Genomic DNA, 225,098 nt, shown 5'->3' on the forward strand with positions numbered 1-225,098 from the left:
CCGCCTCACCAGTTCCTCCGCCGGGGCGTCGAGCCAGATGCCGGCGAAGGGTAGGCCAGCCTGCGTCGCAACCTCTTCGATGGCGTCCCGCTCCTCGGGGCGCGCATGCACGGCATCCACGATGACCGTGTAACCGGCAGCGAGGACCTGCCGGGCCAGTGTCCGCAGCCGCTCATAGACGCGCGGGCTCACCTCGGCCGCATAGGCCTCGGCGGGCAGCTTTTCCGTTTCCGCCACATGAAAGAGGCGCTTGCGCTCGATGTCCGAGCGCAGGATGACCGCGCCGGGCGCCCGCGTGCCGATGCCCGCCGCCGCCTTGGCGGCCCATGTGCTCTTGCCGCTCCCAGACAGCCCGCCCACCGCCCAGAGCGTGGGATGGGAGGGGTCGGCCGAGTCCACCGTCACGTCGCCGAAGCGAACCGGATCGGGCTGCGTGGTGGCGAGGAGGTCGATGGTCTGCTGGAAGAAGTGGGCGACGCGCCCCGCCGCCTCCACCCGCTTTTCCCCCTCCAGATGCGCCAGCCCCGCCGCCTCCACCTTCGCCCGGATGCCGGCGCGCAGGCTGAGGAAGAGCGGCAGGGCTGCGAGACCGTCGAGCTGCGCGTCGTCGCTCGCCCAGAGATAGCGGTTGAAGATGGCGTTGGCCTCTGTCCTCAGGCCCCGCTGCCACAGGTCCATGAGCAGGAAGGCGAGGTCGTAGAGCACGTCGCAGGTGGCGATCTCGTCGTTGAACTCGATGGCGTCGAACAGCACCGGCCTGCCGTCGAGAAGCACGATGTTGCGCAGGTGCATGTCGCCATGGCAGCGGCGGACCAAGCCCGCCCCGGCGCGCGCCGCCAGCAGCGGGCGCACACGCGCCAGCGCCGCGCGTGAGACTTCGGCGAGCCGCGCCACGTCTTCGGCCGGGAACAGGTCCGGCCGGGCGGAGAATTCGGCGATGTTGTCTTCCAGATAGGTGGAAAGCGCGGATGCCGTGTCGAAGCCCCGGCGCTCGGGCGCAGCGGCGTGGGCGCTCACCACCATGGCCGCGACGGCCTTGACGAGCTCGGGCGTGAGCTCGCCGCGTTCGGCGATCCGGTCGAGGGTGAGATCGGTATCGAAGCGGCGCATCTTCACCGCATAGTCCACCGCCTCGCCGTCGCCGCCGAGCGCGAGGCCATGGGGCGTGCGCACGATGGGCACCACGCCGAGATAGAGGCCGGGTGCCCCCGCGCCCGATATCTCCACCTCGGCGGCGCAGGCGGCGCGGCGCTTCTCCAGCGTGGAGAAATCCATGAAGGGGAAGAAGACCGCGCGCTTCACCTTGTAGGCGAACGGCCCGGCGAGGAAGACGGCGGCACCGTGGGTGTCGATGCGGATGATGTTCTCCGCAAGCCCATGGGTCGCGGGATCGGCGAGGAAGGCGAAGACGGCGCCCTGATCGGCGACCACATGGTCGCCGGCGGTCTTTTGGGGCGGTTGCGCAGGTGCTGCCATGGTCGCCTCGCGCTGCACACCCCTCTCCCCTTAAAGTCGGCTTTTGCCGACTTCAACCTCCACGAACCGAACTCGGCTGCTGCCGAGTTCGGGCGGGAGAGGGGCCGGGGTGAGGGGTGAGGGCTTGGCGGCCACGTCCACAGGCCCCCCTCATCCGTCACGCGGCTTTGCCGCGCGCCACCTTCTCCCGCGAGGGGAGAAGGGTAAAGCCGGCCTGCTCCTCCTACGGCGTGATGGCCACCTTGAGGACGCCATCGCGCTGGTTGGCGAAGAGGTCGTAGGCGGCCTCGATCTCGTCCAGCTTGAAGCGGTGGGTGACGAGGGCGCGGGCGTCCACCCGGCCGGAGGCGACCACATCCATCAGCCGGCGCATGCGCTCCTTGCCGCCGGGGCAGAGCGAGGTGACGATGGCGTTGTCGCCGAGGCCCGCCGCGAAGGCATCGAGCGGGATCTTCAGGTCGCTCGAATAGACGCCGAGGGAGGAGAGCGTGCCGCCGGGCCGGAGCACGCGCAGCGCCGCCTCGAACGTCTCCTGCCGGCCCAGCGCCTCGATGGCGACATCCACGCCGCGCCCGTCGGTGAGGCGCAGGATTTCCTCCACCGGGTCGACCTTGGAGAAGTCCACGACAAGGTCGGCGCCCATGGCGCGGGACATCTCGAGCCGCGCGGCGACGCGATCCACCGCGATGATGCGCGTCGCGCCCATGAGCTTGGCGCCGGCCGTGGCGCACAGGCCGATGGGGCCCTGCGCGAACACGGCCACCGTGTCGCCGATCTTCACCTTGCCGCTCTCGGCGCCGGCGAAGCCGGTGGACATGATGTCCGGGCACATGAGCACCTGTTCGTCGGACAGCGCCTCCGGTACCGGGGACAGGTTGGTCATGGCGTCGGGCACCACGAGATATTCCGCCTGCGCGCCGTCGATGGTGTTGCCGAAGCGCCAGCCGCCCATGGCCTTGAAGCCGTGCTTGGTGCGCGGGCCGTCCTGCGAGCACTGGCCGCACAGGCAGGCATTGGAATAGCCGGAGGGCGTGATGGCGCCGGCGATGACGCGCTGGCCTTCCTGGAAGCCCTCCACCGCCGAGCCGAGCTTCTCGATGATGCCCACCGGCTCGTGGCCGATGGTGAGGCCCGTGGCCACCGGATACTCACCCTTGAGGATGTGCACGTCGGTGCCGCAGATGGTGGTGGTGGTGATGCGGATGAGCGCATCGAGCGGGCCGACATCGGGGATGGGCTTCTCGTCCAGCACGATGCGGTTCTTCTCGACGAAGATGGCCGCCTTCATCTTAGGCTGCCCGGGGCGCTGGCGTTCCACATAGGCTGCGGGGGAGAGCATATCCGTCATGGCGTTCCTGCCTTTCCGTCGAGCCGCCTGAGCGGCTGCCTTGCGGTATTTTAATATTGGTCGGGTGGCGGCGGGACATTGATGCCCGTCAACGTGGGCGCCACGGCTTCGGTACCGCAGGTTGAGAGTGTAGACTGGAACAAGCGGCCCTTTTCGGGCCGGACGATCATTTCAGCCGGGGATTTTCATGACCGATCACAGCGAGGCGGCGCAGATCGCGCCGGAGGCCATTGCACGCTGGACAGGGCTGGCGCAGGACGCGCCGCTGCGCATCGCCCTCACGCGGACCGATCTCGACAATCTGCTGCTCGGCCTGCGCACGCTCGCCATTGGCCAGAGCGAGCTGGCGGCGGCGCTGGTCGCGCATCTCAACCAGGATCCCGGCGCCTGTCATGAGGCGGTGATGCACGCGGGCGAACTCTCCCGCGCCGCCTTCGGCCGCATCAACGCCTTCGCCGGGGCCGTTATGGCCGGGGCCGTACCCGAGAGGTGAGTGAACTGCGGAAGCTATCCCGCCGTCATGGCTGGGAACGCCTTACGGGGATTGTACCGTCGGTCTGACGTGGATGCCCGGGACAAGCCCGGGCATGACGGAAGCATTGGAGGCGGAGGCCTTGGGTCTCACGCGTGGGCGGGCTCGCTTTGGACCGCGGCGCCGGTGCGCGCCTTCTCCACCAGATGGCCGGCGAGGCGGTGGGCCAGCGCCATGATGGTGAGGGTGAGGTGCTTGTCCGGCAGCACGGGGATGACACCGCCGTCGCAGACATAGACGTTGTCCAGATCGTGGAGCTTCAGGTCCGCATCCACCACGCCCCGCTCGGGGTCGGCGGTGGTGGCGGTGGTGCCGGCATAATGGATGCCGGTGCCGGTATTGTCGCGCGAGGGGTAGATTGACGTCGCCCCGGCGTGGCGCAGCACCTGGCGGCCCCAGCCGTTCATGGCCTCCATCATCGCCTCCGCGCGCGGCGTGGCGGAGAAGTCCACGGCCACATGGCGCACGCCGAAGCGGTCGCGCGTCGTGCCGGGCCGCACCCGGTTGGCCGGGGTCGGCTCTCCGGCGCAGAACAGGCCGAGCGTGACGTAGGAATGGAACATGAAGCGGGCGAGCCGCTCCTTCATGAAGGGCGGGAAGCGCTTCATGCCCGCGAGATAGTGCGGGATATCCGGCACGCCGTGGATGGCGTGGCCGATGAAGGGGAATTCCTCCCCGTCCGGCAGCGTGCCGCGCGACATGAGGATGAGCAGGTCGCCATAGCCGATATCGAAATCCCGGCCCTTGCCCCACAGCTTCCATAGCGAGGTGGAGAGCACGGCCTTGGGATTGTCCTGCAGGCGCAGGCCGAGCTGGCCGGTGGTGTTGCCCATGCCCTCGGGCGCGGCGTCGTCGGCGGAATTGAACAGGATGCGCGGGCTCTCGATGGCGCCGGCCGCGAGCACCACGTGATCGGCGGTGAGCACGCGCGCCTCGCCGGTGGCCATGTCGCGATATTCGACGCCCATCACCCGCTTCGTGCCGGGCTCGCGCAGCAGCCGCACCACCTTGGTGCCGGACCGCAGCTCGTAGTTCGGCAGTGTCTCGATCTCCGGCAGCAGCCGGGCGGTGAATTTGTAGACCGCGCCGGTGGGGCAGCCGGAGGTGCAGATGCCGGTGGAGACGCAGGCGTTGGGGCTGTCGGGGCGGGTGTCGATGGCCTTGCGGTTGGGGATGGCGTGCGAATAGGGCTCGTCCATCGCGTTCACCGCATCGACGATCATCACGTCGGCGGGGCGCAGGGGCTTCGGCGGCACATAGACGCCGTCGGGCAGCTCCTCGAGGTTTTCCTGGGTGCCGCAGACGACGATGCGCCGCTCCACCGCCTCGTAATGGGGCGCGAGGTCGGAATAGGAGATCGGCCAGTCCCGGAAGTCGCGGGCGGAGAAGCGCACGCTCACGCCGTTCCAGAGGTTCTGGAGACCGTTGACGGCGAGGATCTGGTAGTGGTGGAAGTTATTGTCTGGCCAGCCGGTGGAGCCGTCCCCGCCCTTCTCGAACAAGGGATGGACGAACAGGCTGTCGTGCGGCTCGGCCGGCCACACCGTGTTGGCGCGGATGCCGAAATCAAGCTGGGTGCCCGGCGGGTCCACGCGCTTGAAATGGTCGTCGGCGAGGCGCCCGCCCTGCTCCAGCGAGACCACGTTGAGCCCCGCCTTCGCCAGCTCGTAGGCCAGCATGCCGCCGCCGGCGCCGGTGCCGACGACGATCACGTCGCAATGGGTTGCCTTAGCCATGGGCGTCTCCCGAAGCCTTCCCGGCCAGCGGCCGCCCGCCGACCAGCGGCCATTCCCCCACCGAGCCCAGGAAGCTGGGCGAGGCGAAATGCACGTATTCGAAGAAGGTGCCCACCGCCTCCGCATCCTCGGCGAGGTGCTCGCGATGCACCGCGCCCTCGGGGAAGCCTGAGCGTTCGGCGATGCGGCGGAAGGCGGCGTTGAGCTGGGTGTTCAGCGCCGCGATGCGGGCAAGGTCCGCCACCATCGGCGCCAGCGCCGCGTGGTAGGGGCCGAGCGGCAGGAGGGCGACGACCAGCGCCTCGAAATCGAGGGGGGCGTCGGGAGAGGTCTCGCTCATGGGGTCTCCTCAGGCCGCGTGCAGGCGGCCGAGCTCGCGCAGGGGGCGGCCGCTTCTGAGGTGGCGCTCGATCTCTTCCAGGCTCACGCCGTTGGTCTCGGGCACCAGCCATTGGGTGAAGGCGAGGCCGGCGACGCACACCACGGCATAGAGGCCGAATACGCCGGCGAGGCCGAACTCGGCCACCAGAACCGGGAAGCTGAACACCACGATGAAGTTGAAGCCCCAGTTCACCAGCGAGGCGATGCTCATGCCCAGCGCCCGGCAATCCAGCGGGAACACCTCGGACATCATCACCCACGGCAGCGGGCCGATGGCGATGGCGAAGGAGGCGATGTAGAGCACCAGCCCGGCGAGGGCGAGCACGCCCAGCGACGGGCTGCCGGTGGCGGCGGCGATGGCGATGGCACCGAGCGACACGGCGGTGCCGGTGAAGCCGATGAGCAGCAGCAGGCGGCGGCCGAGCCGGTCGATGAGCATCATGCCCACCACCGTCATCAGCACGTTGACCACGCCGATGCCGGCGGTGGCGAGGATCTGGGTGGTGGTGGAGCTGAAGCCGGACAGCTCGAACACGGTGGGTGCGTAATAGATCACCGCATTGATGCCGGAGAGCTGCTGCAGCAGGAACAGCCCCATGGCGACGATGAGCGCCGGGCGCACGCGGGGCGAGAGCAGATCGGCGAAGGTCGCCTTGCGGCCCTCGTCGGCGGCCGCGGCGGCGCGGATCTCCTCATATTCGGCGGCGACGGCGGGGTCGCTCTCGGGCCGCTCGCGCATGCGGGCGAGGGCGGCCTTGGCCTCGGCGCTGCGGCCGCGCATGGCCAGCCAACGGGGGGTGTCGGACAGAGCGAAGATGCCGCCGAACAGCAGAACCGCCGGCACCGCGCCCATGGCGAACATCCAGCGCCAGTTCTCGTGGAAGGCGTAGCCCACCACATAGGCGCCGAGGATGCCGAGGGTGATGGCGAGCTGGTAGATGGAAACCAGCATGCCGCGCTCCTTGGCCGGGGCGCTTTCGGAGATGTAGAGCGGCGCCATCATGGCGGCGACGCCCACCGCGAGGCCGATGACGAGGCGCGCGAGGGTGAGGGTGATGAGGCCGCCGGCCAGCGCGCTCAGGAGCGCGCCGCCGATGAACAGGATGGCGGACCACAACAGCAGCTTGCGGCGCCCGGCGGCAGCGGCGAGCCGCCCGCCGACGATGGCGCCGATGAAGGCGCCGAAGGGCACCGCCGCCGTCATCATGCCTTCCGCGACGGGATCGATGCCGAGGTCCCTGCGCAGCGGCGCCAGCGCGCCGGCGATGACGCCCTCGTCGAAGCCGAACAGCGCCCCGGCGAGGCCGGCGATGGCGGCGATCAAATAGATCATGGCGCTTCCCTTCGCGCTTTACCGCCCGCCGGACAGCCCGGCGGCGCGGCCCCTTTTTTCCGTGAAAAGCCCTGCGGGCGTCAGGCCAGCACCACGCGCGCCACCTTGCGGACGGCGGCGATGATGTCGGCCTCGTCCTCGGGGGTGAGCGTGGAGGCGATGGTGAGCAGCGCGCCGCGGGCGTGCAGGTCGTCGCAATGGGGCAGCGCGCCGGCGGCGTAGCTGTAGCTCTGGCCGAAGGCGTTGGACGGGTGGGTCCAGGGGAAGCCGTCGCGGCTGTCCGAGCGCTTGTTCACGAGGCTCGGGATGTTGGAATACCAGTGCATCCCCCACTCGCGCATGGCGAGGCAGGCGAGCGAGCCGGCCGGGCCGGCGATGCCTTCCGCGCGCAGGGCGTCCACGAAGCGGCGCGCGGTGGCCTCGTCCTTCAGCGTCATCAGCAGGAAGGGGCCGGTGTCGCCGGAGGGGTCGGGCACGGTGCGGAAGCCGAGGCCGGGGAGGTCGGCGAGGGCATCGCGGATGCGCCACTTGGACGAGCGCATGTTGCCGGTGATCTGCGGCAGCTTGCGCATCTGGGCAAGGCACATGGCCCCCGTCAGCTCCGACATGCGGGCGCCGACGCCCCAGAGCTGGCAGGTCTCGTCCGAGGTGTCGAGCCGGCCCTTCTCGTTGCGGGGATAGCCGAGATCATGCAGCGCGACGATGCGGCGGAAGAGGTCGTCCCGCTCGGTCACCACCATGCCGCCGTCGCCGGAGGTCATGTTCTTGTTGAGCTGGAACGAGAAGATGCCGATGTCGCCGAAGGTGCCCACGGCCTTGCCGTTCTGGCTGGCGCCGGCGGTCTGGGCGCAATCCTCGATCAGCGCGATGCCGCGCTCGCGGCAGATGCGGGCGACGTCGGCGACCCGGCCGGGCGCGCCGCTCATGTGCACCATCAAGGCGGCGCGGGTGTTGGGGCCGATCTTGCGCTCAACGTCCGCGGGATCGAGGGTGAAGCAGTCGTCGACGTCCACCAGCTTCGGGATGGCGCCGGCGCGCACCACGGCGGCGACGCAGCTCACCCACAGATAGCCGGGCACCAGCACCTCGTCGCCGGGGCCGATGTCGAGGGCGGACATGGCGATGGTCAGCGCGGCGGTGCCGGAGGACACGCCCAGCGCGTGCTTGTGGCCGAAGGCGGCGCACCATTCCTTCTCCAGCGTGTCCACCATGTGCTGGAGGTCGGGGCCGTAGAAGCGGAAGGGGCTCTGGGCGCGCACCACGCGGGAGACGAGTTCCAACTCCTCCTCGCCGATCCAGTGGGCGCCGGGCAGCTCCCACGGCAGGGGCTTGGTGCGGACCGGTTCGCCGCCCTCGATGGCAAGGCGGTTGGCGTGTTCGTGGGTTGCCGCGGAAACGGTCACTGGGCGCCCTCCCTGACGGCAGCTCCGGCGAGATGCCGGGCCTATCGCCGCTCGATTTTTTGTACTTATGCTCTACTGTAGGTCGCGCTTACAAGTCCCGCAGGCCGCTCCATCTCGCGCACGTTATCCGCGCTCTACCCCCATACCCGTCGGATCACATGGCAACCTTGTTCCTCACGGCGGGCCTCGTGCTCCTCAACGGCATGTTGTTCGGCTTCAGCACGGCGTCCATCGCCGGCGTGGTGGGCACCATCTCCGAGGCGTTCGCCCTTTCCACCCGCGCCACCGAGATGATGGTGACGTCGCTGCTGGCCGGCTGCTTCGTGGGCGCGGTGCTCGCCGCACCGATTTCCCAGCGGATCGGCCGGCGTCCCTCCTGCCTCCTCGCCGCGACGCTGGCCTTTGCCGGCTATGCTCTGGTGCCGCTGGGACAGGCGATGGCGCCGGGCGTGGGGATGCTGGTGGCGGCGCGCGTTCTCATCGGCCTCGGGGTGGGCCTCTCCTCCATGGTGGTGCCCATGTATGCGGCGGAGGTGACGCCGGCGCGCCATCGCGGCGCGGTGGTCTCCCTGTTCCAGCTCGCAGTCACCATCGGCATCCTTCTGGGTTATGCGGTGCCCCTCGCGCTCACCGGCCACGCCACGTGGGCGCAGATGCTGGGCGGCGGCGTGCTCATCGCGGCGGCCTGCGCGGGCGCCGTGCTGCTGCTGCCGGAAAGCCCGCGCTGGCTCATCTCCCGCGGCCGGATGGCGGATGGCGAGGCCGCGGCCCGGTGGCTCGGCCTTGCCGGCGAGATCTCCGCCGGCGACGGCGAGAGCGCGCCGGCCGGCAACTGGCGGGCCGTGCTCGGCCGGGGCAGCACCAAGGCGGTGCTGGTGCTGTGCAGCGTGCTGTTCGTGCTGCAGAACTTCTCCGGCATAGACGGCATCCTCTATTACGCCCCGCACATCTTCACCGAACTCGGCTTCCCCGCCGGTGTCGCCGCCCTCGCCGCCACTTTCGGCCTCGGCCTCGTCAACGTGCTGGCGACCATGGCGGCCATGATGCTGGTGGATCGGCTCGGGCGCCGCCCGCTGCTCATCGCCGGTTCGGCGGCCATGGCGGTGAGCCTGGCGCTGGTGATCGTCGCCGCGCTGGCCGACTGGCCCTATGTGGCGCTTGCGGGCCTGTGCGCCTACATCGTCGCCTTCGCCCTGAGCCTCGGGCCGCTGCCCTATGTGCTCATGTCCGAGCTTTTCCCTTCGGCCATCCGCGAGCGGGGCATTGCTGCCGCCTCGGCCACGAGCTGGCTGTTCAACGCCATCGTGGCGGCGAGCTTCCTCTCGGTGGTGGAGGGCATCGGCCTTGCCGCCACCATCGGCATTTTCCTCGTGGTGTGCGTCGCCTCGCTCTTCATTTCCCTCGCTTATGTGCCGGAGACGCGGCAGGTGGAGCTGGAGGACATCGAGAAGGACGTGCTTGCCGGAAAAGCCCTGCGCCGGCTGGGCGCGTAAGCGTTTCGGCGCGTACCGGAATAGGCTAGAGGAGGGGCGGAGCAAGGCCACGCAGGGGGAGCCAGATGCCGGCGACGTACGAGGTTTCCGGGCTGTTGTCCTTCACCATCGCCATCCTCGTCTACTTCCTCGGCGCCGGCCTCAACGAGATCATCGCCCCGCTCAAGCGCTGGAACATCCCGGAGGCGGTCACCGGCGGCATCCTCGCTGCGCTCGCCACGCTCTTTGCCTACAAGGTGGTGGGCCTCGCGGTGAGCTTCGACCTCGACGCCCGGGACCTGCTGCTGCTCTATTTCTTCACCGGCATCGGCCTCAATGCCCGCGTCTCGGACCTCGCCACCGGCGGTAAGCCGCTGGTGATCCTGCTGCTGCTGACTGTCTCCTATCTGGTCCTGCAGAACGTCGTCGCCGTCGGTGGCGCGGCGGTGCTCGGCCTGCCCTATGGCGTGGGGCCGCTTCTGGGCTCGGTGTCGCTGGTGGGCGGCCATGGCACCACCATCGCCTGGGCGCCGATGATCTCGCAAAGGTTCGACCTGCCCAACGCGCTGGAGATCGGCATCGCCAGCGCCACCCTGGGCCTCGTCATCGCCAGCCTCGTGGGTGGCCCGGTGGCGGGCCTGCTCATCTCCCGCTTCAACCTGCGCGGCACCGGCGACGACGCCCCCATGGTGGGCCTGCCGGACACCCCGGCCGAGCCCCAGGGCGGTTCGGTGGACTACAAGAACATCCTCGTCACCATCCTCGCGCTCAACCTCGTGATCATCATCGGCTATGCGCTGGAAGGCGTGGTGGAGAAGACCGGCCTGAAGCTGCCCATGTTCGTGGTGTGCATGCTGGTGGCCATCGTCATCACCAACATCCTGCCGAAGCTCGCGCCGCGCATGCCATGGCCGGCCCGCACCCCGGCGCTGGCCCTGGTCTCGGACCTGTCGCTGAAGATCTTCCTCGCCATGTCGCTGATGAGCATGCAGCTCTGGACGCTGGGCGGCCTCGGCCCGGCGCTGGCCACGGTGCTGGGGCTGCAGACGCTGGTGGCGGTGGCCTACATATTGTTCGTGGTGTTCCCCGCCATGGGCCAGAACTATCAGGCGGCGGTGCTGGCGGCGGGCTTCACCGGCATCAGCCTCGGCGCCACCCCCACCGCCATCGCCAACATGACGGCGGTGACCCGCACCCACGGTCCGGCGCCCATCGCCTTCATCATCCTGCCACTGGTCTCCGCCTTCTTCATCGACATCGCCAATGCGCTCGCCATCGGCTTCATGCTGAGGTGAGGGGGCGTTCTGCTCGTCCGCGATGAGTTGGCGAGGCCTTGGCCCCCTCATCCGTCACGCGGCTGCGCCGCGTGCCACCTTCTCCCGCGAGGGGAGAAGGAAGAAGGCTGCCAGTCTCTTCAGTATCTTGACGTGGGAGCCGGCCCAGCTCCCCTCTCCCCTCGCGGGAGAGGGGTTGGGGGTGAGGGGGCTTTCTCCGCAGCTGCCCACCCTATCCCCGCGTCATGCCAAGCCTCGTGCCGATGCCCGGTGAGGTGGTCCCGGCCCGGTCGTGACGGCGCGGCGAGAGGGTCCGGCCGCCAAAAGACCTTCTCTTCAGCAAACCTTCCTCGAAGCCCCTGCGCCACCGCCCGATCCGCGCACCATCGAGGCATTCCAATGTCGGGTGCCCCCTGTTGTCTTCCATGAAACCTTGATGTCCAATGTTCATGCGATGCATTTGCATCGTCGATGACTGTTTTTGCAGACGGCCGGAGGCTCGCATCATTGGCGAAGTCTGCGGCGTGATTTTGAATCACTCCATAAAGAGACGAGGACATGATCGTTAACGTGATCTTCGGCTCCGACGGCGGAGCCACCAAGGGCGTTGCGTCCCGGATTTCCAAGAAGTGCCAGGGTCGTGCGGTGGACATCAAGACGGCGAGCCCGGCCGATTTCGAGAATTGCGAACTGCTCATCCTCGGCTCGCCCACCTATGGCGACGGCACGCTCCAGACCGATTGGGAGGAGCATATCGACAAGCTCCGCGGCGCCCGGCTGAAGGGCAAGAAGGTGGCCCTGTTCGGCACCGGCGACCAGGAGAGCTATCCCGGCTCCTTCGTGGACGCCATGGGCATCCTCTATGACGAGGTGACGGCGCTGGAGGCGGTGGTGGTCGGCTTCACCGACACCAAGGGCTACGACTATCTCAACTCCACCGCCGAGCGCGACGGCAAGTTCGTCGGCCTCGCCCTCGACCAGGACACCCAGTCCGGTCTCACCGACAAGCGAGTGACCGCATGGCTCAGCACCATTCTCTAGAGGCCGCCTGCGATCCGCCGCACGAGGCGGAGGCCGGCTGGCCGCCCGCGCCGGTGCGCCTTGCGGTGCCGGAGGAGGCAGGCGCCACGCAGCGCCTGTTTCACCATCATCTCTACGAGCTGGGGCGGGGCGTGCGGCCGCTGTTCCTGATGACGCTGGCGACCCGGGAGCTGCCGCCGCTTCTGGCGCGGCTGGAGCGGGCGGGCATCGACCATTTCGTGCAGCAGGTGAGCCCGGCCAAGGCCAACCTTTTCTTCGGCCGCGACGCCTTCGTCGCGGTGGCGCGGGCGTTCGTCACCCGTCCGCTCAACGCTTTGACGGCGGAAGAGGACTTCATGCTGGGCACCATGCTCGGCTACGACCGCGAGCAGCAGTGCCGCCGCTACCTCACCCGTTCCGGCCGCGGGCTGGACCGTCCGGCGCTGGCGGCGGAATAGGTCTCTCTTCTTGTGTCATTGCCCGGTTCGTCCGGGCGATCCACGGTATGGCTGGTTCCCGTCGTCGGCCATCATCGCACAAGCGGAGCGGTGGGTCGCCCGGACAAGCCACGGCACAACGACGGCTAAAGGTGATCGCGTTCCGGCCGACAAAGGCCGCGCACGCCCCTCAGATCGCACCCTCGGCATGGCGGGTCGCCAGCGGCAGGGAGGCGGTGGCGAGGAAGGAGCGGTAGCGCCGCCGGGCATCCATGGCGGTGCCGTTGTCGGAGATGGCCGCTTCCTGCAACTCCGCCAGCGCCCAGGGCGCTGGCTCCACGGGCACAGCGACGATGGCCGGCGCGGCGCGGGAAGTGATCTCGATCACATCGTGGGGGGTGAGGGCCTGAAGGGCATGGGCGGCAAGCTGGCGCTGGTAGGCCCGCCGCTCGGGCGACAGCTCCTCCCACGGCTCCAGCAGCGGATAACGCTGCTGCGAATAGGCGTGCATCGCCCGCGCCATCCGCTCCACCATGTCCGTCGAGACCATGCCCGCCCCTCGATGCCCTGACCCTTTGGGTGTGACGGTATCAAGGTGCGCAATCCGGGCGCATCCCCGTCCTTCCGTCACAGCGAGGATGACCCGGCGGTTCTTTCACGGAGGTTGCCGCCGGTCCGGCTGGCACCGGCGCATTCGATACATGGTGAACGCCCCCTTAATGGCACCGATACCCCTCCCGGCAACCTCGGGTGACACCCGGTTCGAATTGTGATTCCGGGCGGTGTCCAATTTGCCGCAAACGGCCTATAGGATGGCCGAAATCGTCAAGGGAGCCGAAGAGATGTCCGTGAAGCTGAGCGACCTGAAGGTGAAGCTGTTCACCGACGGCGCCGACAAGGCGCAGATCGTGGAAATGGCGAAGCAGCCCCACATCGCCGGCTTCACCACCAACCCCTCTCTGCTGCGCAAGGCCGGCGTAACCGATTATGAATCCTACGCCCGCGACCTCGTGGCGGCGGTGCCGGACCGGCATATCTCGTTCGAGGTCTTCTCCGACGACATCCCCGAAATCCGCGCCCAGGCCCGCGTCATCGCCACCTGGGGCGAGCATGTGCATGTGAAGCTCCCGGTCTCCACGACCCGCGGCGAAACCTTGTACGAGCTGGTGCGGGACCTCGTTCAGGACGGCGTGAAGGTGAACCTCACCGCCATCTTCGACGTGCCCCAGGTGGACGAGGGCGTCAAAGCCCTGGCCGGCGGCGCCCCTTCCATCATCTCGGTTTTCGCCGGCCGGCTGGCCGATTTGGGCATCGACTACAAGCCGGCGATCTCCCGTGCCGTCGAGCTGTCGCGTGCCACCCCGAACGTCGAAGTCATCTGGGCGTCCACCCGCGAGGTGTGGAACGTGATCGAGGCGGACGAGATGGGCTGCCACATCATCACCGCCCCCGCCGACGTGCTGAAGAAGCTGCCGGCGATGGGTTCGCGCACTGCCGCCGAGCTGTCCCTGGACGCGGTGAAGGCCTTCCGTGCGGACGCCCTGGCCGCCGGCCTTACCCTCGATCTCAAGGGCCGCGCCGCCGCCGAGTGACCCCTTATGTCCGCCTGATTACGAACAGGGCACGCCGCGGCATTGCGCAGCGGCGGCGCGCTGTTACACTGTCCGCAAGGCGCAGCCGGCCGCGGAGCTTCGCGGCGGCCTGAGCGCACGGGACCGCCTTGCGGCGAGGGACAGGACATGAGGGACGAGACGCACGGGCCCGGCGGGGGTCCGGAGCAGTCTTGCCGTAGCGGAACCGCTGCCGAGGCAACGGTTTCTCCGTTGCGTGCGGGGACGGGCGATGGTCCGAAGGACCAGCCTCTTGCCGCCCAGCCTTGCGCCACGTCCGCTCTCCCCCAGGATCGCCGGGCTGAGTCGCGATCGGCGAGCCCGCACGGCATCTATGCCGCCATCGATCTCGGCACCAACAATTGCCGCCTGCTGATCGCCCGCCCGACCGCCCGGAGCTTCCGGGTGGTGGATGCCTTCTCGCGCATCGTGCGCCTCGGCGAGGGGCTCGGCGCCTCCGGCCGGCTGTGCGACGGCGCCATGGAGCGGGCGCTGGGCGCGCTTGAAATCTGCGCCACCAAGATGGAACTGCGCGGCGTAACCCGCGCCCGCATGGTGGCGACCGAGGCCTGCCGCTCGGCCGTCAACGGGGAGGATTTCTGCTCCCAGGTTGAGGCCCGCACCGGCCTGACGCTGGAAGTGGTGGACCGCCGCACCGAGGCGGGACTTGCCGCGACGGGCTGCGCGCCGCTGGTCGACCCTTCCTGCGAGGGGGCGGTGCTGTTTGACATCGGCGGCGGTTCGACCGAGGTGGTCTGGCTCGGCCGCCGCTCGGCCGGAGATGATGGCCCGCCACGTGCCCGCATCCGCTCCTGGGTCTCGCTGCCGGTGGGCGTCGTCTCCCTGTCCGAGCGCCATGGCGGGGTGAAGGTGTCGCCGGACGTGTTCCACACTATGGTGGACGAAGTTTGCGCCATGCTCGACGGCGTGCGCCAGAGTTGGGGCGTGCGCGCCCCCGCCCGGCTGCACTTGCTCGGTACGTCGGGCACCGTGACGACCGTCGCCGGCATTCATCTCGGCCTCGACCGCTATGATCGTGCCCGTGTCGACGGGGCCTGGCTCGGCGCCAGCCACATCGAGCAGGTGGTAGATCGTCTGATGACCATGAGCTTCGAGGAGCGCGTCGCCAATCCCTGCATCGGCGCCCAGCGCGCAGATCTCGTGCTCGCGGGCTGCGCCATCATGGAGGCGGTGCGCCGTATTTTTCCCGCCGACCGGCTCCGGGTGGCCGATCGCGGGCTGAGGGAGGGGATGCTGGTGCAGATGATGCGGGCGGATGGCGTGTGGCGGAACGGCCGCGCGGCCGATGGCTACAACGCGACCCCGCCGAACGGAAGCCGTCCAGCGTGACCACACCACCCCGCGGGCCGGACGGCCGCCCGCTGAAAGTGCGCGTGAAGACCTCGCGCGGCCGCACCACCTCCCAGCAGAAATGGCTTCAGCGCCAGCTGAACGACCCCTATGTGGCCCGCGCCAAGCGCGAGGGCTGGCGCTCCCGCGCGGCGTTCAAGCTGATCGAGATGGACGAGAAGGCCAAGCTCCTGAAGCGCGGCCTGCGCATCGTCGATCTCGGCGCCGCGCCCGGCGGCTGGAGCCAGGTGGCGGCGCAGAAGATCGGGCTCGAGCAGGGGCAGGGCAAGATCGTCGCCATCGACCTTCTGGAGATGGACCCGATTCCGGGCGTCGCCTTCGCACAGATGGATTTCCTCACCCCCGACGCGCCAGGGCGGCTGATGGAGATGCTGGGCGGGCAGGCGGACCTCGTAATGTCGGACATGGCGGCCAACGCGACGGGCCACAAGAAGACCGACCATTTGCGTATTGTCGGCCTCGTGGAGCTGGCCGCGGATTTCGCCCGGCAGGTGCTCGCGCCCGGCGGCGCCTTCCTCGCCAAGGTGATCCAGGGTGGCACCGAGGGGACGCTGCTCGCCAACCTCAAGCGGGATTTCGCTCTGGTGCGCCACATCAAGCCGGCGGCCAGCCGTGCCGACTCGGCCGAACTCTACGTCTTGGCTACCGGCTTCCGCGGCAGCGCCGACATCGCCTTTGAAGAGGCGGGCGAAGCGGACGCCTAGTCCGGCGGCACTTCGCTGCGCGGGTCGTCGAGATCGGGCTTGCGCGCGGTGAGGGAAGAGCCGGCATCCTTCGGCAGCGGGATGAAGAAGAAGATGCTGAGCGCGCTCACCGCCGCCACCACCAGGAAGGCGGCCGAGAAGTCACCCTGCGTCACCGCTACCTCGCCGCGCGAGGCCCGCATGGATTCCAGGACAAGGCCTGCGACGGCGACGCCAAAGGAGAGCGAAACCTGCTGCGCCACGCTGGCGAACGACGTGGCGCGGCTCATCTCGGCCGGTTCCACGTCGGCGTAGCTTAGCGCGTTCAGGGCGGTGAACTGCAGCGAGCGCAGGAAGCCGCCCACAAGCAGCAGCGACGCGATCAGCCAGTGCGGCGTCAGGGGCGTGAAGGCGGCGTTGATGGCGATGAAGCCGCTGCACAGGAACACGTTGGCGAGGAGAACCCGCTTGTAGCCGATGCGCCGCAGGAGCCTGGCGGCGGTGAACTTCATGGCCATCGCCCCGGCCGAGGCAGTGAAGGTGAGGAGGCCGGAGGCGAAAGGCGAGAGGCCGAACGAGAGCTGCAGCATGAGCGGCAGCAGGAAAGGCATGGCGCCGATGCCCACACGGAAGAGCGAGCCGCCCACCACGCCGGCGCGAAAGGTGCCGTGCCGCAGCAGCTTCAGGTCCAGCACGGCGTGCGGCGTGACGCGCGCATGGCGGACATAGAGAAACAGGAAGAACGCACCCGAGGCTCCGATGGCGAGCGCAGCCCATTGCGGCACCAGCACCTCCTGCCCCAGCACCGCAAAGCCGAAGACGAGGCCGGCGAGCCCTGCGCCCGACAGGATCAGGCCCTTGAGGTCGAGCGGCGGCACGTCCTCCTCGCGCACATTCTCGATGAAGCGCGTGGCGAGGAACACGCCCAGCACGCCGATCGGGACATTGATGAAGAAGATGAGGCGCCAGTCGAAATAGGTGGTGATGAAGCCGCCCAGCGGTGGGCCGAACACCGGCCCGAGCAGGGCGGGAATGGTGAGCCAGGCGAGGGAGGAGACCAACTCGGACTTGGGCACCGAGCGCAGGATGACGAGCCGCCCCACCGGCACCATCATGGCTCCGCCCATGCCCTGGATGATGCGGTAGAGCACGAAGTCCGCCAGTGACGACGAGAGCCCGCACAGGATCGAACCGATGGTGAAGATGACGATGGCGGAGCGGAAGACCGTGCGCGCGCCATAGCGATCGGCGGCCCAGCCGCTGGCCGGGATGAAGACGGCCAGGGAGAGCAGGTAGGAGGTCAGTGCCAGCTTCAGCGCCACCGGGTCCTCGCCGAGATCGGCGGCGATGGCGGGCAGGGAGGTGGCGATGACGGTCGAGTCCACCTGCTCCATGAAGAGCGCGCAGGCGACGATGAGCGGGATGAGGACCTGAGGCGGGAGCGCCTTGAGCTGCATCAGCTTACCCTTGGGCCGGCCCGTTCGGGCTCCCCCGTTTCCCCTGCCCCGCAATAGGCGGATGGCGCGTCGCGATCAACCGTCGCCCGGCGCATGGTGTTGCCCCGATCCTTGCAGCACGGGCAGAGCACACCATATGGATCTAGGGCCTCAAGGAGGGCCCGGGAAGACCATGATCTACATTCTCGCCGCTCTGCTGCCGCCCGTCGGCCTGCTGGTGAACGGGCAGCCTATCTCGGCCATCATCAATCTCGTGATGATCGTGCCCTGCATCCTGCTCGGGCTGATCTTCCCCTTGATGTTCCTCGTACCTTCGGCCCATGCGGTGATCGCGGTGCACATGAAGCGCACCGACCGCCGCCAGCGGGAGGTCATCGAGGCCATCCAGCGCTCGGGCGGCGTACCGCCGCGCGACTGGCGCCCTTGAAGGCAGAGGCGGGGGCGCCCCTGCCTCCTTCCGGACTATCCCACCACCAGCACGATCTTGCCCACGTGCGCGCTCGCATCCATGCGGGCGTGGGCGCCGGCGGCATCCGTGAGGGGGAAGGTCTCGTCCATCACCGGGCGGTACTTTCCGGCGGCGATAAGCGGTAGCACATGCTCGACGATGGCTGCGGCGATGGCCGCCTTCTCGGCGACCGGGCGCGAGCGCAGGGTGGAGCCGGTGTGGGTGAGCCGCTTCAGCATGAGGCGCATGAAGTCCACCTCGGCTTTGGCGCCCTGCTGGAAGGCGATCTGCACGATGCGGCCATCCTGCGCCGCCGCCTCGTAGTTCTTCTGGATGTAGGGGCCGCCGATCATGTCGAGAATGACGTTGGCGCCCTTGCCGGCGGTGAAGCTCTTCACCTCGGCGACGAAATCCTGCGTCCTGTAGTTCACCGCAAGGTCTGCGCCGAGCTTCACGCAGGCGGCACACTTCTCGTCCGATCCGGCGGTGACCACCACGCGGGCGCCGAGTGCCTTAGCCAGCTGGATCGCCGTGGTGCCGATGCCGCTCGCGCCTCCGTGCACCAGCAGCGTCTCCCCGGCCTTCAGCCCGCCGCGGTCGAAGATGTTGCTCCACACGGTGAAGACGGTCTCGGGCATGGCCGCCGCCTCGGCCATGGAGAGGCCTTCGGGCACGGGCAGGGTAGTGGCCTCATGGGCGGGACAATATTCCGCGTAGCCGCCGCCGGTGACGAGGGCGCACACCTTGTCGCCGATCTTGTAGGTGCTGGCGCCTTCACCCAACGCCACCACGGTGCCGGCGATTTCCAGCCCCGGAATGTCGGAGGCACCGGGCGGCGGCGGGTAGAGGCCCTTGCGCTGCATCACGTCCGGCCGGTTGATGCCGGCCGCTTCCACCTTCACCAGAACCTCGCCGGGCGCCGGCTTCGGCACTGGCCGCGGGCCGGGCACCAGCACCTCGGGGCCGCCGGGCGTGCTGACGGTGATGGCGGTCATGGTCTCGGGCAGGGCGGCGGCGCTGGACATGGAAAGCTCCGGTGGGGCGCACGGCACGAGGCTCTTCCCAGCCCGGCCACGGCGCGCAAAATAGGGTGATCAGACAGGAGGCAACCGCGCCTGAGGCAGCGGCGGTCGCCGCGGAGAATAGGGAAGGGGAGGAGCAAAGCCAATGGATGAGGAGATCAAGCCGAAGCCTGCGGATCCGTCGGCCGGCGTGGACGTGTCGCGCCTGTCGGTGGACGAGATCGAGGCACGCATCGCCGCGCTCAAGGCTGAGATCGCGCGTCTGGAGGCGGCGCTCGCCTCCAAGCACGCCTCTCGCGCCGCGGCGGATGCGGCGTTCAAGCTGTAGGAACGGGAAAAGCGGTAGGGGCCTGCGCTTGCGCCGGCCCCTTCAGCGCGGAAGGGCGCGGCTAGCGAGTTCGCATTAACGCAGCGTTAATGTCCCGCGCGCATTCTGATGTGGTCCGTCGGAAAAGATCCTCCCCGGACTTCTGGCAACTCTCCCTGTCGGACTGCGAGCCGCCGCAAGGCGGCTCTTCTTTGGCCAGCCCCCGATATCCCCAGTCTAATCTGTACGGTTCCCCTTTACGGGGATGCCGGCGCTGCGCTTGATGCCGGTCCATTCACAGGAGCGGCCGGTGGACCAGGCGCGGGACAAGAGAGACGGGATCGCGCGAAGCTTCGAACGCCTCGCCGCGGCCGAGACACGCCTTGCTGCGTCTGCTCTCTCCGCTGCTGATCGAGAAACCCTCGCGCGCCTGCGCTCGGATATCGCGGCCGGTCTTGTGCTGTTGCTCAGCCGGGCGGATGGATGCATCTCTCGGGGGGAAATGGCGGCCGCCGCGGCGCCGCTGGCGCTGGCCCTTCCCGCAAACGTGATCGGGCGCCTGCCGGCCGCCGCGCGCCTCGCTGCGCTCGATCTGGTCGCCCTCGCCGAGGGGGCCAGCGCGGGGCTCGTGGCGGCACAGGCGGCCGAACCCCAAAACGAAAAGCCGCGACGGCGGCAGAGCCGCCCGCGGCTTGAACTTGTCAGTCCCTGAACCAGTCCCCTTTGCGCGAACCGGTTGTGCGCTTGCGTCGCTGCGGCGGAGGCGCGCAGCTTCGCGGCAGCAGCAGGGGCCAAAAGGCCCCACCGGCCTCAGCCCTTGAGCAGCGCGCCGAACTTGTTCTTGAAGCGGGACACGCGGCCGCCGCGGTCCATCAGCTGCTGGCTGCCGCCGGTCCACGCGGGATGGGTGCGCGGATCGATGTCGAGCTGGAGGGTGTCACCCTCCTTGCCGTAGGTCGACCGGGTCGTGTACTCGGAACCGTCCGTCATCACCACCTTGATGAAGTGGTAATCGGGATGGATGTCGCTCTTCATTGGTTCAATCCTTTATCGCCACGCCCGCCCCGCCAGGGGGGGCAGCGTCAATTTCGGTTCCTGACGGAAGTGGCGGGTCTATAGCCGAGTGGATGCCTTGACACAAGCCGACACCTCATCTGCCCCTGTCGATAGCTCCGAAACCCGCGCCGCCGCTGAAAAGCGAAGGCGCGACCTGAAGCCATTGGCGGGCCTTGCGCCCTATCTGAAGCGGTATCGCGGCCGGGTCGCGGCGGCGCTCGGCGCCTTGCTGGCTGCGGCGCTGGCCACGCTCGCACTGCCGATCGCCGTGCGGCGCATGATCGATTTCGGCTTCGCCGAGGACCATGCCGGCCTCGTGGACCAGTATTTTGGTGTGCTGGTGGGCGTGGCCGCCGTGCTCGCGCTCGCCTCCGCCGCCCGCTACTACCTCGTCACCACCCTTGGCGAGCGGATCGTGTCGGACCTGCGCACGGCGGTGTTCGCCCGCCTCGTGACGCTGGACGGAGCCTTCTACGATTCGGCCCGCTCGGGCGAGCTCACCTCCCGCCTCACTGCCGACACCACCCAGCTCAAGTCGGCGGTGGGTGCTTCCGCCTCCACGGCCCTGCGCAATCTCATGATGTGCATCGGCTCGGTGGCGATGATGGTGGTGACGAGCCCGCGCCTGTCCGGCCTCGTGTTGGTGGCCATCCCGATCATCGTGCTGCCGCTGATGGCCTCGGGCCGCAAGGTGCGCCGCTTGACACGGCAGGCACAGGATACCCTCGCGGATGCCTCCGCCTACGCCGCCGAGGCGCTGAACAGCATGCGCGCGCTGCAGGCGGCGAGCGCGGAGGGCGTGGCGCGGCAGCGTTTCGACGGCGCTGTGGAGGAGGCCTTCGGTGCCGCCCGGCAGGCGACGCAGGCGCGCGGCTGGCTCACGGGCATCGCCATCTTTCTGGTGTTCGGATCGGTGGTGGCGGTGCTGTGGGCGGGTGCCCAGTCTGTGCTGGCCGGCACCATGACATCGGGCGCGCTGGGACAGTTTGTGCTCTATGCGGTGCTCGCCGCCGCCTCGCTCGGCAACCTTTCCGAGACGTGGGGCGAGATGTCGGCCGCCGCCGGCGCTGCCGAGCGCATCGGCGAACTGCTCAAGGTCGAGCCTCAGGTGTGCCCGCCGGCCCGGCCGGTGTCGCTGCCCGTGCGGGTGAGCGGCGCCATCCGCTTCGACGAGGTGTCCTTCTCCTATCCCACGCGGCCCGATCAATCGGCGCTCGCGGCCATCGCCTTCTCCATTCGGCCGGGGGAGCGGGTGGCCCTCGTCGGCCCGTCCGGGGCGGGCAAGAGCACCGTGTTCCAGCTGCTGGAGCGTTTCTACGACCCCCAGGCCGGGCGCATCCTCCTCGACGGCATCGATATCCGCGAGGCTGATCCCGTCGCCGTGCGGCGGCAGATGGCGCTGGTGCCGCAGGAAGTGGCCATCTTCGCCGACAGCGTGCGTGCGAACATCCGCCTCGGACGCCCGGAAGCGACCGACGCCGAAGTGGAGGAGGCCGGCCGCGCTGCGCTGGTGGATGAATTCGTCGCCCGCCTGCCGCAAGGCTGGGACACCATGGTGGGCGAGCGTGGCGTGATGCTTTCCGGCGGCCAGCGCCAGCGCATCGTCATCGCCCGCGCCATCCTGCGCGGCGCGCCCATTCTCCTGCTCGACGAGGCCACGAGCGCGCTCGACGCGGAAAGCGAGACGCTGGTGCAGACCGCGCTGGAACGGTCCATGGAGGGCCGGACCACCTTGGTGATCGCCCATCGCCTTTCCACGGTTCTGTCCGCCGACCGCATCCTGGTGATGGAAGCCGGTCGCATCGTGGACGAAGGCACCCACGCGGAACTGGTCGCCAAGGGCGGCCTCTACGCACGGCTCGCGCAGCTCCAGTTCCACGCGGCGGCGTAGGCCTCAGACGCCGCGCCACTCCATCCTGTACGTCAGTCGGCCCGACATGGGGTTGGCGCCCTCCGAGACGATGGCAAGCCCCATCTTCTCGTAGAAGCGCACCGCCCGCGGGTTGTCCTGGTTCACGTCGAGGGCGACGAGGGCCGGGGAGAGGCGTCGCGCCTCCGCCATCAGCGCTTCGGCCGCGCCCTTGCCCCAGACGCGCGGCGCCACGGCGAGCTGATCGAGATAGCCGGTCCCTGGGTGGATGACGACGAAGCCGGCCACAGGCCCGTCCTCGTGCTCCTCCCGCGCCACGCGGATCGATGCGCCGCCAGCGGCGAGGCCGTCCAGATGGCTTTCCAGCCAGGGCAGGCGGGCAACGAAATCGATGTCGGGCATGGTCTTCGACCAGGTCTCGACCCATAGTTGCGCCATGGCCGGACGGTCTTCAGGCGTTGCTTCCGAGAGGATATAGCCGGAGGAAGCCGGGGAGTTGGGCGTGGTCTGGTCGGTCATGGTGATGGGCTAATGGCTCCGGCGGATGAGCCACACTGCGCCCTCCCGGTTGCCGTGGCTTTAATATCCTGCCCGCATCGGCTCAGCCTTCGGTTTCCGTCTTCAGAAGGCGACGCTTGCGTTCCACCCCCCAACGGTACCCCGACAACGCACCGTCCGAGCGGACGACGCGATGGCAGGGGATGGCAACCGCCAGGGTGTTGGCCGCGCACGCCCGCGCCACGGCGCGCACGGCCTTGGCGTCGCCGATGCGTGCGGCGACGTCGGCATAGGTCGCTGTGTCCCCGGCGGGGATGTCGCGCAGGGCCTGCCACACCCGCTGCTGAAACGCGGTCCCGCGCACGTCGAGTGGAAGGTCCAGGCTCATCCGCGGCGCTTCCACAAACCCGACGACCTGCCCGACTAATGTCTCGAAGGCGCTGTCCCCTCCGATGAGGTTTGCCGCAGGAAAGCGGTCCTCAAGCTCGCGGACCAGCGTGCCGGCGTCGTCGCCAAGCGAGATGGCGCAGATCCCCCTTGGGCTGAGGGCCACGAGGATCGCACCGAGGGAGCACTGCCCAACTGCGAAACGGATGTCGGTGTCTTTTCCGCCGCGGCGGAACTGTGTTGGCGTCATGCCCAGCATACCATCAGAACGTTCGTAGAAGCGGCTGCTCGAAGAGAAGCCCGCGCCATAGATGGCTTCGGTCACGCCGCCGGATTCGGCCGATCCCAGTTCGGCGCGCACCCTGCGCGCCTGATGCGCCGCGCCATAGGCACGCGGGGTCAGGCCGGTCACGGCCTTGAACCGGCGGTGGAAATGCCAGGGGCTCATGCCCGCGACTGCGGCCAGTTCATCGAGCTTCGGCAGCACGTCGGAGGCCTCGATCCGTCGGCACGCCTCAGCGATGACGGTGGTGCTGCGTTCGGCAGGGGACGGGCCAAGGGGCTGACACCGCAGGCAGGGGCGGAAGCCCGCGGCCTGGGCCGCCGCTGGATCCTTGAAGAAACGGACATTACGTGGATTGGCTCGCCGCGAGGGGCAGGATGGACGGCAATAGACGCCCGTGGTCACGACCGCATAGACGAAGGCCCCGTCGGCCGAGGCATCCCGCCCCAGCACTTGCGACCACCGCGGATCTTGGTCGGCGGACAATAGCACTGCAGCCGTCAGCGGATCCATGAATAGCCTCTCCGGCTGTTGAACCCTGCCAGCATGGCGCACTGCCGCTCCGAGCGCACCCCGTTCCTTGCTCTCGATATGTCGTCGTCCGCGCGCGTCCATTGGAGGGCAAGAACCGTAGTGCCGGTCCGGCGGAAAGGTCCCAGACCGGAGCGCATCATGATCGACGCTACCCACCTTAAGGCCCACCGCACGGCGGCGAGCCTCTTAAAAAAAGGGAATGCTCCCCGTCGTATCGGGCGCACCACAGACGGATTGAACTCCAAGCTCCACATCGTCTGCGACGGCGAGGGCCGGCCGATCATCATGGTGCTGTCTGAGGGCCAGATGAGCGACCACAAGGGTGCCCGCCTCGTCCTCAATGCCTTGCCGCTGGTCCCCTGCCTGATCGCCGACCGGGGCTACGACAGGGCCTGGTTCCGGGAGGCGCAGGCCGCCAAGGGCATCGCTCCCTGCATTCCTTCACCGCGGAGCCGCAAGCGGCCGTCCGCATATGACAAGACCCACTATCGCCAAAGGCACAAGGTCGAGAACCTGTTCGCCAAACTCAAAGACTGACGCCGCATCGCCACGCGCTACGACCGTTGCGCCCACACTTTCTTCTCAGCCATCTGCATTGCTGCAGCCCCGCTTGCCGGAAGGGCCTGGGCGCCCTCACCGCCGTGTGCAGGCGCGGTCATGCCATCCAGGCGGGGAAGATGTGGCCGAGGGCTGTGGAGATCATCTCCATGGCGATGGCGGCGAGCACGATGCCCATGAGCCGTTTGGAGATGCTGAGCGCGTTCGGCGAGAGGAAGCGTGCCAGCAGGGGGGCCGATGCCATGCAGATGCTGAAGAAGACGACGTAGCCCACCAGCCCCAGATAAAAGCTCACGGTGCCGCCGGGCCGGCTCGCGCCCATCTGCGAGAAGACGATGATGGCCGTCATGGAGCCGGGACCGAGCGCAAGGGGGATGCCCAGCGGGTAGACGCCGAGGCTCGAGGCGGAATTGTACGTCTTCTTTTCTTCCGCGGTGCCGGAATGGGCGCTGTGGTCTTCGCCGCTCAGCATCGACAGCGCGAGCAGCAGAACGATGAGGCCGCCGGCCAGCTGGAAGTGGTTCACATCTATGCCGAAGGCCGAAAGCACCGCGCGTCCGCCCAGGGCGCAGATGAGGCAGCCGGCCGCCACGGTGGCATTGAGGGTCAGCATGATGCTGCGCTGATCCGCGGCCGGCTTGTCAGCCGTCAGGCTGAGGAAGACCGGCATGATCGTCAGCGGATTCATGATGGCGAACAGCGCCGCGAAGACTTTCGCGATCAGGGTAAAATCGAGAGCAGCCAAAATCACCTCGCTCGCCACGCCGGGCATGAAGGATGGAGAGGGCGCGCGGGGCGAGCCTAGCGCGCAACGAGGCCGGAGGCCACGTCGCTCGAGGTCATGGCGCCCAGCGCGAAGGCGAGGTTGGCCGCCGCTACCAGGGATGCGGCATGGCCGTCGCTCTGGGCCTGTCGCGCGGTGAGAAGGCCCGAATCCGCCTCGGTCGCGACGCTGATGTTGCCGACGCCTGCCTGATAGGCGGAGAAGGCCGCGTCGTAGGTGGTCTGCGCCGCCTGTGCCAGCGCCGTCGCCGCGGTGTAGGAGGCGAGCGCCGAGCGCAGGGTGTTGGCCGCAACCACGATCTCGCGCGCGGCCTCGTCGCGCACCCTCTTGAAGGTCGCTTCGCTGGCGGCGGCGCGGGATTCGGCGTTCCTCAGCTGGGCGGCGCGCAGGCCGCCGTCGAAGATCGGCATGCTCGCCCCCACCACGACGCCGGACGCCGAGGAGATCTGCGCGATGTTAGGCAGGTTGGAGGCGCTGAGGCTGCTGTTGCCGCCGGCGGCGATGGCGCCGAGACAGACCTTCGGCATGAACCCCGCTTCGGCGGCGGTGATGCCGGCGCGGCTGGCCTTCATGGCCGAGAGGCTGGCGATCTCGGCCAGCGTCGACAGGATGCGGGAGAGGTGGACGCGGACATCCAGCAGTGCGCTCTTCGGCCAGATGGTGGTGAAGATCACGTACACGACGAGCTTTCCGAGCAGGATGCTCACCACGCGGTCGCGCGCGGAATCCATGTTCAGGCTGGGCCCGAAGCCGTTCAGGCCATACGGCGGAAGCTCACAGCCATGCGCCATCGTCCGGGATCGAAGGGGCGCTTGCACCGGCAGGACGGCTCACCCAGGAGGGTGGCCTTCTCGTACCGTCAAAATTATGCCACGAGGGGAAATGGGGCCTGGCAGGACGGCACCGCGGCTGATGCGTCTTCGCCGGCCGCCCCCGACCGGCGACGCGGGTCGCGGGGCCGGGGAGAGCGGATCGCCCGCCTGCGGGTCCGGCTCGCCGCAAGGATTTCGGGTGTCCGTTGAGAGGGGTCGAAGCATGTGCACCGCGCTCGTCTACACCGATGCAACTGGAGCCAGCTATCTCGGACGTACGCTCGAGCTGACCATCGATCTGCCGTACCAAGTGGTCTATTTCCCCGCCGGCCTCGCCGCGACCTCGCAGATCCCCGGCCATCCGGCTCTCGACTACGAGATGCGCCACGGCTGCCTGGCGGTGACCATGCCGGCGCGCGTGCCCACCGCCGAAAAGCCCATGGGCCTTGCCGACCTCAAGGTGATCGAGGGCCTCAACGATGCCGGCCTCACCTTCAGCCTCCTGTCCTATCCGAGCGCGGCCGGAAAGCAGCAGGCGGTGGATGCCACGCGCGCCATCCTCGCGGTCTCGGACCTCGGAAGCTGGGTGCTGGGCCGGTTCGCAACGGTGGCCGAGGTGAAGGCCGCTCTGGCGGCGCAGCCGGTGATGCTGGAGGCACTGCCCATTCTCGGCGGCGTCGTCTCGCCCTTCCATTATGTGGTCAACGACGCGACCGGCGCTTCCCTGGTGATCGAGTTCGACGCCGGGAAGATGACGCTCTACGACAATCCCGTGCGCGTCATGACCAACGGGCCGAGGTTCGACTGGCACCTGACCAATCTCGACAACTACACCTTCCTCAGCAACGTGGATAAATCGAGCGCGACCTTCGGCGGCCACAAGGCGGTTCAGCCGGATTCCGGCATCGCGACCGCGGGGCTTCCGTCGTCCAGCACGTCGGTGGGACGTTTCATCCGTGCCGTCTACTATGCGACCTTCGCCGAGAAGGCGGACACGCCGGACGCGGCCATTCGCACGCTGGGCCATGTCATGAACAATTTCGACCGGCCCCGCGGCATCAGCATCGACTATCCCGAAGGCGGCGGCGGGCACATGGAGGTGAAGGGCCTCGCGGCGGACACCGCCCATGCCTATGCCACCGAGTTCACCAGCTGGACCAGCCTGTCCGATCTCCAGCGCAAGCTCTTCTTCGTGCGGGATTATTCCCACCTGAACTTCACTCGGTTCGATCTTTCCGCTCTCGCCGGGCTGAAGGCGCCGAAGGTGGTTCCGTTGAGCCACTTGGGGGCAGACCTCGGGGATGGGACGACGGGCCTCCTGGCCGTCTGAGCATCAGGGCGCCGCATCCCGGTCGCCTCAACCTGAGCTTGGCCCCTTCCATTTTGCCGGGATATCATCCGGTTCGGGAAAGCCACTGCACACGTTGCCCTCCGGAGGTCAGTTCATCGAACCGGTGCTTGAACAGGCCGCCGCTCAGGCGCGCGATCCAAGGCGCGCGCGCGCATTTTTCGCTGCCATTCTCTGCAACACGCTGGAGTGGTATGACTTTGCTGTTTATGGGATTTTGGCTACGCACATCTCTGCGGCCTTCTTCCCGCAGGAGGACCGCAGCGCCGCCCTGCTCGCCGCGCTCGCCGTGTTCGGCGTCAGCTTCGTGGTACGGCCTATCGGCGGGCTGATCCTCGGCGGGATCGGCGACCGCAGGGGCCGCAAGCCCGCCCTTCTCATCTCGGCCGGCATGATGGCCGCCGGCGCAGTGACGATCGCGTTGCTCCCGCCATACGCGACGATCGGCATCCTCGCGCCCGTCCTGCTGCTGGCGGCGCGGCTGGTGCAGGGCTTTTCCGCCGGTGGGGAATGGGGCGTTGCCAACGCCTTCCTGCTGGAATGGTCCCCTGAAGGCAAACGCGGTTTCTGGACCAGCTTCATGTCCGTCACGGTGGCGTTCGGCAGTGGGCTCGCCAGCGCCATGGCCGCCATCCTGAGCGCCGTCCTCGACGCTGAGGCCATGGCGGACTGGGGATGGCGGGTGCCCTTCCTGTTTGGCGGCCTGCTGGGCTTCGCGGCCCTGTGGGCGCGGATCGGGATGGAGGAAACACCGGTCTATCGGGAGGCCGACCGTGCGGCGACGCCCCCTGACAATCCGAAGGCCAACATCCGCTCAAGCCTGCTGATTATCGGCTTCGTCATTCACTGGACCGTCTGCTACTACATCTTCCTCATCTATCTTCCGCTCTACACAAAGGCCCATGCCGGCATCAGCGCGGCGCAGTCGGCCTGGTCCAACGCCATCAGCACGCTCGTCATCATGTGCGTCGCACCGATGGTGGGCGCGCTGTCGGACCGGTTCGGACGAAAGCCGTTCCTGCTTGCCTCCACCGTTGCGGTGATCCTTCTGACGCTGCCGCTCTTCTGGGTCATCACGGTCATGCCCAGCTTTGAGCTGGTGGTGGCGGTCCAGATGGTGTTCGGCCTTGCCATCGCCCTTTATTCGGGCTCGGCCCCGGCGGTGAGCGTGGAGTTGTACCCGGCGCGGGTGCGGTCCCGGTGGTCGTCCATGTCCTACGCGCTGGCGGTGGCCATCTTCGGGGGCTTCGCGCCGTTCATCGCGGTCTGGCTGACGGGGGCTCTGAACAGCCCGCTGGCGCCGGCGGCCTATGTGATCGCGGCATCCATCGTCAGCCTGCTGGTCATCCGGCAGATGCCCGAGACCGCGCACCGGTCGATCACCGGCTGAATGGCCGACCGCCGACGCGGTCAGGTCGAGGGCTTGGTGGAAGGCGCGCGCCCGAAATGGGCCTGATAGGCGCGCGCGAAGCTGGAATAGCCCTCATAGCCCATGCGGCGCGCCACCTCGCTGATGGAAATCTCGCCGGTGCGAAGCAAGCGCTCCGCCTCCTCCATGCGCGCCATGTGGCCGTAGGCGTGGGGCGTCAGGCCGAAGGTTTCCTTGAAGCCGGCCGTCAAGTCGTTGCGATTGAGGCCGACGCGCTTGGTGAGCTGCGCGATCGTCGGCGGATTGTGCGGCTCGCGCCGGTAGATCTCCGCCGCGGTCCCGATGGCCGCGTGCTTGGAGGACGCGCCGACCATCGCCAGCGCGCCCCGGGCGGGCAGGGCATTGATCTGCGAAACGATCTCGCACACCAGCTCGAGCCCCTTCGCTCTCATGAAGACGCCCCGCAGCGGCTCGGCATACCGGCAGGACAGCATCTGGTCCGCGATCACGAGGTTGGCCAGGGACATGGGCAGGTTCAGGGCGTGCGGGGCACCCATCCGGGAGGTGAAGATCGGCCGATGGATCGGCGGGATGTGCTCGGTCCGAAGCCCGAAGTGATTCAGCAGATGCTGGCGCTCGCAGACGATCAGGATGCCCCGCAGGCGGGTGCCGGCTGCAGTATCGGAGGCCGAGCTGGGATAGTTGGTGATCTGGAGCGAGTTCCGGCCCACGGACGCAATGCGATCGCCCATGTTGCGGCTGTAGGTGCCGGCGATGGTGAGCTGGATGCACACGAGATCGGCCCGCGCGATTGCGAGACTGTAGGCCTCGCCGGCCTCGAAATTCAGGATGTGCAGGAACGTCGCCTGATCGATCCGCCGGTAGCCGTGCTCCTTGGTCTTGAACACGTCGTCGACGGACCCCAGGAGTTCGCTGCTGGGAATGAAATGCCTGGCGCCGAGCTCGGACTGGATGGTCCCGAAGTCGAGTTGCAGCAGCCGGCGCATCCCCATCCCGCCACCTCCGATCCCTGAGAGCCGTTTGAAACGTCGCGCGGCGCTGGCGTTTCGAACTCCCGGCCCACGACGAACTGCGAGCCCGCTACTGTTGTCAGACTATCGCATTTTGTCACACGCCCATATCCAACTGTCACGCCCCCCCTTTCCGCCCCCTGCCGGACACCGATAAGCAATGGAGTGGTCGGGACGGGAAGCCTGGAGGTATCTGGCTTTCCTGTCAGAATGCTCGAATGAAAAATTCTGCGTGAAGAAGGGCTGATGGCAGCGTTTGGCAGAAATCCGGCTCGGCCACCTGCAACTTCCATCTGTGATCCAGCTCGTCCTGCTCCATTTGAAATGTTTTGCACTGCAGCAAGGGACGGGCTCAGCCTGCGTCCCGCGAGCGCACGTCCGCGCGCAGGCCTTAGGAGCGCCACGATCCGGTCCGGCCCGGCCTTCGCCTTCAGCCCCCGCACCCGCCGCGCGTCGGAAGGTATCGCGCGGCCATGGCGTCGGGGCCAGCCGCAAAGCGTCGCTCCCGACACGCCGGCCGTGCCGTCCTCCTCAGTATTTCGTGAATTCGACAAGAGGTATTCGGGTTTACGTACCGTCCCGGCAAGAGGAGAGTCCCGTAAGATCCTCGGACGGATGAGCGCCACGACTGGAGGACAGTGGCGGCGCGCCGCCTGAAGGGCCGGCGCACGAGCTCCATCAAAAAACGCCCAAAAAGAAGGATGGAACCACCCATGTTTCGAGACGACGAGCAATCATCCCCCGCTTATATCTCCACCGGACATTTGCCGGAGGCGGCCGAGGTCGAGCGCCTGGTGCAGCGCGTCCATGCGCGCTTCAAGGACAATGACGAGGGGGAGAACTCCAAGGTCTATCCGGCGCTGGAGCGGGTGCCGCGCGATCTCTTCGGCATCTGTGTCGCCGGCACCAGCGGGCGCATCTATGCCGCCGGGGATGTCGAGCACGAATTCACCATCATGAGCGTGTCGAAGCCGTTCATCTTCGCCCTCATCTGCGAACTCATCGGCCCGTCACAGGCGCGGGCGAAGCTCGGCGCCAACGCCACCGGCCGCGCCTTCAATTCGCTCGCGGCGATCGAGGCCATGCCGGGCGGCATCACCAATCCCATGGTCAATCCGGGCGCCATCGCCGCCACCAGCCTGGTTCCCGGCGCGACCAGCGAGGAGAAGTGGGCGTTCATCCACGGTGGGCTCTCGCGCTTCGCCGGCCGCGCGCTTCCCTTGAACGAGGAGGTGTACGCCTCAGCGGTCGCCACCAATTTCCGCAACCGCTCCATCGCCCGTATGCTTCAGAGCGTGGGCGCCATCTACAGCGATCCGGACGAGGCGACCGAACTCTACACGCGCCAATGCTCCCTCAATGTGAGCGCGCGCGACCTCGCCGTGATGGGCGCGACGCTGGCCGATGGCGGCGTCAACCCCATCACCAAGGAGCGCGTGGTGGAGCCGGAGGTGTGCCACTACGCCCTCGCCGTGATGGCGACCGCCGGCCTCTACGAGACCTCCGGTGACTGGCTCTACGAGATCGGGCTGCCCGGAAAGAGCGGCATCGGCGGCGGCATCGTCACCGTCTCTCCGGGCAAGGGCGGCCTCGGCACCTTCGCCCCGCCGCTCGATGCGGCCGGCAACAGCGTGAAGGGGCAGTTGGCCGCGCGCTACCTCTCCCAGCATCTCGGCATGGATCTGTTCGTCTCGCGGCCTGAAGAGTGACGGCGCCGCCTCGCCACCGGCTCCGCGCACCAGCACCATAATTTCGGAAGGAAAATGCCCATGACAGGTTCGACCCCGGCGCAATCGCTGGCGGGCCAGCCGCCCGGCCAGGACGCCAAGGAGAGCTGGGTGCCGATGATCGCCATCGCGCTCGGCCAGGTGATCATGTCCTTCAACGTCGCCTCGCTGCCTGTCGCGATGGGCGGCATGGTGAAGAGCTTCAACGTGCCGCCCACCACGATCGCCACGGGCATCGTAATGTATTCCATGCTGGTTGCTGGCTTCGTGATGCTCGGCGCCAAGCTCAATCAACGGTTTGGCGCGGTCAATGTATTCCGTGCCACGGTGGTCCTGTTCGGCTGCGCCCAGGTGCTGATGACCTTCAGCCCCAATGCGACGGTCATGATCACCGCGCAGGGCCTGTCCGGCGCGGCAGCGGCGGCTATCGTGCCCTCGCTGGTGGCGCTGATCGCGGAAAACTATCGTGGCACCCAGCAGGCGACGGCGCTCGGCGCGCTGGGCTCGGCCCGTGCGGCCGCCGGTGTCGCCGCCTTCCTCATCGGCGGCGTTCTCGGCACCTTCATCGGCTGGCGCCCGGCGTTCGGCATCCTCATCGTTCTCTCCGCCGTCGTGTTCGTCCTGAGCTTCCGTCTCAAGGCGGACCGTGGCCGGCCGGAGGTGCAGATCGACCTGGTGGGCGTGGTGCTGGCGGCTGCCGCCATCGTGCTCATCTCGTTCGGCTTCAACAACCTCAACCGCTGGGGCCTCGCGGTGGCGACGCCGGCCGCGCCCTTTACCATCGCCGGACTTTCGCCCGCGCCCGTCTTCATCGTGGTCGGCATCGTGCTCGGCCAGTTGTTCGTGCGCTGGACCCGGCGGCGGCAGGAAGCCGGGAAGACGCCGCTGCTCGCACTGGAGGTCATCACCTCCGGCCAGGAACGCGCTGCGGTGATGGCCATGTTCGCGGTGGTGGCGCTGGAGGCAATGCTGAACTTCTCGGTGCCGCTCTACATCCAGATCGTGCAGGGGCGCTCTCCGCTGGCCACCGCCATTGCCATGATGCCGTTTAACCTGACGGTGTTCTTTTCGGCGATGCTGATCGTGCGCTTCTACGACAAGCTCACGCCGCGCCAGATCGGCCGCTACGGCTTCATCCTGTGCACGGTGGCCCTTGTCTGGCTCGCCTTCGTGGTGCGCAACGACTGGAGCGCGGTGCCGGTGCTGTTCGGCCTCGTCGTCTTCGGGATCGGCCAGGGATCGCTGGTGACGCTGGTGTTCAACGTTCTCGTCACGGCCTCGCCGAAGGAACTGGCGGGAGATGTCGGCTCGTTGCGCGGCACCACCAACAACCTTGCTGCCGCCGTCGGGACGGCCGTGGCGGGAGCGCTGCTCGTCGGGCTGCTCTCCACCATCGTGCTGGGCCGCGTCGCGGCAACGCCGGAACTGACCCCCGAGGTCCAGGCCATGGTCAACCTGGACAGCATCAACTTCGTCTCCAACGACCGCCTGAGGACGGCGCTGGAAACCGCGGGCGCCACGCCGCAGCAGGTCAACGCCGCAGTCGTGGTGAATGCGGAATCCCGGCTGAGGGCCTTGAAGATCGGTCTCCTCATCATGGCCGCCATTGCGCTCCTCAGCATCATTCCCGCCGGGCGCCTGCCGGACTACAAGCCCGGCGAGATCCCGGACCCGGACAAGGCGCCGCCCGCCAAATGAAGAACCGGGCCGGCGCGTCGAGCCGGCCCGCCGACACCTGAGGCAGAGAGAGACGGGCACCCTCAAGACCGTGCCCCGCCTTTCCTGCCGCGGAACCTGCCTGTCCCGGCAGGTTCCGCTACACGAGCACCATGCGCGGCCATAGACTGGCCCCGTACGGCGAATTCAAGGGTGTTCACCATGTCGTTCCGCCGGTTGGTTGGCGTCTGCGCGTCAGCGCTCGCGGCCGGCATTCTCACCGCCGGGCTGATCGCCATGGCGAGCGCGGTGTCCGCCCCACGCGAACCTGCGGCGCTCGCACCCGGCGGCATCGGCGCGTTGAGCGCAGGGGCCCCGGCCGGCTTCGCCGGCTCCACAGCTTGTGCGGACTGTCATGCGGCGGAAACCCGCACCTGGCTCTCATCCCAGCATGCCCACGCCATGAGCCGCGCGGAGCCGCAGACGGTGCTCGGCAATTTCGACGACGCGCGCGTCACGCATCCCGGCAGTTCGGCCCGCTTCTTCCGCGACGGATCGCGCTTCATGGTCGAGACGGAGGGCGCTGACGGCAAGACCGCCGCCTTCGAGATCACCGACACGTTCGGCGTCCATCCCCTGCAGCAATATCTCGTCACCTTCCCGGACGGGCGCCGTCAGGCGCTGCCCTTCGCCTATGACACGCGGACGGCCGCGGAGGGCGGCCAGCGCTGGTTTCATCTCTATCCGGACCAGATGATCGCCCCCTCGGACGCCCTGCACTGGACGGGGATGCAGCAGAACTGGAACTTCATGTGCGCCGAATGCCACTCGACGGCATTGCGCAAGAATTATGATCCGGCTGCAAACCGCTTCGACACCCGCTTTTCCGAGATCAGCGTCGGCTGCGAGGCCTGCCACGGCCCCGCGCGCGGTCATGTGGACTGGGCGAAGGGCCCGCGCGACCGCGAGGTTCCGAACAAGGGCTTTGCGGCCGTCGCCGCCCTTCGCCCGCCGGCGGACTGGACCATCGACCCGGCCACCGGCAGCCCGGCCCACGGCGTGTCACGGCCTGCGGGCGATATGGTCGAGACCTGTGCCCGCTGCCACGCCCGTCGCAGCATCCTCTCGGAGGACTGGCGCCCCGGCCAGCCGCTGACGCAGACCCATCTGCCGACCTTCCTGTCCGAAGGCCTGTTCGAGGCGGATGGAACCATGCAGGACGAAGTCTTCAACGACCATTCCTTCAAGCAGAGCCTGATGTATGCGCGCGGCGTCACCTGCGGCGACTGCCACGAGCCGCATTCGGCCGCCTTGCGCTCCCCGGGCAGCGCGGTCTGCGCCCAGTGCCACCTGCCGGAAAAATTCGCGTCCGAGGCGCACACCGGCCACGCGCCGGGACCAAAGGCGCCCGATTGCATCTCCTGCCACATGCCGGCGCGCACCTACATGGTGGTGGACACGCGGCATGACCATTCCTTCCGCATTCCCCGCCCCGATCTGTCGGCACGCCTGGGCACGCCGAACGCCTGCAACGACTGCCACAAGGACAAGGCTGCGGGCTGGGCGGCGGAGGCTGTCGCGCGGTGGCATGGTCCCGCGCGCAAGGGCTTCCAGACCTGGGCCGAAGCCTTCCACGATGCGCGCGGCGGCGACCCGGCGGCCCGCGATGCCCTGATCCGGCTCGCCACGACGCCGGCCATGCCGGCCATCGTCCGCGCCACGGCGGTGAACGAGCTGCGGAGCTTCCCCTCCATCGCGACCGATGCGGTCCTGCAGAAGGCGCTGGCCGATCCCGATCCGCTGGTGCGCATCGCCGCCATCGAGAACGCCGCCGGCCTGCCACTCGACACGCGCTGGCGGCGCCTCGCTCCGCTCCTGACCGATCCGGTCGCCGGCGTCCGCATCGAGGCTGCGAACCAGCTCGCGGACCAGCCGCTGGCCGCGCTGTCCGCCGCCGACCGGGACCGGCTCGGCACGGCCTTCGGGGAATATGCGGCCGCGCAGCGTCTCAATGCGGACCGGCCAGAGGCGCGCTCCAATCTGGGCGGATTTTTGCTGCGTCGCGGAGACACAGCCGGAGCCGAAGCCGAGTTCCGCGCCGGCCTGAAGCTTCAGCCAGACTTGCCGGCGCTCGCGGTCAATCTCGCCGATCTCTACCGCGTGACGGGCCGGGAGCGCGAGGCCCAGGACGTGCTGGAGCGGGCGATCAAGGCCAACCCCGATGCCGCCGCTCCACGGCACGCCCTCGGCCTCGGGCTCATCCGCCAGAAGCGCTATGACGAGGCCCGGAATGAGCTGAAGCGGGCCTACGAACTGGCGCCGGGCAACGCCCGTTATGCCTATGTCTACGCGGTGGCGCTTCAGTCTCTCGGCCGGGCGCAGGACAGCGCGGCCGTGATCCGGGAGGCATTGTCACGTACGCCCAATGATGCCGACCTGCTGGCCCTGGCGCTGAACGAAGCCATGCGATCCGGCGATGTCGACCGCGCGCGCGACGTCGTTTCAAGGCTCGCGCTCCTGCGGCCGGACGACGCCGAGATCGCCCGCCTGCAAATGCGCCTGCGCTGACGGGCCCGGGGGAGATGGCCCAAGCCGGGCGCCAAGCCTCCGTTTGCCGCGACGCGCCCCCGTCGGCGCGGTCCCCTACCGGAAGCGGAGGGCGGGGCTGGCCTCTGCGTGCGCGAACCTCTAGCCTTGGAGGCAATAACAAGGTGAAAACGCGTTGGAAACGCCCGAACTGCCCGCTTTGCGGTCCTATCATTCCTGGATCGCCAACGAGACGCTGGAGGACTATTCGCTGCGCTACACGGCGCGGTCCTTCCGTCGCTGGTCGCCCTTCGTCATCGCCAACACCGCGCTCGGCGGCATCTCCTTCCTGGCGCTGGAGACCATCGGCGGCTCGATCACGTTGAACTACGGCTTCACGAATGCGAGCCTCGCCATCCTCGTGGTGTCGGTGTTCATCTTCGTCACCAGCCTGCCCATCGCCTATTACTCCAGCAAGTACAGCATCGACCTAGATCTGCTCACCCGTGGGGCAGGGTTTGGCTATATCGGCTCGACCATCACCTCGCTGATCTATGCGAGCTTCACCTTCATCTTCTTCGCCCTGGAAGGCGCCATCATGGCGCAGGCGCTGAAGCTCTACTTCGATCTGCCGCTCGTGCTCGGCTACATCCTGTCTTCCCTCGTCATCATCCCCGTCACGCTCATGGGCATAACCATGATCTCGCGGCTGCAGATGGCGACGCAGCCGCTCTGGCTGGCGATGATGGTGCTGCCCTTCGTGATGATCTGGCTGAAGGCGCCGGACGAGGTCGCGGCGTGGACCCGCTTCGTCGGCCGCGACACCGGATCATCCGGGTTCGATGCGCTGGCCTTCGGCGCGGCGGTGAGCGTCATGTGCTCGCTGGTGGTGCAGATCGGCGAGCAGGCGGACTATCTGCGCTTCCTGCCCGAGAAGAAGGCCTCGAACCGGCTCGCCTGGTGGGGCGCGGTGGTGATGGCGGGGCCGGGCTGGATCGTCATCGGCGGGCTGAAAATCCTCGCCGGCGGGCTGCTCGCGGTGCTCGTCCTCGGCGCCGGCCTGCCGCACCAGACGGCGCTCGAACCCATCTACATGTACCTCGTCGCCTACCAGCACGTCTTCGACAATCCGGCGCTGGCCCTGTTCTGCGCTACGCTCTTCGTGCTGGTGTCGCAGGTGAAGATCAACGTGACCAACGCCTACGCCGGCTCGCTGGCGTGGTCGAACTTCTTCTCCCGCGTCACACACTACCATCCGGGGCGGGTGGTGTGGCTGGTGTTCAACATCCTCATCTCGCTGTTGCTGATGCTGCTCGGCATCTTCGAGACGCTGGACGTGGTGCTGGCCGTCTATTCCAACATCGCCATGGCGTGGGTCGGCGCCATCATCGCCGACCTCCTGGTGCTGAAGCCGCTCAAGGTCAGCCCCGGCTTCATCGAGTTCAAGCGTGCCCACCTGCACGATTTCAACCCGGTGGGCTGCGGCGGCATGGCGGCGGGCTCGCTCGTCTCCCTCCTCGCCTTCACCGGGGTCTTCGGTCCGGCCGTCGAGGCCTATGCCGCGCCGCTCTCCTTCCTCCTCGCCTTTCTCACGGCCATCGCGATCGGCTTCGCCACGCGCGGGCGCTACTATCTCGCCCGCCCGCCCGTCGATGCCTCGCTGGCACAGGGCACCGGGCCCGTCCTGCGCTGCGAGATCTGTGATCACGGCTACGAGCGGGACGACATGGCCTATTGCAGCTTCTACGAGCGACCCATCTGCTCGCTCTGCTGCAGCCTCGACGCCCACTGCCACGACGCCTGCAAGAAGTCGCATCAGGATCTTGAAAGCTCGCGCTCGCGCTATTTCGGCGAGGGGTTCCGGCGGCGCATCGCGCCGCACATGCCCCAGCGGCTCCTCAAGGTCGGCGGCGTGCTCGTCGCCCTCACGGTGGTCACCGCGGCGCTGTTCCTGCTCACCTACCGGCTGATCGACCCGGGGGCGGAGACACCGCATCTGGACAATGGCGGGCTGCTGCTGCGCGTGTTCCTCGCCATGCTCCCGCTGCTCGCCATCAGCGCGTGGTGGATCGTCCTGTCCAACGAGAGCCGGGAACTCGCCGAGCGCAACCTCGTCGGTTCTCTGGAGAAGCTGAACGAGACGCGGGAGGAGCTGACGCGCAGCGAGCGCCTCGCCGCCATCGGCCAATTGACCGCGACGGTGAGTCACGAACTGCGCAATCCGCTGGGAACGCTCGCCACCTCTGTCGCGGTGCTGCAGCGGACCAGTACCCTGTCCGGCGATCGCGAGCGGGGCGAGCTGGACCGCATCCAGCGCAACGTGCGGCGCTGCGTGCGCATCATCGAGGACCTGCTGGAATTCTCCCGCCGGCCCGATGTCAGCATGGTTCCGCTGGCGCTCGATGCCTGGATCGCCGAGCAGGCGTCGGACCTGCGCGCTTTGTCCGGCGTCGAGCTGGCGCTGGATCTCGACTGCGACCGCATCATCGAGGCGGACGGCGAGCGCCTACGGCAGGTGCTCGTCAATCTGGTGCAGAACGCCATGCAGGCCGTGCTGGAGCGGCCCGCGGGGGCGCCGCCGGGACGCGTGGCCATCGCCACCGCGGCGGAGGGCGAGCGGGTGCGCATCACCGTCACCGACAATGGCGTGGGCATGGATGACGAGGTGCGCCGGCGCCTGTTCGAGCCGCTGTTCAGCACCAAGCCCTTCGGGCTCGGCCTTGGCCTCGCGCTGGTCAAGCGCATCACCGAGCGCCACGGCGGCAGTGTCTCCATCAGCTCCGAGCCGGGCAGGGGCACGCGCGTCGACATCACACTGCCGGCGGCGGGGGAGCATGCCGATGCCGCGTAGCGCGGAACGACGCGTCCTGATCGTGGACGACGACCAGGACTTCGCCGGCAGCCTCGCCGCCCTGCTGGAGATGGAAGGCTATGTCATCGCCGTCGCCCATGACGGCGCCGGCGCGAAGACGCTGGTGGAAGCCATGGCGGCGGAGGCGCCGGGCGTCGCCCTCGTGGATATCCGCCTCGGGCGGGAGGACGGGGTCGCCCTCGCCACGGAACTCGGTCACATCCGGCCGGACCTGCTGGTGGTGATGGTGACGGCCTATGCCTCGGTGCCCACAGCGATCCGGGCGTTGCAGGCCGGCGCCTATGACTATGTCTGCAAGCCGTTCGATCCCGACGATCTTCTCGCCACCCTCGGCCGCTGCTTCGATCGCCACGCGCTGGCCCACGAGCGGGCGCAGACGGAGGAACTGCTGCGCCGCAGCCGGCGGCTGGAGGCCATCGGGCGGCTCTCGGCGGGCATCGCCCACGACTTCAACAACCTCCTCGCCGTCGTCGGCGGCAATCTCAAGCTATTGCAGGAGGAGGTGCTGCGCGATCCGCCGGGCGATCGCGCGGTGATGCGCGAGCTGGTGGCGGATGCGCTCGGTGCGGTGGAGGAAGGCATCGCCGCCAGCCGCCAGTTGCTCGCCGTCGGCCGGGCGCAGCCGCTGCTGCCGCGCCTCGTGGATCTCGACCATGTGCTCGACCAGGTGATCCACCAGGCGAATGCCGCGCTGGGCGCCGGCATCACGCTGGATCGGCAGGTCGCGCGTGAGCCGTGCCACGCCATCGTCGATGCGCGCCAGCTAGAGGCGAGCCTGCTCAATCTCATGCTCAACGCCCGGGATGCCCTCGACGGGCAGGGCGCCATCCGCCTCGGCGCCGAGCCGCGCGAACTCACCCCCGGTGCGCCCGTGCTTCTGGACGACATGCCGCCCGGTGCCTACGTGGCGCTGGTGGTGGAGGATGCCGGCTGCGGGATGACGCCGGACGTGGTGGAGCGGGCGTTTCATCCCTTCTTCTCCACTAAGCCGGCCGAGAGCGGCAGCGGCCTCGGCCTCGCGACCGTCTATGGCTTCGCGCGGCAGTCCGGCGGCAATCTCGTCATCGAGAGCGAGCCCGGCGCCGGCACCCGCGTGACGCTGCTGCTGCCGGCGGCCACGCGCAGCGCTTGAGAGGCCTCAGTGCGGCGCGGGCGGGGTGAAGACATAGCCTTCGCCTCGCACGGTCTTGATGATCTCCCCGCCGCCGCCATCCTCCAGCTTGCGCCGGAGCTTGCCGACCAGCACATCGATGCTGCGGTCGAACGGCGCCCATTGCCGGTTCGCCACGAGATCCAGCATCTGGTCGCGGGTGAGCACGCGGCCGGGCCGCTCGGCGAGGGCGGCGAGCAGGCGGAATTCGTGGCTGGTCAGCGCCACGCGGATGCCGTCCTGCCGGGTCAACTCGCGGCGGTCGAGGTCCAGCCGGAAGACGCCGAACACCAGGTGATGGCCGGCCGGCGCGGCCGGGGCAGGGGAGGCGGCCGGTGCGCGGATGGCGCCGTTGGCGCGCCGCAGCAGCGCCCGCACCCGCGCGAGCAGCTCGCGCGGCTCGAACGGCTTGGTCACGTAATCGTCCGCCCCGAGTTCCAGGCAGACGATCTTGTCCACCGTCTCGCACTTGGCCGAGAGCACGAGCAGCGGCATGTCCCAGCCGGCGCGCACCGCACGGGCGAGGGAGAGCCCGTCTTCCCCGCGGGGGAAGGTGAGGTCGAGAATGATGAGGTCGAAGCGCGTCGCCGCCAGCGCGTCGCGCATGGCGCTGCCGTCCAGCGCGAAATCCGCGCAGAAACCTTCCCGCGCCAGGAATTTGGTGACGAAGCCGCACATCCGGCGGTCGTCGTCCACCATCAGGATTCTCGGACTGCGCGCAGCCTCGTTCATCATCCCGCCGTGCACCCTCGCGCTGAGCTTCTGTTTCGCCTCCGGATAATAGCGCGCCCGGCGCGCGATGGGCGGGCGAGCCGCCGCCGCTTACAAAAATTTACATGGGGCGCCCGGCAAATGCCGAAGGCCGATTACATGGGCTTCCTAGCTTCCGGGCAGGGTGCGGGCGTGGCGGTTTCAAGGCTGCCCGCAGAGCGGCGCGAAGGCCGCGGCACCCTCCAAGGAGGAAGTCCATGGCAAAGACCGTCTTCAAGATCGACCTCAACAAGGCGCCCGAGCAGCAGACCATCAAGACGCACAATCGCTGGCATCCGGACCTGCCCATGGTCGAGATGTTCAAGCCGGGCGATGAGTTCCGGGTCGAGTGCTACGACTGGACCGGCGGGCAGATCGCCAACAATGACAGCGCCAACGACGTGCGCGACGTGGACCTCACCAAGGTGCACTATCTGAGCGGTCCGTTCGGCGTGGAAGGCGCCGAGCCGGGCGACCTGATGGTGGTGGATATTCTCGACATCGGCCCCATCGAAGGTTCCGAATGGGGCTTCAACGGCCTCTTCGACAAGAAGAACGGCGGCGGCTTCCTCACCGAGCACTATCCCGAGGCGGTGAAGTCCTGCTGGGACTTCCACGGCATCTACACCACCTCCCGCCACGTGCCGCGGGTGCGCTACCCCGGCCTCATCCACCCCGGCCTGATCGGCTGCCTGCCCGACCATAAGCTGATGGCCGAGGCGAACCGCCGCGAGGCCGCCCTCGTCGCCACCGATCCGCAGCGCGTGCCGCCGCTTGCGGCGCTGCCCTATGCGGACACTGCCCTGATGGGCCAGATGACCGGCGCGCTGCGCGACAAGGCGGCGGCGGAAGGCTGGCGCACCGTGCCGCCCCGCGAGCACGGCGGGAATTGCGACATCAAGAACCTGTCGCGCGGCTCGCGCTGCTACTTCCCGGTCTATGTGAAGGGCGGCGGCCTCTCCATGGGCGACATTCACTTCTCGCAGGGCGACGGCGAGATCACCTTCTGCGGCGCCATCGAGATGGCCGGATGGATCGACATCGGTGTCGGCCTCATCAAGGGCGGCATGGCGAAATACGGGGTCATCAACCCCATCTTCAAGCCGAGCCCCATCGATCCGCACTTCGACGACTACCTCATCTTCGAGGGCATCTCGGTGGATGAGCACACCGGCGAGCAATACTATCTCGACGCCCACGTCGCCTATCGGCGGGCCTGCCTCAATGCCATCGAATACCTGAAGAAGTTCGGTTATTCGGGCGAGCAGGCCTATACCATCCTCGGCACCGCGCCGGTGGAGGGCCGCATCGCCGGCATCGTGGACATCCCGAACGTGTGCGCGACGGTGGCCATCCCCACGAAGATCTTCGAATTCGACATCAACCCGAACTCCACCGGACCCACCCGGCAGGTCTCGGGCGTCGACGTCGCCCGCGCGAGCTGAGTCCAAGAGGCAACCCCCTGGTGCCCCGGCCGCGCGACCGGCCGGGGCTGAGGAGATCCATCATGCTGCTTGGACTTGGCCTGCTCTATGTGGGCGCGGTTCTGGTGCTCAACGGCCTCTGGCTGCTGGGCAAGATCGAGGACCGCGAGATCATCGTCGTGAACGTGGTGTCGGGCTTTGTCACGCTTGCCATCTCTGCGTACTGGGCCTTCAACCCGGCGGCGGATGCGGCCTCCATCAAGGGAGCGGCGCTGACGCTGCTGTTCACCGCCACCTATTTCTGGGTGGCCTACAACCGCGTGACCAAGGTGGACGGACGCGGGCTCGGCTGGTTCAGCCTGTTCGTGGCCATCACCGTGGCACCGGTGGCGATCCAGTCGCTGCGCGGGGCGGAGACGTCCATCGGGCTCTGGATGGGGTGGAACTGGGTGGGCTGGGGCCTGCTCTGGTTCTGCTACTTCCTGCTGCTGACGATGAAGCAGCCGATCCTGAAGTTCACCGGCGCCTTCACCGTGCTCATCGGCATTCTCACGGGCTGGGTGCCCGGCCTCTCGCTGCTGCAGGGCTGGCTCAACCCCTGACATTTCATCCGGGCGGCCCGTGGGCCGCCCGTTTCCCCCGGGAGACAGACGATGCCCCTCTACACCTATTCCTGCGAGGCCTGCGGGCCCTTCGACGACTGGGGCTCCATGAGCGCGGCCGAACAGCCCGCCTGCTGCCCCAATTGCAGCGGCGAGGCGCCGCGCGAGATGGCGATGCCTCGCCTCGGCACCATGGACGGCAAGCTGCGCCGGGCCATCGACCGCTCGGAGAAGACCTCCGCCGAGCCCAAGGTGGTCAAGCGCGAGCACCTCGCCGGCTGCGGCTGCTCCTTGTGCGCCACCCGCAAGAAGCAGCCCACCCCCATCGAGCGGCGCTGGTCGCTCGGCCACTGAGACGCGATGCCCCGCCGGCTTGGTCGGCGGGGCATTTCGCCCGCCTTGCAAAGACGCCCGTGCCTGGAGGATGGTGGGCAAGGGAGATCTGGCGGGGGGCTCCGGCGGGATGGCGCGGGTGACATTGGCGGATGTGGCGCGGGCGGCCGGCGTCGATATGTCGACGGCCTCGCGCGTGCTCAGGGGCGAGGCCAGCCAACGGGTGCGCGAGGAGACGCGCGTCCGCATCCTGAAGATCGCCGAGGAGATGCAGTATCTCGCCAATCCGCTGGCGCGCGGGCTTCGGACCCAGCGCACGGATACGCTCGGCATCGTGGTGCCCCAGCTCGACAACCCGGTCTTCGCCTCGGCCATCCGCGGGGCGGAGCTGGAGGCGGCCGAGCGCGGCTATTCGCTGCTCATCTCCCATCGCGAGCCGGGGGAGACGGCCACCACCATCGCCAAGATTTCCCGCACCAACCGGGTGGACGGCCTGCTCGTCGCGAGCCTCGACGACGACGAGGTGCTGCGCACGGACCTCGCTGCCGCGCGGGTGCCCTTCGTGCTCATGAACCGCATCCTGCCCGGCGCGCCCCTCTCGGTGGTGCTGGACAGCCGCGCCGCCGCGCGCAAGGGCGTGGAACACCTGACCGCCCTCGGCCATCGGCGCATCGCCCATCTCGCCGGCCGCGAGGGCGGCTTCAATGCCCGCGAGCGCCTGCAGGGCTATCGTGACGGGCTGGAGGCGGCCGGCATCGCCTTCGATGAAGCGCTGGTGGGCGTGGCGGGCTACACCGCCGAAGGCGGCACGCAGGCCATGCGGGCGCTGCTGCCGCAACATCCCACCGCGGTGCTGGCCGCCACCCTCGTCTCGGCTGCCGGTGCTATGGCGACGTTGCACGAGGCGGGCCTGCGCATTCCCGAGGACATCTCGGTCATCGGCCTGCACGACGCGCCGGTCGCGGGCATGCTCTATCCTGCCCTCACCAGCGTCGCCATGCCCACCGAGGAGATGGGCCGCGTCGCCACCGGCCTCCTCATCCGCGCCCTCGGCGGGGAAGACTCGGCCCCGGTGGCGCCGCTGCCGCCCGGCGCCCTCGTGGTGCGCGGGTCCACCGGCCCCGCACCCCTCTGAACATCCCCGCTTGACGCCTCCAGCTTTCTCTGACAGCTTTGAACAAACGATTGTTCAAGATCGAAACGACGCCGGGAGGACGCCAACATGGGAGCCCGCAAGGGATCGCATTGCCGTGCCTCTCGCCCAAAGAGGTGCCTATGACCGGTCCAGCTGCCGTCCAAACCAACATCGCCGAAGCTGAAGGTTCCCACGCGCCGGGCGCCGATGCGGGGCTGGTGGAGGCCCTTGCCGCGCTGGTCGGCCGCGACAACGTGCTCACCGGCGAGGAAGACCGGCGCGCCTATGCCCATGACCGCCTGCCCTTCGCCAATTTCCGCGCCCGCTCCGGACGGCTCGCCGGCGTCATGCCGCGCCTCGCGGTGCGGCCGGGCTCGACGGAAGAGGTGGCCGCCATCGTGCGCCATGCCCGGCAGAACGCCATCCAGCTCATCCCGTTCGGCAACGGCTCGGGCGTCCTGGGTGGGGCCATCCCGCTCGCCCAGGAGGTGATGGTGGACCTGCGCCGGCTGGACAAGATCGTCTCGGTCGATCCGCAGAACGCCATGGTTACCGTCGAGGCCGGCATGAATGGCGCCGAGTTCGAGGCTGCCTTGAATGCCGAGGGCTTCACCTGCGGCCACCTTCCGCAATCCATCGAGATTTCCACGGTGGGCGGCTGGGTCGCGTGCCGGGGCGGGGGACAGGCCTCCAGCCGCTATGGCAAGATCGAGGACATCGTGCTCGGGCTCAAGGCTGTGCTGCCGGACGGCCGCCTGCTGGAGGTGCGCCCGCTTGCCCGCCGCTCGGTGGGACCCTCCATCCGCGACCTGATGGTGGGCGGCGAGGGCGCGTTCGGCATCATCACCGAGGTCACGCTGCGCATCTGGAAGAAGCCCGAGGTGGAGCGCGGCGTGGTGCTGGCCTTTCCGTCGTTGGAAGCGGCATGGGAAACCGCCCGCCGCATCATGCAGGCGGAACTGCGTCCGACCATCGCCCGCCTCTACGACGCGGCGGAAAGCGCGGAGCGCACGCAGGGGCTGGAGGCGTTCGCCACCCGCCCCATCCTCGGCATCTTCGCCTTCTCCGGCACCGAGCCCATGGTGAGCGCGGAACAGGAGATGAGCCTCGCCATCGCCAAGGCACAGGGCGCGGTGGTCGCGCCGGACGGGCCGTATCATCACTGGAAGGAAAACCGCTACGTCGCCTATTCGCAGAAATGGCAGGCGGCGGGCTATTACAACGACACCATCGAGGTGACCGGCAACTGGTCCGCCATTCCCGGCATGTATGCCGCCATGGAAGCGGCGGTGCGGGCCATCTATCCGAACATTCATTTCGGCGCGCACTGGTCGCACATCTATCCCGAGGGCGCCTGCCAATACATGACCATCCGCCTGCCGCCCATGCCGGAAGCCGAGGCGCTGCCGCTCCATGCGCGGCTGTGGGAGGCCATCCAGTCGCTGACGCTGGACCACGGCGGCTCCATCGCCCACCATCACGGCGTCGGCGTGTTCCGCAACCCGTGGCTGGCACGGGAGCTGGGCGTCGGCCTCGACGTCCTGCAGGCCATCAAGGACACGCTGGATCCGGGCAACCTCATGAATCCCGGCAAGCTGGGCCTGCGCCCGGCCGCCGGAGCGGTGGACGTGCGCCGTGGCGGCTGATCTCCTCATCGGTATCGATCTCGGCGCGGGGGCGCTGAAGACCAGCGTGATCCGCATCGACGGCACGCTGGCGGGCGAGGCGTCCGCGCCCATCGCCACCTCGGCGCCCTATCCCGGCTGGAGCGAGCAGGACCCCCACGGCTGGTGGCGCGCGGTGTGCGAGACCGTGCCGCGCGCACTCGCCGCTGCCGGTGCGCGGCCGCAGGATGTGCTCGGCATCTCGTTTTCCGCCGGCGCCCATACCCAGGTGCTGGAGGATGCGGACGGGGTGGTGATCCGCCCCGCCATCCTCTGGAACGACCAGCGCTCCGGTCCCGAGACGGCGGACCTGCGCCGGCAATGGGATGCGCGCATCCTGGAGATCGGTGCCAACCGCGCCAATCCCACCTGGACCCTGCCGCAGATGCTGTGGCTGCGCCGGCACGAGCCCCAAGCCTTTGCCCGCGTGCGCCGGCTCTACGTGGCCAAGGACTGGCTGCGCTCCCGCCTCACCGGCACCTGGGAGACCGACACCATCGACGCCGTCGGCACGCTGATGGCCGATGCCTCCACCGGAGGCTGGTCGCCCGAATTGTGCGCGATGATCGGCTGGCCGCTGGAGACGTTGCCGCCCATCGTGGCTCCCAAGACCGTGGTGGGGCGGGTGACGGCGGAAGCCGCGCGTCAGACCGGCCTCGCCGAGGGCACGCCCGTGGTGTGCGGCACGTCCGACACGGCGGCCGAGACCTATGGCGCGGGCATGACCGGCGAGGGCCTCGGCGTGGTGAAGCTCGCCACTGCCGCGACGGTGAGCGTGCTCTCCCGCCATCCCCGGCCGGATTTCACGGTCATCAACTATCCCCACATCATGCCGGACCACTGGTATGTGATCGCGGCCACCAATTCCTGCGCCTCGGCCCACAAATGGCTGCGCGACACCTTCTTCAAGCGCGCGGGCGAGGACGGCGGCGAGGTGTTCAGCGAGATGGACCGCCTGGCCGCCGCCGTTCGGCCGGGGGCGGAGGGGCTGTTCTTTCACCCCTATCTCAACGGCGAGCGCAGTCCGCATTGGGACCCGCTGCTCCGCGCGGATTTCGTGGGCATCGGCTTCAATCACGGGCCGGGCCATTTCGTGCGGGCGCTCTATGAGGGCGTCGCCTATTCGCTGAAGGATTGCCTCGTCGCCCTGCGCGCCAAGGGGCTCTACTTCTCCACCGCCCGCCTCACCGGCGGCGGGGCGAAAAGCGCCCTGTGGCGACAGATCGTGGCCGATGTGCTGGATGTGAAGGTGGAACTGCCGGCGGTGGCGGAAGCCTCGTTCGGCGCGGCCTTGCTGGCCGGTGTCGGCGTCGGCGCCTATCGCGACGAGGCGGATGCGGCGCGCCGCGTCGCCATCGTCTCCACCGCCACGCCCGATCCGGAGCGCGCGGCGCTCTATGCGCGCGGCCACGGGCTCTATTGCGAGATCCAGGCGGCACTCGCCCCGATCAACCATCGGATCCACGCCTTCGTACAGGACGAGCGCGCCCTCGCTGCCGCGCACCGGGAGCAGGTCACCCATGGCTGAAGTCAGGCTCAACAAGGTCCGCAAGGCCTATGGCGGCCAGGTGGCCGTGCATGGCGTGGACCTGCACATCCGCGACGGTGAGTTCGTGGTGTTCCTCGGCCCGTCCGGCTGCGGCAAGTCCACCACGCTGCGGATGATCGCCGGGCTGGAGGAGATCACCACCGGCACTATCGAGATCGGCGGGCGCGACGTGACCCGCCTCGAGCCCAAGGACCGGAACATCGCCATGGTGTTCCAGAACTATGCGCTCTACCCGCACAAGACCATCTACGAGAACCTCGCCTTCGGCCTGAGGATGCGCCGGATGGACAAGGCGGAGATCGACCGCCGGGTGAAGTCCGCCTCCGCCATGCTGGGGCTCGACCCCTATCTGGAGCGCAAGCCCAAGCAGCTTTCCGGCGGGCAGATGCAGCGCGTGGCGCTGGGGCGCGCGCTGGTGCGCGACCCCGACGTGTTCCTGCTCGACGAGCCGCTTTCCAACCTCGACGCCAAGCTGCGGGTGCGCATGCGCGAGGAGATCGCCCGGCTGCATCAGGAGGTGGGGACCTCCATGGTCTACGTCACCCACGACCAGGTTGAGGCGATGACGCTCGCCAACCGCATCCTCATCATGCGCGACGGGCATGTGCAGCAGGTGGGCGCGCCGCTGGAGGTGTATGACCGGCCGGCGAACCTGTTCGTGGCCGGCTTCATCGGTTCGCCCGAGATGAACATGATCGAGGGGCATCTGGAGCGCGGCGCGCTCAAGGCCGGCGGCCTTTCCATCGAGCTGCCGCCGGGCATCGCCGCTGCGGAGGGGACGCCGCTGGTTCTCGGCGTCCGCCCCGAGCACATCGGTGTCGGCGAGGCGCCGGGCGCGCACGCCTTCCATGTGGCGGTGATCGAGCAGCTCGGCGCGCAGACGCTGTGCATCGGCGAGGTCGTGGGCGTGCGCCTGCGCGTGCTCATGGACCGTACCGACGCGGTGCGCAACGGTACGACCCTTCCCATCCAGTTCCGGCCCGGCCGGCTGCATGTCTTCTCCAAGGAAACCGGAGCGCGGATCAACCGCGCCGACGCGGACGTGGGGCGGCGGCCCGCCGCCTGAATTTGCCGAGTGAAAACAAGAACGCAGAACAAGACGATCGGGAGAACGCCATGGACGAGATCAAGAAGGACGGGCTGTCACGCCGGACCCTTTTGAAGGGCGCCGGAGCCTTGAGTGCCGGCATCGCCGCGGGTGGGCTCGCGGCCCCCGCCGTGGTGCGCGCGCAGGGCACCAAGACCATCCGCTTCCTCAATGCCGAGACCTCCATCGACAGCATCCGCGCGCTGAAAGTGGCGGCGGCGGAATACGAGAAGCAGTTCGGCACCAAGGTGGTGGTGGATTCCGTTCCGCTGGACGGCATCTTCACCAAAGTGACCACCTCGCTGCGCGGTGGCACGCCCTATGACATCGCCACCTTCGCCTTCGTCGGCCATGTGCTGATCCTCGCCGCCGAGGGGCAGCTGATGCCGCTCAACGAGCTGACGGACAAGTACAAGTGGGGGCCGAACATCCTGTTCCCGGTGGACGGCAAGGTCTACTGGTATCCCTACGACTACAACCTCGCCTGGATCTATTATCGCAAGGATCTCTACGAGAAGAACAAGCTGGAGGTTCCGAAGACCTGGGATGGCTTCCTGAAGAACAGCCAGGCGCTGAACGGCGACGGCACAGCCGGCTCCCTGTTCCCCATCGGCTCGAACGGCGCCACCAACTGGCTCTCCCCCGGCTTCATGTGGGCCGAGGGCGTGCAGCTGTTCGACGACAAGTGGAACATCATCTTCGACAATGCGGACATGGCGCCGCGCGCGAGCCGCTATCTCGACTTCTTCGGCGATCTCTACAAGACCATGCCGTCCGGCACGAGCCAGGCGAGCTTCGGCGAGGTGCTGTCGAACTTCACCTCGGGCAAGGTGGCGCACACCGCCTATGCGGGCCGCATCATCGAGACCATCGAGCGCAACAACCCCGCGCTGGCAGACAAGTACGGCATCATGCCCTACATGGATTCCGCCGGAAAGCATCAGGCGGTGAACCATGGCTATGACGGCTGGGTGGTGCTGAAGACGCCCCAGTCCGACGAGGCCATGAAGTTCATGAAGTGGTTCACAGAGAACCAGTACATCAACTTCCTCCACACCGCTCCGCTGCACTTCCAGCCGCCGCGCCTCGATGTCTATGACGATGCGCGCTGGCGGGCCCATCCGCTCATCGAGAAGCACAATGCGGCGGTGGAGATGATGAAGTCCTTCCTCACCGACAAGAACATGATCCTCACCTCCATCGACACGCAGGGCCCCTCGCCGAGCCTGAAGCCGGGCAAGATCTTCGAGGCCTTCGTGTTCCCGGAGATGCTTCAGAACAAGGTGCTGAAGGGCATGTCCTCCGCCGAGTGCGTGAAGGCCGCCGCCGACCGCATGCGGCAGGTCATCGCCTCTTGATTGCGTCCTGAGGGCTTCCCCGAAGACGCAAGGCCGGCAGGCTTTGCCCTGATCGTGGCCTGCCGGCCATTCCTTCGACACAGCTCCGGTCCCGGGCCGGGCGTTCCCGTGTTGACCCCCTAGGGTCACAAGCCGCTCCAGCGAGGCGCCGCAGGTGAGCTCCAAAGCGACGATCTATTCCTTCCTCTTCCTGGGCCTCGCCGTGACCGCGCTGCTCATCGTGGCGCCGGTGGTCTATGCGGTGTCGCTGAGCTTCTACCAGATGGATTCCTTCGTCGGCGCGCCCAAATGGGCGGGGCTCGACAACTACACGCGCATGCTTTCGCAGTGGGTGTTCTGGCGCGCGCTCATCAACGGGTTCATCTATTCGTTCGGCACCATCATCTTCCAGGTGGTGCTGGGCATCGGCTTCGCGCTGGTGCTCAACCAGGTGTTTCCCGGCCGCAACATCGTGCGCGGCCTTTCCATCCTGCCCTATCTGTTGCCGACCGTGGTGGTGGTGCTGACCTTCAAGTGGATGGTGGACGGCTCCATCGGCGTGCTCACCACCATGATGTCCGCGCTCGGCCTGCCCCAGGTGCAATGGTTCGAGAGCCCCGGCGCCGCCATGGCCTCGGTGATCCTGGTGAGCGTGTGGATGTGGACGCCCTTCGTCACCACCACCTTCCTCGCCGCGCTGCAGACGGTCCCGTCCTCCCTCTACGAGGCGGCGAAGGTGGACGGCACGAACGCCGTGCAGCGCTTTTTCCACATCACGCTGCCCATGCTGAAGCCGATCCTCACGGTGATCGTGCTGCTGCGCGCGGTGTGGATGTTCAACAAGTTCGACGTCATCTGGCTGCTCACCCAGGGCGGCCCGGTGGGCGCCACGGAGCATCTCGCCATCCTGTCCTACAAGCAGGCCTTCGGGCAGTTCGACATCGGCGGCGGCGCGGCGGTGGCGACCATCTCCTTCGCCATCCTGTCGCTGGTGGTGTTCATCTATTTCCGCCTGTTCCCGCTCGACACGGAGTGATGCCGGAATGACTCGCTCCTCCCCCCGCTCGCTCGCCGGCCGCGTGGCGCTCTATGTCGCCGCCACGCTCATCGCGGTCTATTCCGCATTCCCCATCTACTGGATGGTGGTGTCCTCCACCCGTGCACCGCAGGCGCTCATCAATTCCACGTCGCTGCTGCCGGGTCCGTTCACCTGGGAATACTATACCAACCTTCTGGAACTGACGGATTATCCCTCCCAGTTCCTGAACTCGCTCATCGTCGCGGCCGTGACGGTGGTGGTGACCATGGTGTTCTCGATCATGATCGCCTATGCGGTCACGCGCCACCGCATCCGCGGCAAGGGGATCATCGTGGGGGCGATGCTCTACGCCTACATGTTCCCGCCGCTGCTCATCGCCATTCCCATGTTCTCCATCTTCGCCAAGCTCGGGCTCGGCGACACGCTCACCAGCGTCATCGTCTCCCACCTCACCCTCACGCTGCCGCTCGGCGTGTGGTTCCTGTGGGGCTTCTTCAAGAGCATGCCGTTCGAGCTGGAGGAGGCGGCCATGGTGGATGGCTGCACGCGGCTCGGCGCCTTCCTGCGGGTCGTGCTGCCGCTGTCGCTGCCGGGGCTGATTACGGTGGCCATCTTCTCCTTCCTCCTGTCTTGGACGGACTACACCTACGCCCTCATCATGATCGGCTCCGACGCCAACAAGACCGTGCCGGTGGGGCTCGCCTCCATGGTCGGCTCGTTCGATCTGCGCTGGGGCGAGATCATGGCCGGCTCCACCCTCATCGCCTTGCCGCTGTTCGGCGCCTTCGCCCTCCTGAGCCAGTATTTCATCCAGGGGCTGGGGGCGGGCGCGGTGAAGGGCTGACCGACGATTCGGAGACCGACATGGATCTGGGACTTCAGGGCAAGGTCGCCCTTGTCACCGGCGCGGCGCGCGGCATCGGCCGGGCGGAGGCGCTGGGGCTCGCCGCCGAGGGGGCGCGCATCGTCATCAACGACATCGATGCGGACGCCGCCGCCCGCTGCGCAGAGGAACTGCGGCAGGCCGGGCACGAGGCGGCGGCAGCGCCGGGCGATGTGGCCGACGAGGCGGGTGCGGCCGGCGTGGTGGCTGCGGCGGCGGTTGCCTTCGGGCGGCTCGACATTCTGGTGAACAATGCCGGAGCCGGCGGGCGCCATCTCGGGCGGCGTGTGGCGGAGATGGAGATCGACGACTTCGACATCATTGTCTCCACCCACCTGCGCAGCACCTTCCTGTGCAGCAAGCACGCCATTCCGCTGATGCGCGCGAACGGCTTCGGCCGCATCGTCAACACCTCGTCCATGAACGTCACCGGCGGCGGGCGGCCGGGCGTCGCCAATTATTCGGCGGCCAAGGCCGGCGTGCTCGGCTTCACCCGCACGGTGGCGAAGGAAGTGGGTGCGGATGGCATCACGGTGAACGCCATCGCGCCCGGCTATGTGGCCACCGATTTCATCGCGACCTTCTCGCCGGAGAAGCGGGCGGTGATCACCGGACAAAATCCCGTCGGCCGCTTCTGCCAGCCGGAGGAGGTGGGCGCGCTCGTCGCCTTCCTGTGCTCCACGCAGGCGGCCTTCATCAACGGCGCCTTGATCTGCATGGATGGCGGCAAGCGCGATTTCCACTGGGGTGACGCATGAGCGTGCGCGCGTTCGGGTCTCCGGCCCGTTACATCCAGGGCCCGGATGCCCTGAGCGAACTGGGCGCGCTGGTGCGCCTCCACGGCCAGCGGCCCTTCGTGGTGGCCGATACCATCGTCATGGATCTGCTCGGCGCGCGCCTGGAGGCCGAGCTGGTGGAGGCCGAGACTGTCACCTTCGCCACCTTCGGCGGGGAATGCACGGCAGCGGAGATCGACAAACTCGCCGCGGCGGCGCGGGCGGCGGGCGCGGACGTGGTGATCGGCGTCGGCGGCGGCAAGGCCATCGACACCGCCAAGGGCGTGCGGATCGCACTGCGCACGCCGCTTGTCATCGTGCCCACCATCGCCTCCAACGACAGCCCAACCTCGCGCCTCGTGGTGGTCTACACGGCCGATCATGTACTGAGCGAAGTGCGGCTGATGGATGCCAATCCCGATGCGGTGCTGGTGGATACGTCCATCATCGTCCAGGCCCCGGCGCGCTTCTTCGTGGCGGGCATCGGCGATGCGCTGTCCAAGAAGTTCGAGGTGGAGCAGTGCGCTGCCGCCGGGGGGCTGAATTTCTTCAAGGGCCGCCCCACCAGCCTCGCCGTCACTATCGCGGATGCCTGCTACCGGGCCATCCGCGCGGACGGCGAGGCGGCGGTGGCTGCCGTCGCCCACAAGACGGCGGATGATGGGGTCGAGCGCGTGGTGGAGGCGACCATCCTCCTCTCCGGCCTCGCCTTCGAGAGCGGTGGCCTGTCCATCGCCCATTCACTGACGCGCGGCTTCTCCACGGTGCCGGAGGTGGCGCGGGCGCTGCATGGCGAGCAGGTGGCCCTCGGGCTTCTGGTGCAATTACTAGCGGAGGGCCGCGAGGCCGATTTCATGGCCGACATGCTGGCCTTCTACGCCCGCCTCAACCTGCCGCGCGCGCTGGAGGATTTCGGCGTCGAGACCGAGGCGGTGGTAGAGGGCATCGTCTCCGTGTCCTGGGACACGGCGCCCTATATTCGCAACTTCGTGCAGCCGCTTTCCAAGGAGCGGCTGGCGGATGCATTCCGCACGCTCGCGGGCTTGAGGCGCGCGGAGTGAACTGATGGGATAGCATCGCCGTTATGGTGGGGGCAGCACCACCGACCGACGGAGGCATGATGAGCGACGCCAGCCACGAGGTTCAGCGCGAGGACGGCCCGAACGGGGGCCGCTATGTCATCCGCCTCGGCGGCGGCGCGGAAGCGGAACTGAGCTACCAGCGCCGCGGCGATGGCGCGCTCGTCGTCACCCATACAGGCGTTCCGCCGGCCTTCGAGGGTCAGGGTATCGCCGCGCGTCTCGTGGACGCGCTCATTGCAGATGCGCGCTCTCAGGGTTTCAGGATCACCCCGCTCTGCTCCTACGTGGCCGCGCAGTTCCGTCGCCATCCCGAGTGGCGGGATTTTCTGGCGTAGGCGGCTCGGCCGGAGGCTGCCGGCGATCGTGTGATCGCCGGAGCCTTTGCCAGATGGGCGTGACTCAGGCCGCGCCGAGGAGCGTCTTGTCGACGGAGGCGCCGAGCGTGTACTTCGGGTCCACCATGTTGCCGACGCGCAGATGCCCGGCCTGCGTCAGCAGCATGTAGGCCTCCAGCTCGCCATAGCCGTAATCGGCGGCCATCCAGCGCACCAGCTCGCGATAGGCGATGCGGGCCGCGTCCTCCATGGGGCGGCCGGAGCCGATGGTCATGATTCGGTCGTGGGTCTCCAACCGTGGCCAGCGGAAGTTCCACCCCTTGATGAGGTCGATCTGCACCGTAGTCACGGTGGGGTGTTCGATGGCGAATCCGCACAGCTCACCGTCGCCCTGCGTCGCGTGGCAATCGCCGAGATAGAGCAGGGCGCCGGGCGCATGGACCGGCAGGTAGATGACGGCGCCGGGAGCCACGTCCGGCAGGTCCATGTTGCCGCCGTAATAGTCCGGGACGAGGGAGGAGATGGCCTCGATCTCCGGCGCGGTGCCGATGGTGCCGATGAAGGGCTGGTAGGGCAGGCTGATTCGCTCGTTCCAGCGCACGCCGGTCGCGGGATGCACGTGCAGCTTCTTCACGATCTCCGGCAAAGGCGCGTTGAGGATCGCGGTGTCGCCCGTGCCGACGAGGCCGCCGAACTCCGGCATGATGCAGGTGGTGCCGATAGGCTGCGGCCCGCGCGGCACGATGTCGTGGATGTAGACGGCGAGGCAGTCGCCCTTCTCCGCCCCGTTGACGAAGATCGGCCCGTTCTGCGGGTTGAGGAAGGGAAAGTTGAGGATTTCCGAGGGCTTGTCGCTCTCGCTTTTGATCTGCCCTTCCATGGCGTCGTGGGTCTCGGCGCTCACCACCGCGCCCGGATCCACGCGCAGCACGGGCGTGGCATAGGGGCCGTACACGTAGTGATACTTGCCCTGGCTCGCCTCGGTGATTGCGTAGCGGTCGCCGGCGCGCCCTTTGGCTTCGCCGCGGGCGGCCATGATGGAGCCTTCGAGCCAGGCCGGATCGGGAGGGGAATAGGGGGGCGGCGTCAGAGGCCGTGATGCGTGCTGCCGGGACATGGGCCTTCTCCTTGCGGGCGGGCTGGCGTCGCTGGCAGCTGCCACGTGCGCGGAGCCGGGCGGCTCCGTCGTGATGTGGGTCGGTAAGGTCAGCGCCGGGCCGCGGTGCGCGGCTCGGCTTCCGGCGAGGACGCGGTCAGCTTCGACCGGCCGGAGATGTAGTCCTCGCAATAATCCTCGAGGCTCTGGCGCCGGCGCATGCTGTCGCGGCGGAGCATGACATAGGCCTCGTCGTCATCCACGTGATGCTCTTCCATCAGCAGCAGGATGGTCTTGATGACCGCCTTGCGGCGGCGGCGGCGGTCCTGCTGGGCGTTGAGCTCGCTCGCCATCTCTTTGCGCAGGAGATACTGGTTCACGCCGAGGAACAGCGTGGTGTAGACGGCGCCGGCATAGACCGGCTTGCGCAGGAAGGCCGTGGCGCCCTGGTTCATCAGCGCCTTCAGCCGGCCCGGCGCCTCGATGCCGACCAGCCCGATCACCGGGACCGGCGGCGTGCGTGCCGCGCCGAGGTCGCAGGGCAGCACGCTGTCGAGGTCGCCGTCGATGAAGAGCAGGTCCGCGCGCTCCTCCACCAATGCGAGATCGAGATGGCGCCCGGCCTCCGGGACGTCCGCCCGTGCCGCCACGAGACCGAGCTTGCCGAGCACGCTCTCCAGCGTGTCGATGCCGCCCTCGCCGGAGGCGACGATGAGCGCGCGGGCGCCGCGGAAGTTCTGGAGCAGGTTACGCGACATGGCTGGCCCGGCCCCCTTCACTTGGCGACTCGCAGCCGCGGCGCGGATGCGAACCAGCTGTCGGTGGGCGAGGAGCGCACCAGATAGGGATCCGGCCGGATGGGCGCCGGCTCCTCGCGGATGACGTCGAACTCCGTCCCGCGCGAGCGGCCGATGCGCGGCGTGAGATGCAGGTGCATGGTCTCCGCATCCACCCACACGTCGCCCTGGGGCGCGGCCAGCCGCTGGCGGGCCACCGCGGCCTTCACGGCGAGGATCTCGTCTGTGCCCGCCTCAGCCAGCGCGCCGGCCAGCAGCTTCACCGCGATGTAGGAGGCCTCCGCATCCGCCGAGGTCAAAGGCGCTGAGGGATAGGCCGCAGCGTGGCGGGAGACGAAGGCGTCGTTCACCGGATTGCGCAGCGCGGAGAAATAGACGCTGGAGGAGATGTGCCCGTCGCGGGCCTCCGGCTCCAGTTCGTCGAGATCGGGCTCGGAGAGGTTGCAGCTCGCCACCGGCATGGTGCCCGGCTGGTCGATGCCGCGCGCGAGGCAGGCATGGCGCAGCGCGCTGAGGAAGGCGAGGCCGCTGACCCCGATGAGCGAGGAAAAGACGAAGCTCGGCCGCGCCTCGATCACCGCATCCACCAGCTTGCGTAGGTCCGTTTCGCCGACGGGGAGATAGCGCTCCGCCACCACCGTGCCGCCGCGCGCCGTCACCGTCTCGCGCAGGATGCGGCTGTTCTCCCACGCCCAGATATAGTTCGAGCCGACGCAGAAGGCGCGGTCGCCGAAGGTGGACATGAGGTAGTCGATCAGCGGCAGGATGTGCTGGTTCGGCGCCGCGCCGGTATAGACCACATTGTCGGCGCTCTCGAAGCCCTCGTAATGGGATGGATACCAGAGCATCCCGTCATGCTTTTCGAAGCAGGGGATGACCTCCTTGCGGCTCGACGAGGTGTAGCAGCCCACCACATGGCGCACCCCTTCGGCGAGCAACTGGCCACTCAGCGCCGTGTAGCGGGAGAGGTCGCCACCTGGATCGACGACCACGGGCACCAGCTCGACCGGACCCGCCTCGCCGATCTCCGACACGGCGAGCAGCGCGCCGTTGAGCATGGCGCCGGCAACCGTGCTGTAAGGCCCCGTGGTGGAGAACATCAGGCCGATCCGATAGATGGGTCTCGCCATTTCCCTCACCGCAGGTGTCCGTTCCCGGGTGCCCCGGTCGATGCCCGCCCGCCGCAAGTAGCCTTGTTCGAACTGGCCTTGCCGCAAACAAAAACGCCCTCGGGCCGTTCGGCCTGAGGGCTGCATCGCCACGGGGTCTATCCCGAATGTCTGTTCGCAGGTGGCGACTTAATAGGCATCCTTGCCTATCGCCTACGAATTAGCCTGACTGTGCGCCGGCGCTGTGTCAAGCGCAAATGCGGCTGGCCCGCATCGAAGCAGGGAATAAAATGCCGGGAGCCACGGGGCGCGATGCGTCAGTGCCTGTATCCCCGGTTGAAATCGTGGCTTCCGCGCTAAAGCCGGCACCTGAAAATTCGCGCTTGACAGTTCTTTTGCTGCGTCGCACTGTTTTCACGGTCGTCGAGCAAGGACGCTCATCAAGACGCCGCCAGCATGATTTATGGATCAGTGGCAAAGCCGCCCGCAGCGAGGTGCTGACGGGCTTTTTTGCGTTGGCGATCATCTTCGTCGGCCTTGAAAGCCTGGCACCTCGTGTTCCGCCGCTCCGCGGGCCGCCCGTCGCGGCGGCAGGGGCGGATCAACCGAGGCCCGCGATCCGCCTGGGATCGCAGGCATGGCAGAGAGAGGCGTCGGCATGAAAGTTCAGCATTTCCTCGGGGGCATCGAGAATCTCGGCCCCGTGGCCGTCGAGAAGCGCGTGTTCGTGGAGCCGTGGGAGGCCCAGCTCTTCGCGGTCCACACCACCATGATGGGCACCGGCATCTGGGCCTGGCCGGATCTTCGGGTGCTCGCCGAAGGCATGAGCCCGCTCGATTACTTCAAGTATCGCTACTACATCAAATGGCTTGGCGGCATGTGCCATTTCCTCGTGGCGAAAAACTATATTTCCGAAAAAGAGCTTGAGGAGCGCACCAAGCACTTCCTGGAACACCCCGACGCGCCGCTCCCCAATTCCGGGGACAACGCCGTCACCGAGCGGGTGATCGAGTATTTCTACACCGGCGCCAACCCCTATCGGGACGTGGCTGTGGACCCCCTGTTCAAGGTCGGTGACAAAGTGCGTGTGAAGGACATGCCGCCCGCCGTCCACACCCGGCTGCCCGGCTATCTGCGCAACAAGGTCGGCGTGATCGATACCGTCTACAAGGGCGCCTATCTCTACGCAGACAACGTGCCCACCGACGGTATCTCCACCACCCAGCCGGTCTATCTCGTCAAGTTCAAGACGCGGGACCTGTGGTCCGACATCCCGGACAAGGGCGACGTTCTCTATAACGACTGCTTCGAAGTCTATCTCGAAGCCGCCTGATCTCATTCCTCATCACAACAACCGGCCTCGCGCCCAATAGCCAGAGCGGAAAATCATGAGCGACGATCACGATCACGACCACGAACATCATCACCACCTGCGGGAGAGCGAGAGCTATTACGCCGCCCGCACCAAGGCCCTCGAATCCCTGTTCCGTGAGAAGGGCATGATCGGCGTCGACACGGTCGATCGCGTCATCCGTTTCTTCGAGCACGAGATGGGGCCGTTCAACGGCGCCAAGGTGGTGGCCAAGGCCTGGACCGATCCGGCCTTCAAGGCGCGCCTGCTCGCCGATGCCAACAAGGCCATCGCCGAACTCGGCCTCAAGGACGGCATCGAGGGCGAGAACCTGCGCGTGGTGGAGAACACCACGGCGGCGCACAACGTGGTCTGCTGCACCCTGTGCTCCTGCTGGCCCTGGCCGCTGCTGGGCCTGCCGCCCTACTGGTTCAAGGATCCCGTCTTCCGTGCCCGCATCGTGCGCGAGCCGCGCGGTGTGCTCGCCGATTTCGGCGTGAGCCTGCCCGAGGACAAGCGGATCGACATCTGGGATTCGAGCGCGCAGGTGCGCTATTTCGTGATCCCCGAGCGGCCCGCCGGCACCGAGGGCTGGCCCGAGGAAAAGCTCGCCGCCCTCGTCTCCACCGAGGCCATGCAGGGCCTCGGCCTCGTCTCCGCCTGAAGGGATCGCCGCCATGGACATCTATGTGGAATCGCTCGACGGGCGTGGTGCCATCCCGCGCAATTGCGAGAGCCTCCAGTTCGAGGAGCCTTGGCAGGGCCGCGCCTTCGGCATGGCCCTCGCCCTCGCCGAGGCCAAGGCCTACCAGTGGGAGGACTTCCGCCAGAGCCTGATCGGCACCATCGGCACCTGGGACAAGTCCCACGCCCCCGATGACGAGACCTGGAACTACTACCAGCAGTGGCTGGCGGCGTTCGAGAAGCTCGCTCTGGAGCGCGGCCTCGTCAGTGCCGAGGAGCTGGATCGCAGGACGGAGGAATTCCTCCACCGGACCCGCGAAGAGGTGATCTGAGCCGGGCGGCGGGCCGCATCGGGTCCGCCGCCACGCCAGCCATAAATCGCCGTCAACCTACCGTCGTCTCTTGCCCCCGGCGCGCCACCCGTGCGCGGGAACGGGAGAGGCTTGTCTCACCGCCTCAGCGGAGGCTTCGACATGATCATTTCCCTGGCCCTGAGCGTCGGCGTGCTGGGAGGCCTGTGCACCTGGCTGTTCCTGTCCACGCAGGCGTTCCTCATCTGGGCGGCGTTCATCGCCTGGGCGTGCTTCTTCCACTCGGGCGGCGATGCCGCGGCGTTCCGGACCACCATCGTCTCGAACGTGTTCGGCATCGCGGTGGCATGGTCGACGGGGCTCGTCCTCGCCACTCTCGCGCCCGGGCCGACGGTGGGCGCCGTCATCGTCGGGCTGTCCATCGCCCTCTACATCCTCGCCGCCTACATCCCGGCCTTCTCTTCCATTCCGGCCGTGACCTACGGCTATGCCGCCACCTTCGCGTTCCTCACCCAGAACGCGGATGCCTTCACGCCGGCCGCGATGCTGTCCCTCACGGGCCGCAACGCGCTCCTGCTGGTGCCCTTCTCCATGATCCTCGGCGCCTGCTTCGCCTACGCCTCCGCCTTGTGCGCGTCGCGCATCCGGCAGGCGCTGCTCCAGCCGGAGCGCAGCCCCGTCTGAGACCCGTCCCCCTCGTTTCCAACCCATCCAGAGCAAGGAAGAACATCATGTCCCGTCTCGTCAGCAGGATCGCGCTCCTGTCCCTCGTTCCCCTCTTCGCCGCCACCTCCGCCGAGGCGCACCACGCCATGGGCGGGCGGCTGCCCGCGACCTTCGGCGAAGGCTTCATCTCCGGCCTCGCCCATCCGGTGATCGGTCTCGACCATCTCGGCTTCATCGTCGCCGCCGGCCTTATCGCCGGGGTGATGGGGCTCGGCGCCTTCGTGCCGGTGGCCTTCGTGGTGGCCTCCATTGCCGGCGTCATGCTGCATGTGCAGCTCGTGAACCTGCCGTTCGCCGAGACGGTGATCGCGCTGAGCGTGGTGGCCATCGGCGGCCTGCTCGCCGCCGGCCGGGAAAGGCCTGCGCGCGGGGTATGGATCGGCCTGTTCGCCATCGCCGGCCTGTTCCATGGCTATGCTTACGGCGAGTCCATCGTCGGTGCCGAGCCGACCCAGCTCGTCGCCTATCTCGCCGGCCTCGCAGTGGTGCAGTCGGTGATCGGTGCGGGTGTCGCTCTCGTCGCGTCGGGCCGCGCCTGGACCCCCACGTCGCTGGCCCCGCGCCTCGCCGGCGCCGCCGCCTTCGGCATCGGCCTGTCGGCGGTGGTCACCCAGCTGATCCCGGGCTGAACGATCGGGAGCCGGCGCCCGCCCACGGGCGCCGGCTTTAAACCTTTGTCTATGGCTTAGGTCAGCGACGCTTCATTTTACCCGTCCCGCTTCTGGTGTAGGTTCGCGCACCAGCAAGCCAGCCCCGAGGCTTCAGATGGCCCGACTCGACACGGCGGCACCCGGTGGAATCACCCGGCGCGACAGCCTCGGCTGTTCCGTCGCGGCGCTCGAAGACCAGAGGGAACTGGTCGGCACCGGCTTCGTCGTCTACCGCAAGCAGCACGAGGGCTCGGCCACGAGCCGGGTCGAGACCCCGCCGAGCGGCCGGGGCCTTTTGATGGGCGTGGCGCTCTCCGGCGGGCACCGCCGCCGCATCTTCGGCGACGGTGTGGCGACTGCCTATGATTTCGCGCCGGACAGCTGCTATGTCCGCTCCTTCTCCGACACCTATCGCGCCGACATCGAGACGGGATTCGACTTCTTCCTGCTGGAGGTGTCGCACGGGGCGCTGCACCAGACCTTCACCGAGATGGGCCTGCCGCTGGCGGAGTGCGTTTCCTGCACCCCCGGCACGCAAGACCCTGTGCTGGCGCACCTTTCGCGGGCGCTTCTGCCCATGCTCGATGCGCCGGAGCGGCAGGTGCCCCTGTTCCTGGATCAGGTGGTCTCGGCCATCCAGACCCATCTTGCCACGCGCTATCACGGGGCCGCGGTGCGCATTCCCGGCGGCCTCTCGCCGCGCCAGTTCGCCATCGCCAAGGAACGGCTCGCCGCGGGGCTCGACGGGAACGTGCTGATCTCCGACATCGCGGCCGCCTGCGGCGTCTCGCGCGGCCATTTCATCAAGTGCTTCAGGGATGAAACGGGGCTCACGCCCTACCAGTGGATGCTTCACCTGCGGGTGGAGCGCGCGCGGAATCTCATCGTCGGCTCCCGCCTGCCGTTGGCGGACATCGCCATCACCTGTGGATTTTCCGACCAGAGCCACATGACGCGCACCTTCACGCGCCTAACCGGATCAGCACCGGGGCTGTGGCGGCGCGGCCATTGAGCGAGCGGGGGCGCGTTCAGGAAATCCCATCGTTCAAGGATGCGGGCTTTTCGGCAAGACGGGCTCCAGCTGCAACGCCATAGTCCGCCCCGTCAGCCCCGCTTCGGGCCTTCCGGCAAGGGATCGAACCGATGAGCACTGCCCCGCTCAAGTTCTCCACATGCTGCGGTCCACCGCCAGAGGTGGGCGCCGTCAGCGCCCGCTAGCCAGTGCGCCGGCCGTGCCTTCGAGGTACAGGGCCGTTTCCGCCTGCGACAGAAGGAGGTCGATGGCGCGACCCGAATCCGTCAGCCTGTATTCCACCTGACGGACCCGCCCCTCGATCTCCCGCCGCGTCACATATCCCCCGGCCTCAAGCGCCTTGAGCCGGGCAGAGAGGACGCGTGCCGAAATCGGCCCCGGCAAGCTTCGCCGGAGCTGTCCGAACCGCAGTGTGCCGTGGCGCGACAGTGCCGCGACCACATGTGCCATCCACTCCTGAGCGAAGAACTTCAGGAGGGGTTCGGCCATGCACGCCTTGTCTGCCTGCGGCTCGATTTTGTCTTGGGAATTCATGGATGTGCCCGGTATCCCGCCAGTAACTAATGGTCTCAGCACAAGTCGGGCGCTAGCTTCGCGCCCGCTCTCACACAGGAGATGAACCGTGCCCAACGCAGTCGCCGCCCCCGGCGGTATGCTCCTTTCCCCGAAGGACCATACGCTGATCATGATCGACTTCCAGTCGCAAATGTCGTTCGCGACCAAGTCCATCGACGCCGTGAACCTGCGCAACAATGCGGCTCTGGTCGCCCGCGCCGCCGCCGGCTTCGGGGTGTCCACCATCCTCACCACGGTGGCCGAGAAGAGCTTCTCCGGCCCCATGTTCTCCGAGATCACCGATGCGTTCCCGGGCGAGAAGCTGCTCGACCGCACCTCCATGAACACCTGGGAGGATGAAGCGGTCATCGCCCGGGTCAACGAGATCGGCAAGGGCCGCATCGTGCTCTCCGGCCTGTGGACCGGCGTGTGCATCGTCGGCCCGGCCTTGTCGGCCATCGAGCAGGGCTTCGAGGTCTACGTGATCGCCGATGCCTGCGGCGATGTCTCCGACGAGGCGCACGAGCGCGCCATGCAGCGGATGATCCAGGCCGGCGCCCGGCCCATGACCTCGCTGCAGTATCTGCTGGAGCTCCAGCGCGACTGGGCCCGCACCGCGACCTACGACATGACCACCGGCATCGCCAAGACCTATGGCGGCGCCTACGGCCTCGGCATCATCTACGCCAAGACCATGTTCGGCGCCTCCGAAGGCCACTGAGGTTCGAGACCATGACCGAAAGTGATGCACCGGGCGGCGTGCGCCTCCCGGAACAGTTCCCCCTTGTCTCGCGCCGGACCGTGCTCGGTGGCGGCGCCACCGCGGCGCTCGCCGCCGCCCTCGGCCTCGACTTTCCCGCCGCGGCCTTCGCAGCCTCCAACCCCTCAGCCTCCACCCCCCACGGAGTTCAACCCATGCCCAGCGTGACCACCAAGGACGGCGTCGAGATCTTCTACAAGGACTGGGGTCCGAAGACCGCCCAGCCCATCGTCTTCCACCATGGCTGGCCCCTGTCCTCGGACGACTGGGACGCACAGCTCCTGTTCTTCGTGAACAACGGCTATCGCGTGGTCGCCCACGACCGCCGCGGCCATGGCCGGTCCACCCAGGTCAGCGACGGCCACGACATGGACCACTATGCCGCCGACGCCGCGGCCGTGATGGACCATCTCGACCTCAAGAACGCCGTGCATATCGGCCATTCCACAGGCGGCGGCGAGGCGCTGCACTACTCCGTGAAGCACGGCAAGGCGCGCGTCGCGAAGCTGGTGCTGATCGGCGCCGTGCCGCCCATCATGCTGAAGACCGAATCCAACCCCGGCGGCCTGCCCATGGAGGTCTTCGACGGCTTCCGCAAGGCGCTCGCCGCCAACCGCGCCCAGTTCTTCCTCGACGTCCCGACCGGCCCCTTTTACGGCTTCAACCGTCCGGGCGCGCAGGTCTCCCAGGGCGCCATCTGGAACTGGTGGCGTCAGGGCATGACCGGCGGCGCCAAGGCCCATTACGACGGCATCAAGGCCTTCTCCGAGACGGACTTCACCGCGGATCTGAAGGCGTGCGAGGTGCCCACCCTCGTGATGCACGGCGATGACGACCAGATCGTCCCCATCGCCGACAGCGCGCTGCTCTCCGCCAAGCTGCTGAAGCACGGCACGCTGAAGGTCTATCCGGGCTATCCGCACGGCATGTGCACCACCCATGCGGACGTGATCAACGCCGACCTCCTCGCCTTCATCAAGGCGTGACCTCATTTCGGCGCCGGCCTCCCCCCGGCCGGCGCCGGATGTTCGAACCTCCGGAGGGCCCATGAAGCTCTATCTCGCCTCGCTGGGCGCCGGCCTGCTGGTCGGTATCGTCTACAGCCTCATCAATGTGCGCTCCCCGGCCCCGCCGGTGGTGGCGCTGCTGGGGCTGCTCGGCATTCTCGTCGGCGAGCAGATCCTGCCGGTGGCGCGTCATCTCATGAACGGCGACGGCCTCGCCCGTGCCGTGGGCCTCGCCGACTGCAAGGACCACGTGCTGGGCCAGCTTCCCGGCCGGCGCGATGCGGCCGATGCGCCCGCCTCGGGCGACACGCCCCCTCCCAAATCCTGAGCTTTCATTCTCGTCGCCCACTGCAGAAGGCGCGCACCATGAGCGAGATCGCCGACCTCATCCTGTTCAACGGCAAGATGACCACCCTGGACCGCACCAATCCCTCGGCGGAGGCGGTGGCGGTGCGCGACGGCGTGATCGTGTTTGCCGGTACGACCGCCGACACGATGCGGCTTGCCGGAACGACCACACGGATCATCGACGTAGGCGGCCGGCGGGTGATCCCCGGCCTCATCGACAGCCACATGCACATCATCCGCGGCGGCCTGAACTACAACATGGAGCTGCGCTGGGACGGCGTGCGCTCGCTCGCCGACGCCATGGACATGCTGAAGCGGCAGGTGGCGGTCACACCGGCCCCCCAATGGGTGCGCATGGTGGGCGGCTTCACCGAGCACCAGTTCGCCGAGAAGCGCCTGCCGACGCTGGAGGAGATCAACGCCGTCTCCCCGGACACGCCGGTCTTCATCCTGCACCTCTACGACCGCGCCTTGCTCAACGCCGCCGCCCTGCGCGTGGTGGGCTACACCAAGGACACGCCGAACCCGCCCGCCGGCGAGATCATCCGCGACGCCAGCGGCAATCCCACCGGCCTGCTGGTGGCCAAGCCCAATGCCACCATCCTCTATGCGACGCTGGCCAAGGGGCCGAAGCTGCCGCCCGAATACCAGAAGAACTCCACCCGCCACTTCATGCGCGAGGTGAACCGCCTGGGCGTCACCTCGGTGATCGATGCGGGTGGCGGCTTCCAGAACTATCCGGAAGATTATTCCGTCATCGAGGATCTGCACCGGGAGGGAAACCTCACCGTGCGCATCGCCTATAACCTCTTCACCCAGAAGCCGAAGGCAGAGCTGGCCGATTTCGCCGGCTGGTCGAAGACCGTCACGCCGGGGCAGGGGGACGACCTCTATCGCCACAACGGCGCCGGCGAGATGCTGGTCTATTCCGCCGCCGACTTCGAGGACTTCCAGGTGGCGCGGCCGGACCTGCCCGGCGCCATGGAGGGCGATCTCGAGCCGGTGGTGCGGCTGCTTGCCGAGAACCGCTGGCCGTTCCGCCTGCACGCCACCTATGACGAGACCATCTCGCGCGCGCTCGACGTGTTCGAGAAGGTCGATTCCGACGTGCCGCTCAAGGGTCTCAACTGGTTCTTCGACCATGCGGAGACGATCACCGACCGCAACATCGATCGCATCGCGGCGCTGGGCGGCGGCATCGCCGTGCAGCATCGCATGGCCTATCAGGGCGAATATTTCGTCGATCGCTACGGCGCCAAAGCGGCCGAGCGCACCCCGCCCATCCGCCGCATGCTGGAGGCCGGCATTCCGGTGGGCGCGGGGACGGATGCCACCCGCGTCGCCTCCTACAATCCCTGGGTCTCGCTGTCCTGGCTGGTGACGGGCCGCACGCTCGGCGGGCTCTCCCTCTATCCGCCGGCGAACCGGCTGGACCGGGAAGATGCGCTCAGGCTCTGGACCGAGGCCAACACCTGGTTCTCCAGCGAGCCGGGCAAGAAGGGGCAGATCAAGGACGGCCAGCTCGCCGACCTCGTCGTGCTCTCGGACGACTATTTCTCGGTGTCTGAAGATCGCATTCAGGACATCACCTCCGTCCTCACCCTGCTCGGCGGCGTGCCGGTGCATGGGGATGGCGCCTTCCGCGACCTCGCACCGCCGCTGCCGCCAGCCATGCCGGACTGGTCGCCGGTGCGCACCTTCGGCGGCTACCAGCCGCGCAAGACGGACAGCGCGCAGAAATACGCCTTCGCCGCCGCCTGCGGCTGCGCCAAGGCCTGCGGCGTCCACGGCCATGCCCATGCGGGGGCATGGGGCGCAAGCGTGCCGGTGGGCGATCAGCGGGGCTTCTTCGGCGCGCTGGGCTGCGCCTGCTGGGCGTTCTGAGCGATGGGCGTTTCCGACCAGCTCGCACAGGCCGCCCGGCCGCTTCTGTCGCCGCGGCCGGTGCGGGCGTTCGCGCTGCTCGCTCTGACCTCGGCCTATCTGCAGGGCGGCCTTACCAAGGCGCTGGATTTCCCCGGGGCCATCGCTGAAATGACCCATTTCGGCCTTGCCCCGGCGGCCCCACTCGCCGCCGGCGTGATCGCGCTGGAGATCGTCGCGCCGATCATGATCCTCTCCGGCGTCCTGCGCTGGGCCGGCGCGCTGGCGCTCGCCGCATTCACCGTCGCGGCGACCCTGCTCGCCAACCGGTTCTGGGGCATGGCGGGGGCCGAGCGTTTCGCCGCCGCCAACGCTTTCTTCGAGCATCTCGGCCTCGCCGGCGCGTTCGTTCTGGTGGCGTGGTACGATCTGGCGGGCAAAGCGGAGGGACAGCGAGCATGAGCGAAAATCCCCCATCCCCGCCCTCCGCGCCCGCTGCCGCGCCCGGTGCCTTCGCTCCGCTGAAGCGGCCGGTCTTCGCCGTGCTGTGGGTGGCGACCGTGCTGGGCAATACCGGCAGCTTCATGCGCGACGTGGCGAGCGCCTGGATCGTCACGGACCTTTCCGCCTCACCCGCGGCGGTGGCGACCATCCAGGCGGCGGCTATGCTGCCGGTGTTCCTGCTGGCCATGCCGGCGGGTGTGCTCTCCGACATCCTCGACCGGCGGCGCTTTCTCATCGCCATCCAGATCGGGCTGGCATGCGTCAGCGGCGTCCTGATGCTGCTGTCGCTGACCGGGCTGATGACGGTCTCCTCGCTCATCGCGCTCACCTTCCTCGGCGGCATCGGCGCGGCGCTGATGGCGCCCACCTGGCAGTCCATCGTGCCGGAGCTGGTGCCGCGGTCGGACCTGAAGAGCGCGGTGGCGCTCAACTCGCTCGGTATCAACATCTCCCGCTCCATCGGCCCGGCGCTGGGCGGCGTGCTGCTCGCCGCCTTCGGTGCGGCGGTGACCTATGGGGCGGACGTGGCGAGCTACGTGTTCGTCATCGCCGCCCTCGTGTGGTGGCGTCGGCCCGCGACCCCGCAGGACGAATTGGGCGAGCGCTTTCCCGGCGCCTTCCGGGCCGGGCTGCGCTATGCGCGGTCCAGCAAGGAGATGCATGTCGTCCTGTTGCGCTCGGCCTTCTTCTTCGCCTTCGCCAGCGCGGTCTGGGCGCTGTTGCCGCTGGTGGCGCGCGGGCTGCTCAAGGGGGATGCGGCCTATTATGGCCTGCTGCTCGGGTCGGTGGGTGTCGGAGCCATCGGCGGGGCGCTGCTGATGCCGCGGCTGCGTGGCCGTCTTTCGGCGGACGGGCTCATCCTCGCCGCCTCGCTCGTCACCGCCGTCGCGACGGTCGCGCTGGCGCTCGCCCCGCCGCGCTGGCTGGCGGTGCCCATCCTGCTCGCCATGGGCGCGGCGTGGATCACCGCGCTGACGACGCTGAACGCAACCGCCCAGTCCATCCTGCCCAATTGGGTGCGGGGGCGGGCGCTCGCCGTCTATCTCACCGTCTTCAACGGCGCGATGGCGGGCGGCAGCATCGCCTGGGGCCTCGTGGCGCAGGCGGTGGGGCTGCAGGCGGCGCTGGTGATCGCGGCCGGCGGTCTCGCGGTGGTGGGCCTCATCATGCACCGCGTGCCGCTGCCCGCGGGCGAGGCCGATCTGACGCCCTCCATGCACTGGCCCGAGCCGGCCATGGCCGAGCCCATCCCCAACGACCGGGGGCCGGTGCTGATCCTGATCGAATACCGGGTGGCGCGGGGCGACCGGGAGGCCTTCCTGAAGGCGCTGGAGCGCCTTTCTGCCGCGCGGCGTCGGGACGGGGCCTATGCCTGGGGCATCAGCGAGGACTCCGCCAGTCCGGAGGAAATGCTGGAGTGGTTCATGGTGGAATCCTGGGCCGAGCACCGGCGCCAGCACCGCCGGGTTTCCCATGCCGATGCCGATGTGCAGGCGGAGGTGCTCTCGTTCCACCAGGGCGACGCGCCGCCGGCGGTGCGCCACTGGATCGGGGTCGATCCGCCGCGATAGGGCGGCTCGATCGGGACGCGCCCGTCAGGAGGCCTTGGCCTCCGTCGGGCGGCTGCCCCCGGTGCTCTCGCGCAGCATGATCCGGTAGCCCATCTCGCAGGTGCCGCCCTGCGCTGCGGTGCCTGCGATGCGGCCGAGCAGCATCTCGGCCGCCTTCTGGCCCATCTCGTAGCGCGGGATGTCCACGGTGGAGAGCGACGGGTTGAGGTGGCTCGAAAAATCGAGCCCGCCGAAGCCGGCGACCGCGATATCCGCGGGCACAGTGATGCCCATGCGCTGGAAGGCCAGCAGCGCGCCGGCCGCGAGCACGTCGTTGAGGCACAGCACCGCGTCCGGACGGGGCCGCAGCGCCGCGATGCGCTCGGCGACGATGCGGCCGGATTCCATGCTGGTGAGATCGCCCGCATTGAGGATGAGCGGCGCGCCGAGGCCGGCTTCGGCAATGCCGGCCTCATAGCCCTTGGCGCGCATCTGGGCGCGGCGGTCGGGAGTCGCCGTGCCCACGAAGACGATACGACGGAAGCCCTGCGCCACCAGCGCCTCGGTCATGGCCTTCATGGCATCGAAGTTGGAGAGGCCCACGAGGCTGTCGATGGGCGTCGGCGTGCTGTCCCAGGTCTCCACCACGGGCACGCCGGATTTCTCCAGCAGGGCCCGCGTGGCGCGGGTGTGGGAAACGCCGACGATCACGAAGCCATCCGGCCGGCGCCGCAGCAGCGCCTCGATGACCTTTTCCTCCTCCGCCGGGGAATAGTTGGTCTCCGCCATGATCATCTGCACCGCATGGGTGCGGGCGACGTCCGAGACCCCTTTCACGCTGTCGGTGAAGATGGATGACGCCACCGTCGGCAGGATCAACGCGATGATGCCGCTGCGCTGGGAGGCGAGGGAGGAGGCGACCAGATTGTAGATGTAGCCGGTCTCGCGGATCGCCGCTTCAACCCGGGCCTTGAGGTCGGCATTCACGAGGGTCGGCTGGCGCAGCACGCGCGAGACCGTCATGGCGGAGACGCCCGCCACGCGGGCCACGTCCTCCATGGTGACGCCCGCCGCCCGTCCCCCCCTTTTCTGCCGCATCGCCGATTCCGTCACCACTGACCCCAGCTCACCATATGGCCTGTCGCCTGCTTGACAATAGCGGCACGTTAGCGCTAACAAATGATAGCGCTAACAATTAAGAACAGGGTGGGTGGAAATGCCCGACGTAAGGGCCGCGGAGGTTCTGGAAACAGACGTGCTGGTGGTCGGCGGCGGCGCTGCGGGCCTTGCCTGCGCAGTGGCGGCAGCCCGGCAGGGGCGGCGCGTCATCATGCTGGAGCGCTACGGCTTCAGCGGCGGGGCGGCGGTGGCGGGCCTCTCCGGCACCATCTGCGGCCTCTATGCGGCGTCCGACCGCCGCAACGCGGAGCCGGAACAGGTGGTGCACGGCTTCGTGGACGAGTTCATCGCGGCGATGGAAGCGCGCGGAGGGCTCACCGGCCCGGTGCAATACGGCAAGACCTATGTGCGGGTGCACGATCCGCTGGTCTGGCGCGAGGCGAGCGACGCGCTGCTCGGTGCCGAGGGCAACATCCGCGTGCTCTACCACGTCACCGTCACCGGCGTTCTCGCCGAGGGCGACCATGTGAGGGGCGTCACCGCCTTCACCAAGCAGGGGCCGCTGGAGGTCCGCGCGAAGATCACCGTGGACGCCTCGGGCGATGCGGACGTGGCGGCCATGGCGGGGCGGGCGCTCACCAAGGGCCGCGACGGCGCCATCCAGAACCCCACCATGATCTTCCGCATCCTCGGGGTGGACATGGCGCGCTTCCTCGCGGCGCATGGGCCGGATTCCATCCTCGACGAGCGGGTGATGAAGCTCATCCAGGAGTTGAACGCCTCCGGCGCCTACCGCCTGCCGCGCGCCAAGATCTTCCTCTTTCCCACGCCGCGCCCCGGCGAGCTGATCTGCAACGCCACGCGTATCGTCGGCGCGGACGGGCGCGAGCTGGATGCCACCCGCATCGCCGACCTCAGCGAGGCGGAGATCGAGGGGCGCAAGCAGGTGCGCGAATATGCCCGCTTCATCCGCGACCACATCGCCGGCTGCGAGGCCTCCTTCGTCAACGACACCGGCGTGCAGGTGGGTGTCCGCCAGACCTGGCAGATCGTCGGCCGCGACCTCCTGAAGAATGAGGACGTGACCTCCGCCCGCAAGCGCGCGGACGGCATCTGCCGGTCGCCCTGGCCCATCGAGCTGCATTCCGGCGAGAAGCCGAAGCTGCACTGGATCCTCGATGATTATTACGAGATCCCCCTCGGTTGCTTCCTGCCCGCCACCGGCTCGGGCCTGGTGATGGCCGGGCGCTGCCTCTCGGCCGAGCATGAGGCCATGGCCTCGGCCCGCGTCACCGCCCAGTGCTTCGGCTACGGACAGGCCATGGGCCTCGTCGCCGACCAGCTCTGCGACAACCCGGCGGCGCTGCCCTCCGGCTCCGACATCCGCGCCGCGCTCAACGCGCTCGGCGCCCAGCTCAACTGACGAGACAGGGACGTTTCATGTCCGATGCCGAACAGCCCAAGTCCGCGTTGCAGCCGACGCTGCGCAGCAATTTCGAGCCCGGCACCACCCGCTGGGCCGTGCGCCGCGCCCAGTGGCTCGCCATGGGCTACAGCGAGGAAGACCTGCTGAAGCCGAAGATCGCCATCGTCAATAGCTCCAGCAAGCTGTCGGTCTGCTACGCGCATCTCGACGACGTGTGCCGCGTGGTGGAGCAGGCGATCCGTGATGCCGGCGGCCTGCCCTTCGAGATCCGCACCGTGGCGCCGTCCGATTTCGTCACCAGCGCGGGCCGGCAGGCGCGCTATTTGATGCCGAGCCGCGATCTTCTGGTGAACGACATCGAGGTGCAGGTGGAAGGCGCGGAGCTGGACGGCATGGTGCTGCTCGCCTCGTGCGACAAGACCACCCCCGGCCAGCTGATGGCCGCCGCGCGGCTGAACGTGCCGTCCGTGGTGCTGCCCTGTGGCTACCAGCTCGGCGGGCTCTGCGCAGGCAAGGAAGTGGACATCGAGGAGGTCTACAAGAGCGTCGGCTCGCTGAAGGCGGGCTCCATCTCGCTGGCGGACCTCAAGGCGATGACCTGCAGCGCCATCACCGGGCCGGGCGTGTGCGCGGGCCTCGCTACTGCCAACACCATGCATGTGCTCTCCGAAGCGCTCGGCATGGCCCTGCCGCGCAGCGCGCCCATCCGTGCCGGCTCGCAGGCGCTGATGGAAAATGCCGCCCGCGCCGGGGCCGCCATCGTCGACCTCATCCTCAAGGACATCCGGCCGCGGCAGATCCTCACCCCCGCCGCCTTCCGCAATGCGCTGCGCGTGGCGGTGGCGACGGGATGCTCGGTGAACTGCGTGCGCCACCTCGCGGCGACCGCCTCCGAAGCCGAGATGGACATCGACATCGTGGCCGAACTGGAGGCGCTGAACGACACGCCCCAGATCACCACCGTGCGGCCCAACGGCCCCCACCGCATCGAGGATCTCGACCGCGCCGGCGGCTGCCGGGGCGTGATGCGCGAGCTCAGCGACGTGCTCGATCTCTCGGTGATGACCGTCACCGGCAAGACGCTGGGCGAGAACCTCGCCGACCTGCCGGAGCCCGACCGCGCCTTCATCCGCCCGCTGGCCGATCCGTTCCGCCACGAGCCGGGCCTCACCATCCTGCGCGGCACCCTCGCGCCGGACGGGGCGGTGGTGAAGGTCTCCGCCGTGCCCGCGGAAGTGCGCACCTTCTCCGGCAAGGCGCGGGTGTTCGAGGACGAGGCTGTCGCCATCAAGGCGCTGGAAACCCACTCCATCAAGCCCGGCGACGTGGTGGTGCTGCGCGGCCTCGGGCCGAAGGGCGGACCGGGCACGGTGTTCGCGGCGAGCTTCATGGCGGCCCTGATCGGTGCGGGTCTCGGCGCCGGTGTCGCGGTGGTGACCGATGGCGAACTCTCCGGCCTCAACAGCGGCATCACCATCGGCCAGGTGATGCCCGAGGCGGCGGAAGGCGGGCCGCTGGGCCTCGTCGCCGAGGGCGATGTCATCTCCATCGACATTGGCGCCCGCCGTGTCGATCTCGAAGTCTCCGAGAGCGAGCTGGCCGCCCGCCGCGCTGTGTGGCGTGCGCCGGACCACAGCCAGATCCGCGGCTGGCTCGGCCAGTATGCGGCCATGGTGCAGCCGCTCTCCAAGGGTGCCGTGCTGAAGCCTATGCGGCCCTGAGGGCCGACGACAAACAAGGCGGCCCTGAACGCTTTCGACAAACAAGAACGAACAGACAGGATCGGGAGGTTTGAAATGCCCAGGAAGACTGCAAGGTCCGGGACACTGAGGTCCGCTTTGGCCTCGACCGCGCTGGCCGCCCTCGTCTGCGCGGCCTTCGCCAGCGGCGCGAGCGCCGAGAGCGTGAAGGTGGGCGTGCTCAACGACCAGGCTGGCGTGCAGGCGGACTTCGCCGGTGCCGGATCGGTGGTGGCGGCGAAGATGGCCATCGCCGATTTCGGCGGCAAGGTCGCCGGAATGCCCATCGAGTTGGTCGCCGCCGACCACCAGAACAAGGCCGACATCGGCGTCAACGTCACCCGCCAGTGGTTCGACACGGACGGCGTGGATGCGGTGCTGGATGTGCCGAATTCCGCCGTGGCGCTGGGCGTCAGCGGCATCGCTAGGCAGAAGAACAAGGTGGCGATCATCTCCGGCGGTGGCACCTCCGACCTCACCGGCAAGGACTGCTCGCCCAACACCGTCCACTGGACCTATGACACCTGGGCGCAGGCCAATACGGTGGGCACCGCCGTGACCAAGGCGGGCGGCAACACCTGGTACTTCATCTCGGTGGACTATGCCTTCGGCCATGCGCTGGAGCGCGACGCGGGCGAGGCCATCAAGGCGGCCGGCGGCAAGATCCTCGGCACCGTGAGGCATCCGCTCGGCACCTCCGACCTGTCTTCCTTCCTGCTCCAGGGCCAGGCGTCGGGCGCCAAGGTGATCGGCCTCGGCAGCGCCGGGGCGGACACCATCAACGCGGTGAAGCAGGCGTCCGAGTTCGGCATCGTCAAGGCCGGGCAGAAGCTCGTCGCCATGCTCATGGTGCTCAACGACATCAGCGCGCTGGGGCTGGAGACGGCGCAGGGCCTGTTCCTGTCGGAGGCCTTCTACTGGGACCTGAACGACCAGACCCGCTCCTTCGCCAAGCGCTTCGCCGAGGCCAATGGCGGGCGTTATCCCAACATGGTCCATGCCGGCGTCTATGCCGGGCTGCTGCACTACCTGAAGGCGGTGGAGAAGGTGGGTAGCGCCAAGGACGGCACCAAGGTGGTGGAGGCCATGAAGGCCATTCCCACCGACGATCCGCTGTTCGGCAAGGGGGCGGTGCGCCCGGACGGCCGCGCCATCCACGACATGCACCTCTTCGAGGTGAAGAGCCCGGCGGAATCCAAGGGTCCGTACGACTTTTACAAGCTCATCGCGACCGTGCCCGCCGACAAGGCCTTCCGCCCCCTCGCGGCCGGCAACTGCCCGCTGGTGAAGTAACGGCTCAGTGCTCCTCCTCCTGCTCCGGCAGGAGGAGGATGATGAGCACGGCGGAGATCCAGCCGATGAAGGCGAAAGCGGTGGACTGCCCGTTCCAGGTCTTCGACTGCCACATGGCGAACCATTCGCCGCCGATGACGACGAACCCGCCCCCATAGAGCAGGATGCCGAGGGTGAGCCCGAGCACCGCCGTCGCGCGGGCCCTGCGGAAGCCCCGTGTGCGGATCGTGGCCAGCATCCGCACGACGCCGGCCCACAGCACAAGGGCAATGGCCCCCTCCGTGGCGATGATCGCCACATAGGCTGCGGTCTGGAGCCGCTCGTCGGTGATCGCCCGCCATCGCAGCGTGGAGTCCGGGAAGATGGTGTCCATGGCCAGCACGTGCTGGACGAAGCCCCAGTTCGTCCCGTAGTCCGTGATGTTGCCGAAGGCGACCAGGGTGAAGAAGACGGCGATCGTCGCCACAAGGGCAATCTTGCACAGCCGGATCAGAACCATCGTTCCTGCCCCCGCCTCGCCGCCTTGATGCGGCCCCTGGCGATTCTAGAAGCGGCAGCCCGGGAGGCAAGGCGCGCCGCGCAGGAGCGCAACGCCGGGTTTTGACGGACTTTCCGGGCCGTCCCTGCCTGTGGCATGGTCCCGCCAGCCCGGCGGGGTTCATGCCGGCGGACGGAGATTGACCGGTGGCAGCGGACGGCGCGTCCTCCCAAGAAGCCCCACGGACGCTGCTGGCGAGTTTCGCCGGATATCGGCCAGGCTGGATCAAGACGGATGTCGCCGCGGGGCTCGCCATTGCCGCGGTGGGCTTGCCGAGCGCAATCGCCTATCCCGCCATCGCCGGCCTGCCGCCGCAGACCGGGCTTTACGCCTCCATCGCGCCGCTCATCGCCTATGCGGTTTTCGGCCCCTCCCGGCAATTGGTGGTGGGGCCGGATGCGGCGACCATCACCGTGCTCGCGGCCGTGCTCGCCGGAATGCCCGACCTCGCGGCCATCGACAAACCTGGGGTCGCCGCCCTCATCGCCCTCGTGGTGGGCGGCTATTATTTCGCGGCACGGCTGGTGGGGCTCGGGGTGCTTTCCACCTTCCTGTCGCGGCCGATCCTGGTGGGCTTCTTCGCTGGTATCTCGCTGTCCATCCTCGTCGGGCAGCTGAAGCGCGTCACCGGCATTCCCATCATCGGGGACGGGCTCGTCGCGCCGGTCATCGAGCTGGTGCGCAAGGCGCATGAGGTGCACTGGCCCTCGCTGCTTCTGGCCCTCGGCATGTTCGCTGTGCTCCATCTCGTGCGCCGCACGCGCCTGCCGGTGCCGGGGCAGGTGGTGGTCGTGGTGCTCTCGGTGGTGCTCTCCGCGCTGTTCGATTTCGAGGGGCGCGGCATCGCCGTGGTGGGGTCGATCCCCTCCAGCCTTCCCGCACTGGCCCTGCCGGCCGGGGGCGGCGCGGCGATCGACCAGTTGCTCATCGGCGCGGCGGCGATCTTCCTCGTCAGCTTCGCGGCCGGCATCGTCACGGCGCGCAGCTTCGGCGAGCGCGGCGGCTATCCGGTGGATGCCAACCGCGAGATGGTGGGCTTCGGCGCGGCCAACGTCGCGGCCAGCCTGTTCGCGGCCTTCCCCATCACCGCCTCGGATTCCCGTACGGCGGTGAATGCCAGCGTGGGTGGACGCTCGCAGCTGGCCAGCGTGGTGGCGGCGCTGGCGCTGCTCGCCATCGTGCTGTTCCTGCAGCCGGCACTGGCCATCCTCCCCATTCCGGCGCTGGGGGCGATCCTGATCTCGGCCGCTTTGAGCCTCGTGGACCTGCCGGCCCTGCGCCAGCTATGGCGCATCAGCCGCATGGAGTTCGCCTTCGCCATGATCGCGCTGTTCGCGCCGATCAGCCTGGGTGTGCTGAACGGCGTGCTGATCGCCATCGGCGCGACCTTCGCCTACCTGCTGCACAAGATGATGTATCCGCGCGACGCGCTGCTCGGGCGGGTGCCGGGCCACGAGGGCTTCTACAAGCTGCACCGGCGGGCCGATGCCCGGCAGGTGCCGGGGCTCGCCATCGTGCTCATCCAGGGTGACCTGCTGTTCTTCAATGCCGACCGCATGCAGGGCCGAATCGACGCCATCGCCGACACTCTGGTCGGCGGCACGCGCTGGCTGGTGCTGGACGCCAGTGCCATCACGCAGGTGGATTCCACCGCCGCCGCGGCGCTGGAGGAGGTGCGGGCGGAGCTGGAGCGCCGCGGCCTCAAGTTCGGCATCGCCGAGATGCACGACGAGGTGCGCACCCTGCTCGACCGCGCGGGGCTGCTCGACGCTATCGGTCCGGACATGATCTTCGACGATCTCGACGACGCCTATCGCGCCTTCGAGGCGAGCGGCGAGGCCCCAAGCCCGCGCGGCGCTTGAGCGAGGGCAACAGGGAAAGCCCGCGCGGCGCCTGAGCGGAAGCAACGCAACAGCCCGCGCGGCGCCTGAGCGGAAGCGGTACTCAGGCTGAAGCCGTCTCCGCCGCCCGCATGCCGAGATAGGCGGCGATGACGCGCGGGTCGCGGGCCAGCGCCTCGGCGGTGTCGGCGAAGAGGATGCGGCCGTGCTCCATCACATAGCCGTAGCTGGCGACGGAAAGTGCCTTGCGGGCGTTCTGCTCCACGAGAAGCACGGTGGTGCCCTTGGCGTTGATGTCGGCGATGGTGGCGAAGATGTCGTTCACCACGTGGGGCGCAAGGCCCATGGAGGGCTCGTCCAGCAGCAGCAGCTTCGGCCGCGCCATCAGTGCCCGGCCCATGGCCAGCATCTGCTGCTCGCCGCCGGAGAGGGAGCCGGCATATTGGAAGCGGCGCTCCTTGAGGCGGGGAAAGCGGGTGTAGATCAGCTCGATATCGTCGGCGATGGCGGGATCGCCGCCGCGCACATAGGCGCCGACCTTCAGATTGTCCTCCACCGACATGGAGGCCACCACCCGCCGTCCCTCGGGCACCAGCGACACGCCGGCGCGGACAATCTTGTCGGCGGGGCGGGCGGTCATATCCCGCCCCTCGATGCGCACGGTGCCGGAGAAGGCCCGCACGAGGCCGCAGATGGTGAGCAGCGTCGTCGTCTTGCCCGCGCCGTTGGCGCCGATGAGGCAGACACAGGCGCCGGCGGGGACGGTGATGTCGATGTCCTCGACGGCCGCGACGGAGCCGTAGCCGGAGGTGACCTTGACGAGCTCAAGCATCCTCGGTCCCCAGATAGGCCTCGATCACGCTCGGCATGCGGCGCACCTCCTCCGGCGTGCCGGCGGCGATCTCGCGGCCGAAATTGAGGACCACGATATGGTCGCTCACCCGGGCCACGAACTCGATGTCATGCTCGATGAGGAGCACGGTGATGCCCATGTCGCGGATGGCGAGCACGAGGTCGGCCAGCGCGCGCTTCTCGGCGAAGTTCATGCCCGCCGCCGGCTCGTCCAGCAGCAGCAGGCGCGGCTGGGTGGCAAGCGCGCGGGCGATCTCCACGCGGCGCCGGTCGCCGTAGGAGAGGCCGCCCACGGCCAGGTCGCGCAGAGGGGCGATGCCCACGAGATCGAGCAGCGCCTCGCAGCGCGCCTTCTCCCGCGTCTCGCTGCGCTTCACCGCCGGCAGGCCGAGCAGCACGTCGAGCAGGCTGGCGGACTGATGGCGGTGGGCGCCCAGCAGCACGTTGGCAAGCGTCGTCTCGCTCGCCAGCAGGCGGATGTTCTGGAAGGTGCGGGCAACGCCCAGCGCCGCCACCTTGTGCGGGGCGAGGCGGGCGATGTCCACGCCATCGAGGCGGATGTGGCCGGCGTCCGTTGGATAGAGGCCGGTGATCATGTTCATGGTGGTGGTCTTGCCGGAGCCGTTCGGGCCGATGAGGGCCGTCACCTGTCCGGCGGCGGCGGTCAGCGACACGCTGTCCACCGCCACCACGCCTTGGAAGCGCTTGGCCACCTGCCAGAGTTCGAGTTCCGCCGCCGCCATCATTCGGCTCCCTGGGTGGAGGGCCGGCGGGCCGCTGCCTTGCGCGGCCGCCAGCGCAGGAGCGACATGGCCCCGCCGGGCAGGAACAGCACCACCGCGAGGATGAGGAGGCCCATCAGGATCTCCCGCCACTGGCTGGAGAAGCGCAGCAGCTCCGGCAACAGCGTGGTGAAGATGGCGCCAACCAGCGGCCCCAGCAGCGCGTTTACGCCGCCGAGGATGGGATAGGCGAGGGCATCCACGCTCCGCAGCAGGCCGAAGTCCGAGGGGCCGACGAAGAAGTTGAGATGCGCCGCAAGGCCCCCCACGCCGCCGCTGACGAAGCCGGAGGCGACGAACAGCGACAGGCGCTGGCCGAACACGTTGACGCCCATGGCCTCGCTCATCACGTCGTCCTGCCGGATGGCCGCGATGGACCGGCCGAAATAGGAGCGCCGCAGGGCGAAGACGAAATAGAGCGCGATGAGAACCAGCAGCACCAGCTGCCATGTCTCGGTGTAGCGCGGGATGCCGTAGATGCCGATGGCGCCGCCGGTGACGGCGTCCCAGTTGAGCGCAATCACCCGCACCACCTCGGTGAAGGCGAAGGTGGCGAGCATGAAATAGTCGCCCCTCAGCCGCAGCACCGGCGCGCCGATGACGAGCGCGACCGCCGCCGCCAGCAGCCCGCCCGCCACCACCGCCACGGCGAAGGGCGCGCCGAGTTGCATGGTGAGATAGACGCTGCAATAGGCGCCCACCGCCATGAACCCGCCGGTGCCCAGCGTGAACATGTTGGCCGCCAGCGCCAGCCACACCCCATAGGCGAGGAGGGTGTTGAGCAGGCACAAGTTCACGAGGTTGCCGTAGCTGGCGAGAAATCCGTCGAGGGCGGCCATCATGCGCGCCGCTCCTCGAAGCCGGAGAAGAGGCCCGTGGGCTTCACCAGCAGGATCAGGAAGATGAGGCCGAAGCCGATGGCATCCCGGAACGCCGACGAGACATAGGCGACGGAGAACACCTCCACGAGGCCTAGCAGGAAGCCGCCGGCCACCGCGCCGGGGATATTGCCGAGGCCGCCGAGGATCATCACGGTGAGGCCCTTCACCAGCATGTGCTCGCCCATGAAGGGGGAGACCACGTTGAAGAGGAGGCCCAGCAGCACGCCGGCCGCCCCTGCCAGCGCCCCGGCGATGAAGAAGGTGATGAGGATGGTGCGCCCCACCTCCACGCCGACGATGCGGGCCACGTCCTCCGAGAAGGCGACTGTGCGGATGGCGCGGCCCACCGAGGTCTTCTGCAGGGTGAAGCCGAGGATGCCCATCAGGATCACCGCGGTGATCACCACGATGACCTGCAGCAGCTGCACCCGCACGCCGCCGATCTCCCACACGATGGCGGTGAAGGGGTTCGGCGGATAGCCGTGGACGGCGGTGCCGAACACTTCCTGCGCGATGCCCACCAGCAGGCGGGCGAGGGCGAGGCTGGCCACCAGCCCCATCCATTTGTGCCCGCCGCGCAGCCGGAGCACGCGGAAGACGAGGAGTTCGGACGCCATGCCGAGCACGCCGCCGCCCACCAGCGCCACGAGGAGCGCCAGCGGCAGCGGCAGGCCGAGGAGGGCGATCTCCAGCCCCAGATAGGCGCCCACCATGAAGAAGGCGCCCTGCGCCAGGTTCACGATGTTCAGCACGCCGAAGATCAGCGTGCAGCCGATGGCGAAGACGGCATAGATCGAGCCGAGCGAAAGCCCGTTCACGACCTGCTGCAGGAAGGTGGTCATGCGCTGATCCCCCGGACGGGCCGGTGGATCACTGGGCGAGCTGGAACTTGCCGTCCTTCAGCTCCAGCACCTTGGCGACCAGCACCGGCTCGCGGTCCTTGTCGAAGGAGAAGGGGCCGAGCACGGTCTGGAGGTCCTTGGTGTCGGCGATGGCGGCGCGCAGCTTCGCCGGATCGGAGACGCCGCCCGCGCGCTTCACCGCATCGGCGAAGATGGTCACGGCGGCGTGGGCCTGGGCGGCGAAGGTATCGGGGGCGTTGCCGTACTTGGCCTTGTAGGCCTCCACGAACGCCTTGTTGGCGGGTGTGTCGAAGTCGATGAACCAGCCCGAGCCCACGAGGAAGCCCTGCGCGGCGGGGCCGGCGAGGTCGTTGAGCTTGGTGGAGATGGCGGCGTTGGCACCGAGGAAGACGGTGGACTGCGGAATGCCGAGCTGGCGCGCCTGCCGAACGATGTTAGCGGTCTCTTCCGCGAGGCCGCCGACGACGATGATGTCGGGGTTCGCCGCCTTGATCTTGGTGAGCTGCGCGGAATAGTCCACGTCGCCCTTCTGGAAGGTCTCGGTGGCCACCACCTTGATGCCGGCCTTGTCGAGGGCGGCCTTGTGCACGCCGTAGGCGGCCTTCATGAGCACGTCGTCGATGCCGTAGATCTGCGCCGCGGTCTTCGGCTGGTAGCGCTTCACCGCATAGGCGAGCACGCCGGGGAACACCGCCGCCTCGGGGGCGCTCGTGCGGAAGATGTATTCGCCGATGGCCGGCACGCCGGGGGCGGTGTTGGACGAGGCGATCACCGGCACCTTGGCGGCGTTGGCGATGGGGTCGGCGGCGAAGGCCGAGGTGGTCAGCGTCGGCCCGAAGATGACCGTCACCTTGTCCTGGTTGATGAGCCGCTGGAAGATGTTGACGGTCTGGCCGCGATCGCCGGCATCGTCCTGGTGGACGGGCACCAGCTTGAGGTCGCCGAGCTTGCCGGAGGCGTTGATCTCGGCGGCAGCCAGCTCCGCGCCGTTCTTCTGCATGGTGCCGTAGAGGGCGGCCGAGCCGCCCGAGGTGGACTGCACGATGCCGAGCTTCACGTCGGCTGCGAAAGCGGGCGCGGCGGCGAGCGAGACGGCCGTGGCGGCGATGAGTAGGCGCGTGAGACGGGCGTGCATCATCATGGCTCCTGAGGAAGGTCGGTCGTTGATGAGCCCTTATTTTGCGGGCCCTTATGAAGGCTTTGTGCGGCCTTTGGCGTCGGTATCGGGGGCGTGCGCGGCTCGATCTGGGCGAGCACGGGCGCGAGCGCGAGGGAATGGAAATGCACGTGCGCGGCGTCCGGCGTCTCGGGCAGGCCGTGGTCGCCGATCAGCACCGTCTGCATGCCGAGCGCATGGGGTACGGCGAGGTTCACCGCGCGGTCGTCGAACATGATGGCGCGGTCCGGCGCGACGCCGTGCCGGCCGACGAGCGTGTCGTAGGCGGCGCGTTCCGGCTTGCCGATATAGTCGCAGGCGGCGATGTCGCACACGCCCTCGAACAGGTCGGATATGCCGAGGCGCTCCAGCACCCGCTCGGCATGGGCGCGCGAGCCGTTGGTGAAGACGAGGCGGCGGCCTGGCAGGGCTTCGAGCGCGAGGCGCAGTTCGGCGTTTTCGGCGAGAACGGAGAGGTCGATCTCGTGGACGAAGGTGAGGAAATCCTGCGGCTTCACCGCGTGGTGGCGCTGGAGCCCGACGAGGGAGGTGCCGTAGGTCTCGTAATAATGCGCGTGCAGCGCCGCCGCCTCTTCCGGCGTGCAGCCGGTCAATTCCTGGATGAACAGCCAGACGCGGGCGAGCATCTGGCCGTGCAGGCCGGCGGAGCGCGGGTACAAGGTATCGTCGAGGTCGAAGACGAAGGTCTCCGTTCCCGGCCTCAGACGAAAGGGCATGTCCCCGCGCATGGCCCGCCTGTGTTCAGTTCGAGAGCTGCTTGAGGCGGTCGATGGTCCGCTGAGCGCTCGGCTTGATGTCCCGCACATCGAGGCTGATGTCGAGGGCCTTCACCGTGTGGGTGAGGTCGCCGATGGAGATCACGTCCACACCCAGCTCCGCGATGGGTACGATGGTGGTCTCGTTGATGCCGCCGGACGCCTCGGTCATGGCGCGGCCCTTGGTCAGCTTCAGGCCCTCGCGCATTTCGTCGAGGTCCATGTTGTCGAACATGATGATCTCGACGCCGGCGTCCAGCGCCTCCTGCACCATCTCCAGGCTCTCGCACTCCACCTCGAACTTGAAGGTGTGCTGCGCGCTCGCCCGCAGGATCTTCACCGCCTCGGTGATGGAGCCGGCGATCTTGATGTGGTTGTCCTTCACCAGCACGCAATTGGCGAGGTTGAAGATGTGGTTGTGGGCGCCGCCCACGCGCACGGCATATTTCTGCACCATGCGCAGGCCCGGCCAGCCCTTGCGGGTGTCGGTGATGCGTACGCCGGTGTGCTTCACCAGCTCGGCATAGCGGCGCGTCTTGGTGGCGATGCCGCTCATCTGCTGCAGCCAGTCGAGGGCCGAGCGCTCGATGACGAAGAAGGTGGAGGCGCGCGCCTGCACCCGCATCAGCACGGTGCCGGGCTCCACCGTGGCGCCGTCCTCCACCAGCCATTCGATGCGCGCATCGGGCTCGATGGAGCGGATGGTCTCGTCGGCGAACAGCATGCCGCAGACGATCCCGTTCGCCTTGGCGTAGATATTGGCCGTCTGAACCGGATCGTCGCCGACGAGAAAGCCTCCGGTTGTATCGCCGGAGCTTAACTCCTCGCGAAGGCCCAGCTCGACGAGAGGCCGGATCATAAAGCGGTTCAACTTCATTACACGGCTCCTGGGGCGCTCCCGGCCCGGCTCTGTGATACTGCCTAGCAGCTGTTTTCTACTATATCAATTGACAAAATCATTTTATCGACAGCGCTCAGCCGTCGAGCCGGTTCGTGAAGGCCTTTCCGCCCTTCATCACCAGATGCAGGCGGTCGCGCTGCTCCAGGATGCGGATGTCGCCGAGCGGGTCGCCGTCCAGCACCAGCACGTCGGCCATGCATCCGGCCCTCAGCGCGCCGAGGTTCGGCTGCTCGATGCATTCCGCGGCCTTGGTGGTGGAGGCGACGATCACCTCCATGGGCGACATGCCGAGCCAGTCCACCATGAAGGCGAGCTCGGCCATGTTCTCGCCCACCAGCAGGCGGTGCGATTGGTCGGTGCCCATGGCTACCTTCACGCCGCGCTTCACCGCCTCCTTCCAGAGGGGGATCTGCGTCTGCATCAGCGAATAGATCTGCGCGTCCTTCACGTCCTCCTGGCCCAATTGGTGACTGGCCCAAGCGGTGTTTTTGCGGCGATGCTCGATGGAGAGCGGCACCAGTGCCAGCGTCGGCACCCACCAGATGCCACCCGCGATCATGCGGTCCACGCTCTCCTCATCCATGAACCAGCCGTGCTCCAGCGAGTGGATGCCGGCCTTCACCGCATTCTTGATGCCGGCGAGGCCCTCGGCGTGCACGGCCACGCGCTTGCCCTTGGCGGCGGCCTCGGAGACGGCGGTGGAAATCTCCTCAATGGTGAATTGCGGCTCGTCCCAGCTGTCGGTCACCGAGGTGATGCCGCCGGTGGCGCAGATCTTGATGAAGTCGGCGCCGCGCATGAGAAGCTCGCGCACCAGGCGGCGGATCTCTTCCACCCCGTCGGCCACCGTGTGGGGGAGCCAGGCGCGCTTCTGGATGCGCATGCCGGCGGGGAGCCAGTAGTCGCCATGGCCGCCGGTCTGCGAGACCATGCCCAGCGAGATGAACAGGCGCGGCCCGTCGATGATGCCTTCCTCGATGGCCTGCCGGAAGCCGGCATCGGCGCCGCCCATGTCGCGCGCGGTGGTGATGCCGCAGGCGATGGTCTCGCGGAACACCTCGATGGATTTCAGCACATTGTAGGTGGGCGTGTTCAAGAGGTGCTGGCGCATGTCGCGGGCGCGGTATGTGCCGTGGACATGGGTGTCGATGAAGCCGGGCAGCACGGTGCGCCCCGCCGCGTCGAGCTTCTGGGCGCCCGCTGGCACGCTCACCCGGCTCTCGGGGCCGGCGGCGACGATGCGCCCTTCCTCGATCACCACGACCGCATTCGGCACCGGGTCCGCCCCCGTGCCGTCGATCATGGTTCCGCCGACGATTGCGATGGCCATACGCGCCTTGCCTTTCGCTCTGTTCAAAAAGTTAGCAACGCCATTTGCCAGGCATTGAGAGCCAGCCGCCGACGCAACGATGGGTCCAGCCCGCCGCCCGGTGGCTCCTTTTGTCTTCCGCTACGTGAGGTCCACCACCACGTTCTTGATCTCGCAGTAGAAATCCAGCGCCTGAAGGCCAAGCTCGCGGCCGATGCCGGAGCGCTTGTAGCCGCCGAAAGGCGCGAACACGCTGGTCTTCGAGGCGCTCGGCAGGCCGTTCACCGCCACCATGCCGGTGCGCATGGCACGCGCCACCCGGAGCGCCCGGCCAATGTCGCGGCACCAGACGGAGCCATTGAGACCATAGTCGCTGTCATTGGCCAGCGCGATGGCCTCGGCCTCGCTGTCGAACGGCGTCAGGGAGCAGACCGGGCCGAAGATCTCCCGGCTGAAGGCGGGATTGTCCGGCCCCACGCCCGAGAGGATGGTGGGCGGGTAGAAGAAGCCGTCGCCCTCGGGCATCACCCCGCCGCTCACGAGGTCCGCGCCCGCCTCGCGCGCCTGCGCCACGGTGCGATCCACCGCATCGCGGTGCGGGGCGGAGATGAGCGGGCCGAGATTGGTCGCGGGGTCCAGCGCCTTGCCGGTTTTCAGCTTGGCGGCCGCGGCGGCGAAGGCACGGGCGAAGGGCTCCAGCGCGCCGCGCTCGACCAGAAGGCGCGAGCGGGCGGAGCAGGACTGGCCGGCATTGCCGAATCCCGAGGCCACCGCGCTCGCCGCTGCCTTCTCCATGTCGGCATCGGCGAAGACCAACGCGGCGTTCTTGCCGCCGAGTTCCAGCGCCACGCGCTTGATGGAAGCGGAGGCCAGCCGCATCACTTCCGACCCCACGGCCGTGGAGCCGGTGAACGAAATGCCGTCGATGCGCGGGTCCTCCGCCAACCGCCGCCCCACGTCTGCGCCGCCGGGCAGCACGGAGAGGAAGCCGTCGGGCACCCCCGCCTCGCGACACACTTCGGCGAGGAGCAGGGCGGTGAGCGGCGTCAGAGGCGCGGGCTTCAGGATGGCGGCGCAGCCGGCGGCAAGCGCGGGCGCGAGCTTCCAAGAGGCGCCGAGCAGCGGGAAGTTCCACGGCACGATCTGCGCCACCACGCCCAGGGGCTCGCGCAGGGTGAAATCCAGAAGATCCTTGCCAAGGGGGATGGTGTCGCCGAACACCTTGTCCATGGCCCCGGCATAATAAGTGAAGACGCGGATCGCCCCTTCCACCTCGCGCAGGGCGCCGGAGATGGGCTTGCCGGCGTTCACCGCCTCGATCTGCGCAAACTTGTCCTGCCGTGCCGTGATCCCGGCCGCGATGCGGTGCAGCACCGCGCCGCGCTCCACCGGCGGAAGATGGGGCCAGTCGCCGGCATCGAAGGCATGGCGCGCCATGCGGATCGCCGCCTCCACCTCCACCGGACCCGCCAGCGCGACCTCGGTGAGGGGCCTGCCGGTCCAGGGATCGACCAGCGCCTCGACGCCGCCGCCCATGGCGGGCACGAAACGCCCGCCCACGAAGGGCTCGCGGTGGATGGACGGCAGCACGGCGTTCATGGCGCCGTTGCCTCCAGCGCCTGCATCTTCTCATAGAGCGCGGTGGCGGCGGCGGCCGGGTCCTTCGCCTCGGTGATGAGGCGGCCGACGATGGCGAAGCGGCGCGGGCAGGCTTCGGCGGCGGCGAACGCCCCCTCGATGGTGCCACCCAGCGAGCCGAAGCCGGTGAGGAACACCAGCGGGTTCTTCACGTTCGCCGCGATCCAGCGCGACCAGCGCGTGACCTTCGCGGCATCGTGCGCGGGCAGGACGAAATGATCGGCGCCGCCTTGGACCGAGCGCTCCAGGATGAGGTCCAGCGCATTGTCGAGGAGGTAGCCGCCGCCGGAGACGCCATAGTCGGCGACCGGGATCTCGCCGCCCACCACTGGCGCGATGCCGGCCTTCAGCGCTTCGCCGACGAAGCCGTCCACCGCAGTGGGGCCGGCGACGGGGAAGAGGATGAGCCCGTCCACCTCGGCCTCGGCGCAGAGGGCGGTGAACTTCTTCGCCATGTCCGGCATGTCCGGGCCGGCCTTCTGGTGGTCGTAGAGGATGGGCAGGTCGGTGAGGTCGCGCACCCGCCGCATGGACTCTTTCAGGCCATGGCGCAGCACACTGGTGAGCCCGAGCTTGTAGCCGGCGACACCGGGCACGCCGCTCGTCGCCTTCACCACCGCATCGAACTTCTCCTGCGTCTCGATGTCGAGGGCGGGGACGATGCCCACGGTGCCGGAAAAGGTCTTCGCCGAAAAAGTGCTGGCCATTGCGGTCTCGCTCGTTTCCATCCTGTCGAAGAACGCTAGGGGCGGGGAGGGACACGCGGTAGCGCCGGCTTGTTGCAGGCTTATGGAGCCAGTCCGGCCCATGGGGCCAGTTGCGGGCGGGGCGAGGGTGCGCGGGCGCCTTGCGCGCAATTCGGCCACGCTTCGTTCAACTTGCATTCAGCCGGCGTTTCATAAACATGGCCCTGCTGGAGCTTGACCATGGTTCGGGCTCGGCAAGATCCAGTGCCATCAGGCCGTCCCGCCACCTTTCACCTTATGAAGGCCGCACATGAAGACGGGTATTCTCGCCGCGCTCGCCGTCGCCGCCACGCTCGCCACCACCTCGGGGGCGCAGGCTCAGGTCAAGCCCTATGGAGCGGGCTTCGATGGCTGGAATTTCACCGCCACCACGGAGAAATCCGGCATCGTCAATTGCCGCGCCACGCGCAAGGTCGGCAACCGTGACGACATCATTGCCCGGCGCACCGATGGCCACGTCTACATGAGCGTCAAGGCCGAGGGCCGCAAGGGCGACTTCAAGGGCACCATCGTCAACGTCCCCGGCAAGCCGCGCGGCATGCTGGAGTGGACGGTGCCGGGCGGTGCAGATGGCACGCGCATGTGGTTCACCATGCCCTTCGTGGCCATCGACCATATCGTCGCCGCCGGCGCCTACCAGTTCTCGCTGCCGGATTCCGAGGATGTCGGGACGGTCAACCTCGGCAAGCGCGCCAAGGAAGCGTGGGCCCGCGTCAACCAGTGCGTCCAGGCCAACGGCGGGTAATTGGTGCCACCGGCCTCGGTCTTCGATCGAGGGCCGAGCGGGCCAGTCCCGGGTGTCTAGGGTATCACTCGGGGCGCGCCATGCCGGCGAGCAGGGTCAGCGCGTCGGCGAGGTCCTGCTCCTCGATGCCGCGGGCGATGAGCACCATGCGGTTCTCGTCCCCCGCCGCGTTGGCGAGGAGGCCGGGGGAATAGACCAGCCCCTGCACCCCGTGCAGCACCACCGGCTGCGGCACTTCCACGAGATGCAGGATGCCCTTGAGCCGCAGCAAGGCGGCGCCGAACAGGTCGCTCACCCGGTCGAGCCAGGCGTCCACCTGGTCCTGGGTGAGGCGGCCGGGAAAGGCGAGGGAGGCGGTGGTCACCGCATGGCCGACGCCAGTGGCCGAGAAACGTCGGGCCAGAGGGCGCGGCGTCTCGCGCGGGTCGATCCACAGCAGCGTGCCGTCGCGCGCCGACGCCGGCAGCACATGGCATTCCGCCAGCGGATTGAGCATCGCCACCTCGCGCTCGGCGGCGGCGAGCTGGTCCGCGGTGGCGAGGTCCGCCTTGCTGATGAGGATGCGGTCGGCGAGGGCCACCTGCGTCATCCCCTCGGGATGATGGGCGAGGGTTGAGGCGAAGTTCGCGGCATCCACCACCGTGGTCACGCCGGCGATGGAGAAATGCCGGTTGAACAGCGGATCGGCGATCAGCGCATGGAGCACCGGCGCGGGATCGGCGAGGCCGCTCGTTTCCACCACCACCCGGCGGAAGGCGAAGTCGTCCATGGCACGGCGACGCAACAGGCCGTTGAGCGTGGCGTTCAGCGAGCCCTTCATGCGGCAGCAGATGCAGCCGCCTTCGAGCAGCATCACCTCGTCGCTGCCGGTCTCGATGAGCGCATGGTCGATGCCGGCGTCGCCCGCCTCGTTGATGATGACGGCGGTGTCGCGGAAGGCCGGGCGCTTCAGGAGATCGTTGAGCAGGGTCGTCTTGCCGGCACCGAGAAAGCCGGTGACGAGGACGACCGGAATGTCGCTCATGCGCGGCGCGTCAGGCGAGCTGGGACTTGAGCAGAGCGAGGGCCGCCTGCACGGCGCACAGGCGTACATTGTCCCGGCTGCCGGGGAAGACGTGGCGTTCTTCCGCGAGCCCGCCGTCCCGGGTGGCCACCGCGATGAAGATGGTGCCCACGGGATTGATTTCATTGCCGCCGCCGGGCCCGGCATAGCCGGTGATGGCGACGGTGGCGCCCGCCTCGGAATGGCCGAGCAGGCCCTGGGCGAGCCCGCGCGTGACCTCCGCGCTCACCGCGCCATGGGCGGCGGAGACGGCGGCCGGCACATCGAGGCCGGTGGCCTTGGCCGAGGAATGGTAAAGCACATAGCCCCGCTCGAAGATCTCCGAGGCGCCGGACACCGAGGTGAGGCAGGCGGCGACAAGGCCGGACGTCACCGTCTCGGCGGCGGCAAGCCGGATGTTCCGCGCCCGCGCGGCCGCCAGCACATCTGCGGCAAGTGTGAGGAGGGGCGCGGGAAACAGGGTTTCGTCCGCCTGGAGCAAAGCGGTGTCGGGCATAAGTGTCGCCTCAGATGCGGGCGCGGCCGCCAATTCAGCAAAGCACGCGCGTCGACGGTGAAAATGGTTGTCGCCCACCGGTCAAGTCAAGCTAGCGGCAGGGGTGGCCCCAAAACGCCGACAGCGACTGGCCCTCTCGCAACTGGCCCCAACAGGTGCCAACATGGAGCGTTGCCCGGACCAAAGAGATGCGACCCCGTGCTGATCTCCCTCGACCGCGCCTCCACTCTGAGCCTTCAGGAACAGCTCTTCGAGCAGATCCGCCAGCAGATCCTGGACGGGCGGCTGAAGGCCGAGGCGGCGGTGCCGTCCTCCCGCCATCTCGCCCAGCAGCTCGGCGTCTCCCGCAATTCGGTGACGTTCGCCTATGAGCGGCTGATCAACGAGGGCTATCTCGTTACCCGCCCCATGGTCGGGACCTATGTGGCCGCGGTGGTTCCCGAAACCGCCATGAGCGCGTCGGTGAGCGCGTCCGCTTCGGCTGTGTCGGTGCGCGCGGAAGCGCCGGCCCCGGCGGAGCGGCGCTCGCCGGAGAAGCTGGCGCCCGCCGCCTTCACCGGCCGGCCCCATTCCATCCTCAACACCAGCCGCATCCCCATCGATTTCTGGCCCCAGCGCACCGATCCGCGCGCCTTCCCGCTGAAGACGTGGCGGCGCCTCGTGCTGCACGCGCTCGCCGTGGCCGGGCACAACCTGACCGAATATGGCGATCCCTGCGGCCTCATGGCCCTGCGCACCGCCATTGCCGACCATGTGGCGGTGATGCGCGACATCCATGTGCGCCCGGAGCAGGTGGTGATCGTCGCCGGCGCCCAGCTCGCCCTCAACCTCGCGCTGCGGGTGCTGGCGCGGGAGGGCGACGCGGTGGTGGTGGAAAATCCCTGCAGCCAGGGTGCCGCCTATCTGTTCGAGAGCGTCAACATGCACCTCCACCCGCTGCCGGTGGACGAGCACGGCATCGACACGTCGCGCCTCGGCGGGGTGGCAGCGCAGCTGGCTTATGTCATGCCCTCCCACCAATACCCCATGGGGGGCGTGCTTTCGCTGGAGCGGCGCCAGCAATTGCTCGCCTGGGCGGACCGCACTGGCGCCTATCTGATCGAGGACGATTACGACAGCGAGTTCCACTATGGCGGCATGCTGCTGCCGGCGCTCAAGGCCATGAGCCCGGAGAACGTGATCTATCTCGGCACCTTCTCCAAATCGCTGGGCGCGGGGCTGCGCACGGGCTTCGCCATCTTCCCCGATCACCTCGCCCCGGCGGCGGGGGCGGCGAAGGCCCTGCTCGACAACGGGCATGTGTGGCTGGAGCAGGCGGCGCTGGCTGAATTCCTCCACACCGGCGGCTTCGTACGCCACCTGCGGCGGGTGCGGCTGCGCTACCAGCAGCGGCGCAATGTGCTGGTGTCTGCGCTTCGCGATGCGTTCGGGCGGGTCGATCTGCGCGGCACGGAGGCGGGCACCCACCTCGCCTGGAAGCTGCCGCCCGGCATGCCGCGCGCGCACCAGATGGCGGCACTGGCCAAGAGCCGCAATGTCGGCCTGTACACCATCCAGAACGGCGGCGGGCACGAATACGGCACCGCCGACGTGAGCAACGACTGGCTGCTGCTCGGCTATGCCTCTCTCGCCGAGGAGCAGATCGAGGCCGGCATCCACCGCCTGCGCGGCGCGCTGTAGATGCGCCTGCGGGCGGCACCTCAACGGCCTGATCCCAATGGGATTTTTGCGTCAGTGAGGGTGTCGTGCGGCAGGCGTCCTCGGCGCTGTTCCGGCATGGTGGTGATACCAACGTGAAGCTTTGCAATCGCGCTGGCGTGGGCGGGGCGCGCCAGCCATGATCGCACCATGACCGAGACCGTGAATCAGGCTGCCCCGCATCCCTTCAACCTCGCCCGTTTCTGCCTCACCGGGGCCGGCGCGGCGGCGGACAAGCCCGCCTTGCTGGTGGCGGAGGGGCCGAAGGGCCGCATCATCGAGCGGTGGAGCTACGGTGAATTGCGGGAGGCCGTGCTGCGCGTGGCCGGCGGCTTTGCCGGATACGGCCTGCCGCGCGGGTCGCGGGTACTGCTTCGAGTGGGTAACACCTCGCAATTCCCGCTGATGTTCTTCGGCGCCATCGCCGCCGGGCTCGCGCCCATTCCCACCTCGACCATGCTCACGGCGCACGAGGTGGAGATGATCCTCGATGATTCCGGCGCGGCCCTGGCGGTGGGCGACGGTTCGGGCGTGATGCCGGCGCCGCGTGCGGGCGTTGGCGTCATCGATGCGGCCGGCATGGATCGGCTGGGGGCGGCATCGGCCATGGATTTCGCCGATACGGGGGCGGACGACCTCGCCTTCCTTGTCTTCACCTCCGGCACAAGCGGGCGGCCCAAGGGCGTCGCCCATGCCCAGCGTGTGGGGCTCGGGCGCATTCCCATGCGCGCCGGCTGGCATGACCTGAAGGGCGACGACCTGCTGTTCCACGCCGGCGCGTTCAACTGGACCTATACGCTAGGCGTCGGCCTCATGGACCCGTGGGCGGTGGGGGCGACCAGCATCGTCCATCTCGGCGATCGCCCGCCGGGTGCGTGGCCCGATCTGTTGGAGGAGACTGGCGCAACCCAGTTCGCCGCCGTCCCCGGCCTCTATCGGCGCATCCTGAAATATGCCGACATCACGCCCGGCCGCTTCCCCGCTTTGCGCCATGGCCTCACCGCCGGAGAGGCATTGAAGGCGGCGCTGCACGGAGAGTGGGTGGCGGCGACGGGGCGTCCGCTCTACGAGGCGCTGGGGATGAGCGAGATTTCCACCTATGTCTCCTCCGGCCTCGCGGTGCCCACCCGGCCGGGCAGTCCCGGCAAGCCGCAGGCGGGGCGGCGCGTGGTCGTGCTGCCGCCCGAAGGCGAGGCGCCGGACGCGCAGCGGCCCATGCCGGCGGGCGACACGGGCGTTCTCGCGGTGCATCGCTCCGATCCGGGCCTGATGCTCGGCTATTGGGGACTGCCGGACGAGACGGCGGCGGCGATGCGCGGCGAGTGGTTCCTCACCGGCGATCTCGCCCGCTTCGATGCGGACGGCTACCTCTGGTACGAGGGCCGCGCCGACGACCAGATGAACGCCTTCGGCTATCGCGTTGCGCCGGAAGAGGTGGAGCGGGTGCTCGCTGCCCATCCGGACGTGGCCGAGGTGGCGGTGGCGGAGGCGCAATCGGGAGACGTCTCCCTCGTCACCGCCTTCGTGGTGCTGCAGGCGGGGGTCGAGGCCGATGCGGCGGCGCTCGAAGCCTATGCCGCAGAGCACCTCGCCGAATACAAGCGCCCTCGCTCTTACGTTTTCATCGAGGAACTGCCCCGCACCGGCTCCGGCAAGGTGATGCGCCGCGCGCTCAGGGGGTAGGGACACGACCTTACCGTGAGAGCCGTCATCCCCCGGCTTGTCCGGGGGATCCACCCCGCGGCCTGTCGGCTACATGCAATCAGGGCACCCGTTGAGACCATCCGTGGATCGCCCGCACGCGGCGGGCGATGACGGCTGTGAATGGAAAGGGCGCCTATGCCGCCGCCGAGGTCGCGCCCGCTTGCGCATCCTCCAGCGCCAGCCGCGCGCCCTTCTCCGCGATCATCGCGGTGGGCGTATTGGTGTTGCCCGAGGTGATGGTGGGCATGATGGAGGCGTCGATTACGCGCAGGCCCCCGAGCCCGATGAAGCGCAGGCGCTCGTCCACCACCGCCATGGGGTCGTCCACGCGCCCCATCTTTGCCGTGCCCACGGGATGGAAGATGGTGGTGCCGATATCGCCCGCCGCCTTGGCGAGCGACGCATCGTCGTCGCCGACGGAGGGGCCGGGCAGATATTCCTCCGGCCGGTAGGGGGCCAAGGCCTGCTGGCGCATGAGCCGGCGAGTGACGCGGATGGCGTCCGCCGCCACCTGCCGGTCTTCCTCGGTGGTGAGGTAGTGCGGCGCGATCTGCGGCTTTGCCTCGGGATCGGCATTGGCGATGCGCACGACGCCGCGCGAGGTGGGGCGCAGGTTGCACGCCGCCACGGTGATGGCCGGGAAGCGGTGGAGCGGCTCGCCGAACTTGTCCAGCGACAGCGGTTGCACGTGGAACTGGATGTTCGCCCGCTCCTGATGCGGATCGGACCTGGTGAAGATGCCGAGCTGGGAGGGCGCCATGGTCAGCGGCCCACGCCGGCGCAGGGCATAGTCCACGCCCATCAGGGCCCGGCGGGGCAGGGAATAATAGGTCTCGTTCAGGGTGCGGATGCCGGAGACCTTGTAGATGGCCCGCTGCTGGAGATGATCCTGCAGATTGCGCCCCACCCCCTGCCGGTCCAGCACCGTCGCGACGCCGCGCTCGGTCAGCCAGTCGCCGGGGCCGATGCCCGAGCGCTGGAGGATCTGCACCGAGCCGATGGAGCCGGCGGTGAGGATGACCTCGCCGCGGGTGCGCGCCTCGATCCAGCGTCCGTTCTGGCGATAGCGCACGCCCACCGCGCGGCCGTTCTCGATGATGAGGCGGTCGGCCAGCACGTCCGTCTCCAGCCGCAAATTGGGGCGGCCGAGGGCGGGCTTCAGGAAGCCGCGCGCGGAGGACCAGCGGCGGCCGTACTTCTGGTTCACATGGAAGTATCCGACGCCCTCGTTGTCGCCGGTGTTGAAGTCCGGCACCTTGCGGATGCCGAGTTCGGTGGCGGCGTTGGCCACCGCGTTCAGCACGTCCCATTCGATGCGCGGCGGCTCGATGCGCCAGCCGCCGCCCGAGCCGTGAATATCGCTGGCGCCGAGGAAATGGTCCTCCAGCGACTTGAAGGCCGGCAGCACGTCCTCCCAACCCCAGCCGGAAAGGCCGAGCTGGCGCCAGTGGTCATAGTCCGCCGACTGGCCGCGCATGGAGATCATGGCATTGATGGCCGAGCAGCCGCCGATGACCTTGCCGCGGGGATAATTGAGGGACCGGCCGTTCAGCCCGGGCTCGGCATCGGTCTTGAACATCCAGTCGGCGCGGGGATTGCCGATGGCGAAGAGATAACCGACGGGGATGTGGAACCAGATCCAGTTGTCGCGCCCGCCGGCTTCCAGCAGCAGCACGCGGGTGCGCGGATCGGCTGAGAGGCGATTGGCGACGATGCAGCCAGCCGTGCCGGCGCCGACGACGATATAGTCGTAATCCCCTTCGAGCCGTTCCATCGGCGCCTCCCGCTTGTTTCTCTCCGCTGGTGATCCCAGCTTGGATTTCTGCACGCAAGAACGATAGTTTCCGATCCATCCTGCATTTTTGCAGGAATGGGCTCAATACCCGCAGGGACTTCACCGCATCATGGATTGGGACGACCTGCGCATCTTCCTCCAGCTTGTCCGCACCGGGCGCATGGCCGGCGCCGGGCGGGCGCTGGGGCTGGACGATACCACGGTGGGCCGGCGCGTCGCGCGGCTGGAGGCGGCGGTGGGGGCCCCCCTCGTCACCCGCGCCGGGCGGCGGACCCTCATCACCGAGGAGGGGCAGAAGCTGGCCCAGGCGGCGGAGGAGATGGAATCCCTCGTGCTGCGCAAGATCACCGGCCTCGGCGAGGGCGAGCGCCAGCCCACGGGGCGGGTGCGCGTGGGCGCGCCGGAGGGGCTCGGGGTGGGCTATCTCGCGGCGCGGCTCGCCGCGCTCTCGGCCGACAATCCGAAGCTGGAGACGGAGCTGGTCGCGCTGCCTCGGTCCTATTCGCTGGCGAGCCGGGAGGTGGACATCGCCATCACGTTGGACCGCCCCATCGCCGGGCAGGTGCGGGTGAGGAAACTCACCGACTACACGCTGCAACTCTATGGCACGCAGGCCTATCTCGACCGGCGCGGGCGGCCGGAAACGCCGGATGATCTCAAGGACCACGTGCTCGCCGGCTATATCCCCGAACTCCTCTTCACCCGCGCCCTCGACTTTTCGCAGCTGGGGCCGGGCGTGGAGCTGAAGCCGGTCATCCGCTCCACCAGTGTGATCGCGCAGGTCAATGCGGTGCTGTCGGGCGCCGCCATCGGCGTGCTGCCGGCCTTCCTCGCGGCGCCGCATACGGCCCTTCTGCCGCTGCTGGACGAACAGGTGCGCCTCACCCGCAGCTACTGGCTCTCCGTGCATGATGATCTCGCCCACCTCGCCCGTGTGCGGGCGGTGCTTGATGCCATCACCGCCGCTGTGCGGTCCGACAGGGCGCAGTTCATTCGGCGATGAAGCGGGCGCGTTCCTCGCGGAAGCGGCGGGCGAGGAAGGCGCGCACGGTGGCGATGCGGCGCACCTCCACCGTGTCGGGATGGGCGAGCAGGAAATAGCTGCGGCGGAAGGCGATGCGCGGCAGGATGCGCACCAGCGCGTCGCCATAATAAGCGGCGGCGAAATCGTGCAGCACGCCGATGCCGGCGCCGGAGCGCACCGCCTCCATCTGGCCGGTGACGCTGGCGCAGCGGAAGGGCTGGCCGCCATGCTTCTCCAGCACGCCGGAATAATCCAGCGCCGAGGCATAGGCGAGGTCTTCCACCCCCGTCACCACCCGCCGGCCGGCAAGGTCCGCCTCGCTCTCCGGTGCGCCAAAAGCGGCGATGTAGCTGGCTGCCGCATAGGCGCCGAGCGTGTAGTCGGTGAGGCGCGAGACGGTGAGGCGGCCTTCCGTGGGCCGGTCGAGCACGATGGCGAGGTCCGCCTCGCGCCGGGAGAGGGAGAAGGTGCGCGGCAGCGGCACCAGCTCCACCACCAGATGGGGATGGAGCAGCGCGAGCCGCCCCAGCTCGGCGGCGAGGAAATAATTGCCGAGCCCGTCCGGCGCGCCGATGCGCACGGTTCCGGAGACCTCGGCCTCTTCCTTGCGGAAGCGCTCGGCGATGCCCAGCATTTCCGCCTCCACCCGTTCCGCCGCCGGCAGTAGCCGCTCGCCCGCCTGGGTGAGGACGCAGCCGGTGGGGCGGCGGTCGAACAGGGGGCTGCCCAGCGCCGCCTCCAGCGCATCGAGCCGGCGGGCGATGGTGGCGTGGTTCAGCGCCAGCTGCCGCGCGGCCGCCAGCAATTGCCCGCGCCGGGCGACGGCGAGGAAGACGCGCAGGTGGTCCCAGTCGAGGGGGAGGTCCATGGGCTACAATTTTTGCATAACAGCTGCTCAGACTATAGCATTGCTGCGCGTCGTTTGAAGCGCCATCACGGAGGCAATTCAAACGGGAGGCGCATCATGCCCACGCAGATTTCCCACTTCATCGGCGGCAAGCTCGTCGCCGGCACCAGCGGCCGTACGGCGCCGGTCTACAATCCCGCCACCGGCGCGCAGACCGGCGAAGTGCCGCTCGCGTCCGCCGCCGAAGTGCGCGCGGCGGTGGAGATCGCCAACAAGGCTGCGCCCGGCTGGGCCGCCACCACGCCGCTGCGCCGCGCGCGCATCCTCAACGCCTTCCTGCGCATCCTGGAAGAGCGTGTGGACCAGATCGCCGAGGTGGTGAGCGCCGAGCACGGCAAGGTGTTCTCCGACGCCAAGGGCGAAGTGCAGCGCGGCATGGAGGTGGTGGAGTTCGCCACTGCCGCCCCGCAACTGCTGAAGGGCGAGATCACCGAGGATGTGGGTACCCGCATCGACAGCCACGCGGTGCGCCAGCCCCTCGGCGTGGTCGCCGGCATCACGCCGTTCAACTTCCCGGCCATGGTGCCCATGTGGATGTTCCCGGTGGCGCTGGCCTGCGGCAACTGCTTCGTCCTGAAGCCCTCCGAGCGCGATCCCTCCGCCTCGCTGCTGCTCGCCCAGTGGCTGAAGGAAGCCGGACTGCCGGACGGCGTGTTCACCGTCATCCACGGCGACAAGACCGCCGTTGACGCTTTGCTCGACGATCCGGACATCCAGGCCGTCAGCTTCGTCGGCTCCACCCCCATCGCCCGCTACATCTACGAGACCGCCGCGCGCACCGGAAAGCGCTGCCAGGCGCTCGGCGGTGCCAAGAACCACATGATCGTCATGCCCGACGCGGACATGGACCAGGCCGTGGACGCCCTGATGGGCGCCGCCTACGGCTCGGCCGGCGAGCGTTGCATGGCCATCTCGGTGGCCGTGCCGGTGGGCGAGGCCACCGCCGAGGCGCTGATGGCCAAGCTGGAGCCGCGGGTGCGCGCGCTCAAGGTCGGCCCCGGCACGGACCCCGAGTCCGAGATGGGTCCGCTCGTCACCAGGCAGCACCTCGAGAAGGTGTCGGGCTATGTGGACCAGGGCGTCGCAGAAGGCGCCAAGCTGGTGGTGGACGGCCGCGGCCTCAAGCTGCAGGGCTATGAGGACGGCTACTATATCGGCGGCACCCTGTTCGACCACGTGACGCCGGACATGCGCATCTACAAGGAGGAGATCTTCGGACCCGTCCTCTCCGTGGTGCGCGCCGACAGCTACGACACCGCCGCCGACCTGATCAACAAGCACGAGTTCGGCAACGGCACGGCGATCTTCACCCGCGACGGCGATGCCGCCCGCGAGTTCGCGCACCGCATCAAGGTGGGCATGATCGGCATCAACGTGCCGATCCCGGTGCCCATGGCGTTCCACTCCTTCGGCGGCTGGAAGGCCTCGCTGTTCGGCGACCACCACATGCACGGGCCGGAGGGCGTGCGCTTCTACACGCGCCTCAAGACCATCACCACCCGTTGGCCCACCGGCATCCGCGCCGGCGCCGAGTTCGTGATGCCCACCATGAAGTGAGCCAAAGGGGAGGGACCTCAGGTCCCTCCCCGTCGTTCAGGCCGGCACCGCTTCCCAGTTGGGGAAGGGGTCCGGCAGGTTCTTGAAGGCGCTGGCGTCGAACCTCTTGGGGTCCGCCGGGCCGACGAGGCAGGCATCGAGGGCCGCGCGCATGGCGCCCTCGTCCAGCCCCATGCCGATGAACACCAGTTCCTGCCGCCGGTCGCCATAGCCCGGCACCCAGTGGGAACGCAGCCAGGAGCGCCAGTCCGGCTGGGTCGGCCAGTGCTCCTTCGGCACGCTCGCCCACCAGCGCCCGGCGGTGCCGGTCTGGCAGATGCTGCCGGCCAGGCTCATCTCGCCCACGCGCTTCGGCCGCGTCGCCAGCCAGAACAGCCCCTTCGCCCGCACCAGCCCCGGCCAGGTCTGCGCCAGGAAGGCCTGGAAGCGCTCGGGATGGAACGGGCGGCGGGCGCGATAGACGAAGCTCGACACGCCGTATTCCTGCGTCTCCGGCACATGGTCCTTGAAGCCGTTCAGCTCCTTGAACCAGACGGGATGCGTGCTCGCCTTCTCGAAATCGAAGCGCCCGGTACCCAGCACCTCGCAGAGCGGCACGCGGGACTGGTCCGTCTCGATGAGCCGCGCATCGGGATTGAGCGACTTCACCACCCCGCGCACGATCTTCAGCCGCTCTTCGTCGATGCTCGACACCTTGTTGAGGATGATGACATCGGCGAACTCGATCTGGTCGGTAAGGAGGTCCACCAGCGTGCGCCCGTCCTCGTCGCCCGCCACCTCGCCGCGGTCGCGCAGGAAATCGCGGGAGCCGAAATCCTTGAGCAGGTTCGCCGCGTCCACCACCGTCACCATGGTGTCGAGCCGCGCCACGTCGGAGAGCGACTGGCCGTCCTCGTCACGGAAGTCGAAGGTGGCGGCCACCGGCAGGGGCTCGGCGATGCCGGTGGATTCGATGAGCAGGTAGTCGAAGCGCCCGTCCTGCGCGAGACGCCGCACCTCGGTGAGGAGGTCGTCGCGGAGCGTGCAGCAGATGCAGCCGTTGGTCATCTCCACCAGCTTCTCCTCGGTGTGGGAGAGGTTGGCGCCGCCGGAGCGCACCAGCTCGGCGTCGATGTTCACCTCGCTCATGTCGTTGACGATGACGGCAACGCGCAGCCCCTCGCGGTTGGCGAGGATGTGGTTGAGGAGGGTCGTCTTGCCCGCGCCGAGGAAGCCGGAGAGCACGGTGGTGGGCAGGCGGGCGTCCGTACTGACGTCACGGCGGATTTGGGTCATGGGCAGGCTCCGGACACAGGCGCACGCATGATGCGCGCGAGAATTGATATAATGTATCAATAAAGCGATCCGGGCGTGCGTCAAGGCGCGCAGCAAGGTGCCGTAACGACGGTGCTTTTCGTCTGTTGAAGACGGTGGCAAGCTCGATTCGTGCGCGATTTGCGCCGCCTGAGGCCTCCATCATGGCAGCCCCGCGTCCCGCCGCGCGCGTGACGATTGCGATCCTGAGCGCCTATGTGCTGGTCCTTCAGCTGCTGCTGGCGGGGCTGGCGGGTGGGGCCGTTGCCGGCACGGGCGAGGGCACGCTCTGCGCGGTCTCGGCGGCGCATGCGGACAGCGGCGGGGTGTCCGGGCACGCGATTTCCGCCGACGATTGCTGCATCGGCGCCTGCCTTATCCTTGACGCGCTGGAAGGCCCGCCGCCACCCGTCCCGCACCGGCCTGAAGGTCAGGCCGCGCCGATCCGTGAGAGCGGCGATGGCGTCGCCGTCCGACTGGCACCGGGGCGACCGCTCCCTCCGGCCCGCGCGCCCCCGGCCTGATGCGACCTGCGCTCGAGGCTTCTTGGGCCGAGGCGTTCACCGCCTCGGCCGCCGACCAGACGCAAACGTCCGCCGAGGCGGATCGCATTTCCGGAGAAAACATGACCCAACGTCCGCACCCGCGGCGCAGCCGCCTTGCTGGCCGCTTCTATGGCGAGGAAATCCTTGCCGCGACGCTCTTCGCGCTCTGTCTGCTGCTCGTCTCGGCGCAGCAGCTTCTGGCCCATGAATACAAGGCCGGCGACCTGCTCATCGACCATCCCTGGGCGCGGGCGACCCCGCTCGGCTCGGACATGGGGGCCGGCTATGTCGCCATCCACAATTCCGGCACGACGCCCGACCGCCTGATCTCCGCCTTCGCGCCCTTCACCCGGCGCGTCGAACTGCAGGAGATGACCATGAAGGATGGCCTGATGCGCATGATGCCCATCAAGGGCGGGCTGGAGATCCCGGCCGGCGGCACACTCGTGCTCGAGCCGAGCAGCCATCACCTCGTCTTCGTCGATCTGAAGGAGCAGCTCAAGGAGGGCGAGATGATGGACGCCACGCTCACCTTCGAGAAGGCCGGCAAGGTCAAGATCCAGTACAAGATCGAGGCCATCGGCGCGACGGCCATCGACAAGATGCACCACCCGCTGGGGCAGTGAGCGGCGCGTCCGCTCTCAGCGGCGGGCGAGCCACGCCTGCATCAGAGGCAGCAGGATAAAGCGCGCGGCGACGGCGCCGAAGAACGCGCCGAGCGTGCTGGCGACCCAGTTCTCCACCAATGATGTCCGGCCGGGAATCCAGATCTGGCAGATCTCGAAGAAGGCGGACGCCGCCGAGAAGGCGAAGACGATCGTCGCTACGCGCCATCGTAGCAGCGCCAGCGCGACGAAGCCGGCGGTGCCGATATAGGCGGCGACGTGCTCCATGTTGCCGGAATAGCCGGTGTGCGGACGCTCGTTCCCCGGCAGCAGCGACAGCACGGTGATGACGAGGCAGCAGGTGGCGGCGAGCACCTTCAGCACCGGCCCTCCCGGCCGGAGCCAAGAGAGCAGCATGGGGGGAGGAACGGAGGACATGGGCGATCCCTGGGGCGCGGTGACGGACTTGTTTGGCCCATCACCGCGGCGAAGGAAAGGCCAGCTCCGGCTCAGAAATTGGGATTGGCCGGCCGCTCCAGCCCCAGCAGGTGCCGCAGAGTCGGCCCCTCATAGGCGGTGCGGAACAGGCCACGCTCCTGCAGGATCGGTATGACCAGATCGACGAAATCGTCGAACGCGTCGGGGAAATAGGGCGGCATCACGTTGAATCCATCAGCAGCCCCGCTCTCGAACCAGAGCTGGAGCGTGTCGGCCACCTCCTCCGCCGAGCCCACCAGCACCCAATGGCCGCGGGCGGCCGCGACCATGTTGTAGACGTCGCGCAGGGTGCCGCCCTCGCGCTTGGCCTTGGCCAGCATGACGCCGGTGAAGGACTTGTAGGTGTCCGCCTCGGGCAGGTCCGGGATGGGGCCGTCGAGGTCGTAGGCGCTCATGTCCGTGCCGAAGCGCTCGGACAGCATGCCCAGCGCGTTCTTCGCATCCACGAAACGCATCAGCTCGGCGAGCTTCTCGCGCGCCTCCTGCGCGGTGCGGCCGACGACCGGCATCACGCCCGGCAGCACGCAGACATCCTCGGGCTTGCGGCCGAGGGCGGGCAGGCGATCCTTGAGCGACTTGTAGCCGGCCTGCGCCTCCGCCATGTCCTGCACTACGGCGAACACGATGTCCGCGGTGCGCGCGGCGAGCTGCTGGCCCGGCTCCGAGCCGCCGGCCTGCGAGATGATGGGGTGGCCCTGCGGCGCGCGGGAGATGTTGAGCGGCCCCTTCACCTTGAAGAACTCGCCCTCATGGTCGAGCGCCTTCACCCTGGCGGGGTCGATATAGAGGCCCGTCTCCCGGTTGGCGACGATGGCGTCGTCCGCCCAGCAGTCCCACAGGCCCTTCACCACGTCGAGGAACTCGCCGGCGATCTCGTAGCGCTTGGAGTGGTCCGGATGCTGGGTGCCGAAATTCGCGGCGGCGGCCGGGGCGGCGGTGGTGACCGCGTTCCACACCGCGCGGCCACCGGAAATGTGGTCCAGCGAGGCGAAGGCGCGGGCGACCGTGTAGGGGTCGGAATAGGTGGTGGAGACCGTGCCGCCGAGGCCGATGTGCTTCGTCGCGCCGGCGACGGCGGAGAGCAGCGTCAGCGGTTCGAGGCGGGCGGTGTAGGAGGGATGCGCGGACGGATCGGCGTTGAGGTTGTCGCCCATGAAGATGAGGTCGAACAGCCCGCGCTCGGCGGTGGCCGCGATGCGGCGCACCGCCTCGATGTCCTCGAACGTGTCGACGGCGCCCGGCACGCGCCATCCGGCGATGTGGCTCCCCGTTCCCAGCAGGAACAGGCCGAAATGCATCTTGCGGGTCATGATCTCTACTTCCAGAACACCAGCCGCCGTTCGGCGAGGCCGACGAGGCCGAAGAAGGCGAGGCTTGCGGCCGAGGCGATGAAGATGGCCGACCACACCTTCACGAAATCCACCTGCAGCACCGCCTGGTAGATCACCCAGCCGAGGCCGTCATAGGCGCCCAGCATCTCGGTGACGATGGCGACGATGACCGCGCGCACGGTGGAGACGCGCAGGCCCGCCGCGATCAGCGGCAGCGCGGTGGGAAGGCGCAGGCGGAACAGGATGGCGAGCCGCCCCGCCCCGAACGAGCGCATCAGGTCCACGGAGCGGCGGTCCACCCGGTCGAGGCCGGCGAGGGCCGAGAGGAAGACGGTGAAGGAGACGGCAAGCGCCACCATCACCACCTTCGACGGCATGCCGATGCCGAACCACAGGAGGATCAGCGGCGACCACGCCACCACCGGCACCGAATTGATCGAGGTGGCCACCGGCACGATGGCGTTGCGCGTCATCGGGATGAGGGTGATGACCACCGCCAGCCCGATGCCGATGAGTGCGCCGATGACGTAGCCCGAGAGCGCCTCGGCGAAGGTGTAGGCCCCGGCGAGGAACAGGGTCGAGCGGTGGTCGAAGATGCTGCCGAGGATGGCGCTGACCGAGGGCAGCGTATAGGCCGGCAGATTGAAGCCGCGGGCGACGCCTTCCCAGGCGACGACCAGCAGGACCATGCCGAGTGCGCCGCGCTGGAGCGCGCGGGAGGATTTGGGCGCGCTCATTGTTCGGCCCCCCAGAAGACGAGGGCGCGCTCGGCCGCCGCCACCACGGCATAGAAGCCGGTGCCCAAGAGCGCGCACATGGCGATGGCGGCCCAGATGGCGACGACGTTCTCGTTGTACATGCCCTGAAGCAGCAGCACGCCGAGGCCCACCGTGTCGCCGAACCACTCGCCGACGATGGCGCCCACCAGCGACAGCGCCGAAGCGAGGCGCAGCGCCACGAAGATCTGCGGCAGCGCGGCGGGCAGTTGCAGCCGGGTGAGGAGCTGGAAGCGGCTGGCGCCGAAGGAGCGCATCAGCGCCTCCTGGCGCGGGTCCACGCTCTCAAGGCCAAGCAAGGCGTTCACCGTCACCGGGAAGAAGGTGAGGTAGAAGGAGATGGCGGCCTTCGCGATGAGCGTGTTGCCGAACCACAGCACCACCAGCGCGCCGAAGGCGATGACCGGGATGGTCTGCGAGACCACGAACACCGGGAAGATGAGTTCGCGCAGCACCCGCGCGCGGAAAAAGACGATGGCGATGCCCACGCCGAAGATCGCCCCCGAGGTGAAGCCCATCAGCGTCTCGGTGAGGGTGCGCAGGAAGCCCTGCACATAGGGCTCGGGCGTCGCGAGGATGGCGTTCAGCACCAAGGTCGGCCGCGGCACGTACCAGGGCTTCACGTTGAGGACGACGACGAGCCCTTCCACCGCCGCCAGCACGGCGAGGAGGATGGCGAGCCCGCGCACGGCGCGGAAGAGCGCCGTGAGCAGCGGGGAGGTCCCCGGCCGTGCGGCCGGGGACTGGAGGGTTGCCGCGCTCACGGACGGCGGTCCGCCACCGGGATGGCTTCGAGGAAGGAGCGGTTGAAGGTGGCGTCGAGGTCGACGGGCTTGGAGATGACCTTGGCGTCGAGGAAGAGCTGCTGGGTGATCTTCACCGCATCCATGTCGATCCAGAACAGGCCGTTCTGCTTCACCGTGCCGGCCGTCATCAGCTTGGCGGCCTCGGCGAGCTGGAACTCCTGGTGGGCGCGGTCCAGCGTGGGGGCGGCCTTCATGATGGTGTCCACCGCGCCCTTGGGATCGGAGAAGGCATCCTTCCAGCCCTTGATGGAGGCGCGCAGGAAGGCCTTCACCAGCTCCGGCTTCTCCTTGGCGGTGGTCTCCGAGACGATCAGCGTGTCACGCGGGAAGGTGATGCCGGAATCTTCCGCCACGAAGGTGCGGAGCTTCTCTTCGCCCATGCGGGTCTTGATCGTGTAGTACTCGTTGTAGCGCGTGGCGGTGATGACATCGACCTGCCCGTCCACGAACGGCGTCACGCTCACCTGCTGGGGCTGGATGTCCACCAGCGCGGGGTCGATGCCGTTCTTGGTCAGCATCGCCTTGAGCACGTGGTTCGCGCCGGTGAACCACGTGGTGACCTTCTTGCCCTTGAAGTCCTGGAGGGTCTTGATGGGGCCATCCGCGCGCGCCACGAAGACGAAGGGCGTCATCTGGTGGGAGATGCCGACGCACACCACCGGCAGGCCCTTGTCGCGGGCCGCGAACACGCTGTCGAGGCCACCCGAGAGGCCGAACGTGTCGGCGCCGGTGGCGACGAGGTTCTCCGCGAGGATGTTGGGGCCGCCCGGATTGATGGTGAGGTCGAGGCCCTCGGCCTTGTAGTAGCCCTTGGCCACGGCGACGTAGAAGCCGGCGAACTGGGCCTGCGGCAGCCACTTGAGGCGCAGCGTGGCGGGCACCGGATCAGCCGCGAGCGCGGGCAGCGCGCCGACGGCGGTGGACAGCAGCGCGGCGCCGGCCGCGAGGGTGGAAAGGAACGTACGGCGAGGGATCATGTCTTGTGTCTCCGCTGGAAGGTCGGGGGCGTTCTTGGTGTTTTTGTCTGGGAAAAGGACGTCATGCTCTTTAGCTTGGTCATCCTCCGCCTTGTGCGGGGGATCCACGGTGCGGCCGGGCTGGCATCAGGGCTTCCAGCGTCGGACACGCGACCGGGTGGATCCCCCGCACGAGGCGGGGGATGGCGCAGCAAGGGGGAAAGAGCCGCGCCATGCCGCTCAGCTCCGGTAGCTCGGGTCGGCGCGGTCGAGCTGGCGCATGAGGGCAGGCCATTCGCGCTCGCCGGGAACGAGGATGTCGCCCTGCATCTCCCAGAACTGGCGCGCGGCCTTCTCGCACACCTCGGGAGGCGGCATCACCAGCTTCACGCCGGAGGCGCAGGCGGCCTGCATGGCCAGCTGGATGCGCGCGGCGCGCTCGAAATAATAGAGGAGCATGAAGGCTTCGCCGGGCGTGCGGCCCACGGTGAGGATGCCGTGGTTGCGCATCAGCATCACCTTGTGCGCGCCGAGATCGGCGACGAGGCGGGCCTGCTCGTCCATGTCGATGGCGACGCCCTCGTAATCGTGGAACGCCTGCCGGTTGTAGAAGCGCATGGCGAACTGGGAGAGCGGCAGCAGCCCCTCGTCCTGACCCGAGACGGCGACGCTGGCATCCGAATGGGTATGCAGCACGCAGGCGGCGTCCGAGCCGGTCTTGTGGATCGCCGCATGGATGACGAAGGCGGCGAGATTGATCTCGTAGGGCGTGTTGTCGATCTTGCGCCCGTCGATGTCGATCTTCACCAGGCTGGATGCGGTGATCTCGTCGAAGAGGAGGCCATAGGGGTTGAGCAGGAACTGCTCCTCATGCCCCGGCACCCGCATGGAGATGTGGTTGTAGATGAGGTCGTCCATGCCGAGCTTCGCCACCATGCGGTAGCAGGCGGCGAGCGCGACGCGCGCCTCCCACTCGGAGGCGTCCATGGCGGCGGGCTTTTCGGCATGCGTGTTTTGGAGCGCGGCCATCACTTGCCCTCCGCGGTGAAGGACTTCATGGCTTCCTCCTCGATCGCCTCGAGCAGCGTGCGCTTGAGGCGGATGAATTCGGGGGAGATGACGATCTCGGCCGGGCGGGGGCGGGGCAGGTCCACCTTCTGCGTCAGCTTCACCTTGCCGGGGCGGGCGCTCATCACCAGCACGCGGTCGCCGAGGAAGAGGGCCTCGTCCACGTCGTGGGTGATGAACAGGATGGTGCGTTGGTGCTTCTGCCACACGTCCAGCAGCCAGCGCTGCATCATGGTGCGGGTGAGGGCGTCCAGCGCGCCGAACGGCTCGTCCAGCAGCATCAGATCGCGCTTGAACAGGAAGGTGCGCATCAGCGCCACGCGCTGGCGCATGCCGCCGGAGAGCTGGTGCGGATACTGCTGGCCGAAGCCGGCGAGGCCGAACTCGGGCAGCATCTTCTCGGCGAGGGCGCGGGCCTGCTTGCGGGGCGTGCCCTCCACCTCCAGCGCCAGGATGGCGTTGTCGATCACCGTGCGCCACGGCAGCAGCAGGTCGCGCTGGGGCATGAAGGAGACGCGGCCGAGCAGGTCGGCGGCGATCACGCTCTTGCCCTCGAAGCGCATGGCGCAGCCGGGGTCCGGCTCCTCGAGGCCGGCGACGATGTTGAAGAGCGTGCTCTTCCCGCAGCCGGAGGGGCCGACCACGGTGACGAACTCGCCCTTCTCGATGGTCGCCGTGAATCCGTCGAGGGCGCGGGTGGCCCCGAACGTCTTGGTGATCCCGGAGAGGGAGAGGATCTGCGCGGCGTCGGAGGCGCCCGCCGCGTCGGCGGCGAGGACAGCCTCGCCGGGCCTGTGTGTGGAAGCCGGCAAACCTGCCTCTTTCTTCTTTGTATAATGAGCGCCCATCGGCGCATGCGAAAGGACGGTGGTCATGCCTTCCCTGCTAGCAATCGACATGCCACACTTCTTGCAAGGACACTCTATGGACGGCGCGGCGGACGTCAACCAGTGAAGGTAACGGAACGTCGCGCCTTCCGGAGCCCTCAGAATGGATGCCGCGGTCGCGTTGATGTATACTGAACTGCAATTTCGAGAATGCAAATGGCTATCATGAGTGCACAAGAAGGCAGCACCTGCCTGCCCCTTGACCAGAATGGCCGCTCCGGCGTGCCGGGCGAGACCCTGGCCGATCGCATCCGCCGGGCGCTTGAGGCGGATATTTCCTCCGGCCGTCTGGAGCCGGGTTCGAAGCTGGACGAGCAGGAGCTGGCCGAGCAATTCGGCGTTTCCCGCACGCCGGTGCGCGAAGCGTTCCGGCTCTTGGCGGCAAGCCATCTGGTGGAATTGCGCGGCCGGCAGGGGGCCGTGGTGCGCACCATTTCCGCGCAGAGCCTCATCGAGATGTTTCAGGTGATGGCGGAGTTGGAGGGCCTGTGCGCGCGCCTCGCCGCCCGCCGCGCAAACCCCGCACAGCTCGGCCGAATCGAGGCGATTCACAAGCGGCTGGAGGACGTTAGCGCCTCAGGCGATGTCGACCTCTTCTATGATGTGAACCAGGAGTTCCACGAAGCCGTCTACGAGGCCTCCTGCAACGGCTTCCTCGCCGACCAGACCCGCCGGCTGCGCAACCAGGTGGCCGCCTATCGCCGCCGCGTCACCCATCGCCCGAGCCGGATTCCCAAGACATTGAAGGAACATGGCGAGGTCATCGCCGCCATCCGCGCGCATGATGACGAGGCGGCCCAGCGCGCCATGCGCGACCATGTGAACCTGCTCGGCGACGATCTGCTGGACTTTCTTGCCGCCTACGGGTGATGCCGTGCGTGTTTTTCGAATTTCTTGGTATGCATATTGCTAGAGTTTGTATATCCAATTTGGCGACCTCATCGGCGCCATCTGCCCAGCGGAGATGCAAACTTGAAGCTCGACCTCACCGAAAAGACCGCCCTCATCACCGGCGCCTCCAAGGGCATCGGCCTTGCGACGGCCCGCGTGTTCGCGCAGGAGGGTTGCCATCTCCATCTCGCCGCCCGCAACGGTGAGGCGCTCGCCGAGGCCAAGGCCGAGATCGAGGCCGCCCACGGCGTGAAGGTGTCGATCTATGCGGTGGACCTCGGCTCAACCGAAGCCATGGAGAAGCTGGCGGCCGACGTGGGCGACGTGGACATCCTCGTCAACAATGCCGGCGACATCCCCGCCGGCTCGCTGGACGTGGTGGACGACGCCGCCTGGCGGCGCGGCTTCGACCTCAAGGTCTTCGGCTACATCACTCTCTCGCGCGCCTATTATTCCCGCATGCGCGGCAAGGATGGCGTGATCGTCAACGTCATCGGCAATTCCGGCGAGAACTGGGATGCGAGCTACATCGCCGGCTCCACCGGCAATGCCGCGCTCATGAGCTTCACCAAGGCGCTCGGCGGCGCGAGCCTCAATGACGGGGTGCGCGTGGTGGGCGTGAACCCCGGCCCCGTCGCCACCGACCGCATGCTCAAGATCATGAAGCGCAAGGCCATCGACATGCTCGGCGCCGAGGAGCGCTGGGAGGAGCTGTTCGACAAGTATCCCGGCAAGCGCCCCGCCACGGCGGAAGAGGTGGCGGATCTCGTCGCCTTCCTCGCCTCGCCGCGCGCCGGCTACATCACCGGCACCAACGTGACCATCGACGGCGGCATCTCCGCCCGCGGCTCGGTCATCTGACGCACCCGTTTGCCGGCGCCGCCGCGACGGCGGGCGCCGGCCTCCCTTTCGAGGAAACTGCCTTCATGTCCTCCGCCCGGCTGCGCAACCGCTATTTCGACACCCTGTTCTCCACCCCCGGCCTCATGTGGATGGGCCAGAACACCAACCACATCGCCGCCCATCCCGCCGTGGAAGAGGCCATGATCTCCTCCATCCGCGCGCAGGAATACAATGCCTATGCGCCCCCGCTGGGCTTCGAGGCGCTGCGTGCCGCCATCGTGGACGACCTCGGCACGCCGGGCGCGGAAGCGCTCATCACCGAGGGCGGGGTGAATGCGCTGGCCCTCGTGTGCCGCGCCCACTGCCGGCCGGGCACCACCTTCGTCACCACCGATCCCACCTGGAAGTGGCCGTGCCTCTTCGCCTCCCAGATGGGCGCCGAGGTGATCGAGATCCCGATCTACGATCCCGCCGTGAACTACAAGCTCACCCCCGAGGCGCTGAAGGCCAACGTGGATGAGCGCACCGCCATCATCTATCTCGTGGACCCCAACAATCCCCTCGGCATCCGCTACACCCGCGAGGAGATCGAGGCGTTCTGTGAGATCGCCAAGGATTGCGGCGCGCTGCTGGTGCACGACTGCACCTATCGCGACTTCGCCGACGGCCATTATCCCGCGCTGCTCGCGGCGCCGGACCGGGCGCTGGTCTCGCTCTCCTTCTCCAAGTGGCTGGGGCTGGCCGGCATGCGCATCGGCGCGCTGGTGGGCGCGCCCGAACTGCTCGACGCCTGCTCCGCCCGCACCACCTCGGTGCTCGGCGCGAGCGTCCTCGCCCAGCGCGCGGCGGAGGCGGGGCTGAAGGTGAAGCCGGAATGGATGCAGACGGTGCGCCGCATCGACCGCGCCAACAAGGCGAAGATCCACGATGCCGCCCTCGCCATCGAGGGCCTGAGCGTGCCGGTCTATCCCTCCCACGGCAACTTCCTCGTCATCGAGACGCAGGCCGCCGGCATCCGCCCCGAGGCGCTGGTGGAGGCCGCCCGCCGCAAGGATCTGATGATCCGCCAGGGCACCTATCACACCGCCCGCTTCGGTGACCGCTTCATCAAGGTCTCCACCTCCGTCCCGGAAGAGTGGGCCGACCGCTTCGTGGAACTGCTGCCGTCGCTGGTGGCCGAGGCCCGGACGCTGAACGACGTGCCCGCGCAGTTCTGACGGTTTGTCGTCGTCATGGCCGGGCCTGTCCCGGCCATCCACGTCGCGGGGCCTGGAATGACCGCCAGACGCGTTTCCCACCGGCCCGACGTGGATGCCCAACACAAGGCCGGGCATGACGGTTCAGAAAGTTCGACGATTTCCCCCAAAGGGACCATTGCCATGACTTACGCAGACCTCACCGCCACCCATAAGGTCACCGCCAAGGACGGCGTGAAGCTCCATGTGGAGGAGGCGGGGCAGGGCACGCCCATCCTCTTCATCCACGAATTCGGCGGCAATCACATGAGCTGGGAGCCGCAGATGCGGTTCTTCGCCCGCCGCCACCGCTGCATCACCTACGCCGCGCGCGGCTATGCGCCCTCCGATATCCCGACCGACGTGGAGGCCTATTCGCAGGCCATCGCGGCGGATGATGCGGTGGCGGTGCTGGACGGCCTCGGCATCGAGAAGGCGCACATCGTCGGCCTCTCAATGGGCGGCTTCTGCACCGTGCATTTCGGTCTGCGTACGCCCGAGCGCGCGCTCTCCCTCACCGTCGCCGGCGCAGGCTATGGCTGCGAGAAGGAGCACGAGGAATATTTCCGCGGCGTGTCGCTGGCCGTGGCCGAGAATTTCGAGAAGCTGGGCGCGAAGGAATTCTCCAAGATCTATGCGCTGGGTGCGAGCCGCGTGCAGTTCGAGGTGAAGGACCCGCGCGGCTGGCGCGAGTTCGCCGACCGCCTCGCCACCCATTCGGACATCGGCGCGGCCATGACCATGCGCGGCGTGCAGGCGCGGCGGCCCTCCTTCTGGGATCTGGAGGAGGGGCTGAAGCAGATGATGGTGCCCACCCTGGTGATGGTGGGGGACGAGGACGACCACTGCCTCCAGCCGGGCATCTACCTGAAGAAGGTGATCCCCGCCTGCGGCCTCAGCGTCTTCCCCAAGGCCGGGCACACGCTGAACCTGGAGGAGCCGGCGCTGTTCAACGCCCAGCTCGCCGAGTTCATCGCGCAGGTGGAAGCCGGCAAGTGGATGCCGCGCGATCCGCGCGCCATCCCCGGCCAGATCATGCGCACGGCGTGAGGCGATGATGAGCACGCCGCGCACGCGCGTCCCGGACCAGCGACGTCAAGGCCGGAGCGCCGAGCCGGGACCCAGGGGAAAAGTCCGCACAGCGGTCGTGCCCCCTGCGGCGGCAGGGGTATCGCGCCTTCGGCAAATCCTGGCGCTGGGTCCCGGCTCTCCTTGCGCTGCGCTCCAGTCGGCCGGGACGCGAGGCATGGCATGACGACGACACCGCCCATCTCCCCCGAACGCCTCATGGCCCGCCTCATGCGGCTCGCCGAGATCGGTGCGCTGCCCAAGGGCGGGGTGGATCGGCAGGCGCTCACGGCAGGTGAGATCGAGGCGTGGCGGCTCATCCTCTCATGGGCCGAGGAGGAGGGGCTGGAGGCGGCGTGCGATGATGCCGGCAGCCTCTTCCTCACCTTGCCGGGCACCGATCGCGCGCTGGCGCCTCTCCTCGCCGGCAGCCACATCGACACCCAGCCCACCGGCGGCAAGTATGACGGCGCGGCCGGGGTGATGGCGGCGCTGGAGGCGGTGGTAACGCTGAAGCGCGCGGGCGTGACGCCGCGTCGTGACCTCACAATCGTCGCCTGGATGAACGAGGAAGGCTCCCGCTTCGCCCCCGGCATGATGGGCTCGGAAGCCTTCGCCGGCGTGCGCTCCCTCGCCGAGATCCGCGCCGTCACCGATGCGGAGGGCGTCAGCGTCGCCACGGCGCTGGATGCGCTCCACGCCGCCTTCCCCGATCTGCCACGCCTTCCGCTCGGCTTTCCCGTCGCCGCCTATCTGGAACTGCACATCGAGCAGGGGCCAGTGCTGGAGGCTGAGGGCAAGGTGGTGGGCGTCGTCACCGGCATCCAGGGCAAGAAGACGTGGGAAGGGGTCATCGAAGGCAGTCCCGGCCATGCCGGCACGCTGGCCATGGCCGAGCGGCGCGATGCGCTCGCCGCCTTCGCCCGCATGGCCCACCGGCTCTATCCCGAGGTCGGCGGTCACGACGATCAGGTGATGTTCACCATCGGACGCCTCGTGATGGAGCCGAACGCCCCCTCCGTCGTGCCCGCCCGCGTCACCTTCCGGGTCGACCTGCGCCATCCCGACGGCGCGGCGCTGGATCTGCTCGGCGCGCGCTTCGAGGCCATCTGCGCGGAGGAGACGGCGCCCTGCGGCCTCGCCCTCACCCGCCTCGTGGATGCGCCGCCCAACGGCTTCGATGCCGGCCTCATGGCGAAGATCACGGCGGCGGCCGAACGCCACGCCATCCCCGCCATGCCGATCCTCTCCGCTGCGGGACACGATGCGCGGCACCTCGCCAAGGTGTGCCCCAGCGCCATGATCTTCATTCCCTGCCGCGACGGCGTCTCCCACGCCGAGCACGAATTCGCCGAGCCCGCCCACATCGCCGCCGGCACGCAGGTGCTGGCCGACGTTCTGGGGGAACTGGTTGCCGAGGAGACCGCATCATGAGCCAGCCCGCCGCCCTCAGCCAGAAGCCCGATATGGCCGACCTGCCGGCCCAGATGCCCGCCGCGCCCCACAGCCCGGCCGAGGCGCGGGCGCGCTATTTCAACTCGGGCAACGCCTTCAACATCAAGCTGCCGCCGGTGCCCAGCCGCCTGTTCACGCAGGAGCCCGCGCGGGCGCTGGCGGATGGCGCGACCACCGGCTTCATTCCCTGCGACCAGTCGGACGCCATGGCCTGCGGCTTCCCCGCCACCACGCCGCTGATGCTGGCGCGCTATGCGGTGGTGGCGGCGGGCGCGCGCTTCACCGTGGACCTGCGGGCCACCGGCTCCATCTGGTACGTGATCGCGGGGCGGGGGCAGGTGGACTGCCTCGGCGAGAGCCTCTCCGTTGCGCCGGGCGACGTGTTCCTGCTGCCGGGCTCGCCCGCGCGCATCACCGCCGGTGCGGAACAGCTCGTGATGTGGGTGGTATCGAACGAGCCGCAGCTCGCCCTCAACGGCGACTTGCCGCCGGACGAGGCGCGCCGGCCGGTGGCGGTGGTGCATTATCCCGCCGCGGAGATCGCCCGGCAGGTCGACATCATCTACGACCATGCCCAGAACGCCCAGACCTCGGGCATCGCCCTCATCTTCTCGTCCGAGCCGCAGGCGGCGGCGCGCAACATCCTGCCGAGCCTGACCCTTTCGCTGAACACGCTGCCGCCCGGCGAGCACCAGCGGGCGCACCGGCACAATTCAGCGGCCATCACCCTCGTGCTGCAGGGCGAGAACTGCCATTCCATGGTGGATGGTGTCCGTTGCCCGTGGAGCCAGTGGGCGACGCTGGTGACGCCCCCCGGCGCCCCGCACTCCCACCACAATGCGGGCAGCGAACGCGCGCTGTTCCTCATCGTGCAGGATGGCGGGCTGCACTATCACGCCCGCACCATGGGCTTCAGCTTTCTGGAATAAGCGCTGGCGCCTTGCCCGTCTCGGGCAGCAGAACGTGCGGGCGCAGCACATGGATGTGCCGGCGGCCGATGCGGGCGACGAGGCGGCGCTCGGCCTTGGAGCCCTGGGGATGGCCGCCGAGCCTGTCATAGTAGCGGCGGGAGATCAGCAGCCCCTGTCCCGGCACCGGCAGGCCGATGACGGCGAGGCGCGCCGCCGCCATGGCTTCGCCGAGGCGGGGGCGCAGGCCGTAGCCATCCACGGCGAGGCGGAAGGTGGCGGCGAGCCGGTCGGCCTGTCCGCGCCGCTGGGCGGTCTCGATGAAGGCCAGCACCTCGCGCGGCCAGCCTTCCTCCAGCATCGAGCCATCGGTGAGGAAGAGAAGCCAGGAGCCCCGGCCCTGCGCCGTGCCCTGCTTCAGCCGAAGGCCGAGATCCTGCACGCCCTTGAAGAAATTGCAGCCGGCGGCGTCGGCGATGGTGGCAGTGCCATCGGTGGAGCCGGAATCCGCCAGCGTCACGTCGCTCAGCACGCCGGCCGTCACGCCCTGGACGAGCGCGGACAGCACCGGTACGAGCCGGCGCTCGGAATTGTGCGTTGCGATGACGGCGGACAGCACGGGAAACGTTCTCACGGGGGCGTTTCCCAGCTATACCTGCACGGGCGCGCGACGTCGATGCGGCACCGCAACATTCCTGTCTCGCGGGGACCCCGCCTGCTCGGGCGGGAGGGTTGCCGCTATTTGGGGCAGGGCACTTCCTTGTAGACGGCATCGGCGAACTGCTTCACGCCGACATTGATGCGCAGGGGTGAGGTCCAGGTGACGTAAGTGACGATGCCGCGGGTCATGGAGATGACTTTGTAATTGTCGAGGCCCTTCGTCTTGTAGCACTTACCGGGCTGAATATCCTCTTCCTTCAAGGGCATGGCAAAAATCCGCTGGCTATAGCAATGCCGCCAGTATGGGTTCGCCCGCCCGCCGAATCAAGAATGGCCCCGCTTGGGATGGCGGTGCGCCGTCACGCCGCCGTTTGCCTCGGAGCCCTGAATCTGCTCTTGGGGGCCGTTGACTCTGAGCCGACCGGAGAGACGGACCCCATGCCGCGCATAGAGATCGATCTTCCGCTCTCCCTCAAGACCGCGCTGGAACAGGAGGCGGCCCGCTCGGGCAAGGACCTCGGCGCGCACATACGCGCCATCCTCGCCGATCACCTGAAGGCCGAGGTGCACACGGTGTTCCAGATCTCCACCTCCGGCGCGCTGGTGGCGGGGGTCTATGACCGGGAAGTCAGCGTCGGCGCGCTGCTGGAGCACGGCGATTTCGGCCTCGGCACCTTCGCCGGGCTCGACGGCGAGATGGTGGTGCTGGATGGCAAGGCCTTCCAGGCGCGGGCCGGCGGCGAGGTGCATGAGGCGCCGGCTGACGCGGGCTCGCCCTTCGCCGTGGTGACGCGCTTTTCCGCCGATCAGGTGGGCGAGACCGAGGGCGTCTCCAGCTTCGACGGCCTCGGCGCGGCCTGCGACTGCTTCCGCTCCTCCAACAACATCTTCCATGCCGTGCGGCTCGACGGGCGCTTCAAGCGCGTGAAGGCTCGCGCCGTGTGCCCGCCCAAGCCCGGCACCTTGCTCGCCGATGCGGCGAAGACCCAGAGCGAATTCACCTTCGAGGATGTGGACGGCACGCTGGTGGGCATCTGGTCGCCCGCTTATTCCGCCGAGTTCAGCGTGGAGGGCTATCACTTCCACTTCCTCTCGGACGATCGCAGCCAGGGCGGGCACGTGCTGGAGGTGGAGGCGGGGCCGCTGAAGATCGCGGTGGAGAACCTGACCGACTTCCACCTCATCCTGCCCGAGACCGAGCACTTCCTGAAGGCGAACCTCGACCAGGACGTGGCGGCCACCCTCAGCAGCGTCGAGCGCTCGCACAGCTAGGCGGCGCCCGCCGCCTCAGTCGGCGGCGCCGTGGCGGCTGAACAGGATCTGTCGCATCCGGTCCGCGCCGATGGCGCGCGTGACATTCTTGAAGGCGAAGAACGGCAGCAGGGACACGAACAGGATGATCGAGACGATCAGCGCCCCCACCAGCCCGCCGCCGCCGACTTCGATGTCGTGGGCGGTGATGGCATGGCCGCTGAACTTGGCGATCACCGACCGCTCGATGACGTGGAAGACGAGGAAGAACAGGGTGCAGATCGCCGCCTCGTAGAAGATGACCAGGATGAGCGGCCGGCCCCTGAGCCAGCGGGCGACCTCCAGTTCCTCGATCACCAGCATCACCTTGGCGAGCACCAGCGCGTTAAGGAAGGCGAAGCCCTGGAAGGTGACCGTGTCGCCGTGCGCGCGCTCCACCAGCGCCTGATTGAGCACGAACAGGCCGAGCAGCACCCACAGATACAGGAACAGCACCACGAAGCTGCGCGCCTGCCGGATGGCCATCCCCTTCAGGGCGGCTGCCCGGCTGGCGGTCCCCTCGGCCTTCGGATTCCGCTCGCTCATGCCCGCTGTCCCCTCTCGACGTTCTCGCCGGGGATCGGCATGGCGAGGTGGAAGGCCGCGCCCCCATGCGCGCCGTGCACCTTCAACACATCCAACACATCCATGATTTCCGCGATCCCGGCCCGCCGCTGGGCGGGGGCGTAGATGTGCGGGAAGGCAGCGTCGAAGGCAATATGGAGAAGCCCAAGCTCAATCCCGCCGTGGCGCGGCCGGTGGTGCCGCTGCGGACAGGCTGCACCTGTTCGATGCGGGTTCCGGCAGGCGCATCGGGTCGGCCGGATCGGCGGCCCGATGATCCCTGGTGCCGGCCGGCTCAGCCGGCCTGCGCGCCATCCCCGGGCTTCGGAGCGGGAATGCGGAACCAAGCGACATAGAGCGCCGGCAGGAACAGGAGCGTCAGCACCGTTCCCACGATGATTCCGCCCATCATGGCGTAGGCCATCGGCCCCCAGAACACCTCGCGTGCGATGGGGATGAGGCCGAGGCTCGCCGCCGCCGCCGTGAGCATGATGGGCCGCATGCGGTGCTCGGTCGCCTCCCGCACCGCGTCCCAGGGCGGTCGGCCCTCGGCGCGCAGCTGCTCGATCTGCACGATCAGGATCACCGAGTTGCGGATGAGGATGCCGATGAGCGCCAGCACGCCCAGGATGGCGACGAAGCCCAGCGGCGCGCCGCTCGGTACCAGCGCGGCGACCACCCCGATCAGCGCCAGCGGCGCGACGGCGAACACCAGCACCAGCCGCTGGAAGCTCTGCAGCTGGATCATCAGGATGGTGGCCATGATGAACAGCATCAGCGGCATCACCGCGAGGATGGGGGCCTGGCTCTTCTGGCTCTCCTCCACTGCGCCGCCGATGACGACGCGATAGCCGGGCGGCAGCTTCGCGTTGAAGGCCGCGACCGCGGGCGTCAGCTGCTCCACCACCGTGTTCGGCTGGGCCGTATCGATGATGCCGGCCTTGGCCGTGATGGTCGGCAGCCGCGAGCGTCGCCAGATGGTGGGCTGCTCGATCTCGTAGCGCAGGGTCGCCACCGCCGCGAGCGGCACGGAGCGTCCGCCCGAGCCGGGCAGCTGCAGATCGCGCAGGGTCTCGATGGACTGGCGCTCCTGCGCATTGGCGCGGCCGAGCACGGTCACGAGATAGATGTCGTCCCGCACCTGGGTGATGGCCGTGCCGTCGAGCACGCCATTGAGCGCGCCGGCGATGTCCTCGGAGGTCACGCCCAGCTGACGCGCCTTGTCCTGGAGCACGTCCACCTTGATGACGCGGGCGGGCTCCATCCAGTCGAACACCACGTTGCCGAGGTGCGGGTTGCCGCGCATGACGCTGGCGAAGTCCAGGGCGTAGCTGCGCACCTGCTGGATGTCCGGCCCGCTCACCCGGTACTGCACCGGACGGCCGACGGGCGGGCCGATGTCGAGGAAGTGGACGAAGGCGTCGGTGCCCGGCATGGCCTTGTCGAGATAGGCCTGGAACTGCCCCTTCAGGCGGTTGCGCTCCTCCAGACCCTTGGTGACGATGATCGTCTGGCCGAACGCCACATCCGCCGGCTGCACGTCCACCGGCAGCACGAAGCGGGGGGCGCCCGTGCCCACATAGGTGGACCAGTGGTCGATGTCGGGATTGCCCTTCAGCACCTCCTGCTCGAAGCGCGCCATTTGGGCGTTGGTCTCGGCGATGGAGGCGTTCTGCGGCAGGTTCCAGTCGACGATCAGCTCCCTGCGGTCGGAGGACGGGAAGAACTGCTGCTGCACCAGGCCCATGCCGGCGAGGGAGAGGATGAAGACGAGCACCGTCACGCCGATGGTGGTCCAGCGCCACAGCATGGCGCGCTTCAGGACCCACGCGAACGCGCGGGCGAAGCGGCCGCCGCCTTCCTTGTGATGCGGCAGGCTCTTCGGCAGGATCGCGACGCCGAGGAGCGGGGTGAACAGCACCGCCACCAGCCACGACACTAGCAGTGACACCGCGATGACGACGAACAGGGTGAAGGTGAATTCGCCCGCGTTGGAATTGTTGAGACCGATGGGGATGAAGCCGGCCACCGTCACCAGCGTGCCCGAGAGCATGGGAAACGCCGTCGAGGTGTAGACGTAGGTGGCAGCCTTCCGCAGCGTATCGCCGGCCTCCAGCCGCGCCACCATCATCTCCACCGCGATCATGGCGTCGTCCACCAGCAGCCCGAGGGCGATGATGAGCGCGCCCAGCGAGATGCGCTGGAGCGAGATGCCGGTATAGGCCATCACCATGAAGGTGATGGCGAGCACCAGCGGGATCGAGATCGCCACCACCAGTCCCGCCCGCAGCCCGAGGCTGACGAAGCTGATGGCGAGCACGATGATGACCGCCTCCATCAGCGCGCGGGTGAAGCCGCCCACGGCCTCCTCCACGATCTGCGGCTGATCGGAGACGAGATGAACGCCGACGCCCACCGGCAGGTCGGCCTCGATACGCGTCATCTCCGCCTTCAGCGCCTCGCCGAACTGGAGCAGGTTGGCGCCGGCCTTCATGCCGATGGCGAGGCCGATGGCCGGCTCGCCGTTGAAGCGGAACAGCGACTGCGGCGGGTCCACATAGCCGCGTCGGATGGTGGCGATGTCGGTGAGGGGGAAGAAGCGGCCGTTGATCCGCAGGTTGATCGCCTTGAGGCTCTCCTCGGAGGAGAAGCGGCCGTTGACGCGCACGGCGATGCGCTCCGGCCCGGCCTGCAGCACGCCCGAGGGCACCAGCGCGTTTTGCGCCTGGAGCGAGGTGAGGACCGCGCGCTGGTCGATGTCGAGGGCGGCCATCTTGCGGGTGGAGAATTCGAGGAAGATCACCTCGTCCTGCGCGCCGATGATGTCCACGCGGCCGACATTGGGCACGGTGAGCACCTGCGCGCGCACCTCCTCCACCCGGTCGCGCAGCTGGCGCTGGGTGAGCCCGTCGCTGGTGAAGGCGTAGATGTTGCCGTAGACGTCGCCAAACCGGTCGTTGAACTGCGGCCCCGTCACCCCCTGCGGGAAGGTGCCGCGGATGTCGTTGACCATGTTGCGCACCTGCAGCCAGGTGGGCACCACATCGCGCGCCTTGGTGGTGTCGCGCAGGTTGACGAAGATCGTCGTCTGGCCCGGCACGGTGAGGCTGCGGGTGTAGTCCAGCGCCTCAAGCTCCTCGAGCTTCTTCTCGATGCGGTCGGTGACCTGCCGCGTCATCTCCTGAGCCGACGCGCCGGGCCATTGCGCCTGGATCACCATGGTCTTGATGGTGAAGGCGGGGTCCTCCTCGCGGCCGAGCTGCAAGTAGGACATGAAGCCCGCGAGGACGAAGGCGAGCATGAAGTACCAGACGAGCGAGCGGTGCTCGAGCGCCCAGTCGGACAGGTTGAACGACTTCACGGCTGGGCATCCTGCGCTAGACGGACTTTCTGACCCTCGGACAGGCTGTGCACGCCGGCCGTCACGAGGCGGGTTCCCGCTTCCAGTCCCGCGGTCACCCGCGCCTTGTCGCCGGAAGCGGCGGACGCGGTGATCTCCTGGGCGTGGACCGTCCGGTCCTCCGCCGTGACGCGCCAGACGAAGGACTTGCCGTCGCGGGTAAACACGGCAGATCCGGGAATGAACAGATCCGACGCGAGGTTGCCGGCGGGGCGGGCCGCGACGGTCGCGCCGAGCCGGAAGGCCTCGGGCGGATTGTCGAGGGTGATGCGCACGCGGCGGGTGCGGGTCACGCTGTCGGCCTGGGGCGCGATCTCGCGCACCCGGCCGGTGGCGACGGGCGCCCCATCGAGCTGGAGGCTGAGCTGGAACGGCGATCCGATGCTGATATCACCGATGAAGTCCTCGCCGATATCCACCACCGCCTCGCGCACATCAGGCCGCGCGATGGTGACGACGCTGCGCCCGGGGGAAACCACCTGTCCCAACTCCGCGCCGACCGCCGTGACGACCCCGGCGAATTCGGCCTTGAGCTGGGCGTAGCCCAACTGCTCGCGCGCCTTGACGAGGTTCGCCTGGGCGCGGGCCAGCGATGCCTCGGCGGCGGCGCGGCCTTGCTCGGCGCTCTCGAACGTCGCCCGGCTGGTGGCGGCGGTCTCCAGCAGGGTCCGCTGGCGGTCCTCCGTGCCGGATGCGTTGGTGAGCTGCGCCTGGGCGTTGGCGACCTCCGCGAGGGCGGAGCGCACCGCGAGCTTCAAAGCCGTGTCGTCGATGGCCGCGACGACCTGGTCCTTCGTGACCACGTCGCCCACGTTCACCGACCGCGCCAGCAGCCGCCCAAGCACGCGGAAGCTGAGGTCCGTCTGGACCTGCGGCTCGATGGTGCCGGCCACTTCGAGCACGTCGCGAGACATGGGCTGCACCACCGCCGTGAGTACCGGGCGGGGCGGAACGGCGGGGGCAGCGGCCTGCTCGCCGCAGCCGGCGAGGGCGGCCGCGGAAGCGAGCACCAGCATCAGGCGGGCGTGTCTCACGAGCCGCTCTCCAGTGTGTAGTCGACGGTCTGGCCGGTGCTGAGGCGCTTGGCGCCGTCCACCACCACGAGGTCTCCCGGCGCGAGCCCGGAGGAGATGACAATGGAGCCGGTCTCGAAGGCCTCCACGGCGACCTTGGCGAGGGAGACCGCATGGGTCTTCGGATCGATCCGCCAGACGGCGGGGGCCCCGCCGTCGGAGGCCAGCGCGCCCCAGGGCAGGACGATCCGGGGCGTCGCCTTCCACGTCACCGTTCCGGTCACCGGGCTGCCGAGGGCCATTAGATCCGGCGGCGCGTTGATGGCGACCTTCACCCGCACGGTGCCGTTGCTGGCATCGATGACCGGGGAGACCTCCCGCACGCGCCCGTCCGCGGCGACCTTGGGATCGGAGACCAGCGAGATCCTGATGCGGTCGGTCTCGCTGTTGCGGAAGAAGGTCTCATAGACGTCGAACACCGCATCGCGCGTGCCGTCCTCGGCCAGCGTGAACACCGACTGGGCGGGCTGCACCACCTGTCCGACCTCGAACGTGCGGGCGGTGATGATGCCGGCCGCGCGGGCGCGCAGCTCGGCATAGCCCAGCGCATCCCGCGCCGTTCCAAGCTGGGCCCGCGCGGTCTCCAGCGCGCTTTCCGCCGCGCCCGCCGTCTCGGTCGCCTGATCGTAGGCGGCGCGGGTGGTGTAGCCCTTGGCGAGCAGCGTCGACTGCCGATCGAGATTGGACGTGGCGACGCGCAGCCGGGATTCCGCGGCCGAGACGGTGGCCGTCGCCGCGTCGAGGTCGGCCTGCTGCTCGGTGGGGTCGACCCGCGCGAGAAGGTCGCCGGCGGCGACGTGAGCGCCCACGTCCACCAGCCGCTCCGAGACCCGCCCGCCGACCCGGAAGGAGAGCTGGGTGAGGACCTTGGCCTCGACGTCCCCCGTCAGAGAGACCGAGGTGGCACGATCGGCAACCGTGACAGCCATGGCCCGGACGACAAGGGCGGGTCGCGTCGACTCGGCTGTCGTGTGGGATGCCTCCTTCGGCGCGCCCTTCGCCGTTCCCTGCCCGTCGCAGGCGGCGAGCAGGCCCGCGAGGGCGAGGATGCAGATCAGCGTGGCCGTCGGCCGCCGCACAGGCGAACGGTCGCCCGCTCCGGCGTTCGCCGCCGGCGCACGATACAGGGATTGCATGGGGGATCAGGCCGTTCTGTTCATGACCCGGCGCGCCGCGCCGCAGCCGCGCCCTGCGGCGCGGTCGGGGGGCACATGTCCAGGAGATGCATCTTCAGGGGGCGCGCGCCGGTGCACAGACATGGAAAACTCCGCTGCGGAACCTCGCGCCCCTCGGTTCTGCTATCCCTGTAGCGCGAGCCGCAGGCCGAAGTCAACAGGTGTTGACCTCTCGCCCGCAGCCTCCTACGCCTTGAGGCCGGACGAGGACGGATGTGATGACCAAGACCCGTGACAGCTCGGCTCCCGCTTCGGGGCGGGAGCGCATTCTGGAGGCGGCCGTCGGGCGGTTCTCGCGGCAGTCCTATGACCAGACCGGGCTGCGCGAGATCGCCGCCGATGCAGGCGTGGACGTTGCCTATGTGCATCGCGCCTTCGGTTCCAAGGAGCAGCTGTTCCATGCGGCGGTGAAGCGGGTAATGCAGACCGAGAAGTTCCTCGATGATCTCGGCACTGATCCGGCCCGGATGCTGGCGGCCCATGTGGTGTCGAAATCCAAGGCGGACGCGGGCTGCGAGGCCGGGCCGATGGGCATCCTGATCCACTCCCTCACCAGCCCGAAGGCGGCGGCGGTGCTGCGCGCGGTGGTGATCGAGGACTTCGTGGCGCCCCTGGGCACGCAGCTTGACGCCAACGCCACGCAGCGCGCGGCGCTGGCGGCGGCGCTGCTGATGGGGTTCAGCATCCTGCGCGACGTGCTGGAACTTCCCGTCCTGACGGAGGGACCGGGCGGCTCGCTGGAGCGCGGTCTCGCCGATGCGCTGGCGGTGGTTCTGGGACAAGCGAATCCGAGAATTTGATCCGGGTAGTATTGACTGAAATTTGATCCGGGTATTAATGGCGGGCCCTCTCTTCCGGACGTCGCCATGCCCCGCGTGAAAGCCAACGGTCTCGACATCGCCTTCGACAGCTTCGGCCCGCTGGACGGCGAGGCGATCCTGTTGATCGCCGGCCTCGGCGTTCAGATGATCCGCTGGCCGGATGCGTTCTGCGCGGCCCTCGCGGGGTACGGCTTTCGCGTGATCCGCTTCGACAATCGCGATGCCGGCGGCTCGACCCATCTCGACCAGCACGCGCCGCCGGACCTCGGCGCGCTTGTTGCCGGGCTGATGGCGGGGCGGCGGCCGGAGGTTCCCTACACCCTTCACGACATGGCGGCCGACGCGGTGGGCCTGCTCGATGCCCTTGCCATCCCGCGGGCGCATGTGGTCGGCCTGTCCATGGGCGGCATGATCGCGCAGATCATGTCGAGCGAGCATCCCGGCCGGGTGCTCTCCCTCACCTCGATCATGTCAGGCACCGGCAATCCGGCGCTGCCCCAGGCTGAGCCGGACGTTCTTGCCAAGATGATGCGCCCCGCGCCCGATCCGGTGATGGACGAAGCGGGCTTCGTGGCCCACAGCCTCGCCTTCGCCCACCGCATCGCCGGCCCGGCGCATCCGGTGGATGACGGCGCACACCGCTCCCTCGTGCTGGAGGAGGCGCGACGCGCCCATGATCCCCGGGGAGTGGGCCGGCAGCTCGCCGCCATGGTCGTGGCGGGGGACCGCCGTGCCCGGCTCGCGACCATCGCCGTGCCCGCGCTCGTCATCCACGGCGCGTGCGATCCGCTGATCCCTCCGGCCTGCGGCGCCGACACCGCGGCTTCAATCCCCGGCGCCGAATTCCTGCTGGTCGAGGGCATGGGCCACCATCTGCCGGCGAGCCTTCACCAGAGGGTGGCCGATGCCATCATCCGTGTGGCACAGTCGGCCGGTGGCGATCAGGCCGGGGCCTGCCACTGAGCGTGGCCTCGAGCGCGCACGGGCACCGTTATGGTTCAGCGCGCCGCGCCAGCGGCGACGTGCTGGTCCACGAAGGCGCGGAGCTGCCCGCCGGAGAGGGCGCCGCTCTGGCGGGCGATTTCCCGGCCGCCACGGAACAGGATCAGCGTCGGGATCGAGCGGATCTGGAAGCGGGCGGCGAGCTGCGGTTCGGCTTCCGTATCCACCTTGGCCAGCCGCACGCGCGGCTCCAGCGCCGCGGCGGCGGCCTCGAATGCGGGCGCCATGGCGCGGCAGGGGCCGCACCAGCCGGCCCAGAAGTCCACCAGCACCGGCAGGTCGTCCGAGCCGATCTGCCGGTCGAACGCCGCCGTCGTGAGCGCCACGGGATGCCCCGTGAACAGGGCCTGCCCACAGGAACCGCAACGCCCGCCGCCGCGCCGCTCGGCGGGCAGGCGGTTGAGCTGCCTGCAATGGGGGCAGGGGATGATGATCTTGTCGGACATGATGTCGATGACGACCGCCGGGCGCCGAAACCGGTTCGCACGCGGCCGTTCCTTTCTCCTGTCCAGATAGGTCGTCGGGCCTGCGCTGCAAGGCGCGCGGGAAATTTCACAGTTGCGGTGCGTCAATGCCCAGCTGCGGTGCGGGCGTAGTGTCGCCGCGCGGGACTTGGACGGCGGCGCGACAGCAGCCGCGAATCGCCGGAGGGACGGGAAGCCGTTTCTCCGGGAGGGTTCGTGCGTGCTTTCGAGGCGCCGGCCATGACAGGAGGTCGTTCCATGAACGACGAAGGTACAATCCGGCGCAGGCCGCGATTGAAGACGCTCGCGGCGGCCGCAGCCGGCGTTGCGGTGGTTGGCGCAGCGGTTTTCGGGTGGATCGTCACCCCGCCGCGCATCGATGATGGCGGCCGCACGCTGCCGCAGGCGGCAGCCCCGGAGCTGGTAGCGCGGGGCAAGTACATCGCCGAACTGGGAGACTGCGTCGCCTGCCACACCACGGCGGACGGAAAGCCCATGGCCGGCGGGCGCGGGCTGGAGACGCCGTTCGGCCTGCTCTACTCCACCAACATCACCCCCGATCCGAAGACCGGCATCGGCCGCTACAGCTTCGGCGCCTTTGACCGCGCCATGCGCAAGGGTGTGACCGCCGACGGCACCCACATGTACCCGGCCATGCCGTACCCGTCCTATGCGAAGATGTCGCCGGACGACATGTACGCGCTCTACGTCTACCTCATGAAGGGCGTGGCACCGGTGGACAGCCCCAACCGGCCGTCCGGTATCGGCTTCCCCTTCAACCAGCGCTGGACGCTCGCCTTCTGGAACGAGATGTTCCTCGACAGCCACCCCTTCGTCGCCGATGCCGGCAAAAGCGAGGTGTGGAATCGCGGCGCCTATCTGGTGCAGGGCCTCGGCCATTGCGGCGCCTGCCACACGCCGCGGGGCATCGGCTTCCAGGAACGCGCCATGTCCGACACGGACGGCAGCGGCGAAACGTTCCTCGCGGGCTCAAAGGTCGAGGAATGGAACGCGGTCAACCTGCGCGGCCTTGGCGACGTGGATGACACGGTGGAACTGCTGAAGACCGGCCAGAACCGCTTCGGCACCGTCTCCGGCTCCATGACCGAGGTAATCCACAACTCCACCCAGAACTTCACCGACGCCGATCTCGTGGCCATCGCCACCTATCTCGGCGGCCTGCCCACCGACCAGCCGCGCGCGCCGCGCCCGGCGACGCCGGACACCGGCATTCCCGCGGCCATGTTCACCACCCGTGGCGGACTCGCTTACGCCCAGTTCTGCGCCGACTGCCATCGCCTGAACGGGGCCGGCGTCGCCAAGGTGTTCCCGCCCCTCGGCGGCAATCCGACGGTCGCGGCCAAGGACCCCTCGACGCTCGTCCACATCACCCTGACCGGCTGGGCGACGGCGCAGACGCAGGCGCATGCCCGCGTCTTCACCATGCCCGGCTTTGCCCGGCTGGGGGACGATGAGATCGCCGACATCCTCTCCTTCGTCCGTGCCAGCTGGGGCGGCGGTGCGGCGCCGGTCACGGCCGCGCAGGTGAAGGCTGCGCGCGCGACGCTCGACCCGAAGGTGGATACCCGGCCCTTCGACACACCGCGCATCGCGGATGTGCTGAAGGAGCCCAATGCGGCCCAGCTGGTGCGCGGCATGCGCCTCAATACCGAGACACACACTCTGCTGCCGAAGAATGTCGGCAACGTGCTGAACTGCTCCAGCTGCCACCTCAATGCCGGCACGGTGGCCGACGGCTCGCCCTATGTGGGCGTCTCCGCCTTCTTCCCGAGCTACGCGCCGCGGGCCGGACGGGAGATCACGCTGGAAGACCGCATCAACGGCTGCTTCCTGCGCTCCATGAACGGCAAGCCGCTGGCCAAGGACGGCGACGACATGAAGGCCATGGTGGCCTATTTCGACTGGATGAAGCGGGAGACGAAGCCCGAGGACAAGGTGGAGGGCCGCGGCGTCGGCAAGATCAGCCAGGCGATCAAGCCGGATACGGAGAACGGCGCCAGGGTCTACGCCGCCCAGTGCGCCGTCTGCCACGGGTCGAACGGAGAGGGGATCAAGGACGCCGCCGGCGCCTTCGTCTATCCCCCGCTCTGGGGCGACCAGTCCTTCAACATCGGCGCGGGCATGGCGCGCACCTACACGGCCGCGGCGTTCGTGAAGCGCAACATGCCCATCGGCTTCCACGGCGGCTTCCCGCTGGGCCAGGGCGGCCTCACCGACCAGGAGGCGGTGGATGTGGCCGAATACTTCAGCCACATGCCGCGGCCGGACTTCGCCCCCAAGGTGAACGACTGGCCGAAGGACAAGAAGCCGGCGGACGCCCGCTACTGACCGCCTGAAACAACGAGCGCCCGGGCCGTGCAGGGTCCGGGCGCTCGCGCATCCCCCCGTCGCGGGACAATGGACGGGTGGAAAGGGTGAAAGTGTTGCGTTGCCTCGCTCAGGCGCCGCGCAGGCTTGGAGGACTCAGACGGGAAGCACCACCACCTTCGTGCCGTTCGGCACGCGGCGGTACAGGTCGATCACGTCCTGATTCATCATGCGGATGCAGCCGGAGGAGACCGCCTCGCCGATGGTCCACGGCTCGTTGGTGCCGTGGATGCGGTAGAGCGTGTCCTTGCCGTCCTTGAACAGATAGAGCGCGCGGGCACCGAGGGGATTGGTCTCGCCCCCCGCCATGCCACCGGCCCAGGGGCGATACTTGGCGGGCTCGCGGGCGATCATGGCGTCGGTGGGCCGCCAGCTCGGCCATTCGCGCTTGTTGCCCACATTCGCCGTGCCGGAGAATTCGAGCCCTTCGCGGCCGACACCCACGCCGTAGCGCAGCGCCTTGCCGTTCTCCTGCACGAGATAGAGGAAGCGGTTCCGGGGATCGACCACCAGCGTGCCCGGCTCCTGTCCGGTGGGGTTGCTCACCAGCTGGCGGACGTTGCGCGGCTTGATGTCGTCGGGATCAGCGGCGGGAATGCGGAAGCCATTGTCCTCCAGCGCGCCATAGCGCGCGGCATCGGTCGGCGCGATGTGCGGCGCCTTCACCGGCATCTCCTCCTGCGTCGTCACGCAGGCCCCGAGGGCCAGCGGCAGGAGGAGGGTGGTGAACAGGCTGCGACGAGAGAGCATGTTGGCGGCGGAGAGAGGATCCACGTGCGGCATCATTCCCCCGCGGTCTGGCGGCGGCGGGCTTCGGCCACAGCGCGCTTGAAGCTCGAATAGTCGAGGGTGGAGGCGAGCAGCGGGCCGACCAGATAGGTGGGTGTGCCGCTGAGGCCGAGGGACTCCGCCTGCGCCGCGTTGCGCTTCAGGAGCGCGCCGATGTCCGCGATGTGGGCTTTGAGGTCCGCCAGCAGCCGGTCGAGGTCGACGCCCGAGCCGGCCACCGCCTTCAGCATGGTCGGCTCTTCGATGCGGCGGCCGGGGATGGCCATCAGGGCGTTATGAACCGTCTCGTAGCGCCCCTGATAGGTCGCCGCGAGCGCCAGCTGCGCGCCGTAGACCGAAGCCTCGGTCAGCACCGGCCAGTCCTTGTAGACGAGCCGGATGTGCCCGTCCTCCTTCACCACGCGGGCGAGGTCCGGCGCCGATTTCTTGCAGAAGGGGCAGTTGTAGTCGAGGAAAGCGACGATGGTGACGTCGCCGTCCGCATTGCCGAACGTGGGCGCGGCCGGGTCGCGGAGGATGGCGTTGACGTCGACGCCTTCCGCCCGTGCCCCGCGCGTGCCCGCCAGCGCGGCCGGCACGAGCGCCGTGAGCGCGGCGATGCGGATGAAGTCCCTGCGTCGCATGGGTCGTCCTTCGGTCATGGGGTCAGAGGCCCGCTTGAATGGCGAGGTGGTCGATGTCGGCGAGGGTCAGCGCGCCCACGCGGCGCGATCCCGGCACCTCGCGTCCTGTGGGATCGAGGAGGAAGAGGGTGGGCGGGCCGATGACCGCGTAGCGGCCCATGAGGGCCTGCGCGCCGTCGCCATACCGGGTCACGTCCACGGCGATCCGATCCAGCCCGGACAGGCGCGCGGCTGCGGCCGGCGCAGCCATCGTCGTTTCGTTGGACTTGCAGACCGTGCACCAGTCGGCGGTGAAGGAGACGAGGGTGGGGCGGCCGTCCTGACGGGCGGCGAGTGCCTGCGTCAGCGCCGCGGGGGATGACACCCGCACCTCCCGCGCTTCCGCGATGACCGGGCGGGACGGCGCGGCGAGGAAGCCGAGGGGGCGCAGTGGATCGCTCGCGCCGCCGGCCGCACCGACCAGCAGCAGGAGCCCGCACGCCACGGCGGCGATGCCTGCCGTCTTGCCCAAGGTTTTGCCTATCGGGCGGCCGGCGTCGGCGTGGGAGGCCAACACATCGAAACCGCCAGCGAATACGCCGAGGCCGATGGCGAGAAGTCCGTAGAGGGCAAGGCCGGCAGCATCGGGCAGCACGCGCGCCGCGAGCCATGCGGCGATGGCGAGGAAGAGCACGCCGCAGCCCTGCTTGATGGCGACAAGCCAGCGTCCCGAGCGGGGCAGGATCTGCGCGCCGAACGCGCCCACCGCCACCAGCGGCGCCGCCATGCCGAGGCCCAGCATGAACAAAGCGGAGGCGCCGCGCGCGGCATCTCCCGTCTGCGCCGCATAGAGCATGGCGGCGGCGAGCGGCGGCGTCACGCACGGCCCCACCACCAGCGCCGAGGCGAAGCCGAGCCCCGCCGCCCCCGCGATGGAGCCGCGCCCGCCCGACGGCAGCCGCGCCGCCAGCGCGGAGGGCACGGCGAGATCGAAAAGGCCGAACATGGCGCTGGCCAGCACGACGAACACGGCGGCCATCAGCCCGATGGCCCATGGCGTCTGCAGCGCCGCCTGAAGGTTCGCGCCGGTCCAGGCGGCGCCCATGCCGAGCACGCCATAGGCGGCGGCCATGGCCAGGCCATAAGCGCCGGACAAGGTGAGGCCACGGGCCGGTGTCGGCTTCGCGCCGCCCCCGGCGAGGATGCCGGAGAGGATCGGCAGCATGGGGAAGACGCAGGGTGTGAAGGCGAGCAGCAGGCCGAGGCCGAAGAAGGCCCCCAGCAGGGGCAGCAGGCCCCTTTGGAACAGCGCATCCATGGCGGCCGGTTGCGCGGCGGGCGCGGGCGCTGCGGCAGGTTCGCGGGGCGACGCGCTGCTCCCTTGGTCCGGCGTGGGCAAGGCTTCGGCGGGCGGACGGGCGGGGGTGATGGCGAGCGTCGCGAGATCCACCTGCCGCTTCACGGCTGGGTAGCAGACCCCCTGCTCGGCGCAGCCCTGGAAGGAGATGTCCATGGTCCCCGTCGCCGGCAGGCCGCTGGTCTGCGCCGCGACGGAGCGGTGATAGATGTCCACCGGGCCGAAATTCGGATCGTCCTTCTCCTCGCCCGGCGGCAAGGCGAGGGGGACGGAGGCGCCTCCCATCCCGGCCTTCAGGCTCTCGCGATAGAGATAGGTGCCCGGCGCGATGCGCCAGCTCAGGGAGAGGCCGCCGTCGGTCGCCCGTATCGCCGAGACGGTGAAGGCCTCGTCCGCCTTCAGGATGCGACCCTGCGCCAGCGCAGGGCCGGCGCCGATGGCCGACAGCACGGCCAGCGCCAGGACGGCGCACGTGCGGCGGAGGTACGACAGGGGAGGGCGGGGCGTGTTCGCGACCATGAACGCTCCCTCGGATGCCCACCTTAAGCGGGCCTTAAGGTCGGGGTAGAAGGGAAGGGGCAAGGGGAGTGGTGTGATGCGCATACTGGTCGTCGAGGACGATCCGGTCCTGATGGACGGCCTCAAGGTGGGGCTCGGCCTCGCCGGGGCGACGGTGGACGATGCGACGACCTGCGCTGATGCGCGGGCGGCGCTCGCGGCCGCGCGCTTCGATGCGGTGGTGCTCGACGTGATGCTCCCGGACGGCTCCGGCCTCGACGTGCTCGCCGGCCTGCGCGCACGAGGGGACACGACGCCCGTCCTCCTGCTCACCGCCCTCGACGAGGCGCCGGACCGGGTGCGCGGCCTCGATGGCGGCGCCGACGATTATCTCGGCAAGCCCTTCGACCTCGACGAGCTGAACGCCCGCGTGCGCGCCATCGCCCGCCGCGGCCACGGCCGCGCCGGCCCGCTGCTCAAGGTGGGGGCGCTGGTGCTCGATCCCGCCACCCTCGCGGCGACGCTGGACGGGCAGTCCATCGCCCTGTCGCGGCGCGAGTTCGCGGTGCTCTCCACGCTCATGGAGCGGCCCGGGGTGATCCGCTCCCGCATGGAGATCGAGGAGCGGCTCTATGGCTGGCAGGAGGAGGTGGAGAGCAACGCCGTGGAGGTGCACATCCACAACCTTCGGGCCAAGGTCGGCCGCGAGACCATCGAGACCGTGCGCGGCCTCGGCTATCGCGTCAGGGGGCCGGCATGACCTCGCTCAAGCGCAGGCTGGTGCTGATCCTGCTGGCGGCGACGGGCGTCATCTGGCTGTGCGCCACCGGCTGGATCTACGCCTCCAGCCGCAGCGAGCTGGAGCACGTTCTGGACACCCGCCTGCAGGAGGCGGCGCGCATGGTCCATTCGCTGGTGGCGGGCGGCAACATCGCGGCCGCCGAGGCCGTAGCGCAGGCGACGGCTCCTCCGGAGGCCGGCTACGAGCGCCAGCTCTCCTGCCAGATCTGGTCGCTGGACGGGCGCCTCGTCGCGAAATCCGGCGGCGCGCCGGAAGAGGCGCTGGCGGGGCCCGCGGAAGGCTTTTCCGAGCGCGTGGTCAACGACGAGCCGTGGCGGGTCTATACTATCCTCGATCCGGAGAAGGGCGTGCGGGTGATGGTGGGCGACCGCATCGGCCTGCGCGACCGGCTGGTGCGCGATCTGGTGGCGGGGCTGCTGGCGCCGGTGATCCTCGTCGTGCCCCTGCTCGGCCTGCTCATCTGGATCAGCGTCGGCCGCGGGCTCGCGCCGCTCCATGCGGTGGCCGGCGATATTGCCGCCCGCGACGGCGAGGACATGCGGCCCGTGGCGCCCGCCGCGGCTCCGGCCGAGATCCGCCCGCTGCTGGAGGCCATCAACGGCCTGTTCGCCAAGGTGGAGGCCGCGCGGCGGCAGGAGCGCGACGTGACCGCCTTCGCCGCGCACGAATTGCGCACGCCCCTCGCCGGCCTGAAGACGCAGGCCCAGATCGCGCTGGCGGCGCATGATGCGCCGACGCGCGAGGGCGCGCTGCGGCAGATCCTCGTCTCGGTGGACCGCACCACCCGTCTCGTGCGGCAACTGCTGGCGCTCGCCAAGCTCGAAGGCACGCCATCCCCGCCGCTCGAAGCCTCCGGAGAGACGCAGGCCGGTGCGCTGCTGCGCGACATCGTGCGCCAGACGTCGAAGCCCGCGACGGCCCATGTGGTAGTGGACGACGCCCTCGACGCGTTGAAGCTGAAGGGCGACCACGAGGCGCTGCATCTGATGCTGCGGAACCTGCACGAGAACGCCGTCGAGCATACCGTCGAGCACATGGCCGGCGGCGGCACCATCGCCTGGCGTCCCTGCGCCGGCGGGCTGTGCGTGGAGGACGAGGGGCCGGGCATTCCCGAGGACGAGCTGCCGCTGGTGACGCGCCGCTTCTACCGGGGGCGCAGCCGGAGCGGGGCGGGAAGCGGCCTCGGGCTCACCATCGCCACCATGGCCGCCGCTCGCGCCGGCGCTCGGCTCACGCTGGAGAACCGCCGCGACGGCGACGGCCTGAGGGCGACCATCGTGTGGCCCCGCGGCGCCGCCTGAGGCGCGCCGTCAGGGCTTGTTGTGGAAGCCGAAGCGGCCGGCCACGCTCTGGCGCACGAAGCCGGTCAGCGAGCCTTCCATCAGCAGCGCGATGCCTAGCCGCGCGCCGACCGCCATCCCCGCCACCGCGAGCGGCCAGGACAAGGCGAACAGGGAACCGGCCGTCAGGCCCTGCCCGATGGTGCAGCCGCCGCAGAGGATGCCGCCCGCGCCCATGAGCACCGCGCCGAGCAGATGGCGCTTCATCTCGCGCGGGTCGTCGAACGCCTCCCAGCGGAACTCGTCCGCGAGCCGTGCAGCGGCGAAGGCGCCGAGGGCGACGCCGAAGACGCTGCCGGCGCCGAACTCGGCGAGGCTCGTGGGCTCGAACAGCACGCCGAACAGAGCGCGCGCCACCGGCGAGACGAAGGTGAGGCTCTGCGGGGGGGTGGGGTGGGCGAATTCGTCCACCAGCCAGGTGGTGGCGAGCCAGCCGGCGACCACGCCGAGGCCCAGCATCACCCCGGCCGTCATCAGCCGTCCGGCGCGGCGCAGCCTGCGGTCGGCGAAGGCCGGCGCCACCAGCGCGACGCCCGCGACGGCGGTGAGGATGCCCCGGAAATCGTGCCCGGTGAGGCGCCCCATGATGGAGGGCAGGTCGCTCGCGGTGCCGGCCGGCAGCAGCAGCGCGACGCGTTCCAGCCCGTCCACCCGGATGCCGGCGAAGATGCCGCGCAGGGTCGCGTAGGCGACCGCCCCGAACACCAGCAGCACGACGAGGCTGCGCAGGTCGCCCGAGCCCAGGCGCACCAGCGAGCCGAAGGCGCAGGTGCCCACCAGCGCCATGCCGAGGCCGAACAGCACGCCCCCGGTGAGGATGCCGAGCCACGGCAGCGCGGTGGTGACGTAATTGGTGCGGTCCGGGGCAAGGATGCCGGCCATGGCGAGGGCCTGCGTGCCGAGCACGGCGAGGCCGAGGGCGAGCGCGAACACCTTCATGCGGCGCCAGTCGTGGCCCACCATGGCGTCTTCCAGCGCACCGAAGGTGCACAGGCGGGCGCGGAACACGGCGAAGCCGACCACCCCGCCCACGGCGAGACCGGCGAGCGCGGTCCACCAGGGGCTTGAAACATCCATTGCGCGCCCTCCTCCCTGAGACGGCCGGAGCGGGACTTGTGAAGCGTCCCGTCGCCGGCCCGGCGCATTTTTTCTGAAGCTTACTTTGCGTCCGATGCGGAGGTGCCGCAATACATGTCGTAGATCACCGAGATCACCCGGCGCACATCATCGTTGGCGAGGCTGTAATAGATGGTCTTGCCGTCGCGCCGCGTGGTGACGAGATCATCGAGGCGCAGGCGCGCCAGCTGCTGGGAGACGGTGGGCTGGCGCAGGGAGAGGATGTTTTCCAGCTCCGTCACCGAGCGCTCGCCCTCCGCCAGCAGGCACAGAAGCAGCAGGCGGTTCTCGTGGGAGAGGGCTTTTAGGAAGTCGCTCGCCTTGCGGGCGTTGCGCATGAGGCGGTCAAGCTCGGGCGAGATCTCCGGGCCTTCCCGCAGCTCGTCCTCAAGTCGCCTGGAAACGATCGACATGTGCCTGCCTTCTCAATCCCGGCGGGGCGGCCTCACGGCCGCGCGCCTGCCATTCTGTCCGTCATGGTGTCCTGCATCGAGCCGAGCAGGCCCCAGAACGCTTCGTCCGAAGCATAGCCGGTAATGCGCCCGACTTCGCGCCCCTCGTCCACCAGCACGAAGGTGGGCGTGAAGCGGACCGGCGCCGCCAGCACCACGTCGCGCGGCGTGCCGTCGGACAGGTCCACGCGCCGGAGCGGCGCGCGCTGCCCCTCGTCGGTCTTTTCGTAGATGGGCGCCACGTCGTGGTCGAACTTCAGGCAATAGGCGCAGCCCTTGCGCTCGAACATCAGCAGCTCGCGCGCCGAGGCGGCCGGCGCGAGGGCCACGCAAAGACCCCCGGCGAGGAGGCCGGCCGCGAGCATCAGGCACGCTGAAGGGCGCATGAATTCACAATCCCGACGTGGATTTCACGAGACATATTATCGCATTCGCATATATCTTGAGCAAGGACCAATCCGCGCACCCTGGAAGACGCGGTTTCCAACGATCGGGGAGGAGCATGTCTCTCGATGTCAGCCTCGCAGGGGCGTTCCTTGCCGGCCTGCTCTCGTTCGCCTCGCCCTGCGTGCTGCCGCTGGTGCCGGCCTATCTCGGCTTCCTCGCGGGTGCCGCGACCGAGGGCACGGAAACGGCGCCCGCGCGGCGCGGCGTGCTCGGGGCGGCGCTTTTGTTCGTGCTCGGCTTCGCCTCCGTCTTCGTGCTGCTGGGGGCCACCGCATCTTCCCTCGGGCGGGTGCTGATGGAGCACATCGAAACCCTCACGTTGCTCTCCGGCGCGCTGCTGGTGCTGTTCGGCCTGCACATGACGGGACTGGTGCGCATCCCGCTCCTCTACCGGCAGGCGCGGCTGGAGCCCATGGCGCGGCCGGCGGGGCTCATCGGGCCCTATGTGGTGGGGCTGGCTTTCGGCTTCGGTTGGTCGCCCTGCGTCGGGCCGGTGCTGGCGGCGATCCTGCTCGTCGCCGGGGCCGAGGCGTCGGTGGGCCGGGGGATGCTGCTGCTCGCCATCTATGCTGCCGGCATCGGCATTCCCTTCCTCATCGCCGCCGCCTTCACCGAGCGGTTCCTCGCCTGGTCGCGGGCGGCGCGCAGCCGGCTCGGGCTGGTCGAGAAGATCGCAGGCGGGCTGCTCATCCTCACCGGCATCGCCTTCATGACCGGCTTCATGCCCCAGATCGCCCAATGGCTGCTCGACGCCGCGCCTGGCCTCGGCCGCATCGGATAGGGAGGACCACCCATGGCAGACCCCACGCTCAGCCGCCGGCACCTCTTTCAGGCCTCCGCCGGGCTCGCGGCGGCGCTCCTTCCCGCCCGTGCGCAGGCCAAGGCGCGCCTCGGCGATGACGGGCTCTATACCGAGGACTGGTATGTGGACAGCTTCCTCGATCTGCCCGAGGACTTCGCCGCCGCGCGCGGGAAGGGGCGGGGCTTCGCGCTGCAGTGGAGCCAGCGCGGCTGCATTTATTGCAAGGAGCTGCACACCGCCTATTTCGCCGATCCGGCCATCGAGACGCCCATCCGGGAGGCGTTCGACATCGTGCATCTGGACCTGTTCGGCGCGCGGGAGGTGACCTTCCTCGACGGCGCGCGGCTCACCGAAAAGGCGCTCGGCCAGCGCGAGCGCATCCGCGCCACGCCCACCTTCCAGTTCTTCGCCGAGGTGGATGGAAAGCCCAAGGAGGTGGCCCGCATGCCGGGCCTGCTGCCGCGGCCGGAATTCTCCGCTTTGTTCCGCTATGTGGCGGAGGGTGCCTATGCGCGCGAGCCCTTCGATGCGTGGCTCGGCAAGCAGGGCAAGGGTTGAAGGGCGGGGACGCCGGAGCATCCCCGCCTTGCCCATCACTTGGCCGACTTGTTCACCGGAGAGTTGGGATCGAACAGATAGGCCACCACGTCCTTCATCTGCTCTTCGCTGAGCACGCCGTTGTGCCCGAAGCGCGGCATGGGCGAGCAGGCGAACACGGCCTGCGCGTTGTAGACCTTGGCGTAGGCGGCTTTCGCATCCTCAGCGGAGAATTTGCGGTCCGCGCCGTAGTTGAGGAGGCTCGGGCCAAGGGTGCCGTAGCTCACTTCCTTCGGGTCCATCTGGTGGCAGGCATAGCAATTGCCGCCGCTCACCGTGCCGGGGGGATCGGAGAACTGGCCGCCGCGCCCGTTCTGGGCCACCTCGGCCCCCTTCTTCCAGTCGCCGAGCACGCTGCCCTGCGGATATTTCACCGTCTTGGCCTCGCGGGCCATGATGGCTTCCGCCTGCTTGGCGGAGGGCTGGTTGCGCGTGACCGAGCAGATTTCCATGGTCTCGTCCGGCACGAGCCGCGCGGCCCAGCCGTCCGGGAGCTTGGTGAAGCTCTCCTTCACCACCCTGTCCACCACGGCGGGCGGGGCAGGGGGGATCTGCTGCGCGAGCGCGATTCCGGGGGCGACCTGCGGGAGAAGAAGCGCCGCGGCGATGATGATTGTCTTCATTGCTCTTCCTCCCCTCAGCGCTTGATGGACGGCACGTTCAGCTCGCCCCCGGCCGCCTGCGCCTGCAGGAAGACGGTGAGCGCCGTGACGGCTTCGGAGGCATAATCGGGCGGAGGCATCCGCATCTGCCGATAGCAGTCCCACAGCCGGTGCTGCATGGTCCGCAGCGAACTCTGGGAGACGCGGTAGGTGGGCCAGGAGGCCATGGTGAGCTGGGCGTCCTTGCCCGGCTTGTCGAGCTGCGGCAGCCCCTGAAGCCGGATGCGCTTGCCGGGATCGCCGTGGCAGGTGGAGCAGGAGAAGTCGTTGATGGACGAGCGCCGGTAGAACAGCGCCTCGCCGATGGCATAGGCCTCCTTCTCCTTGGCATGGGCAAGCGGGATGTCGATCTTCATGCCGTTGGACTTGTTGGCGATGAAGGCAACGAGATCCTCCATGTCCGAGCCGCGGCCGGGGCCGGAGAAGGGCTTCGCCATAATGGGCTTGATGTCGACGCCCTGGATCTTGTCCATGCACCACAAAAGGCGCTGCTCCAGATCCATGACCTTGCCGGCATCCGCGAAATAGCGCGGCAAAGCGGCATAGGCGCCTTCCAGCTTGCCCGGCCCCTGGCCGAGGTCGCAGGCCTCCAGCGAGACGTTCTTGGTGCCGCGCGGATCGGCCCAGATGGCCTCGCCGCGGTCCACGGCGAGATAGCCGGGATTGGCCATGGGGTCGTTGATCATGGCGCGGTAGCGCTCGATCTCCTTCTCGCTCGCATCGTCCTGCGCGCGGGCCGTGACAAGAGGTGAGAGCGCCAATGCGAGGGCGCACAGGCATGTGAGAAACGTGGCTTTGGGTCGCATGTATCCTCCCCAGCGAGACGTCCGCGGCGTGGGGCCTTCTGCGTGAAGCCCTTGAGCCGCGGCGATCCACCTGCGACGCTCCATCCCTCATAGATGGATGCGATCAGCGGATAGGAGCTACTTTACATTCAAAAAATTCGATATCACAATATGTGAAATTGATCCGCCGCGACCACCGCCGTCACGGGGACGAGATTCAACAAGAACAACGCCAAAAGCCGGCCCTCAAGTGCCGGTCGTGCCAGGAGGAAAACGCATGCCGCCCCGTCTCGACGCCACCCTTGTCCCTACGCGCGGCCTCCCTACGCGCGGCCTGTCTGCGCACGGCCTCCCGACACGCCGTGGCGCGCTGAAGCTCGCGGGTCTTGCCGCCTTCGCCGCCGTGCTGGCGCCGCGCATGGCGTTTGCCACCGAGGCACAGGTGGCGGACGAAATGAAGAAGCTGTTCGCCGGCAAGACCATGGGCGAGGGCAAGATCAAGCTCGACATGCCCGAGATCGCCGAGAACGGCCTCGTCGTGCCCATCAACATCGATGTGGAAAGCCCGATGACCGAGGCGGACTTCGTGAAGTCCGTCCACGTCTTCGCCGACGGCAATCCGCTGCCGCAGGTGGTGACCTATCACTTCACCCCCGAGAGCGGGAAAGCCTCCGCCTCCACCCGCATGCGCCTCGCCCAGACGCAGAACGTCATCGCCGTGGCGGAGATGTCCAGCGGACAGCTTTATTCGGCCAAGGTGCAGGTGAAGGTCACCATCGGCGGCTGCGGCGGCTGATTCGACAGACGAATCGCTGCCCCAAGACACAAAAGAACAGAACAGGCGCGCGCCAGAGCGCCGCCGAGCAGAAACCGGAGGAAACCCATGGCCCTCAAGTCCCAGCCGCGCGTGCGCGTGCCTGCCCAGGCCAAGGCGGGCGAGATCATCGAGATCAAGACCCTGATTTCGCACGAGATGGAAAGTGGCCAGCGCAAGGACGCCGCCGGCAAGACCGTGCCGCGCGACATCATCAACAACTTCCAGGCCGCGTTCAACGGCAAGCCCTTCTTCACCGCGGAGTGGTTCACCTCCATTTCGGCGAACCCCTACCAGTCCTTCTTCTTCAAGGCGAAGGAGAGCGGCGAGTTCACCTTCACCTGGAAGGATGACGCGGGCGCCGAGCAGAAGGCCACCGCGAAGCTCACCGTCGCCTGAGGCGGCGCCCCTCGCATTGTTCCGTTGTCGGTGGAGGTGCCATCGGATCGCTGATCCGGTGGGCGCTCCCGCCATGACCTGAGAAAGCGTGGCCCTCATGATCTCAAGGCGCGATTTTCTGTCCGCCGGAACGGCCCTCGCCGGCCTGCTCGCCGCCTCCGGCACGGGGCTGGCACAGGCGGTCGGCGCGCAGGCGCTGAGCCAGGCGGACCTCCTGAAGTTCGGCAATGCCGGCACCTTCACCATCCTGCACATCACCGACATCCACGCCCAGCTGGTGCCGCTCTATTTCCGCGAGCCCTCCACCAATCTCGGCGTGGGCGATGCGCGGGGCGTGCCGCCGCACCTCACCGATGCAGCTTTCCTCAAGTATTTCGGCCTGAAGGCCGGCACGCGCGACGCCTATTCCCTCACCTCGGAAGACTTCACCCAGCTCGCCCGCACCTATGGGCGCATGGGCGGGGTGGACCGCATCGCCACCCTCGTGAAGGCCATCCGGGCCGAGCGCGGGGCGGACAAGGTGCTGCTGCTTGACGGCGGTGACGGGCTCCAGGGCTCCTGGTCCTCGCTGAAGACGCAGGGCGAGGACATGGTGAAGGTGTTCTCCGCCCTCGGCACGGACGCCATGGTCGGCCATTGGGAATTCACCTACGGCGCCGACCGCGTTACCGAGATCAAGGAGAAGGCGCCCTTCGCCTTCCTCGCCCAGAACGTGCGCTCCGCTGAATGGCAGGAGCCGGTGTTCGAGGCCGCGAAGACCTTCGAGAAGGGCGGCGCCAAGGTGGCGGTGATCGGCCAGGCCTTTCCCCGCACCCCCATCTCCAACCCGCGCTGGATGATCCCGGACTGGGAGTTCGGCATCCGCGAGGAGGACATGCAGAAGCATGTGGACGCCGCCCGCGCCGGCGGCGCCGATGCGGTGGTGGTGCTCTCCCACAACGGCTTCGACGTGGACCGCAAGATGGCGTCCCGCGTCTCCGGTATCGACGTGATCCTCACCGCCCACACCCATGATGCCATGCCGCGCGTGGTGGAGGTGGGCAAGACGCTGCTGGTGGCCACCGGCTCCCACGGCAAGTTCGTGTCGCGCCTCGATCTCGACGTGAAAGACAGGAAGGTCACCGGCTATCGCTTCCAGCTCATCCCGGTGTTCTCGGACGTCATCGCGCCGGACCCGGAGATGGCGAAGCTCGTGACGGACATCCGCGCGCCCTACGCCAAGGATCTTTCCCGCGAGCTGGGCCGCGCCGACAGCCTTCTCTACCGCCGGGGCAATTTCAACGGCACGTTCGACGACATGATCTGCGACGCGATCATGAAGGAGCGCGACGCGGAGATCGCCCTCTCCCCCGGCTTCCGCTGGGGTGGCACGCTCTTGCCGGGCGATCCCATCACCTTCGATGCCGTGGCCAATGCCACCGCCATCACCTATCCCGCCTGCTACCGCAACACCATGACCGGCCGGCAGCTGAAGGACGTGCTGGAGGACGTGGCCGACAACATCTTCAATCCCGATCCCTATTTCCAGGGCGGCGGCGACATGGTGCGCGTCGGCGGCGTGGGCTACGCTATCGACGTGTCGAAGGGCTCCGGCCAGCGCATCTCCGACCTGACCTTCCTCAAGACCGGCAAGCCGCTGGAGGCCGACAAGGCCTATACGGTCGCCGGCTGGGCCTCCGTTGCCCAGAATGTGGAAGGCCCGCCGGTGTGGGAGCTGGTGGAGCGCTACGTGACTGACACCAAGTCCGTGAAGATCGCCCCCAATGCCTCCGTGAAGGTGACCGGCTCATGAGGCGCACGGTCATCCCGGCTCCGCATTCCGATCAAAATATTCAAAACTACGAATAAGCGAATATCAGGGAGGACGTCATGTCCGACACCAGTCTGCCCCCGACGGAGCGCGCGAGCGGAGCGAAACCGTCGCTTTCCCGGAGGCGCTTCCTCAACCTTGCGGGCATCGGCGCGGGCGCCGCCGTCGCCGGTGGCGGGGCGGCCCTTGCCGCGCCGGCCGCCGGCACGCCCGATCCCAACATCGTGCCGGTACCCGACTGGACCAAGACCCTCGGCGCGCCGGTCAATGAGAACCCCTATGGCAAGCCCTCCATGTTCGAGAAGGACGTGGTGCGTCGGGAGGTGACGTGGCTCACCGCCAGCTCGCAGAGCTCGGTCAGCTTCACCCCGCTCTATGCCCTCGACAGCGTCATCACGCCCAACGGCCTGTGCTTCGTGCGGCACCATGGCGGGCAGGCGGAGATCGAGCCGGACAAGTACCGGCTGATGATCCACGGCCTCGTGGACAAGCCCCTCGTCTTTACGCTGGAAGACCTGAAGCGCATGCCCGGCCGGGTGAACCGCGCCTACTTCCTCGAATGCGCGGCCAATTCCGGCATGGAGTGGCGCGGCGCGCAGCTCAACGGCTGCCAGTTCACCCACGGCATGATCCACAATCTCTTCTACACCGGCGTGCCGCTGAAGACGCTGCTGGACATGGCGGGCGTCAATCCCAAGGGCAAATGGGTGCTCGCCGAGGGCGCCGACGCGGCGGTGATGACGCGCTCCATCCCGCTCGAAAAGGCGATGAACGACTGCCTCGTCGCGTTCGGCATGAACGGCGAGGCGCTGCGGCCCGAGCAGGGCTATCCGGTGCGGCTCGTGGTGCCGGGCTGGGAAGGCAATATGTGGGTCAAGTGGCTGCGCCGCCTCAAGGTGGGCGACCAGCCCTGGCAGCAGCGCGAGGAGACGTCGAAATACACCGACCTCCTCGCCGACGGCCGGTCGCGCCGCTTCACCTTCGTGATGGATGCAAAATCCGTGGTAACGAGCCCGAGCCCGCAGGCGCCCTTGAAGCACAAGGGGCCGAACGTGCTCTCCGGCATCGCCTGGTCGGGGCGCGGCACCATCTCGCGGGTGGACGTCTCGCTGGACGGCGGGCGCAATTGGACCACCGCGCGCATCGACGGGCCGGCGCTGCCCATGTCCATGACGCGCTTCTATCTCGATTTCGACTGGGCCGGGCAGGAGCTGATGGTGCAGTCCCGCGCCATGGACGACACCGGCTATGTGCAGCCCACCAAGCAGGAGCTGCGGGCCATTCGCGGCACCAATTCCATCTACCACAACAACGGCATCCAGACGTGGCTGGTGCGCTCCAACGGGGAGACGGAAAATGTGGAAGTCGGCTGAGACGCTCCTCGCTTCCGCCTTGCTCGTCGGCGCCCTGGCCGTCTCCGGCATGGCCGTGGCCGATCCCCAGCCGGGCAGGCCCGCGGCAAAGGCGGAGAAGGACAAGACCGACAAGGCCCGGCAGGCAGTGAACGTGGCCGCCCCCGCCGCGACGGCGCCGGCTGCAGCCAAGACCATCGCCCTCGGCCGCCCCGCGCTTCAGGAGGAAATCGCCGCCTGGAACATCGACGTCCGCGCCGATGGCGAGGGCCTGCCGCCGGGCAAGGGCTCGGTGAAGGAGGGCGAGGAGCTGTTCCTGCAGAACTGCGCCCAGTGCCATGGCGAGTTCGGCGAGGGCGCGGGCCGCTGGCCGGTGCTGGCCGGCGGGCGCGGCACCCTGAAATCCGAGCGGCCGGAAAAGACCATCGGCTCCTTCTGGCCCTACGCCTCCACGGTCTATGACTACGTGCACCGGGCCATGCCCTTCGGCAGCAACCTGTCGCTCTCGCCGGACCAGACCTACGCCATCGTCGCGTATCTTCTGAACCTCAACGATCTCGTTGCCGAGGACTTCGTGCTCTCGAAGGACAACTTCCCCAAGGTGGACCTGCCCAACGAGGCCAATTTCTACGACGACGACCGGGAGACCTCGGAAAAGGCCTTCTGGAAGAAGAACCCCTGCATGAAGGACTGCAGCGGTGAGGTCCATGTCACCGCCCGCGCCCAGATCCTCAACGTGACGCCGGACGGCGATCCGCCCAAGGGCAATCTGGAGTGAGCCGCCCGTCGTAACGCCAAGGAAGGGTCCCGGCCGCCTCGTCCGGGACACCACACAGCCCTCCAACGGAAAGGACGAGGATCGTGCGCATCCCCGTGATGATCGCCCTCCTGCTCGGCGTCGCCGCTGCCCCGGCGCACGCGGACCCGGACATCGCCAAGGGCGAGACGGTGTTCAAGAAATGCATGGCCTGCCATGCGGTCGGCCCCGACGCCAAGGTGAAGGTCGGCCCGCCCCTCAATGGCATCGTCGGCGCCAAATGGGCCCACTTCGAGGGCTATGCCTATTCCCAGGACATCAAGGACGGCGCCGCCGCCGGCAAGGTGTGGGACGAGGCCAGCCTCAACGATTATCTCGAAAATCCCAAGCACCTCGCCCCCAAGGGCAAGATGGCCTTCGCCGGCATCAAGAACGAGCAGGAGCGCGTGGATCTCATCGCCTTCCTTGCCCAGTTCAAGCCGGACGGCTCGAAGAAGTAGTTCGCGCGCCGGCCCGCCGCGCCGTTGCGGAGCGGGGGCGGCGGGTGGCACAGTTGAAGGCACACGGCGCGCCAGACGCCGATGACGGGAGGAAACCATGCCCCAGTTCGACCGCCGGGCCTTCCTCGGCACCATGGCGCTTGCGGGCGCTGCGCCGATCGCGGCCACGAGCGCCCATGCCGCCGTGCAGTCGCTCCAGCTCGCCGACATCAAGAAGGAAGCGGACACGGCCTGCGTCTACCACGTGGACTATGGCGACCATGCCCGCTTCGCCCAGACGCTGAACAACATCAACAACCACTATGCCTCTTACGGCGCGGACCCCTTCGCGCTGCAGATCGTGATGGTGGCCCATGCGGGCGGCATCAAATTCTTCCTCGACAATCTCAACGGCACCATGTGGGAGAAGGAAACCCTCGACCCCACGCTCAATGAGAAGATCGCCGCCCTCGCCAAGAACGGGCTCAAGGTCTACCTGTGCGCCTACACCTTCGAGCGCAACCACGTGCCCAAGGAGAAGGCGCGCGATGAGGCCTTCATCGCCTTCGTGCCCTCCGGCATCGCCACGGCCGGCGCATTGCAGGGCAAGGGGTTCGGCTACCTCAAGGTCGGCTGAAGGCATGGCGCGCGCGGGCGTCTCGCGGCGGGCGCTGCTGGGCGGTTCGGCGCTGGCGGCGGCGCTGCTCTGCGCGCCGCACGTCGCGGCGCAGGCAAGGCCGCGCGTGGTGATTGTGGGCGGCGGCGCCGGCGGGGCGAATGCCGCCCGCGCCCTTCTGCGCGATGGCCGGGTGGAGGTCACGCTGGTGGAGCCGGAGCCGCTTTATGTGGCGATGTTCCACTCCAATCTCTGGCTGGGCGGCTTCATTGATTTCGCCGCCCTGGAATTCGGCTATCAGGGCCTCGCGCGGGCCGGCGTGCGCCTCGTGCCGCAAAGGGCCGACGCCATCGACCGGGAGCGGCGGGAGGTGCGCCTCGCCGATGGCGGACGCCTTCCCTATGACCGCCTCATCCTCTCCCCCGGCATCGATCTCGATTATGACAGCGTGCCCGGCTGGAGCCGCGCCGCCGAGACCGCGATGCCCCATGCCTGGAAGGGCGGCGCCCAGCTGCGCCTCCTGAAGGAGCGGCTGGACAAGGTGCCGGACGGCGGCCTCATCGTCATCATCGCCCCGCCCAACCCCTTCCGCTGCCCGCCGGCGCCCTATGAGCGCGCCTCCATGATGGCCCATCGCCTGAAGACCACCGGGCGCGGCGGGGCGCGCATCATCATCGTGGACCCGAAGCCCAAATTCTCCATGCAGGGCCTCTTTCAGGAGGGCTGGGAGGGGCATTACCCCGGCATGGTGGAATGGATGGCGCCGGACATTTCCGACGGCCTCGTCTCGGTGGACCCGGCCACCGGCACGGTGGTCACCGGCTTCGAGACCTATCGCGAGGCGGCGCTGGTGAACGTGATCCCGGCGCAGAAGGCGGGCGCCATCGCCCGCGGTGCGGGGCTGGCCGATGCCTCGGGCTGGTGCCCGGTGGAGGCCGCCTCCATGGCTTCGGCGCTGGACCCTGCCGTGTTCGTCATCGGCGATGCCGCCATTGGCGGCGAGATCCCGAAATCCGCCTTTGCCGCGGGCAGCCAGGCTGATGTGGCGGCGCGGGCGCTGCTTGCCGGCCTGTTCGGCGAGGCTGTCCCGCTGGCCAGCTATGCCAGCACCTGCTGGAGCCTGATCGCGGCCGACGACGCGGTGAAGGTGAGCGGGCTCTACCGCCCGGTGGATGGCCGCATCCGCGAGGTGGAGGGCACTGTCTCCGGAGCCCGCGAGCCGGCTGCCCTGCGCCGCCGCCAGCAGGAGGAGAATGCGGATTGGTATCGCGCCATGGTGGCCGGCATGTTCGGCTGAGCGGCGCTCCCGGGCGGCGCGCTATTCGTAGAGATAGCCCACCGGGCTGCCGGCGAGGCGATCGCTGCGCAGGTCCGCGCGGGTGATGATCTGACCGGCGAGGGCGTCGATCTCGTCCCGCTGGCCCGGCGTCCACATCCTCAGGGCATCGAAGCCGTTGAGGAGGCCGAGCCGCAGAATCTGCGTGTCCTCGCCGATCTCCGCGAGCCGGATGGCGCCCGCGCCGGCGGTGACCGTATCGCCCGTGGCCAGCTCGATGATCTTGCCCGCGCGATCCGCGAAACCGGCGGTGCCGCGGATGATGCGGTAGACGACGACCTCGCCCTTCGCCAGCCCCTCCGCATCGGCCGCCGCCGCCGACTTGGGCAGCACCGCGCCACCGCGCGGATCGGTGGCGATGATGTGGCCGGTGACGAGATGGCCGCTCGGCGCCTCGATGCCGAGGTCACGCACATGCACCGGCATGGGAGAGGCCACCGGTCCCAGTGCATCGGTCGGATAGGGACGGAACAGGGCGTCGAGGGCGAGCGGGTCCTGAACCCAGAAGCCCGCGCCGGCCGGCCGGTTGTGCAGCGGATGCTTCCAGGCGGTGCGGGGCGTCTCGTCCTCGCGGATCTCATCCGGGCCGACCACGGTGGGGTTCGGGAAGGTGGAGGGATCGGTGATGAAGGCTTCCAGGAACTTGCCGGAATAGCCCATGCACAACGGGTCCGGCACCACGGTCTGCGGTGTCTTCAAATTCTCTTCGGTCGAGAGACCCGACCATGTGTAGAAAAGCTGGCGGTGGACGATGGCGCTCTGGAGCATCGCCGCGCCCGGCCCCACATAGTGGACCTTGCCGTCATAGTCGAAGGTGAACATCCCGGAGGTGACGAGCACCAGCTGGAAGCCGCCCGGCGGCAGGTGCAGGTGGAAGTCGGTCGGGCCCGTGTCGTCCCGGTAGATGGGCAGGTTGGTGGCCACCTCCTGCAGCAGGAAGGCGCCGTTATTGGCATGGAGGCCTTCCAGCGCGCGGTGATAGAGCGCCTGCGGCCGGTACACCGGATCGTAGCTGATGTCCTTATAGCGATCGATGGCGATGAAGGCGTCGCGATTGAGCGCGATGCGCGCGCCGTCCGGTCGCATGAGGCCAGGCCATTTGAAATCGACCATGGACTGCAGACCCATAGCAATCTCCCGGTTGGGACGCGGGTGCGGGACGGTGATGTCAAGGACTATAGTCTGTCGCTGGTGCGCGGCGTCAATCGAATAGTTCGAGAGAGGCCGATGCGGAGAGAGATGGGCCAAAACGTCTCGTGTCCCTGCGCAATAATTGTACTTCTGCTTATGATTTGACTTTTCTCTGCTCAAGCCGGGTGCAGGCGCCGGCCCGTCGCCGCACCGTCGCGTCGCCGATGGATGCTGTGAGCCGCGCCGGACGCTGCTATGAGAGCGGCGGAGCCAGCCCAGGCGAGGAGCATCCGTGACCGACGACACTTTGCCCAACGTAACCGAGGCCCTGTTTCACGTCCCGAGCCTCGACCGGCTGCTCCCGGCCGCGCCCTCGCGCCATCCGCCGCGCATCCTGCTGCTCTATGGCTCGCTGCGCGAGCGCTCCTATTCCCGCCTGCTGACGCTGGAGGCGGAGCGGCTGCTGAAGCGGCTCGGCGCGGAAACCCGGGTCTATCATGCCGATGGCCTGCCTTTGCCCGATGGTGCCCCGGTGGAGCATCCCAAGGTGGCGGAGCTGCGCGAACTCACCATGTGGTCCGAAGGGCAGGTGTGGTGCAGCCCGGAGCGGCACGGGGCCATGAGCGCGGTGATGAAGGCGCAGATCGACTGGATCCCCCTCGCGCTGGGCGCCATCCGCCCCACGCAGGGGCGCACGCTGGCCGTGATGCAGGTGTGCGGGGGCTCGCAATCCTTCAACGCAGTGAACCAGATGCGCATCCTCGGCCGCTGGATGCGCATGCTCACCATTCCCAACCAGTCGTCCGTCGCCAAGGCCTATCAGGAGTTCGACGAGGCGGGGCGGATGAAGCCCTCCGCTTATTACGACCGGGTGGTGGACGTGATGGAGGAACTGGTGAAGTTCACCCTGCTGACGCGCGACATCTCCCCCTATCTCACCGACCGCTACAGCGAGCGCAAGGAAGCGGCCGAGGCGCTGGAGGCGCGGCTCGCCCTCGGCGCGGCCGTGCGGTGAGCGCCGCCGCATCGCCGGCCGGGACAGGCGGCGCCGGCCGTTCGGTCATCGCCGCGCTGGGCGTGGTGCAGATCCTCACCTGGGGCTCGTCCTTCTATCTGCTCACGGTGCTGGCGGGGCCGATCTCCAGGGATACCGGATGGCCGCTGCAATGGATCGTCGGCAGCCTCTCCGTGGGGCTTCTGGTGGCGGGGCTGGTCTCGCCGAAGGTGGGCGCGCTGATCGATGCGCGCGGCGGGCGGCCGGTGCTGGCGGGCGGATGCGCGCTGCTGGCCTGCGGCCTCGCCTTGCTGGCGCTGGCGCAGGGGCCGGCGATGTTCATGCTGGGCTGGTGCATTGCCGGCGCGGGCATGGCGGCGAGCCTCTATGACGCAGCCTTCGCCGCGCTCGGCCGGCTCTACGGGGCGGGCGCGCGGCGGGCGATCACCATGCTCACTTTGTGGGGCGGCTTCGCCAGCACGGTGTGCTGGCCCATCACCGCCTTCCTCGATGCGCATCTGGGCTGGCGGGCGACGTGCTTCGTCTATGCCGGCCTCCATCTCGCCGTCTCGATCCCGCTGGTGCTGGCCTTCATGCCGGCGATTGCGCCGCGAGTGGAGACCGGCCGGCCGGCGCGGGGCGGGCCGGTGGTGCTTGGCGGGCCTGAGCGCATCTCCTTCCTGCTCATGGGCGGCATCGTCACCCTCATCGGCACCATCGCCTCCGCCATGTCGGTGCAGGTGCTGGCGCTGCTCCAGTCGCGCGGCCTGAGCCTCGCCGAGGCGGTGGCCGCCGGGGCCTTCATCGGCCCGTCGCAGGTGTTCGCGCGGATCATCGAGCAGGCGTCCGGCGGGCGTCATCATCCGCTCTGGACGATGATCTGGGCGGTGGCGCTGATGGGGCTGGGGCTGGTGATGCTGGCGGCAGGCTTTCCCATCGTCGCCGTGGCGCTGGTCGCCTATGGCGCCGGCAACGGCATCTTCTCCATTGCCAAAGGCACCGTGCCGCTGGCCGTGCTGGGGGCGGAGCGCTACCCCGTGCTCGCCGGCCGCCTTGCCCGTCCCGCATTGTTGGCGCAGGCGCTGGCGCCGCTGGGCGCGGCGCAACTTCTCGCGGCCTGGGGGGCGGGCGCGGCGTTCTCGGCGCTGATCGGCCTGTGGCTGGCGGCGGCGGTGCTGCTCGGATTGCTCTGGCGGCGGGTGTAGCCCTCAGCCTCCCTCGCCCACGAGAAGGGCGAAGGGCCAGTCCGTGTTGGCGGCGAGATCGGCCGCCGATGGCACCGGTTCGGATAGGCCGGGCACCGCGAAGCGCCAGCGGAATCCGGCCGGCAGCTTTATCCCCTGCCACGCGGTCGGTTGAAGGCCGCCGGCCGGCGTCACCTGCTCGAAGGTCCTTACCGGGCAGGCGACCAGCAGCGCCTTGCCGCCGCCCGTGCGCAGGAAGCTGGCCATGGGCACGGTGCCGCCCACGTCCAGCGGCACATACTTCCCGCGAAACAGCTCCGGCTCTTTCGCGCGCAGCCGGAGCAGCGTGCGGATGAGGTGCTGCTTGCGGCCGTCGCCACCCTCGGGCGGGACATCGAGGGTGGCGCGGCGGCGGGCGAAGTCTACGGGGCGGCGGTTGTCCGGGTCCACCAGCGAGAGGTCGAGAAATTCCGTGCCCTGATAAAGGTCGGGAATGCCGGGGGCGGTGAGCTTGAGCACGCTTCCCGCCAGCCCCTTCGCCTCCGCGGCCGGGCGGATGAGATCGACGAAGCGGGACATCTCCCGCCGCATGTCCGCCCCCTCGGGCGCGGTGAGGATGAAGCGGGCGAGGCCCTGCGCCTCGGCCTCGAAGGCCTCGTCCGGCCGGTCCCACGAGGTCGCGCGCTTGGCCTCGCGCAGCGCCTTCATCTGCCAGCCTTCGACGCGGGCGAGGAAGGTCTCCATGCCGGAGGCATCGTCCGGCCACGCGCCCACCAGCGTCTCGACGAGCATGATGCGGTCGGCCGCATCCACGGTCGGCGCCTGTCCCTTCAGTGCCGCCAGCCAGCGGTCGAGGAGGGCGATCCACAGGTCCGCGCATTCGCTGAGGATGGAGAGGCGCGCGCGCACGTCCTCGCCGCGCTTGTGGTCGTGGGTGGCGCTCGCCAGCATGGCGAAGGGCCAGTGCGCCGCCCGCGCGGCGGCCGTCCGGTGCCAGTCGGCGACGCTGCCGCCGCCCGTGGCGGGGTTCGAGCCCACCTCGTTGCGCGAGAGCAGCGGGCCGTAGCGATAGAAGGCCGTATCCTCCACCGACTTCGCCGCGACGGGGGAAGACAGCTGCTCGAAACGGGTGATGGCCGCGCGCCGCAGGTCCTGATGGGGCGCATCGGGGGCGAGGGGGCCGAGCCATGCGCCGATCCGGTCGAGGTGCCATTGATCGCCGGGGAAGACGCCGCCCCGCGCCGCCGCGATGGCCTCATGCAGCGCGTCCGCCCCCGTCTCGCCCGTGCCGGCGGAGTAAGTGCGATAGCGGGGGAAGTGGACGAGGATTTCGATGAGGCAGCGCCGGAGCGCCGGGCGCGGGCGGTCGCGGTCGGCGAGATCGGCGGCGGCGAGCGCGGCGAGGGCATCCACCGCGCTCTCCAGCGGGGCGGTAAAGGACCGGGCGATGATCTCCCGCCGCGCCGGCTCTTCCTCGGCGGAGAAGGCTGCGGGCCGACCGGTGTGGGCGGCCCAGTGGGCGGTGAGGCGCTCGAAGCCGGCCGCGTCGTGGAGCAGGCGGCTCACCTCCTCCATGAAGTCATAGCCGGTGGTGCCGTCCACCTCCCAGCCGGGATCGAGGCTCTCGCCCGCCGCAAGGATCTTCTCCACCACCAGCCAGGCGCGCCCGCGCAGCGGCGCCGGCCGCATCGTCTCCCGCGCCGAAAGCTCCGCCCGCAGCCGCCGGCAATAGGCGCCGGGGTCGGCGAGGCCGTCCACATGGTCCACGCGCAGGCCGTCGATGAGGCCTTCCGCGTAGAGGTCCAGCACCGTGGCGTGGGTGCGCTCGAACACGCCGGGGGCGTCGGCGCGCAACGCGGCCAGCTCCGTCACGTCGAAGAAGCGCCGCCAGTTGATGGCGTCCGGGGCGGTCCGCCAATAAGCAAGGCGATAGTGCTGGCGCTCCAGCAGGGCGTGGAGATGCCGGGCGGCCTCCTCCCCGGCCAGACTGCCGGCGGAGGCGGGATCGGCCTCCAGCGCCTCGGCATCCTCCGGCCGCAGCGGGAAGAGATGGTGGAAGTAGCGCACCGCCCAGCCGGCCTCGGGATCGCGCACCAGCTTGAGGTCGCCGCCGGCCAGCACCTCGTGATAGGGCGCGCCGAGGAAGGGGGCGAGGAGCCGCCCGCCGCCGGCCTTAAAGTCGATGTCGAACAGGGGAGCGAAGGGACTGTCGGGGCCGCGCCGCAGCACGTCGAGCCAGTAGGGGTTTTCATCACCGCCCACGCCCATGTGGTTGGGCACGATGTCCACCACCAGCCCCATGCCGTGGCCGCGCAGCGCCGCCACGAGACGGCGCAGGCCCTCTTCGCCGCCGAGTTCGGGATTGACGTGGGCGGGGTCCACCACATCGTAGCAGTGGGTGGAGCCCGCCCGCGCCTTCAGGATGGGCGAGGCATAAAGATGGCTGATGCCGAGATCCGCCAGATAGGGCACCACCGCCGCGCCGTCGTCGAAGGTGAAGCCCTTGTGGAACTGCAGGCGATAGGTGGCGCGGGGGAGGGCAGAGGTCATCTTTGTGCGGCCCCTTCGCCGCGGGTCTGCTGGAGGAGGGAGAGCCGGGCCCTGATCCGGGGCGCGGCGAGGAGGTCTTCGGCCGGCGCGGACAGGCGGCGGCGCCAGTTGGGGTGCTCGTCCACGGTGCCGGGCAGGTTGGGGCTTTCGTCGAGACCGAGCAGGTCTTCCAGCGGGATGATCGCGAGGTCGCACGCGCTTTGCGCCACATAGGCGACGGCCGCATCCACCGCGCATTCCGCATCGTCGAGCAAAGTCGCGATGCCCGCCGCGGCCGCCGCCGTCGTGAAGGCCGTGCGCTCGCCGGCGCGGGCGGTGAGGGCTTCGGCCGCCACGTCCGACGCGGTGATGCGGGCGCGCCAGTGGAGGTCGCGGCCGTGCCACCAGCCGGCGATGGTGGGCAGGTCGTGGGTGGAGGTCATCCCCACCGCCTCTCTTTGCCAATCCTCCGGCGGCAGGAAGCCGCCGTCCTCGTCGCGCTCGAAGGGCAGCACGCGCATGCCGAGGATGCCAAGCGCCGTCATTTCCGCGCGCAGCCCCTCCGGCACCGTGCCGAGATCCTCACCGATGGCGATGGCGCCATGCGCATGGGCCTCGATGGCCACGAGCCGCAGGAGGTCCTGAAGCGGATAGGTGAGATAGGCGCCCTCTCCGGCGCCGGCGCCGTCCGGCACCAGCCACAGGCGGCGCAGGCCGAGGATGTGGTCGATGCGCACCCCGCCGGCATGGCGGAGCGCCGCGCGGATGGCCGCGAGGAAGGGCTCGAAATTCTGCGCCGCCAGCGCCGTGGGCGAGATGGCGGTGAGGCCCCAGTTCTGCCCGGCGACATTGATGAGGTCCGGCGGCGCGCCGATGGCGAGGCCGGCGAGCAGATCACCCGGCCGGCTCCATGCCTGGCTGCCGGCGGGATCGAGCCCGACGGCGAGATCGGAGATGAGGCCGATGCCCATGCCGGCCGCCCGCGCGCGCGCCTGCGCGGCGGCAAGGCTGCGCGCGGCGAGCCATTGCAGGAACAGGTGAAAGCGCACCTCGTTCGCCTGCGCGGATGCGAAATCGGCGACTTCAGGGCTTTCGGGATCGCGCAGCGGCGCCGGCCATTTCCGCCAGTCGGGGCCGTGGCCCCCGGCGATCATGGCGGCGTGCAGCGCCTCGAACAGCGCGTGGCGGGCGAGGTCGTCGCCGGGCAGCGCGGCAAAGGCCCTGAAATCGCCGGCGGCCTCGGGGAAGGTGTCCAGCGTGTCGAACAGCCGGCGCAGGTAAGCGAGCTTGCGCCGCGCCGCGCGGGGCCAGTCGATGAAGGCGTCCGGCCCTTCATCCTCGCCATCGATGACCCCCGGCGGGAGGAAGGCGGCGATGTCGGCGAGGAGGGGGTTGAGCGCCAGCCGGCTGGAGGGCGAATAGGGGCTGAAGCGCTCGGGCGCGGCGGAGAACAAAGCGTGCAGCGGGCTCAGCGCCACGGCGTGGGCGCCGAAACCCGCCAACCGTTCGGCCAGCGCCGCGACGGCGCCCAGATGGCCGATGCCGCCATCCCCCGCCTGCCGCAGCCCATAGACCTGCGCCGCCACGCCGAAGGCCCGCGCGCGGCTGGTCCGCTCCGCCACCGAGGGCGCGCGGCGCGGGGCCACCGCGAGGCGCAGGCTCTGCGCGCCGATGCTGAGCACGTGATAGCCCGGCGTCTCCGGCGCGGTGAAGACGGAGCCCTCCCGGTGCGGCCGCAGCGTCACGCGGCGGGGCGTCTCCCCCTCCAGCTCGGCCGGCACGGAGGGAACGATGCCCGGCAGCACCACCTCCCGGCCGGCATCGGCGGTCATCAGCCCCGGCAGGTCCTGCGGCGCCTGAAGGGCCGCGAGGGAGCGTCGGATATCGGCCGGCGTGCCGCAGGGATGGCCGAGGGCGCAGAGCACGCGCTCCAGCGTGTCCACCGGCACGCGGTGGGGACGCGCGAAGGCATCGGCCCATTCGATGGAAACACCGGCCGCGCGGGCCAGCGCCTCGATGGGCAGGGGATCGGGCTGGCGGCACGCCGTCATGCCGGGGCGCCTTCGAGAAAGGCGAGGGTGGCGCGTGGGGGAATGGCGAAATCCTCCACCGCGCCGCTGGATACGATGAGATGCAGCGCCGCCGGAAGGTCGGCAGGGCAGGGCTCCCCGCCGAAATTGGCGGCGAGGGTGAGCACCGCGCCGTCGCCCATGCGCCAGCGCGCGACCACCGCGTGGTCGGACACCGCCTGCGCGCCGAGGCTCGCGGCGCCCTCAAGGCGCGGCACCACATGGGTGTGGCGGGCGGCGATCATGTCCTCCACGAAGTTCTGCCACTCGTCCGCGTCGGGCGGTGGCACCGGGATGGAGGCGGCGAAGGTCGCCTGCGCATTGGGGTCGGGAATGGTGGCGCGCCGCGCGGGATCGGCGAAGGCGGAGAAGCGGGCGAACTCCGCGCGCCGGCCCTCGCGCACCAGGTCGGCCAGCCCTTCCGCGTGGTCGGTGAAGAACAGGAAGGGCGTGCGCGCGCCCATCTCCTCGCCCATGAACAGCATGGGGATCTGGGGGCTGAGCAGCACCAGCGCCAGCGCCGCGCGCACGCCATCGGCATCGGCCAGGGTGAGGAGGCGCTCGCCGAAGGCGCGGTTGCCGATCTGGTCATGGTTCTGGGCGAAGGCGACGAAGGCGGTGGGGGGCAGGTGGGCGCTCGGCGTGCCGCGCGGCCGGCCGAGGTTCGGCGCCGCCTCGCCCTGATAGGCGAAACCCTCGGAAAGGCAGCGGGCGAGGCGATGGGCCGGGGCGTCGGCGAAATCGCCGTAATAGGCCTCCTGCTCGCCGGTCAGCAGCACATGCAGGCAATGGTGGATGTCGTCGTTCCACTGGGCGTCGAACGGGCGCGGCAGGAGGGCCGCGTCGTTGTGCTCGTTCTCCAGCACCAGATGCACGGGACGATCCGCCGGGATGCGGGCGCGGATATCGCGGCCGAGGGCAGCGAGGGCCTCAGGCGGCAGGATGGCGTGGACCGCATCGAGCCGCAGCCCGTCGAAGCGGAAGTCCTCGATCCACATGAGCGCGTTTTCGAGGAAGAAGCGGCTCACCTCCGGCCGGTCGAAGGCCACCGCCGGCCCCCACGGGGTCGCCTGTTCCGCGTGGAAGAAATCCGGCGCGTAGAGGCCGAGATAATTCCCGTCCGGCCCGAAGTGGTTGTAGACCACGTCCAGCAGCATCATCACGCCATGGGCGTGGGCGGTGTCGATGAGGGCCTTCAGCTCCTCCGGCGTGCCGTAGATGGCGGCGGGGGCGAAGGGCAGCACGCCGTCATAGCCCCAGTTGCGGGTGCCGGGAAACGCCGCGACGGGCATCAGCTCCACCGCCGTGATGCCGAGGGCCGCCCATGCGGGGATCTTCTCCGCCACCCCCGAAAAGCCGCCGCACAGGCCGGCATGGACTTCGAGGATCACCGCCTCATGCCACGGCCGCCCAGCCCAATCGGTGCGCCAGCGATACGCGCCGGGATCGGTGACGACGCTGAAGCCGTGGACATCTCCCGCCTGCGCCCGCGACGCGGGATCGGGAATAGCGGTGCCGTCCTTCAGGCGGAAGCGGTAGAGCGTGCCCGGCCCGACCGGCGCCTCCGCCTCGAACCAGCCGTCCGCACGCGGCGCCATGGGGAGGCGGGCGCCGGTGGACAGCTCCAGCTCGATGGCCTCCGCGCCCGGCCCCCAGAGGCGGAACAGAGTTCCGTTGGCGGTGAGGATAGGGCCGAAGGCGGTCGTGGTGTCGTACCCCCTCCCGCTCATGCACCGCCCCCGGCGATGCGCCCGCGCAGCAGCACGAGGGACTGGGGCGCCACCTCCACCTCCTCGCCTTCCACCAGCATCTCCGGCGCGCCGGGATTGGCGCTGTCGATCATCAGGATCACCGGGCTCGGCGGGGGAATGCGGAAGGCGCGCGGCTCCTGCGTGGCGTTCAGCATCAGCGTCATCACGCAGATGGTGCCGTCGTCGCCGTGCGCGGCCCGGCGCAGGGTGAGGAGGCGCGCCTCCGCCGCGTTCCAATCGTCCGGGGAGGGCGTGCCGGCCTTCTCGTCGAACCACGCGATGTCGGTGATGCCGGGCGCCAGCTCCCGGTCGCCATAGAGGAAGGAGCGGCAGCGCAGGAGGGGAAAATCGTGGCGCGCCTTGGCGAGCACCGCGACGAAATCGGCGAGGATCTGCCCGTCGGCGCCTTCCAGCAGCGACCAGTCGATCCACGAGGTCTCGTTGTCCTGGCAATAGGCGTTGTTGTTGCCGTTCTGCGTGCGGCCGAACTCGTCGCCGGCGAGCAGCATGGGTGTGCCCAAAGCGAGGAAGACGGTGGCGAGCATGGCCCGCTCCAGACGGGCGCGGCGCTCGCGGATTTCGGGGTCGTCGGTGGGTCCCTCGGCGCCCCAGTTGGCGGAATAATTCTCCGAATGGCCGTCGCGATTGTCCTCGCCATTGGCCGCGTTGTGGCGCTCCGCGTAGGACACGATGTCCCTCAGGGGGAAGCCGTCGTGGGACGCGATGTAGTTCACCGAGGCCCACGGCCGTCGCGCGCGGCGGTCGAAGATGTCGCCGGAGCCGGAGAGGCGGGCGGCCAGCTCGCCGCGCTGTCCCGCATCGCCGCGCCAGAAGCGGCGGACCGTGTCGCGGAAGCGATCGTTCCACTCGGCGAAGCCCGGCGGGTGATGTCCGAGCTGGTAGCCGCCGGGGCCGATGTCCCACGGTTCGGAGATCAGCTTCACGCGCGAGAGCACAGGGTCCTGCCGGAGCACGTCGAAGAAGCCGGAGCCGGGATCGAAGCCATGCTCCTCGCGCCCCAGCGTGACGCCGAGATCGAAGCGGAAGCCGTCGATGTGATAGTGCGTCACCCAGTAGCGCAGGGAATCCACCACCATCTGCAGCACGCGCGAATGGGAGAGATTCAGCGTGTTGCCGGTACCGGTGTCGTTGATGCAATAGCGCGGCTCGTCCTTCACCAGCCGGTAGTAGGAGCGGTTGTCGAGGCCGCGAAAGCTCAGCGTCGGGCCCAGCTCGCTGCCCTCGGCGGTGTGGTTGTAGACCACGTCCAGGATCACCTCGAGCCCGGCCGCATGGAGGCGGCGCACCGCCACCTTGAACTCGTTGCGGTCGCCGGCGGAGAGATAGCGCGGCTCGGGCGCGAAGAAGGAGAGGGTGTTGTAGCCCCAGTAGTTCCTGAGCCCCTGCGAGACCAGATAGCGGTCCTGCACGAAACCATGGACGGGCAGCAGCTCCACCGCCGTCACCCCCATGCGCTTGACGTGCTCGATGAAGGCGGGATGGGCGAGGGCGGCAAACGTGCCGCGCTGGTGCGGCAGCACGTCGTCGCGCAGCATGGAGAGGCCGCGCACATGGGCCTCGTAGATCACCGTGTCCGACCACGGGGTCTGCAACGGCCGGTCGTCGCCCCAGGAGAAGCTGTCGTCCACCAGCACGGCCTTGGGCATGGCCACCGCGCTGTCGCGCCGGTCATAGGAGAGATCGCCGCGGCCGGAGGCGACGCGATAGCCGAACAGCGCGTCCGACCACTGCACCTGCCCCGCGATCTGGCGGGCATAGGGGTCGAGCAGCAATTTGTGCGGGTTGAAGCGGTGGCCTTCCTCCGGCGCGTAGCGGCCATGGGCGCGGAAGCCGTACAGCAGGCCCAGATGGGCGTTGGGCAGATAGCCGTGCCACACCTCGTCGGTGCATTCCGGCAGCGGCATCCGGGCGATCTCCCGCCGGCCGGAGGGATCGAACAGGCACAGGTCGATGCCGTCCGCATTGGCGGAGAAGACGGCGAAGTTGGCGCCCAGCCCGTCCCATGTCGCGCCCAGCGGATAGGGCTGTCCGCTTTCGAGCCGCTCCGGCCGCGCCATCAGTTTTCTCCCGTGTGAACGAAGAGGAGGGTGGAGAGGGGAGGCAGCGTGAGGTCGAGGCTCTGGCCTTCGCCGTGGGCCGGCTCCTCCCGCGTTTCGACGCCGCCGTAATTGCCCATGCCCGAGCCGCCATAGAGCGGCGCGTCGCTGTTCAGCACCTCGCGCCAGCGCCCGGCCGCGGGCACGCCGATGCGATAGCCCTGCCGGGGCACCGGCGTGAGGTTGATGACCGCCAGCACCGGCGCCGCATCGGGCGCGAGGCGCAGGAAGGCGAGGACGCTGTTCTCCCGGTCGTCGCCGACGATCCAGCGGAAGCCCTCGGGCCGGTCGTCCAGCGCGTGCAGCGCCGGGAGGTCCCGATAGAGGCGATTGAGGTCGCGCACGAGGCTCTGTATGCCGCGATGGGCGGGGTCATCAAGAAGGAACCAGTCGATCTCCCGGTCGTGGCTCCACTCGCGCTCCTGCCCGATCTCCCCGCCCATGAACAGGAGCTTCTTGCCGGGATGGGTCCACATGAGGCCGAGCAGCGCCCGCAGGTTCGCCCGCTTCTGCCAGGTGTCGCCCGGCATCTTGCCGATGAGCGAGCCCTTTCCGTGCACCACCTCGTCATGGGAGAGGGGCAGCACGAAGCGCTCGGAGAAGGCATAGACGAGGGAGAAGGTGAGTTCGTCGTGGTGGTGCCGGCGATAGACCGGCTCGCGCGCCATGTAATGGAGCGTGTCGTGCATCCAGCCCATGTTCCACTTGTAGGAAAAGCCGAGCCCGCCGTCCGCGCTGGGACTGCTCACGCCCGGCCATGCGGTGGATTCCTCGGCCAGGGTGATCGCGCCGGGGCAGCGCTCGGCCACCACCGCGTTGAGGTGGCGCAAGAAGTCCACGGATTCCAGATTCTCCCGCCCTCCGAAGCGGTTGGGGATCCATTCGCCGGGCTTGCGGCTGTAGTCGCGGTAGAGCATGGAGGCCACCGCATCCACCCGCAGCCCGTCCACGTGGAAATGCTCCAGCCAGTGGAGCGCCGAGGCGATGAGGAAGCCCGCCACCTCGCGCCGGCCGAGATTGTAGATCAGCGTGTTCCAGTCCTGATGGAAGCCCTCGCGCGGGTCGGCATGCTCATAGAGCGCGGTGCCGTCGAAGCGGGCGAGGCCGTGGGCGTCGGACGGGAAATGCGCCGGCACGAAATCGATGATGACGCCGATGTCCGCGCGGTGGCAGGCATCCACGAAGGCTGCGAAATCCTCCGGGTCGCCGAAGCGGCGGGAGGGTGCGAACAGGCCGAGGGGCTGGTAGCCCCACGAGCCGGTGAAGGGATGCTCCGTCACCGGCAGCAGCTCCACGTGTGTGAAGCCGAGATCCTTCACATAAGGCACCAGCCGCTCCGCCAGCCCCAGCCACGACAGCGGCGCGCCGGTGGCGGGATCGCGCAGCCACGAGCCGGCGTGCACCTCATAGATGCTGATGGGCGCCGAGGGCGCATTGCGCGCGGCGCGGGATGCCATGAAGGCCTCGTCCCGCCAGCGGTGGGTGCGGGGGGAGGGGACGACGGAGGCGGTCTCCGGCGGCAATTGCGTCGCCCGCGCCACCGGGTCCGCCTTCAGCGGCAGGAGCGCGCCATCTGGCCCGATGATTTCGTATTTGTAGAGCGCCCCCGGGCCGACGCGGGGGATGAAGATCTCGAACACCCCGCTGGCGCCGCGCCGGCGCATGGCGTGGCGGCGGCCGTCCCAGCCGTTGAAATCACCCACGACACTCACCCGCCGCGCATTGGGCGCCCACACGGCGAAGCGCGTGCCGGCTATGCCCTCCACCGTCACCGGCGCGGCGCCGAGGGCATCGGTGAGGCGGAAGTGGCGGCCCTCGGAGAAGAGATGCAGATCAAGGTCGCCCAGCAGCGGGCCGAAGGCGTAAGGGTCCTCGGTCTCCTCCGTGCGTTTCGGCCAGCGGATGGAGAGGCCATAGGCGCCTTCGGGCAGCGGCCCGCAGAACAGGCCGTCGATGGGCCCCGGCTCCAGAAACAGCGCCTGCGGCCCGGCCTTCGGCTGCACCGCTACTGCTTCGGCACCGGGCACGAACACGCGCACATAGCGGCCCTGCGGCCCCTCATGCGGGCCGAGCACGGCGAAGGGCTCGTCCAGCTGTCCGCTGGCGAGCTGGTCGAGCACGGCGGGATCGAGCGGCGGCACGCGGCTCATCTCCACGCGGTTCATCTGCACGCTGTTCATGCGCCGGCATCCGGCGGCAGGTCCGCGACGAGGCGGGCGAGGCTGCTGAGGGCGATGGGGAGCCAGTCCGGCCGATTGTCCATTTCGTAGGTCACCTCGTAGGCCGCCTTTTCGAGGAGGAACAGGCGGAGCAGAGCGTCGTCGCGCTCCGCCTCCGCGCCGCGCGTGTCGATGCCGGCACCCTTGCGATAGGCGTCGAGCAGGGTCTGCGGCACGCGCGCCTGGAAGAGATCCGCGAGGCGGCCGAAATTGGCGTCGCCTGCGGCCTGCGAGGGGCGGCGTCGGGCGCGCACGGCATAATCCAGCGAGCGCAGGATGCCGGCCACGTCGCGCCAGCCGCTGTCCTTGGCGCGGCGGGCCTCCACCGGCAAAGCGGGCTCGCCCTCGAAATCGATGATGACGGCATCGCCCTGCGCCACCAGCACCTGGCCCAGATGGAAATCGCCATGAATGCGGTGGAGCTGGGCGCCTTCGCCGGCGGCGACGAGCCGCTCGATCTCGGCGCTAATCGCCGCACGGCGATCGAGGATGCAGGACGCCTTCTCCCGGTCGCGTTCCGCGAGCGTGTCGAGGCGGGCGGCGAGGCCCTTCAGCGCGGCGTCCATGCGACTGCCGATGCGGCTGCGCCACGCCTCCAGCGCCGTGCGGCCGGCGGGCTCGGGCGCGAAGGCGGGATCGTCCGTTTCCGCCGCGAGCAGCCGGTGCATCTCGCCGAGGCGCAGTCCGAGATGCTCGGCGAAGCGCAGATAGGGGGCGATGAGGTCGTCCTGCTGGATGTCCTCGTGCCCCACCTCGTCAGCGGCGCGCTGGAGGAAGGAGAGGGTGAAGGTCCAGGCATCGCCCTCGCCGGCCACATAGGCCTGCAGCACTGCGAGCACCTGCGGCGCGCCGCCATCCGGCTCGTGGACGATCTCGCCCAGCAGCGTCGCGGTGTTGGCAAAGCCGCGCTCGGTGAGCGCCCGGCTCATCTCCGCCTCGGGGTGGATGCCCGGCGTGATGCGGCGGAACAGCTTGAGAATGGCCTTGTCGCCATAGATGAGCGACGAATTGGACTGCTCCGCCGAAAGAAAACGCACCGGCGCGCCCTCGGTGAGCGGGGCGCTCTCGAAGGCCGGTGTCTTGCGGAAGATGATGCGGCCCTGCGAGCTTGCCACCTCGCCGTCGCGGGCGATGAGGTCCATCACGTCGGCGGCGAATTCCGGCAGCGCGAACGCATCGGTGAGATAGCCCGTGCGCCGCCCGCGCCGCACGCGGGAGAGCGCCAGCTGCTGGGGCAGGGACTGGCCCGCCTCATCGTCCCACGAAATGCCGACGGGGAGCTGGTAGAGGTCCGTGCCGCTCGCCCGCTTCGTCTCAACCATCACGAAGGCGCGCTCGCGCTTCTTCCCGAGCCGCGCGGTCATGGCGACACGGGCGGACTGGAGGGCATCGCCCTTGCCCGCGAACCAGCGCCGCTTGGGCAGATAGGCCGGCAGCACATCGGCCTCAAAGCTCTTGCGATGGGCGGCGGTGATCATCTCTTCCGGCGCGCCCTTGAGCACGAAGGTGAGATATTCCGGCATGGCCTCGGGGGCCGGGGTGTGCCAGTCCGGCGATTGCGCGTCGGTGGCGAGGAGGAACCAGTAGAAGCCATAGGGCGGCAGGGTGAGCAGATAGGTGAGCTGGCCGATGGGCGGGAAGGGCGAGGAGCCGAGCAGCTCCAGCGGGATGCGGCCGGAGAATTCCGAGAGGTCCAGCTCCACGGCCTGCGGCGAGCGGGAGAGATTGGCGACGCACAGCAGCGTTTCGCCCTGGTGCTCGCGCAGATAGGCGAAGACTTTCCGGTTCTTCGGATAGAGAAAGCGCAGCGTGCCGCGCCCGAACGCCGGGTGAGCGCGCCGCACGGAGAGGAGCTTGCGCGTCCAGTTCAGCAGCGAATGGGTGTCGCGGCTCTGCGCCTCCACATTGATGGCCTGGAAGCCGTAGAGTGGGTCCTGGATGGGCGGCAGGACGAGGCTTGCGGGGTCGGCCTTGGAGAACCCGCCGTTCCGGTCGGGAGACCATTGCATGGGCGTGCGCACGCCGTCGCGATCGCCGAGGAAGATGTTGTCGCCCATGCCGATCTCGTCGCCATAATACATCACGGGCGTGCCGGGCATGGAGAGCAGCAGCGATTTCATCAGCTCCACCCGCCGGCGGTCGCGTTGCAGCAGGGGCGCGAGGCGGCGGCGGATGCCGAGATTGATGCGGGCGCGCCGGTCGGCGGCATAGAAGTTCCAGAGATAATCGCGCTCGCTGTCGGTGACCATCTCCAGCGTCAGCTCGTCATGATTGCGCAGGAAGATGGCCCACTGGCAGTTTTCCGGAATATCCGGCGTCTGGCGCATGATGTCGGTGATGGGGAAGCGGTCTTCCTGCGCGATGGCCATGTACATGCGCGGCATGAGCGGGAAGTGGAACGCCATGTGGCATTCATCGCCGTCGCCGAAATATTGCTGGGTGTCCTCCGGCCACATATTGGCCTCGGCCAGCAGCAGGCGGTCGGGATAGGCGGCGTCCAGCTCCGCGCGGATGGCTTTGAGGATTGCGTGGGTCTCAGGCAGATTCTCATTGGAGGTGCCCTCGCGCTCCACGAGGTAGGGCACGGCATCGAGCCGCAGGCCATCCACGCCGAGGTCGAGCCAGAAGCGCATCACGCCCAGCACCGCCTTCAGCACGGCGGGATTGTCGAAGTTGAGATCGGGCTGGTGGGAATAGAAACGGTGCCAGAAATAGGCGCCGGCCACCGGATCCCATGTCCAGTTCGACTTCTCGGTGTCGAGGAAGATGATGCGCGTGCCGGCATAGGCCTGGTCATTGTCCGACCAGACATAGAAATTGCGATGCGCCGAACCTGGCTTTGCGCGGCGCGCGCGCTGGAACCAGGGGTGCTGGTCGCTGGTGTGGTTGATGACCAGCTCGGTGATGACCCGCATCCCGCGCGCATGGGCCTCGCGGATGAAGCGGCGCGCGTCGGCCATGGTGCCGTAATCGGGGTGAACGTTCTTGTATTCGGAGATGTCGTAGCCGTCATCCCGCCGCGGCGAGGGATAGAAGGGCAGAAGCCAGATGCAGGTGACGCCGAGGCTCGCAATGTAGTCGAGCTTGGAGATCAGCCCCGCGAAGTCGCCGATGCCGTCGTCATTGGCATCGAAGAAGGACTTCACATGCAATTGGTAGATCACCGCGTCCTTGTACCAGAGCGTGTCATCGCCGGTGGTGGAAGCTGCGGAGGCGGCGGGGGCGGAATGAACGTTCATGCGACGCCTCCCACGGGGCGGATGCGCCAGATGGCGTAGGGCAGGTCGGCCGGATCGAGGTGGATGGTCTGCATCTTTCCGGTCCATGTGAAACGGGTGTCGCGCAACAGGTCTTCCACCTCGACTGCGGCATGGTCGGGCAGGCCGAATTCCCACAGGGGCACCTCGATCGCGGCGCTGCGTGGGGCGTGGGGATCAAGGCTCACCGCCACCAGCACCATCTCGTCCTCATCCGGCAGTCGCTTGCCGAAATAGAGAACCTGCTCGTCGAAGGCGGTGTAGAAGGTGACGTTGAGGTGGGATTGCAGCGCCGGGTGGGCCCGGCGGATGGCATTGAGGCGGGTGATCTCGGCGACGATATTGCCCGGGCCTGAGTAATCGCGCGGGCGGATCTCGTATTTCTCGCTGTCGAGATATTCTTCCTTGCCCGGCACCGGCGCTGCCTCGCACAGCTCGAAGCCGGAATAAAGGCCCCAGAGGCCCGACAGCATGGACGCCAGCGCGGCGCGGATGAGGAAGCCGGGGCGGCCGAAGCGCTGGAGGAAATAGGGGTTGATGTCCGGCGTGTTGACGAAGAAGTGCGGGCGGTAGATGTCCCGCGCCGGCGCCCGGTTCAGCTCTTCCAGATAGTCGCGCAGCTCGGCTTTGGTGTTGCGCCAGGTGAAATAGGTATAGGATTGGGAAAAGCCGATCTTGCCGAGACGGTACATCAGCTTCGGCCGGGTGAAGGCTTCGGCGAGGAAGATCACGCCAGGGTCGCGGCTGCGGATGTCGGCGATCAGCCACTCCCAGAAGCGGAAGGGCTTGGTGTGAGGATTGTCCACCCGGAAGATGCGCACGCCGAGGCGCACCCAGCCTTCCACTACGTCGCGCAAGGCGAGCCAGAGGTCAGGCACCGCGCCCTTGGCGTAGAAATCGACGTTGACGATGTCCTCGTATTTCTTCGGCGGGTTCTCAGCGTAGCGGATGGTGCCGTCCGGCCGCCACTGGAACCAGTCGGGATGCGCCTTCAGCCAGGGATGGTCGGGCGAGCACTGGACGGCGAAATCGAGCGCGATCTCCAGCCCCTCCGCGCGGGCCGCCGCCACCAGCGCGCGGAAGTCCTCGAACGTGCCGAGCTCGGGGTGGATCGCCTCGTGCCCGCCGGCCTCGGCGCCGATGGCATAGGGGCTGCCGGGATCATCCGGTCCCGCCTCAAGCGCATTGTTGCGGCCCTTGCGGTGGCTGCGGCCGATGGGATGGATGGGCGGGAAGTAGAGCACGTCGAAGCCCATGTCCCGGATCGCCGGCAACCGGCCCATCACGTCGCGCAGGGTGCCGTGGCGGGCGGCATCGTCGGTGACGGAGCGGGGGAACAGCTCGTACCAACTGGCGAACTGCGCGGCCTCGCGATCGCATTCGATGGGGTAGAGCTGCGCCGCGCCGGTGGCGAAGGCGCGGGGATCGGCCTCGGCCATGGCGGCCGCGAGGGTGGGGGAGAGCAGCGCCTCCACGGCAGCGGCCTCGCTGTCCTTCAGCCGCCTCAGATGGTCGCGGATGACGCCGCGCGGGCCCTTCGGCGCGCGCTCCAGCGCGTCTTCGAGCAGAGCGCGCCCCTCGCTCACTTCCACGGCGAGCTTTTGGCCCGTCGCGCGCTTCTTGCCGAGATCGCGGCGGAAGGTGCCGAAATGGTCCCACCAGGCCTCGATGAGGAAGTCGTGGCGCCCCACGCGCAGCAAAGGAAAGCGCGCCTGCCAGCGGTCGTTCACCGTGGGCACGAGGGGCACGCGCTGCCATGTCTTCTCGTCCGCGGCGCGCCAGCGCAGCTCGGCGGCGAGCATGTCGTGGCCGTCGGCGAAGATGTCCGCCTCCACCGTCACCACGTCGCCCACGCAGCGCTTCACCGCGAAGCGGCCGCCGTCCACGCTCGGCGTCACCCGCTCGATGGCGATGCGCGGGGCGGATGTGAAAGGCGCCACGGCTGGGCGCGGCGCGAGGATGGGCGGCGTTGTGGCGAGATCGATGGCGGCGGTGCCGCCGGGCGGCAGTTCATCCAGCACGGTGCCGGCCAGAGCGAGGCCGAGCCGCGCGGCGGCCTCCCGCGCGCTCAAGGGCGCAGAATGGTCGAGAGCGGCGTTGAAGGTGAGGAGCCGCGCGCCGTCCGGTCCATCGGCCTTGATCAAGGTCGCCGCCGCGCCGGGCGAGGTGAGCTGGCGCAGGCGGCGGACCGCCACGGGCGCGGCATTGAGCGCGGCGATCTGCGCGGAGAGATCGAAGCCCGCGGCATCGTCCAGCCCGTCGTCGGTTTCCATGAAGGGGGTGCGCGCGCCGTGCTCAAACCCCATGGGCATCAGCCAGCCATCGGCGAGCTGCGCGGCGGCAGCGAGCGCGAGGCGATGGCGGGCCTCGGCGGTGGCGTCCGGTCCGCGCGCGGCGAGGCGCGGGGCGAAGGGATCATCGCAGAAGCCGATGAGCCGGGCGTGGGGGCGCAGGGCGTTGAACTCCGACACCAGCCACGGCGCGCGGGCGTCCCACCACGCGCTTGAAGCAGTGACGAAATCGAAGGCGCTGGCGATTTCCCGCACCTGTTCGCGCGGCAGGCCCGGAGTCCAGCCCAAGGCGATGAGACCGGCGCCGCGGGCGGGGCCAAGAAGGCGTTGCCAGATCTCGGCCGGCAGCGCGCCGGCCGCGTGGCAGCGCACGCCGCTGATGCCGGCCTGACGCCAGCGGTCAAGATGACCGGCCCAGAAATCCGTGAAGCGGGCGGCGGCCGCCTCGTCCGCCAGCGTTACGCCATGTCCTGCGGTCGCGGGCGAGACGCGCGGATCGCCGGCGGTCGCCGCGCCGCTCCAGCAGCCCGGCAGCGCCGCGAGGAGGTCGCCATTGCCGGCCTGCGTGCAGGCGAAATCCATGAACAAGGCGAGGCCGTGGGCCGCCGCCGCATCCGCAAGGCTTCGAAAAGCGTCTTCGGGCCGCTCCCCGTCAAGCGGCGTGGCGAGCGTGTCTAGGCTGCGGGTGGCGAACCAGCTGTGCGGCTCCACCGGGAACGGCCAGCCGAGGAGCAGCGTGTCGAAGCCGAGCGTGGCGATCCGCGCAAGGAAGGCGTCGCGGGCATCTCCCGTCGGCATCGCGCGCGGGGGCACATGATAGAGCCGGGGCCGTGTCTGGTCCGACACCGGCGGAATCCGTCCGTATTCGCCCTCCATCGTCTGATGGTGCACGTCTTGCCCTCGCCGATACCGTTGCCTGTGGTGAGACAATGTCTTGGGCGGCGGGGTGTTCCGCACTGCGCAAATTATGCTGCGCAGGCGTTGGCGAGACCTTGGGAGGATTTGTTGCGCTACGTAACTCAAGGTTAACCATGATGGGAAATTCTGGGGCCACCCGAAACGGCTGCTTCGCTGTCGCCGACCGGCGCCCCTGAGGGGGGCCGGCCGCGTGCGCGGACGTGCGCCGAATTCCCGGTGCTGCGCCAAAGGGGGCGCGTGCGGGATCGGGAGGGAGACACGCGCATGTTCGGCGCCACGCACGGGTCCAAGCCCGACCGGGTCGTCACCGGGACCCATTGGCGCGCGCGCCTTATGCGGGTGCTTCTCTCGGGATCGGCGCTTGCCACCGTTCTCGCCGGGCTGGCGCCGGCGACGGTCGCCTACGGCGCCTGCGTCACCTCCGGTCCGGTGGGCAACCCCACGGCGCTGGATTGCGCGGGCGCGAGCTCGGCCGCGGCGGTGGTCACCGGCAACACCATCACCGTCACCACGGCGGACGACACGAGCATCACGGCGGCCGCGCCCATCTCGGTGGTCGTCGGCTCCGGCCTCGGCGGCGGCGACATTGTGCTCAACAACATCGGCGGCAGCTTCACGGCCACCACCGACGGCATCGTGCTGATTTCGAGCGGCGCCATTTCGCAGGCGTCCGGCACCGGCATCGGTGCCACGGTGAAGGCGGACGGATACGCGCTCACGCTCCTCCCCGCCACCAATGCCAGCGTTCGCGTGCTGGCCGGCGCGAGCCTCAGCGGCGGGTCGAGCGGCGTGCTCGCCTCCACCTCGGGCAATATCGACATCGCCGCCGAGGGCGGCACCTTCAAGGGCACGAGCGCGGACGGCCTCACCCTCATCGCCGGCGGCAACATCACGGTGAACGATTTCGCCGGCAGCGCCACGGGCGGCCAGAACGGCCTGTTTGCCCAGTCCACGACCGGCACCATCACCATCGACCGCTTCACCGGCACGGCCGAAGGTACCGGCGCCAGCGGCGTGTTCGCGCAGGTGACGGGGGCTGGCGACGTCAACATCCGCGACTTCAGCGGCGGCGCCACCGCCGGCCAGAACGCCATTTTCGCCCAGAGCAACGCCGGCAAGGTGGACCTCTCCGGCTTCAGCGGCACGGCGGAAAGCACCGGCGCCAACGGCATCTTCACCCAGGTGGTCACCACCGGTGACATCTCGCTGAAAAGCTTCAGCGGCAGCGCCACGGGCAGCCAGAACGGCATCCTCGCCTTCGCCACCTCCGGCACCATCGATGCCTCGGGCTTCAGCGGCTCGGCGAAGGGCACGGGCGGCAGCGGCCTCCTGCTTTCCACGACCACCGGCGCCATCACCGCCGACAATTTCACCCTCGGCACGGGCAGCGGACCGTTCCTCACCGGCGCCGCCGCCGGCATCCAGGCGCTCTCCACGTCGGGCGCCATCAGCATCCAGAATTTCGGCTCCAGCGCCCAGGGCGGGCAATACGGCATCTTCGCCCAGACCGGGGCGGGGAGCGTCAATGTCTCCGGCTTCTCCGGCACGGCGACGGGCACCAGCGATTACGGCGTCTATGGCCGCACCACCAGCGGCGCCATCACCGCCGACACTTTCACCGGCGGGTCCGCCGGTTCGCCCAACATCGTCGGCGGTGCCAACGGCGTGCTGCTGCTCACCGACACCGGCGGCATCAGCGTGAAGAACTTCGCCGCCAGTGCCTTGGGTGGGCAGTACGGCATCTTCGCGCAGGCGGGCACCAGCGGGGACATCACCGTCTCCGGCTTCTCCGGCACGGCGACGGGCGGCAGCGGAGCGGGCGTGTTCGTGCGCACGCTGGGCGGCAGCGTGACGGCGGACGCTTTCAGCGGCACCGCCTCGGGCGGCCAGTATGGCGCCTTCTTCAACGCCACCGGCGGCGATCTCTCCATCCAGAACTTCTCCGGCACGGCGAAGTCCACGGCTGCGGGCGGGTTCGGCCTCTATGGAGAGGCCACCGGCACCATCACGCTCACCACCACCGGCAGCGCGTCCATCGAAGGCACGGCGGACGGCGTGTTCCTGAAGCAGATGGGCGGCAAGGTCGCCGTGAAGCTCGGCGACACCACGCAGGTGAAGGGCTCCAGCGTGGGCCTGCGCGTGTCGTCGGATGCGGGCAGCACCGGCGACATCGTGGTCGAGACGACGGCCGGCACCTCCGTGTCCGGCGCGGTGGGGGGCATCCGCATCGACAAGACCGGCACCTCCGGCAATGTGGACGTCACGACCGCCGGCACCGTCACCAGCAGCGGCGGCGCCGCCATCGCGGCCGTCTCCTCGGTGGAGGGGACGACGCAGACCAAGATCGGCGTGTCCGGCGCCGTGACGGGCGCCGTCGGCGGCATCGTCGCCGACGCCACCAGCACCAAGGGCAATGCCACCACGCTCATCGCCACCGACGCCACCGTGAAGGGTGGCACCGGCACGGCGGTGAAGGGGCTCGCCACCTCGACGACGGGCGATGCCCTGAGCAGCTTCACCCTGCGCGGCGCCATCACCGACAGCGCCAGCGGCGCCGACGCCTCGGCCACGGCGGCGGGCACGGCGACCACCTCGGTGAAGGTGGAGAATGCCATCACCGTCTCCGGCTTCGGCGTGCGCGCCGTCTCCACCGGCGCCGGCGGCTCCGCCACGGTGACGACGACGGCGAACGGCGCCATCACCTCTGGCGCACAGGGCATCGACGCCAGCGCCACCGGCACCGGCATGAGCGTCACCGTCACCACGGACGGCATCGTGAAGGCGGGCGGCGCCGGCATCCTCGCCGCGCTCACCGGCGACAGCGGCACGGTCAACGTCACCACCAACGCCAAGGTCACGGCGGGCGGCACCGGCATCGATGCCGGCCTCTCCGGCGCCGGGGGCACCGTGACGGTCAAGAACACGGCGGAGATCGACGCGCAGGGCTCCGGCATCATCGCCCTCAACACCGGCGGCGGCGCCACGGTCACGGTCGCCGGCAAGATCATTGCGGGCGGCAGCTTCGGTGTCGGCGCGACCTCCGGCGGCACGGGCGCGGCCCGGGTCGATGTGGGCGCGGACATCACCAGCGCCGGCACCGGCGTCGCGGCACAGACGGGCGGCAGCGGCGACGTGACGGTGACGCTGGCGGACGGCAACCGCATCCTCGCCGGGGGCACCGGCATCCGCACGCTGGCGAGCGGCGGCGGCGCCACCGTCGTCACCCTCGGCACCGGCGCGCGTGTCTATGCGGATACGGGGCAGGGCGGCACGGGCAATGGCATCCGCGCCGACGGGACGGGCACCGTCGCGGTGGGCATCGGCGCGTTCAGCGTGGTGTCCGGCTCGGGCGCCTCCGAGGACGAGGCGGTGATCCGCGTGTCGAGCGGCACCGGCACCACCATCGATATCGGCACGAGCGCGCTGGTCAGCTCATGGACCTATGCGGCCAATGGCGACCTCGCCAGCGCCGCCGGGCGCGTGGCGATCCGCGCCGATGCGGGCTCCACCACCGTCACCAACAACGGCACCGTGATCGGCCGGGTGAGCTTCTCCGACGGCAACGACACCTTCAACAATCTCAGCTCCAACACCTGGGTCACGGTGGGCGTCAACAGCTTCGGCGGCGGCACGGACCAGGTGAACAATCCCGGCCTCACCGTCACCGCGCTCAACGGCGCGCAGGCGGAGACCACCACGTTCACGGGCCTCGAAACCTTCGTCAACGGCAGCCTCGTCGCGACCGACGCCGGGCTGCTCACCATGATCGACGAGACGCCCGGCCAGACCGCCTCTAACGGCGCCCGGGACGTGACCTATGTGAGCGGCGTGTTCGTGGGGCAGGGCAACAGCCGCCTTGGCATCGACGCCTGGCTCGGCGGTCCCGGCTCCACTGCGGACAAGCTGGTGGTCGGCGGCCTCGATGCCAACGGCAACCTGCTGCCCGCCGGCACGGTGGCGACGCAGGGGCAGACCGCCATCGTCATCAACGACGTGAGCACCAGCACCGGGGGCTACAACCCCAAGGGCATGATGGTGGTGGAGGTGGTGAACCCCGATGCCGTCTCCTACGGCAAGTACGGCACCCAGGAGGCGAGCTTCGTCATCTCCTCCCAGTCGGCCGGCTACGATCCGCGCTTCGGCGGCGTCATCGACAAGGGCGTGTTCTTCTATGACCTCGTGACGCGCGGCAACGACACCTACCTCGTCGGCGTGCCGGACCGGGAGGCCTACGAGCTGCCGCGCCTCGTCACCGGCGCGCAAAGCATCTGGTACGAGACCAGCGGCGGCTGGCTGGACCGGCAGGCGGACCTGCGCACCTATCTCAATGGGGGCAACGGCGCCATCGTCGGCAAGGCCCCCAGCGCCGGATCGCAGAGCGTGACGCCGGGCGTGTGGGCCAAGGCGGTCGGCAGCTGGGGCCTGCGCGACTCGTCCACCACCGCCACGGTGCCGGGCGGGGCCTACACCTACGACATGGGCTATTCGCAAGACACCTACGGCTTCATCGCCGGCGCCGACTTCGGCAAGACCAATGTGTCTGCGTCCGGCAAGGACGCAGTGATGTTCGGCGTGATGGGCGGCTATGTGACCTCCCAGCTCGGCTTCGATGCCTCGCTGACCTCCGCCAGCTATTCCGGCGGCACGGTGGGCGCCTATGCCACCTACCTCAACCGCAACTGGTTTGTGGACGCCCTGTTCAAGGCCGACATCCTCTCCATGGACTACACCGCGCCGACGCTCGGCGGCGCGGCGGCCTACGGGCAGAGCGCGCGGGCGACCAGCCTCGGCTTCACCCTCGACACCGGATACCGGGCGAAGCTCGGCGCCACCGGCTTCTTCGAGCCCATCGCCACGCTGAGCTATGTCTCCACCCGCATCAACAACCTGCCGCTTCTGGCCGGCACGGCGGCGGACTTCGGCAGCAATGACAGCCTCAGGGTGGGCCTCGGCGCCCGCGTGGGCGGTCCGGTCTATGACAATGCGTCGCTGCGCATCGAGGCCAACCTGAATGCGCGGCTCTGGTACGAATTCCTCGGCGACAACACGGTGACCATCTACAATCCCGGCCTGCCGCTCACCGTCGCCGACGACTTCAACGGTGCCTTCGGCGAGATCGGCGGCGGCTTCAACGTGTTCGCCAAGAGCAATGGCTGGAACGGCTTCACCACCGCCAGCCTCAAGTTCGGCGAAGGCTATGCGGCGGCGAACGCGCGGGGCGGCGTGCGCTACCAGTGGTAGGTACATGGCGGGTGGTGGGGACATGGCAGGCGTGTCCCACGTCCTGACGGTTGATTGTGCAGCTGCATCGCGACGCCTAAGCTGCGCGCCTGATCTGAAAGGAAACGTCATGCGCGCCGCCACAGCGGTCCTGGTGCTGGGTTGTCTGCTTGTGCCGCTCTCGCTGGCGCGGGCCGACGACTGCCAAAGCGTGGCGGATGCCTATGACCGCCTCAGCAAGGTTCCGGCCTACCGGCAGGTGGCCGCGTTGGGCGGCGCGCCCTTGATGGAAGCCGTGATCGTCGGCGACGTCATGTACGTCAAGCATGGGGCCAAGTGGACCAAGATGCCGCTGGGACCGGGCGGGCGTGTGGAGATGCAGAAGCAGGTCATTCCCAGCGCCGCCAGCCTCAAGGACTGCCGGCGCGTCGGCCCGGAGACGGTGCAGGGCAAGAACGCGGTGGCCTACGACTACACGCCGCCGCCCATGCCGGGCGCCGTCGAGTTCGATCCCCAGCGGGTATGGATCGCGGTGGACAGCGGCCTGCCGATCCGCATGACGTCCAAGCAACAGAAGACCGAAGTCGTCATCAGCTTCGACAACGTCGTCGCGCCCATCCCCTGAGCCCGCCGGCCCGGCAGCGCCGTGGGCGCGAGCGGGCGGATGGTGTAGCGTACCCCTTTGAGGGCGCGTATTTTTTGCACGGCTGACACGCAAAGCTTGAGCTTGGCCGCACCTTCAGCCCCGGATATGTGCTATGAACGGATGCAGGCTTCGGAAAGAAGCGCGCCGATGAAACGCCGCTCGTACATCGCGTCCGTGACGATCGCCTACGCGGTCGGCGCGTTGCTGTGGATCTACCTGTCCGACCGCTTCATCGAGAGCGTCGGGGGCTCCATCGGCTTCGGTGTCTTCTCCACCCTCAAGGGCTTCGTGTTCGTCGCGGTGACGACCGCCCTTCTCTTTTTCGCGCTGCATACCGCCGCCCAGGGCAAGGAAGCGGCCCGGCCCATCCTCATGTTCCGGGGCTGGGTGCTGTTCGCGGTCCTCACGCTCCTCACCCTGCCGGCCGGGCTCATCAGCTATTCGGTCTTTCGGTCGGCCTCCGACACGCTCCTCGGCGAGCGCCGGGGGCAGCTCGAATTCATGACCGAGGCTGTGGCGCGGTCCATTGATGCGGAAGTGGCGCGGCGGATGCTGGAGGCGACGCCGCACGTGGCGCAAGCGCCGCAGGCGACCCTGCTCGCCATCGTCACCAACGGCAGCGCCGGCTTCAGCCGGCTGCAGGACTTCGCCGGCCTGATGGGCGACAGCGCCCGGGTGCTCATCGCCAGCAAGACCGGCAGCGACGGGCGATGGATGATCGCCGGGGCGCAGCAGGCGCTGCCCGAAGCCCTGGTGCCCCTCGCCGCCGATGGAGCGGACGGCCTTGCCGCCGATATCGTCAGCCCTCCCGGCGGCGAGCCGCTGCTGGCGGCGGCTGCGATGATCCCCGCGGCCAATGCGGTGCTCGTCGCGACCGTCGCCACGGCCGACGTGGTGGACGATGTCCGGGGCGTCGCCTTCCTCTCCGCCATGACGGCCGCCGCCTGCCTGCTGGTGGCGGGCGTGCTCACGCTGCTCTTCATCCAGCGCCAGCGGCTGCGCGTCGCGCTGGCGGAAGCCGACCAGAAGGCCGCGCTCCATGCGGCGGAGGAGCGCTTCCGGGCGACCTTCGAACAGGCGGCCGAGGGCATCGCCCATCTCGACCTCGACGGGCGCTTCCTGCGGGTCAACGAAACCCTCTGCGCCCTCCTGGGCTATGGCCGGGCGGAGCTGCTCGGGCGCAGCTATGCCGACGTGCGGCCGAACATCCGGGCCGGGGCGGGCGGGACCAGCCGCGAGGCCGTCGCGTCGCTGCCCTCGGGGACGGTGGTGGAGGCGCGCGGCGACCAGCCCCACCTCACCCGTGCCGGCGAGGAGATCTGGCTGTCCTGCGTCCAGTCCATCGCCCGCGACACCCCGGAGGACGCCGGCTACATCATTCTCATGGTCTCCGACGCCACGGCCCGCCGCACCGCCGAGCATCACCTGACGCTGGCGCAGGCGGTGTTCACCAACACCCAGGAGGGGCTGGTGGTGACGGACCTCGCCGGGCGGATCACCGCGGTCAATCCGGCCTTCGTCGCCATCACCGGCCACCAGGAGGCCGAGATTCTCGGCCAGAACATGCGGTTCCTCAGCTCCGGGCGGCACGACCGGCTGTTCTACCAGCTGCTCTGGACCGCCCTGAAGGACACCGGCGTCTGGCGCGGCGAGATCTGGAACCGCCGCAAGGATGGCACGCTCTACCTGCAGCAGACGGTCATCAGCACGGTCTATGGCCGCACCGGCGCGGCCGAAAGCTATGTGGGCGCCTTCAACGACATCACCCAGGCGCGCAAGTCCGAGATCGAGGTGGACCGCCTGACGCGCTACGATCCGCTCACCGGCCTGCCCAACCGCACCCTGACCTATTCCCTCATCGAGCACGAGCTGACCCGCGAGGGCACACGATGCGCGGTGCTCTACATCGACATCGACCACCTGAAGACCATCAATGACAGCCTCGGCTTCGCCGCCGGCGACACGGTGCTGCGCGCCGCCGCCCAGCGCATCCGCAGGACGGCGCCGGAGGATGCCACCATCGGGCGCTACGGCGCCGACGAGTTCGTGGTCGTGATCGACGCAAGCGAGGGCCCGCAGGCGGTGGTGAGCCTCGCCGTCCGCCTCATCGAGGCGCTGGGCGAGCCGTTCGCGGCGGAGGGCGTCAGCGACCTGTTCGTCAATGCTAGCATCGGCATCAGCCTCTTCCCCGAGGACGCCAGCGACGCCGACACCCTGCTCCAGCACGCCCATTCCGCCCTGTTCGAGGCCAAGAGCAGGGACGGGCGGACCTACGCCTTCTACACCGACGCCCTGACCCGCGACGCGCGGGCGCGCATCCAGCTGGTGGCGAACCTCAGGCGGGCGCTGACGGAGCACGAATTCACCGTCCACTACCAGCCCATCGTCCGGCTCGAGGACCAGACCATCGTCGGCGCCGAGGCGCTGGTGCGGTGGATCACCCCCGAGGGCGAGATGATCGGCCCCGACCGCTTCATCCCCGTCGCCGAGGAGACCGGCCTCATCGTCCCCCTCGGCGACTTCGTGCTGGCCGCCGCCTGCACCCAGATGGCGCGGTGGCGGAAGGCCGGGCTGCCGTGCGCCTTCGTCGCGGTGAACATCTCCGCCGGGCAGCTCAGCGCCACCGACATCTGCGCGAAGACCGAGGCGGCGCTCGCCGCCTCCGGGGTGCCGGCTGACAGCATCGAATTCGAAATCACCGAAAGCATGCTTTTCGGCGCCGATTCCGGTGCTGAATCGAAGCTGAAACGCATCACGGAACTGGGTGTCAGGATCGCCATCGACGATTTCGGCACCGGCTATTCCTCCCTCGCCTACCTCAAGCGCTTCCCCATCTCCCGGCTGAAGATCGACAAGAGTTTCGTGGATGACCTGCCCCTGTCCGTGGTGGACGGCGAGCTGGTGCGCGCCATGATCGAGATGGGCCGGGCGCTTCATATCGAAGTGCTCGCGGAGGGGGTGGAGGACGCCGGCCAGATGGCCTTCCTCGCCACCAATTGCTGCACCTACGGGCAGGGCTTTTTCTGGAGCCGCCCGCTGCCCCCGGAGCGCTTCGAGGCCTTGTTTTCCAACGCCTCCCAGATCTCCTGGCCGCGCGCCGGCTCGGCCTGAGCAGGGGGCATTCGCGGGGTCCGGCCGGCGCTCTGGGTCTGCATTTCCTCGCGCATTATTGTCGTACAATCAGTTTACATTCTCCGGCCGTGGTGCCACACTCCCTCCCGATCAGAAAAACAAGGCGGCCCGCCAGAGGGCCGCGCAGGGAGCCCCGGGAATGGCCGTTCGCGTCGAGGAAAAAAGCAATGGCGTCATCGTCCTGACGCTGGTGGGACAAGGCGAGCCGAACCATCTGGACACCGAGGCCCTTCTGGATCTCGCCGAGACCGTCAAAACCCTTGCGAATCAATCGGGTATGCGGGCCCTGGTGGTCACCGCCCAGGGCGCCAACTTCTGCGGCGGCCGCATCGGCAAGAAGGGCCTGACCCGGGCCTCCGACGTGGCGGAAGACCTCAACGCCATCCTCAAGGTGAATGCCGCCTTCGCCGCCCTGCCGGTGCCGACAATCCTTGCGGTGGAAGGCCTTGCGCTCGGTTGGGGCTTCGGCATGTCGGCCCAGGCGGACTATGTGGTCGCGGCTGAGAATGCCCGCTTCGCCTTGCCGGAAATGTCCCACGGCATGCCGCCGCTGATCGTGCTGTCCTACCTGTTCCGCTTCGTCTCCTACAAGAGGGGCTTCGAGCTCTCCCTCTCCAGTCGGGAAGTTTCCGCTGCGGACGCCGAGGGTTATGGCATCGTCACATCCGTTGTCCCACCCGGCGCCGCGCTCGCCGAAGCGCTCCGGGTCGCCGATTTCGTCGCCGCCCAGGACCCCATGTCCATCACCCTGCTGCGCAAGTTCGGCCGCGAGGCCGCCGGCCTCTCCGATCCGCAGCGCAGCGAATACGCGGTCTCGCTCATGAGCGTCCTGCTCGCCGAGCGGGCGCAGAAGGCCCATGGCTGAAGCCGGATCGGGAGGCTGCCCATGCGCGTGCTGGTGACGGGAGGATCCGGCTTTCTCGGAAGCCATGTGGCTGCGGCGCTAGCCCAGGCCGGGCATAACGTGGTGAGCTACGACATGGCTGCGCCGGGGCCGGAAGCCCTCGCCACGCTCGCCGCCGCGGGAGTGGAGGGCGTCCTCCATGCTCCGGGGCAGACCACCGACCTCGCGCGTCTCATGGACGTGTGTCGGACCGAGCGGATCGAGGCCATCGTCCATAGCGCCGGCATCGTGGGGCTGGAGACCTCCCTCGCCCAGCCGGCGGCGACCTACCACACCAACATCACCGGCATGGTGAATGTGTGCGAGGCGGCCCGGCAGCTCGGCATGGCGCGGCTCGTCTACCTGTCCAGCAATGCCGCATACCATGGCGGGGACGGCTCGCCGCTGAAGGAGACGGACCCGGTTTTCTCGGTGGTGCAGGGCAACCCCGCTGGTCACTACGGCACCACCAAGATGGCCTGCGAGGCCATCGGCCTCGCCTATTCCTCCTTCCACGGGGTCGACGTGCTGGCGCTGCGCGTGACCGCCATCTACGGCCTCGGCATGCGGACGCCGATGTTCATCAAGCCCATGGTGGAGGGTGCGGTGCTCGGCCATCCCGTACGGTTCGTGACCGGCGGGCCGATGAAGCGCGACTACACCTACGTGCCGGACTGTGCCAGGGCGGTCGTGCGTGCCCTCGCTGTGCCGGCCCCGGCCGAAGGAGCGCAGCGTGTCTTCAACGTGGCGGCGGGGCAGGCGACGGCGGCCGCAGAGGTGGCGCGGATCGTCCGGCAGGTCGTGCCGGGCGCGGATATCGAGATCGGTGACGGGCTGTCGCCACTGGAGGAGGTGAATGCGCGCATGCGCGCCTCCCTCGACATTTCCGCAGCCCGCGCGGTGCTCGGCTGGGCGCCGGCATTCACGCTGGAACAGGGCATCCGCGACTATGTGGAGCGCTACCGCGCCTTTGCCGGCGCTACCGGGGCTTACTCGAAGGGGCAGGCGGCATGAGCGAGCAGGCGATCCCCACCTATGACGTCTTCGCCATCCGCTATGCCACGCGAGATGCGAAGCGGGCAGATAATTTCATCGGCGGCGATTCCCATGACGCGCCCATGCCGCTCGACTATTACGTCTGGGCCATCGTCGGCGAAGCGCGCAGCTTCGTGGTGGATACGGGCTTCAATGCCGAAGTCGCAGCCCGCCGCAAGCGCGATTTCCTGCGTTGCCCGGCAGAGGCGCTGAAGCTGGTGGGGCTTGATCCGGCGACCGTGCAGGACGTGATCCTCACCCACCTGCATTACGACCATGTGGGCAATTTCGACCTCTTCCCCGCCGCGACCTTCCACCTGCAGGAGGCGGAGATGCACTATGCGGTGGGACGCTACATGCGCTACCGCCGCCTCCGCCATTCCTTCGAGGTGGAGGATGTGGTGGGCATGGTCCGCGCCAACTATGCCGGTCGCGTCAGCTTCTATGACGGCGGTGCGGAACTCGCGCCGGGCGTGACGCTGCATCCCGCGCCCGGGCATTCCGCCGGGCTCCAGTTCGTGCGGGTCAATACCCGCCGCGGACCGGTGGTGCTGGCATCGGACGTGACGCATTTCTATGAGAACATGGACACAGAGCGTCCGTTCGTCACTGCCTTCCACGTGGGATGCATGCTGGAGGGTTTCGACCGGCTGAAGGCCGCCGCCCCCTCGCCGGACCACATCATTCCAGGTCACGATCCGCTGGTGATGCGCCTCTATCGGCCGCCGAAACCGGAACTGGAAGGCATCGTCGTGCGGCTCGACGAGCCGCCCGTCATCTGATTTCGTCAGTGGACACAGCGCATCGAATCCATCGGGACCGCCAGCCAAGGAAGCCAGCTATGACCACGCCAGCCAGCCTTGCGGCCATGCATCAGGCGGCATCGCTCAAGAAGCAGGTGATCGAGGCCCTGCGCACCGCCATTCTCGAGGGTCGCTTCCAGCCGGGCGACCGATTGGTGGAGCGCGAGATCTGCGAGATGTTCCAGGTGAGCCGAACCTTGCTGCGGGAGGCCCTGAGCCAGCTCGCGGCGGAGGGGATTCTGCAGATCATTCCCCATCGGGGTCCCATCGTCGCCATCTACACCGCCGAGGACGCGCGCTCGATCTATGAGCTGCGCGCGACGCTGGAGGAGATGGCGGGCCGCTGTTTCGCTGAGCGGGCCACGGAGGCCGAGCACAAGGCGCTGGAGAGCGCCTTCGCCGCCTTCAGGAAAGCCAGCCGCGGCAAGCCGGGCAGTGATCTCCTGCTGGTGAAGACGGCCTTCTATGCGGCGCTCACGGCCGGCGCGCACAATCCGATGCTGGAGGACATGCTGCGCATGATCCACTGGCGGGTCACCATGCTGCGCGCCCACACACTCTCGCAGCCGGGCCGACTGGCGAAGAGCCTCGGTGAAATCGGCGACATCATGGAGGCCATCGCCCGGCGCGATCCAGAGGCGGCCGGGCAGGCCTGCCGCCGCCATGTGATGAACGCCGCCGCCATCGCGGATGCGGTGCTCACCGCCAAGGAGGCCGAGCGCGATCGCCCGGTCCGCAAGCGGGGCACGAAGGAACCCTCCGCCAGGGACGAGGTGGCTGCCGCTCCGCCCGCCGGCGAGCCGCGCCTCGCCCGCATGTAGTCCGCCTTCAGGCGCGGTCGGCCGCGCCTGTTCCGTCGCTAAAACCCGTGCAGCCGCCTCGAGCGCGCGATTGATGGCGCACGCCCAGCGTGGGCCGCCGAAGGAGCTTGCGTGATGCCCCATGTCGATCCGTCCAGTCCGACGCTTGCGAGGACCACCCCGGAGCTGCATCAGGTGCGCGCCGGTCGCCGCGGGGCTCCGCTGGTGGTGCTCATCCATGCCGTGGCGCTCGACCTGACCTATTGGGACCGGCAGTTCGGCGCGCTCGCCGAGAGCTTCGACGTGATCGCCTACGACCTCGCCGGCCATGGCGCGTCGCCGGCGCCAGGCCAGCCCTTCGGGTTCGACGATGCGGCCGAGGATCTCGCCCGGGTCATCGAAGCGGCAGGAGCAGGACCGGCCTGCGTGGTGGGGCTGTCCGTGGGCGGCATGATCGCCCAGACGCTGGCGCTCGCGCGCCCCGATCTCGTCCGCGCACTGTGCCTCATGGATACGGTCAGCACTTTCGCCGATGCGGGACGGGAGGCCGTGCGCGGGCGTGCGGCGCAGGTGCGGGCGGGCGGCATGGAGGCGATCCTCGCGCCGACACTGGAGCGCTGGTTCACTCCCGGCTTCGCCGCGCGGCGGCCCGACGTGCTCGACCGGGTCGCGAAGACCTTGCGCGCGGCCGATCCCGATGTTCATGCCGCCATGTGGGACATGATCTCGACCCTGGACGTCGCCCCGCGCCTCACTGAGATCGATAGGCCGACGCTGGTGATGGTGGGCGAAAAGGACCCGACGACGCCCGTCGCGGCATCCGAGGTCATCGCGCGCGGCATCCCCGGCGCGCGGCTGGAGATCATCCCCGACGCCTCGCACATGGCGCCGCTGGAAGCCCCGGAGGAGGTGAACCGGCACCTTCTCGGCTTCCTCAACGGTCTCTGACACCGCGCAGCAGCAGGAGGCGCCCGTGCCTATCGGTTTCATCGGCCTCGGCGCCATGGGCGCCCCGCTGGCGACGCGGCTCATGGAGGCCGGTCACGAACTGGTCATCCATACCCGCCGACGCGAGGCTGCGGCGCCCTTCGAGGCGCTGGGCGCACTCTGGGTGCCGACGCCGGGCGATGTCGCGGCAAAGGCGAGCGAGATCTTCACCATGCTGCCCGGCCCGGCCGAGGTCGAGGCGGTGGTGTTCGGCGCCGACGGCCTCGCTGAGGGGCTTTCGGCCGGCGCGACGCTCATCGACATGACCACCAGCGCGCCGGCTGCGGTGCGTGCGCTGGGGGAGCGCCTCGCGGCCCGTGGTGTCGCCCTGCTGGACGCGCCGGTGAGCGGCGGGCCCAAGGGCGCGCGCACGGGCCGGCTGGCCATCTGGGTGAGCGGGAGTGAGGCCGCATTCGAGACCTGCCGGCCGCTTCTCGACCTGCTCGGCGACCGGGTGATGTTCCTCGGTGCGCTCGGCGCGGCGACCACGGCGAAGCTGGTCCACAACAGTGCGAACTACGGCATCCAGATGGTTCTGGCGGAGGTCATCACCATTGGCGTCAAGGCAGGCGTGGACCCCGCTGTCCTGTTCGCCGCGATTCGGGAGGGATCGCTCGGGCGCCAGAATGTCGTGGACCGCCTCGCCGACCAGTTTCTGCCGGCGGCCTTCGACGAGGTGTCGTTCGCGCTTGATCTCGCGTTCAAGGACGTGTCGCTGGCTGTGGCCCTCGCGCAGGAGGCCGGTGTTCCGGCCCGGTTCACCGCGATGACGCTTGCCGACATGACGGAGGCGCGCAACCGGGGCTGGGGGAAAAGGGATTCCCGCGTCGCCATGCTGGTTCAGGAAGAGCGCGCCGGCGTCGCGATCAAGGTCGATCGCGAGACGCTGGACGGGATTCTGAACAGGGGAAAGTAAAGTCGACTTCCTGCTGGAAGGCCGGGCGACGGAAAGTCAGCCGGACGTGGTTGACATCCATCACATTGGCCATATTGTCATACAATAAGTCAGAAAATGAAGAGGGCGCCAAGCGCCCCTCAAGCGACGCCGCCAAGCAAATGTCGCATCCGTGGAGGAAACAATGTCCATCGTCAGAAGCATCATCGCCGCCGGATGGATGGGCCTTGCCCTCCTGCCGGGAGCGGCCGGGGCCGCCGGCCTGGAGAAGCCGAAGATCTCGATCGCGGTCGGCGGCTCCATCAGCCAGATGAACAAGATCGCGTATTTCATCGCGCTGAATAAGAAATACTTCGAGGACGAAGGCCTTACCGTGGATTCCACGGCCTTCAGCTCGGGCACCGCAGCCCTCCAGGCCGTGGTGGCGGGCGGCGCCGATATCGGCGAAGGGGCCTACGAGCACATGCTGCGCCTGCAGTCCAAGGGGCAGGACCTCACCTGCATCACCGTCTTCGGTCGCTATCCCGGCAATGTACTCGCAGTGCGCACGGCGAAGGCGGACAGCATCAAGGGCGTCAAGGATCTCAAGGGCAAGAAGATCGGCATCTCGGCGCCGGGCGCCTCCACGCAGAATTTCGTCGCCCAGCTGCTGGAGCGGGCCGGCGTGAACTGGAAGGATGCGAGCTTCATCTCCATCGGCACCGGCCCGAGCGCGGTCGCCGCCATCCGCACCGGCACCGAGCTTGACGCCATCGTCAATCTGGACCCCGCCATCACCTCGCTCACCGACGCGAAGGAAGTGGTGGTGCTGGTGGACAGCCGGAACGCGGAAGGCTCGCAGATCGCCTTTGGCGGCCCCTATCTGGCTGATTGCCTCTACGCGCGCACCGACTTCATCAAGGCCAATCCGAACACGTCGCAGGCCGTGTCCAATGCTCTGGTCCGGGCCATGCAGTGGCTGAAGACCGCCAGCATCGACGATATCATCGCCTCGGTTCCTGCCGAGTATTACAAGGCCGACGAGGCGCTCTACCGCAAATCGCTGCAGCAGAACCTTTCCGCCTTCCAGTGGGATGGCATCGTGACGCCGGAGGCGGCGAAGAACGTGCTCGCCACCATCTCGGTGATGGAGCCGGCGCTGAAATCGGCCAGCCTCGACATCCCGCGCACCTATGACAACAGCCTCGTGGAACGCGCGCTGAAGAAATACGGCCCGGCCGCGAAGCACTGATGTGTCGCCGAGGGGCCGGTACCGGCCCCTCGTTCCCGCGCCCCCCAGTTCCCGCGCCCTCAGGGAGACGTTCCATGACCTTCGGCCTTCAACCGGAAGCCGGCGCCGTCCGCATGCCGGCGCCCGTCGGCGACCTCTCTGCCCATGCCGGCCCGCCGCCGGCCCTCCTGTTCGATCACGTCTCGGTCCGCTTCGGCGCCTATACGGCGGTGAACGATGCCAGCCTCCAGGTGGGAGACGGCGAGTTCGTTTCCATCGTCGGTCCCACCGGCTGCGGCAAGTCCACCCTGCTGAATGTCGCCGCGGGGCTGCTCGAGCCCTCCGAGGGCGACATCTGCGTCTATGGCCGGTCGCTGGAGGGCATCAATGCGGATGCCGGCTATCTCTTCCAGGCGGACGCGCTGATGCCCTGGCGCACCGCGCTGTCCAACGTCATCACCGGCCTCGAATATGCGGGGACGGAGCGCAAGGCGGCCGAGCGGCTGGGAAACGAGTGGCTCGCCCGGGTCGGGCTTTCCGGACATGGCGAGCGCTTCCCGCACGAAATGTCCGGCGGAATGCGCAAGCGCGTCGCGCTGGCGCAGACGCTCATTCGCGATCCCAAGATCGTACTCATGGACGAGCCGTTCAGTGCCCTGGACGTGCAGACGCGCGTGCTGATGGAAAATGAGCTGCTCCAGCTCTGGACCACCTATCGCAAGTCGGTGCTGTTCATCACCCATGACCTGGAGGAGGCGATCTCCCTGTCGGACCGGGTCATCATCCTCTCCGCCGGCCCCTCCACGCATCCCATCGCCGAGTTCCGCATCGACCTGCCGCGGCCGCGCGACGTCGCCGAGATCCGCATGACGCCGCGCTTCGTCGAGCTCTACCACCAGATCTGGGACGCCATGAAGGAAGAGGTCCTGAAAGCCTATGAGCGAAATCAGCGCAAACTTGCGGACTGACGCCGTGATCGCCGATCCCAGCGCCTCCGGCCGCACTGCTCCCGGCCGCCCCGCCGCCCGCCCGCAGCGGCGTCCCCGCCGGCGCGCGATGCCGGGCCCCATCGTCCTCACGGCACTCCAGGCGGCGATGTTCGCCGCCCTCATCATCGCCTGGTATGTGCTGGTGCGGGCCAAGGCCCTGCCGGTCTTCTTCTTCGGCGATCCGGTGCTGGTGTTCCAGCAGATCGTCAGCTGGTTCTTAACGGGCGAGATCTTCGTCCATCTCGCGACGACACTGATCGAGACGCTGCTCGCCTTCCTGCTCGGCGTGGCGTCGGGCATCGGCATCGGCCTGTGGCTCGGCCTCTCGCCGCTCACGGCAGCCCTCTTCGATCCCTACATCAAGGCCCTGAACGCCATGCCGCGGGTTATCCTCGGCCCCATCTTCATCGTCTGGTTCGGCCTCGGCATCGGCTCCAAGGTGGCGCTGGGCGTGACGCTGGTGTTCTTCGTGGTCTTCTTCAACGTCTTCCAGGGCGTGCGGGAGGTGAACCCGGTCATCCTCGCCAATTCGCGGATGCTGGGTGCCAACCGGCGCCAGCTTCTCACTACCGTCTATATCCCTTCGGCGTTGAGCTGGGTGTTCTCCAGCCTGCACATGTCGGTGGGCATGGCCTTCGTCGGCGCGGTGGTGGGCGAATATCTCGGCTCGGCCCGGGGTGTCGGCTACCTGATCCTCCAGGCGGAGGCGACGTTCGACGTGAATGCCGTGTTCGCCGGAATTATCGTGCTCACCGTCTTCGCGCTGGTGCTCGATCTTGCAGTGACCCTCGTCGAGAAACGCCTCATCGTCGGCAAGCCGAAATCCTGACCCGCTCCCCCCTTAACGCCACGCCTATACATCCAGGAACAGTCAGATGACCGAAACGACCGAAGCCGCCAGCCTGCTGCACAAGGGCATGGAGATCCGCAAGGCAGTGCTGGGCGCCGCCCACGTGGAGCGCTCCATGGCCAATGTGGACGAGTTCGCCCGCCCCCTGCAGGAACTGGTCACCGAATATTGCTGGGGCGCGATCTGGGGCCGGCCGGGGCTGGAGCGCAGGACGCGCAGCATGCTCAACATCGTCATGCTGTCGGCGCTGAACCGTCCGCATGAACTCAAGCTCCACGTCCGGGGCGCGCTGACCAATGGCGTCACCCGTGACGAGATCCGCGAGGTGGTGCTGCAGATCGCGATCTATTGCGGTGTTCCGGTGGCGCTGGAAACCTCGCGCATCGCGCAGGAGGTGTTCCGCGAGGTCGATGCCGCCGCGGCCGGCTGAGGATCGTCGCCGCCATCGCTAGTCCGGCGGGGAGGAGCCGACAGGCGCCACCTTCCCGCCGGGGCGGTGCAGCAGGGTCAGCGACAGGAAGGCGCCGATCCACGAGCCCGCTGCCGCGAAGACCACATAGACCCAGTTCTCCGTGTAGCTGATGACGGCGAACGAGGAGAGCATGTACCAGACGCTCGACCAGTTGGCCGCCGAGAGGCGTCGTCTCGCCACCACGGCCGAGGTGAAGGCCACGTAGCAGGCGTCAGTGGCGGCCGTGGCGATGAAGACCCCGAGCGCGATGAGCGGGTCGAGGGCTGAAAAGGCACCGAGGATGTGCTGCATGGGCCGCCCGGAAGGCAAGGGGTGTCGGATCACCCCATCATGGCGAAACCCCACGCCCCGGCAACACGCGCCGGATCACGCCGACCAGATGCCGCTGCTCGAGACCTGCCGCACATAATTGACGAGAAAGTCGGTGAACACGCGGATCTTCGCCGGCAGGCGCTCGCGGTTCTGATAGGCGATGTTCATGGTCAGCATGGGCAATTGCCAGTCCTGCATCACCGCCACCAGCCGGCCGGACGCGAGGTCGTCCTGCACGATGTAGAGCGGCTGGATGAGGATGCCGAGGCCTGAAAGGGCCGCCTGCCGGATCACCTGCCCGTCATTGCAGTCCAGCGCGCCGGTGATGCGCACGGTGCGTTCCACGTCGCCCTTGGTGAGGCGCAGCGAGAACGGGTCCTGCGCGAGGTTGTAGACCAGCATGTCGTGCCGCGTGAGGTCGGCCGGCTCGCGCGGACGGCCATGCTCCTCCAGATAGGTCGGCGAGGCGGCCAGCACGCGTCGCATCCGGCCCAGGCGGCGCACGATGATGTTGGTGTCCGGCTCGTGCAGGCGGGTGCGGATGGCGACGTCGATGCCGGCCTCGATGAAGTCGAGGTATCGGTTCGCCACCGCGATATGCACGTTGAGCTTCGGATAGAGCTTGCGGAACTCAGGCAGCATGGGCGCGAGATAGATGGTGGCGAAGGAGAGCGAGCTCGTCACCCGCAGCAGGCCCTGCGGGGCGAGGGTGTGCTCGTTCACCGCCTCCTCGGCCTCCGCCAGCTCGGTCAGCAGCGTGCCGCTGCGCTGGTAGAATTCCTGTCCCGCCTCGGTCAGCCAGAGGCGGCGCGTGTTGCGCTCCACGAGGCGCGCGGCAAGGCGCTCCTCCAGGGCCGCGAGATGCCGGCTCGCCGCCGCATTGGACATGCCCAGTGCCTCCGCCGCGCGCGAGAGGCTGCGCAACTCGGCCGTCTTCACGAACACCTCGAGCTGGGTGAAGCGATCCATATTTCCACTTCGCGCAAAAGACAGTTCCGGAAAATCCCGTTTATTTCCGCTGTGCGCAAGTCAAAACTCACATCCAACGAAAGACCAATAGGTCGAGGAAACGCCAATGATGGGACCCATCCGCCACATCGTGATGTGGCGCGTGAGCGGAGAGACGCGCGAGGAGCGCGCCGCCGCCCGCCAGAAGGTCAAGGCTGCATTCGAAGGCCTGCGCGGCCGCGTCGCCGGCATGACCCGCGTCGAGATCGGCCTCGACATTTCCGATGTCGATTATGCTTGCGACGTGGTGCTGGTGTCGGAATTCGCCACCGCCGCCGATCTAGCGGCCTATGCCTCCCATCCCGAGCATCTGCGCGTGCGCCAGGAACTGGCGGACCTGCGCATCGCGCGCTTCCAGGTGGACTATGTGGCCGAGGACGCCACCTTCGGCGCCATCGAGACCCGCCATCCCACGGCTGCCCCGGTCCCGCATCCCCGCGGCGCCCTCCTCGCCGGCGAGTGACCCTAAGGCGCGCCTCCGTGTGCGTCGCGAACGGATCTGAACCATGATCGAGACCTTCACCTACGAGGCCCTGCCCATCCGCGTCCGCTTCGGTCGCGGTACCGTCGCCGAGGTTGGCGCCGAGGTGGCGCGGCTCGGCGCGCGGCGGGCGCTGGTCCTGACCACGCTGCAGCAGGCGGGCGAGGGCGAGCGCATCGGCGGGCTCATCGGCGAAGCGTGTGCGGGCGTCTTTCCCGGCGCCACCATGCATACGCCGGTGGAGGTGACGGAGCAGGCCCTCAATGCGCTGAAGGCCGCCGACGCCGATTGCGTCGTGGCGCTGGGCGGCGGCTCCACCACGGGGCTCGGCAAGGCGCTGGCGCTGCGCACCGGCGTGCCGCAGCTGGTCATCCCCACCACCTATGCCGGATCGGAGATGACGCCCATCCTCGGCGAGACGCAGGAGGGGCGCAAGACCACCATCCGCTCCCTCGACGTGCTGCCCGAAGCGGTCATCTACGACGTGGACCTCACGCTGACCCTGCCGGCCGGCCTCTCCGCCACCTCCGGCATCAACGCCATCGCCCATGCGGTGGAGGCGCTCTACGCCCGCGACCGCAATCCAGTGATCTCGCTGATGGCGGAGGATGGCATCCGCACCCTCTCCTCCGCCCTGCCCATCCTCATCCACGAGCCGGCGAACATCGAGGCCCGCACCATGGCGCTCTATGGCGCCTGGCTGTGTGGCTGCTGCCTCGGCGCGGTGGGCATGGCGCTGCACCACAAGCTCTGCCACACGCTCGGCGGCACCTTCAATCTCCCGCACGCGGAGACGCACACCATCGTGCTGCCCCATGCGGTCGCCTACAACGCCCCGGCCGCGCCGGAGGCCATGGCCGCCATCACCCGCGCGCTCGGCGCGCCGGATGCGGCGCAAGGGCTGTTTGATCTGGTGCGGGCGCTGGGCGTGCCGCGCGCGCTCTCGGAAATCGGCATGCCGGCTGATGGCATCGATACCGCCGCCGACATCGCCGTGGAGAACCCCTACTGGAACCCGCGCCCCGTCACGCGCGACGGCATCCGCGCCCTCATCGCTCGCGCTTATGCCGGCGAGCGGCCCGTGGCGGCCGAGCGGGCGGAGGAGGCGGTCTGATGGGCACCCGCACCCTCATTTCCGGCGCCACCATCCTGTCGATGGACCCGTCGGTCGGCGATCTGCCGAAGGGCGACATCCTCATCGAGGATGGCCGCATCGCCGCCATTGGTGCGGAGATTGCGGCCGGGGATGCGGAGCGGGTGGATGGGGCAGGGCGCATCTGCGTGCCCGGCTTCGTCAACGCCCACATGCACACCTGGCAGACGGGACTGCGCAGCCTCGCCGCCGACTGGACGCTGCTGGAATATTTCCGCTGGGTGCATGCGGGCCTCGCCACCCGATTCCGGCCGGAGGACATCGGCATCGCGACGCTGGTGGGCGCGCTCGGGCAGATCGATGCCGGCACCACCACGCTGGTGGACTGGTGCCACAACAACCCCACGCCGGACCACACCGACGCCGCCGTCGCCGCGCTCGCCGAGAGCGGCATCCGCGCCGCCTTCTTCCACGGTTCGCCGAAGCCCGATCCCAAGCCCGGCGATCCGCATTTCTCCGAAGTGCCGCATCCCCGCGCCGAGATCGAGCGCCTGCGGCGGGGACCGTTCGCCAGCGACGACGGTCTGCTGACGCTGGGCCTCGCCATCCTCGGCCCCCATTATTCCACCATGGAGGTCGCCCGCGCCGACTTCCGGCTCGCCCGCGAGTTCGGCCTCGTCGCCTCCATGCATCAGGGCGGCGGCGCGGCGAAGACGCCGGGCGGCTGGGAGACGCTGATCGCCGAGGGGCTGGTCGGCCCCGGCATCAACGTCGTCCACGGCAACGACCTCTCCGACGAACTGTTCTCCCGCCTCGTGGACCTCGGCGCCTCCTTCTCGGTGACGCCGGAAAACGAGATGACCCAGGGCCACGGCTTCCCCGTCACCGGCCGCCTCTTGAAGCGCGGCGCGGCGCCCTCCCTCGGGGTGGATCTGGAAAGCGTGCTGGCCGGCGACATGATGGGCGTCGCGCGCATCGCCCTCGGCATGCAGCGGGTGCTGGACAATACGGACAGCCGCCGGGACACCGGCGCCATTCCGCCCACCTCCACGGTGCGGGTGCGGCAGGCGCTGGAATGGATCACCATCGAGGGTGCGCGGATGCTCGGGCTCGACCATCGCATCGGCTCCCTCGCCCCCGGCAAGCAGGCGGATCTCGTGCTCATCGACGCCCGCGCGCTGCACCTCCAGCCGATCCATGATCCCGTCGCCACGGTGGTGATGCAGGCGGGGCGCGGCGACGTGGAAGCGGTGATGATCGCCGGTCGTTTCGTCAAGAAGAACAGGACGCTCGCCGCGAGCGGCATCGAGGAGAAGCTCGCCCGGCTCAAAGCCTCGGGCGCGCGCATCGTCGATGAGCTCGGCCTCGGCAAGAAGGCGGCATGAAAGGCGGCGTGAGGAGAGGATGATGGCTGATACTTTGACTCTCGGCTGGATCGGGCTCGGCAAGATGGGCCTTCCCATCTCCACCCGCCTCGCCGGCACCGGCCGGGACATCGCCGGCTTCGACCGCGATCAGGAGCGCATCGCCGAGGCCGCCGCCGGTGGCGTCACGCCTGCCGGGACGCTGGAGGATGCGGCTGGCCGGGACATTGTCTTCACCTCGCTCCCCGACGACAGGGCGCTCCGCGCCGTAGCGCTGGACGGGCCGCTGCTCTCCGCCATGCGCAAGGGCGCGATCCTGGTGGAGACCTCCACCGTGAGCCCAACCATTTCCGCGGAATTGGGCGCTGCGGCGGAGCAAGCGGGCATCCTCTATCTGCGTGCACCGGTTTCCGGCAACGCGGCCATCGCCCACACCGGCAACCTCACCTGCTTCGTCTCCGGCCCGCGCGCCGCGTTCGACACCTTCCTGCCGGTGGCGCAGGACTTCACCCGCGCCCAGAAGTATCTCGGGACGCAGGAGGAGGCGCGCTACGCCAAGCTCTCCGTGAACCTGATGATCGCCGTCTCCGCCGCCATGATGGGCGAGAGCATCGTGCTCGCGCGCAAGGGCAACCTGGCCTGGCAGGACATCCTCGACGTGCTCACCAACAGCGCGGTGGGCTCGCCCATGGTCCATTACAAGGCCAAGAGCCTGGAAACGCGCGACTTCAATTCCACTTTCTCCTGCCGGCAGATGGCCAAGGACCTCGACCTCATCGTCGGGGCCGGCCACGCCGCCGAGATGGCCATGCCCCTCGCCACGCTCACGCGGGAGATCTACGGCGCGCTCATCGGGCGCGGCGACGGGGAGGCGGACTTCATTGCACCGGTCCGCCTCGCCGAATGGCTTGCCGGACTTGGCGAGCCGGATCTCGACAAGAATGACGGGAGGCTCGCATGAGGAATTTCGACCAATTTTCCATCACCGAGGCGGTGCTGGAGCGCGTCGCCAACGCGCCTGATGCCCGCATCCGCGAGATCAGCGAGGCGCTGGTCCGCCACCTGCACAATTTCATCCGCGAGGTGCGCCCCACCCAGGCGGAATGGGAAAAGGGCATCGCCTTCCTCACCGATACCGGCCACATGTGCACCGGCACGCGGCAGGAGTTCATCCTGCTGTCGGACACGCTCGGTGTCTCCATGCTGGTGGACGCCATCAACCACGACCACCAGACGGCGGTCACCGAGAGCACCGTGCTCGGCCCCTTCTATGTGGAAGGCCCGCCGGAAGTGGCCTGCGGCACCGACATTTCCGGGCATCTCGAAGGCGAGCCCATGTTCGTCTCCGGCTCGGTCGCGACGCTCGACGGCACGCCGCTGGTGAACGCCATTGTCGATGTCTGGCACTCGGACGTGGACGGCTATTACGACGTGCAGCACGAGGAGAACGGCCTTGTGGCCCGCGCCCGCCTTCGCACGGACGATCAGGGCCGCTTCTCCTTCTGGTCCATCAAGCCCGCCGCCTATCCCATCCCGCACGATGGCCCGGTGGGCAAGATGCTGGAGGCGCAGGGGCGCCATCCGTGGCGGCCAGCCCATGTGCATTTCATGATCGAGGCGCCCGGCCACGAGAAGCTCGTGACTCATGTGTTCGTCGCCGGCGACGCCTATCTCGACAGCGACTCGGTGTTCGGCGTGAAGGACTCGCTCATCCGCGATTTCACCGCCCACGCGCAGGGCGCCGCTCCGGACGGGCGAGTGATGGACCAGCCCTGGTGCCAGCTGACCTACGATTTCAAGCTCAACCCCGTCTCCGCCGCGGCTTCGCAGGCGGCGTAACGGGACGGACAGACGCGCAGCAAGCCCGGACAACGGGACGCGCAGAGGGAGGAAAGCATGTCTGCCCATATGCCCATCGCAGCGCATCCCATGGATGGCGCCCTGGCGCGGCTCGCCGAGATCGTCGGGGAACGGGCCACCCGCGCCCCCGGCGTGCTCGCCGACCACGGCCGCAGCGAGGCCTACCACCCGGCCACTCCGCCGGACGTGGTGGTGTATCCGGAGACGACGGCCGAGGTGCAGGCCATCGTGCGCCTGTGCCGCGAGATGAAGCTGCCGGTCGTCGCCTTCGGTGCCGGCACCTCGCTGGAGGGCAATGCGGCGGCGCTCCACGGTGGCGTCTGCCTCGACATGGGGCGGATGAATGAGGTGCTGAAGGTGAACGCCGAGGACATGGACGTCACCGTCCAGCCCGGCATCACCCGCAAGCAGCTCAACGCCCAGCTGCGTGACACCGGCCTGTTCTTCCCCATCGATCCCGGTGCCGACGCCTCCATCGGCGGCATGACCTCCACGCGCGCCTCGGGCACCATGGCGGTGCGCTACGGCACCATGAAGGACAATGTGCTGGCGCTGGAAGTGGTGCTGGCGGACGGCCGCGTCATCCGCACCGCCCAGCGGGCGCGCAAGTCCGCCGCTGGCTACGACCTCACCCGCCTGTTCGTAGGGGCCGAGGGCACGCTCGGCGTCATCACGCAGGTGACGCTGAAGCTGCATCCGCAGCCGGAGGCCATCTCCTCCGCCGTCTGCGCCTTCCCCGATCTCAAGGCCGCGGTGGACACGGCCATCGCCGTCATCCAGTCCGGCGTTCCGGTGGCGCGGGTGGAACTGCTCGATGCCGTGATGATGCGCGGCATGAACCTGCACGCCAAGCTCGGCCTGCCCGAGGTGCCGCACCTCTTCTTCGAGTTCCACGGCTCCAAGGCGTATGTGGCCGAGCAGGCGGAAACCACCGAGGCGCTGGCGACCGAGTTCGGCGGCGAGGGCTTCCAGTGGGCGACGACCCCGGAGGAGCGCAGCCGCCTCTGGCATGCCCGCGACAACACGCTCTATGCCGGCCTCGCGCTGCGCCCCGGCGCGAAGGCGATGATCACCGACGTGTGCGTGCCGATCTCGCGCCTCGCCGAATGCCTGGTGGAGACAGCGGCTGACATCGCGCAGACCGGTCTCGTGGCCCCCGTGGTCGGCCATGTGGGCGACGGCAATTTCCATCTCCTCGTGCTGATCGATCCCGCCAGCGCCGAGGAACTGGCCCGCGCCAAGGCCTTCTGCGACCGCCTCGCCCGCCGCGCCATCGCGCTGGAGGGTACCTGCACCGGCGAGCACGGCATCGGCTTCGGCAAGATGGACTTCCTGCCGCTGGAGCTGGGCGATGCCGTGGATGTCATGCGCCTCGTGAAGGGCGCGCTCGACCCCGACGGCATCCTCAATCCGGGCAAGATCTTCCGGCCTCGCGACAGACAGCAAGGAGACGCACCATGAGGGCGGTCATGGCAACGACGCCTCGCCTCGAGCTGGCCGCGCCCCCGGCCGTGCCCGGCACCCCCATTCTGGAGCTGAAGGGCATCTCCAAGACCTTTCCGGGCGTCAAGGCGCTGGACGATGTGTCCTTCGCCGTGTGGCCGGGCGAGGTGCACATGCTCCTCGGCGAGAACGGCGCCGGCAAGTCCTCGCTCATGAAGGTGCTGTGCGGCGCCTATCAGGCGGATGCCGGCGAATACTTCCACAATGGCGAGAAGGTGGAGATCCGCTCCCCCGCCGATGCGCGGCGCTTCGGCATTGCGGTCATCTTCCAGGAATTCTCCCTCGTCCCCTATCTGGACGTGGCGCAGAACATCTTCCTCGGCCGCGAGTTCCCCTCGCGCATTCCCGGCCTGCTCGACCGCCGCCGCCTTTATCGCGAGGCGCAGAAGGTGCTGGACCTGATCGGCCTGGAGGTGGATCCGCGCACCAAGGTCCACCAGCTCGGCGTCGCCCAGCAGCAGATGGTGGAAATCGGCAAGGCGCTGTCGCAGGATGCGCGCATCCTCGTCATGGACGAGCCCACCGCGGCGCTGTCCGACCGAGAGACCGAGCGGCTGTTCGAGGTGATGCGCCAGTTGCAGGCGAAGGGCGTCGCCCTCGTCTACATTTCGCACCGCATGGCCGAGGTGTTCGCCCTCGGCGACCGCATCACCGTGCTGCGCGACGGCAAGCTGGTGGGCCGCGCGCTGCCCGGCGAGACCTCGCCGGACGAACTGGTGCGGATGATGGTCGGCCGCAACGTGGACATGTCCTATCCCCGCCGCTTCGCCACCGAACCGGGCGAGGTGGTGCTGGAGACCAAGGGCCTCTCGTCAAGCAACGGCATCCGCGACATCGACCTGAAGGTGCGGGCGGGCGAGATTGTCGGCCTGTGCGGCCTCGTCGGCTCCGGCCGCACGGAGGTGGCCCGCGCCATCTTCGGCGCGGACGCGGTGACGGCGGGAGAGGTGCGCATCTTCGGCAAGCAGCGGACCGGCGGGCCGGATGCCGCCGCCTTCGCCGGCGTCGGCCTCATCCCGGAAAGCCGCAAGGCGGAAGGCCTCGCCCTCATCCGCACGGTCAGCGACAACCTCGCCGTGGCCGGCCTGCCGAAGCTCTTCCCCAACATGATGTTCTCGCCCGGCAAGGCCCGGCGCTCGGCGCAGGAGCTGATCCAGCGCCTGCGCATCGCCACCCCCTCGCCCAACCAGAGCGTCGCCGTCCTCTCGGGCGGCAACCAGCAGAAGGTGGTGATCGGCAAGTGGCTCGCCGCCGGCACGCGCCTGTTCATCTTCGACGAGCCCACCCGCGGCATCGACGTGGGCGCCAAGTCCGAGATCTTCGCCCTTATCGACCAGTTGGTAGCCGAAGGGGCGGCGGTGCTCATGATCTCTTCCGAGCAGGCGGAGATCGTCCATGTCTGCGACCGCGCCTACGTCATGCGGGGCAAGCGCATCGTCGGCGAACTCGGCCGCGCCGACCTCTCCGAAGAGAACATCGTCCGAATGGGGATGCACGATGAGTGACCACGCCCTTTCCTCCGCTCCCGGCTCCGCGCGGGCGCGCATCCCGTCCGTGCCCGGCGTCGCCGTGGCGCTGGTCGGCCTCAGCGTGCTGTTCGCGGTGGCGAGCCCCGGCTTCCTCACCGCCGGCAACCTCTCCAACATCCTGGTGCAGTCGGTGATCCTGCTGCTCCTCGCACTGCCCATGACGCTCATTATCATGACGGAGGGGCTGGACCTCTCCATGGGCGCGGTGCTCACCCTCGCCTCGCTGGTGCTGGCGCTGATCGTGGTGGCCACCCAGTCGCTGATGCTGGGGCTCGCCGGCGCATTGTGCGTGGGCCTCGCCTTCGGCCTCACCAACGGCTGGCTGGTGGCGTCGCTGGGCATCCCGCCCTTCGTCGCCACCCTCGGCACGCTGGGGGCGGCGCAGGGGCTCGCGCTCATCGTCTCGGACGGGCAGAGCGTGGTGGGCATCCCGCGCTTCGTGCGGCTGGTCTATTCCGGCGAGGTGGCGGGCATCCCGAACCCCATCCTCATCGGCGCGGGCTTCTACGCCCTGTTCCACGTGCTGCTCTATCACACCCGCTTCGGCACCTACATCTGCGCCCTGGGCGGAAACCGCGAGGCGCTGACGCTGGCCGGTGTGAAGTGGAAGCGGCTGCTCATCTCCGTCTACATGCTGGGCGGAGCCATGGCCGGCGTCGCGGCCCTGCTGATGACGGCGCGCATGAATGCCGGCCACCCCACCGCCGCTATCGGTATGGAGTTCGATGCCATCGCCGCCGTGGCGCTGGGCGGGACTTCCTTCGAGAAGGGGAACGGCTGGATCTTCGGCACCCTCATGGGCGTGCTCACGGTGGGCGTGCTGCGCAACGGGCTGAACCTCATGGCCGTGCCCTCCTCGGTGCAGGTGGCCTGCATCGGCGTCCTCGTCATCTTCGCCCTCTTCCTCGACGGCATGCGGAGCAAGAAGTCATGAGCCTCGCCGGCGACATCTCCGCGGGCACGCCCCGCATCCACCTGTCCAAGGACATGCAGCAGCTCATCTACCGGCTGCTGGCGGCGGGCCTTCTGTGCGTGGCGCTGAGCGTCGCGACGGACGCCTTCTTCACCACCAACAACATCCTCAACGTGCTCCGGCAGGCGAGCCTGCTGTTCTTCCTCGCCTCGGGGCTGACGCTGGTGATCCTCACCGGAGGGCTCGACCTCTCGGTGGGCGCCAATATCGGGCTTTCCGCCTGCCTCGCAGCGACCGTCATCAAGGCCACCGGCTCGCCGGCGCTCGGCACGCTCACCGGGCTCGCCACGGGCTGCGCCATCGGCGTCTGCAACGGGCTGATGGTGGCGAAGCTGCGCATCCCCTCCTTCATCGCCACCTATGGCATGCTCTGGGTGCTGCACGGCCTGACCTATTACTACATGGCCGGCGAGACCATCCACGGCTTCCCGCCCGGCTTCCGGCAGATCGGCTCGGGCTATTTCCTCGGCATTCCGATCCCGGTCTACCTGATGATCGGCTTCCTCGTCGCCGGCACCGTCTTCGCCCAGCGCACGGTGTGGGGGCAGCAAATCTATGCCATCGGCGCCAATCCGGTGGCGGCGCGGCTCACCGGCATTCCCGTCGATCGCCGCCTCATTCTCGTCTACGCCTTCTCGGGCGCCATGGCGGGCGTCGCCTCCATCGTCTTTCTCGCCCGGCTGAACTCGGCCGAGGGCGACATCGGCGAGGCGATGACGCTGCCGGCCATCGCGGCGGTGCTCATCGGCGGTGCCTCGCTGTTCGGCGGTGTGGGCAGCGTGTTCGGCACCTTCGTCGGCGCTCTCATTCTCACGCTGGTGCTGAACGGCATGAACCTGCTGGCGGTCAATTCCAGCTGGCAGCCTTTGGTGACGGGCGTGATCGTCATCTTCGCCGTGTGGCTCGACATGATCGGCCGCAAGCGCTCGTGAGGCGTATTTCAAGTCAAAAAGCCAAATATCAAGAATCGGAGGAAGACCCCATGAAGACGTTGAAGTCCAACCTCAAGCTCATCGCCGCGGCGCTGCCGGTGGCGCTCCTGTCCACCGGCGCGCTGGCCGCGGACGAGACCATCGCCGTCTTCACCAAGAACCAGACCAACCCCTATTTCCAGACCGTGCGCGTGGGCGCCGAGGCTGCGGCGAAGTCCATGGGCGCCAAGGTGGTGCACTACATTCCCACCAAGCCGGACTCGATCCCCGAGCAGCTCAGCCAGATCGAGGACGTGATCGTGAAGAAGCCGAGCGCGATCGTCTTCGTGCCGGTGGACTACAAGGCCATGGTGCCGGGCGTGGAGCAGATCAACGACGCCAAGATCCCGGTGGTGAACGTCACCGACCGCTCGGCGGGCGGCAAGTTCCTCGCCTTCGTCGGCGCCGACGACTACAGCCTCGGCCTCGAGACCGGCCGCTACCTGCTCAAGGAAATGGGCGGCAAGGGCAATGTGGTGATCCTGGAGGGCGTGAAGGGCTCGCTCACCAATATCGACCGGGTGCGCGGCTTCACGGATGCCATCAAGGAAAACAAGGACGTGAAGCTGCTCGCCAGCCAGCCCGCCAACTACCAGCGCCTGCAGGGCCTGCAGGTGATGGAAAACCTGATGCAGTCCCATCCGCAGATCGACGGCGTGCTCGCCGCCAACGATGCCATGGCCATCGGCGCCATCGAGGCGCTGGACGGCGCCAACCGCGAGGCCAAGGTCATCGGCATCAATGGCACCAAGGAGGCGATCGACGCCATCAAGGCCGGCAAGCTGCTTGCGTCGGGCGACTATAACGGCTTCGTCCAGGGCTGCATCGGCACCATGGTGGCCATCCGCTCCCTGCGCAACGAGGCCATCGTGAGCGAGGTCGTGCTGAAGCCGACCGTGGTCAACGCCTCCAACTACCAGCCCTACGACGTGCCGCTGGAAGCCCGTACCTGCCCGAGCTGGGCGGATGCCGCCGCCATGGCCACCAAGACCCCGACCAAGACGAACTGAAGACCTTTCGCAAACACGGCCCATGACAACCAGGCGGGGCGACACCGGCACAGGCCGCGTGCCGCCCCGATCGCGAAGGAGCCCATCCCATGCTGTTCGCCATCCACGGCGTTGATCGCCAAGGCGCGCTTGACACCCGCCTCGCCCACTATGAGGCGCACAAGGCCTTTCTGTCCGACACCTCCGCCTTCGGGGTGGAGATCGTCATGTCCGGCCCGCTTGTGGCTGATGATGGAACCACGATGATCGGCAGCCTCTTTCTCATCGAGGCGCCGAACCGCGCGGCGGTCGAGGCCTTCAACGCGGCCGATCCCTTCAAGAAGGCGGACATCTGGGAGCGTGTGACCATCACCGGCTTCCTGCGTCGCCAGGGCTGACGCCCGCAGGGGTGAATGCCCAAGCTCATTTCAAGGAGACGACTTATGGCAAGCGATGCCCGCCCGATCCGGGTGGTGGGAATTTCCGGCAGCCTGCGCAAGGGCTCGTACAACACCATGGCGCTGAAGGCCGCCATGGACCTCGCCCCCGAGGGCATGACCATCGAGGCGGCCGAGATCGGTGATCTGCCTCACTACAATGACGACGTGCGCCTTGCCGGCTATCCGCCGGAGGTGGAGCGCTTCCGCGCCCAGCTGACGGCGGCGGACGCCATCCTGTTCGTGACGCCGGAGTACAATTACTCCATTCCCGGTGTGCTGAAGAACGCCATCGACTGGGCGTCCCGCCCGCCGAGCCAGCCGTTCGACAACAAGCCGGTGGCCATCATGGGCGCCAGCATGGGCGTGCTGGGCACCGCGCGGGCGCAGTATCAGCTGCGGCAGATGCTGGTGTTCCTGAACGCTTTCCCGCTGAACAAGCCGGAAGTGATGATCGGCGCCGCCCAGACCAAGTTCGACGCCTCGGGCGCCCTGACGGACGAGGCGACGGCGGACTTCATCCGCCAGTTGCTCACCGCGCTTGCCGCCTGGACCGAGCGGCTGCGCTGACCTGTTCCTGACCTGTTCCTGACCTGCTCCTGAAACGGCCGCGGCGAGAGGCATTGCCCCTCGCCGCTGCTTTTTTGTTACCTGCCAGAAGGGGCGATCACACCCGCTCCAGCGCCACCGCAATGCCCTGGCCGACGCCGATGCACATGGTGCTCAGCGAGCGCCTGCCGCCGGTCAGCGAGAGTTCGATGGCCGCCGTGCCGGTGATGCGCGCGCCGGACATGCCGAGCGGATGGCCGAGCGCGATGGCGCCGCCATTGGGGTTCACCCGCGCATCGTCATCCGCGATGCCGAGGTCGCGCAGGGTGGCGAGGCCCTGGGAGGCGAAGGCCTCGTTCAGCTCGATCACGTCGAAATCGGCCGGGGTGAGGCCGAGGCGCGCCATCAGCTTCTTGGAGGCCGGCGCCGGGCCGATGCCCATGATGCGCGGCGGCACGCCGGCCGCCGCCCCGCCGAGCACGCGGGCGATGGGGGTGAGGCCGTACTTCGCCGCAGTTTCCGCGTCCGCGAGGATCAGCGCCGCGGCGCCGTCATTGACGCCCGAGGCGTTGCCGGCCGTCACCGAGCCGCCCTTGCGGAACGGGGTCGGCAGCTTGGCCAGCGCCTCGATGGTGGTCGCACGCGGATGCTCGTCGCGCTCCACGAGGACGGGGTCGCCCTTGCGCTGGGGGATGGCCACGGGAACGATCTCCCGCGCCAGTCGGCCGTTCGCCTGCGCGGCGGCGGCCTTGGCCTGCGAGCGCAGGGCAAAGGCGTCCTGGTCGGCGCGGTTGATGGCGAATTCCTCGGCGACGTTCTCGCCCGTCTCCGGCATGGAATCCACGCCGTACTGCGCCTTCATCAGCGGGTTCACGAAGCGCCAGCCGATGGTGGTGTCGTGGATCTCGGCATGGCGCGAGAAGGCGGTGTCCGCCTTGGGCATCACGAACGGGGCGCGGGACATGGATTCCACGCCGCCGGCGATCATCAGGGAGGCCTCGCCCGCCTTGATGGCGCGGGCGGCGGCGATGATCGCATCCATGCCCGAGCCGCACAGGCGGTTGATGGTGGTGCCGGGCACGCCGACGGGCAGGCCGGCGAGCAGCAGCGACATGCGCGCGACGTTGCGATTGTCCTCGCCCGCCTGGTTGGCGCAGCCGAAGATCACATCGTCCACGGCGCCGAAATCCACGCCGGGATTGCGCGCCATGAGCGCCTTCAGGGGCACGGCACCGAGATCATCTGCCCGCACCGAGGCGAGCGCGCCGCCGAAGCGGCCGATGGGCGTGCGGACATAGTCGCAGATGAAGACGTCCTTCATTGCGGACTCCTAGAGCTCAGGAACGATGAGGTCGGCCACGGGGCCGGCGATGACCAGTTCGGCCCCGGTGAGGGACTGGAGCTTTTCGAGCGTGATGGTGGGCAGCTTCTCGCGCAGCAAGAAGCGGCCGCCCTCGATGTCCACCACGGCGAGGCTGGTATAGACCCGCGTGACGCAGCCGACGCCGGTGAGGGGCAGGGTGCAGCGGTCCAGCAGCTTCGGCTCGCCGGACTTGGTGACGTGCTCGGTGATGACCGCGACGCGCTTGGCACCATGCACGAGGTCCATCGCCCCGCCCACCGCCGGAACGCCCTTTGCACCGACGCTCCAGTTGGCGAGGTCGCCGTTCTGCGCCACCTGGTAGGCGCCGAGGATGGCGACGTCGAGATGCCCGCCGCGCACCATGGCGAAGCTGTCCGCATGGTGGAAGAAGGCCGAGCCGGGCTTCAGCGTCACCGCCTTCTTGCCGGCATTGATGAGGTCCCAGTCCTCTTCGCCGGCCGGGGGCTCCTGGCCGAAATCGAGGATGCCGTTCTCGGTGTGGTAGATCACCTCGCGGCCGGCCGGCTGATAGCGCGCGACCATCTCGGGAAAGCCGATGCCGAGGTTCACATAGGCGCCGTCGGCGATGTCCTGCGCCGCGCGCCAGGCGATCTGGGCGTTGGAGAGCTTGGTATCGTCGCTGGCGGTCATGGATAGGTTGCTCCGGCGCGGTTCAGCAGCTCTTCCTGGGCGGGGTTGGGCAATTCCACCACGCGCGAGACGAAGATGCCGGGGGTGACGACATGCTCGGGATCGATGGTACCGGGCGGCACCACCTTCGACACCTGCACGATGGCGTGCCGGGCCGCCGTGCACATCAGCGGACCGAAGTTGCGGGCCGCCTTGTTGTAGGTGAGGTTGCCGAGGCGGTCGCCGAGATGCGCCTTCACCAGCGCGAAATCGGCCTTCAGCCAGCGCTCCTGCACATAGGGCCGGCCGTCGAACTCGGCGGTGGGCTTTCCGTTGGCGAGCTCGGTGCCGTAGGAGGTGGGCGTGTAGAAGGCCGGGATGCCGGCGCCGCCCGCGCGGATGCGCTCGGCCAGCGTGCCCTGCGGCACCAGCTCCAGCGCGATCTCCCCGGCGAGATACTTCTGCGTGAACACACGCGGATCCGCCGAGCGGGGGAAGGAGCAGATGAGCTTGCCCACCATCCCCACCTCGATCATGGCGGCGAGGCCGACATGGCCGTTGCCGGCATTGTTGTTGACCACCGTGATGTTGCGCGGCGAACCGGTCTTCACGAAGCGGCCGATGAGGGCGTGGATCAGCTCGATGGGCGCGCCGGAGCCGCCGAAGCCTCCGATCATCACCGTGGCGTTGTCGCCGATGTCGGCCACCGCCTCCGCGGGTGTGGCGATCGTCTTGTCCATTCTGGTCCCTGTTGCGCCTGGGGCGGCGCCCCTTTCCATATCCGACGAATAAAAAACGGCCCTCTCGACTTCAATCCAATTTGTGCGATATAGGATATTTGTTGACATATCGCACAAATAGAAGGGTGGGCCGTGACCGGCATTTCCCAGCGCGACACCATGGGCGGGCTCGCCAAGGGGCTCTCGGTGATAGAGACCTTCACCGCCGAGCGGCCACGCCAGTCCATCGCCGAGGTGTCCGTCGCGAGCGGGCTCGACCGGGCGACCGCCCGGCGCTGCCTGCTCACGCTCGCCCATCTCGGCTATGCGGATTATGACGGGAAGTTCTTCACGCTCACGCCCCGCGTGCTCCGGCTCGGCACGGCGTGCCTCGCGGCCATGCCGCTGCCGCAGATGGTGCAGCCCTGGCTCGACCGGCTGTCGGAGGAACTGGGGGAGAGCTCCTCCGTCTCCATCCTCGATGTGGACGAGATCGTCTATGTGGCGCGCGCGGCGCAGCGCAAGCTGATGTCCATCGCCCTCATGCCCGGCTCGCGACTGCCGGCCTATTGCACGTCCATGGGGCGCGTGCTGCTCGCCGCCTTGCCGGAAGCGGAAGCCATGCGTCTCCTGCGCCTTCGTCCGCTCGCGGCCCGCACGCCGCTGACGCTGACCGATCCCGAGGCGGTGATGGTGCAAGTGAAGGGCGCGCGGGAGCGGGGATATGCGGTGATCGACCAGGAGGTGGAACTCGGCCTCTGCTCCATCGCGGTGCCCCTTCTCAATGCGCGAGGCGTCGCCGTGGCGGCGCTCAACCTCGGCCTGCCCGCCCTCGCCGGAGACGCCGAAACCCTGGCGGCGCGCTATCTTCCCGCGCTCGTGCGGGTGCAGGGGGAAATCCGCAAGATCCTGAGATAGAAGCGGGCACCCCGCGATGGATCAAGGTGGACCGCAGCCGCCCGCACGATGCTAGAATGGTGCGATCACGCGGGATGCCATGAAAAGAGATACCTTTCACGCGCAGGACGGCGCGAGCCTCGCTTTTTCCGACATCGGCACCGGGCGGCCGCTGCTGGCGCTGGCCGGCTTCACCCGCAACGGGCGCGATTTCGACTATCTCGGCCGGCATCTCCATGACGTGCGGCTGATCCGGCTCGACAGCCGGGGGCGCGGCGACTCCCAGTGGACCGGGGCCGATACTTACACGGCGCTCCAGGAAAGCGACGACGCGCTCGCTTTGCTGGATCATCTCGGTATCCCGCGCGTTGCCATCATCGGCTCGTCGCGGGGCGGAATCCTCGCCATGCTGATGGCCATGAAGGCGCCGGCGCGCGTCGCCGGGGTGTGCCTCAACGATGTCGGGCCGGTGATGGAGCGCGCGGGCCTCGAGCGTATCGGCGCCTATATCGGCGTCGAGCCCGCCGTGACCACGCTGGAGGAGATCGCCGACCGCATGCCGCAGGCCAATCCCGGCTTCCACCATGTGCCGGAACTGCGGTGGGAGGAGGAGGCCATCCGCCGCTTTGTGCAGACGCCGAGCGGGGTGGGCCTGCCCTACGATCCCGATCTGCGCCTGTCGTTCCAGAAGGCCCTGGCGGCACCGGCGACGGACGCCTGGCCCCTGTTCGACGCCTGCGCCGGCGTGCCGCTGGCCCTGATCCGCGGCGCCAATTCCGACGTGCTGAGTGCCGGCGCCGCGGCGGCGATGGCGGCCCGGCGCCCGGACATGATCTATGCGGACGTGCCGGATCGAGGCCACACGCCGTTCCTCGACGAGCCGGAGGCACTGGCGGCGATCCACCAATGGATCGACCGCTGTTCCTTTGCCGAAAAAGAGACGCCATCGCGGGATGTGGTGGGCAGCGACGCTGCGCAGCAGCAACGCACCGGCTGAAGCGGACCGGCGCGGCACCCGCGAGATTCGCGATGCAGGGGCGTATCCTGAAAGATTTTCTGTCTACGCGGACGGTCTGCGCGGGATAAAGCTTGAGCCATGTTCAATCAAGGATGCCGTCCTCCGGCTAAGCCGGCTCAACTGTTTTGATCTACAGCAGACACCGGATTGCAGCATTGTTCCGCTAAGGAGATGGCTGCAGTCTTTATTTCTCCGTGCGCGCGACGCGACCGGCATAGACTGCCGAGTGACGGGAGAGTGCGGTGAATACTGCGGACAGCAAGACGGGCGATCGCAATCCGTTCTTCGCGGCTGTAACCGACGGCAACGCATGGACGGCCCGCCAGCGGGCCCTTGCTCTTACCGCCCAGCTCTCGGAATGGTCGACGGTGGGTGAGCTGACGTCGAAGGCGGCCGGACGGCATTTCAACAACATCTCGGCCACCCATGGCGAACGCCTGCGCGCCACATTCAATGCCTTGACCGGCCTTGTGGCCGAGGTGACCAAGCCGCGCGCCTCGCCCCTGTCCTTGCTCGGCGAATTCCGGGACTACGCCACCGACCGCACCCAGCGCGCCGTCCTGATGGCGGATTGCCTGCGCGAGCGCGGCGACACCTTCTTCGCCCACGAGGCCGCCGGCTGCCCGCCGGTGCTGATCTACGACTATGAGATCGCTGTGGACGGGCGTCAGCTGCCGCGCCCTTGCAACTACATGCTGCTGAAGATCACCCCGCCCGAGGGCATTGAGGTGCTCGACTGGAAGCGGCCCTACGTCATCATCGATCCGCGTGCCGGCCACGGCGCCGGCATTGGCGGATTCAAGGCTGACAGCCAGGTGGGCGTGGCGCTGAAGGCGGGGCATCCCGTCTACTTCACCGCCTTCTGGCGCAATCCCGAGCCGCGACAGACGCTCGCCGATGTCGCCCGCGCGGAGGCCTCGTTCGTCCGCTATGTGCAGGAACAGCACCCGGACGCGCCCAAGCCGGTGGTCATCGGCAATTGCCAGGGCGGCTGGGCCACGCTGGTGCTCGGTGCCTCCAATCCCGACCTCACCGGACCGCTGGTGCTCAACGGCGCGCCGGTGGAGACCTGGTCCGGCGACGTGGGCTCCAATCCCATGCGCTACAATGCCGGCCTCCTCGGCGGGCAGGTCCAGCCCATGTTCTGGTCCGACTATGGCGACGGCGTCTTCGACGGCGCCTGGCTGGTGCTGAACTTCGAAATGCTGAATCCGGGGCGCACGTGGTTCCGCAAATATTACGACGTGTTCGAGAAGGTGGACACCGAGCGCGGCCGGTTCCTGGAGTTCGAGAAGTGGTGGAGTGGCTTCTTCCTGCTCAATGAGCCGGAGATCGTCTGGATCGTGCGCGAGCTGTTCGTCGGCAACAAGCTTGCGCGCAACGAGGCGCGCCTTGAGCACGGTCGCGTTCTGGACGTCAAGCAGATCCGCTCGCCCATCATCGTGTTCGCCAGCCACGGCGACAACATCACGCCGGTCAAGCAGGCCGTGAACTGGATCATGGACGCCTACGCCGACGAGACCGAGATCAAGATCCGCGGCCAGCGCATCGTCTACATGGTCCACGATTCCATCGGCCATCTCGGCATCTTCGTGTCCTCCTCCATCGCCCGGCGCGAGCACCAGGAGGTGGCCTCGACCCTGAAGACCATCGAGGCTCTGGCGCCCGGCCTCTATGAGATGATCATCGAGGACGAGATCCAGGACGGCGCCGACAAGCACTTCACCGTCTCCTTCTCGGAGCGCCGCCTTTCCGACCTGCCCGGCTACGGCGACGGCCGGCAGGACGAGGTGCCCTTCGGCGCGGTGGAGCGCCTGTCCGAACTGCAGGGCGAGCTCTACGACATCTGCGTGCGGCCGTGGGTGCAGGCCTGCGTGACCAAGGCGAGCGCGGAACTGGGGCGGCAGCTTCATCCGCTCCGGCTGCAGCGGGGGCTCATGTCCTCGCGCAACCCCTTCCTCGCCGCGCTGCCGGGCGCGGCCCAGACGACCGCGCAGAGCCGCCAGCCGGTCGCTGAGGACAATCCGTTCGTTCTGGCCGAGAGGCTCGTCGCCGATGCCATCGAGCAGAGCTTCGACATCATCCGCGACGTGCGCGACGCCTGGTACGAGACGCTGTTCTTCAGCATCTACGCCACGCCGCAGATGCGCTGGTTCGGCCGCAACTTCAATTTCGAGCGGACGCACAAGTCCAGGGAAGAGCTGATCGGCCTTCCGGAAGTGCGGTCGGCGCTGCTGCACCTCTCGTCGGGTGGGTTCGTGGAGGCGGTGATCCGCATGCTGATCCTCCTGGCCGACGCGCGTGGCACGGTGCGGCGCGACCGGCTGGAGCGGTCCGCCCGGGTGCTCACCAAGGACGAGCCCTTCCGCTCGCTGAAGACGGACCAGCGCGCCCAGATCATCCATGAGCAGAGCCTGATCGTGGAATATGCCGGTCCCGCGGCCATCGAGACCCTGCCGCTTCTCCTGCGCACGCCGGAGGAGCGGCGCCGGGCGGCCGAGGTGGTGCAGTTCGTCCCCGGCGCGCTGTCCGACATGGAGCCGCGCACCCTCGCCATGCTCCAGCGCTTCCACGACGTGCTTGGCCTGCCCCCGGCGACCATGGATGTGCTCACCGATCCGCTCGGCACCCTGACGGAAGCGGCGCAATAGCGCCGCCCCCACGCAAGGGTAATCAGCCGATCCGCATCTCGGGCACCTCATCCTCGATGATGAGGCGCGCCGACGTCTGGACAAGGATGTCCTCGACGCGCACATCGGGGCCGCGCTCGCGCAGCAACAGGCCCTCGCGCGTCGGCTCGATCACTGCGAGTTCGGTGACGATGAGGCTGACGCGACGCATGGCGGTGAGGGGCAGGGTGCATTCGGGCACGATCTTGGCCTCGCCCTTGGCGGAGTGGACCATGGCCACTACGACGCGCTTGGCGCCCGCGACGAGGTCCATGGCGCCGCCCATGCCGGGAACCATCTTGCCCGGCACCATCCAGTTGGCGAGATAGCCCCGCTCGTCCACCTGCAGGCCGCCGAGCACGGTCATGTCGAGATGGCCGCCGCGGATGATGCCGAAGCTCATGGCGCTGTCGATGGAGGCCGCGCCCGGCACCGCGGTGACGAAGCCGCCGCCGGCGTCCGTGAGGTGCGGGTCCTCCATGCCTTCCGGCGGGCGGGCGCCGAGGCCGATCACCCCATTCTCCGCCTGGAAGTAGACGCCGTAGTCATGGGGAATGTAATTGGCCACCATGCTGGGCAGGCCGATGCCGAGATTGACCAGCATGCCGGGCTTGATCTCCTGCGCCACCCGGCGGGCGATGATTTCCTTGGCGCTCATGCCAGCGCGGGGGCGGTCCATCACCTTGGCATCCATCACGCTGCCCTCGCGAGCATGTGGTCGACGAGCACGCCCGGCGTTTTCACCGCATCGGGCGGGATCACGCCGATGGGGACGATCATCTCCGGCTCCACGATGACGGTGCGGCCGGCCAGCGCCATGATCGGGTTGAAGTTGTGGGCGGTCAGCGAATAGAGCAGGTTGCCGGCATAGTCCGCCTGCTGCGCGGCGATCAGCGCGTAGTCGCCATGGATGGGCTTTTCCACCAGATAGCGCTTGCCGTCGATCTCGATCACCTGCTTGCCCTCTTCCACGGGCGTGCCGATGCCGGTGGCGGTGACGACGGCGCCGAGCCCCACGCCGGCGGCGCGGATGCGCTCCACCAGCGTGCCCTGCGGCACCAGTTCCACCTCGATCTCGCCCGCGATCATCTTCTGCTGGATTTCGGGGTTGAGGCCGATGTGCGACATGATCGCCCGGGAAACGGCGCCGGCGCTCACCAGCTTGCCGATCCCCTTGCCCGGCATGGCGGCATCGTTCGCCACCACGGTGAGGTTCTTCACCCCGCGCGCCACCAGCGCGTCGATCATGCGCTCGGGCGTCCCCACGCCCATGAAGCCGCCGATGAGCACAACGGCACCGTCCGGCACGATGTCCGCCGCTTCCTCCGGTCTGATCGCCTTCCTCATGTGTCCCCCTCCCTCGCTCCGCCGCCGCTTCGGGGTAGCCGACCCTCGTCTGGCGGCCCGTGCGACGACGATTTCCTCGTTGGTCGGAACCACCATGATGCGCGCTCGGCTGAAGTCGGTCGAGATCACCCGCGCGGTGCGGTCGATGTCTCACCTCCGAGCTTTGGCGCGGGGGAGGTCGCGCCCAGCAAGGCGCCGCATGGTTGGCGGTTTCCGCAGGCTTCGGTTCAGAGCTTCAGTTGGCGGAGCGGTCTGGTCGGCGGGGAAATGAAACTCTTCCGCTTGCCGGCCGCGTTGATCAACGAGGGTGGGACGACCCTCCGATACCGGAAAGCGCCGTGGCGAGTGGGCTGCAATCAGGCAAGCCGCGGGATCTTCCCATAAACTTACCCTCGAGTGTGTATCACCGTGGGTAAGTCATTGAAATATGGGAAAAATGGCGCTCCCAAGGGGACTCGAACCCCTGTTTTCGCCGTGAGAGGGCGACGTCCTAGACCGCTAGACGATGGGAGCATCTCGCGAGGAGGAGGGCTCTATAGCGGCGAATGCGGGGGACTTCAAGCCTCCTTCGGGCTCGGGCGGTGGCCGAAGATGGCGCTGCCGATGCGCACGTGGGTGGCGCCCTGGCGGATGGCGGCGGAAAAGTCGGCGCTCATGCCCATGGAAAGGCCCGAAAGGCCATTGCGGGCGGCGATTTCAGCGAGCAAGGCGAAGTGCGGATCGGGCACGTCCTCGGCCGGTGGAATGCACATGAGGCCGGCGATCTCCAGCCTGTGGATATCCCGGCACTGGGCGATGAAGGCGTCGGCCTCCTCGGGCAGCACGCCCGCCTTCTGCGGTTCGGCGCCGGTGTTGATCTGCACGAAGAGCCGCGGCCGGCGCTCCTGGCGGGCCATCTCCTCGGCCAAGGCGGCGGCGATCTTCGGCCGGTCGACCGTGTGGATCACGTCGAACAGGGCCACCGCCTCCCGCGCCTTGTTGGACTGGAGCGGGCCGATCAGGTGAAGCTCCGCATCGGGGTAGCGCTCCCTGAGGCTGGGCCATTTGTCGCGTGCCTCCTGCACCCGGTTCTCGCCGAACACCCTCTGGCCGGCCTGGAGCACGGGAAGGATGTCCTCGGCCGGGAAAGTCTTGGAAACGGCGACCAGCGTCACCTCATCGGTCGAACGGCCGGATTCCGCGCAGCTTTCGGCGATGTCGTGCCGCACAGCCGCCAGCTGTGCCGCACTTCCGGGCGCCATTCCGCCGTCGTTCATGCTGCTGCTCCCGCCTTTGCCCGGGCTCTGCGCCCGCCGACGAGGACATGAACCGATCTCCCTTTCCAATCAAGAAGCAGGTAGAAGGAGGATGCGGCTCGGCTGAAGCTCACGAGCGGCAGGGGGGGCTGGCCGGGATGGTCGAGCGTAACGGGGGAGACGGCGCGGCCGCGCCCGGGCGGCGTTCGAGCCTGCGCCTGCGCGTCCTGTTCCTGGTCTGCCTCGTGGCCGTGCCCCTGTCGGTGGAACGGATGCTTGCGCTCGTGGCCGAGCGGCAGGAGCAGGTCTCCGCCCTCGAAGAGGATGTGCGCAACTTCGCCCGCAGCGCCAAGCTCGCCCAGATGGAAGGCATCTCGCGGTCATTGACCGCGCTCGACGTGCTCTCCCGCATGGCGGACCGCCTGCTGGAGGATCCCGCTGCCTGTAATCGTCAGTTGTCCCGGCTCGCCGATGAGGTGGCCGGCATCCAGGGCGCCTTCATTGCGGATGCGGCGGGACTGGTCCGATGTGCCCACGCGCCCCTCGCGCTCGGCGTGAACATTTCCGAGCGGGATTATTTCCGCGATGCCGCCGCGACCGATGGTGTGGTGATGACCGAGATGTTCGTCTCGCGGGTCAGCGGGCGTAACTCGGTGTTCCTGCTGCGGGCGGAACACGGCCCCGGACGCGCGCTACTCGCCGTGGCCGGCGTGGTGGTGGATCTGCAATGGCTGTCGCGCATCGCGGCCGGCACCGCCGTGGAACTCGGTGTGGTGGTGGATCTCATCGGCGACAACGGCACGGTGCTGGTGCGCTATCCCACGATGCCGGAGATCGTGGAGCACAGGTTTCCCGATCACCCGCTCACACGCGCGGTGGCGGCGGAAGAGTCCGGCATCGTCCGCGTGCCGGGCTATGACGGCAAGGAGCGCATCTTCGCGTTCGAGGGCTTCGGCCACCTGCCCATTAGCATCGCCGTGGGCATCGAGACCGCCAAGGCGGTCGGCCCCATCGACAGCAAGGTGCGCTCGACGGCGCTGGCCTATTTCATCGCGCTGGCCTGCTTCCTGCTGCTCGCCTGGGTTGCCGAGGAGCGGATCGTGATCGCGCCCATCGCCCGCCTCACACGGGCGGTGGCGGCGGTGGGGCGTGGCGAGGCGGACCATGTGAACGACATGGGAGTCGCGGAATTCTCGCCACTCGTCAACGCCTTCAACGAGATGGCGCGGCGCCTCTCCCAGCGCAACAACGAGCTGCGGACCATGAACGGGCGCCTCGCCTCGCTGGCGCGGACCGATGGGCTCACCGGCCTCGCCAACCGCCGGACCTTTGACGTGCAGTTCTCGCAGGACTGGGTGCGGGCGCGTGGCGAGGGGGTGCCGCTCACGCTGGTGATGCTGGACGTCGACCACTTCAAGGCCTTCAACGACACACGCGGCCACCTCCAGGGCGACGAGGCGCTGAGGGCGGTCGCGCGGATGCTGTCGGCAGCGGCGGCCGGCACCTCCAACCTTGTGGCGCGCTATGGCGGCGAGGAATTCGTGGTGCTCATGTCGGGCGCCGACGTTGGCGCTGGCGTCGCCTTCGCGGAGGACGTGCGGCGCCTTCTCGCCGAAATCGCCCTCGAGCATCCCGCCGCGCCGCGCCGTCGGGTGACGGCGAGCTTCGGTGTCGCCTCGGTGGTGCCGACGGCGGAGGGCAGCCCGGACGCCCTCATCGCCGCGGCCGATGCCGCGCTTTACGAGGCGAAGCGCGCCGGCCGCGACCGGGTGATCGCCCACAGCTGACGCGCGGATGGCGGACGCGGGAACCTTCAGCCCGGCCGGCGGATTGTCCTGAGGTCGAGCCCCGCGGCCTTGATGCGCTCCAGCGCACCGGCGAGCGGCTCGCGCGCTACCGCCATGTGGAAGGCGTTGGCATGGAGCAGCGTCTCGCCATCCTCGGCGATGCCCACGTGGCCCGGCCAGAACAGGAGATCCCCGCGCTTGACGGGCGCATCGAGCGGGATCGCGGTGCCGATGGCCTTCTCCTGCATGTCGCTGTCGCGCGGCGCCCGGACACCGGTGGCGGCGAGGGCGGTCTGCACCAGTCCCGAGCAGTCGACGCCGAGGCTGGAGCGCCCGCCCCACAGATAGGGCACGCCGAGGAAGCGGGCGGCGACGGCGACGAAATCGCCCTCGCGCTCGTCCGCGGGCACCACATGGACGGCCGGCAGGCAGCCGTCCGTCGTCAGGGCGAAGCCGCCCGAGATGGAGCGCACCACCACGCGGCTGCCGAACACCAGCGCGTCGCGGGGCGGCAGCTTGATGTCTGGCCCGGGGAACAGGAAGGTCCGCAGCGCGGAGACCTTGTGGGCGGGCGCCGAACCCTCCGGGGCGAGGGCCTCGGCGGGCATGTAGCCCACGTAATTGTCCGCCTCCAGCTGCACCCAGGCCCAGCCTTCCGCATCTTCCTCGAACAGGCGCACCCGCTCGCCGAACAGTGCCTCGGTTTCAAGCGGGGCGTCGCTGGAAGGGCGGCGGCGCAGGGGGGCGACGGGCACGGCCACGCGCCGCATCTCGCCGTCCACGAAGCGGGGCACGTCCACCAGCCCCTTGAGGCTCGTGGCGGCGAGGTCGGCGCGGGCTGGGGTCAGCCGGGCATCGAGGCCCGGGGGCAAGGAGAAGGCCATGTCTCAGCCCCTCTCCTCAGCCGAACCGCTCGGCGATGAGCGCGTCCAGCGCGCGGATGGTCTGCGCCTCGCCGCCCTCGGGCCGGCCCGGCCGGCTGCTGGGGTTCCAGGCGAACAGGTCGAGGTGGAGATAAGAGCGGGCCTGCTCGACGAACTTGGCGAGGAACAGGGCTGCGGTGATAGCGCCGGCAAAGCCGCCGGACGAGACGTTGTTGATGTCCGCCACCTTCGAATCGAGCATGCCCGCATAGGGCGCCCACAGGGGCAGGCGCCACAGCGGGTCCGCCTCCACCATGGCGTGGCGGGAAAGGTCGGCAGCGAAGTCCTCGTCGTCGGTGAAGGCGGCCGGCAGCTGCGGGCCGAGGGCGACGCGAGCGGCGCCGGTGAGGGTGGCGAAATCGATCACGATGTCCGGCGCCTCCTCATCCGCGAGGGCGAGGGCATCGGCCAGCACCAACCGCCCTTCCGCGTCGGTATTGCCGATCTCCACCGAAATGCCCTTGCGGCTGCGCAGCACGTCGCCGGGGCGGAAGGCGGCGCCGGAGACGGAGTTCTCCACCGCCGGGATCAGCACGCGCAGGTTCACCTTGGCGCCGCGCGAGAGCAGCATATGGGCAAGGCCCAGGGCATTGGCGGCGCCGCCCATGTCCTTTTTCATCAGCAGCATGGCCGACGAGGGCTTCAGATCGAGGCCGCCGGTGTCGAAGCATACGCCCTTGCCCACCAGCGTCACCTTCGGGTGGCTGGGATCGCCGGCGCGGATCTCGATGAGGCGTGGGGCGCGGGCGGCGGCAAGGCCCACGGCATGGATCAAGGGGAAGTTCTGCGCCAGCAGCGCGTCACCCACGATGGAGCGGAAACGCGCACCATGGCGGGCGGCAAGGCTGCGGGCCGCATCCTCCAGCTCGGCCGGGCCGAGGTCATTGGCCGGGGTGTTGACGAGATCGCGCGTGAGCGTCACCGCCTCCACCGTGTGGCGGAGCTGGGCGGCGTCCACCCCTTCCGGCACGACGAGCTGCACCTTGGGGGCCTTGGCGCTGCGGTAGGTCGAGAAACGGTAGGTTCCCAGCGCGAAGGCGAGGGCGGCGAGGCGGGGGCTCGGCACCTCGCCCTCCAGCCGCCAGGTGCCCTCAGGGAGCAGGCCGGGCAGGGCGCCGGTGGCGAAGGCATCGGCCTTGGGCGCGGGCGCGATGCCGAACAGGGCACCGGCCAGCCCGCCGTCGGCGTTCGGGAGCAGCAGCAGCTTGCCGGCAGCGCCGGAGAAGCCGGCCGCCTCGGCGAAACGGCGCGCGGCCTCGGGAATGGGAGCTGAGGCTAACGTGTCCTTCGTGACGCACCAGACGGGCAGGCTGACGGCGGACGACGGGGCAAAGCAATCGATCATCAACGGAACTCCTCGCGCCGCGCCGGGGGGACAGGCAATGGTTCCGCCATCCGGCGCCGCGCAGACGGCGCATGGTGGTCCGCGCCGCGATCGCCCGCAAGATACCCCGCCGCGCCGCCGCCCAAGGCGGAGCCGGTCAGGGATGCAGCAGGCTGGACAGGGGATGGATGAGGAGGCCGGCGCCCGCCAGCGCCACGCCATAGGGCAGGCTGGTGCGGTGCCGGTCGGGCAGTTCTGCGCCGGCCGGGCCCGCGAGGCGATGGCGCGCGGCGGCGGCGATGCCGAGCAGGGCGCCGATGGTTCCGGTGGCGAGCACGAACAGGGGCAGGTGCAGCGGGTCCACCCACAGCACGATGGCGCCGGCCAGCTTGGCATCGCCCGCGCCGATGATGTCCTCCGCGAACAGGGAGAAGCCGAGCGCCGTGACGGCGCCGGCGGCGGCGAGACGGAAGGGCAGATCGGGGACCGGCATGAGTTGGGTGACCGCCACGAAGGCGACGATCAGGCAGACGACCACGGCATTGGGGATGATCCGGCGGGCGAGGTCCGCGCCGATCGACGCGCACAACAGTGCCGGATAGAGGCCGAGCAGCAGAAGCTCGGCGATCCTGATGTGACCCATCCCCATCGTGCGGTCAGTTCCCGGCGGCGGCCGAGGAGGCCTGAAGCCGGGCGAAGGTGGAGGCGATCTGCACCAGCACCGTGACGATGGCGATGGAGAGGCCGGCGGCGATGAGGCCGTATTCGAGGGCGGTGGAGCCGTCCTCTTCCTTGATGAAGCGCGAGAACAGAAGCTTCATGGCTCAGATCCGGTCAAAGGCGGCGCGTGACCGCCGCAACGGCGGGCCGCAACTTGGATGCCGCGGCGGGGATGCCGTGGCAGAGCCGACGCTAGGGCGGGCCCCTTGCGGGGAAGTAAAAAACGGCGGCCGGGGACGCCCGTGGCGGGTGCTGGCTGCTTGAAAGGTTAACGGTTCCGCTCGCGCGCCTTTGACGCGGGGGTGCCGGATCGCCCTTTGACGGCGGCGCCGGAGGCCGGCAAGCTCCCGCCATGAGCTTCTCCCCGTCCCCCGATCCCGTCCCCGGCGATGCCGCGAGTTGCGCAGCCGTCGAGACCGTCATCGTCCCCCGCGCCCACGACATCGGCGGCATGGAGGTGGCCCGCGTGCTGCCCTCCGTCCAGGGCCAGATGATCGGCCCCTTCATCTTCTTTGACCGGATGGGGCCGGTGCGATTCACGGCAGCGCAGGCGCAGGACGTGCGCCCGCACCCGCACATCGGCCTCGCCACCGTGACCTATCTGTTCGAAGGCAGCATGATCCACCGCGACAGCCTCGGCTCCGAGCGGGTGATCGAGCCGGGCGCCGTGAATTTGATGACCGCCGGGCGCGGTATCGTCCATTCGGAGCGGCACGACGCTGCGGTGAAGGCGCGCGGCGGTCCGCTGTTCGGCATCCAGAGCTGGATCGCGCTACCGAAGGCGCTGGAGGAGACCAACCCGGACTTCCTTCATGCGGACAGCGAGGCGCTGCCGGTGGTGGCGGATGGCGGGGTGCGGGCGCGGGTGATTTTGGGCAGCGCCTTCGGGGCGACCTCGCCCGTCGCGCTCGCCTCGCCGGCGACCTATGTGGAAATCCAGCTGGCTGCGGGCGCGCATGTGCCAGTTGATCCCACCCACGAGGACCGTGCGCTGTTCACGCTGGAGGGCGAGGTGGAGGTGGACGGCACCGCCTTTCCACCCGGCCAGATGCTGGTGATCCGGCGCGGCGTCGCCACCTCCGTCCGGGCACGGACCCCCGCGCGGCTGATGCTGGTGGGTGGCGAGCCGCTGGAGGGGCCGCGCTACATCTGGTGGAATTTCGTGTCGTCGAGCCTCGATCGGCTCGAGGCGGCCAAGGCGGCATGGCGGGAGGGGCGGTTCGACCTCATCCCCATGGACCACAATGAATTCATCCCCGCCCCCGAGGACGGCACCGGCCGCCCCCGTCCCCAGAGCCCGCGGGGCTGACCGGCCGGGCTACACGCCTACTTCTTGCCCGGTTGCAAAAGAGTCGGCGTGTCGCTGGCGGCAAAGGTCTCCTCCAGCGCCGCGTCGAGCCGCTCGGAGATGTGGCTCTTTTGCCGCGCGCTCTCGTCCGGGGCGTCCGCCGCCGCCGCCGGATCGCCCTCGGGCTTCGACGCGCGGGTGAGTGAGGGCGGGTCGCTGGCAGGAAAGGAATCCTCCAGTGCCTCGTCCAGCTCGTCGGAGACGCGCTCCTTTTCGCGCGCGGCCGCATCCCGCGGCTCGCCGTCCGCCTTCGGGGCGCGGGTGACGGACGGGGGATCGCTGGCGGGGAAGGACTCCTCCAGCGCCTCGTCCAGGCGCTGGTCGAGCGTAGCGGTGCGGGGGGCCGCGGTGGAGGCAGTGGGGTTCATGATATGGATCTCCTCTGCACCATCAACGAACGGCAGAGCCGCCCGTTCCCCATCGGCATCCGCTCACGCATCAAGCGGCGCCTCCTGCCGCGCGAGCCGGGCGGCGACACGCTCCAGACCGGCGGCGATTTCCCGGCGCTCGCCGGGGCGCAGGTCCTTTCCTGCTTGTAGGCGGCGTGCGAGCGCGCCCATGAGGAAGAGATCGAGCAACGGCCGGCCTCGGCCGCCGTCCGGCGCCCCCTCCGCATAGGCGGCGAGCACCGCGCGCTCGGCGCGGGAGCGGAACGCGGAGAGCAGCTCCGCCCGCAGTTCCGACGCATCGCGGGCGACGCCAGCCTCGCCGGCTGTGATGCGCGCCAGGGTGTGCTCCAAGGAGGCGAGCAACTCGGCGACATCGCGCCATCCGTTTGCCCGCTCGCCCTGGGCGCCGGTGATGACCGCATCGCTGCCGGACACCAGCAGATGGTCGAGGTCGAAACGGCCATGGGTGCGGATCACCGGCACGTCCGCGCCGGCGAGCAGGCCGGCGATGCGCTCCCGCATTTGTGCCCCGAGCCAATCCCCATCGACGCCGACAAGCGCATCCGGCGCCGCCCGCACGGCGTCCATAGCCTCGCGAAGCCAGCCGTCGATCTCCTCGGCGGTGGCAACGCCCGGCGCGAAGGCTGGATCGGAGGAGGGGGCCGACAGCACGGCGTGGAATTCCGCAAGACGCCGGGCGCTGCCCCGGAGCAGCCGGAGCACGCCGGCCACCTCTTCCTCGAAATGCTGGTGGCCGTCTTCCGGCACGGCTGCGGCATCCAGCGCACGCTGCACCTGCGCCATGGTCCAGCTGGCAGCATTGCCCTGGTTGCGCACGAAGCCATAGGCGAGCGCCACCTGAGCCGATCCGCCTTCCGGCCGGGTGCGGGTGATGGCGCCGATCAGCGGCGGTGTGTGGGGGAAGTCGAGGGCGGTGAGGTGGCGCGCCATCTCCATCTCGCCGGTGCGGCCGAATTCCATATGGCGGAACAGCTTCACCGCCACCTTGTCGGTGACGACGAGGCTCGCCGCCGGCTCGTCCGCGTCGGCGAGTTCGCATAGCGCGCCGCGCTCCACGTCCATCCCGGCGAGCCGGTCGGTGGGGGAGAAGACGAGCGCGCCGCCATCGGGCAGGGGCACGGGCTCGGCCTGCCGCAGCGCGCGCAGCACGCCGGCCGGAAGCCCGTCCAGCACCATGGCATCGGTGAGGAAGCCGACGCGCCGGCCCTGCCGCACGCGGGTGAGGGCCAGCTGCTCGGCGATGGCGGGCGGATGCTGGTCCTCCCACGCCACGCAGAAGGACATGAGGAAGCGCTCGGTGCGCCCCGCGAGATCGGCCTCGATCTCCGCCATGGCCACCTCCCGCTCGGTGCCCGGCAGGCGCATGACCCAGCCGATGCGCACCGCGCCGATATCCTTGGCCGTGCCGGGAAACCAGCGCCGCCGCGCCAGATATTGCGGCAGCGCCTCGGTCTCGATCACCGCGCGATGGGCGTCGGAGAGGGCGCCCATCAGTCCGTCGCGGACCACGAGGGTGGCGAATTCCGGCAGCATCTCCGGCGCCGGATCGCGCCAGGCGGGCTCGGCCGCCGTGGTGGAGAGGCGGAACGCATAGAAGCCGTAGGGCGGCAGAGTGAGCACGAGGGGCGTACGGTCCAGTGCCGGCAGGCTGGTGCCACTCACGAGGTCCACCGGCACCCGCCGCTCGAATTCGGCAAGGTCCAGCTCCACCCCCTGCAATGTGTGGGCGAGGTTGGCGACGCACAGCACCGCCTCGCCTTCAAATTCGCGCAGATAGGCGAGGATGCGCCGGTTGCGCGGGAACACCAGGCGGAAGGTGCCGCGCCCGAACGCCGGCTGCTCCTTGCGCACGGCGAGGAAGCGGCGCGTCCAGTTCAGCATGGAATGGGCGTCGCGCATCTGCGCTTCCACATTCACCGCCGGGAAACCGTAGAGCGGATCCTGGATCACCGGCAGCACCAGCTTTTCCGGATCGGCCTTGGAGAAGCCGCCGTTGCGGTCGGGCGACCACTGCATGGGCGTGCGCACGCCGTCGCGGTCGCCGAGATGGATGTTGTCGCCCATGCCGATCTCGTCGCCGTAATAGATGACGGGCGTTCCGGGCAAGGTGAGCAGCAACGAGTTCATCAGCTCGATGCGCCGCCGGTCCCGCTCCAGCAAAGGCGCGAGGCGGCGGCGGATGCCGAGATTGATCCGGGCGCGCCGGTCGGAAGCATAGATGCTCCACAGATAGTCCCGCTCGGAGTCGGTGACGGTCTCCAGCGTCAGCTCGTCGTGGTTGCGCAGGAAGATGGCCCATTGGCAGGTCGGCGGGATTTCCGGTGTCTGGCGCAGGATGTCGGTGACCGGGAAGCGGTCCTCCTTGGCGATGGCCATGTACATGCGCGGCATCAGCGGGAAGTGGAACGCCATGTGGCATTCATCGGCGTTCGGGCCGAAATATTGCTGGGTGTCCTCCGGCCAGAGATTGGCCTCGGCGAGCAGCATCCGGCCCTTGTAGTGCGCGTCCAGGTGGGCGCGGATCTTCTTCAGGATGGCGTGGGTCTCGGGCAGGTTGGCGCAGTCGGTGCCCTCGCGCTCCACGAGATAGGGCACGGCGTCGAGCCGCAGCCCGTCCACGCCCATGTCCAGCCAGAAGCGCATGACGGAGAGGACGCGCTCCAGCACCTCCGGATTGTCGAAGTTGAGGTCCGGCTGGTGGGCATAGAAGCGGTGCCAGTAGAACTGGCCGGCCACCTCATCCCAGCTCCAGTTGGATTTTTCCACGTCGCAGAAGACGATGGGCACGCCCGGATAGCCCTTGTCGTCATCGGCCCAGACATAGAGGTTGCGCTCGGGGCTGCCCCTCGGGGCGTGCCGCGCTGCCTGGAACCAGGGGTGCTGGTCGGACGTGTGGTTGATGACCAGCTCGGTGATGACGCGCAGCCCGCGCGCATGGGCCTCGGCAATGAAGCGCCGTGCCTCGTCCATGGTGCCGTAATCCGGCGACACACCCTCATAGAGCGCAATGTCATAGCCGTCGTCGCGCCGCGGCGAGGGATAGAAGGGCAGGAGCCACACGGCGGTCGCGCCGAGGTCGGCGATATAATCTAGCTTGGAGATCAGACCGCGGAAGTCGCCGATGCCGTCGTCATTGGCGTCGAAGAACGACTTCACATGCAGCTGGTAGACGATGGCGTCCTTGTACCACAGGGGGTTGTCGCCGGCGGTGACGGGCTCAGGCATGGCCGAGGCTCCCGGTTCCGGAGGACTTTGGGCCGCGCAGGGCGGCCGGGGCGGACGAGGTCGGGGCGGGGCAGAAAGGCACGGTGCTCCCTTGAACCGTCGTGGAGGGACAGGCGGCGCGACCCGGCCGGCGCATCGCATCTGCGGCGGACGCACCGGGCGAGTGGCCACGCTTGCCTAACGCGGCTGGAGCGTGGCGGTTCCGGTCTGTCAGGGAGAGTTCAGGGGAGAATTGGGGCAGCCGGACGGCATGCGGGGGAATGCCGTCCGGCTGGCGCGTCAGTTTGCCGTGGCAATATCGGCGCCCGACCTGTTTCGCGCGGATGGGCGGCACCGGCATCCCGAAAATGAAGGATGGCGAGCGAGAATTTTTTTAAAAGAAGATGGAACCTTTGTTCCCCAAGCGCGTTTCGACGGTCGTGTGGGCTCAGAAGAGCCTGCCCCGCTCCGGTCATGCGTCGCGCGTTTTCCGCTCTCCCCAATATGCGGGAGGCGCGAAACGCCGTTGGCCGGCAGAACCTGACGCGAAGCCCCTGAAGCCCCACAGCCGACACGGAGGACCGCCCATGTTCGATGCCGCCCGCCACCCGCTCAAGATCTGCATCGATGGTTCCTGCATCGTCCTGCGTTCGCTGGACGACGCCATCGGTTTCGTGCGCTCCCATCCTGTGGGAGAGCATGCCGAGATGCTGGTGGACCAGATGGAGGCCGCCCGCCTGCCCGAGCTTCAGCGCCGGGCCTGGGTGGCGTTCGAGACCTTCGCCGACGCCATGCGCCTGTCTCCGGACGCGCAGCGCCGGATGATGTGATCGGATGGTGCGCGGCCGCACGCCCCTGCGGCCGCGGCTTTCGCCGCTGCTGGCGGCTCAGAACCGCTCCGGCACGCGGTGGCGGGCATAGTCCGCCTCCACGTAGGTCGGGTCCTTCTGGCGCTTGGGCAGCTTGACCTTCTCCCGCGGCACGTCCTCGTAGGGAATGCGGGAGAGGAGGTGGGAGATGATGTTGAGTCGCGCCCGCTTCTTGTCGTCGGAGAAGGCCACGAACCACGGCGCCCACATGGTGTCGGAGGCCTCGAACATGGCGTCCCGGGCGCGCGAATAATCGAACCAGCGCGCGTAGGATTCCAGATCCATCGGCGAGAGCTTCCAGATCTTGCGCGGATCGTCGATGCGGCTCTCCATCCGCCGGGTCTGCTCCTCCTCGGATACTTCGAGCCAGTATTTCAGGAGCAGCACGCCTGATTCGACGATGGACTGCTCCACGTAGGGCACGCTTTCCAGAAACTTCTTGGACTGGTCCTCGGTGCAGAAGCCCATCACCCGGTCGACGCCCGCCCGGTTGTACCAGGAGCGATCGAAGATGGTGATCTCGCCGCCCGCCGGCAGGTGCGGCACGTAGCGCTGGATGAACATCTGCGATTTCTCGCGGTCCGTGGGCGGTGGAAGGGCCACCACGCGGAAGATGCGCGGGCTCACCCGCTCCAGGATGGCCTTGATGACGCCGCCCTTGCCGGCGCCGTCGCGGCCCTCGAAGACGATGCAGATCTTCGCGCCCGTGTGCTTCACCCAGAGCTGGAGCTTGACCAGCTCGGCATGCAGGTGCTTCAACTCCGCCTCATACTCCTTGCGTGAGAGTGGGGCGGGGGGGCTGGCGGCCTCATGGCCGAAGGCGACCGCGGCGATCGCCCCCTTTTGATCGTTCTTCTTGTGCTTTTTCTTCTGCTTGTGCGCCATTGCGGCGTCCTCCCTTGAAACCGCGCCGATAGGACGGCGGGTCAGGCCCAGCTCAGGAAGAAGCCCACGTCGCCCGGCATCCCGTTCGGCCAGTCGACGATCATGGCCTTGAGCTTGTAGTGCCCCTGCCGGAGGTAATCCCGCCACAGCTCGTAGGCCTGGCGCGGGCGGCCGGTGAGCGTATCGGGCCAGCCTTCCTCCGCATTGTTGATGGCGCGGCCCTTGTCGGTGCACAGCACGTTGGGGAAGCGCATGACCATGATCTCCGTCTCGCCACGCTGAGCGGCAAGGCGCATCTTGGTCAGGAGGCTCTGCGAGATCTCGTGCAGCGTATCGGGCGTGAGGTCCAGGGGCTGGGAGAGCGTCTTGATCAGCTCCTCGCGGGCCCTGTCGGCCACGTCCATGGCCGAGATTTCCTTGGACAGCTTGGCCTTCTCGATCTCCATCATGTACGAGCGCAGGTCATCCGCGCTCATGAAGCTCTCGTCGCCCAGCGTCGTATTCTGCTGTGCTGCCTGGGACATGGGTCGCCTCCGTTGGGAACTGCCGTCTTCGCGCAGTTTCTCCACGAGCCAAGCGGCGTCGTTGTCCGATATCAACTCTTTCCGGCTGAGCTTGCGTTCACAGCTTGCGGAGCGCGGACGGTGGCGCGCCCGGCAAACAAAAAGGCCGGCGCCGGAGAGCTGGCGCCGGCCTCTCGTTTCGACCCGGAGGTCGAACCTGGAGGATGCAGTGTTTGAAAGGGCGCGCTCAGAGCGTCGCGAAGACGGAAGCCGGGATGCGGAAGAAGCCGCGGCCGTTGGCGAAGGTCCGATAATAGGACGAGGCGTTGGCATAGAGATGCTCGAACCAAGCCTTGCCGCTCTGGCCTTCGGGCAGGCGGTCGATGGTGAAGATGTCGGCATTGGGCGCGAAACGGACGTGGATCAACACGTCGTCGGTGGCGGACACTTCGGCGGCGGGGACGATGGGCTGGGCAAGGGCGTTCATCACATGGTCTCCTCTGGAAGGGATCAAGAAAATCGCTGCAGGCACCTTCCCGAAGGCCTGTCCTGAAACGCCGGACATGCCCCGATGCCGCTGCCGGAGGAACCGCCGGGCTGCGTCCCGCAACCCGGCCGGCCCCGGAAAGCCCCCGCAATCCCGAAACGCTAAGCGGGCCCCGGCGCTCATTCCTTGATCACGATCAAATTGTGTGCGCCGGTACCGAAAGACCGGTTGTCGCAGCCTGTTCAGGCGGTCGTGCGGCGGCTGACGACGGTGCGGATGGCAAAGGAGGACTGGATGCGCGCCACCCCCGGCAGGCGCGACAGCACCTCCTTGTGCAGGCGCTCGTAATCGCCCGCATTCTTCACCTCGATCTTGAGCAGATAGTCGGCGAGGCCGGTCATCAGGTGGCAGTCGGTGATCTCCGGGCAGCGACAGACGGCGGCCTCGAAGCGATTGAGGAATTCCTCGGTCTGCCGGTCGAGGGTGATCTGGGTGAACACCACCAGCCGGTCCTCCGGCGCCCCTTCGTGGATGATGGCCACATAGCCGCGGATGACGCCGCTGCGCTCCAGCAGCCGCACACGACGCAGGCACGCGGAGGGCGAGAGGCCGACCTGCGCGGCGAGATCGGCATTGGAGATGCGGCCGTCGCCCCTGAGGATGCGGACGATATGGGCGTCGAACTCGTCAAGCGCAGCCATTGGCAGATCCTGCGGACATTTCGCAGAAACTATCAAATTTCCCGCCGGCGTGGGCACGAAATTTGCTCCTTCGGCGGCAAATGCGTCGTCATCCGGCGTAGAATTGTCGTCAACCATCCGGCCGGGGCAGTGAGGCCTTCGGCCGGCGGCGTGGGGTGCAGGCCATGCGCATTCTGATTCTCGGCAGCGGCGTCGTCGGCACGACGGCCGCCTATTATCTCTCCAAGGCCGGACACGAGGTGACGGTGCTCGACCGCCAGCCGGCGGCCGGCATGGAGACCTCCTTCGCCAATGCGGGGCAGGTCTCGCCGGGCTATTCCTCGCCCTGGGCCGGGCCGGGCATTCCGGTGAAGGCCGTCAAGTGGCTGCTCATGCACCATCGCCCGCTGGTGGTGTGGCCGAGCCTTGATCCCAAGCTCTATTTCTGGCTGGCGCGGATGCTCGCCAACTGCACCGAGGCTGCCTATCGCCGCAACAAGGCGCGCATGGTGCGCCTCGCCGAATTCAGCCGGGATGCGCTGGACGAACTGCGCAAGGAAACCGGCATCACCTATGACGAGCGGACCCTCGGGACGCTCCAGCTGTTCCGCACCCAGAAGCAGCTCGACCACGTGCACACCGACACCGACGTGCTGGATGTCCACGGCGTCCCCTATGATTTGCTCGATCCCGCAGGCTGCATCCGCGCCGAGCCGGCTCTGGCGCGCGTCCGCGGCAAGTTCGTGGGCGGCCTGAGGCTGCCGGGGGACGAGACGGGCGACGCCCACATCTTCACCCAGCGCCTCGCCGAGATCTGCGCGCGCCAGGGCGTCACCTTCCGCTATGGCGTCACCGTCGATGCGCTGCGGCAGGACGGCGGGCGCATCACCGGCGTCGCCCTCTCGGGCGGCGAGGTGCTGACCGCAGATGCCTATGTGGCCGCCATGGGCAGCTACACGCCGGCCTTGCTTGCGCCGCTGGGCATCCGCCTACCGGTCTATCCGGTGAAGGGCTATTCCATAACCCTGCCCATCGTGGACCCGGACGCGGCGCCGCGCTCGACGGTGATGGACGAGACCTACAAGGTGGCCATCACTCGCCTCGGTGATCGCATCCGCGTGGGCGGCACGGCGGAACTCGCCGGCTTCGACCTCACATTGCGCGAGCCGCGCCGGGCGACTTTGGCCTATTCGGTGGGGGATCTCTTCCCGGCCGGCGGCGACATCGAGAAGGCGAGCTTCTGGACGGGCCTGCGTCCCATGACGCCGGACGGCACGCCCATCGTCGGCGCCACGCGCTTCGCCAATCTCTACACCAACACCGGCCACGGCACGCTGGGCTGGACCATGGCCTGCGGCTCGGGCCGTGTGCTCGCCGACATCATCGGCGGCCGTAGCCCCGAGATCGACACGTCCGACCTCTCCGTCGCCCGCTACGCCGAGGCCGCCTGACGCGGACGCGCCAGGAAGGCACCTTGCGCCGCCGCCGCGCCTGCGCCAAACCAGCGCGCGGAGGCGGGCATGCGTTTCATTCACACGTCTGACTGGCAATTGGGCAAGCCGTTCGGCCGCGTGCCCGAAGAGGCGCGCACCGTTCTGAGGGAGGCGCGGCTCGACGCCATCGACCGCCTCGCCGCCGCGGCCCGTGCGAACGGGGCGCCGCTGGTGCTGGTGGCCGGCGACGTGTTCGACAGCCCGGAGCCGGGGGATCGGGTCTACCGGCAGGCGCTCAACCGCATGAAGGCGCAGGCCGATGTGCGCTTCCTGCTGCTGCCGGGCAACCATGATCCCCTGCGCGCCGACGGCCTGTGGAGCCGGCTTGCCGCCGATACGCCGGCCAATGTCGCGGCCCTCACCGAGCCGCAGCCCCTGGACCTCGGCACCGGATCGGACGAGGCGGCCGTGCTGCTGCCGGCCCCGCTCTCCCACAAGCGCAGCGTCGCCGATCCCACCCAATGGTTCGACGGGGCGGAGACGCCGCCGGGCGTCCTGCGCATCGGCCTCGCCCACGGCTCGGTTCAGACTTTCGGCGGTGATGCCGACCCCAACCTCGTCGCCGTCGACCGCGCCCGCCGCGCCGGCCTTGCCTATCTGGCGCTGGGCGACTGGCACGGCCGCATCCGGATCGACGAGCGCACCTATTACAGCGGCACGCCGGAGCCGGACGATTTCGGCCGAGAGGTCACGGGCGTCGCACTGCTGGTGGACGTGTCCGGCAGCGCCCCGCCGCAGGTGACGGAGCTGCCCATCGGCCGCCACCACTGGCTGGAGGAGGGCTGGACCCTCTCCGGCGCGGACGATCTCGACGCACGCATCGCCGGCATCGCGCCAAGCGCGGCGCGGCAGGATCTCGTCTGCCGGCTCCGGCTCTCCGGCCTCGTCACGCTGGCCGAGCGGGTGGCCGTGCGTCGCCGGCTGGAGGACGAACTGGCCCATGAGGTGCGCTGGCTGGACCTCATCGCCGACGACCTCGTGACCCGGCCCACCGACACCGATCTTTCCGAGATCGACGCCCAGGGCGAGCTGCACGCCGCCGCTGTGAGCCTGCGCAAGATGGCCAGCGAGGGCGGGGCCGAAGGGCGGCTCGCCGCTCAGGCGCTGGAGCGCCTCTATGTGGAGCAGATGCGCGCCCAAAGGGCGGGGGAAGCGTGATGCGGGTTCGTCGCCTCAGGATCGAGAATTTCCGCAAGTTCCGCGCCCCCGTGGTGGTGGACGGCTTCACCGACGGGCTGAACCTCGTCTGCGAGCCCAACGAGACCGGCAAGTCCACGGTGCTCGACGCCCTGCGCGCGGCATTGTTCGAGCGGCACAGCGCCAAGAGCGACCGCATCCGCTCCTTCCGTCCGCAGGGCGACGAGGTGGCGCCGAGCGTGGAACTCGCCTTTGACGTGAACGGCGAGGAATGGCGCCTCACCAAGCGCTTCCTGCTCTCGCCCTCCGTGACGCTGGAAGGGCCGGAGGGGCGGTTCGCCTCCGATGCGGCCGAGGAAAAGCTGCAGGGCCTGCTCGGCTTCGCCCGCGCCGGAAACCGTGGCGCCGACGACGACAGCCGCGGCGCGCTCGGTCTGCTCTGGGTGGAGCAGGGCCAGTCCTTCCTCCTCGGCAGTCCGGGCGAGACCGCGCGCCGCACGCTGGAGGAGGCTCTGGCCGGGGAGATCGGAGCGGTCACCGGCGGTCGCCGGGCCAAGGCCGTGGTGGCGCAGGTGGAGAAGGCGCTGGCCGATTTCTACACCGCCACCGGCCGCACGACCGGCCGGCTCAAGCAGGCTGAAGCCGCCGAGGCCGCCGCCCGCGCCGCCGCCACCGAGCGGGCGCGGGAGCTGGAGCAGTTCGAGGGCGTGCTGGAGCAGCTGGAATACAAGCGGAACGAACGCCGCCGCCTCGTGCGCGACATCGAGGACCCGCAGACCGACGCCGATTTGAAGAAGCTGGACGAGGACATCGCCCGCGCCCGCGCCGCCGGGCAGGCGCTGGAGATCACCACCCTCGCCGTGCGCGAGCAGTCCGCCCGCCGCACCGCGCTGGAGGAGCGCCGGGCCGGGCGGGACAAGCTCGCGGTCCAGCTTCAGGTCGCCGAGACGAAGGTGGCGGGCGCCGCGGAGGCCGTGAGCGCTCATGCCGAGGTGATCGGCCGCGTCCGCTCCAGCGAAAGGACGGCGGTCCTGGCGCTGGAAGCGGCCCGCTCGGCCCTGCGCGAGGCCGAGACAAAGCGCGACCAGTCCGTCGCCGAGCGCGCCACCGCCGAGCGCCGCCTGGCCCTCGCCTCCGCTTTCGCACGCCTTGACCGCGCCGAGGCCCATGCCGCGCATATCCGCGAGCGGGAGGCGCGCATCGCTGCCTCGCGCATGGACCCCACCGCCGTGGACCGGCTGCGCCAGCTGGAGGACGCCGAGAGCGCCGCGCGCGCCCAGGCGGAAGCCGGCGCGGCCACCCTGACCGTGACCCTGGAGCCCGGCGCGCCGCAGATATTCCTCGACGGTACGCCGCTGACCGAGGGCGCCATCCGCCTGAGCCGGCCGCGCACCCTCTCCATTCCCGGTGTCGGCACCATCGCCTTCGCCCCGCCGCCCTCGGGTGAGCCGGCGCTGGCGCGGCTGCGGGCGGCGCGGCGTGATCTCGCGGATTTCCTCGCAAGCGTGGGCCACGACACCCCGCAGGCCGCTCGCAGCGCGGGCCGGGCGCGGGCCATCGACGAGGCCGAGCTTCTGGGCCTCAAGACCCGGCTCAAGGCCGAATGCCCGGCGGATGCCGCCCTCGGCATCCCAGCCGGCCTCGATCCCCTGCGCGGCGCGCTCGCCGGCGTGGAGCGGCCGGCGCCGGAAACCAAGGATGCCGCGTTCCCCGCCGCGGACGTGGAGACGCCCTATCGCGCCGCCCGCGCCGCCGAGACGGAGGCCGCCGCGCGCCGCGAGGCGGCGCTGGAGAGCCTGAAGGCGGGAGAACTCAAGGAGGTCGCCCTCGCCGCCGCGCTGGAGCGGGCCGAGGCGGAGCGGACCCGGCTCGCCGCCGACCTTTCGGCCGACCGCGCGGCGCTCGCCGACGCCGATCTCGAAGCCGCCCTCGAAGAGGCGCGTGCCGCCGAAGCCCGCGCGCTGGTGGATTGCGACACCGCCCGCCGCGCCGCCGAGGGGCTGGACGCGGACGGCTTCATCCGCCGCCGCGACGCCCTGCGCAAGAAGCGCGACACGCTGCAATCCCAGCTGCCGGAGCTGGCCGGTGCGGTGGCGCGGCTGGAGGAGCAGGCGCGCACGCTGGGCGGGGAGGGACCGGCGAGCCGCAAGGCTGCTGCCGACGAGGAGGCCGAGGCTGCCGCCGCTGCACTCGCCCGGCTCAGGAGCGAGGCGGATACGCTGGCGCTGCTTCTCAAGGTGCTCAAAGAGGCGCAGCAGGACGCGGCGCGGCGCTATCTCGCCCCCGTCACCCGGCGCATCGAACCCTATGTGCGGCGCCTGCTGCCCTCGGCCAGCCTGTCCTTTGGCGAGGATCTCAAGCCCCAGCTCCTCACCCGCGCCGGCCGCGAGGAGGCGGCGGAGATGCTGAGCAAGGGCACGCAGGAGCAGATCGCCATCCTCACCCGCCTCGCCTTCGCCGACCTTCTCATCGACAAGGGCCAGCCCGCCTCTCTGGTGCTGGACGACGCCCTCGTCTTCGCCGACGACGACCGCTTCGACACCATGATGGAAATCCTCGCCGAGGCCTCCTGCCGGATGCAGGTGCTGGTGCTGAGCTGCCGGGCCTCGGCCTACCGGGGCCTGTCGGCGACGCGGCTCTCCATCCGTCCTGCGTGATGCTCCCCCACCTCTCGCGACCGTTGTAGGATGGGGGCGGGAAGGGCGCAGGGATGGGCGGGATCGTCACAGCGCGCGCGGGTGTCGGCTATCCGAAGAGGCCGTGCGGCGAAGCATGGGGGCGCCGATGAGCGGCCCCGGCGAGAGACTGCGCGTTTGGCTGGCGCAGGAGCTTCATCTGGGCGCCATCGCCCGTGCGCTGGCGGTGATCGGGCCGCTGGTGACCGCCTATCTCCTCTCCGGCGAACCCGCGCTGGTCAATCTCTGCCTGCTCACCGTCTCCCTGCTAATCCCGGCGCTGAAGCTGCGCCTCAGCCCGGCGGCGGTGATCGTGCAGTATCTCGTCATCGTCGCAACCTTCGCATTGCTGTTCCTGGCGGCGCCGATCCCGCCGCTGTTCGTGATTCTGGCCGCGCTCACCGGCTTCATGGCCGCTGCGGTGACGCGCTTCGGCACGCTGATGCGGACGCTGGGCAACTGGGTGTTCATTCCCGCGATCTACCTGGCGCTGGACATCCGCGAGGGCGCTCTGGGCGAGGCGGCGCTGTGGCAGGCGGGCGTGCTGCTCGGGCTCTCCCCGGTGGGGCTCGCGCTCGTCTGCGCCGTGCAGGCGCTGGACGGCCGGCGGCGGACACTCGACCGCTCCGAGATCTTCGGGCCGCCCTCGGGCGACTGGCTGGTGCCGGCGGTGGCGACGGCAGCCGCCGTTTTCGCGGCAGCGGTGCTGGTGGAGATGTTCGACATCCGCGAGGGCCAGTGGCTGATCTGGTCGGCGGCGAGCGTGGTGGTGGGCGATCTTTCCGCCTCCACCGGCAAGCTGAAGCTGCGCGCCCTGGGCGCGCTGGTCGGTGCGCCGCTCGGGCTGCTGATCGGGCTGGCGCTGCCGGTGAGCGAGGCGGGCTATTCCTTCTGCGTGCTCGGAGCCATGCTCACGCTGATCGCCTTCTCGCGCTACGTGGTCGGCTTCGGCGCGCGCTGCTTCTTCATCGCGCTCGCCGCCGCGTTCGCGGGGACGGGCAGCGGCATCGCCGCCGAGCGGGTGGAAAATGTGCTTATCGGCGGCGCCTTCGGCCTCGTCGCCGTGGCCCTCGCCGAAATCGCGCGGCCGCCGCGCCGGACGCGACCGGAACGGCCGGCCTCGCCCTGAGGCCTCTGGTCAAGTACGCAGGGCGCCTGAGCGTGACCTATGCCGTCAGCCGGCCACGTCGACCGGATCGAGCACGAAGGGGGTGCGCTCGGCGAGGTCGTTGATGTGCGCGAAGTAGTTCTCGAAGTGCGGCGTCTCGCGGTGGGCGGTGACGGCCGCAGCATCCACATAAAGCTCGTCGATGACGAACCGCGTGGGCTCGGCCTGGTCGCGCCAGAAGTCCCAGCGCAGGTTGCCCGGCTCGGCGCGGGTGGCGCGCGCCATGCCCGTGAGCAGTTCCTGCAGCGCCTCGGCCTTGCCGGGGCGGGCGGAGAGGAGGACCACGATCTTCACCGGCGCGCTCATCTGGAACTCCTTCAGGGGACGACGGCAGGACATGGGCCTCCTTCCACCTGAAGGTCAAGGGGCAGGGCTGTCCTACTCCGCCGCCTCGTCGAGATGCGGCACCGGGGCGAGGCGCACCGGGGCGGCGGGCTCGTCGCGCTTGCGGGTGAGCCAGCGCTGCAGCCGGACCATGTAGAGATAGACCACCGGCGTCGTATAGAGCGTGAGTACCTGGCTCACCATGAGGCCGCCGACGATGGCGAAGCCAAGCGGGCGGCGCAGCTCCGAACCGGTGCCTGACCCGAGCATCAGCGGCAGGGCGCCGAGCAGCGCCGCCATGGTGGTCATCATGATCGGCCGGAAGCGGATGAGGCACGCTTCATAGATGGACTCCTCCGGCGACTTGCCCTCGCGCTCCCGCACCAGGGCGAAGTCGATCATCATGATCGCGTTCTTCTTCACGATGCCGATGAGCAGGAGGATGCCGATGAGGGCGATGACCGAGAGGTCATAGCCCGCCACATAGAGCACCAGCAGCGCCCCGACGCCCGCCGATGGCAGGCTGGAGAGGATGGTGAGCGGGTGGATGAAGCTCTCATAGAGCACGCCGAGGATGATGTAGACGGCGACGATAGCGGCGAGGATCAGGTAGGGTTGGGTGCGGAGCGAGTTCTGGAACGCCTGCGCCGTGCCCTGGAAGGTGCCGATCAACGTCTGCGGCATGCCCGCTTCCTGCTCCGCCTGCTTGATCGCGTCCACCGCCTGCCCGAGCGCCACACCCGGCGCGAGGTTGAAGGAGAGCGTCACCGCCGGGAACTGGCCCTGGTGGGAGATGGAGAGATAGGCGGTCTTGGAATTATCCACCTTCACGAAGGCGGAGAGCGGGATCTCCTCGCCGGTGCGCGGCGAGCGCACATAGACCTTGTCCAGCGCGCCGGGGTCGGTCTGGAGCTTGGGATCGACCTCCAGGAGGACGTGGTATTGCGAGAGCTGGGTGAAGTATTGCGCCACCTGGCGCTGGCCGAAGGCATCGTACAACGTGTCGTCGATCACCTGTGGCAGGATGCCGAAGCGGGCGGCGGTGTCGCGGTCGATGG

At 68.7% G+C, this 225,098-nt stretch carries 201 protein-coding genes, 1 tRNA gene and 2 pseudogenes (2 of these 204 cut by a window edge); 116 read left to right on the plus strand and 88 right to left on the minus strand.

The genetic code is table 11. From position 1 onward, the window contains the following. On the minus strand, nt 1-1,476 hold the 5' portion of the coding sequence (locus FHT36_RS16860) for a bifunctional aminoglycoside phosphotransferase/ATP-binding protein (RefSeq protein WP_169123654.1). It extends 141 nt beyond the left edge of the window; the window shows 1,476 of its 1,617 coding nt (coding positions 1-1,476); it begins with the start codon at nt 1,474-1,476; the stop codon falls past the left edge of the window. Nucleotides 1,477-1,699: 223 nt separating this feature from the next. Continuing rightward, a complete protein-coding gene (locus tag FHT36_RS16865) occupies nt 1,700-2,815 on the minus strand; it encodes an NAD(P)-dependent alcohol dehydrogenase (RefSeq protein ID WP_169123860.1) in 1,116 nt (371 codons plus the stop codon). Between the two features lie 196 nt (nt 2,816-3,011). On the opposite strand from FHT36_RS16865, the gene FHT36_RS16870 reads away from it, so the two are divergent. Then, entirely contained in the window at nt 3,012-3,317 is a 306-nt protein-coding gene (locus tag FHT36_RS16870) for a hypothetical protein (RefSeq protein ID WP_169123655.1), read from the plus strand. A 128-nt stretch (nt 3,318-3,445) separates the two neighbouring features. Here FHT36_RS16870 and FHT36_RS16875 read toward each other — a convergent pair whose 3' ends face one another. From FHT36_RS16875 to FHT36_RS16890, 4 genes are all read right to left on the minus strand, one after another. Continuing rightward, nucleotides 3,446-5,092 (minus strand): GMC oxidoreductase, encoded by a 1,647-nt coding sequence (locus FHT36_RS16875; protein WP_169123656.1) that lies wholly within the window; start codon nt 5,090-5,092, stop codon nt 3,446-3,448. Next, entirely contained in the window at nt 5,085-5,432 is a 348-nt protein-coding gene (locus FHT36_RS16880; RefSeq protein WP_169123657.1) for a hypothetical protein, read from the minus strand. The genes FHT36_RS16875 and FHT36_RS16880 overlap by 8 nt, the downstream gene beginning before the upstream one ends. Nucleotides 5,433-5,441: 9 nt before the next feature. Next, nucleotides 5,442-6,806 carry a sugar porter family MFS transporter gene (locus FHT36_RS16885; RefSeq protein WP_169123658.1) on the minus strand — a complete coding sequence of 455 codons (1,365 nt, stop codon included), beginning with the start codon at nt 6,804-6,806 and terminating at the stop codon, nt 5,442-5,444. A gap of 80 nt (nt 6,807-6,886) precedes the next feature. Further along, the gene (locus FHT36_RS16890; RefSeq protein ID WP_169123659.1) at nt 6,887-8,209 is read right to left on the minus strand and encodes an aminotransferase class I/II-fold pyridoxal phosphate-dependent enzyme; all 1,323 of its coding nucleotides are present in this window, start codon (nt 8,207-8,209) and stop codon (nt 6,887-6,889) included. 158 nt (nt 8,210-8,367) lie between these two features. Here FHT36_RS16890 and FHT36_RS16895 point away from each other — a divergent pair, with 158 nt between their 5' ends. From FHT36_RS16895 to FHT36_RS16910, 4 genes are all read left to right on the plus strand, one after another. Next, nucleotides 8,368-9,702 (plus strand): sugar porter family MFS transporter, encoded by a 1,335-nt coding sequence (locus FHT36_RS16895; RefSeq protein WP_169123660.1) that lies wholly within the window; start codon nt 8,368-8,370, stop codon nt 9,700-9,702. Nucleotides 9,703-9,767: 65 nt separating this feature from the next. Continuing rightward, complete coding sequence (gltS, locus tag FHT36_RS16900) at nt 9,768-10,976, plus strand: sodium/glutamate symporter (protein WP_169123661.1); 1,209 nt, start codon at nt 9,768-9,770, stop codon at nt 10,974-10,976. Between the two features lie 537 nt (nt 10,977-11,513). Next, nucleotides 11,514-11,996 (plus strand): flavodoxin FldA, encoded by a 483-nt coding sequence (fldA, locus tag FHT36_RS16905; RefSeq protein WP_024277541.1) that lies wholly within the window; start codon nt 11,514-11,516, stop codon nt 11,994-11,996. Continuing rightward, the gene (locus FHT36_RS16910) at nt 11,975-12,433 is read left to right on the plus strand and encodes a DUF2023 family protein (protein WP_169123662.1); all 459 of its coding nucleotides are present in this window, start codon (nt 11,975-11,977) and stop codon (nt 12,431-12,433) included. Before fldA ends, FHT36_RS16910 begins: the two co-directional genes overlap by 22 nt. A 169-nt stretch (nt 12,434-12,602) precedes the next feature. Here FHT36_RS16910 and FHT36_RS16915 read toward each other — a convergent pair whose 3' ends face one another. Continuing rightward, entirely contained in the window at nt 12,603-12,962 is a 360-nt protein-coding gene (locus FHT36_RS16915) for a hypothetical protein (RefSeq protein WP_169123663.1), read from the minus strand. A gap of 292 nt (nt 12,963-13,254) precedes the next feature. Here FHT36_RS16915 and FHT36_RS16920 point away from each other — a divergent pair, with 292 nt between their 5' ends. From FHT36_RS16920 to FHT36_RS16930, 3 genes are all read left to right on the plus strand, one after another. Next, nucleotides 13,255-14,004, plus strand: coding sequence for a transaldolase family protein (locus tag FHT36_RS16920; protein WP_169123664.1), 750 nt, complete (start codon nt 13,255-13,257; stop codon nt 14,002-14,004). Between the two features lie 147 nt (nt 14,005-14,151). After that, nucleotides 14,152-15,372, plus strand: coding sequence for a Ppx/GppA phosphatase family protein (locus tag FHT36_RS16925; protein WP_407077081.1), 1,221 nt, complete (start codon nt 14,152-14,154; stop codon nt 15,370-15,372). Then, on the plus strand, nt 15,369-16,097 hold the full coding sequence (locus tag FHT36_RS16930) for an RlmE family RNA methyltransferase (protein ID WP_169123666.1): 729 nt from the start codon (nt 15,369-15,371) through the stop codon (nt 16,095-16,097). Before FHT36_RS16925 ends, FHT36_RS16930 begins: the two co-directional genes overlap by 4 nt. Here the strand turns inward: FHT36_RS16930 and FHT36_RS16935 are convergent. Then, on the minus strand, nt 16,094-17,533 hold the full coding sequence (locus FHT36_RS16935) for an MFS transporter (RefSeq protein ID WP_169123667.1): 1,440 nt from the start codon (nt 17,531-17,533) through the stop codon (nt 16,094-16,096). The genes FHT36_RS16930 and FHT36_RS16935 overlap by 4 nt on opposite strands. Nucleotides 17,534-17,705: 172 nt before the next feature. Between FHT36_RS16935 and FHT36_RS16940 the strand changes: the two genes are divergently transcribed. After that, nucleotides 17,706-17,960, plus strand: a complete 255-nt coding sequence (locus FHT36_RS16940) for a hypothetical protein (protein WP_168462499.1) — start codon at nt 17,706-17,708, stop codon at nt 17,958-17,960. Nucleotides 17,961-17,995: 35 nt separating this feature from the next. On the opposite strand, the gene FHT36_RS16945 is transcribed toward FHT36_RS16940, so the two are convergent. After that, a complete protein-coding gene (locus FHT36_RS16945) occupies nt 17,996-19,006 on the minus strand; it encodes an NAD(P)H-quinone oxidoreductase (RefSeq protein WP_169123668.1) in 1,011 nt (336 codons plus the stop codon). A gap of 142 nt (nt 19,007-19,148) precedes the next feature. On the opposite strand from FHT36_RS16945, the gene FHT36_RS16950 reads away from it, so the two are divergent. Next, nucleotides 19,149-19,331: a DUF1192 domain-containing protein gene (locus FHT36_RS16950; RefSeq protein WP_169123669.1), complete on the plus strand. Its 183-nt coding sequence runs from the start codon at nt 19,149-19,151 to the stop codon at nt 19,329-19,331. 289 nt (nt 19,332-19,620) lie between these two features. After that, the gene (locus FHT36_RS16955) at nt 19,621-20,022 is read left to right on the plus strand and encodes a hypothetical protein (protein ID WP_169123670.1); all 402 of its coding nucleotides are present in this window, start codon (nt 19,621-19,623) and stop codon (nt 20,020-20,022) included. Nucleotides 20,023-20,120: 98 nt separating this feature from the next. Here the strand turns inward: FHT36_RS16955 and rpmE are convergent, their stop codons facing one another. After that, the gene (rpmE, locus tag FHT36_RS16960) at nt 20,121-20,345 is read right to left on the minus strand and encodes a 50S ribosomal protein L31 (protein ID WP_024277552.1); all 225 of its coding nucleotides are present in this window, start codon (nt 20,343-20,345) and stop codon (nt 20,121-20,123) included. Nucleotides 20,346-20,433: 88 nt separating this feature from the next. Between rpmE and FHT36_RS16965 the strand changes: the two genes are divergently transcribed. After that, entirely contained in the window at nt 20,434-22,257 is a 1,824-nt protein-coding gene (locus tag FHT36_RS16965; RefSeq protein WP_169123671.1) for an ABC transporter transmembrane domain-containing protein, read from the plus strand. Between the two features lie 3 nt (nt 22,258-22,260). Here FHT36_RS16965 and FHT36_RS16970 read toward each other — a convergent pair whose 3' ends face one another. Both FHT36_RS16970 and ada read right to left on the minus strand, forming a co-directional pair. After that, nucleotides 22,261-22,755 (minus strand): GNAT family N-acetyltransferase, encoded by a 495-nt coding sequence (locus tag FHT36_RS16970; RefSeq protein ID WP_169123672.1) that lies wholly within the window; start codon nt 22,753-22,755, stop codon nt 22,261-22,263. 82 nt (nt 22,756-22,837) lie between these two features. Continuing rightward, nucleotides 22,838-23,917, minus strand: coding sequence for a bifunctional DNA-binding transcriptional regulator/O6-methylguanine-DNA methyltransferase Ada (gene ada, locus FHT36_RS16975; RefSeq protein ID WP_169123673.1), 1,080 nt, complete (start codon nt 23,915-23,917; stop codon nt 22,838-22,840). Nucleotides 23,918-23,995: 78 nt separating this feature from the next. Between ada and FHT36_RS16980 the strand changes: the two genes are divergently transcribed. Next, the gene (locus tag FHT36_RS16980) at nt 23,996-24,475 is read left to right on the plus strand and encodes an IS5 family transposase (protein ID WP_407077084.1); all 480 of its coding nucleotides are present in this window, start codon (nt 23,996-23,998) and stop codon (nt 24,473-24,475) included. A 118-nt stretch (nt 24,476-24,593) separates the two neighbouring features. Here the strand turns inward: FHT36_RS16980 and FHT36_RS16985 are convergent, their stop codons facing one another. Together FHT36_RS16985 and FHT36_RS16990 are read right to left on the minus strand one after the other, a co-directional pair. Continuing rightward, a complete protein-coding gene (locus FHT36_RS16985; protein WP_348644494.1) occupies nt 24,594-25,247 on the minus strand; it encodes a MarC family protein in 654 nt (217 codons plus the stop codon). 50 nt (nt 25,248-25,297) lie between these two features. Next, on the minus strand, nt 25,298-26,011 hold the full coding sequence (locus FHT36_RS16990; protein ID WP_246702280.1) for a TolC family protein: 714 nt from the start codon (nt 26,009-26,011) through the stop codon (nt 25,298-25,300). A gap of 304 nt (nt 26,012-26,315) precedes the next feature. Here FHT36_RS16990 and FHT36_RS16995 point away from each other — a divergent pair, with 304 nt between their 5' ends. Together FHT36_RS16995 and FHT36_RS17000 are read left to right on the plus strand one after the other, a co-directional pair. Continuing rightward, a complete protein-coding gene (locus FHT36_RS16995) occupies nt 26,316-27,422 on the plus strand; it encodes a linear amide C-N hydrolase (RefSeq protein WP_169123677.1) in 1,107 nt (368 codons plus the stop codon). After that, nucleotides 27,394-28,830 carry an MFS transporter gene (locus FHT36_RS17000; protein WP_169123678.1) on the plus strand — a complete coding sequence of 479 codons (1,437 nt, stop codon included), beginning with the start codon at nt 27,394-27,396 and terminating at the stop codon, nt 28,828-28,830. The genes FHT36_RS16995 and FHT36_RS17000 overlap by 29 nt, the downstream gene beginning before the upstream one ends. A gap of 20 nt (nt 28,831-28,850) precedes the next feature. On the opposite strand, the gene FHT36_RS17005 is transcribed toward FHT36_RS17000, so the two are convergent. After that, a complete protein-coding gene (locus tag FHT36_RS17005) occupies nt 28,851-29,822 on the minus strand; it encodes an AraC family transcriptional regulator (protein ID WP_169123679.1) in 972 nt (323 codons plus the stop codon). A 731-nt stretch (nt 29,823-30,553) separates the two neighbouring features. Between FHT36_RS17005 and glsA the strand changes: the two genes are divergently transcribed. From glsA to FHT36_RS17030, 5 genes are all read left to right on the plus strand, one after another. Then, on the plus strand, nt 30,554-31,549 hold the full coding sequence (gene glsA / locus FHT36_RS17010; RefSeq protein ID WP_169123680.1) for a glutaminase A: 996 nt from the start codon (nt 30,554-30,556) through the stop codon (nt 31,547-31,549). Between the two features lie 60 nt (nt 31,550-31,609). Further along, nucleotides 31,610-33,265 carry an MFS transporter gene (locus tag FHT36_RS17015; protein ID WP_246702281.1) on the plus strand — a complete coding sequence of 552 codons (1,656 nt, stop codon included), beginning with the start codon at nt 31,610-31,612 and terminating at the stop codon, nt 33,263-33,265. 180 nt (nt 33,266-33,445) lie between these two features. Then, complete coding sequence (locus FHT36_RS17020) at nt 33,446-35,791, plus strand: tetratricopeptide repeat protein (protein WP_169123681.1); 2,346 nt, start codon at nt 33,446-33,448, stop codon at nt 35,789-35,791. A 154-nt stretch (nt 35,792-35,945) separates the two neighbouring features. After that, the gene (locus tag FHT36_RS17025) at nt 35,946-38,600 is read left to right on the plus strand and encodes an ATP-binding protein (RefSeq protein ID WP_169123682.1); all 2,655 of its coding nucleotides are present in this window, start codon (nt 35,946-35,948) and stop codon (nt 38,598-38,600) included. After that, complete coding sequence (locus FHT36_RS17030) at nt 38,590-39,753, plus strand: response regulator (RefSeq protein ID WP_169123683.1); 1,164 nt, start codon at nt 38,590-38,592, stop codon at nt 39,751-39,753. Before FHT36_RS17025 ends, FHT36_RS17030 begins: the two co-directional genes overlap by 11 nt. 6 nt (nt 39,754-39,759) lie before the next feature. Here FHT36_RS17030 and FHT36_RS17035 read toward each other — a convergent pair whose 3' ends face one another. Next, the gene (locus tag FHT36_RS17035; RefSeq protein WP_246702282.1) at nt 39,760-40,470 is read right to left on the minus strand and encodes a winged helix-turn-helix domain-containing protein; all 711 of its coding nucleotides are present in this window, start codon (nt 40,468-40,470) and stop codon (nt 39,760-39,762) included. Between the two features lie 269 nt (nt 40,471-40,739). On the opposite strand from FHT36_RS17035, the gene fmdA reads away from it, so the two are divergent. The 13 genes from fmdA to FHT36_RS17100 all read left to right on the plus strand — a co-directional run bounded on the left by fmdA (nt 40,740) and on the right by FHT36_RS17100 (nt 53,767). Continuing rightward, nucleotides 40,740-41,966 carry a formamidase gene (fmdA, locus tag FHT36_RS17040; RefSeq protein WP_169123685.1) on the plus strand — a complete coding sequence of 409 codons (1,227 nt, stop codon included), beginning with the start codon at nt 40,740-40,742 and terminating at the stop codon, nt 41,964-41,966. A 62-nt stretch (nt 41,967-42,028) separates the two neighbouring features. Continuing rightward, the gene (locus FHT36_RS17045; RefSeq protein WP_169123686.1) at nt 42,029-42,547 is read left to right on the plus strand and encodes an AmiS/UreI family transporter; all 519 of its coding nucleotides are present in this window, start codon (nt 42,029-42,031) and stop codon (nt 42,545-42,547) included. Nucleotides 42,548-42,598: 51 nt separating this feature from the next. After that, entirely contained in the window at nt 42,599-42,901 is a 303-nt protein-coding gene (locus FHT36_RS17050; protein ID WP_169123687.1) for an FmdB family zinc ribbon protein, read from the plus strand. 70 nt (nt 42,902-42,971) lie between these two features. After that, on the plus strand, nt 42,972-44,015 hold the full coding sequence (locus tag FHT36_RS17055; protein ID WP_246702283.1) for a LacI family DNA-binding transcriptional regulator: 1,044 nt from the start codon (nt 42,972-42,974) through the stop codon (nt 44,013-44,015). Between the two features lie 140 nt (nt 44,016-44,155). Beyond that, nucleotides 44,156-45,661 (plus strand): FAD-binding oxidoreductase, encoded by a 1,506-nt coding sequence (locus tag FHT36_RS17060; RefSeq protein WP_169123688.1) that lies wholly within the window; start codon nt 44,156-44,158, stop codon nt 45,659-45,661. Further along, on the plus strand, nt 45,651-47,207 hold the full coding sequence (gene xylB / locus FHT36_RS17065; RefSeq protein ID WP_169123689.1) for a xylulokinase: 1,557 nt from the start codon (nt 45,651-45,653) through the stop codon (nt 47,205-47,207). The genes FHT36_RS17060 and xylB overlap by 11 nt, the downstream gene beginning before the upstream one ends. Further along, complete coding sequence (locus FHT36_RS17070; protein ID WP_169123690.1) at nt 47,200-48,294, plus strand: ABC transporter ATP-binding protein; 1,095 nt, start codon at nt 47,200-47,202, stop codon at nt 48,292-48,294. The genes xylB and FHT36_RS17070 overlap by 8 nt, the downstream gene beginning before the upstream one ends. A 50-nt stretch (nt 48,295-48,344) precedes the next feature. Beyond that, nucleotides 48,345-49,673 carry an ABC transporter substrate-binding protein gene (locus FHT36_RS17075; RefSeq protein ID WP_169123691.1) on the plus strand — a complete coding sequence of 443 codons (1,329 nt, stop codon included), beginning with the start codon at nt 48,345-48,347 and terminating at the stop codon, nt 49,671-49,673. Nucleotides 49,674-49,827: 154 nt separating this feature from the next. Next, on the plus strand, nt 49,828-50,688 hold the full coding sequence (locus FHT36_RS17080; protein WP_169123692.1) for a carbohydrate ABC transporter permease: 861 nt from the start codon (nt 49,828-49,830) through the stop codon (nt 50,686-50,688). 7 nt (nt 50,689-50,695) lie between these two features. Then, entirely contained in the window at nt 50,696-51,535 is an 840-nt protein-coding gene (locus tag FHT36_RS17085) for a carbohydrate ABC transporter permease (RefSeq protein WP_169123693.1), read from the plus strand. Nucleotides 51,536-51,555: 20 nt separating this feature from the next. Then, a complete protein-coding gene (locus FHT36_RS17090; protein WP_169123694.1) occupies nt 51,556-52,332 on the plus strand; it encodes an SDR family NAD(P)-dependent oxidoreductase in 777 nt (258 codons plus the stop codon). Further along, nucleotides 52,329-53,411: a glycerol dehydrogenase gene (locus FHT36_RS17095; RefSeq protein ID WP_169123695.1), complete on the plus strand. Its 1,083-nt coding sequence runs from the start codon at nt 52,329-52,331 to the stop codon at nt 53,409-53,411. Before FHT36_RS17090 ends, FHT36_RS17095 begins: the two co-directional genes overlap by 4 nt. Nucleotides 53,412-53,470: 59 nt before the next feature. Further along, nucleotides 53,471-53,767, plus strand: coding sequence for a GNAT family N-acetyltransferase (locus tag FHT36_RS17100; RefSeq protein ID WP_169123696.1), 297 nt, complete (start codon nt 53,471-53,473; stop codon nt 53,765-53,767). A 64-nt stretch (nt 53,768-53,831) separates the two neighbouring features. On the opposite strand, the gene FHT36_RS17105 is transcribed toward FHT36_RS17100, so the two are convergent. The 3 genes from FHT36_RS17105 to FHT36_RS17115 all read right to left on the minus strand — a co-directional run bounded on the left by FHT36_RS17105 (nt 53,832) and on the right by FHT36_RS17115 (nt 56,790). Then, complete coding sequence (locus FHT36_RS17105) at nt 53,832-54,803, minus strand: acetamidase/formamidase family protein (RefSeq protein WP_246702296.1); 972 nt, start codon at nt 54,801-54,803, stop codon at nt 53,832-53,834. A 170-nt stretch (nt 54,804-54,973) separates the two neighbouring features. Next, nucleotides 54,974-55,621 (minus strand): ANTAR domain-containing response regulator, encoded by a 648-nt coding sequence (locus FHT36_RS17110; protein WP_169123698.1) that lies wholly within the window; start codon nt 55,619-55,621, stop codon nt 54,974-54,976. Between the two features lie 17 nt (nt 55,622-55,638). Continuing rightward, complete coding sequence (locus tag FHT36_RS17115) at nt 55,639-56,790, minus strand: transporter substrate-binding domain-containing protein (RefSeq protein ID WP_169123699.1); 1,152 nt, start codon at nt 56,788-56,790, stop codon at nt 55,639-55,641. 236 nt (nt 56,791-57,026) lie between these two features. Here FHT36_RS17115 and FHT36_RS17120 point away from each other — a divergent pair, with 236 nt between their 5' ends. The 7 genes from FHT36_RS17120 (at nt 57,027) to FHT36_RS17150 (ending at nt 61,503) form a co-directional block, all read left to right on the plus strand. Beyond that, nucleotides 57,027-57,431, plus strand: a complete 405-nt coding sequence (locus tag FHT36_RS17120; RefSeq protein WP_169123700.1) for a hypothetical protein — start codon at nt 57,027-57,029, stop codon at nt 57,429-57,431. Beyond that, a complete protein-coding gene (gene nthB, locus FHT36_RS17125) occupies nt 57,428-58,102 on the plus strand; it encodes a nitrile hydratase subunit beta (protein ID WP_029555657.1) in 675 nt (224 codons plus the stop codon). The genes FHT36_RS17120 and nthB overlap by 4 nt, the downstream gene beginning before the upstream one ends. Before the next feature lie 55 nt (nt 58,103-58,157). Then, on the plus strand, nt 58,158-58,784 hold the full coding sequence (gene nthA, locus FHT36_RS17130) for a nitrile hydratase subunit alpha (protein ID WP_169123701.1): 627 nt from the start codon (nt 58,158-58,160) through the stop codon (nt 58,782-58,784). 13 nt (nt 58,785-58,797) lie between these two features. Continuing rightward, entirely contained in the window at nt 58,798-59,136 is a 339-nt protein-coding gene (locus tag FHT36_RS17135) for a nitrile hydratase accessory protein (RefSeq protein ID WP_051678805.1), read from the plus strand. Between the two features lie 141 nt (nt 59,137-59,277). Beyond that, a complete protein-coding gene (locus tag FHT36_RS17140) occupies nt 59,278-59,799 on the plus strand; it encodes a DUF1097 domain-containing protein (RefSeq protein ID WP_169123702.1) in 522 nt (173 codons plus the stop codon). A gap of 47 nt (nt 59,800-59,846) precedes the next feature. After that, entirely contained in the window at nt 59,847-60,470 is a 624-nt protein-coding gene (locus FHT36_RS17145; protein ID WP_169123703.1) for a HupE/UreJ family protein, read from the plus strand. Between the two features lie 136 nt (nt 60,471-60,606). Beyond that, nucleotides 60,607-61,503 (plus strand): AraC family transcriptional regulator, encoded by an 897-nt coding sequence (locus tag FHT36_RS17150; RefSeq protein WP_169123704.1) that lies wholly within the window; start codon nt 60,607-60,609, stop codon nt 61,501-61,503. A 192-nt stretch (nt 61,504-61,695) separates the two neighbouring features. On the opposite strand, the gene FHT36_RS17155 is transcribed toward FHT36_RS17150, so the two are convergent. Then, nucleotides 61,696-62,058 (minus strand): helix-turn-helix domain-containing protein, encoded by a 363-nt coding sequence (locus FHT36_RS17155; RefSeq protein WP_169123705.1) that lies wholly within the window; start codon nt 62,056-62,058, stop codon nt 61,696-61,698. A gap of 118 nt (nt 62,059-62,176) precedes the next feature. Between FHT36_RS17155 and FHT36_RS17160 the strand changes: the two genes are divergently transcribed. The 6 genes from FHT36_RS17160 to FHT36_RS17185 all read left to right on the plus strand — a co-directional run bounded on the left by FHT36_RS17160 (nt 62,177) and on the right by FHT36_RS17185 (nt 68,132). Continuing rightward, nucleotides 62,177-62,800 carry a hydrolase gene (locus FHT36_RS17160; RefSeq protein ID WP_169123863.1) on the plus strand — a complete coding sequence of 208 codons (624 nt, stop codon included), beginning with the start codon at nt 62,177-62,179 and terminating at the stop codon, nt 62,798-62,800. Between the two features lie 194 nt (nt 62,801-62,994). After that, nucleotides 62,995-63,825: an alpha/beta hydrolase gene (locus FHT36_RS17165; RefSeq protein WP_348644501.1), complete on the plus strand. Its 831-nt coding sequence runs from the start codon at nt 62,995-62,997 to the stop codon at nt 63,823-63,825. Between the two features lie 61 nt (nt 63,826-63,886). Then, on the plus strand, nt 63,887-64,174 hold the full coding sequence (locus tag FHT36_RS17170) for a XapX domain-containing protein (protein WP_169123707.1): 288 nt from the start codon (nt 63,887-63,889) through the stop codon (nt 64,172-64,174). Nucleotides 64,175-64,212: 38 nt separating this feature from the next. Then, a complete protein-coding gene (locus tag FHT36_RS17175; protein ID WP_169123708.1) occupies nt 64,213-66,078 on the plus strand; it encodes an amidohydrolase in 1,866 nt (621 codons plus the stop codon). A 3-nt stretch (nt 66,079-66,081) separates the two neighbouring features. Next, on the plus strand, nt 66,082-66,519 hold the full coding sequence (locus tag FHT36_RS17180) for a DoxX family protein (RefSeq protein ID WP_169123709.1): 438 nt from the start codon (nt 66,082-66,084) through the stop codon (nt 66,517-66,519). After that, nucleotides 66,516-68,132: an MFS transporter gene (locus tag FHT36_RS17185; protein ID WP_169123710.1), complete on the plus strand. Its 1,617-nt coding sequence runs from the start codon at nt 66,516-66,518 to the stop codon at nt 68,130-68,132. Before FHT36_RS17180 ends, FHT36_RS17185 begins: the two co-directional genes overlap by 4 nt. 24 nt (nt 68,133-68,156) lie before the next feature. On the opposite strand, the gene FHT36_RS17190 is transcribed toward FHT36_RS17185, so the two are convergent. Beyond that, nucleotides 68,157-69,209: a LacI family DNA-binding transcriptional regulator gene (locus FHT36_RS17190; protein WP_169123711.1), complete on the minus strand. Its 1,053-nt coding sequence runs from the start codon at nt 69,207-69,209 to the stop codon at nt 68,157-68,159. Between the two features lie 118 nt (nt 69,210-69,327). On the opposite strand from FHT36_RS17190, the gene FHT36_RS17195 reads away from it, so the two are divergent. From FHT36_RS17195 to FHT36_RS17205, 3 genes are all read left to right on the plus strand, one after another. Beyond that, on the plus strand, nt 69,328-70,653 hold the full coding sequence (locus FHT36_RS17195; protein ID WP_169123712.1) for an FAD-dependent oxidoreductase: 1,326 nt from the start codon (nt 69,328-69,330) through the stop codon (nt 70,651-70,653). A gap of 17 nt (nt 70,654-70,670) precedes the next feature. Next, on the plus strand, nt 70,671-72,377 hold the full coding sequence (locus tag FHT36_RS17200; protein WP_210257820.1) for a dihydroxy-acid dehydratase: 1,707 nt from the start codon (nt 70,671-70,673) through the stop codon (nt 72,375-72,377). 75 nt (nt 72,378-72,452) lie between these two features. Beyond that, complete coding sequence (locus tag FHT36_RS17205; RefSeq protein ID WP_169123713.1) at nt 72,453-73,688, plus strand: ABC transporter substrate-binding protein; 1,236 nt, start codon at nt 72,453-72,455, stop codon at nt 73,686-73,688. Between the two features lie 4 nt (nt 73,689-73,692). Here the strand turns inward: FHT36_RS17205 and FHT36_RS17210 are convergent, their stop codons facing one another. Then, complete coding sequence (locus tag FHT36_RS17210) at nt 73,693-74,187, minus strand: DUF2165 family protein (protein ID WP_169123714.1); 495 nt, start codon at nt 74,185-74,187, stop codon at nt 73,693-73,695. A 185-nt stretch (nt 74,188-74,372) separates the two neighbouring features. Between FHT36_RS17210 and FHT36_RS17215 the strand changes: the two genes are divergently transcribed. Next, nucleotides 74,373-76,088 carry a SulP family inorganic anion transporter gene (locus FHT36_RS17215; protein WP_407077082.1) on the plus strand — a complete coding sequence of 572 codons (1,716 nt, stop codon included), beginning with the start codon at nt 74,373-74,375 and terminating at the stop codon, nt 76,086-76,088. Nucleotides 76,089-76,170: 82 nt separating this feature from the next. Here FHT36_RS17215 and FHT36_RS17220 read toward each other — a convergent pair whose 3' ends face one another. From FHT36_RS17220 to FHT36_RS17265, 10 genes are all read right to left on the minus strand, one after another. Then, a complete protein-coding gene (locus tag FHT36_RS17220) occupies nt 76,171-76,899 on the minus strand; it encodes an ABC transporter ATP-binding protein (RefSeq protein WP_169123715.1) in 729 nt (242 codons plus the stop codon). After that, entirely contained in the window at nt 76,892-77,662 is a 771-nt protein-coding gene (locus tag FHT36_RS17225) for an ABC transporter ATP-binding protein (RefSeq protein ID WP_169123716.1), read from the minus strand. Before FHT36_RS17225 ends, FHT36_RS17220 begins: the two co-directional genes overlap by 8 nt. Continuing rightward, nucleotides 77,662-78,543, minus strand: coding sequence for a branched-chain amino acid ABC transporter permease (locus FHT36_RS17230; RefSeq protein ID WP_169123717.1), 882 nt, complete (start codon nt 78,541-78,543; stop codon nt 77,662-77,664). Before FHT36_RS17230 ends, FHT36_RS17225 begins: the two co-directional genes overlap by 1 nt. Next, the gene (locus FHT36_RS17235) at nt 78,540-79,424 is read right to left on the minus strand and encodes a branched-chain amino acid ABC transporter permease (protein ID WP_169123718.1); all 885 of its coding nucleotides are present in this window, start codon (nt 79,422-79,424) and stop codon (nt 78,540-78,542) included. Before FHT36_RS17235 ends, FHT36_RS17230 begins: the two co-directional genes overlap by 4 nt. A 28-nt stretch (nt 79,425-79,452) precedes the next feature. After that, nucleotides 79,453-80,580: an ABC transporter substrate-binding protein gene (locus tag FHT36_RS17240; RefSeq protein WP_169123719.1), complete on the minus strand. Its 1,128-nt coding sequence runs from the start codon at nt 80,578-80,580 to the stop codon at nt 79,453-79,455. 2 nt (nt 80,581-80,582) lie between these two features. Next, nucleotides 80,583-81,338 (minus strand): pyrimidine 5'-nucleotidase, encoded by a 756-nt coding sequence (locus FHT36_RS17245; protein WP_169123720.1) that lies wholly within the window; start codon nt 81,336-81,338, stop codon nt 80,583-80,585. 25 nt (nt 81,339-81,363) lie between these two features. Continuing rightward, on the minus strand, nt 81,364-82,236 hold the full coding sequence (nadC, locus tag FHT36_RS17250; protein ID WP_210257822.1) for a carboxylating nicotinate-nucleotide diphosphorylase: 873 nt from the start codon (nt 82,234-82,236) through the stop codon (nt 81,364-81,366). A gap of 115 nt (nt 82,237-82,351) precedes the next feature. Continuing rightward, the gene (locus FHT36_RS17255) at nt 82,352-83,608 is read right to left on the minus strand and encodes an amidohydrolase family protein (protein WP_169123721.1); all 1,257 of its coding nucleotides are present in this window, start codon (nt 83,606-83,608) and stop codon (nt 82,352-82,354) included. Nucleotides 83,609-83,728: 120 nt separating this feature from the next. Then, nucleotides 83,729-85,186 (minus strand): aldehyde dehydrogenase, encoded by a 1,458-nt coding sequence (locus FHT36_RS17260; RefSeq protein WP_210257823.1) that lies wholly within the window; start codon nt 85,184-85,186, stop codon nt 83,729-83,731. Next, a complete protein-coding gene (locus FHT36_RS17265) occupies nt 85,183-85,932 on the minus strand; it encodes an orotidine 5'-phosphate decarboxylase / HUMPS family protein (protein ID WP_169123722.1) in 750 nt (249 codons plus the stop codon). The genes FHT36_RS17260 and FHT36_RS17265 overlap by 4 nt, the downstream gene beginning before the upstream one ends. A gap of 289 nt (nt 85,933-86,221) precedes the next feature. Here FHT36_RS17265 and FHT36_RS17270 point away from each other — a divergent pair, with 289 nt between their 5' ends. Continuing rightward, nucleotides 86,222-86,716, plus strand: coding sequence for a hypothetical protein (locus FHT36_RS17270; protein WP_169123723.1), 495 nt, complete (start codon nt 86,222-86,224; stop codon nt 86,714-86,716). A 64-nt stretch (nt 86,717-86,780) separates the two neighbouring features. Here the strand turns inward: FHT36_RS17270 and FHT36_RS17275 are convergent, their stop codons facing one another. Both FHT36_RS17275 and FHT36_RS17280 read right to left on the minus strand, forming a co-directional pair. After that, nucleotides 86,781-87,740, minus strand: a complete 960-nt coding sequence (locus tag FHT36_RS17275) for a GTP-binding protein (RefSeq protein WP_169123724.1) — start codon at nt 87,738-87,740, stop codon at nt 86,781-86,783. A 10-nt stretch (nt 87,741-87,750) separates the two neighbouring features. After that, a complete protein-coding gene (locus FHT36_RS17280) occupies nt 87,751-88,275 on the minus strand; it encodes a CinA family protein (RefSeq protein ID WP_169123725.1) in 525 nt (174 codons plus the stop codon). A 198-nt stretch (nt 88,276-88,473) separates the two neighbouring features. Between FHT36_RS17280 and FHT36_RS17285 the strand changes: the two genes are divergently transcribed. Both FHT36_RS17285 and FHT36_RS17290 read left to right on the plus strand, forming a co-directional pair. Beyond that, a complete protein-coding gene (locus tag FHT36_RS17285) occupies nt 88,474-89,955 on the plus strand; it encodes a PLP-dependent aminotransferase family protein (protein ID WP_169123726.1) in 1,482 nt (493 codons plus the stop codon). A 168-nt stretch (nt 89,956-90,123) separates the two neighbouring features. Next, entirely contained in the window at nt 90,124-91,656 is a 1,533-nt protein-coding gene (locus tag FHT36_RS17290) for an acyl-CoA synthetase (RefSeq protein WP_169123727.1), read from the plus strand. A gap of 154 nt (nt 91,657-91,810) precedes the next feature. Here the strand turns inward: FHT36_RS17290 and FHT36_RS17295 are convergent, their stop codons facing one another. Then, nucleotides 91,811-93,451 carry a GMC family oxidoreductase gene (locus FHT36_RS17295; RefSeq protein ID WP_169123728.1) on the minus strand — a complete coding sequence of 547 codons (1,641 nt, stop codon included), beginning with the start codon at nt 93,449-93,451 and terminating at the stop codon, nt 91,811-91,813. 130 nt (nt 93,452-93,581) lie between these two features. On the opposite strand from FHT36_RS17295, the gene FHT36_RS17300 reads away from it, so the two are divergent. Next, the gene (locus tag FHT36_RS17300; RefSeq protein WP_169123729.1) at nt 93,582-94,475 is read left to right on the plus strand and encodes a LysR family transcriptional regulator; all 894 of its coding nucleotides are present in this window, start codon (nt 93,582-93,584) and stop codon (nt 94,473-94,475) included. Here the strand turns inward: FHT36_RS17300 and FHT36_RS17305 are convergent. After that, nucleotides 94,462-95,364 carry a LysR family transcriptional regulator gene (locus FHT36_RS17305; RefSeq protein WP_169123730.1) on the minus strand — a complete coding sequence of 301 codons (903 nt, stop codon included), beginning with the start codon at nt 95,362-95,364 and terminating at the stop codon, nt 94,462-94,464. The two genes, FHT36_RS17300 and FHT36_RS17305, sit on opposite strands and share 14 nt — an antisense overlap. A 96-nt stretch (nt 95,365-95,460) precedes the next feature. Here FHT36_RS17305 and FHT36_RS17310 point away from each other — a divergent pair, with 96 nt between their 5' ends. Further along, entirely contained in the window at nt 95,461-96,960 is a 1,500-nt protein-coding gene (locus tag FHT36_RS17310; RefSeq protein WP_169123731.1) for a CoA-acylating methylmalonate-semialdehyde dehydrogenase, read from the plus strand. A 36-nt stretch (nt 96,961-96,996) separates the two neighbouring features. Here FHT36_RS17310 and zigA read toward each other — a convergent pair whose 3' ends face one another. Next, nucleotides 96,997-98,235 (minus strand): zinc metallochaperone GTPase ZigA, encoded by a 1,239-nt coding sequence (gene zigA, locus FHT36_RS17315; protein WP_169123732.1) that lies wholly within the window; start codon nt 98,233-98,235, stop codon nt 96,997-96,999. A gap of 182 nt (nt 98,236-98,417) precedes the next feature. Between zigA and FHT36_RS17320 the strand changes: the two genes are divergently transcribed. Together FHT36_RS17320 and FHT36_RS17325 are read left to right on the plus strand one after the other, a co-directional pair. After that, a complete protein-coding gene (locus FHT36_RS17320) occupies nt 98,418-98,777 on the plus strand; it encodes a hypothetical protein (RefSeq protein WP_169123733.1) in 360 nt (119 codons plus the stop codon). A gap of 101 nt (nt 98,778-98,878) precedes the next feature. Next, complete coding sequence (locus FHT36_RS17325) at nt 98,879-99,424, plus strand: copper chaperone PCu(A)C (RefSeq protein WP_169123734.1); 546 nt, start codon at nt 98,879-98,881, stop codon at nt 99,422-99,424. 15 nt (nt 99,425-99,439) lie between these two features. Here FHT36_RS17325 and FHT36_RS17330 read toward each other — a convergent pair whose 3' ends face one another. The 7 genes from FHT36_RS17330 to FHT36_RS17360 form a co-directional block, all read right to left on the minus strand. Then, complete coding sequence (locus tag FHT36_RS17330; protein WP_169123735.1) at nt 99,440-99,841, minus strand: VanZ family protein; 402 nt, start codon at nt 99,839-99,841, stop codon at nt 99,440-99,442. Between the two features lie 71 nt (nt 99,842-99,912). Then, nucleotides 99,913-101,211 carry an LLM class flavin-dependent oxidoreductase gene (locus FHT36_RS17335; protein ID WP_169123736.1) on the minus strand — a complete coding sequence of 433 codons (1,299 nt, stop codon included), beginning with the start codon at nt 101,209-101,211 and terminating at the stop codon, nt 99,913-99,915. A gap of 5 nt (nt 101,212-101,216) precedes the next feature. After that, nucleotides 101,217-101,969, minus strand: coding sequence for an ABC transporter permease (locus FHT36_RS17340; RefSeq protein WP_169123737.1), 753 nt, complete (start codon nt 101,967-101,969; stop codon nt 101,217-101,219). Then, nucleotides 101,966-102,772, minus strand: coding sequence for an ABC transporter permease (locus tag FHT36_RS17345; protein ID WP_229643366.1), 807 nt, complete (start codon nt 102,770-102,772; stop codon nt 101,966-101,968). The genes FHT36_RS17340 and FHT36_RS17345 overlap by 4 nt, the downstream gene beginning before the upstream one ends. Next, a complete protein-coding gene (locus FHT36_RS17350) occupies nt 102,769-103,791 on the minus strand; it encodes an ABC transporter substrate-binding protein (RefSeq protein WP_169123738.1) in 1,023 nt (340 codons plus the stop codon). Before FHT36_RS17350 ends, FHT36_RS17345 begins: the two co-directional genes overlap by 4 nt. 219 nt (nt 103,792-104,010) lie before the next feature. Continuing rightward, complete coding sequence (locus tag FHT36_RS17355; protein ID WP_169123739.1) at nt 104,011-104,799, minus strand: class II aldolase/adducin family protein; 789 nt, start codon at nt 104,797-104,799, stop codon at nt 104,011-104,013. Next, nucleotides 104,799-105,650, minus strand: coding sequence for an ABC transporter ATP-binding protein (locus FHT36_RS17360; protein ID WP_229643369.1), 852 nt, complete (start codon nt 105,648-105,650; stop codon nt 104,799-104,801). Before FHT36_RS17360 ends, FHT36_RS17355 begins: the two co-directional genes overlap by 1 nt. A gap of 240 nt (nt 105,651-105,890) precedes the next feature. Here FHT36_RS17360 and FHT36_RS17365 point away from each other — a divergent pair, with 240 nt between their 5' ends. The 6 genes from FHT36_RS17365 (at nt 105,891) to FHT36_RS17390 (ending at nt 112,146) form a co-directional block, all read left to right on the plus strand. Next, the gene (locus FHT36_RS17365; RefSeq protein ID WP_169123740.1) at nt 105,891-106,595 is read left to right on the plus strand and encodes a GntR family transcriptional regulator; all 705 of its coding nucleotides are present in this window, start codon (nt 105,891-105,893) and stop codon (nt 106,593-106,595) included. A gap of 102 nt (nt 106,596-106,697) precedes the next feature. Next, nucleotides 106,698-107,477: an SDR family oxidoreductase gene (locus tag FHT36_RS17370; RefSeq protein WP_169123741.1), complete on the plus strand. Its 780-nt coding sequence runs from the start codon at nt 106,698-106,700 to the stop codon at nt 107,475-107,477. A gap of 65 nt (nt 107,478-107,542) precedes the next feature. Further along, nucleotides 107,543-108,676, plus strand: a complete 1,134-nt coding sequence (locus FHT36_RS17375; protein WP_169123742.1) for a pyridoxal phosphate-dependent aminotransferase — start codon at nt 107,543-107,545, stop codon at nt 108,674-108,676. Nucleotides 108,677-108,838: 162 nt separating this feature from the next. After that, nucleotides 108,839-109,744, plus strand: coding sequence for an alpha/beta fold hydrolase (locus tag FHT36_RS17380; RefSeq protein WP_169123743.1), 906 nt, complete (start codon nt 108,839-108,841; stop codon nt 109,742-109,744). 201 nt (nt 109,745-109,945) lie between these two features. Beyond that, complete coding sequence (locus tag FHT36_RS17385) at nt 109,946-111,196, plus strand: Zn-dependent hydrolase (RefSeq protein WP_169123744.1); 1,251 nt, start codon at nt 109,946-109,948, stop codon at nt 111,194-111,196. Then, complete coding sequence (locus FHT36_RS17390; protein WP_169123745.1) at nt 111,193-112,146, plus strand: cupin domain-containing protein; 954 nt, start codon at nt 111,193-111,195, stop codon at nt 112,144-112,146. Before FHT36_RS17385 ends, FHT36_RS17390 begins: the two co-directional genes overlap by 4 nt. Here FHT36_RS17390 and FHT36_RS17395 read toward each other — a convergent pair. Beyond that, nucleotides 112,130-112,759, minus strand: coding sequence for a glycosyltransferase (locus tag FHT36_RS17395; RefSeq protein WP_348644496.1), 630 nt, complete (start codon nt 112,757-112,759; stop codon nt 112,130-112,132). The two genes, FHT36_RS17390 and FHT36_RS17395, sit on opposite strands and share 17 nt — an antisense overlap. Before the next feature lie 104 nt (nt 112,760-112,863). Continuing rightward, nucleotides 112,864-113,052 (minus strand): hypothetical protein, encoded by a 189-nt coding sequence (locus FHT36_RS17400; protein WP_169123746.1) that lies wholly within the window; start codon nt 113,050-113,052, stop codon nt 112,864-112,866. Nucleotides 113,053-113,223: 171 nt separating this feature from the next. On the opposite strand from FHT36_RS17400, the gene budA reads away from it, so the two are divergent. Continuing rightward, a complete protein-coding gene (budA, locus tag FHT36_RS17405) occupies nt 113,224-114,057 on the plus strand; it encodes an acetolactate decarboxylase (protein WP_169123747.1) in 834 nt (277 codons plus the stop codon). A gap of 15 nt (nt 114,058-114,072) precedes the next feature. Here the strand turns inward: budA and FHT36_RS17410 are convergent, their stop codons facing one another. From FHT36_RS17410 to FHT36_RS17425, 4 genes are all read right to left on the minus strand, one after another. Next, nucleotides 114,073-114,621: a hypothetical protein gene (locus FHT36_RS17410; RefSeq protein ID WP_169123748.1), complete on the minus strand. Its 549-nt coding sequence runs from the start codon at nt 114,619-114,621 to the stop codon at nt 114,073-114,075. A 313-nt stretch (nt 114,622-114,934) separates the two neighbouring features. After that, nucleotides 114,935-118,000: an efflux RND transporter permease subunit gene (locus FHT36_RS17415; RefSeq protein WP_169123749.1), complete on the minus strand. Its 3,066-nt coding sequence runs from the start codon at nt 117,998-118,000 to the stop codon at nt 114,935-114,937. Next, nucleotides 117,997-119,055, minus strand: a complete 1,059-nt coding sequence (locus FHT36_RS17420) for an efflux RND transporter periplasmic adaptor subunit (protein ID WP_169123870.1) — start codon at nt 119,053-119,055, stop codon at nt 117,997-117,999. Before FHT36_RS17420 ends, FHT36_RS17415 begins: the two co-directional genes overlap by 4 nt. 14 nt (nt 119,056-119,069) lie before the next feature. Beyond that, on the minus strand, nt 119,070-120,248 hold the full coding sequence (locus tag FHT36_RS17425; RefSeq protein ID WP_169123750.1) for an efflux RND transporter periplasmic adaptor subunit: 1,179 nt from the start codon (nt 120,246-120,248) through the stop codon (nt 119,070-119,072). 257 nt (nt 120,249-120,505) lie between these two features. Between FHT36_RS17425 and FHT36_RS17430 the strand changes: the two genes are divergently transcribed. Together FHT36_RS17430 and FHT36_RS17435 are read left to right on the plus strand one after the other, a co-directional pair. Further along, nucleotides 120,506-121,087 (plus strand): TetR/AcrR family transcriptional regulator, encoded by a 582-nt coding sequence (locus tag FHT36_RS17430; RefSeq protein ID WP_169123751.1) that lies wholly within the window; start codon nt 120,506-120,508, stop codon nt 121,085-121,087. A gap of 66 nt (nt 121,088-121,153) precedes the next feature. Further along, nucleotides 121,154-122,071 (plus strand): alpha/beta fold hydrolase, encoded by a 918-nt coding sequence (locus tag FHT36_RS17435; RefSeq protein WP_169123752.1) that lies wholly within the window; start codon nt 121,154-121,156, stop codon nt 122,069-122,071. A gap of 35 nt (nt 122,072-122,106) precedes the next feature. On the opposite strand, the gene trxC is transcribed toward FHT36_RS17435, so the two are convergent. Beyond that, entirely contained in the window at nt 122,107-122,556 is a 450-nt protein-coding gene (gene trxC, locus FHT36_RS17440) for a thioredoxin TrxC (protein ID WP_169123753.1), read from the minus strand. A 276-nt stretch (nt 122,557-122,832) separates the two neighbouring features. On the opposite strand from trxC, the gene FHT36_RS17445 reads away from it, so the two are divergent. After that, nucleotides 122,833-124,923 carry a c-type cytochrome gene (locus FHT36_RS17445; RefSeq protein ID WP_169123754.1) on the plus strand — a complete coding sequence of 697 codons (2,091 nt, stop codon included), beginning with the start codon at nt 122,833-122,835 and terminating at the stop codon, nt 124,921-124,923. 135 nt (nt 124,924-125,058) lie between these two features. On the opposite strand, the gene FHT36_RS17450 is transcribed toward FHT36_RS17445, so the two are convergent. Genes FHT36_RS17450 through dsbD form a run of 3 tightly spaced genes read right to left on the minus strand, consistent with a single transcriptional unit; the run spans nt 125,059 to nt 128,229 of the window. After that, nucleotides 125,059-125,745 (minus strand): L,D-transpeptidase, encoded by a 687-nt coding sequence (locus FHT36_RS17450; RefSeq protein WP_210257842.1) that lies wholly within the window; start codon nt 125,743-125,745, stop codon nt 125,059-125,061. Then, on the minus strand, nt 125,745-126,374 hold the full coding sequence (locus FHT36_RS17455) for a DsbA family protein (protein ID WP_169123756.1): 630 nt from the start codon (nt 126,372-126,374) through the stop codon (nt 125,745-125,747). Before FHT36_RS17455 ends, FHT36_RS17450 begins: the two co-directional genes overlap by 1 nt. Before the next feature lie 22 nt (nt 126,375-126,396). Next, a complete protein-coding gene (dsbD, locus tag FHT36_RS17460; RefSeq protein WP_169123757.1) occupies nt 126,397-128,229 on the minus strand; it encodes a protein-disulfide reductase DsbD in 1,833 nt (610 codons plus the stop codon). Nucleotides 128,230-128,305: 76 nt separating this feature from the next. Between dsbD and FHT36_RS17465 the strand changes: the two genes are divergently transcribed. Both FHT36_RS17465 and FHT36_RS17470 read left to right on the plus strand, forming a co-directional pair. Beyond that, entirely contained in the window at nt 128,306-128,968 is a 663-nt protein-coding gene (locus tag FHT36_RS17465; protein WP_169123758.1) for a response regulator, read from the plus strand. Further along, nucleotides 128,965-130,311, plus strand: a complete 1,347-nt coding sequence (locus FHT36_RS17470) for an ATP-binding protein (protein WP_169123759.1) — start codon at nt 128,965-128,967, stop codon at nt 130,309-130,311. The genes FHT36_RS17465 and FHT36_RS17470 overlap by 4 nt, the downstream gene beginning before the upstream one ends. Before the next feature lie 9 nt (nt 130,312-130,320). Here FHT36_RS17470 and FHT36_RS17475 read toward each other — a convergent pair whose 3' ends face one another. From FHT36_RS17475 to FHT36_RS17485, 3 genes are all read right to left on the minus strand, one after another. Continuing rightward, nucleotides 130,321-131,427: a YeeE/YedE family protein gene (locus FHT36_RS17475; protein ID WP_169123760.1), complete on the minus strand. Its 1,107-nt coding sequence runs from the start codon at nt 131,425-131,427 to the stop codon at nt 130,321-130,323. Nucleotides 131,428-131,507: 80 nt separating this feature from the next. Continuing rightward, the gene (locus FHT36_RS17480) at nt 131,508-131,879 is read right to left on the minus strand and encodes a metalloregulator ArsR/SmtB family transcription factor (RefSeq protein WP_169123761.1); all 372 of its coding nucleotides are present in this window, start codon (nt 131,877-131,879) and stop codon (nt 131,508-131,510) included. 32 nt (nt 131,880-131,911) lie between these two features. Beyond that, a complete protein-coding gene (locus tag FHT36_RS17485; protein WP_169123762.1) occupies nt 131,912-132,304 on the minus strand; it encodes a thioredoxin fold domain-containing protein in 393 nt (130 codons plus the stop codon). Nucleotides 132,305-132,420: 116 nt separating this feature from the next. Here FHT36_RS17485 and FHT36_RS17490 point away from each other — a divergent pair, with 116 nt between their 5' ends. Then, nucleotides 132,421-133,146, plus strand: a complete 726-nt coding sequence (locus FHT36_RS17490) for a cytochrome c biogenesis CcdA family protein (protein ID WP_169123763.1) — start codon at nt 132,421-132,423, stop codon at nt 133,144-133,146. Between the two features lie 12 nt (nt 133,147-133,158). Then, a complete protein-coding gene (locus FHT36_RS17495; RefSeq protein ID WP_169123764.1) occupies nt 133,159-133,725 on the plus strand; it encodes a thioredoxin family protein in 567 nt (188 codons plus the stop codon). Between the two features lie 35 nt (nt 133,726-133,760). Here FHT36_RS17495 and soxX read toward each other — a convergent pair whose 3' ends face one another. Together soxX and soxA are read right to left on the minus strand one after the other, a co-directional pair. Then, entirely contained in the window at nt 133,761-134,387 is a 627-nt protein-coding gene (soxX, locus tag FHT36_RS17500) for a sulfur oxidation c-type cytochrome SoxX (protein ID WP_169123765.1), read from the minus strand. Nucleotides 134,388-134,401: 14 nt separating this feature from the next. Further along, the gene (gene soxA, locus FHT36_RS17505) at nt 134,402-135,232 is read right to left on the minus strand and encodes a sulfur oxidation c-type cytochrome SoxA (RefSeq protein ID WP_169123766.1); all 831 of its coding nucleotides are present in this window, start codon (nt 135,230-135,232) and stop codon (nt 134,402-134,404) included. Nucleotides 135,233-135,488: 256 nt separating this feature from the next. Here soxA and soxY point away from each other — a divergent pair, with 256 nt between their 5' ends. The 8 genes from soxY to FHT36_RS17545 all read left to right on the plus strand — a co-directional run bounded on the left by soxY (nt 135,489) and on the right by FHT36_RS17545 (nt 142,735). Further along, nucleotides 135,489-136,007 (plus strand): thiosulfate oxidation carrier protein SoxY, encoded by a 519-nt coding sequence (soxY, locus tag FHT36_RS17510; RefSeq protein WP_169123767.1) that lies wholly within the window; start codon nt 135,489-135,491, stop codon nt 136,005-136,007. An 87-nt stretch (nt 136,008-136,094) separates the two neighbouring features. Next, nucleotides 136,095-136,424, plus strand: a complete 330-nt coding sequence (gene soxZ, locus FHT36_RS17515; protein WP_169123768.1) for a thiosulfate oxidation carrier complex protein SoxZ — start codon at nt 136,095-136,097, stop codon at nt 136,422-136,424. 97 nt (nt 136,425-136,521) lie between these two features. Beyond that, nucleotides 136,522-138,216 carry a thiosulfohydrolase SoxB gene (gene soxB / locus FHT36_RS17520; RefSeq protein WP_169123871.1) on the plus strand — a complete coding sequence of 565 codons (1,695 nt, stop codon included), beginning with the start codon at nt 136,522-136,524 and terminating at the stop codon, nt 138,214-138,216. Nucleotides 138,217-138,293: 77 nt separating this feature from the next. Next, nucleotides 138,294-139,607, plus strand: coding sequence for a sulfite dehydrogenase (gene soxC / locus FHT36_RS17525; RefSeq protein ID WP_169123769.1), 1,314 nt, complete (start codon nt 138,294-138,296; stop codon nt 139,605-139,607). Continuing rightward, nucleotides 139,591-140,364: a c-type cytochrome gene (locus tag FHT36_RS17530; protein WP_169123770.1), complete on the plus strand. Its 774-nt coding sequence runs from the start codon at nt 139,591-139,593 to the stop codon at nt 140,362-140,364. Before soxC ends, FHT36_RS17530 begins: the two co-directional genes overlap by 17 nt. Nucleotides 140,365-140,462: 98 nt before the next feature. Then, nucleotides 140,463-140,843 (plus strand): cytochrome c family protein, encoded by a 381-nt coding sequence (locus tag FHT36_RS17535; RefSeq protein ID WP_169123872.1) that lies wholly within the window; start codon nt 140,463-140,465, stop codon nt 140,841-140,843. 97 nt (nt 140,844-140,940) lie between these two features. Further along, nucleotides 140,941-141,459 (plus strand): DsrE family protein, encoded by a 519-nt coding sequence (locus FHT36_RS17540; RefSeq protein ID WP_169123771.1) that lies wholly within the window; start codon nt 140,941-140,943, stop codon nt 141,457-141,459. A 4-nt stretch (nt 141,460-141,463) separates the two neighbouring features. Further along, nucleotides 141,464-142,735 carry an NAD(P)/FAD-dependent oxidoreductase gene (locus FHT36_RS17545; protein WP_169123772.1) on the plus strand — a complete coding sequence of 424 codons (1,272 nt, stop codon included), beginning with the start codon at nt 141,464-141,466 and terminating at the stop codon, nt 142,733-142,735. 21 nt (nt 142,736-142,756) lie between these two features. On the opposite strand, the gene FHT36_RS17550 is transcribed toward FHT36_RS17545, so the two are convergent. Further along, nucleotides 142,757-143,902 carry a hypothetical protein gene (locus tag FHT36_RS17550; RefSeq protein ID WP_169123773.1) on the minus strand — a complete coding sequence of 382 codons (1,146 nt, stop codon included), beginning with the start codon at nt 143,900-143,902 and terminating at the stop codon, nt 142,757-142,759. Between the two features lie 295 nt (nt 143,903-144,197). Here FHT36_RS17550 and arsH point away from each other — a divergent pair, with 295 nt between their 5' ends. Both arsH and FHT36_RS17560 read left to right on the plus strand, forming a co-directional pair. After that, nucleotides 144,198-144,920, plus strand: a complete 723-nt coding sequence (arsH, locus tag FHT36_RS17555) for an arsenical resistance protein ArsH (protein ID WP_169123774.1) — start codon at nt 144,198-144,200, stop codon at nt 144,918-144,920. After that, a complete protein-coding gene (locus FHT36_RS17560) occupies nt 144,917-146,104 on the plus strand; it encodes an MFS transporter (protein WP_169123775.1) in 1,188 nt (395 codons plus the stop codon). Before arsH ends, FHT36_RS17560 begins: the two co-directional genes overlap by 4 nt. Before the next feature lie 3 nt (nt 146,105-146,107). Here the strand turns inward: FHT36_RS17560 and treY are convergent, their stop codons facing one another. From treY to FHT36_RS17595, 7 genes are read right to left on the minus strand one after another with little or no spacing between them, the layout of a single operon-like run. Beyond that, on the minus strand, nt 146,108-148,633 hold the full coding sequence (gene treY, locus FHT36_RS17565) for a malto-oligosyltrehalose synthase (RefSeq protein WP_169123776.1): 2,526 nt from the start codon (nt 148,631-148,633) through the stop codon (nt 146,108-146,110). Further along, the gene (malQ, locus tag FHT36_RS17570) at nt 148,630-150,663 is read right to left on the minus strand and encodes a 4-alpha-glucanotransferase (protein WP_169123777.1); all 2,034 of its coding nucleotides are present in this window, start codon (nt 150,661-150,663) and stop codon (nt 148,630-148,632) included. The genes treY and malQ overlap by 4 nt, the downstream gene beginning before the upstream one ends. Then, nucleotides 150,660-152,411: a malto-oligosyltrehalose trehalohydrolase gene (gene treZ / locus FHT36_RS17575; RefSeq protein ID WP_169123778.1), complete on the minus strand. Its 1,752-nt coding sequence runs from the start codon at nt 152,409-152,411 to the stop codon at nt 150,660-150,662. The genes malQ and treZ overlap by 4 nt, the downstream gene beginning before the upstream one ends. Continuing rightward, nucleotides 152,408-154,510 (minus strand): glycogen debranching protein GlgX, encoded by a 2,103-nt coding sequence (gene glgX / locus FHT36_RS17580; RefSeq protein WP_210257825.1) that lies wholly within the window; start codon nt 154,508-154,510, stop codon nt 152,408-152,410. The genes treZ and glgX overlap by 4 nt, the downstream gene beginning before the upstream one ends. Beyond that, nucleotides 154,510-156,714: a 1,4-alpha-glucan branching protein GlgB gene (glgB, locus tag FHT36_RS17585; RefSeq protein WP_169123873.1), complete on the minus strand. Its 2,205-nt coding sequence runs from the start codon at nt 156,712-156,714 to the stop codon at nt 154,510-154,512. Before glgB ends, glgX begins: the two co-directional genes overlap by 1 nt. Before the next feature lie 11 nt (nt 156,715-156,725). Further along, complete coding sequence (treS, locus tag FHT36_RS17590) at nt 156,726-160,007, minus strand: maltose alpha-D-glucosyltransferase (RefSeq protein WP_169123779.1); 3,282 nt, start codon at nt 160,005-160,007, stop codon at nt 156,726-156,728. Beyond that, on the minus strand, nt 160,004-163,207 hold the full coding sequence (locus FHT36_RS17595) for an alpha-1,4-glucan--maltose-1-phosphate maltosyltransferase (protein WP_210257826.1): 3,204 nt from the start codon (nt 163,205-163,207) through the stop codon (nt 160,004-160,006). Before FHT36_RS17595 ends, treS (FHT36_RS17590) begins: the two co-directional genes overlap by 4 nt. Nucleotides 163,208-163,498: 291 nt before the next feature. On the opposite strand from FHT36_RS17595, the gene FHT36_RS17600 reads away from it, so the two are divergent. The 13 genes from FHT36_RS17600 to FHT36_RS17660 all read left to right on the plus strand — a co-directional run bounded on the left by FHT36_RS17600 (nt 163,499) and on the right by FHT36_RS17660 (nt 181,114). Continuing rightward, entirely contained in the window at nt 163,499-168,475 is a 4,977-nt protein-coding gene (locus FHT36_RS17600; RefSeq protein WP_169123780.1) for a hypothetical protein, read from the plus strand. Between the two features lie 109 nt (nt 168,476-168,584). Continuing rightward, on the plus strand, nt 168,585-169,079 hold the full coding sequence (locus FHT36_RS17605; protein ID WP_169123781.1) for a hypothetical protein: 495 nt from the start codon (nt 168,585-168,587) through the stop codon (nt 169,077-169,079). A 168-nt stretch (nt 169,080-169,247) separates the two neighbouring features. Beyond that, complete coding sequence (locus FHT36_RS17610) at nt 169,248-172,211, plus strand: bifunctional diguanylate cyclase/phosphodiesterase (RefSeq protein ID WP_281408797.1); 2,964 nt, start codon at nt 169,248-169,250, stop codon at nt 172,209-172,211. A gap of 160 nt (nt 172,212-172,371) precedes the next feature. Beyond that, on the plus strand, nt 172,372-173,097 hold the full coding sequence (locus FHT36_RS17615; RefSeq protein WP_169123783.1) for an enoyl-CoA hydratase/isomerase family protein: 726 nt from the start codon (nt 172,372-172,374) through the stop codon (nt 173,095-173,097). 21 nt (nt 173,098-173,118) lie between these two features. Beyond that, nucleotides 173,119-174,129, plus strand: a complete 1,011-nt coding sequence (locus tag FHT36_RS17620; protein ID WP_169123784.1) for an NAD(P)-dependent oxidoreductase — start codon at nt 173,119-173,121, stop codon at nt 174,127-174,129. Then, nucleotides 174,126-174,932 (plus strand): N-acyl homoserine lactonase family protein, encoded by an 807-nt coding sequence (locus FHT36_RS17625; protein ID WP_169123785.1) that lies wholly within the window; start codon nt 174,126-174,128, stop codon nt 174,930-174,932. Before FHT36_RS17620 ends, FHT36_RS17625 begins: the two co-directional genes overlap by 4 nt. Nucleotides 174,933-174,991: 59 nt before the next feature. Then, entirely contained in the window at nt 174,992-175,774 is a 783-nt protein-coding gene (locus FHT36_RS17630; protein ID WP_210257827.1) for a GntR family transcriptional regulator, read from the plus strand. 114 nt (nt 175,775-175,888) lie between these two features. Beyond that, entirely contained in the window at nt 175,889-176,701 is an 813-nt protein-coding gene (locus FHT36_RS17635) for an alpha/beta fold hydrolase (RefSeq protein ID WP_169123786.1), read from the plus strand. A gap of 25 nt (nt 176,702-176,726) precedes the next feature. Beyond that, entirely contained in the window at nt 176,727-177,656 is a 930-nt protein-coding gene (locus FHT36_RS24905; protein WP_169123787.1) for an NAD(P)-dependent oxidoreductase, read from the plus strand. A 163-nt stretch (nt 177,657-177,819) separates the two neighbouring features. Continuing rightward, entirely contained in the window at nt 177,820-178,866 is a 1,047-nt protein-coding gene (locus FHT36_RS17645) for an ABC transporter substrate-binding protein (protein WP_169123788.1), read from the plus strand. Between the two features lie 74 nt (nt 178,867-178,940). Further along, nucleotides 178,941-179,813, plus strand: a complete 873-nt coding sequence (locus tag FHT36_RS17650; protein WP_246702284.1) for an ABC transporter ATP-binding protein — start codon at nt 178,941-178,943, stop codon at nt 179,811-179,813. 88 nt (nt 179,814-179,901) lie between these two features. Continuing rightward, the gene (locus FHT36_RS17655; protein ID WP_169123878.1) at nt 179,902-180,663 is read left to right on the plus strand and encodes an ABC transporter permease; all 762 of its coding nucleotides are present in this window, start codon (nt 179,902-179,904) and stop codon (nt 180,661-180,663) included. Between the two features lie 46 nt (nt 180,664-180,709). Further along, nucleotides 180,710-181,114, plus strand: a complete 405-nt coding sequence (locus FHT36_RS17660) for a carboxymuconolactone decarboxylase family protein (RefSeq protein ID WP_169123789.1) — start codon at nt 180,710-180,712, stop codon at nt 181,112-181,114. Between the two features lie 18 nt (nt 181,115-181,132). On the opposite strand, the gene FHT36_RS17665 is transcribed toward FHT36_RS17660, so the two are convergent. Together FHT36_RS17665 and FHT36_RS17670 are read right to left on the minus strand one after the other, a co-directional pair. Continuing rightward, nucleotides 181,133-181,447: a hypothetical protein gene (locus FHT36_RS17665; RefSeq protein ID WP_169123790.1), complete on the minus strand. Its 315-nt coding sequence runs from the start codon at nt 181,445-181,447 to the stop codon at nt 181,133-181,135. Between the two features lie 75 nt (nt 181,448-181,522). Next, nucleotides 181,523-182,437, minus strand: a complete 915-nt coding sequence (locus FHT36_RS17670; protein ID WP_169123791.1) for a LysR family transcriptional regulator — start codon at nt 182,435-182,437, stop codon at nt 181,523-181,525. Nucleotides 182,438-182,543: 106 nt separating this feature from the next. On the opposite strand from FHT36_RS17670, the pseudogene FHT36_RS17675 reads away from it, so the two are divergent. From FHT36_RS17675 to FHT36_RS17730, 12 genes and pseudogenes are all read left to right on the plus strand, one after another. Then, nucleotides 182,544-182,843, plus strand: a pseudogene (locus tag FHT36_RS17675) (Dabb family protein); the annotation flags it as partial. 139 nt (nt 182,844-182,982) lie between these two features. Further along, a complete protein-coding gene (locus FHT36_RS17680; RefSeq protein WP_169123793.1) occupies nt 182,983-184,071 on the plus strand; it encodes a maleylacetate reductase in 1,089 nt (362 codons plus the stop codon). Beyond that, nucleotides 184,071-185,435 (plus strand): amidohydrolase family protein, encoded by a 1,365-nt coding sequence (locus tag FHT36_RS17685; protein ID WP_169123794.1) that lies wholly within the window; start codon nt 184,071-184,073, stop codon nt 185,433-185,435. The genes FHT36_RS17680 and FHT36_RS17685 overlap by 1 nt, the downstream gene beginning before the upstream one ends. Continuing rightward, nucleotides 185,404-186,375: an NAD(P)-dependent oxidoreductase gene (locus FHT36_RS17690; RefSeq protein ID WP_281408798.1), complete on the plus strand. Its 972-nt coding sequence runs from the start codon at nt 185,404-185,406 to the stop codon at nt 186,373-186,375. Before FHT36_RS17685 ends, FHT36_RS17690 begins: the two co-directional genes overlap by 32 nt. Then, the gene (locus FHT36_RS17695; protein WP_169123796.1) at nt 186,372-187,253 is read left to right on the plus strand and encodes an intradiol ring-cleavage dioxygenase; all 882 of its coding nucleotides are present in this window, start codon (nt 186,372-186,374) and stop codon (nt 187,251-187,253) included. Before FHT36_RS17690 ends, FHT36_RS17695 begins: the two co-directional genes overlap by 4 nt. Before the next feature lie 90 nt (nt 187,254-187,343). Continuing rightward, nucleotides 187,344-188,735, plus strand: a complete 1,392-nt coding sequence (locus FHT36_RS17700) for an FAD-linked oxidase C-terminal domain-containing protein (RefSeq protein ID WP_210257846.1) — start codon at nt 187,344-187,346, stop codon at nt 188,733-188,735. 8 nt (nt 188,736-188,743) lie between these two features. Next, nucleotides 188,744-190,282: a sugar ABC transporter ATP-binding protein gene (locus FHT36_RS17705; protein WP_169123798.1), complete on the plus strand. Its 1,539-nt coding sequence runs from the start codon at nt 188,744-188,746 to the stop codon at nt 190,280-190,282. Next, nucleotides 190,275-191,240: an ABC transporter permease gene (locus FHT36_RS17710; protein WP_169123799.1), complete on the plus strand. Its 966-nt coding sequence runs from the start codon at nt 190,275-190,277 to the stop codon at nt 191,238-191,240. Before FHT36_RS17705 ends, FHT36_RS17710 begins: the two co-directional genes overlap by 8 nt. Beyond that, the gene (locus FHT36_RS17715; protein ID WP_169123800.1) at nt 191,237-192,211 is read left to right on the plus strand and encodes an ABC transporter permease; all 975 of its coding nucleotides are present in this window, start codon (nt 191,237-191,239) and stop codon (nt 192,209-192,211) included. The genes FHT36_RS17710 and FHT36_RS17715 overlap by 4 nt, the downstream gene beginning before the upstream one ends. A gap of 50 nt (nt 192,212-192,261) precedes the next feature. Continuing rightward, nucleotides 192,262-193,260 carry a sugar ABC transporter substrate-binding protein gene (locus tag FHT36_RS17720; RefSeq protein WP_169123801.1) on the plus strand — a complete coding sequence of 333 codons (999 nt, stop codon included), beginning with the start codon at nt 192,262-192,264 and terminating at the stop codon, nt 193,258-193,260. Nucleotides 193,261-193,349: 89 nt separating this feature from the next. Beyond that, on the plus strand, nt 193,350-193,637 hold the full coding sequence (locus FHT36_RS17725; protein WP_169123802.1) for a YciI family protein: 288 nt from the start codon (nt 193,350-193,352) through the stop codon (nt 193,635-193,637). Nucleotides 193,638-193,682: 45 nt separating this feature from the next. Beyond that, nucleotides 193,683-194,246, plus strand: coding sequence for an NADPH-dependent FMN reductase (locus FHT36_RS17730; protein WP_169123803.1), 564 nt, complete (start codon nt 193,683-193,685; stop codon nt 194,244-194,246). Nucleotides 194,247-194,343: 97 nt separating this feature from the next. Here FHT36_RS17730 and pcaF read toward each other — a convergent pair whose 3' ends face one another. From pcaF to FHT36_RS17745, 3 genes are read right to left on the minus strand one after another with little or no spacing between them, the layout of a single operon-like run. Continuing rightward, a complete protein-coding gene (gene pcaF / locus FHT36_RS17735; RefSeq protein ID WP_169123804.1) occupies nt 194,344-195,546 on the minus strand; it encodes a 3-oxoadipyl-CoA thiolase in 1,203 nt (400 codons plus the stop codon). A gap of 9 nt (nt 195,547-195,555) precedes the next feature. Further along, a complete protein-coding gene (locus FHT36_RS17740) occupies nt 195,556-196,239 on the minus strand; it encodes a 3-oxoacid CoA-transferase subunit B (RefSeq protein WP_169123805.1) in 684 nt (227 codons plus the stop codon). Next, the gene (locus tag FHT36_RS17745) at nt 196,236-196,958 is read right to left on the minus strand and encodes a 3-oxoacid CoA-transferase subunit A (protein WP_169123806.1); all 723 of its coding nucleotides are present in this window, start codon (nt 196,956-196,958) and stop codon (nt 196,236-196,238) included. The genes FHT36_RS17740 and FHT36_RS17745 overlap by 4 nt, the downstream gene beginning before the upstream one ends. Nucleotides 196,959-197,117: 159 nt before the next feature. On the opposite strand from FHT36_RS17745, the gene FHT36_RS17750 reads away from it, so the two are divergent. The 3 genes from FHT36_RS17750 to FHT36_RS17760 all read left to right on the plus strand — a co-directional run bounded on the left by FHT36_RS17750 (nt 197,118) and on the right by FHT36_RS17760 (nt 201,503). Further along, the gene (locus FHT36_RS17750; protein WP_169123879.1) at nt 197,118-197,855 is read left to right on the plus strand and encodes an IclR family transcriptional regulator C-terminal domain-containing protein; all 738 of its coding nucleotides are present in this window, start codon (nt 197,118-197,120) and stop codon (nt 197,853-197,855) included. Nucleotides 197,856-197,934: 79 nt separating this feature from the next. Then, complete coding sequence (locus FHT36_RS17755) at nt 197,935-198,831, plus strand: alpha/beta fold hydrolase (RefSeq protein ID WP_169123807.1); 897 nt, start codon at nt 197,935-197,937, stop codon at nt 198,829-198,831. Nucleotides 198,832-199,094: 263 nt separating this feature from the next. Next, nucleotides 199,095-201,503, plus strand: a complete 2,409-nt coding sequence (locus FHT36_RS17760; protein ID WP_169123808.1) for a DUF3141 domain-containing protein — start codon at nt 199,095-199,097, stop codon at nt 201,501-201,503. A gap of 22 nt (nt 201,504-201,525) precedes the next feature. Here FHT36_RS17760 and FHT36_RS17765 read toward each other — a convergent pair whose 3' ends face one another. From FHT36_RS17765 to FHT36_RS17780, 4 genes are all read right to left on the minus strand, one after another. Beyond that, entirely contained in the window at nt 201,526-202,179 is a 654-nt protein-coding gene (locus FHT36_RS17765; RefSeq protein WP_169123880.1) for a 3-oxoacid CoA-transferase subunit B, read from the minus strand. A 35-nt stretch (nt 202,180-202,214) separates the two neighbouring features. After that, nucleotides 202,215-202,868: a CoA transferase subunit A gene (locus FHT36_RS17770; protein WP_169123809.1), complete on the minus strand. Its 654-nt coding sequence runs from the start codon at nt 202,866-202,868 to the stop codon at nt 202,215-202,217. A 437-nt stretch (nt 202,869-203,305) separates the two neighbouring features. Continuing rightward, nucleotides 203,306-203,381: transfer RNA gene (locus FHT36_RS17775), tRNA-Glu, on the minus strand. Nucleotides 203,382-203,425: 44 nt separating this feature from the next. Continuing rightward, nucleotides 203,426-204,124, minus strand: a complete 699-nt coding sequence (locus tag FHT36_RS17780; protein ID WP_169123810.1) for a YggS family pyridoxal phosphate-dependent enzyme — start codon at nt 204,122-204,124, stop codon at nt 203,426-203,428. 137 nt (nt 204,125-204,261) lie between these two features. Here FHT36_RS17780 and FHT36_RS17785 point away from each other — a divergent pair, with 137 nt between their 5' ends. Then, nucleotides 204,262-205,890: a diguanylate cyclase gene (locus FHT36_RS17785; RefSeq protein WP_169123811.1), complete on the plus strand. Its 1,629-nt coding sequence runs from the start codon at nt 204,262-204,264 to the stop codon at nt 205,888-205,890. A 26-nt stretch (nt 205,891-205,916) separates the two neighbouring features. On the opposite strand, the gene FHT36_RS17790 is transcribed toward FHT36_RS17785, so the two are convergent. From FHT36_RS17790 to FHT36_RS17805, 4 genes are all read right to left on the minus strand, one after another. Next, nucleotides 205,917-206,774: a C40 family peptidase gene (locus tag FHT36_RS17790; RefSeq protein WP_169123812.1), complete on the minus strand. Its 858-nt coding sequence runs from the start codon at nt 206,772-206,774 to the stop codon at nt 205,917-205,919. A gap of 16 nt (nt 206,775-206,790) precedes the next feature. After that, complete coding sequence (locus FHT36_RS17795) at nt 206,791-208,158, minus strand: M17 family metallopeptidase (RefSeq protein ID WP_169123813.1); 1,368 nt, start codon at nt 208,156-208,158, stop codon at nt 206,791-206,793. Nucleotides 208,159-208,294: 136 nt separating this feature from the next. Beyond that, nucleotides 208,295-208,780: a prepilin peptidase gene (locus tag FHT36_RS17800; RefSeq protein WP_169123814.1), complete on the minus strand. Its 486-nt coding sequence runs from the start codon at nt 208,778-208,780 to the stop codon at nt 208,295-208,297. Nucleotides 208,781-208,793: 13 nt separating this feature from the next. Beyond that, on the minus strand, nt 208,794-208,958 hold the full coding sequence (locus FHT36_RS17805; protein ID WP_081762738.1) for a Flp family type IVb pilin: 165 nt from the start codon (nt 208,956-208,958) through the stop codon (nt 208,794-208,796). A 251-nt stretch (nt 208,959-209,209) separates the two neighbouring features. On the opposite strand from FHT36_RS17805, the gene FHT36_RS17810 reads away from it, so the two are divergent. Next, nucleotides 209,210-210,166 (plus strand): pirin family protein, encoded by a 957-nt coding sequence (locus tag FHT36_RS17810; RefSeq protein ID WP_169123815.1) that lies wholly within the window; start codon nt 209,210-209,212, stop codon nt 210,164-210,166. A gap of 17 nt (nt 210,167-210,183) precedes the next feature. Here the strand turns inward: FHT36_RS17810 and FHT36_RS24215 are convergent, their stop codons facing one another. Together FHT36_RS24215 and treS (FHT36_RS17820) are read right to left on the minus strand one after the other, a co-directional pair. After that, entirely contained in the window at nt 210,184-210,573 is a 390-nt protein-coding gene (locus FHT36_RS24215) for a hypothetical protein (RefSeq protein WP_210257828.1), read from the minus strand. Nucleotides 210,574-210,636: 63 nt separating this feature from the next. Further along, nucleotides 210,637-213,840 carry a maltose alpha-D-glucosyltransferase gene (gene treS / locus FHT36_RS17820; protein WP_169123816.1) on the minus strand — a complete coding sequence of 1,068 codons (3,204 nt, stop codon included), beginning with the start codon at nt 213,838-213,840 and terminating at the stop codon, nt 210,637-210,639. Between the two features lie 566 nt (nt 213,841-214,406). On the opposite strand from treS (FHT36_RS17820), the gene FHT36_RS17825 reads away from it, so the two are divergent. Further along, entirely contained in the window at nt 214,407-214,649 is a 243-nt protein-coding gene (locus tag FHT36_RS17825; RefSeq protein ID WP_169123817.1) for a hypothetical protein, read from the plus strand. Nucleotides 214,650-214,706: 57 nt separating this feature from the next. Here the strand turns inward: FHT36_RS17825 and ppk2 are convergent, their stop codons facing one another. From ppk2 to FHT36_RS17845, 4 genes are all read right to left on the minus strand, one after another. Beyond that, entirely contained in the window at nt 214,707-215,573 is an 867-nt protein-coding gene (gene ppk2, locus FHT36_RS17830; RefSeq protein ID WP_169123818.1) for a polyphosphate kinase 2, read from the minus strand. 41 nt (nt 215,574-215,614) lie between these two features. Next, nucleotides 215,615-216,097, minus strand: coding sequence for a hypothetical protein (locus FHT36_RS17835; RefSeq protein ID WP_169123819.1), 483 nt, complete (start codon nt 216,095-216,097; stop codon nt 215,615-215,617). 226 nt (nt 216,098-216,323) lie between these two features. Further along, complete coding sequence (locus FHT36_RS17840) at nt 216,324-216,563, minus strand: hypothetical protein (RefSeq protein WP_169123820.1); 240 nt, start codon at nt 216,561-216,563, stop codon at nt 216,324-216,326. Nucleotides 216,564-216,805: 242 nt separating this feature from the next. Beyond that, on the minus strand, nt 216,806-217,264 hold the full coding sequence (locus FHT36_RS17845) for an Lrp/AsnC family transcriptional regulator (RefSeq protein ID WP_169123821.1): 459 nt from the start codon (nt 217,262-217,264) through the stop codon (nt 216,806-216,808). A 140-nt stretch (nt 217,265-217,404) separates the two neighbouring features. On the opposite strand from FHT36_RS17845, the pseudogene FHT36_RS17850 reads away from it, so the two are divergent. The 4 genes and pseudogenes from FHT36_RS17850 to FHT36_RS17865 form a co-directional block, all read left to right on the plus strand. Continuing rightward, a pseudogene (locus FHT36_RS17850) lies at nt 217,405-218,694 on the plus strand (D-amino acid dehydrogenase); the annotation flags it as partial. Nucleotides 218,695-218,763: 69 nt separating this feature from the next. Next, a complete protein-coding gene (locus tag FHT36_RS17855; RefSeq protein WP_169123823.1) occupies nt 218,764-219,894 on the plus strand; it encodes a metallophosphoesterase in 1,131 nt (376 codons plus the stop codon). Then, the gene (locus tag FHT36_RS17860; protein WP_169123824.1) at nt 219,894-222,530 is read left to right on the plus strand and encodes an AAA family ATPase; all 2,637 of its coding nucleotides are present in this window, start codon (nt 219,894-219,896) and stop codon (nt 222,528-222,530) included. Before FHT36_RS17855 ends, FHT36_RS17860 begins: the two co-directional genes overlap by 1 nt. Before the next feature lie 127 nt (nt 222,531-222,657). Beyond that, nucleotides 222,658-223,677, plus strand: coding sequence for an FUSC family protein (locus FHT36_RS17865; protein WP_246702285.1), 1,020 nt, complete (start codon nt 222,658-222,660; stop codon nt 223,675-223,677). 45 nt (nt 223,678-223,722) lie between these two features. Here the strand turns inward: FHT36_RS17865 and FHT36_RS17870 are convergent, their stop codons facing one another. Together FHT36_RS17870 and FHT36_RS17875 are read right to left on the minus strand one after the other, a co-directional pair. Then, entirely contained in the window at nt 223,723-224,055 is a 333-nt protein-coding gene (locus FHT36_RS17870; protein ID WP_229645813.1) for a putative quinol monooxygenase, read from the minus strand. A 39-nt stretch (nt 224,056-224,094) separates the two neighbouring features. Continuing rightward, on the minus strand, nt 224,095-225,098 hold the final stretch of the coding sequence (locus FHT36_RS17875) for a multidrug efflux RND transporter permease subunit (RefSeq protein ID WP_169123826.1). The gene runs 2,134 nt beyond the window's last position; the window shows 1,004 of its 3,138 coding nt (coding positions 2,135-3,138); the start codon falls outside the window, past its right edge — the gene reads right to left on this strand; its stop codon occupies nt 224,095-224,097.

This window comes from Xanthobacter sp. SG618, assembly GCF_012932745.1.
Taxonomy (GTDB): Bacteria; Pseudomonadota; Alphaproteobacteria; order Rhizobiales; family Xanthobacteraceae; genus Xanthobacter; species Xanthobacter flavus.

What these genes read in the sequence shown, in the direction of transcription:
- FHT36_RS16865 (WP_169123860.1), bottom strand. Translation starts at nt 2,815, where the DNA reads ATGCTCTCCCCCGCAGCCTATGTGGAACGCCAGCGCCCCGGGCAGCCT.
- FHT36_RS16870 (WP_169123655.1), top strand. Translation starts at nt 3,012, where the DNA reads ATGACCGATCACAGCGAGGCGGCGCAGATCGCGCCGGAGGCCATTGCA.
- FHT36_RS16875 (WP_169123656.1), bottom strand. Translation starts at nt 5,092, where the DNA reads ATGGCTAAGGCAACCCATTGCGACGTGATCGTCGTCGGCACCGGCGCC.
- FHT36_RS16880 (WP_169123657.1), bottom strand. Translation starts at nt 5,432, where the DNA reads ATGAGCGAGACCTCTCCCGACGCCCCCCTCGATTTCGAGGCGCTGGTC.
- FHT36_RS16885 (WP_169123658.1), bottom strand. Translation starts at nt 6,806, where the DNA reads ATGATCTATTTGATCGCCGCCATCGCCGGCCTCGCCGGGGCGCTGTTC.
- FHT36_RS16895 (WP_169123660.1), top strand. Translation starts at nt 8,368, where the DNA reads ATGGCAACCTTGTTCCTCACGGCGGGCCTCGTGCTCCTCAACGGCATG.
- gltS (WP_169123661.1), top strand. Translation starts at nt 9,768, where the DNA reads ATGCCGGCGACGTACGAGGTTTCCGGGCTGTTGTCCTTCACCATCGCC.
- fldA (WP_024277541.1), top strand. Translation starts at nt 11,514, where the DNA reads ATGATCGTTAACGTGATCTTCGGCTCCGACGGCGGAGCCACCAAGGGC.
- FHT36_RS16910 (WP_169123662.1), top strand. Translation starts at nt 11,975, where the DNA reads ATGGCTCAGCACCATTCTCTAGAGGCCGCCTGCGATCCGCCGCACGAG.
- FHT36_RS16915 (WP_169123663.1), bottom strand. Translation starts at nt 12,962, where the DNA reads ATGGTCTCGACGGACATGGTGGAGCGGATGGCGCGGGCGATGCACGCC.
- FHT36_RS16920 (WP_169123664.1), top strand. Translation starts at nt 13,255, where the DNA reads ATGTCCGTGAAGCTGAGCGACCTGAAGGTGAAGCTGTTCACCGACGGC.
- FHT36_RS16925 (WP_407077081.1), top strand. Translation starts at nt 14,152, where the DNA reads ATGAGGGACGAGACGCACGGGCCCGGCGGGGGTCCGGAGCAGTCTTGC.
- FHT36_RS16935 (WP_169123667.1), bottom strand. Translation starts at nt 17,533, where the DNA reads ATGCAGCTCAAGGCGCTCCCGCCTCAGGTCCTCATCCCGCTCATCGTC.
- FHT36_RS16940 (WP_168462499.1), top strand. Translation starts at nt 17,706, where the DNA reads ATGATCTACATTCTCGCCGCTCTGCTGCCGCCCGTCGGCCTGCTGGTG.
- FHT36_RS16945 (WP_169123668.1), bottom strand. Translation starts at nt 19,006, where the DNA reads ATGTCCAGCGCCGCCGCCCTGCCCGAGACCATGACCGCCATCACCGTC.
- FHT36_RS16950 (WP_169123669.1), top strand. Translation starts at nt 19,149, where the DNA reads ATGGATGAGGAGATCAAGCCGAAGCCTGCGGATCCGTCGGCCGGCGTG.
- rpmE (WP_024277552.1), bottom strand. Translation starts at nt 20,345, where the DNA reads ATGAAGAGCGACATCCATCCCGATTACCACTTCATCAAGGTGGTGATG.
- FHT36_RS16970 (WP_169123672.1), bottom strand. Translation starts at nt 22,755, where the DNA reads ATGACCGACCAGACCACGCCCAACTCCCCGGCTTCCTCCGGCTATATC.
- ada (WP_169123673.1), bottom strand. Translation starts at nt 23,917, where the DNA reads ATGGATCCGCTGACGGCTGCAGTGCTATTGTCCGCCGACCAAGATCCG.
- FHT36_RS16980 (WP_407077084.1), top strand. Translation starts at nt 23,996, where the DNA reads ATGTCGTCGTCCGCGCGCGTCCATTGGAGGGCAAGAACCGTAGTGCCG.
- FHT36_RS16990 (WP_246702280.1), bottom strand. Translation starts at nt 26,011, where the DNA reads ATGGATTCCGCGCGCGACCGCGTGGTGAGCATCCTGCTCGGAAAGCTC.
- FHT36_RS16995 (WP_169123677.1), top strand. Translation starts at nt 26,316, where the DNA reads ATGTGCACCGCGCTCGTCTACACCGATGCAACTGGAGCCAGCTATCTC.
- FHT36_RS17000 (WP_169123678.1), top strand. Translation starts at nt 27,394, where the DNA reads ATGGGACGACGGGCCTCCTGGCCGTCTGAGCATCAGGGCGCCGCATCC.
- FHT36_RS17005 (WP_169123679.1), bottom strand. Translation starts at nt 29,822, where the DNA reads ATGGGGATGCGCCGGCTGCTGCAACTCGACTTCGGGACCATCCAGTCC.
- glsA (WP_169123680.1), top strand. Translation starts at nt 30,554, where the DNA reads ATGTTTCGAGACGACGAGCAATCATCCCCCGCTTATATCTCCACCGGA.
- FHT36_RS17015 (WP_246702281.1), top strand. Translation starts at nt 31,610, where the DNA reads ATGACAGGTTCGACCCCGGCGCAATCGCTGGCGGGCCAGCCGCCCGGC.
- FHT36_RS17020 (WP_169123681.1), top strand. Translation starts at nt 33,446, where the DNA reads ATGTCGTTCCGCCGGTTGGTTGGCGTCTGCGCGTCAGCGCTCGCGGCC.
- FHT36_RS17030 (WP_169123683.1), top strand. Translation starts at nt 38,590, where the DNA reads ATGCCGCGTAGCGCGGAACGACGCGTCCTGATCGTGGACGACGACCAG.
- FHT36_RS17035 (WP_246702282.1), bottom strand. Translation starts at nt 40,470, where the DNA reads ATGGTGGACGACGACCGCCGGATGTGCGGCTTCGTCACCAAATTCCTG.
- fmdA (WP_169123685.1), top strand. Translation starts at nt 40,740, where the DNA reads ATGGCAAAGACCGTCTTCAAGATCGACCTCAACAAGGCGCCCGAGCAG.
- FHT36_RS17045 (WP_169123686.1), top strand. Translation starts at nt 42,029, where the DNA reads ATGCTGCTTGGACTTGGCCTGCTCTATGTGGGCGCGGTTCTGGTGCTC.
- FHT36_RS17050 (WP_169123687.1), top strand. Translation starts at nt 42,599, where the DNA reads ATGCCCCTCTACACCTATTCCTGCGAGGCCTGCGGGCCCTTCGACGAC.
- FHT36_RS17055 (WP_246702283.1), top strand. Translation starts at nt 42,972, where the DNA reads ATGGTGGGCAAGGGAGATCTGGCGGGGGGCTCCGGCGGGATGGCGCGG.
- FHT36_RS17060 (WP_169123688.1), top strand. Translation starts at nt 44,156, where the DNA reads ATGACCGGTCCAGCTGCCGTCCAAACCAACATCGCCGAAGCTGAAGGT.
- FHT36_RS17070 (WP_169123690.1), top strand. Translation starts at nt 47,200, where the DNA reads ATGGCTGAAGTCAGGCTCAACAAGGTCCGCAAGGCCTATGGCGGCCAG.
- FHT36_RS17075 (WP_169123691.1), top strand. Translation starts at nt 48,345, where the DNA reads ATGGACGAGATCAAGAAGGACGGGCTGTCACGCCGGACCCTTTTGAAG.
- FHT36_RS17085 (WP_169123693.1), top strand. Translation starts at nt 50,696, where the DNA reads ATGACTCGCTCCTCCCCCCGCTCGCTCGCCGGCCGCGTGGCGCTCTAT.
- FHT36_RS17090 (WP_169123694.1), top strand. Translation starts at nt 51,556, where the DNA reads ATGGATCTGGGACTTCAGGGCAAGGTCGCCCTTGTCACCGGCGCGGCG.
- FHT36_RS17095 (WP_169123695.1), top strand. Translation starts at nt 52,329, where the DNA reads ATGAGCGTGCGCGCGTTCGGGTCTCCGGCCCGTTACATCCAGGGCCCG.
- FHT36_RS17100 (WP_169123696.1), top strand. Translation starts at nt 53,471, where the DNA reads ATGAGCGACGCCAGCCACGAGGTTCAGCGCGAGGACGGCCCGAACGGG.
- FHT36_RS17105 (WP_246702296.1), bottom strand. Translation starts at nt 54,803, where the DNA reads ATGGCCGCCCGCGGCGAAGCCAAAGGGCGCGCCGGCGACCGCTACGCA.
- FHT36_RS17110 (WP_169123698.1), bottom strand. Translation starts at nt 55,621, where the DNA reads ATGTCGCGTAACCTGCTCCAGAACTTCCGCGGCGCCCGCGCGCTCATC.
- FHT36_RS17115 (WP_169123699.1), bottom strand. Translation starts at nt 56,790, where the DNA reads ATGGCGAGACCCATCTATCGGATCGGCCTGATGTTCTCCACCACGGGG.
- FHT36_RS17120 (WP_169123700.1), top strand. Translation starts at nt 57,027, where the DNA reads ATGCGGCTGGCCCGCATCGAAGCAGGGAATAAAATGCCGGGAGCCACG.
- nthB (WP_029555657.1), top strand. Translation starts at nt 57,428, where the DNA reads ATGAAAGTTCAGCATTTCCTCGGGGGCATCGAGAATCTCGGCCCCGTG.
- nthA (WP_169123701.1), top strand. Translation starts at nt 58,158, where the DNA reads ATGAGCGACGATCACGATCACGACCACGAACATCATCACCACCTGCGG.
- FHT36_RS17135 (WP_051678805.1), top strand. Translation starts at nt 58,798, where the DNA reads ATGGACATCTATGTGGAATCGCTCGACGGGCGTGGTGCCATCCCGCGC.
- FHT36_RS17140 (WP_169123702.1), top strand. Translation starts at nt 59,278, where the DNA reads ATGATCATTTCCCTGGCCCTGAGCGTCGGCGTGCTGGGAGGCCTGTGC.
- FHT36_RS17145 (WP_169123703.1), top strand. Translation starts at nt 59,847, where the DNA reads ATGTCCCGTCTCGTCAGCAGGATCGCGCTCCTGTCCCTCGTTCCCCTC.
- FHT36_RS17150 (WP_169123704.1), top strand. Translation starts at nt 60,607, where the DNA reads ATGGCCCGACTCGACACGGCGGCACCCGGTGGAATCACCCGGCGCGAC.
- FHT36_RS17155 (WP_169123705.1), bottom strand. Translation starts at nt 62,058, where the DNA reads ATGAATTCCCAAGACAAAATCGAGCCGCAGGCAGACAAGGCGTGCATG.
- FHT36_RS17160 (WP_169123863.1), top strand. Translation starts at nt 62,177, where the DNA reads ATGCTCCTTTCCCCGAAGGACCATACGCTGATCATGATCGACTTCCAG.
- FHT36_RS17165 (WP_348644501.1), top strand. Translation starts at nt 62,995, where the DNA reads ATGCCCAGCGTGACCACCAAGGACGGCGTCGAGATCTTCTACAAGGAC.
- FHT36_RS17170 (WP_169123707.1), top strand. Translation starts at nt 63,887, where the DNA reads ATGAAGCTCTATCTCGCCTCGCTGGGCGCCGGCCTGCTGGTCGGTATC.
- FHT36_RS17175 (WP_169123708.1), top strand. Translation starts at nt 64,213, where the DNA reads ATGAGCGAGATCGCCGACCTCATCCTGTTCAACGGCAAGATGACCACC.
- FHT36_RS17180 (WP_169123709.1), top strand. Translation starts at nt 66,082, where the DNA reads ATGGGCGTTTCCGACCAGCTCGCACAGGCCGCCCGGCCGCTTCTGTCG.
- FHT36_RS17185 (WP_169123710.1), top strand. Translation starts at nt 66,516, where the DNA reads ATGAGCGAAAATCCCCCATCCCCGCCCTCCGCGCCCGCTGCCGCGCCC.
- FHT36_RS17190 (WP_169123711.1), bottom strand. Translation starts at nt 69,209, where the DNA reads ATGCGGCAGAAAAGGGGGGGACGGGCGGCGGGCGTCACCATGGAGGAC.
- FHT36_RS17195 (WP_169123712.1), top strand. Translation starts at nt 69,328, where the DNA reads ATGCCCGACGTAAGGGCCGCGGAGGTTCTGGAAACAGACGTGCTGGTG.
- FHT36_RS17200 (WP_210257820.1), top strand. Translation starts at nt 70,671, where the DNA reads ATGTCCGATGCCGAACAGCCCAAGTCCGCGTTGCAGCCGACGCTGCGC.
- FHT36_RS17205 (WP_169123713.1), top strand. Translation starts at nt 72,453, where the DNA reads ATGCCCAGGAAGACTGCAAGGTCCGGGACACTGAGGTCCGCTTTGGCC.
- FHT36_RS17210 (WP_169123714.1), bottom strand. Translation starts at nt 74,187, where the DNA reads ATGGTTCTGATCCGGCTGTGCAAGATTGCCCTTGTGGCGACGATCGCC.
- FHT36_RS17220 (WP_169123715.1), bottom strand. Translation starts at nt 76,899, where the DNA reads ATGCTTGAGCTCGTCAAGGTCACCTCCGGCTACGGCTCCGTCGCGGCC.
- FHT36_RS17225 (WP_169123716.1), bottom strand. Translation starts at nt 77,662, where the DNA reads ATGGCGGCGGCGGAACTCGAACTCTGGCAGGTGGCCAAGCGCTTCCAA.
- FHT36_RS17230 (WP_169123717.1), bottom strand. Translation starts at nt 78,543, where the DNA reads ATGATGGCCGCCCTCGACGGATTTCTCGCCAGCTACGGCAACCTCGTG.
- FHT36_RS17235 (WP_169123718.1), bottom strand. Translation starts at nt 79,424, where the DNA reads ATGACCACCTTCCTGCAGCAGGTCGTGAACGGGCTTTCGCTCGGCTCG.
- FHT36_RS17240 (WP_169123719.1), bottom strand. Translation starts at nt 80,580, where the DNA reads ATGCACGCCCGTCTCACGCGCCTACTCATCGCCGCCACGGCCGTCTCG.
- FHT36_RS17245 (WP_169123720.1), bottom strand. Translation starts at nt 81,338, where the DNA reads ATGCCCTTTCGTCTGAGGCCGGGAACGGAGACCTTCGTCTTCGACCTC.
- nadC (WP_210257822.1), bottom strand. Translation starts at nt 82,236, where the DNA reads ATGATCCGGCCTCTCGTCGAGCTGGGCCTTCGCGAGGAGTTAAGCTCC.
- FHT36_RS17255 (WP_169123721.1), bottom strand. Translation starts at nt 83,608, where the DNA reads ATGGCCATCGCAATCGTCGGCGGAACCATGATCGACGGCACGGGGGCG.
- FHT36_RS17260 (WP_210257823.1), bottom strand. Translation starts at nt 85,186, where the DNA reads ATGAACGCCGTGCTGCCGTCCATCCACCGCGAGCCCTTCGTGGGCGGG.
- FHT36_RS17265 (WP_169123722.1), bottom strand. Translation starts at nt 85,932, where the DNA reads ATGGCCAGCACTTTTTCGGCGAAGACCTTTTCCGGCACCGTGGGCATC.
- FHT36_RS17270 (WP_169123723.1), top strand. Translation starts at nt 86,222, where the DNA reads ATGAAGACGGGTATTCTCGCCGCGCTCGCCGTCGCCGCCACGCTCGCC.
- FHT36_RS17275 (WP_169123724.1), bottom strand. Translation starts at nt 87,740, where the DNA reads ATGAGCGACATTCCGGTCGTCCTCGTCACCGGCTTTCTCGGTGCCGGC.
- FHT36_RS17280 (WP_169123725.1), bottom strand. Translation starts at nt 88,275, where the DNA reads ATGCCCGACACCGCTTTGCTCCAGGCGGACGAAACCCTGTTTCCCGCG.
- FHT36_RS17290 (WP_169123727.1), top strand. Translation starts at nt 90,124, where the DNA reads ATGACCGAGACCGTGAATCAGGCTGCCCCGCATCCCTTCAACCTCGCC.
- FHT36_RS17295 (WP_169123728.1), bottom strand. Translation starts at nt 93,451, where the DNA reads ATGGAACGGCTCGAAGGGGATTACGACTATATCGTCGTCGGCGCCGGC.
- FHT36_RS17300 (WP_169123729.1), top strand. Translation starts at nt 93,582, where the DNA reads ATGGATTGGGACGACCTGCGCATCTTCCTCCAGCTTGTCCGCACCGGG.
- FHT36_RS17305 (WP_169123730.1), bottom strand. Translation starts at nt 95,364, where the DNA reads ATGGACCTCCCCCTCGACTGGGACCACCTGCGCGTCTTCCTCGCCGTC.
- FHT36_RS17310 (WP_169123731.1), top strand. Translation starts at nt 95,461, where the DNA reads ATGCCCACGCAGATTTCCCACTTCATCGGCGGCAAGCTCGTCGCCGGC.
- zigA (WP_169123732.1), bottom strand. Translation starts at nt 98,235, where the DNA reads ATGACCCAAATCCGCCGTGACGTCAGTACGGACGCCCGCCTGCCCACC.
- FHT36_RS17320 (WP_169123733.1), top strand. Translation starts at nt 98,418, where the DNA reads ATGGCAGCCCCGCGTCCCGCCGCGCGCGTGACGATTGCGATCCTGAGC.
- FHT36_RS17325 (WP_169123734.1), top strand. Translation starts at nt 98,879, where the DNA reads ATGACCCAACGTCCGCACCCGCGGCGCAGCCGCCTTGCTGGCCGCTTC.
- FHT36_RS17330 (WP_169123735.1), bottom strand. Translation starts at nt 99,841, where the DNA reads ATGTCCTCCGTTCCTCCCCCCATGCTGCTCTCTTGGCTCCGGCCGGGA.
- FHT36_RS17335 (WP_169123736.1), bottom strand. Translation starts at nt 101,211, where the DNA reads ATGACCCGCAAGATGCATTTCGGCCTGTTCCTGCTGGGAACGGGGAGC.
- FHT36_RS17340 (WP_169123737.1), bottom strand. Translation starts at nt 101,969, where the DNA reads ATGAGCGCGCCCAAATCCTCCCGCGCGCTCCAGCGCGGCGCACTCGGC.
- FHT36_RS17350 (WP_169123738.1), bottom strand. Translation starts at nt 103,791, where the DNA reads ATGATCCCTCGCCGTACGTTCCTTTCCACCCTCGCGGCCGGCGCCGCG.
- FHT36_RS17355 (WP_169123739.1), bottom strand. Translation starts at nt 104,799, where the DNA reads ATGGCCGCGCTCCAAAACACGCATGCCGAAAAGCCCGCCGCCATGGAC.
- FHT36_RS17365 (WP_169123740.1), top strand. Translation starts at nt 105,891, where the DNA reads ATGAGTGCACAAGAAGGCAGCACCTGCCTGCCCCTTGACCAGAATGGC.
- FHT36_RS17375 (WP_169123742.1), top strand. Translation starts at nt 107,543, where the DNA reads ATGTCCTCCGCCCGGCTGCGCAACCGCTATTTCGACACCCTGTTCTCC.
- FHT36_RS17380 (WP_169123743.1), top strand. Translation starts at nt 108,839, where the DNA reads ATGACTTACGCAGACCTCACCGCCACCCATAAGGTCACCGCCAAGGAC.
- FHT36_RS17385 (WP_169123744.1), top strand. Translation starts at nt 109,946, where the DNA reads ATGACGACGACACCGCCCATCTCCCCCGAACGCCTCATGGCCCGCCTC.
- FHT36_RS17390 (WP_169123745.1), top strand. Translation starts at nt 111,193, where the DNA reads ATGAGCCAGCCCGCCGCCCTCAGCCAGAAGCCCGATATGGCCGACCTG.
- FHT36_RS17400 (WP_169123746.1), bottom strand. Translation starts at nt 113,052, where the DNA reads ATGCCCTTGAAGGAAGAGGATATTCAGCCCGGTAAGTGCTACAAGACG.
- budA (WP_169123747.1), top strand. Translation starts at nt 113,224, where the DNA reads ATGCCGCGCATAGAGATCGATCTTCCGCTCTCCCTCAAGACCGCGCTG.
- FHT36_RS17410 (WP_169123748.1), bottom strand. Translation starts at nt 114,621, where the DNA reads ATGAGCGAGCGGAATCCGAAGGCCGAGGGGACCGCCAGCCGGGCAGCC.
- FHT36_RS17420 (WP_169123870.1), bottom strand. Translation starts at nt 119,055, where the DNA reads ATGCTGGTGCTCGCTTCCGCGGCCGCCCTCGCCGGCTGCGGCGAGCAG.
- FHT36_RS17425 (WP_169123750.1), bottom strand. Translation starts at nt 120,248, where the DNA reads ATGCAATCCCTGTATCGTGCGCCGGCGGCGAACGCCGGAGCGGGCGAC.
- FHT36_RS17430 (WP_169123751.1), top strand. Translation starts at nt 120,506, where the DNA reads ATGACCAAGACCCGTGACAGCTCGGCTCCCGCTTCGGGGCGGGAGCGC.
- FHT36_RS17435 (WP_169123752.1), top strand. Translation starts at nt 121,154, where the DNA reads ATGCCCCGCGTGAAAGCCAACGGTCTCGACATCGCCTTCGACAGCTTC.
- trxC (WP_169123753.1), bottom strand. Translation starts at nt 122,556, where the DNA reads ATGTCCGACAAGATCATCATCCCCTGCCCCCATTGCAGGCAGCTCAAC.
- FHT36_RS17445 (WP_169123754.1), top strand. Translation starts at nt 122,833, where the DNA reads ATGAACGACGAAGGTACAATCCGGCGCAGGCCGCGATTGAAGACGCTC.
- FHT36_RS17450 (WP_210257842.1), bottom strand. Translation starts at nt 125,745, where the DNA reads ATGCCGCACGTGGATCCTCTCTCCGCCGCCAACATGCTCTCTCGTCGC.
- FHT36_RS17455 (WP_169123756.1), bottom strand. Translation starts at nt 126,374, where the DNA reads ATGCGACGCAGGGACTTCATCCGCATCGCCGCGCTCACGGCGCTCGTG.
- dsbD (WP_169123757.1), bottom strand. Translation starts at nt 128,229, where the DNA reads ATGGTCGCGAACACGCCCCGCCCTCCCCTGTCGTACCTCCGCCGCACG.
- FHT36_RS17465 (WP_169123758.1), top strand. Translation starts at nt 128,306, where the DNA reads ATGCGCATACTGGTCGTCGAGGACGATCCGGTCCTGATGGACGGCCTC.
- FHT36_RS17470 (WP_169123759.1), top strand. Translation starts at nt 128,965, where the DNA reads ATGACCTCGCTCAAGCGCAGGCTGGTGCTGATCCTGCTGGCGGCGACG.
- FHT36_RS17475 (WP_169123760.1), bottom strand. Translation starts at nt 131,427, where the DNA reads ATGGATGTTTCAAGCCCCTGGTGGACCGCGCTCGCCGGTCTCGCCGTG.
- FHT36_RS17480 (WP_169123761.1), bottom strand. Translation starts at nt 131,879, where the DNA reads ATGTCGATCGTTTCCAGGCGACTTGAGGACGAGCTGCGGGAAGGCCCG.
- FHT36_RS17485 (WP_169123762.1), bottom strand. Translation starts at nt 132,304, where the DNA reads ATGCGCCCTTCAGCGTGCCTGATGCTCGCGGCCGGCCTCCTCGCCGGG.
- FHT36_RS17490 (WP_169123763.1), top strand. Translation starts at nt 132,421, where the DNA reads ATGTCTCTCGATGTCAGCCTCGCAGGGGCGTTCCTTGCCGGCCTGCTC.
- FHT36_RS17495 (WP_169123764.1), top strand. Translation starts at nt 133,159, where the DNA reads ATGGCAGACCCCACGCTCAGCCGCCGGCACCTCTTTCAGGCCTCCGCC.
- soxX (WP_169123765.1), bottom strand. Translation starts at nt 134,387, where the DNA reads ATGAAGACAATCATCATCGCCGCGGCGCTTCTTCTCCCGCAGGTCGCC.
- soxA (WP_169123766.1), bottom strand. Translation starts at nt 135,232, where the DNA reads ATGCGACCCAAAGCCACGTTTCTCACATGCCTGTGCGCCCTCGCATTG.
- soxY (WP_169123767.1), top strand. Translation starts at nt 135,489, where the DNA reads ATGCCGCCCCGTCTCGACGCCACCCTTGTCCCTACGCGCGGCCTCCCT.
- soxZ (WP_169123768.1), top strand. Translation starts at nt 136,095, where the DNA reads ATGGCCCTCAAGTCCCAGCCGCGCGTGCGCGTGCCTGCCCAGGCCAAG.
- soxB (WP_169123871.1), top strand. Translation starts at nt 136,522, where the DNA reads ATGATCTCAAGGCGCGATTTTCTGTCCGCCGGAACGGCCCTCGCCGGC.
- soxC (WP_169123769.1), top strand. Translation starts at nt 138,294, where the DNA reads ATGTCCGACACCAGTCTGCCCCCGACGGAGCGCGCGAGCGGAGCGAAA.
- FHT36_RS17530 (WP_169123770.1), top strand. Translation starts at nt 139,591, where the DNA reads ATGTGGAAGTCGGCTGAGACGCTCCTCGCTTCCGCCTTGCTCGTCGGC.
- FHT36_RS17535 (WP_169123872.1), top strand. Translation starts at nt 140,463, where the DNA reads ATGATCGCCCTCCTGCTCGGCGTCGCCGCTGCCCCGGCGCACGCGGAC.
- FHT36_RS17540 (WP_169123771.1), top strand. Translation starts at nt 140,941, where the DNA reads ATGCCCCAGTTCGACCGCCGGGCCTTCCTCGGCACCATGGCGCTTGCG.
- FHT36_RS17545 (WP_169123772.1), top strand. Translation starts at nt 141,464, where the DNA reads ATGGCGCGCGCGGGCGTCTCGCGGCGGGCGCTGCTGGGCGGTTCGGCG.
- FHT36_RS17550 (WP_169123773.1), bottom strand. Translation starts at nt 143,902, where the DNA reads ATGGGTCTGCAGTCCATGGTCGATTTCAAATGGCCTGGCCTCATGCGA.
- treY (WP_169123776.1), bottom strand. Translation starts at nt 148,633, where the DNA reads ATGACCTCTGCCCTCCCCCGCGCCACCTATCGCCTGCAGTTCCACAAG.
- malQ (WP_169123777.1), bottom strand. Translation starts at nt 150,663, where the DNA reads ATGACGGCGTGCCGCCAGCCCGATCCCCTGCCCATCGAGGCGCTGGCC.
- treZ (WP_169123778.1), bottom strand. Translation starts at nt 152,411, where the DNA reads ATGAGCGGGAGGGGGTACGACACCACGACCGCCTTCGGCCCTATCCTC.
- glgX (WP_210257825.1), bottom strand. Translation starts at nt 154,510, where the DNA reads ATGGCGCGGCCGGAGCGGCTCGAAAGCGGACAGCCCTATCCGCTGGGC.
- glgB (WP_169123873.1), bottom strand. Translation starts at nt 156,714, where the DNA reads ATGAACCGCGTGGAGATGAGCCGCGTGCCGCCGCTCGATCCCGCCGTG.
- treS (WP_169123779.1), bottom strand. Translation starts at nt 160,007, where the DNA reads ATGAACGTTCATTCCGCCCCCGCCGCCTCCGCAGCTTCCACCACCGGC.
- FHT36_RS17600 (WP_169123780.1), top strand. Translation starts at nt 163,499, where the DNA reads ATGTTCGGCGCCACGCACGGGTCCAAGCCCGACCGGGTCGTCACCGGG.
- FHT36_RS17605 (WP_169123781.1), top strand. Translation starts at nt 168,585, where the DNA reads ATGCGCGCCGCCACAGCGGTCCTGGTGCTGGGTTGTCTGCTTGTGCCG.
- FHT36_RS17610 (WP_281408797.1), top strand. Translation starts at nt 169,248, where the DNA reads ATGAAACGCCGCTCGTACATCGCGTCCGTGACGATCGCCTACGCGGTC.
- FHT36_RS17615 (WP_169123783.1), top strand. Translation starts at nt 172,372, where the DNA reads ATGGCCGTTCGCGTCGAGGAAAAAAGCAATGGCGTCATCGTCCTGACG.
- FHT36_RS17620 (WP_169123784.1), top strand. Translation starts at nt 173,119, where the DNA reads ATGCGCGTGCTGGTGACGGGAGGATCCGGCTTTCTCGGAAGCCATGTG.
- FHT36_RS17625 (WP_169123785.1), top strand. Translation starts at nt 174,126, where the DNA reads ATGAGCGAGCAGGCGATCCCCACCTATGACGTCTTCGCCATCCGCTAT.
- FHT36_RS17630 (WP_210257827.1), top strand. Translation starts at nt 174,992, where the DNA reads ATGACCACGCCAGCCAGCCTTGCGGCCATGCATCAGGCGGCATCGCTC.
- FHT36_RS17635 (WP_169123786.1), top strand. Translation starts at nt 175,889, where the DNA reads ATGCCCCATGTCGATCCGTCCAGTCCGACGCTTGCGAGGACCACCCCG.
- FHT36_RS17645 (WP_169123788.1), top strand. Translation starts at nt 177,820, where the DNA reads ATGTCCATCGTCAGAAGCATCATCGCCGCCGGATGGATGGGCCTTGCC.
- FHT36_RS17650 (WP_246702284.1), top strand. Translation starts at nt 178,941, where the DNA reads ATGACCTTCGGCCTTCAACCGGAAGCCGGCGCCGTCCGCATGCCGGCG.
- FHT36_RS17655 (WP_169123878.1), top strand. Translation starts at nt 179,902, where the DNA reads ATGCCGGGCCCCATCGTCCTCACGGCACTCCAGGCGGCGATGTTCGCC.
- FHT36_RS17660 (WP_169123789.1), top strand. Translation starts at nt 180,710, where the DNA reads ATGACCGAAACGACCGAAGCCGCCAGCCTGCTGCACAAGGGCATGGAG.
- FHT36_RS17665 (WP_169123790.1), bottom strand. Translation starts at nt 181,447, where the DNA reads ATGCAGCACATCCTCGGTGCCTTTTCAGCCCTCGACCCGCTCATCGCG.
- FHT36_RS17670 (WP_169123791.1), bottom strand. Translation starts at nt 182,437, where the DNA reads ATGGATCGCTTCACCCAGCTCGAGGTGTTCGTGAAGACGGCCGAGTTG.
- FHT36_RS17680 (WP_169123793.1), top strand. Translation starts at nt 182,983, where the DNA reads ATGATCGAGACCTTCACCTACGAGGCCCTGCCCATCCGCGTCCGCTTC.
- FHT36_RS17685 (WP_169123794.1), top strand. Translation starts at nt 184,071, where the DNA reads ATGGGCACCCGCACCCTCATTTCCGGCGCCACCATCCTGTCGATGGAC.
- FHT36_RS17690 (WP_281408798.1), top strand. Translation starts at nt 185,404, where the DNA reads ATGAGCTCGGCCTCGGCAAGAAGGCGGCATGAAAGGCGGCGTGAGGAG.
- FHT36_RS17695 (WP_169123796.1), top strand. Translation starts at nt 186,372, where the DNA reads ATGAGGAATTTCGACCAATTTTCCATCACCGAGGCGGTGCTGGAGCGC.
- FHT36_RS17700 (WP_210257846.1), top strand. Translation starts at nt 187,344, where the DNA reads ATGGATGGCGCCCTGGCGCGGCTCGCCGAGATCGTCGGGGAACGGGCC.
- FHT36_RS17705 (WP_169123798.1), top strand. Translation starts at nt 188,744, where the DNA reads ATGGCAACGACGCCTCGCCTCGAGCTGGCCGCGCCCCCGGCCGTGCCC.
- FHT36_RS17710 (WP_169123799.1), top strand. Translation starts at nt 190,275, where the DNA reads ATGAGTGACCACGCCCTTTCCTCCGCTCCCGGCTCCGCGCGGGCGCGC.
- FHT36_RS17715 (WP_169123800.1), top strand. Translation starts at nt 191,237, where the DNA reads ATGAGCCTCGCCGGCGACATCTCCGCGGGCACGCCCCGCATCCACCTG.
- FHT36_RS17720 (WP_169123801.1), top strand. Translation starts at nt 192,262, where the DNA reads ATGAAGACGTTGAAGTCCAACCTCAAGCTCATCGCCGCGGCGCTGCCG.
- FHT36_RS17725 (WP_169123802.1), top strand. Translation starts at nt 193,350, where the DNA reads ATGCTGTTCGCCATCCACGGCGTTGATCGCCAAGGCGCGCTTGACACC.
- FHT36_RS17730 (WP_169123803.1), top strand. Translation starts at nt 193,683, where the DNA reads ATGGCAAGCGATGCCCGCCCGATCCGGGTGGTGGGAATTTCCGGCAGC.
- pcaF (WP_169123804.1), bottom strand. Translation starts at nt 195,546, where the DNA reads ATGAAGGACGTCTTCATCTGCGACTATGTCCGCACGCCCATCGGCCGC.
- FHT36_RS17740 (WP_169123805.1), bottom strand. Translation starts at nt 196,239, where the DNA reads ATGACCGCCAGCGACGATACCAAGCTCTCCAACGCCCAGATCGCCTGG.
- FHT36_RS17745 (WP_169123806.1), bottom strand. Translation starts at nt 196,958, where the DNA reads ATGGACAAGACGATCGCCACACCCGCGGAGGCGGTGGCCGACATCGGC.
- FHT36_RS17750 (WP_169123879.1), top strand. Translation starts at nt 197,118, where the DNA reads ATGGGCGGGCTCGCCAAGGGGCTCTCGGTGATAGAGACCTTCACCGCC.
- FHT36_RS17755 (WP_169123807.1), top strand. Translation starts at nt 197,935, where the DNA reads ATGAAAAGAGATACCTTTCACGCGCAGGACGGCGCGAGCCTCGCTTTT.
- FHT36_RS17765 (WP_169123880.1), bottom strand. Translation starts at nt 202,179, where the DNA reads ATGAGCGCCAAGGAAATCATCGCCCGCCGGGTGGCGCAGGAGATCAAG.
- FHT36_RS17770 (WP_169123809.1), bottom strand. Translation starts at nt 202,868, where the DNA reads ATGAGGAAGGCGATCAGACCGGAGGAAGCGGCGGACATCGTGCCGGAC.
- FHT36_RS17780 (WP_169123810.1), bottom strand. Translation starts at nt 204,124, where the DNA reads ATGAACGACGGCGGAATGGCGCCCGGAAGTGCGGCACAGCTGGCGGCT.
- FHT36_RS17785 (WP_169123811.1), top strand. Translation starts at nt 204,262, where the DNA reads ATGGTCGAGCGTAACGGGGGAGACGGCGCGGCCGCGCCCGGGCGGCGT.
- FHT36_RS17790 (WP_169123812.1), bottom strand. Translation starts at nt 206,774, where the DNA reads ATGGCCTTCTCCTTGCCCCCGGGCCTCGATGCCCGGCTGACCCCAGCC.
- FHT36_RS17795 (WP_169123813.1), bottom strand. Translation starts at nt 208,158, where the DNA reads ATGATCGATTGCTTTGCCCCGTCGTCCGCCGTCAGCCTGCCCGTCTGG.
- FHT36_RS17800 (WP_169123814.1), bottom strand. Translation starts at nt 208,780, where the DNA reads ATGGGTCACATCAGGATCGCCGAGCTTCTGCTGCTCGGCCTCTATCCG.
- FHT36_RS17805 (WP_081762738.1), bottom strand. Translation starts at nt 208,958, where the DNA reads ATGAAGCTTCTGTTCTCGCGCTTCATCAAGGAAGAGGACGGCTCCACC.
- FHT36_RS17810 (WP_169123815.1), top strand. Translation starts at nt 209,210, where the DNA reads ATGAGCTTCTCCCCGTCCCCCGATCCCGTCCCCGGCGATGCCGCGAGT.
- FHT36_RS24215 (WP_210257828.1), bottom strand. Translation starts at nt 210,573, where the DNA reads ATGAACCCCACTGCCTCCACCGCGGCCCCCCGCACCGCTACGCTCGAC.
- treS (WP_169123816.1), bottom strand. Translation starts at nt 213,840, where the DNA reads ATGCCTGAGCCCGTCACCGCCGGCGACAACCCCCTGTGGTACAAGGAC.
- FHT36_RS17825 (WP_169123817.1), top strand. Translation starts at nt 214,407, where the DNA reads ATGTTCGATGCCGCCCGCCACCCGCTCAAGATCTGCATCGATGGTTCC.
- ppk2 (WP_169123818.1), bottom strand. Translation starts at nt 215,573, where the DNA reads ATGGCGCACAAGCAGAAGAAAAAGCACAAGAAGAACGATCAAAAGGGG.
- FHT36_RS17835 (WP_169123819.1), bottom strand. Translation starts at nt 216,097, where the DNA reads ATGTCCCAGGCAGCACAGCAGAATACGACGCTGGGCGACGAGAGCTTC.
- FHT36_RS17840 (WP_169123820.1), bottom strand. Translation starts at nt 216,563, where the DNA reads ATGAACGCCCTTGCCCAGCCCATCGTCCCCGCCGCCGAAGTGTCCGCC.
- FHT36_RS17845 (WP_169123821.1), bottom strand. Translation starts at nt 217,264, where the DNA reads ATGGCTGCGCTTGACGAGTTCGACGCCCATATCGTCCGCATCCTCAGG.
- FHT36_RS17855 (WP_169123823.1), top strand. Translation starts at nt 218,764, where the DNA reads ATGCGTTTCATTCACACGTCTGACTGGCAATTGGGCAAGCCGTTCGGC.
- FHT36_RS17860 (WP_169123824.1), top strand. Translation starts at nt 219,894, where the DNA reads ATGCGGGTTCGTCGCCTCAGGATCGAGAATTTCCGCAAGTTCCGCGCC.
- FHT36_RS17865 (WP_246702285.1), top strand. Translation starts at nt 222,658, where the DNA reads ATGAGCGGCCCCGGCGAGAGACTGCGCGTTTGGCTGGCGCAGGAGCTT.
- FHT36_RS17870 (WP_229645813.1), bottom strand. Translation starts at nt 224,055, where the DNA reads ATGTCCTGCCGTCGTCCCCTGAAGGAGTTCCAGATGAGCGCGCCGGTG.